The organism is Shinella sp. HY16 (assembly GCF_028534175.1).
Classification (GTDB): Bacteria; Pseudomonadota; Alphaproteobacteria; order Rhizobiales; family Rhizobiaceae; genus Shinella.
This window is the reverse complement of the sequence record NZ_JAHYXL010000001.1, coordinates 3,450,435-3,677,993: the sequence shown is the minus strand read 5'-3', so window position 1 is coordinate 3,677,993 and position 227,559 is coordinate 3,450,435. Positions and strand designations below refer to the sequence as shown.

Sequence of the window (227,559 nt, the reverse complement as noted above, 5' to 3'; positions counted from 1 at the left end):
AACAGCCATCGCATCCTCTTCATCGAGGCGTCCGCCGCGTTGAACCGGGGGGAGAAGATCGGGCTTGTGGGGCCGAACGGGGCCGGCAAGACGACGCTCTTTCGCATGATCACCGGGCAGGAAGCGCCGGACGAGGGGCAGGTCTCGACGGAAAAGAACGTGTCGATCGGCTATTTCAGCCAGGACGTCGGCGAGATGGAAGGGCGCAGCGCCGTCACCGAGGTGATGGACGGGGCAGGGCCGGTCAGTTCGGTTGCCGCGGAGTTGCGCGCGCTCGAGGCCGCGATGGTCGATCCGGACAGGCTCGACGAGATAGACGCCATCATCGAGCGCTACGGCGAGGTGCAGGCGCGCTACGAGGAACTCGACGGCTACGGGCTGGAGAGCCGGGCGCGCGAGGTGCTGGCGGGCCTGAGTTTCAGCCAGGAGATGATGGACGGCGACGTCGGCAAGCTCTCCGGCGGGTGGAAGATGCGGGTGGCGCTGGCGCGCATCCTCCTGATGCGGCCGGATGTCATGCTGCTCGACGAACCGAGCAACCATCTCGATCTCGAAAGCCTGATCTGGCTGGAGCAGTTCCTGAAAGGTTATGACGGGGCACTGCTGATGACCTCGCACGACCGTGAGTTCATGAACCGCATCGTGACCAAGATCATCGAGATCGATGCCGGCTCGCTCACCACCTATTCGGGCGACTACGGCTTCTACGAGCAGCAGCGGGCGCAGAACGAGAAGCAGCAGCAGGCGCAGTTCGAACGCCAGCAGGCGATGCTCGCCAAGGAGATCAAGTTCATCGAGCGCTTCAAGGCGCGTGCCTCCCATGCCGCACAGGTGCAGAGCCGGGTGAAGAAGCTCGACAAGATCGAGCGTGTCGAGCCGCCGCGCCGCCGCCAGACGGTCATGTTCGAGTTCCAGCCCGCGCCGCGCTCGGGCGAGGACGTCGCCAGCCTCAAGAATGTCGACAAGGCCTATGGCAGCCGGACCATCTACCGGGATTTCAGCTTCCTTATCCGCCGGAAGGAACGCTGGTGCGTGATGGGCATCAACGGGGCCGGCAAGTCGACGCTGCTGAAGCTCGTCGCCGGGGCGGCGAACCCGGACGAAGGCAGCGTGACGATCGGGGCGAGCGTCAGGGTCGGCTACTTTGCACAGCATGCTATGGATCTGCTCGACGGCGACCAGACCGTGTTCCAGTGGCTGGAGACGGAGTTTCCGCGTGCAGGGCAGGGGCCGCTGCGCACGCTGGCGGGCTGCTTCGGCTTTTCCGGCGATGACGTCGAGAAGAAGTGCCGGGTGCTGTCCGGCGGCGAGAAGGCCCGGCTGGTGATGGCAGCGATGCTGTTCGATCCGCCGAATTTCCTGATCCTCGACGAGCCGACGAACCATCTCGATCTCGACACCAAGGAAATGCTGATCAAGGCTCTTTCCGAGTACGAGGGCACCATGCTCTTCGTCTCGCACGACCGTCATTTCCTCGGCGCGTTGTCGAACCGCGTGCTGGAACTCAACGGCGACGACGTGCACCAATATCCGGGTGGCTACACTGAATATGTCGCCCAGACCGGCCACGAGGCGCCCGGCCTTCCGAACTGATCGCCCGGTTTGCGGCGGACAGACTTCAGGCCCTGCCGAGATATTGTGCGTCCGACACCTGCTCCAGCCAGGTCACGGGCGATCCGTCCTGCGCCTCGGCGATGGCGACATGGGTCATCGCGGTCTTGTCCGTGGCGCCGTGCCAGTGTTTTTCGCCGGGCGGAAACCAGACGACGTCACCGGGGCGGATTTCTTCGATCGGCCCACCCTCACGTTGCGCCCAGCCGAGGCCTGATGTCACGATGACGGTCTGGCCGAGGGGATGGGTGTGCCAGGCGGTGCGGGCGCCGGGCTCGAAGGTGACGATGGCGCCGCCGGCGCGGCCGGGGGCTTCCGCCTTGAACGGCGTGTCGAGGCGGACCTTGCCGGTGAAGTAGTCGGCCGGGCCCAGCGCCGAGGGGCTGGTGCCGTTGCGCTTGATATCCATATCCGTCTCCTGATTCTGCTGTGCGGATCATATACCGGCAAGAACGCTGGCGAAGCCGTCGGAGACGATTTATGAGAACGGCGCAGGGTTTCAAGGCGGGTGCGGAATGGACAGGCGGCGGATAGGGATCGTCGGCGGCGGGCCGGCCGGGTTGATGGCGGCAGAAGTACTTTCGGCGCGGGGCCATGCAGTGACCGTGCTCGAAGCCATGCCGACCATCGGGCGAAAGTTCCTGCTGGCCGGAAAATCGGGCCTCAACATCACCCATTCCGAACCCTACGACCGTTTCGCCGCCCGCTTCGGTGCGGCGGGCGCGCATCTGCGGGCGGCGCTCGATGCTTTCACGCCCGGGGATCTGCGGACCTGGGCGGAGGAGCTTGGCACGGAGACTTTCGTCGGGTCCTCCGGGCGGGTGTTTCCGGTCGCCATGAAAGCGTCGCCGTTGCTGCGCGCCTGGCGGGCGCGGCTGGAGGGGCGGGGTGTCGATATCCGCGTACGCCATCGCTGGATCGGGTTTGCGCCCGAAGGACTGCGCTTTGAAACGCCCGAGGGCGTGGCCGTGATGGCCTTCGATGCAGTCCTGCTGGCGCTCGGCGGTGCGAGCTGGCCACGGCTCGGGTCGGACGCGGCCTGGGTCGGTGGTCTTGCGGAACGGGGCGTCGACATTGCGCCCTTCCGTCCGGCCAATTGCGGCTTCGATGTGGACTGGTCGCCGTTCTTCGTCGAGCGCTTTGCGGGCGCGCCGGTCAAGGGTGTTACGGCGCGGTCTGCGGCGGGCACGATCCCCGGCGAATTCGTCATCTCCAAGACCGGCATCGAGGGCAGCCTCGTCTATGCGCATGCGGCGGTGTTGCGCGATGCGCTGGAAATGTCGGGCGCTGCATCCTTCCTGCTCGATCTAGTGCCCGGGCGGAGCCACGCGCGGCTTGCAGCCGATCTGGCCCGGCAGGGCGGCAAGGCGAGCTTTTCCAGCCGGCTTCGCAAAGGGGCCGGCCTCGACGGGGTCAAGGCGGCCATGCTGCGGGAATGTATCCGGGATGTTTCGGCCTTGCTGCCGGATGCGCTGGCTTCGGCGATCAAGGCCCTGCCCGTTCCGCTCATCCGGCCGCGGCCGATCGCGGAGGCGATTTCCGTGGCAGGGGGCATCCGGTTCGATGCCCTCGATGCGGACTATGGGGTGAAGGCCCTTCCGGGTGTCTTTGCGGCCGGCGAAATGCTCGACTGGGAGGCGCCGACCGGCGGTTATCTGCTGACGGCCTGCTTTGCGACCGGGCGGGCGGCTGCGGAGGGGATCGACCGCTGGCTTACCGGCCGGGCCGGCTGAAGCCGGATCCCTAGCTGCGCTTCGGCCGAGTCGGCGCCTGGCTCAGGCTGGCGGCGGCGTCCTTCAGGCAGACGAGGTAGCGATCGCGGTTGGCCAGCCCGTCGTCGCGCGGGGTGACGAGGCAGAGCGTGGCGGCGGCATGTCCCTCGTCCATGACCGGCACGGCGAAGCAATGGGTAAAGCTGTCGACGATGCTGTTGAAGGTGAAGAAACCGTCCTGCCCGGCCTGGCGCACCTCGGCGAGGAAAACCTGCGGATCGAGCCATTCGCCGCCCGGCAGCTGGAAATCCTGCGGCGGGATGAAGGCGAGGATTTCTTCGTTCGTCATATGCGCGACGAGCAGGCGTCCTGAAGCCGTCCACGGGATCGGTACCGACTGGCCGATATCGGTGGAGATGCGGAAGGGCCTTGCGCCCTCGCGCATGCGCACGACGGTATATTTGTTGCCATCCAGCATGCAGAACTGCGCGGTCTCGCGCGTTTCGTCGGCCAGCCGATCCAGTGCCGCCTCGCATTCGCGGGTGAAGTCGAAATGGTTCTCGTAGGCAGCCCCCAGGAAATAGAGTTTCCGCCCGAGATAGACCCGGCCGTCGCCGCCGGTGAATTCCAGGATGCCGTTGCGCAGGAGGAGGTTCACCAGCTCATAGACCGATGAGCGCGGCGCGCCGATCTGCGCGGCGATCTCGTTCGGTTTCAGAGCCTGCCGTTTCTGGCGCAGGAAATCGAGGATCTCGAAGGCGCGATCGAGCCCTCGGGCGCGCTTGCCGCCTGCATCATCCGCAATAGCATCCATCTCGTCCGTCCTTGCCCTTCGTCCCGTCAAGCTTCTCCCGCCGCCCGCGCCATCTGTCAATGCGCAGGACGCGGCATTGCCGTGCGCGAAATTTCCGAAGGCCCCCTCTTGCGAGGCCGAAAATTCGGCATAAGATCGCGCCAGTCCGATATATAGATCAAGTGTTCAATATAATGGACAAAGACGGATGGCAAGCCCGTACCTGCTGCCGCCAAAAAAGGGGAACGACATGAAAACTCTCGAAAACAGCTCGACCGTCTCGCTGCGCAGCCGCCTTCTTGCGGGTGCTGCCGCCGCTGCGGCCGTCCTCGTCCTGTCGGCCGGCACCGCCTCGGCCGCCGCCAATTGCATCAAGGGCGACCGCAAGGCGCCGTATACGGTCGGCTGGGCGAACATCTATTCGGTGCCGACCTGGATGAAGCAGACCGAAGGCACCATTGCCGCCGAGGTCGAGGAGCTGAAGAAGGCCGGTCTCGTGAAGGACCTGATGATCACGGACGCGCAGGGCAATGCCCAGACGCAGATCCAGCACATCCAGTCGATGATCGACGCGAATGTCGACGCGATCGTGGTCATCGCCGGTTCCTCCAATGCGCTCGACCGCGTCATTTCGGATGCCTGCGACAAGGGTATCGCCGTGGTGAACTTCGACAGCCTCGTCAACACGGACAAGGTGACGGCGAAGATCAACACCGATTCCAACGAATGGGGCGCGGGCGCTGCCAAGTGGCTTGCCGACAAGCTCGGCGGCAAGGGCAAGATCATCGTCATGAACGGTCCGGCCGGTATTTCCGTCAGCGATGACCGCCGCAAGGGTGCCCAGCCTGTGCTCGACGCCAATCCGGGCCTGGAAATCATCACCGAGACCAACACGGAATACAATGCCGCGCCGGCGCAGGAGGCGATGACCAGCCTGCTCTTCGCCAATCCGCAAATCAACGGCGTGCTCTCGCTCGGGGGCGCGATTTCGGCCGGTTCCGTCATGGCCTTCGATCGCCAGGGTCGCGAGCAGGTGCCGATCACCGGCGAAAACGCCCGCCAGTTCCTCGAACTGTGGAAGGAAAAGGGCCTGAAGGGCTGGGCCACCATGCAGCCGAACTGGCTTGGTGCGCTCTCGGTCTACACGGCCGTACAGGCGCTGGAAGGCAAGGACGTGCCGGCCTTCATCAAGGTGCCGCTGCCGGTCATCGACGACAGCACCATCGACACCTATCTCGCCCGCGCCGACAAGTTCCCGGCCGACGGTTACATCTATTCGGATTACGACAAGGCGCTGTTCGACAAGCTGCTCGCCCAGTAATTCCCTGAAGGATGCCGTCATGACGGAAACAAGACCCCTGCTGGAAGCCCGGCAGGTGTTCAAGGGATTTTTCGGCAATCCGGTTCTGAAGGGCGTCGATATCGCCCTTCACCCGGGCAGGGTCCATGCCCTGCTCGGGGAGAACGGTGCGGGAAAATCCACGCTGATCAATCTCCTTTCCGGCGCTCTCCAGCCGGACAGCGGCGCCATCCTCGTCGAGGGCCGGCCGGTCGGGCGTTTCAGCCCGGCTGCCGCCCGCGGTGCGGGTATTGCCGTGGTGCAGCAGGAGCTGAGCCTCACTGCCGACCTGTCGATCGCCGAGAATATCGGGCTCGGTGCCTTTCCGCGCCGTTTCGGCCTCATCGACTATGCCGCGCTTCACAGGGGCGTGCGGGAGGTCTGCGACATGGTCGGGCTTACCGAGCCGCTCGACATGCCGGTCGCCGACCTCGCGCTCGGCCGCCGGCAGATGGTGGAGATTGCCAAGGCATTGTTCCGCAAGCCGCGCGTGCTCATCCTCGATGAGCCGACCTCCTCGCTTTCCGCGCATGAGGCCGGCATTCTCGCCCGTCTCATCGAGACGCTGCGCGATCGCGGCACGGCGCTTCTCTATATTTCCCATCGGCTCAACGAGGTGCAGGCGCTCTGCTCGCACGTTACGGTGCTGAAGGATGGCGGCGTCACGGCGGACCAGTCGCTCGCCGGCATCGACGGTGAGGGGCTCGTTCGCCTCATGGTCGGCCGGGAGACGGGCGATCTCTTCCCGCCGCGCCCGGTTGCCGAAGCCGGTGCGACACGCATCACTGTCGAGAAATTCTCGGCCGGCCTCGTGCGCGAGATCGGCTTTTCCGCCCGCGCCGGTGAGATCGTCGGCATCGGCGGCCTTGTCGGGCAGGGGCAGGAAGACCTTTTGCTCGGCCTTTACGGTGCCATTCCCGCGAAGGCGAGCCATGCGGAGGTCTCCGGTCTTCCCCGCCTGCCGGCCCATGTCGGTGAGGCGAATGCAGCGGGCATCGTCTATGTGCCGGCGGACCGCAAGCACGAGGGGCTCGTCCTGCCCCATTCCATCGCCTCCAACCTCATCCTGCCCTCGCTCGGCCGGCTCGCGCGGCGCGGCTTTCGCGACCGCACGGCGGAGGCCGGGCTGATCGCCGACCTGGCGCGGCGCCTGACGATCAAGGGCGACGTCGCCCGGCCGGTCCAGGCGCTCTCGGGCGGCAACCAGCAGAAGGTGGCGCTCGCCAAGTGGCTGCCGCTCGATCCGTCCGTGCTGCTGCTCAACGATCCGACGCGCGGCGTCGATATCGAGACGAAGCGCGAGATCTACCTCATGCTGCGCGCCTTCGCTGCCGAGGGGCGGCTCGTCATCCTTGCAAGCTCCGACACACCGGAACTCGTGCACCTGTGCGATCGTGTCGTCGTGCTGCGCGAGGGGCGCGTCGCTGCCCGGCTTTCCGGTGCGGCGATCAGCGAGGAGGCCATCGTCGGCGCCGCCATGGGCATCCACAAACAGGGAGAGGCCGCATGAGTGCCGTTCCATCTTCCGGCTGGCTCTACGGCGCCATCCAGCGCGGTCGCAATCGCGGCCTTGGCGGCCTCTACCTGGTCGTCGCCGCCTTCCTCGTCCTTTATGCGGTGCTCTTTCCCGGCATCCTTTCGGTCGGTGGTTTTTCCAAGTTCACGCAGAACTGGTTTCCGCTGGCGCTCGTCACCATGGCGCAGGCACTCCTGATGCTGAATGGCGGCATCACGCTCGCCATCGGCCCGCTGGTGAGCCTTGGCGCCGTGATTGCGGCGACGACGATGGGCAGCGCATTCGGCGTGCCCGGCGGCATCCTCGCTGTCGCGCTCACCGGCCTTGCCATCGGTGCCGTCATCGGCGCCATCGTCGCGCATCTGCGGCTGCCGGCCATCATCGTCACGCTGACTGGCTCCTTCATCGTTACCGGTGTCGCGCTGATCCTGTTGCCGCGCCCGGGCGGTTTCATTCCGGACTGGCTGTCGACCATGCTCGCCGGCCACACGCCGGTTGCCTTCCTGCTGCTCGTCGTCGTCCTTCTCGCCTGGAAAGCATTTCTCGCGACACCGCTCGGCATCGGCATCTATGCCGCCGGCGACAACCCGATCGGCGCCTTCCGCTCGGGCGTTCCGGTCGAGCGGGTCAAGATCGTCGCCTTCGCGTTGTCCGGCCTGCTGGCGGCGCTGGCCGGCCTCTTTGTCGCGGCGCAGACGGGCTCGGGCGATCCGGTCATCGGCACGCCCTTCACGCTGAATTCGATCGCGGCCGCCGTGCTCGGCGGCGTCGGTTTCCTCGGCGGCAAGGGCACGATGCGTGGCGCGATCTGCGGCAGCCTGCTGCTCTCGGTCATGATCAACGTGATGTTCTTCCTCGGTTTTCCGCCGGTCGCACAATATGTCGCGCAGGGCCTGATCATCGTCGGTGCCGTCGCGGTGCCGGAACTCTTGAAACAGTGGAGGGCAAGGCGATGAAGGCCGTGAAATCCGTGTTCCGCAATCCGCCGCTCCTGACCTTCCTCCTTGTGGCGCTCGTCTGGCTTGTCGCCAGCCTCACGCTGCGCGGCTTCGGCGCCTACGGGCACCTGCGCTATCTCCTGGAGCTTGCCGCCGTCATCGGCATCGTCGCGGCCGGGCAGACGCTGGTCATCCTGATGGGCGGCATCGACCTCTCCGTCGGGGCCGTGATCACCGTCACGGCGATCCTGTTGCCGCTGATCTCGCCGGCCTCGGACCCGACCGGCCTCGTCGGCATCGTGCTCGTCCTTGCCATCGCCACCGGCATCGGCCTCCTCAACGGGGCGGGTGCGGCCTATCTGCGCGTGCCGCCGATCATCATGACGCTCGCCATGGCGACGTTTCTTCAGGGACTGCTCGTCATCGTCGCCGGCGGCAGCGCGGTCACGGTGAGCAACCCGGCGGTCATCCTGCTCGGCCAGGCGCGCCCCCTCGGCGTTCCCGCCGGCATCATCCTCTGGATCGTCGTTTCGATCGCGGTACTGCTCATCATCCATCGCACGCCGCTCGGCGCGCGCTTCCTCGCGCTCGGGGCCAATCCGCTGGCTGCCCGGCTTTCCGGCGTCAGCGTTGCCAGGAACACGCTGCTTCTCTATGCGCTGTCCGGCTTCTTCGCGGGGCTTGCCGGCATTCTGGTGCTCGGCATGAACCGGCAAGGCTATGTCGGCATCGGCGATCCCTATCTCCTGATGTCGATCGCCGCGGTCGTGCTCGGTGGCACCTCCATCCTCGGTGGGCGCGGCACCTATGCCGGCACCATTCCCGGTGCCATCCTGCTCGTCACCACCACGGCGCTGATCACCGTCGTCAACGCCTCGCCCGGCTGGCGCTCGATCATGTTCGGTTCGCTGATCCTCGCGCTTCTGCTCATTTCCGGCCGAGAGGCGCGCCGATGACGGTGCGTTATGGCGGGCCGGTCATCGACCCGCACCACCATCTCTGGGATCTGTCGCTCAAACGTCATCCCTGGCTGGAAACGGCCCGGGCGACCGGCGGCGAGATGGTCTTCGGCAGCTTGGCGCCGATCCTCAGGGATTATGGCGTTGCGGACTACAGCGCCGATGCGGCGAACCAGAACGTGGTGGCCACCGTGCATGTCGAGGCCGGCTGGTCCGACGCCCATCCGCTGGAGGAAAGCCGCTGGCTTGCAGGTCTCGACCGGTCCTCCGGCGTGGCGAAGCGTATCATCGCTCGCGTGCCGCTCGACAGCCCGGATGCCGCGCGCCTGATCGAGGCGGAGGCCGCCAATCCCGATGTCGCCGGCATCCGCGATATCGTCAGCTGGCATCCCGAACCGGCAAAGAGCTTCGCACCCCGCGCCCGCCGCATGGCCGATCCCCGCTGGCGCGCCGGCCTTGCCCGTCTCGCCCGTTTCGGCCTCGTTTTCGACCTCATGCTCTATCCGTGGCAGATGGATGAGGCGCTCGATCTCGTGCGGGCCTTTCCGCAGATACGCTTCGTGCTCAACCATGGCGGCAGCCCGGCCGATCGCAGCGCGGAGGGTATGGCGCTCTGGCGCGGTGGCCTTGCGGCGCTCGGTCGCGAGCCGAATGTCCGGTTGAAGATTTCCGACCTCGTCGCCTATGACAATGACTGGACGCCGGAAAGCCTGCGGCCGGTGATCGAGCATTGCCTCGCCTGTTTTGGCCCCGCTCGAACCATGTTCGCCAGCGATTTTCCGGTCGCCGGCCTGCACGCCTCGTTCGACGAGGTCTACGCCGTTTTCCGCGCCGCGGCCGCGCCGCTTTCGCTCGACGAGCAGCGTGCCCTCTTTTTCACGACTGCCAATGACACCTATCGCCTCGGGATCGTCGATCCCGTCGTGGCCAAGGGAGAAAACCATGCCTGACCTTTCCGTGACCGGACCGGACAATCCGGTGATCGACGACCGCATCCGCGGCTTCCCGCCGGGCCATGCGCCCCTGCCGCTCGATGCCGTCGGCAAGCAAGGCTGGAAGCCCTATGACGGTGCGATGGCGCTGCCGCTGATCTCGCTCGATCGTGCGGCCTTTGCCAGCAACGTCGCGCTGATGATGGGGTATGTACGCGATCACGGCGTCGCGATCGCGCCCCATGCGAAGACGCCGATGTCGGCGGCGATTGCCGGCACGCTGCTGGCGGCGGGCGCGTGGGGCACCACGGTGGCGGATATCCGCCAGGCGGCGGTACTGCTGAAGGCTGGCCAGCGCCGGCTGATCCTCGCCAACGAGATCGGCGGGGCCGCGGCTGCACGCCGGCTCGCAGCGCTTGCCGCAAACTATCCCGATGCAGTGCTGCATGTCTTCGTCGATTCCATTGATCTGGTCGAAGCCCTGCGGGTCGCCTGGCATGGCCGCAGCGGTCTGCCGCCGCTCGGTCTTCTCGTCGAACTTGGTGCGGGCCGCGCCGGAGCACGCAGCGCCGAGGCGGCAGGCGCGATCCTCGATGCCATCCTTGCCGCGGAAACGCCCACCTTCCGGCTGACCGGCATCGCCGCCTACGAGGGGGCCGCCGCAACGGCGGATGCGGAAGAGACGCTGCGCCGGATCGACGGGCTGGTGGCGATGACGGCGGCCTTCCTGCCGGAGGTTCGCGCCCGCATTGGCGATGCGCGGCCGCTGATCGTCACAGCGGGCGGTTCGGTCTTTTTCGACCGGGTGATCGCCGGTCTCTCTGCTGCCGTCGCGGCCGATCCCGATAGTTTGCTCGTGTTGCGCAGCGGGGCGATCTTCTTCCATGACCACGGCGTTTATGAGCGCGGTCTTGCCGGCCTCGACGCCCGTGCGGGCTTCCGGTTCGGCGGGCAGGTCCGCTCCGCCGGCAGCGACTTCAAGCCGGTGCTCCGGGTCTGGGCCGAGGTGCTGTCGCTGCCGGAGCCGGCGCTCGCGATCTGCGGTATGGGCCTGCGGGATGTCGCGATGGACCAGGGCTTGCCGCGGCCGCTGGCTCTCTATCGCGACGGGGTGCCGCTCGCCGCTCTTGCGGGGGCCGATGTGCTTCGTCTCAACGACCAGCATGCCTTCGTGGCGCTTTCCGCCGGCAGCGATGTACGCGTCGGTGATGTGGTCGAGTTCGGCATCTCGCATCCGTGCACCTGCCTCGACCGGCATGCGATCCTCTACGGCCTTGCACCTGACCACACGGTCACGGCGGCCTATACCACCAGCTTCGGCTGATCCTCCCGGGAAGAAAGGAAAACACCCATGATCCAGCGTTACCAGAAGGGTTCGCGCATGAGCCAGGCCGTCAGCTATGGCGGGCTCGTCTATATCGCCGGCCAGGTCGCGGAAAACCGCAAGGCCGGCCTTGAGGACCAGACGCGCGACGTGCTCGGCAAGATCGATGCCCTTCTGAAGGAAGCCGGTACGGACCGCTCGAAACTGCTCGCTGTCAATGTCTTCCTGCCGGCGATCGTCGATTTCGAGGCGATGAACGGCGTTTATGATGCCTGGATCGACCCGGAAAACCCGCCGGCCCGCGCCTGCGTCGAGGCGCGCCTTGCCGATCCGGACCTGCGCGTCGAGATGACTGCCGTCGCCGCACTCTGAAAACCCGCCCGAACTGGAGCCACCATGCACAGCGGCCTCGTCAATCCGATCGATCTTTTCCGGGAGGGCCGGCAGGCCGGGCATCTTGCGATTCCCTATTCCGTCGACCGTTCGCCCTACTACCAGATCCGCATCCCCATCCTGCGGCTGAAGAACGGCGAGGGGCCGAGCCTGCTCCTGATGGCGGGCAACCATGGTGACGAATACGAGGGTGAGCTCCAGCTCGGGCGGCTGATGCGCCAGCTCGATATCACGAAAATCCGCGGTGCCGTCACCATCCTGCCGATGGCGAACCTGCCGGCGGTGATGGCGGCCAAGCGCTGCTCGCCCTTCGACGGCGGCAATCTCAACCGCGCCTTTCCCGGCGATCCGGCCGGCACGCCGACGGCGCGGCTGGCGCATTTCCTTGAACATGATCTTTTCCCGCACCACGATGCCGTGCTCGACCTGCACTCCGGCGGTACCTCCATGGCGCATCTGTCCTGCACGCTGATCGAGCGGCAGGCGGATGCCGAGCGCTTTGCGCGCGCGGTCACGTTGATGCGGGCGATGGGGGCCGCACATGCCTTCATCGCCGATAACGGGCCGGCCGCGCCGACCTCGATGGGCGCGGCCGGTCGGGCTGGCACGATCGGCCTTTCGGGCGAGTTCGGCGGTGGCGGCACCGTGTCGCCCGAGAGCATGGCGTTTACGGCGGCGGCGATCGACCGTCTGCTCGTCGCACTCGGCATTGCGGGAGAGCCGGTGCTGTCGCGCGGGCCGCTCGCAGCTCCACCTGCCCTGCAGCTCCTGTCGCTCTCCCGGCACAGCCAGGGCATCTATGCTGGCCGCCGCGGCTGGTTCGAGCCTGCCGTGCCGCTCGGTGCGCACGTCTCGGCAGGTGATCTGGCTGGCTGGTATCACGATCTCGAACGGCTTGAGCAACCCGAGGAGGCGCTGCGCTTTGCCGAGGGCGGCATCGTCATCTCCCACCGGCTGCATTGCGACAGCCAGGCCGGCGACTGTCTGATCCAGGTCGCCGAGCCGATCGACGGCTGAGGCCTTGGGGTTTGTCAGGGAAAAGTGGAGCCCGATTTTCAATAAAAGACAAACGAAAACAAAGTACTATGGAGTTCGGCAGATTCAGTATGAAGCTGGCGGACTCTATGTGATCGCGCCGACGGCTTCCTTCACCCAGTCGAGGCGCTTTGCCGGAATGAGCCCGTAATTGTAGAAGTTCACGCCGTTCGCACCAGCCTCGACGGCTGCCTTTGCGCGGGCGGCGAGGATGGCCGGGCCATCGACCTCGGGATAGAAGACGCGCAGGCCCAGCCCCAGGAATTTGTCCGGGCCGAGCATCGCCCGGCCGGTGCGGATGACCTCGCCGACGGCCTCGGGCGTCATGCCGTAGCAGCAGAGGATCGCGCCGTCGCAGAGCTTTCCGACCGCCTCGAGGTCGACGCCGCCGAGCCAGCCGTCCTTCAGGTCGATCAGCACGATGCGCGTCGCCGGGTCGGCAGCCGCCTTGATCTCGCCGATCAGGTTCGTCACCGGCTCGGAGCGCCAGGTGAGGAAGGCGTGCAGCTCCGGATGGTCGCGGAAGGCGTCGATACCGGCGGTGGGGAAGTCGGGGAACTGTTTTTCAGGCACCGCCCGTTCGCACAGTTCGGCGATGAAGCGCGCCACCGTTTTTTGTGCACTGTCGACAGGTATGCCGGCCTTCCGCGCACGGGCGGTGCAATGGTGGCAGAAGCAGAGCGACAGGAGGAAGTCATCCTCGGCGTTGAGGCCGACACCGTCCTTCTCATGGTGGTATTCGTGGGCAAAGCCCATGAAGTTCGGGCTTTCCAGCTCCAGCATGTCGGGCTTGTGGTTCACCGTGATGTCGCGCACCAGCGTCACGACATAGTCGCGTGCCGCCGGGCTGGAGGGGCAGAGATTGTAGTAATTGGCATTGCCGAAGGCGTTGCGGGTCACATGATCGGGGTGCAGCATGCCGAGGCGGGTGTTGTGCAGGCAGACCGTCCAGCAGGAGACGGCAAGTCCTGTGGTTGCGCGCGCTCTGGTCAGTGCTTCCAGCATGTCGCCGCGGTCGGTGACGTTCTGCGCCACCAGGGGGCGGATCGTCTTGCCCTGCCACAGCGTTTCGTCGGGCTGGAAATAGACGGTGCCGTCTTCGGGGAAGTAGGCCTTCTGCTCAGGGCTGCGCGGCTGCAGGAAGCGGCCGGCATGGTAGGAGGTCGCAAGGCTCACCGTGTTGAGGCCGGCGCGGCCGGAAAGGTCGGCGGCGAGTGCCGCGATGCCCTGGTCCTGGATGTCCCAGGGGTAGGTCCACATGGAAAGATGCATGGCGAGCTCCCGTCGAATCTGTCCAGTTTATAGAACATGTGTCCATAATAGTGTCTAGAAGGATTTTTGCCAGGCAGGGGCGGTCTTGCATCGATGAAAGATTCGTTCGCGAGCTTCGTCAGGCCGGATCATGCGCGATGGCGCGAACCCGGTAGAGCGGGCTGTGAAGGCCCCACTTGGCAGTTTCGACGCATTGGATGTCGCGAACCGGAGGGATTCCTTGCAAGAGCCGGCGTAGCTTCTGGCCATTGCAGGGGCTTGCGCAGAGGCAAGCGGCCTGAAATATGCGCCAAGCCGTGAGTGCGGCCCGCAGACAAGGGGATCCGCCGGTGCCTTGCCCCCGCACCGGCCGAACGCGAGAAACGAACCGATGAAAAGCCACGTCCTGACCGTATCCTGCCAATCGACCCGCGGCATCGTCGCCGCGATCACCGGCTACCTCGCCGAAAAGGGGTGTTACATCTCCGACTCGTCGCAGTTCGACGACCTCGAGACGGGCCTGTTCTTCATGCGCCTGACCTTTCTCTCCCAGGAGGGTATTTCGGAGGAGGACATCAAGACCGGTTTCGTCCCCGTCGCCAAGACGTTCGCCATGACGTATCGCTTCAACGACAGCGACGAGCGCATGAAGGTGCTGCTCATGGTGTCGCGTTTCGGCCATTGCCTCAACGATCTGCTCTACCGCTGGAAGATCGGCGCGCTGCCCATCGATATCGTCGGCGTCGTGTCCAACCACTTCGACTACCAGAAGGTCATCGTCAACCACGACATCCCCTTCCACCACATCAAGGTGACGAAGGAGAACAAGCCGCAGGCCGAGGCACGCCTGATGGAAGTGGTCGAACAGTCCGGCGCCGAGCTGATCGTTCTTGCCCGCTACATGCAGGTCCTGTCGGATGCCGTCTGCAAGAAGATGTCGGGCCGCATCATCAACATCCACCACTCGTTCCTGCCGTCCTTCAAGGGTGCGAATCCCTACAAGCAGGCTTTCGAGCGCGGCGTGAAGCTGATCGGTGCGACGGCGCACTACGTCACCGAAGATCTCGACGAAGGCCCGATCATCGAGCAGGATGTCGCGCGCATCACGCATGCGCAGTCGGCCGAGGACTATGTTTCGATCGGCCGTGACGTGGAGAGCCAGGTGCTTGCCCGCGCCGTGCATGCCCACATCCATCACCGCACCTTCATGAACGGCAACAAGACCATCGTCTTCCCGCCCAGCCCGGGCAGCTACGCTTCCGAGCGTATGGGCTGATCCAAAACAAAAGGCCGGCGAATTCGCCGGCCTTTTCATGTTCGGACACGTCTGTGGCCGGTTCAGAGGTGTGCCGGCAGGCGCGGCAGGAAGATCGTGAGGATGCCGAGCAGCGGCATGTAGGAGCAGATCTGGTAGACGAAGTTGATGCCGTGGCTGTCGGCGAAGATGCCAAGGACTGCCGCACCCAGACCGCCTGCGCCGAAGGCGAAGCCGAAGAAGATGCCGGCGATCATGCCGACGCGGCCCGGGATCAGCTCCTGCGCGAAGACGACGATGGCGGAGAAAGCCGAGGAGAAGATCAGCCCGATCAGCACGGTCAGCACGCCGGTCCAGAAGAGGTTCGCATAGGGCAGCAACAGGGCGAAGGGGATGACGCCGAGGATCGAGAACCAGATGACGAAGCGCGTGCCGAACCGGTCGCCGATCGGCCCGCCCATGAAGACGCCGAGTGCCGAAGCTCCGAGGAAGAGGAACAGCATGAGCTGTGCGTCGCGCACGCCAAGGCCGAAATTCTCCATCGTGTAGAAGGTGAAATAGCTGGAGATACTGGCGAGATAGGCGTTTTTCGTGGTCGTCAGCAGCACCAGTACGGCAAGGGCCCAGGCGACGCGACCGCGCGGCAGCGGCAGTTCGCGGCTGACGGCCGGCCGGCCGGCTGCAAGGCGGCGCTCACCGGCATACCAGTTGCCGACCCAGGTGAGGATGACCATGCCAAGGAGGGCGACGGCCGAGAACCAGGCGACGCTCGTCTGGCCGAGGGGCAACACGATGAAGGCGGCGAGCAGCGGCCCGATCGCCGTGCCGGCATTGCCGCCGACCTGGAACAGCGATTGTGCAAGCCCGTGGCGGCCACCGGAGGCGAGACGGGCGACACGCGAGGATTCCGGGTGGAAGATCGCCGAGCCGAGACCGATCAGGCAGGCGCCGAAGACCAGAACCGGGAAGCTGTGCGCATAGGCGAGCATGATGAGGCCGACGAAGGTGCTGCCCATGCCGACCGGCAGCGAGAAGGGCATCGGCCAGCGATCCGTGACGATGCCGACGGCCGGCTGCAGCAGCGAGGCGGTGACCTGGAAGGCCATGGTCAGAAGGCCGATCTGCACGAAATCGAGCGCGTAGTTTTCCTTCAGCAGCGGATAGAGCGACGTCAGCAGCGACTGCATGATGTCGTTCAGCATGTGGCACGCACTGACGGCGACGATGATGGAATAGGTAGTGGTGGCGGCGCTGCGGGGTGCCGCGGGAACGACTGTCGACATGATGGCCTCGAATGATACGCGCAGATTCCGCGTCATGGCTGCTTCCCATACAGGGATTGCTATAGGCCTGCTTTCGTGCTGAGGTCCATTTCTTACGCGAATGGGCCAAAGATGGAAAAACTGAGCGATGCACGCCGCAGGGCGCTCGATGACGACCACATCCGCAACCTCTTCCGGATGGAACAGGCGAATACGGATGTTCTGGTTCACAGTTCGGACATTCCGGGCGGCTATACGGTGCCGCCGCACCGTCACCGCCGCACGCAGTTCCTCTGCGTTTTTGCCGGTGTAGTGCTGGTGGGGACGGAGCGTGGGCGCTGGATGATTCCACCCGGCCACGCCTTGCTCATTCCGCGCGGTCTCGAACATTCCGTCGAGATGATCAGCGATGTCAGCATGCGCTCGGTCTATATCTATTCACCGGAGGGCCGGGCCGCTTCGCAGGTGCCCACCGTGCTGGAAGTCACCGACCTTGCCCGCCAGTTGATCGCGGAGACCGTTCGGCATGATGGCCTGTCGGAGGATCGCCGGCGCAGCGACCTCGTCATGGCGCTGCTGCTTGACGAAATCGGCCGCCTGCCCGAGCGTCCGCTCGGCCTGCCGTTTCCGGCAAGTGGAAGGCTGGCGGGCCTTTGCCGCGATTTTGTCGAACAGCCGTCGCCGGTGGCCAAGATCGACGACTGGGCTCGAAGGCTGAACATGAGCCGGCGCACCTTCACGCGGTTCTTCCGCCAGGAGATGGGTGTCAGCTTCGTCACCTGGCGTCAGCAGGCCTGCCTTTTCGCCTGCTTGCCGCGCCTTGCCGCCGGCGAACCGGTGACGCGGGTGGCGCTCGATGCCGGCTACGAGAGCGTGCCGGCCTTCACAACCATGTTCAAGCGCATGCTGGGAACCGCGCCGCGGGCCTATCTGACGAGCCGCACTGCCGCCTGAGTCTCAAAAAGACCGGCAAAGGACGCGATTCGGGTACTGTTTTCCGCCGGCTTTTGGGATTAGGAAGGGGTGCGGGACCCAAGTCGGGCCGCGAACCGGGAGCGCAGGGTCGCACGGGAGACGGGCTTTTGAGAAAGATACTGGTCATCGGGATCGGCGCGGGCAATCCCGAGCACATGACTGTTCAGGCAATTCAGGCGCTGAACCGGGCCGATGTGCTGCTCATTCCGACGAAGGGCGATGAAAAGGCCTTTCTCGCCGATGCGCGCCGCGAAATTTGCGACCGTTTCCTCGACAATGCCACTTGCCGCATCCTCGATTACACCGTGCCGGTGCGCCGCGCCGACGGAAGCTACGAGGATGGCGTCAACGATTGGCATCGTGCCATCGCGGCCATCTACGAACGCACTCTCCTCAACGAGACCGGTGCGGACGAAACGCTCGGCCTGCTCGTCTGGGGCGATCCGATGCTCTATGACAGCACGCTGCGTATTATCGATCATGTGCGCATGGCCGGCCGTGTCGCCTTCGAGATCGAGGTCATTCCCGGTATCACCAGCGTCCAGGCGCTCTGCGCCAGCCATGCCATCACGCTCAACCGCATCGGCCTGCCGGTCGAGATCACCACAGGCCGCCGCCTTGCCGGCGCCTGGCCGGAATCCTCGCGCGATGCGCTCGTCATGCTCGACGGCGTCGAAGCCTTTCGGACGGTCGAGGATCCGGAAGCGGAGATCTGGTGGGGCGCCTATCTCGGCACGCCGCACGAGATCCTGTTGTCCGGCCGGCTTTCCGACGTCGCCGATACGATCAGCGAGACGCGCCGAAAGGCGCGCGCCGCGCATGGCTGGATCATGGACACCTACCTGATCCGTCGCCCGACGCCCGAAGCGGAGGAGGGCGCGGCATGACGGTGACCTGTGCGATGCTTCCGGGCCCCCTGGGCGAGATCGGCGCGTTGCGGCGCGGCGCCTGCCCTTCCCTCGCCACTCCGATGCGGACTGGCGACGGCCTGCTGGTGCGCCTGCGCCCCACCGCGGCGGCCCTCACCGCGCACGATCTCCTTGCGCTAGCCGATCTGGCGCGGGCGCATGGCAATGGCCTCCTCGAAATCACCGCGCGCGGCAATCTCCAGCTTCGCGGCCTTACGGATGCTTCCGTTCCACACCTTGCCGTCGGGCTCGCCGCGGCCGGCATCGTCCCGCAGACGGGTGTTGCCATCGAAGTGCCGCCGCTTGCCGGCATCGATCCGTCCGAACTTGCCGATGCCGCGCCGTTTGCCGATGCACTGCGGGCGGCTCTTGCCGATGCCGCTCTTGTTCTCGCGCCGAAGCTTGCCGTCGTCGTCGATGGCGGCGGTGTGTTGTCTCTTGCCGACATGGTTGCCGATATCCGCCTCGATGCGGTCGCCGGGACACGAGGCCTTGCCTGGCGGCTTTCCCTCGGTGGTGATCGCATGACGGCGCGGGCCGTTGCGCTGCTGCCCGGCGAAAAGGCTGTCGACGGCGTGATGACAGTCGCCGCTGCCCTTGCCGCCATCGGGCCGGCGGCACGGGGGCGGAATCTCGATCCCACGTTGCTGGCGGCGGCTCTCGGTGCAGCTCCGGTGCCGCCGATTCCGGTCGCTTCACCCGTTCATCCGCTCGGTGTGCACGGGATCGGAGACGAAACGGTTCTGGGGCTCGCCCCGGCCTATGGTCAGATCCATGCCGATCGGTTTGCCGCCCTGACACGGGAGCTGGTCGCCTGTGGCGCAACGGAGTTCCGCCTCGCGCCGCATCACGCGCTGCTGGTACGCGGGCTCTGCGCGGAAACGGTGGCCGCCGCGCAGGCCTGTGCGACGCGGGGACGTGTCTGGAGCACGCAGGATGCGCCGGGTCGGACCGTCTCCGTCTGCGCCGGTTCCGCCGGCTGCGCTTCGGCCAGCTTCGATACCCACGCCGCCGCCGATGCCCTTGTGGCGGAAGCCGGCGATCTCCTGGACGGTTCCTTCGACGTGCATGTTTCCGGCTGCCCGAAGGGCTGCGCCCATCCGGCCGCGGCCGCGGTCACGCTTTGCGGCACTGCCGCCGGCGTCGGTCTTGTTCTTGGCGGGCGTGCGGGCGATGGCGCCGCCGCGATCCTGCCCGCCGATGCGCTGCGGCCCGCCCTGCATCGTCTCGGTGCCCTCCTGCGCGCGCGTCGTGTGGACGGCGAGACGGCGGGAAACCTCATCGACCGCACCGCGTCCGACACCCTAGTTTCTGCTTATCAAGGCCAACAATGACCGATTACGACTATATCAAGGATGGCACGGCCATCTACGAAAAATCCTTCGCGATCATCCGCGCCGAAGCCGATCTCTCCCGCTTTTCCGAAGAGGAATCGGACGTCGCCGTGCGCATGATCCATGCCGCAGGCCTCGTCGAGGCGGCACCGCATTTCGTTTTCTCGCCGGGTTTCGTCACGGCGGCGCGCGGCGCGCTCCAGGCCGGTGCGCCGATTTTCTGTGATGCCGAGATGGTCGCGCGCGGCGTGACGGCCGCCCGCCTGCCGGCCGGCAACGAGGTGCTCTGCATGTTGCGCGATCCGCGCACGCCCGACATCGCCCGGGATATCGGCAACACGCGCTCGGCCGCGGCCATCCGCCTCTGGCTCGATCGTCTCGCCGGTTCCGTCGTCGCTATCGGCAATGCGCCGACGGCACTGTTCTACCTGCTGGAATTGCTGCGCGACGGCGCGCCGAAGCCGGCGGCAATCCTCGGCATGCCGGTCGGTTTCGTCGGTGCCGCGGAATCCAAGGATGCGCTTGCCGAAAATTCCTACGACGTGCCCTTCGCCATCGTGCGGGGTCGCCTCGGCGGCAGCGCCATGACGGCCGCGGCGCTCAATTCTCTGGCGAGGCCGGGGCTATGAACAGGGTGGCGACGGTGACGGGACGACTTTATGGCGTGGGCACGGGACCGGGCGATCCGGAACTCCTGACGCTGAAGGCGGTGCGGGCGATCGGCGAGGCGGATGTGCTCGCCTACTTCGCCAAGGCCGGCCGCGCGGGCAATGGGCGGGCGATCGTCGAGGGTCTCTTGAAGCCCGGAATGGCGGAGCTGCCGCTCTACTATCCGGTGACGACGGAAATCGACAAGGACCACGACGACTACAAGCGCCAGATCACCGCCTTCTACGACGCCTCGGCCGCCGCCGTTGCGGAGCACCTTGCCGCCGGCCGCACGGTCGCCATCCTCTCGGAAGGCGATCCGATGTTCTACGGCTCCTACATGCATCTCCACGTGCGGCTCGCCGATCGGTTCCCGACCGAGGTCATTCCCGGAATCACGGCCATGTCCGGTTGCTGGTCGCTGTCGGGCCTGCCCATCGTGCAGGGTGACGACGTGCTCTCCGTGCTCCCGGGCACGATGGGCGAGGGCGAGCTGTCACGCCGCCTCGTCGACACCGAGGCCGCCGTCATCATGAAGGTCGGCCGCAACCTGCCGAAAATCCGGCGGGCGCTGGAAAAGGCCGGCCGGCTCGGCGAGGCGATCTATGTCGAGCGCGGCACCATGCCGACCAGCCGGTCGATGCGGCTTTCCGAAAAGCCCGACGACACCGCGCCCTATTTCTCGCTGGTGCTCGTGCCGGGCTGGAGCGGTCGCGCATGACCGGCCGGCTTTTCGTGATCGGCACCGGGCCGGGCAATCCGGACCAGATGACGCCGGAGGCAAGACAGGCGGTCGAGGCTGCGCGCGAATTCTTCGGCTACTTTCCCTATATCGACCGGCTGAACCTCCGGCCGGACCAGATCAAGGTCGCCTCCGACAATCGCGAGGAGCTGAACCGGGCCGAAGCCGCGCTGAAGCGGGCGGCCGAGGGTGTCGATGTCTGTGTCGTCTCGGGCGGGGATCCCGGGGTCTTCGCCATGGCGGCTGCCGTCTGCGAGGCGATCGATGCGGGACCGGATGAGTGGAAGACGGTCGATCTCACCATCGTGCCCGGTGTCACCGCCATGCTGGCGGTCGCCGCGCGCATCGGTGCGCCGCTCGGGCATGATTTCTGCGCGATCTCGCTTTCCGACAACCTGAAACCCTGGGAGATCATCGAGAAGCGGCTGCGCCTGGTGTCCGAGGCGGGTCTTGTTGTCGCGCTCTACAATCCGATCAGCAAAGCGCGGCCCTGGCAACTCGGCCGGGCCTTCGAGATCCTGCGGGAGACGCTTCCGGCGACAACGCCCGTCATCTTCGGCCGTGCCGCGGGTCGCCCGGATGAGCGCATGCTGGTCATGCCGCTCGGCGAGGCCGAGGCGGAGCGTGCCGATATGGCGACTTGCGTCGTCATCGGTTCGCCGGCAACGCGCGTCATTTCCCGTCCGGGCCTGCCGGATCTCGTCTATACGCCGCGCTTCCTCGAAGAGCCGACGAGATGATCGGCGAGCCGCACCGCATCCTGGACGGTTCCTGCGTGGTGGCCACCCTGCGCCTCTGCCCGATCGACCAGAACGACGGGCAGGCCGAGACTGCTTGCCGCGACGATCTTGCCATAGGTGGCGTCTCCACCGGAATTCTTGCTGACGACGACATCGATACGATGGCCGCGCAGAAGTTCGACCTCCGCGTCCACGGTAAACGGGCCGCGGGCGAGCAGATAGTCGACATCGGGTGCGGCAAGCGGCGGGTCGACGGGATCGACGCTGCGCACGAGATAGTGGTGCTGCGGCGCGGCGTCGAAGGCCTTCGCCTCCTGGCGGCCGATGGCAAGGAACACGCGGCGCGGCACTTTGCCGAGCGCGCCCACGGCCTCCGTCATATTGGCGACGCGCGTCCAGCGGTCACCCTCCACCATATCCCAGCCGAGCCGTTCCAGCCGCAGCAGCGGAATGCCAGTCGCCGCGCTGGCGGCGCGGGCATTGGCGGAGATCTGCCGGGCGAAGGGATGCGTCGCGTCGATCAGGAGATCGATGGCCTCGTCGCGCAGATGGGCCGAAAGCCCCTCGACGCCGCCGAAGCCGCCGGTGCGCACGGGTACGGGTTGCGGCGCGGGGTCGAGCGTGCGGCCGGCGAGCGACAGCGTTACGGCAAGATCGGTTCTGTCGGCGAGCACGCCTGCAAGGTCGCGGGCTTCCGCCGTGCCGCCCAAGATGAGGATGCGTCGTTTGTCCACGCCTGATCAGTCCCTTTCGACAGCCGCTCCCTGGCTTTCCATCGTCGGGATCGGCGAAGACGGTCTAGCGGGTCTCGGCGACGAGGCCAAGGCCGCGATCGGCCGCGCGGAGATCGTCTTCGGCGGCGCGCGGCACCTGGAGCTTGCCGATGCGGCGATTCGTGGCGACCGCCATGGCTGGCTCAGTCCCTTCGAGCGCTCGGTGGAGGCTGTTCTGGCTGCGCGCGGCAGGGCCGTCGTCGTGCTCGCCTCGGGCGATCCCTTTTTCTACGGCGTCGGCGTCACGCTCTCCCGGCGCATCGCGCGGGCGGAGATGCGCGTTTTTCCTGCCCCCTCTGCCTTCAGTCTCGCTGCATCGCGTTTGGGCTGGGCCCTGCAGGACACGGTCTGTGTTTCGCTGCACGGCCGCCCCGTCGACCTCATCCGCCCGCACCTGCATCCCGGCTGCCGTATCCTGGCGCTGACCTCGGACAGCGACGGGCCGGCGGCGCTTGCCGCTCTTCTGGCTGAAAGCGGGTTCGGCGGCTCGGCGCTAACTGTGCTGGAAGCCCTCGGTGGCGCACGGGAACGAGTGAGCCACCATCGGGCCGGGCAGTTCGCCCTCGATGAGGCCGACATGCTGAATGTCTGCGCGGTGGAGATTGTCGCCGGAGACGGGGCGCGGGTGCTCGCCTACACGCCGGGCCTCGACGACGGGCTGTTCGAGCATGACGGCCAGATCACCAAGCGCGAGGTTCGCGCGCTGACGCTCTCGGCTCTCGCGCCGCGCCGCGGCGAGCTTCTCTGGGATATCGGGGCCGGCTCGGGCTCCATCGGTATCGAATGGATGCTGGCCGACCCCTCGCTCCGGGCCATCGCCGTCGAGGGCCATGCGGAGCGGGCCGCTCGCATTCACCGCAATGCCGGGTGCTTCGGTGTACCGGGTCTTGCGGTGGTCGAGGGCATGGCGCCGGAGGCTCTGGTGGGGTTGGCCGCGCCGGATGCGATCTTCATCGGTGGTGGCGGCAGTGAGGCGGGCGTCATGCCGGCGGCGATCGACCGCCTGAAACCGGGTGGCCGGCTTGTCGCCAATGCGGTGACGACGGAAATGGAAGCCGTGCTCCTCGCCCAGCACGCCCGGCTCGGCGGTTCGCTGATCCGGATCGACATCGCGCGCGCATCGCCTGTCGGGCAGATGACGGGCTGGCGGCCGGCCATGCCGGTCACGCAGTGGGCCTGGGTGAAGCCGGCGCAACCTATCGAGGACCAAGTATGACTGTTCATTTCATCGGCGCCGGCCCCGGTGCTGCCGATCTCATCACCGTGCGTGGCCGTGATCTCATCGGCGCCTGCCCGGTCTGCCTCTATGCCGGCTCCATCGTGTCGCCGGAACTCCTGCAATATTGCCCGCCGGACGCACGCATCGTCGATACGGCGCCGATGTCGCTCGACGAGATCGAGGCCGAATATCTGCGCGCCGCCGCGGCGGGCGAGGATGTGGCGCGGCTGCATTCCGGCGATCTCTCCGTCTGGAGTGCCGTTGCCGAGCAGATCCGCCGGCTGGAAAAACACGGGCTCGCCTACACGCTGACGCCGGGCGTGCCTTCCTTTGCCGCCGCCGCCGCCGCGCTCGGGCGTGAGCTCACCATTCCTGCCGTCGCCCAGAGCCTCGTGCTCACCCGTGTTTCCGGCCGTGCCTCACCGATGCCGAACCGCGAGACGCTGGCGAATTTCGGCGCGACGGGGGCGACGCTGGCGATCCACCTCGCCATCCACGCACTGGACAAGGTCGTCTCGGACCTGACACCGCTCTATGGCGCGGATTGCCCGGTGGCGATCGTGGTGAAAGCCTCCTGGCCCGATGAGCGCGTGGTGCGCGGCACCCTGGCAGATATCGCGGCCAGGGTTGCCGAGGAGCCGATCGAGCGCACGGCGCTGATCTTCGTCGGCCGCTCGCTCGGCGCTGAGGATTTTCGCGAAAGTTCGCTCTACGATCCCGCATACCAGCGTCGGTTCCGGGGGCGCGACGGGCTATAAAGCCATCCCAGCGAAAATGTACGGCGGTTTCGCGTTTCGAAGAAAAGCGGAAATGATCTAGACCAGCTCGGCCTCGAAGGCGAGCGAGGCCCGGGAGCGATAGCGCTCCTTGTGGCGGAGCAGGCGGAAGGCGCGTTCCGGCAGTTCGAAGGCGATGCGGGCCATCCGGCCGGCGGCAAGGTCGTCCTCTACGACGAATTCGGAGACCGCTGTCAGCGTCTGGCCGACGAGAACGGCGCTGCGCACGGCTTCGTTGGAAGGCAGGGAGAGCGCGATGTCGAGCGCCTCCTCGGGCAGCGCCGCCGTCAGGGCACGCCGCGTGCCCGAGCCTGGTTCGCGCAGCACCCAGCGGGCGGCGGCCAGGTCGTTCGCATCGATATCGGGCTTGCCGGCGAGCGGATGGCCCGACGGCGCGACGATGACGACCCGGTCGCGCGCCACCACGCGCTGGACGAGGGCAGGGTGGTCGATCTCGCCTTCGACGAAACCGAGTTCCGCCCGCCCGTCGAGAACCGCTTCGGCGGCTTCGTCGGTGTTGCCTCCGGTCAAGCGGATGTCGATCGCCGGATAGGTCGTGCGGAAATGCATGAGACGCGGCGGCAGCCAGTAGCCTGCGACGGTCTGGCTGGCGGCAAGCGTCAGTGTGCCGCGTTTCAGGCCGCCGATCTCGGTGAGGAAGAGGTCTGCACTGCCCGCCCGCGCCAGCGTGGCTTTCGCCTCCGGCAGGAAGGCCTCACCCGTCTCGGTCAACTCGATCCGCCGCCCCGTACGATGGAACAGCGCGATGCCGTAGCGCTCCTCCAGTACGCGGATGGCCGAGCTGACGGCCGAGGGCGTGAGGTTCAGTGCCTCCGCGGCCCTCGTCAGGTGCTCCCGTTCCGCCACGGCGACGAAGATACGGAGTTGTTCCAGCGTCATCATCTGTTCGATCCAGTCGAATGAAATGTCCGATATTTACCGATGGATCGAACAGGTTTTCAAGCGCATCGTCCGCGCATGGAAAATTCGCCTAATAAATCATCATTCGTTGGAATTCGTGTACTTTTGCCCGGGGTATTGCTCTCAGGCTTCGTGTCGGGCCTCGCCGTGCTCGCCGAGCGGCTGGAAATGCACCTGTCGGGCGGGGCGTGGATCGAGGCGTTGGTGTTGGCGATCCTGATCGGTGCCGTCTGCCGCCTGCTGCTGAAACGGCCGGCGGTGTTCGATCCCGGCATCGCCTTTTCCGCGAAGTACTTCCTTGAAATTGCGATCGTGCTTCTCGGTGCGGGCGTCAGCGCCATGGCAATTGCCGGCATGGGCTGGCTGCTGATCGGGGCGATCGCGGCGGTGGTGGGCGTCGTTCTCCTTGCAAGCTATGCCATCGGGCGCGGCCTCGGCCTCTCCCGCTCTGTTGCGCTGCTGGTTGCCTGCGGCAATTCGATCTGCGGCAACTCTGCCATCGCCGCGACGGCGCCGGTCATCCGCGCCGATGCGGAGGACGTCGCTTCCTCCATCGCCTTCACCGCCGTTCTCGGCATGGTCACGGTGCTGCTGCTGCCGGTGCTGGTGCCATTGCTCGGCCTTTCGGCGACGGGCTACGGCGTGATGGCGGGCATGACGGTCTATGCGGTGCCGCAGGTGCTGGCCGCCACCGCCCCGGTCTCCGCGCTCAGCATCCAGATCGGCACCTTCGTCAAGCTCGTGCGCGTGTTGATGCTGGGGCCGGTGATCTTCTTCCTGTCGCTTGCAGCAGGTAAGGAGAGCGGTCGTCGCCCGGCGCTGCACCGGCTGGTGCCATGGTTCATCCTTGGCTTCCTCGCCATGCTCGCTGCGCGCAGTTTCGGCCTGATCGATGCGGGGCTTGCCGAAGGCATGGCGCGCGCCGCGACCGTACTGACCATCCTCTCCATGGCCGCCCTCGGCCTCGGCATCGACCTCAGGCGCGTGATGCGGGCCGGCCCGCGGGTGACGGCCGCGGTCGTCCTGTCGCTCGGCGTGCTGGTCGCCGTGAGCTATGGCATGGTCGTGTTCTTGAACCTTGCGACGGCCTGAGGAAACTCAGGCCGCGTTTTCCCGCGCGGTCACTGGCACGTAGTTGAGTACCGGGCCGAGCCAGCGCTCCACTTCCATGACGGTCATGCCCTTGCGGCGGGCATAGTCCTCCACCTGGTCCCGCTCCACCTTGGCGACGCCGAAATAGTAGCTTTCCGGCGAGGCGATGTAGAGGCCGGAGACGGAGGAGCCGGGCCACATGGCAAAACTCTCGGTGAGTTCGACACCGATTTGCTTCTCGGCATCGAGCAGGCGGAAGAGCGCCGTCTTCTCCGTATGGTCCGGCTGGGCGGGATAGCCCGGCGCGGGGCGGATGCCGGCATAGGGTTCGCCGATAAGGTCGGTCGGGGAGAAGGTCTCGTCCGGCGCATAGGCCCAGAGTTCTTTGCGCACATACTCATGCATGCGCTCGGCAAAGGCCTCGGCGAAGCGGTCGGCCAGCGCCTTGACGAGGATTGAGTTGTAGTCGTCATTCGCCCGCTCGAAACGTTCGGCGATGGCGATCTCCCCGATGCCGGCCGTGACGACGAAGCCGCCGAGATAATCCGGCTTGCCACTGTCGACAGGCGCCACGAAATCGGAAAGGGCGACATTCGGCCGTCCGTCGCGTTTCGAAAGCTGCTGGCGCAGTGTGAAGAAGGTGGCGAGGTCCTTGTTTCGCGCCTCGTCGGTGAAGAGGCGGATGTCGTCGCCCACGGTTCCGGCCGGCCAGAAGCCGACGACGGCTTTCGGCGTGAACCATTTTTCGGTGATGATCTTTTCCAGCATCGCCTGCGCATCGGCAAAGAGCTGGCGGGCGGCGGGGCCCTGTTTCTCGTCGTCGAGGATTTTTGGATAGACACCCTTCAGCTCCCAGGTCTGGAAGAAGGGGGTCCAGTCGATATAGCGGGCGAGATCCGCGAGGTCCCAGTCCTGCCAGACGCGCGTGCCGAGGAAGGACGGCGTCTTCGGCCGGTAGGCAGACCAATCAGCCTTGAAGGCATTTTCACGGGCCTTGGCGAGCGGCAGGCGCTGTTTTTCGGCCTCGCTGCGGGCGTGGGCATCCGCGACCTTGCGGTATTCAGCCTTCAGCGTCTCGACATAACCGGGTTTCATGTCATCCGACAGCAGGCTGCCGACCACGCCGACGGCGCGGCTGGCATCGGTGACGTAGACGGTTTGGCCGCGGTCGTAGCGCGGATAGATCTTCACCGCCGTGTGCACGCGGCTCGTCGTCGCCCCGCCGATGAGGAGGGGGATGTCGAAGCCTTCGCGCTCCATTTCGGTCGCAACATGCACCATCTCGTCGAGCGAGGGGGTGATGAGGCCGGAGAGGCCGATGATGTCGACCTTTTCGGCCTTTGCCGTCTCAAGAATCTTCGTTGCCGGCACCATGACGCCGAGGTCGATGATCTCGTAATTGTTGCAGGCGAGCACGACGCCGACGATGTTCTTGCCGATATCGTGCACGTCGCCCTTGACGGTCGCCATCAGGATTTTGCCGGCGCTCTGGCGCTCGCCGCTGCCGCCATTGGCGAGCTTTTCGGCCTCCATGTAGGGCAGCAGCACGGCGACGGCCTGTTTCATCACGCGGGCGGATTTCACCACCTGCGGCAGGAACATCTTCCCCGCGCCGAAGAGGTCGCCGACGACGTTCATGCCGGCCATCAGCGGGCCTTCGATGACGTGCAGCGGGCGCTCGGCGTTCTGACGAGCCTCTTCCGTATCGATCTCGACGAATTCGGTAATACCGTTGACGAGCGCGTGTTCGAGGCGCTTTTCGACCACCCAGTCGCGCCAGGCGAGGTCACGCTCCTTGGCTTCCTTGCCGGCAGCGCCCTTGAAGCGCTCGGCAATCTCCAGAAGGCGTTCGGTAGCGGTGCCGCCGGTCTTCGGCATGCGGTTCAGCACAACGTCCTCGCAGGCCTCGCGCAGGTCCGGCTCGATCGTGTCGTAGACGGCGAGCTGGCCGGCATTGACGATGCCCATGTCCATGCCCGCCTGGATGGCGTGGTAGAGGAAGACGGCGTGCATCGCCTCGCGCACAGGCTCGTTGCCGCGGAAGGAGAAGGAGAGGTTGGAGACGCCGCCGGAAATGTGGGCATGCGGCAGTGTTGCTGTGATCTCTGCCGTCGCCTCGATGAAGTCGACGCCGTAATTGTCGTGCTCCTCGATGCCCGTCGCGACGGCGAAGATGTTCGGGTCGAAGACGATATCCTCGGGTGCAAGGCCTGCGACGTCGGTGAGCAGCTTGTAGGCGCGGGTGCAGATTTCCACCTTGCGTGCCTTCGTGTCGGCCTGGCCCTTCTCGTCGAAGGCCATGACGACGACGGCGGCGCCATAGGCGCGCACGAGCTTGGCATGGTGAAGGAAGGCCTCTTCGCCCTCCTTCAGCGAGATGGAATTGACCAGCGGCTTGCCCTGCACGCATTTCAGGCCTGCCTCGATCACCTCCCATTTCGAACTGTCGATCATCAGCGGAACACGGGCGATGTCAGGTTCTGCGGCGATGAGGTTCACATATTCCGTCATGGCCTTGGCGGAATCGATCAGGCCCTCGTCCATGTTGATGTCGATGACCTGCGCGCCGTTCGCCACCTGGTCGCGCGCGACATCGAGCGCCGCGGCATAGTCACCCGCGGTGATCAGCTTGCGGAATTTCGCCGAGCCCGTGACGTTGGTGCGCTCGCCGACATTCACGAAGGGGATAGCCTCGGTCAGCGTGAAGGGCTCGAGGCCTGAGAGACGCATGTGGCGCGGGATGTCGGGGATTGCGCGCGGTGCGTGGCGTGCGGCGGCCGCCGCGATGGCGCGGATATGGTCCGGCGTCGAGCCGCAGCAGCCGCCGACGATGTTGACGAGGCCATCGCGCATGAAGCCCTCGATCTGGGCGGCCATTTCCTCCGGCGTCTCGTCATATTTGCCGAAGGCGTTCGGCAGGCCGGCATTGGGATAGGCGCAGACGAAGGTTTGCGCGACGGAGGAGATCTCCGCGAGATGGGCGCGCATGGCGTTGGCACCGAGTGCGCAGTTGAGGCCGATGGAGAAGGGATCGGCGTGGCGTACCGAGTTCCAGAAGGCCTCCGGCGTCTGACCGGACAGCGTGCGGCCCGAGAGGTCGGTGATCGTGCCCGAGATCATGACGGGCAGCTCGATGCTCTTTTCCTCGAAGACTTCGCGGGTGGCGAAGATCGCCGCCTTGGCGTTCAGCGTGTCGAAGATCGTCTCGATCAGGATGATGTCGGTGCCGCCGTCGATGAGGCCGCGCAGCTGGTCCGCATAGGCGCGCTTGAGGTCGTCGAAGGTGACGGCGCGGTAGCCGGGATTGTTGACGTCAGGCGAGATGGAGGCCGTGCGGTTCGTCGGGCCGAGTGCGCCGGCGACGAAGCGGCGGCGGCCGTCCTTTTCGGTGGCCCTGAGGCCGGCGCGGCGGGCAAGGCGGGCGCCGTCACGGTTCAGTTCATAGACCATGTCCTCCATGCCGTAATCGGCCTGGGCGATGGTCGTGGAGGAGAAGGTGTTGGTTTCGAGAATATCCGCGCCGGCCAACGCGTAGCGATAGTGGATGTCCTCGATCGCGCCGGGCTGGGTCAGTGTCAGGAGGTCATTGTTGCCCTGCTGGTGACATGCGCAGTCGTCGAAGCGATCGCCGCGGAAATCCTCTTCCACCAGCTTCAGCGTCTGGATTTCCGTGCCCATGGCGCCGTCGAGCACCAGGATGCGCTCGCGTGCGGCGGCCTGAAGGGCAGCGAGAATCTCGCGCCCATCGCGTGGCGGCAGTTCAGGTCCGAACAGGGTGTCCAGGTGCGATTCGGCCACGGCAAAGCCCTCCGGTGCAATAATCCTGCACCGGAAATCACATAAAGATATCTTTATGTCAATATGTCTTTATGCCTTATCAGTCAGTGCATCGGTCGATTCGACCCGGCCAGGGAGGCGAACAGCGCCTTCAGTCTGGCGATGTCGGGATCGACCTTTTCATAGCGCGAGAGTTTCTGGACCTCCTTCAGCGCCTCGACGGCAAGGTCGGCGCCGTGCGGCTGCCAGAGCAGCCAGGAGATGAAGATGGATTCCGGTTTCCCGGCGAAACCATTGTCGGTGATGGCAAGCATTTCTTCCCCAATCGGAAAATTGGGGGATGACCGGACGCACGCTGCTGGAACTTCGCCCGGAGGCGACAAGCAAGCGCACCACTGGGACACCCCGCCCATGGACGTTACGACTGTCAGGGCAGGTCTCCTGGCTTGCGGGTCATCGCGTTTGTCTCGCCTTCCCGGTGAAATCCACCAGTGGCATGGAGCGACAGCAGCTCGCCGTTCACAGTTGCGGGGGCAGCGCCGGTCTTGGTGCTCCTTTCGGAGCATCGCACCGGCTTCCCTCTTAGCCTCCGAGCCAATCGACTCGGAAGACCCTGACGGCGTCAAACTGGCTTGGCGCCGGCACCGAGTCAATGGTGCAAGGCTCCGTTCGGCGGTTTGGACACAGCTTGGCGGGCAGCCAGATGGGCGGGCGGGAACTTTTTCCTGCCGCATCCATTTGCCATTCTCCTGCTCCTTGCGTCCGCTCGCCTCCTGCGAGGGGCGCACGATTCACCAAAACCGCAGATGAGGGTCGATGCTGCGCCATCCGGTCATGTTGACATGTTGCAAGTCTCTGTCCTTACGGCTAAAAAATGCCGTTTTCATGCACCACGCGGCCAGGATGCCAACCAGCGTGTCGCTTGAGCCATGTCCATTCCAATCGCGCCGTCCGGGCGCTGTTTGGTCACATGGCTGATCGCGGCACCGAGATGAAACCTGCCCGCAAAAAACCGTTCGGCGCAAAGGCCGTCGCCGGATGGTTCCATATGGCCGGATCCAGAATCAGAAACATGCCCCTTCACAATACGCCGCAAGCCCCTTCGCGCGACGCCGACGCCAAGCAGATCGATTATAACGATTCGATCCGCGCCACCTATCTGTCGCTGGAGGAGCTCGCCGATTGCGGTGAAGCGCTGGCGCGCGACAAGACCGCGGCGCTGCCCGGCTTCCACCCTTTCGAATTCCGCGCCCGGCACAAGGAAAACGAGAAGGAAATCTTCCGCGTCTATCGCGCCACGGCCAAGGATGTCGAAGCCGGTGCGCAGATCACGCCGGCGGCCGAATGGCTGCTCGACAACTACTACGTCGTAGAAGAGGCGATCCAGGAAGTGCGACGCGATTTTCCGCGCCGCTTCTATCGCCAGCTTCCGACCATCGAGATCGAAGGGCAGGTGATGCCGCGCACGCTGGCGCTTGCCTGGCTCTATGTCGCGCACACCCATAGCGGCGTCTCGCATGAGGGGCTGACGGCTTTTGTTCAGGGCTTCCAGAAGATCGACGCGTTGAAGATCGGCGAGCTCTGGGCGCTGCCCTCCTTCATCCGCTTCGTGCTGCTTGAAAACCTCCGCCGCATTTCGAGCCGCGTCGAGCGTTCGCGCAAGATGCGTTTCAAGGCCAACGAGGTGGCCGATGAGCTGATCCGCCTCAACGATCCGGAAAAGTCCATCGCGCATCTCCAGTCGCTGGAAAGCTTCATCGAGGACAATACGTTCGTCATCCAGCTGCTTTATCGCCTGCGCGATGGCCTCCAGGCCTCCGGCGCGGTGATCCAGTGGCTGGAGCGCAAGATCGAGAGCCGCGGCAGCGACCTCGAAGAACTGATCGTCGCGGAGAACAACCGCCTCTCCTCCGGCAACGTCACGATGAGTTCGCTCATCAAGAGCCTGCGCTCGGTGGACGATACCGAGTGGCCGGTCTGGTTCGAAAGCGTCAGCCGCCTCGACGAGGCGCTGCGCCAGGGGTCCGACTACAGCGACCTCGATTTCGGCTCGCGCAACAAGTACCGCAACACGATCGAGCGCTTCGCCCGCAGATCCGGCAAGACCGAGCTTGAGGTGACCGAGACGGCACTGGCGATGACCGCGGAAGACGCCGCGGCGCATGTCGAGGACCTCGACTACGAGGCCAATGTCGCCGCCTTCCTCGTGGGTAAGAAGCGGAAGCTGCTCGAAAAGCGCATCGGCTACCGGCCGTCGATCGTCCAGCGCATCGTGCGTTTCGGCCGCAAGCTCGACTGGTTCGCCATTGCCGGACCCAATATCATCCTGACGCTGCTGGCGATGATCGCGGTCTATTATTTCCTCGATCAGCTCGACATTCCCGACGGCGCATGGCTGATCATGCTGGTGCTTTTCGCGCTGCCGGCGTCCGAAGGGGCGACGGGCCTGTTCAACACGCTTGTCACCTTCTTCGTCACGCCGTCGCGCCTTGTCGGCTACGAGTTCAAGGACGGGATTCCCGAGGATGCGCGCACGCTCGTCGTCGTGCCGTGTCTGATCTCCAAGCGCGACCATGTCGACGAACTGGTGCGCAATCTCGAAGTCCACTATCTCGCCAATCCGCGCGGCGAGATCTATTTCTCGCTGCTCAGCGACTGGGCGGACAGCCAGGCGGAGGAATCCCCCGCCGATCTCGACGTGCTCGATTATGCCAAGCGCGAGATCGCGATGCTTTCAGCGCGCTATGCCTATGACGGCCGCACGCGCTTTTATCTCCTGCACCGCCGCCGCCTGTTCAACCCGTCCGAGGGGTGCTGGATGGGCTGGGAGCGCAAGCGCGGCAAGCTGCACGAGCTGAACCTCCTTCTGCGGGGTGACGGCGACACGACCTTCCTGCCGGGCGCCAACATCGTGCCGGCGGACGTGAAATACGTCATGACGCTCGATTCCGACACGCGCCTGATGCGCGATGCGGTGACCAAGCTCGTCGGCAAGCTGCACCACCCGATCAACCGTCCGGTCATCGACACGGAAAAGAACGAAGTCACCGCCGGCTACAGCATTTTGCAGCCGCGCGTCACGCCGTCCCTGACGACGGGCAAGGAAGCCTCGACCTTCCAGCGCATCTTCTCCGCCGACCGCGGCATCGACCCCTACGTCTTCACGGTCTCCGACGTCTACCAGGATTTCGCCGGCGAAGGCACGTTCACCGGCAAGGGCCTCTACCATGTCGATGCCTTCGAGGCGGCGGTGAAGGGCCGCATCGAGGAAAACTCGGTGCTCAGCCACGACCTGCTCGAAGGCTCCTTGGCGCATTGCGCGCTGGTGACGGATGTCGAGCTGGTCGAAGATTTCCCGACGCGCTACGGCGTCGAGACCTCGCGCCAGCATCGCTGGGCGCGTGGCGACTGGCAGCTGCTGCCGTATATTTTCGGCCCGTCGAGCGGCATTTCCATGCTCGGTCGCTGGAAGATGTACGACAACCTGCGCCGCAGCCTCATCCCGATCGGCTGGCTCGTCGCCTCCGTGATGGGCTGGTACTACATGGAGCCGCGCCAGGCGCTGATCTGGCAGCTCGTGCTGATCTTCCTGCTTTTCGTCGCCCCCACGCTCTCGCTGATTTCAGGCGTCATGCCGCGCCGCAACGACATTGTCGCCCGCGCGCACGTGCATCGCGTGATCTCCGACATCCGGGCGGCCAACGCACAGGTGGCGCTGCGTATCGTCTTCATCGCCCATTCGGCGGCGCTGATGGCTGATGCCATCGTGCGTTCGCTCTATCGCACGCTGGTCAGCCGCAAGCTGATGCTGGAATGGCGCACGGCCGCGCAGGCCGACAGCGCGGCGCGCGGCGGTATTCTCGCCCATTACAAGTCGATGTGGCAGGCTCCGGCGCTTGCCGCCCTTTCCGTGGCGCTTGCCATGATTTCGGATACGGGCCTTCCTTACATCGGCATACCCTTTGCGCTCGTCTGGGCTCTGTCGCCCATGATCGCCTGGTATGTCAGCCAGACAGCCGAGACCGAGGACCAGCTCGTCGTTTCCGATTATGTTGCAACGGAGCTGCGCAAGATCGCCCGTCGCACCTGGCGCTACTTCGAAGAGTTCGTCACGGCCGAACAGCATTACCTGCCGCCGGACAATTTCCAGGAGACGCCGCAACCGGTGCTCGCCGAGCGCACCTCGCCGACCAATATCGGCGTCTATCTGCTCTCGGTCATCTCCGCGCGCGATTTTGGCTGGATCAGCTTCGAGGAAACGGTCCGCCGCCTTGAACAGACGATCGCCACCATCGACGGCATGCCGAAATATCGCGGCCACCTCTACAACTGGTATCGCACCAACACGCTGGAAACGCTGGGACCGCGCTACGTTTCGGCGGTCGACAGCGGCAACCTCGCGGGTCACCTCATCGCCATCTCCTCTATGTGCCGCGAATGGGCCGAAGCCCCCTCGGCACATCTCCAGGGCAGCCTTGACGGCATCGGCGACGTTGCCTCGATCCTCTCCGAGACGCTGAAGGACCTGCCGGATGACCGGAAGACCGTGCGTCCGCTGCGTCGCCTCATCGAGGAGCGTATCGCCGGCTTCCAGAATGCGCTTGCCGCAGTCAAGCGCGAGCATGAGTTCGCCTCCATCCGCGTCATCAACCTCTCGGTGCTGGCGCGCGACGTCAACAAGCTGATCGTCAACCTCGACCACGAGATCAAATCGGCTGAGAGCGGCGAGCTTGCCAAATGGGCCGGCGCGCTGGTCTCGACCTGCGAGGCGCATATCGCCGACAGCGTTTTCGACCTCGGCAGCATCGAGGGCCTGCGCGAACGCCTCATCGTGCTGCGCGACCGCTCGCGCGACATCGCCTTCACGATGGATTTCGGCTTCCTCTTCCGGCCGGAGCGCCGCCTGTTGTCGATCGGCTACCGCGTCGAGACCAACGAACTCGACGAGGCCTGCTACGACCTGCTCGCTTCCGAAGCGCGCCTCACCAGCCTCTTCGCCATCGCCAAGGGGGACCTTCCCACCGAGCACTGGTACAAGCTCGGCCGTCCGGTCGTGCCGGTCGGCTCGCGCGGGGCGCTGGTCTCCTGGTCCGGCTCGATGTTCGAATATCTGATGCCGCCGCTCGTCATGCAGGAGCGCCAGGGCGGCATCCTCAATCAGACGAACAATCTCGTCGTCGTCGAACAGATGAACCATGGCCGCCGTCTCGGCACGCCCTGGGGCATTTCGGAAGCGGCCTTCAACGCCCGCGACCACGAGCTGACCTACCAGTACACCAATTTCGGCGTGCCGACGCTCGGCCTGAAGCGCGGCCTCGGCCAGAATGCCGTCATCGCGCCCTATGCCTCGCTGCTGGCGACGCAATATGCCCCGACGGCGGCGCTGGAAAACCTCGAACGCCTGCGCAAACTCGGCGCGCTCGGCGTTTACGGCTTCCACGATGCCGTCGACTTTACGCCGACCCGCGTGCCCGAAGGAAAAACCTGTGCCGTGGTGAAGAACTACATGGCGCACCATCACGGCATGTCGATCGCCGCCGTCGCCAACGTCGTCTTCAACGGTGCGCTGCGCGAACGCTTCCACGCCGACCCTGTCATCGAGGCGGCCGAACTGCTGCTGCAGGAAAAGGCGCCGCGCGACATTCCTGTTATCAATGCCAAGCGCGAGCCGGAAACCGTCGGCAGCACGCAGGCCGATTTGCTGCGCCCGGAAATCCGCATCATCAAGGAGCCCTTCTCCAAGGAGCGCGAGACCGTCTTCCTGTCGAACGGCCACTATGCCGTCATGCTGACGGCCACCGGTGCCGGCTATTCGCGCTGGAACGGCCAGTCCGTCACGCGCTGGAAGCCTGATCCGACCGAGGACCGCTGGGGTTCCTTCCTCTTCCTGCGCGATACCGCGACGAATGAGTGGTGGTCCGCTACCGCTGAGCCGAAGCGCATCGAGGGTGAGGTCACGAAAACCCAGTTCGGCGACGACAAGGCGGAATTCATCAAGACCGTCGGCACGCTGACCAGCGAGGTCGAGTGCATCGTCGCCACCGAGCACGACGCCGAAGGTCGCCGCCTGACGCTGCTCAACACCGGGCCGGAAGACCGCTTCATCGAAGTGACGTCCTATATGGAGCCCGTCATCTCGACGGACGAGGCCGATAACGCCCATCCGATGTTCTCGAAAATGTTCATCAAGACGGAGATCGGCAAGCGCGGCGACGTCATCCGTGCCGAGCGGCAGAAGCGCAATCCGAACGAACCGGACATGTCCATCGCCCATCTCATCGTGGACAATGCCGGTCCCTCGCGCCGCACCGAGGTCGAGACCGACCGCCGCCGCTTCATCGGCCGCGGCCGCTCGCTGACGACGGCCGCCGCCTTCGAGCCGGGCGCGCAGCTTTCCGGCACGGACGGCTTTACGCTCGATCCGGTGATGGCGCTGCGCCGCGTGGTGCGCGTGCCGGCGGGCAAGAAGGTCAAGGTCATCTTCTGGACCGTTGCGGCCCCGAGCCGCGCGGAGGTGGATGCCGCCATCGACCGCTACCGTCACCCGGACAGTTTCAACCACGAAATGATCCATGCCTGGACGCGCTCGCAGGTGCATATGCGCCATGTCGGCGTCACCTCGCAGGAAGCGGCGAGCTTCCAGATGCTCGGCCGTTACCTCACCTATCCGGACATGCATCTCAGGGCCGACACCGGCACGATCGAGAACGGCCTCACCGCCCAGTCAGCGCTCTGGCCGCTGGCGATCTCGGGCGACTTCCCGATCTTCGTGCTGCGCATCAACGACGAGATCGACGTGGAAGTCGCCCGCGAGGCGCTGCGCGCGCAGGATTACCTGCGTCATCGCGGCGTCGTCGCGGATCTCGTCATCCTCAACGAGCGCGCCGCCTCCTATGCGCAGGACATGCAGCACACGCTCGACCATATGTGCGAGAACCTGCGCATCCGCAGCCAGTCCGACGGTGCGCGCCAGCATGTCTTCACGGTGCGCCGCGACCTGATGGACGTCACCACCTGGCAGGCGCTGCTGGCGACGGCCCGCGCCGTCTTCCACGCCCGCAACGGCACGCTTTCCGACCAGATCGCCCGCACGGTCGCCCTCTTCTCGACACCGCGCGGCGAGGAAGAGGCGAAGGCGGAAGCAACGCCGGCGCCGGTGCCGAAACTGCCCGCCCCGGTCGCCGATGAACCGGTGGAGATCGACGGCAAGGGCCTGACCTTCTGGAACGGTTTCGGCGGTTTCAACGAGGAGCGCCGGGAATATGCCGTGCGCCTTCGCGGCGGCGAGGCGACGCCTCAGCCGTGGATCAACGTCATCGCCAACCAGCATTTCGGCTTCCATGTTTCTGCAGAAGGCGCGAGCTACACCTGGAGCCGCAATTCGCGCGATTTCCAGCTGACGCACTGGACGAACGATCCTGTGATCAACCGCCCGGGCGAGGCTTTCTACATACGGGACAACGACCGCGGCACGGTCACCACGCCGTTTGCCGCCCTGTCGCGCAAGAAGTCGGTCAAGTTCGAAACCTGGCATGGCCTCGGCTATTCCGCCTTCCGCAGCTGGGAGGACGGTATCGAACTCGATCTCGTGCAGACGGTCGATCCGGAAGAGCCGGTCAAATATTCCCGTCTCGCCCTCAAGAACACCGGTGAGACGGAGCGCAGCCTGACGGTCTATGGCTATGTCGAATGGGTGCTCGGCAACAACCCGGCGAAGACCGCGCCTTTTGTCCTGACCAGTCAGGACGAGGAGAGCGGTGCGCTCTTTGCCACCAATCCCTACAGCTTCGATTTTGCGGGAAGAACCAGCTTCTTCGCCGTCGATGCGCCGGTCGCAGGCTTCACCGCCAAGCGTCGCGAGTTCATCGGCCGTGGCGGCGATATCGTGCTGCCGGGTGCGGTCGTGGCGGGGCTGGCGCTGTCGGGTTCGGCCGAGGGCATTGGCGATCCCTGCGCGGCGCTCGCGGTCGAGATCGTGCTGAAGCCCGGCGAAAAGCGTGAACTGCTCTTCGTGCTCGGCGATACGGCCGATGCCGACGGTGCCAGGGCGCTTGCCGAAAAGAGCCGCTCGGCTGATTTCGACGCGGTCATGGCCACCGTCCGTGCCTACTGGAGCGATTTCACCGGAACGCTGCAGGTCAAGACGCCGGATGCGGCGCTCGACCGGATGGTCAACGACTGGCTGCCCTATCAGGCGCTCGGTTGCCGTATCCAGGCCCGGTCGGCCTTCTATCAGGCGAGCGGCGCCTACGGCTTCCGCGACCAGCTGCAGGATACACTGGCCTTTGTGCTTCACCGGCCGGAACTGGCCCGCCGCCAGATCCTCAATGCGGCAGCGCGCCAGTTCGTCGAAGGTGACGTGCAGCACTGGTGGCTGCCCGACAGCGGTGCCGGTGTGCGCACCATGATTTCCGACGACGTGGTGTGGCTCGCCCATGCGGTGGAGTATTACTGCCGCACCACCGGCGACCGCGGGATTCTCGATGAGACGCTGGCCTTCATCCAGGGCGCTTCGCTCGCCGAGGGCCAGCACGATGCCTTCTACACGCCGGAATGCTCGGGGGAAGAGGCATCCCTCTACGAACATTGCGCCCGTGCGCTCGATCTTGCGCTTCGTCGCACTGGAGAGAACGGCTTGCCGCTCATCCTCGGCGGTGACTGGAACGACGGCATGAACCGCGTCGGCGAGGCGGGCCGGGGCACGAGCGTCTGGCTCGGCTGGTTCCTGGCCGGCACGCTCTCGGGCTTCATTCCGGTCGCCCGCGAGCGTGGCGACCAACCGCGCGCGGACCAGTGGCAGGAGCATCTCGGCCGCCTCAAGGTCGTGCTGGAAACCACGGGCTGGGACGGAGGCTACTACCGCCGCGGCTACTTCGATGACGGCACGCCGCTCGGTTCGGCCGAAAGCGCCGAATGCCGGATCGATTCCATCGCGCAGAGCTGGAGCGTCCTGTCCGGTGTCGGTGATGTGGCGCGTTCGCGGCAGGCGATGGATGCAGTCATGGCCGAGCTGGTTGACCGGGAGAACGGAATCATCCGCCTGTTCACGCCGCCCTTTGTCGAGACGCCGCAGGATCCGGGCTACATCAAGGCCTATCCGCCGGGCGTGCGGGAAAATGGTGGGCAGTATACCCATGCCTCGACCTGGGTCGTGCTGGCGCTTGCCCGCCTCGGCCGGGCGGAGGATGCCTGGGCCTGCTTCAACATCCTCAACCCCGTCAACCACGCGCTGACGCCCGAAGCCGCCGAGCTCTATCGCGTGGAACCCTACGTCGTCGCCGCCGACGTCTACGGCGAAGGTGAGCGCACGGGGCGTGGCGGCTGGACCTGGTATACGGGCTCGGCCGGCTGGCTCTACCGCGCCGCGGTGGAAGGCATTCTGGGGATCCGCAAGGAAGGTGGCCGTCTTTTCGTCAATCCGGTGCTGCCGGCCTCGTGGGACGGCTATGAGGCGACGCTCGATCTTGACGGCAGGAAACTGTCGATCCGCGTCGAGCGTGGCGGTGACGGGGGATGGCAAACAACTGTGAACGGCTCTGTCATCAAATCTTCAAACGAGGGTTATTTGCTCTGATTCACGCCATGTGGATCAGAGTATCATGACAGACAGACAAGGACCGACGGGCGTCGTGCCGCGGCAACGCGACACGCGCCTCGATGTTTTCAGGGCCCTCGCCCTCCTGACGATCTTCGTCAATCACGTTCCCGGCCAGTATCTGGAGCACCTGACGCACAAGAATTTCGGCTTTTCCGATTCGGCGGAAGCCTTCGTGCTGATATCGGGCATGTCGGTCGGCCTTGCCTATGGATCGCGCTTCGCCATCGGCGAACGGCTGGCGGTGACGCTGCGCATCTTGCGCCGCGCCCTCACGCTCTATGTCGCCCATATCATGATGAGCGTCATCACTTTCGCCATCTTTGCCGGCGGGGCGCTGTGGTTCAGCCGGCCGGATCTCCTGTCGGAGATCAACCTGCGTGCCGTCGTCGACCGCACGGAGCAGGGCGTCGTCAGCATGGTGCTGCTCGGCCACCAGTTCGGCTACAACAACATCCTCTCCATGTATGCCGTGGTCTTCCTGATGCTGCCGGGATTTCTCTGGCTCTACCAGCGCAGCGCCTACCTGCTGCTCGCCGTCTCCGGCACGCTCTGGCTCTGTGCGGGCATCTGGCAGATCGCGCCGTCGAATTTTCTCGACGACGGCTACTGGTTCCTCAATCCGCTGTCCTGGCAGTTCCTCTTCGTCATCGGTTTTGTCGGCGTGCTGCGCGTGAAGAAGAAGGGTTTTTCGCGCAATCCGGTCATGATGGCGCTCTCGGCGACCTATCTCGCCGTCTCGTTCGTCTGGGTCGTGTTCTCTTGGTGGAACATCGACTTTTCCTATGGCTTGCCTGCCGTGCTCACCGGCTTCGACAAGACCTTTCTTTCAACGACCCGCCTTCTCCATGTGCTGGCAGGGGCCTATCTGTTGGCGGTCATCCCCGCCCTCTCGAACTGGGCGGCGCTGCCGCTCTCCCACCCGCTTGTCGCGGTCGGACGGCATTCGCTCGCCGTCTTCATTTTCGGCACGATCCTCGCCATGGTGGGACAGGTGATGATGTTCGTCACGGGCAAGAACCCGATCCTCGGCACGCTCTATGCCATCGTCGGCATTGCGTTGCATTTCGCCTATGCGCGGTACCTCGACTGGCAGGCCGCCGTCATCGCCCAGAATGCGAAACGGCAGGGCCTGAAGGCCCTGCCGGTCAAAAGCGATACGCCGAAGCGATGACGGCGGTTCAGGCGGCCGTGTGGCTCTTGCGCACGTCGTCATCCGTCAGGATGCCGCTGGCGCGCAGCAGGGCGGCGAAGCGGCCGTTGCTCTGGCTGAGGTCGTCGAACGTCCCCATTTCGGCGATCTTGCCGTGATCCATGAAGACGACGAGATCGGCTTCGCGGACCGTCGACAGGCGGTGCGCGATGATGAAGGTCGTGCGGTTGCGGCGCAGGGAATCGATGGCCGCCTTGACGCGCGCCTCCGTCTCTACGTCGAGCGCACTGGTCGCCTCGTCGAGCACAAGGATCGGTGCGTTCTTCAGGATTGCACGGGCAATCGCGATGCGCTGGCGCTCGCCACCCGAAAGGCGGTTTCCGCGCTCGCCGACATGGGTCTCGTAGCCGCTCTGGCGTGAGGTGATGAAATCGCCTGCCGCCGCCGCCGCCGCCGCCGCCTCGATTTCTTCCTGTGTGGCGCCTTCGCGCCCGAGGCGGATATTGTCGGAGATCGAGCGGTTGAGCAGGCCCGCATCCTGGAACACGGTGGCGATCGAGCGGCGCAGCGATTTGCGTGTCACCGTCGAGATGTCGACACCGTCGATGAGGATCTGGCCGGACTTCGGCTCGTAGACGCGCTGCAGCAGGTTGACCAGCGTCGTCTTGCCGGCACCCGTCGGGCCGACGATGGCGACGGTCTGGCCGGCCTCCACCGTGAAGGAGACGTCGTTGACACCCTGGGTGGCGTTGGCGAAGTCAAAGCTGATGTTGCGGTACTCGACCTTGCCCTTGACGTCGCCGAGATCGCCCGCGCCGGTCGGTTCCTCGCGCTCCTTGACGGCGTCCTCCAGCGAAAAGAAGTCTTCCAGCTTCGCACGCGCTTCGAAGATCTGCGTGGCGAAGGCCTTCATCTGGTCGAGGCGACCGATCAGCAGGCCGGCGAAGCCGATGAAGGCAATGACGTCGCCCACCTTGATCTCGCCCCGCTGCACGAGCACCGTGCCGATGACGAGGATCGTCATCATCGAGATCGTCGAGGCGATGCGGTTGAGGGCGCTGGCGAGTGCCCACCAGTCGAGCACCGGATACTGCGCATTGATCAGTCGCTCGGCAAAACGCTTCAACTCCCGCGTTTCGGCCTCGATTCGGTTGTAGCTATGCACGACCGAGACGTTGCTGATCGAATCCGACACATGGGAGAAGACGGTGTGATAATGGTTTTCGACCGAAGCCTGGCCCTCGCGGGTGCGGTTCATCACGACCTTGCCGATGATGACATAGAGCACGCCGAGCACCACGAGCACCAGCGAGAGGCGGTAGTCCATCACAAATGCCGTGGGAATGAGCAGGACGAGCGCGACGGCGGTGGCAAGGTGTGTACGCATGAATTCGAGCCAGAGGCCGAACAGCGTTTCGCAGGCGCGCAGCAGGGTGTGAAGCGCATTCGAGGTGCCGCGCTGGCTATGCCAGGCGAGCGGCATGGAGATGATGCGGCCGAAGGCTTCCGTCAGCAGGCTCGCCCGCCGGCCATGCGCCAGCCTGTCGGCCTCGCGCGCAACGAGCACGAAGGCGATCGTGTTGAACAGGCCGAAACCAGCCCACAGGAGCAGCATGGGCGTCACGTCGCCCTTGGTGGAAATGGCATCGATGATGCGGCCAAACAGGATCGGCTCGGCAATGGCGATCACCGCGAGCACGATGTTGGCGGCGACGACCGAGCCGACGCGGAGCTTGTAGACCCCGAGATAGCTGAGGGCTCTTGCATAGACCTGAAACAAAGACACGAATGCGGGCCTTTCCGGCGATACCTGTTGTGCGGTGCAGCGTTGGCACCTTCTGTCCCTTGGCTCAGCGTATTAATCAGCGGAAGAGGCAAAAGTTCTTCCCAGTCAAGCAAATTTCATGACTCGGGTGAAATCTTGCGTGATTATGCGATTTCAGGTCTGCCATGCATGCAAAGCGATTGATTTTCCCGCCGCCTTCCTGCCATCTGTCAGATGGGGACAATGAATGGGGCGCTTGGGTCGATTGCGGCCGGGTTCAGCTTTATCAGTTGCTTAACAAAGCTATTCAAGCGCGGGGCACATGAAGATCAACTTGCTGGTGCAGTTTCTTGCACTGATCGACGAGTTGCGCGGCCGGGAGGAAACCACGGCCGAGTTCGAACGTCTCATCAAGTTGTATGGGTTCGATTACTACGGGCTTCTCCAGGCGCCGAAGCTGGTGGAGGATCCGCCGAGCCTCTTGCTTGCCGGCCACTGGCCCAAGGGCTGGCCGGAAACCTATATGCGCAAGCGCTATATGCAGGTCGATCCGACGGTGCGTTATCTCGGCCATGCACAGGCAGGTTTCCGCTGGCGCGACACGCTCGGTGCTTTCCGCCTCAGCCCGCATCGCAAGCGCATGGAGCGCATGATGGTGGATGCGCGCCAGAATGGGCTGGAGGATGGCTACGTCTTCCCCGTTCACGGCCGCCGGGGGCTTCTCGGCAGCCTCAGCCTCGGCGGCAAGCCGATCGATCTGGAGAGCGTGGAGGTCGGGCTGTTCGACAGCATCGCGCGACGGCTCTACTGGAAGCTCATCCATGCCGCCGATCCGGACGCTGCCGCCCGTCTTTCGGCGGTGGTGGATGTGGAATTGACGCGCCGCGAAATGGAGGCGCTCAGCCTGCTTGCCGAAGGCATGACCTCCCACGACATCGGCCGTGTTCTCGGCATATCCAGCCATACGGTGGACTGGTACATGAACGGCATCCAGGAAAAGCTCGGTGCGCGCAACCGGCACCATGCCATCGCCATTGCCTTCCGGCTGGGGCTCGTCTCCTGAGCCTTCGTGGCGAACCGCGCTTTACGAAAACGCCGTATCCCCATTGATCTGCGCAAGAGCCTTGCGCCGGCACCGGCCTGTCTTTGCAGAAATTGCGCTCTCCGCCGCAAATCTTTCGCCGGATGGCGACTCCAAAATTGAACTTTGAAAATTACCCGCTAATAATTCTCTTCGCGGGTGCAGCATTTCCCGCTTCCAAGTCATTGAGGAGTCCGACTTGCCCATTTCCAAGATCCTTGTCGCCAACCGTTCTGAAATCGCCATTCGCGTGTTCCGCGCGGCCAATGAACTGGGGCTCAAAACGGTCGCGATATGGGCGGAAGAGGATAAACTGGCGCTGCATCGCTTCAAGGCGGACGAAAGCTACCAGATCGGCCGCGGCTCGCATCTTTCGCGGGATCTCGGCCCCATCGAGAGCTACCTGTCGATCGACGAGGTGATCCGCGTCGCCAGGCTTTCCGGCGCGGATGCCATCCATCCCGGCTACGGCCTTCTGTCGGAAAGCCCGGAATTCGTCGATGCGTGCGATGCTGCCGGCATCACTTTCATCGGCCCGCGGCCCGATACGATGCGCCAGCTCGGCAACAAGGTCGCGGCGCGCAATCTCGCCCTTTCCGTCGGCGTACCCGTCGTGCCCGCCACCGATCCGCTGCCGGATGACGAGACGGAAATCCACCGTCTGGCCGCCGAAATCGGCTATCCCGTCATGCTCAAGGCCTCCTGGGGCGGCGGCGGACGCGGCATGCGCGCCATTCGCGACCCGAAGGACCTGATCCGCGAGGTGACGGAAGCCAAGCGCGAGGCCAAGGCCGCCTTCGGCAAGGACGAGGTCTATCTTGAAAAGCTCGTCGAGCGCGCTCGTCACGTCGAAAGCCAGATCCTCGGCGACACCCACGGCAATGTCGTGCATCTCTTCGAGCGTGACTGCTCCATCCAGCGCCGTAACCAGAAGGTCGTCGAGCGGGCGCCTGCGCCCTACCTTTCCCAGGCGCAGCGCCAGGAACTGGCCGACTATTCGCTGAAGATCGCCCGGGCGACCAACTATGTCGGCGCCGGCACGGTCGAGTACCTGATGGATGTCGATACCGGAAAGTTCTACTTCATCGAGGTGAACCCGCGCATCCAGGTCGAGCACACCGTCACGGAGGTCGTGACTGGCATCGACATCGTCAAGGCGCAGATTCACATCCTCGACGGCGAGGCGATCGGCACGCCGGAATCCGGCGTTCCCAAGCAGGAAGACATCCGCCTCAATGGGCATGCGCTGCAGTGCCGCATCACCACGGAAGACCCGGAACAGAACTTCATTCCCGACTATGGCCGCATCACCGGCTACCGCTCGGCCTCCGGCTTCGGCATCCGTCTGGACGGCGGCACGGCCTATCCGGGTGCGGTCATCACCCGCTTCTACGATCCGCTGCTCGTCAAGGTCACGGCCTGGGCGCCGGGGCCGTTGGAGGCCATCACCCGCATGGACCGCGCGCTGCGCGAGTTCCGCATCCGCGGTGTCGCCACCAATCTCACCTTCCTCGAGGCGATAATCGGCCACGAGAAATTCCGTGACAACAGCTATACGACCCGCTTCATCGACACGACGCCGGAGCTCTTCCAGCAGGTGAAGCGCCAGGACCGCGCGACGAAACTGCTCACCTATCTCGCCGACGTCACCGTCAACGGCCACCCGGAAGCCAAGGGCCGTCCGAAGCCGCCGGCCGATGTCGCCAAGCCCGTCGTGCCCTTCATCGAGGGCGATATCCCTGCCGGCACCAAGCAGAAGCTCGACGAGCTCGGGCCGAAGAAGTTTGCCGAATGGGTGCGCGCGCAGAACCAGGTCTTCCTCACCGATACGACCATGCGCGATGGTCATCAGTCGCTGCTGGCCACCCGCATGCGCACCCACGACATCGCGCGTGTCGCCGGTACCTATGCGCGGGCGTTGCCGCAGCTCTTCTCGCTGGAATGTTGGGGTGGCGCCACTTTCGACGTCTCCATGCGCTTCCTGACGGAAGACCCGTGGGATCGCCTCGCCCGCATCCGCGAGGACGCGCCGAACCTGCTGCTCCAGATGCTGCTGCGCGGAGCGAACGGCGTCGGCTACAAGAACTATCCCGACAATGTCGTCAAATACTTCGTCCGTCAGGCGGCGAAGGGCGGCATCGACGTTTTCCGCGTCTTCGACTGCCTCAACTGGGTCGACAACATGCGTGTGTCGATGGACGCGGTGGCGGAGGAGAACCGCATCTGCGAGGCGGCGATCTGCTATACCGGCGACCTTCTCAATTCCGCCCGCCCGAAATACGACCTGAAATACTACACGGCCCTTGCGAGCGATCTCGAAAAGGCCGGCGCTCATATGATCGCGGTCAAGGATATGGCCGGTCTCCTGAAGCCGGCGGCCGCGCGCGTGCTCTTCAAGGCGCTGCGCGAGGCAACGGACCTGCCGATCCATTTCCATACCCACGACACGTCGGGTATCGCGGCCGCGACCGTGCTTGCGGCCGTCGAAGCCGGTGCCGACGTGGTGGATGCGGCGATGGACGCACTGTCCGGCAACACGTCCCAGCCTTGCCTCGGCTCGATCGTCGAGGCGTTGAAGGGGTCCGAACGGGATCCGGGCCTTGATCCGGAATGGATCCGTCGCATTTCCTTCTACTGGGAGGCCGTCCGCTTCCAGTACGCTGCCTTTGAAAGCGACCTCAAGGGGCCGGCCTCGGAAGTCTACCTGCACGAGATGCCGGGCGGCCAGTTCACCAATCTCAAGGAACAGGCGCGCTCGCTCGGCCTCGAGACCAAGTGGCACCGTGTCGCCCAGGCCTATGCCGACGCCAACCAGATGTTCGGCGACATCGTCAAGGTGACGCCGTCGTCCAAGGTGGTCGGCGACATGGCGCTGATGATGGTCAGCCAGGATCTCACCGTGGCCGACGTGGAAAACCCGGCAAAAGACATCGCCTTCCCGGATTCCGTCGTCTCCATGCTGAAGGGCGACCTCGGCCAGCCCCCGGGCGGCTGGCCGGCAGGCCTCCAGAAGAAGGCGTTGAAGGGCGAGGCGGCCTATACGGCCGTGCCCGGCTCGCTGCTGCCGGCCGCCGATCTCGATGCCGAGCGCAAGGCGATCGAAGACAAGCTGGAGCGCAAGGTCGACGATTTCGAGTTCGCCTCCTATCTGATGTATCCGAAGGTCTTCACCGACTACGCAACGGCCGCCGACATGTACGGTCCGGTCAGCGTGCTGCCGACGCCGGCCTATTTCTACGGGCTTGCGCCGGGTGAGGAGCTCCAGCCGGAAATCGAGAAGGGCAAGTCCCTCGTCATTCTGCACCAGGCGAGGAGCGAGCCGGACGCGCAGGGCATGGTCAAGGTGTTCTTCGAGCTGAACGGCCAGCCGCGCCTCATCAAGGTGCCGGATCGCAACCGCGCCGCCACCTCGGCCGTGCGCCGCAAGGCCGATACCGCCAATGCCGCACACCTCGGCGCGCCGATGCCCGGCGTCATCTCGACGGTCTCGGTTTCGGCCGGTCAGTCGGTCAAGGCCGGTGACGTGCTGCTCTCCATCGAGGCGATGAAGATGGAAACGGCGCTGCATGCGGAAAAGGACGGCACGATTTCCGAGGTTCTGGTGCGCGCCGGCGACCAGATCGATGCCAAGGACCTTTTGATCGTCTACGGCGCCTGACCGGCGGTGTGAGGATGTAAAATCGAGAAAGGATGTGGGATGGGCGCTCCATTCCACATCCTTCTCTTGTTTTCAGGCCGTTTCGGACGCAAAACCGGCGCTCGCTTTTTCTGAAATCGCCTTCGAGACCTTGAGGCTTCCATGAGCTTCGTCATCCGCACCGCCGCCCTCGGCGATATTTCCGCCTTCACCGAAATCTACCGCGAATCCGTGCTGAACGGGGTGGCGAGCTACGAGATCGACCCGCCGTCGCTCGACGAGATGGAAGTTCGATTCAAGGCGATCACCGACAGGGGCTATCCCTACATCGTTGCGGTGGAGCAGACCGGCCTCATCCTCGGTTATGCCTATGCGTCGGCCTTCCGCACGCGGCCGGCCTATCGCTGGCTGGTCGAGGATTCGGTCTATCTGGCGCCGGAAGCACGCGGCAAGGGCGTCGGCAAGGCGCTGCTGGCCGAACTGATCCGCCGCTGCACGGAGCTCGGCTTCCGGCAGATGGTGGCGGTCATCGGTGGGGCGCACCCCGCCTCCATCGCCGTGCACAGCGCGGCGGGTTTCGTGCATAGCGGTCACATGACGGCAACCGGCTTCAAGCACGGGCGCTGGCTCGACACGGTCTTCATGCAGCGCGCGCTCGGCGACGGTGCGCAAACCGAGCCCTCGGCGGCGGTTTTTCCGGGAACGATGGCGTAAGGCTTCACGTCTCGACGAGACGGAGCACCTTGTCGAAGACCTTCAGCACCTGTTTCAGCTCATGGCCGCGCTTCAGGATGGTGCCGTGCGTGTTGATGACGCTGTAGGCACCCTGCTTGGCAGCGAGCTTGGGGTTCTTCTCGATGCGGTAGAGCGGCATTTCGCCGGAACGCTTGAAGACAGAGAACACCGCCCTGTCGCGCAGATGGTCGATGGCATAATCCCGCCACTCTCCCTCGCCGACCATGCGGCCGTAGACCCAGAGGATTGCGTCGAGCTCGCGTCGATGGAAGGTCACCGGCAGCGGGTCCCTGCCGTTTCGATAGTCCAGCAGGTCGACCACGACGTTGGAAGCCTGCAAATCCGGCTGGTCGGTCATCGAATCTCCGCGCTTGGTGCATGACGGCTCGATGACAGTGTGCCTGAGCGGTGTCGAAATGCAAGGCGGCTGGTCGATCCGGGCGGTTTCGCAAAAATCCGTCTCGCCGCAATTCAGACAAACAGACGCCCAAATTACAGGAGAGAGTTCGCCGGTCGCAGCTTGTACCGGCCCGCTGCCTTGTGCGGGAAGCCGGCGCGGTACGGGCGGCGTCTGTCGAAGTCGCCCTGTATTCCGTTGCCGGTGACTTCGTCCAGGTCCGGTCCGTCTTTCTTCGAACCCTCAAGCCCCAAGCCCCTCGAAGAAGCCGGACCGGACCTCCCCTGAAACGCTTGCGCGCTCCAGGTTGTTCGTTTTTCCCAAACTGTTTCCGCAAAGCAGCCCGCAGGCGCTGCGCCCTATGCGGATGTTATCGCGTAGCCTTGTCGCCGGTCAGCACCGTCGCGCCCAGGATGGCGCCGGGCGTATCGGCCGTGCGCATGCGCTGGAGCAGCACGGCGCAGCCGCCGGACTTCTTTTTCTTCTTCAGCATGTCGGCAGGCAGGACCAGGTTGGTCTCCTTGCCCTCCCACATGCCGATCGTCTCCATGTCGGTGACGGCGTGCCAGTAGTTCACGGTCTTGCCGCGGTTCTCGCCCTTGTCGATGTTGATCGTGCGCTCGCGCTCGAAATAGGCGATGACGATGTTGGCCTTGCCTTCGCCGGGGCCGACGCGGATGCGCAGTTCGTCGTTCTTCACCTCGACATCGACAGGCACTTCGAGGCCCTTGCTCTCGCCGGGCATGGCGCTGATCCGCGAGCGGATGCCGGTGATGTCGGCGCCGTTGATGTGCTCGCGGCCGTTCAGCACGGCTTGCGGCGTGTAGACGCCGTTGCGGCCGAACATGCGGGCATAGGCATATTGCCGGTCGGTATTGTCCTTGGAGGCGAGCGTGTCGGCCCAGCCGAGATAGTTCCAGTAGTCGACATGGTAGGAGAGCGCGACCACCTCGCCCTCGCGCGCCAGCGTCTCCAGCGCCTTGTCGGCGGGCGGGCAGGACGAGCACCCCTGGCTGGTGAACAGCTCGACGACACCCTTGGGACGAATGGTCTCCCCGGCATGGGCAGCGTCAATGCCGGCTCCCAGCATCAGCAGGATCGCCAGACAGTGCGATATATGCGGTCTCGGCATGATCATTTCCAGTGGAGCGCCGGCAATGGCCAGCCTTTTGAGCCCGTCATACGCGCTTGCCGCTTCAACAGGAAGTCACGATGGAGTGAGCTTCATAGCTGAGAAAAATGCTCCGGAAAATAGAAATGCCGGGGTTTGCAACCCCGGCATGAGACTGTTGATCAAGTCCGCCCAACCTCCCCTCCGTCATGGTCGGGCTTGACCCGGCCATCCACAGCCGCAGATGCCGCATGGATCCTCGGGTTAAACCCGAGGATGACGGCGGCGGGTGGGGCACTGAAACCGTTCAAGCTGCGAGGTCTCTCAGGACGGTTTGCAGGATACCGCCGTTGTTCATGTATGTGACCTCGTCGAGGGTATCGATACGGCAGAGGAGGGGGACGTTTTTCACGGTGCCGTCGGCATAGGTGATGGTTGCGATCTTCTTCTCGCGCGGCTTGATGTCGCCTTCCAGGCCCTCGATGGTGACGGTCTCGTCGCCCTTGAGGTCGAGGGAGGCCCAGGTCGTGCCGTCCTCGAAGACGAAGGGCACGATGCCCATGCCGACGAGGTTGGAGCGGTGGATGCGCTCGAAGGACTGGGCGATCACGGCCTTGACGCCGAGAAGGTTGGTGCCCTTGGCCGCCCAGTCGCGCGAGGAACCGTTGCCGTATTCGACGCCCGCGAAGATGACGAGCGGAACGCCCTCCTGCTTGTATTTCATCGCCGCGTCGTAGATCGACATCTCTTCCCTGGAGGGATAGTGGATCGTGTAGCCACCCTCCTTGCCGTTCGGGCCGAGCATGTGGTTGCGGATGCGGATATTGGCGAAGGTGCCGCGCATCATCACCTCGTGATTGCCGCGCCGCGTGCCGTACTGGTTGAAGTCGGCAACGCCGACGCCATGGCCGATCAGGTAGCTGCCGGCGGGCGATGCCGCCTTGATCGAGCCGGCCGGCGAGATGTGGTCGGTGGTGATCTTGTCGCCGAAGAGGCCGAGCACGCGCGCGCCCTTGATGTCGGACAGGCCCGAGCCGGTCTTGCCCATGCCGACGAAGTAGGGCGGGTTCTGCACATAGGTCGACTGGTCGTCCCAGGCATAGGTCTGGCCCGCCGGCACCTGCACGGCCTGCCAGTTGGCATCGCCCTTGAAGACGTCGGCATATTTGGCGGCGTAGAGCGCGCGGGTGACGTATTTCAGGATGAAGGCCTGGATCTCCTGCGAGGAGGGCCAGATGTCCTTGAGATAGACCGGCTTGCCGTCCCTGTCCTCGCCGAGCGGTTCGCTCGTCAGGTCCTTCTGCACGGAACCGGCCAGCGCATAGGCGACGACGAGCGGCGGGGAGGCGAGGTAGTTCGCCTGGACATCCGGCGAGATGCGGCCCTCGAAGTTGCGGTTGCCCGACAGGACGCCCGCGGCGATCAGCCCCTTGTCGTTGATCGTCCTGGAGATCGGCGCCGGCAGCGGGCCGGAATTGCCGATGCAGGTCGTACAGCCGAAGCCGACGAGGTTGAAGCCGAGCGCGTCGAGATCGGCCTGCAGGCCGGACCTGGCAAGGTATTCGCCGACGACCTGCGATCCCGGCGCCAGCGACGTCTTCACCCACGGCTTGGTCTTCAGGCCCCTGGCGACCGCGTTGCGGGCGAGCAGCCCGGCGGCGATCAGCACCGACGGGTTCGACGTGTTGGTGCAGGAGGTGATGGCGGCGATCGCCACGTCGCCATGGCCGAGGTCGTAATCCGTGCCCTCGACCGGGTAGCGGTTCTCAAGCTGGCCCGGCTTCTTGTAGTCGTTGTCCATGGCGCTCGCAAAGCCCGCGGCGATGCTTTCCAGCGGGACGCGGCCCTCCGGGCGCTTCGGGCCGGCCATCGCCGGAACCACGGCGCCAAGGTCGAGCTCCAGCGTGTCGGTGAAGACGAGGTCGGAACCGTCGCCGTCACGCCACATGCCTTGAGCCTTCGAATAGGCCTCGACCAGCGCGATGCGCTGCTCGTCGCGGCCGGACATGGTGAGATAGTTGACCGTCTCGGCATCGACCGGGAAGAAGCCGCAGGTCGCGCCGTATTCCGGACCCATATTGCCGATCGTCGCGCGGTCGGCCAGCGTCATGTTGTCAAGGCCGGGGCCGAAGAACTCGACGAACTTCGACACCACGCCCTTCTTGCGCAGCATCTGCACGACCATCAGCACCAGGTCGGTCGCCGTCACGCCTTCCTTCAGCTTGCCCGTCAGCTTGAAGCCGATGACCTCGGGCAGCAGCATGGAGACCGGCTGGCCGAGCATGGCCGCCTCCGCCTCGATGCCGCCGACGCCCCAGCCGAGAACGCCAAGCCCGTTGATCATCGTCGTGTGGCTGTCCGTGCCCACACAGGTATCCGGATAGGCGATGGTCTCGCCGTCTTCCTCTTTGGTCCAGACCGTCTGGCCCAGATATTCCAGATTGACCTGATGACAGATACCCGTGCCCGGCGGCACCACGCGAAAGTTCTTGAAGGCCTGCTGGCCCCATTTCAGGAAGCGGTAGCGCTCGCCGTTGCGTTCGTATTCGAGCTCCACATTGCGGGCAAAGGCGGTCGGCGTGCCGAACTCGTCGACGATGACCGAATGGTCGATGACAAGATCGACGGGAACGAGCGGGTTGATCTTCTCCGGGTCGCCCCCGAGCGAGACCATCGCATCGCGCATCGCCGCAAGGTCGACGACCGCGGGAACGCCGGTAAAATCCTGCATCAGCACGCGCGCCGGGCGATAGGCGATCTCGTTCTCCACCGTGCCCTTGTTGCTCAGCCATGCGGCGACCGACAGGATGTGCTCCTTGGTGACCGAACGGCCGTCCTCGAAGCGCAGGAGGTTCTCAAGCAGAACCTTCATCGAATAGGGCAGCCTCGAAACCCCGGAAAGCCCGTTCGCCTCGGCCTTCGGCAGGCTGTAATACACATAGTCGATGCCGTTCACCGTCAAGGTCGTACGACATTGGAAACTGTCTAGGGATCTGGACACGTTATACCCCGTTCCGTCTGGTCGCCAGAAACTGACGTACGAACGCCCGCGCGCAAAAAGCCCTTCGGGATGCGGGTGCGGCCATTTCCGCTGTCCGTACCCGGAAATCACTCCCGCGTTCGGCGCTGATCATCAAATTCACGCCGACCGCTGGCGTGATAAGCGCCTTATAGATAATTTCCTGGAAACGTTCCAGACTGCCACCGGCAAATCGGGCTATTTTTGCGTTGCGACCAAGGTTGCAAAAAGAAAGTGAACACCATGCGGCTCGTCGCCGAAGGATTGAGTGCCAAGCGCGGCGAAGACTTGATTTTCCACGATATTTCCTTTGAAATCGCCGGGGGGGAGGCCCTTGTCGTCAAGGGGCCGAACGGTTCCGGAAAGTCCACCTTGCTGCGGGTCCTCGCCGGACTTCTGCCGGCGGAATCAGGGACGGCAAAACTTCTTGCTGCGGTGCACCCGGTGGAGCGTGTCGGCGAGGCCGCGCACTATCTCGGCCATCGCAACGCGATGAAACGCGAGCTGACGGTGGAGGAGAATCTTACCTTCTGGAAAGCCTTCTTCGGTGATTTTGGTGGGGGGCAGGGCGTGGCGGTCGATGTGGCGGTGGAGGCCGTCGGCCTTGGCGGCATCGCACACCTGCCGTTCGGCTACCTCTCGGCCGGCCAGCAGCGCCGCATGGCGATGGCCAAGCTGCTCGTTGCCTGGCGCCCTCTCTGGATCCTCGACGAGCCGACGGCGGCGCTCGACGTTGCGGCCGAGGAAATGTTCTCCGGCCTCGTCATGGCGCATCTGGCCCGCGGCGGCCTCGCCATTGCCGCGACGCACCAGCCGCTCGGGCTTGAAGGGGCGCGGGAGTTGCGGATGACGGGATTTGCGCCGGCCGATGCGGGAGCCTGGGCATGATTTCCCTGTTCCTGCGCGATGTAAAGCTTTCCGTGCGCGCCGGCGGCGGGGCACTGATCGGCGTCCTGTTCTTCATGACGGTCGTCGCGGTCATTCCCTTCGGTGTCGGACCCGACCTCAACCTGCTCTCTCGCATCGGCCCGGCGATCCTGTGGATCGGTGCGCTGCTTGCCGCGCTGCTCGGACTCGACCGGCTGTTCCAGGCCGAGCGCGAGGACGGGTCGCTCGATCTTCTCCTGATGCAGGAGACGCCGCTGGTGCTGACGGTGTTCGTCAAGTGCCTGGCGCACTGGATCGCGACCGGTCTGCCGCTCGTCGTTGCCTCGCCGCTGCTCGGGCTCTTCATGAACATGGACGAGACGGCGATCGGTGCGACGACGCTGACGCTGCTTGCCGGCACGCCGGCGCTTACCTTCATCGGGGCGGCGGGCGCGGGCATCGCCGTGGCGCTGCCGCGCGGCGGCCTTCTCGTGTCGATCCTCGTTCTGCCGCTTGCCATTCCCGTGCTGATCTTCGGCGTCAGCGCGGTCTATGCGGCAATCGAGGACCCGGCGCCCTTCCTGCCTCCTTTCCTCATCCTCGTCGCGCTCAACCTGTTTTTTGCCGTCATTGGCCCCGTGGCGGCGGCGGCGGCACTCCGGCTCTCCAGCGACTGACGCGGCGAATTGACAGGAATGTGATTGCGGCAGATCAATTGAAGCCGGGGGGCTTCCACGTTAAAGAACCATCATGAGCGAACCGAGCCTTGCCATCCGCAAATTCAGCGACCTCGCCAACCCGACCCGGTTCCTGGCGCTGGTTGCGATCATCTGGCCCTATCTTGCCGGGCTGACGCTCTGTCTTTTCGCCGTGGGGCTCTACCTGTCCTTCACGACAACGGGCGACTACCAGCAGGGCGAGACGGTGCGCATCATGTATGTGCATGTGCCGGCGGCCTGGCTTTCCATGATGTGTTACACGGTGATGGCGCTTTCGGCGCTCGGTACGCTCGTCTGGCGCCACCCGCTTGCCGATGTGTCCGCCAAGGCCGCCGCGCCCATCGGCGCCTGTTTCACGCTGGTCGCCCTCATCACCGGCTCGCTCTGGGGCAAACCCATGTGGGGTACCTGGTGGGTGTGGGATGCGCGGCTCACCTCCGTCTTCGTATTGTTCCTGATGTATCTCGGCCTGATCGCGCTCAACCGCGCCATGGACGATCCGTCACGGGCGGCCAAGGTCGGCGCCGTGCTGATCCTCGTCGGCTTCGTCAACATCCCGATCATCAAGTTCTCCGTCGAGTGGTGGAACACGCTGCACCAGCCGGCCAGTGTGATTCGGCTCGACGGACCGACCATCGACCCGGAATTCCTCTGGCCGCTCCTCGTCATGGCGATCGCCTTCACCTTTGCGTTCTTCACGCTGCACATCCTTGCCATGCGCAACGAGGTTCTGCGCCGGCGCATCGCCGTGCTGCGCCGGCATGCCGCCCGCTCGGCCGGCCGTTCGGGAGATGCGGCATGAGCCATGCCTTCTATGTCACGGCGTCCTATGCCGCCGCCTTTGCCGTTACAGCAGGTCTTGCCCTGTGGGTCTGGTTGGATCACCGCGCACGCCACCGCGAACTGGCGCAGCTCGAAGCGGCGGGTATCCGCCGACGTTCCGCCCGCAGCGGGGAAAAACAATGAGCAGCACCGACAACACGGAGAGCGGCGGCAAGCGTACGCGTTTCATCCTCGCGGCGCTTCCCCTGGCGATCTTCGCAGGTATCGCGGTGATCTTCTTCGCCATGCTGACGGATCCGGATCGCAACACGTCTGAAATTCCCTCCGCATTGATCGGCACCAAGGCGCCCTACCGCGATCTCGAACCGCTTGTGGGGGCGCTGAAGGACGGCGCGCAGGTGCCGGCGCTGACGGCCGAGAGCGGTAAGGGCAAGCTGACGCTCGTCAATTTCTGGGCGTCCTGGTGCGTGCCCTGCCGGCAGGAGCATCCGGTCATCCTGGCGCTGTCCAGGGATCCGCGCCTCAACGTCGTCGGCGTCAACTACAAGGACGGCAGCGAGAATGCGCTGCGTTTCCTCGGTGAACTCGGCAATCCCTTCTCGGCCATCGGCCTCGATCCTGTCGGCAAGATGGCGATCGACTGGGGTGTCTATGGCATCCCGGAGTCCTACCTCGTCGGCCCTGACGGCACGATCCTCTACAAGAAGGTCGGTCCCTTCGACGAGCGGAGCCTCAAGGACGGGCTCTATCCCGCCATCGAAAAGGCGCTCGGCGCGCCGGCACAGGCTGGCTGAGCCCGATGCCCGGCCGGGCCATGGAGCCCGGCCGGAAATGGCTCCTCAGGCGGCCAGGCCCTTCTTTTCCAGCATGGCCTCGGGGCTCGGCAGCTTGCCGCGGAAGGCCTTGTAGGCGTCTTCCGGATCGACGGAGCCGCCAACGGCGTAGATATAGGTCTTCAGTCGGGCAGCCATGGCGGGGTCGAAGGCATCCCCCGTCTCGGTGAAGGCGGCGAAGGCATCGGCATCGAGCACCTCCGACCACATGTAGGAATAGTAGCCGGCCGAATAGCCGTCGCCCGAGAAGACGTGCTGGAAATGCGGCGTGGCGTGGCGCATGACGATGGAGTTCGGCAGGCCGATCGTTTCCAGCACGTCTCGCTGCACCGCCATCGGGTCCTCGACGGCCCCCCGCGTGTGAAAGGCCATGTCGACCAGTGCCGAGGAGGTGAATTCCACTGTCGCGAAACCGGAATTGAAGGTGCGGGCGGCGAGCACCTTGTCGAGCAGTGCCGCCGGCATCGCCTCGCCGGTCTGATAGTGAACCGCATAACGCGTCAGGATGTCCGGAACGGTCAGCCAGTGCTCGTAGAGCTGCGAAGGCAGTTCGACGAAATCGCGCGAGACGCCCGTGCCCGAGACCGAGGGATAGGTGACGTCGGAGAGCATGCCGTGCAGGGCGTGGCCGAATTCGTGGAAGAGCGTGCGCGCATCGTCGAGCGAGAGCAGCGCCGGCTTGCCCTCGGCGGGTTTGGCGAAGTTGCAGACATTGTAGATGATCGGCAATTCACCGACCGCGCCGTTCTTGAGCGGCAGGCGATGCTGGCTCTGGTAGGAACTCATCCAGGCGCCGGAGCGCTTGGACGAGCGCGCGAAATAGTCGCCGAGGAACATGGCGACCAGCTTATCCTCGCGGTCGCGGATCTCGAAGACGCGGACATCGGGGTGATAGACCGGCACCCCGGTCTTCTCGACGGCGCGGATGCCGAACAGTCGCTCGGCGACGTCGAAGCAGGCGTCGATGATCTTTTCGAGCTGGAAATAGGGTTTCAGCTCCGCCTCGGAGAAGCTGAACTTTTTCGCGCGCAGCTTTTCGGCGTGGTAGCGCCAGTCCCAGGGCATGACCGCGTGGTTGTGGCCTTCTTCCGCAATGAGGGCAGCGAGCTCGGCCTCCTCCTCGCGGGCTCGCGCAACGGCTTTTTCCCAGACCTGCATCAAGAGGCCGTTCACCGCGTCGGGCGTCTTGGCCATGGTGTTGTCGAGCTTCAGCGCGGCGAAATTCGCATAGCCGAGCAGGTCGGCCTTTTCGGCGCGCAGTGCCAGCGTTTCCTTGACGATGCCGCGGTTGTCCGTTTCACCATCGTTCTCGCCCCGAGCCACCCAGGCGCGGAAAGCCTGTTCGCGCAGGTCCCGGCGGGCGGAGAAGGTGAGGAAGGGTTCGATGATCGAGCGTGACAGCGTGACAGCGAAGCGGCCGTCCTCGCCGCGTTCGCGGGCCGCGGCGGCCATGGCGTCCTTCAGGAAGTCGGGCAGCCCGTCGAGCGCCTCGCCCTCCTCGAGGAACAGCGCCCAGTTCTTCTCATCGGCCAGCACGTTCTGGCCGAATTTCGCGCCGAGCCCGGCGAGCGTTTCGTTGATCGCGGCGAGCCGATCCTGCTCGGGCTTTGCCAGCTTAGCGCCGGACTTGACGAAACCCTTCCAGTGCCGCTCCAGCACGCGGGTCTGTTCCAGCGAGAGGTTCAGCGTCTCGCGCGCCTCCCAAAGCGCGTCGATACGCGCGAAAAGCACGGCATTGGTGCCGATCTTTGAATAGTGCCGCGACATCTTGGGCGCGATGTCACGTTCCAGGGCCTGGATCGTGTCGTTGGTGTTGGCGCCTGCCCGGCTCCAGAAGAGCGCGGAAACACGCGAGAGTTCGTCGCCGGCAATTTCAAGCGCGACGATCGTGTTGTCGAAGGTCGCAGGTTCGGGATTGCCTGCGATGGTGTCGATCTCCGCCTCGTGTGCGGCAAGCGCGGCGGCAAACCCGTCTGCAAAGGCATCGTCCTTCACGAGATCGAAACGCGGCAGGCCGTTGAGGCCGGTCCACTCGACGAGGGTGGGATCGATACGCGTTTCAGTCATGGGGTCTGGTCCTTTCCGGCAAATCAGCGTGGGGCGAATATAGGAATGGAGGAGGGCTTTGGTACAGGGCAGCCGTGCAAAATAGGCGGGAACCGCGGAACACCCGCGACGCCGGGGCGTGCGCAGCGGCCTGCCTCTTGACGCAGAGGGCAACTTCGGTGAAAAGATGGTTCATCCGCGGCCTTTGACATCGGGTTGCCGCGGTGAACCTGGTGCCGGGCCCCTCTGGCGAGAGTTTTTACGGCGCTCTCGTGATGTCGGTACCGCCAGCAATTAGCCGGCGGATTCATATGCACATGAACATCCTGACCATGCCTTACACGCATGCCCTTTGTGGTATGCGTTTTCCGCTTTCCCGTACCCCCAACATGGAGGTCCTGCCATGATCGGCAACGGCGAAGGCAAATCCAACCTTTCCTACCTGAAGTGGGCGCTCATCGTTACCGCCATCGGCCTGGTGCTCGGCGCCTGGCTCGGCTGGCAGACGACCGGAACGCTTTCCGGCATGGCGACCGTCTTCTTCATCTGCGCCGTTCTCGCGGTGCTGGAGATCTCGCTCTCCTTCGACAACGCCATCGTCAATGCGAACAAGCTCAAGGACATGACGCCGGTGTGGCAGCACCGCTTCCTGACCTGGGGCATCATCATCGCCGTCTTCGGCATGCGTATCGTCTTCCCGCTCCTGATCGTGGTGATCGCGGCGCGCATCGGCCCGTTCGAGGCGATCTTGCTGGCGGCGCGCGAACCGGCGGAATATGCGCGCATCATGAATGAGGCGCATCTGCCGATCGCTGCCTTCGGCGGCACCTTCCTCATGATGGTCGGACTCACCTACTTCTTCAACCATGAGAAGGACGTGCACTGGATCGGCTTCATCGAGAAGCACATGGCCCGCTCGGCAACCGTCAAGGGTATCGAGATCGCCTTTGTTCTGCTCCTGATCTTGGTCTTCTCGAACCTGCTCGAGGGTGAGGAAGCCAATACCTTTGTCTTCTCCGCCATCTACGGCCTCCTGACCTTCCTTGCGGTGGAAGTCGTCGGCGGCCTGCTCGACGCTTCGCAGAAGGCGATGTCGGAAGCGGCCAAGGGCGGCCTCGGCGCGTTCATCTATCTCGAAGTGCTGGATGCCAGCTTCTCCTTCGACGGTGTCATCGGAGCCTTCGCACTGACGCAGAACCTCTTCGTCATCGCGATCGGTCTCGGTATCGGCGCCATGTATGTGCGCTCGATGACGATCATGCTCGTCGACAAGGGGACGCTTGCCGAATACCGCTATCTGGAGCATGGCGCGTTCTACGCGATCCTGATCCTCTCGGTGGTCATGTACTGCCAGACGCTGGTGCATATCCCCGAGGTCATCACCGGCCTTGGCGGCGCGACGCTGATCGGTATCTCGCTCTGGTCGTCGATCCGCTACAACAAGCGCGAACGCGCGCAGGAAGGCCACGCCGAAGCGCACAGCTCCGACAGGGTGGCGGCCCATCTCGGCGAAAGCGCCTGAGGCAACACGATCGGCCGGCCGTCTCGACGGCCGGCTTTCTCGATCTTCGAAGAAGACGAAACCGAAATACAGAAGGCCCGCTGGTCTTGCGACCAGCGGGCCTTTTTCATTCAGGGAATTCTCTCTGCGGCGTTAGACGCGCGGGAAGTCGGCAGGGTTGATGCCGAGCGTTCTCAGGTCGCGTTCCTTCGGGCGGCGATGCCCTTCGACAGCCGCGGCGGCTGCATTGGCAGCGCTCAGTACGGCGAAGGCCCGGCCGAAGAAGCCCTGGGCGAAGGAATTGCGGAGGGTAGTCATTGGATTGCTCGCTTTCTGTTTTAGCTTACGAGCAGAAGATGATGTGTCGGGGCCAAAAGAACAACCGACAGAATCTCAGGCCAGCCATGCAACGGATGCAGGCCGGAAACGGGCGTTTCCGGCCTGCATTCTTTTCGGTCTTGGGAGGGACCGTTGGTAGGTCTTAGTCTTCGTTGACCGCAAACTGCGAGAGCACTTCGCCCTTGCCGCGGGCGCGCAGGATGAGCGGCACGACGACGGCGAGAATGGCGAGCACGAAGAGTACGGCGGCGATCGGCGACATGAAGAGCGCGGAGACATCGCCCTGGCTGATCGCCAGTGCGCGGCGCAGCTGCTGCTCTGCCATGGGGCCGAGGATGAGGCCGACGACGACGGGTGCGATCGGATAGCCGAAGATCCGCATGGCAAAGCCGAGCAGGCCGAAGGTCAGCAGCATGCCGAGTTCGAAGACCGAGGGGTTGGCGCCGATCGTGCCGAGCGTCGCGAAGAGCAGGATGCCGGCATAGAGCCAGGGCTTGGGGATCGTCAGAAGCTTCACCCAGAGGCCGATCAGCGGCAGGTTCAGCACCAGCAGCATGAAATTGGCGATGAGCAGGCTGGCGATCAGGCCCCAGACGAGCTGCGGATTGGTCGCGAACAGCAGCGGGCCGGGTTGCAGGCCGTATTGCTGGAAGCCGGCAAGCATGATCGCGGCGGTCGCCGTGGTCGGCAGGCCGAGCGAGAGCAGCGGCACCAGCGTGCCGGCGGCAGAGGCGTTGTTCGCCGCTTCCGGACCGGCGACGCCCTCGATGGCGCCCTTGCCGAACTCGTCCTTGTGCTTGGAGAACTGCTTTTCCGTCGAATAGGACAGGAAGCTGGCGATATCGGCACCGCCGGCCGGCATTGCGCCGATCGGGAAGCCGATGAATGTGCCGCGCAGCCAAGGTTTCCACGAGCGGGCCCAGTCCTGCGCACTCATCCAGACGGAGCCCTTGACCGCCTCGACCTTGTCGGGAATGCGGTCACCCTGGCAGGCGACGTAGAGCGTCTCGCCGATGGCGAACATGGCGACGGCGAGCGTCGTCACCTCGATGCCGTCGAGCAGATCCGGAATGCCGAAGGAAAGCCGCGCCTGACCGGTCTGCTGGTCGATGCCGATGACGGCAAGGCCGAGGCCGATGAAGAGGGCGGTCAGGCCACGCAGCGTCGAATCGCCAAAGGCCGCCGAGACGGTGACGAAGGCGAGCACCATCAGCGCGAAATATTCCCGCGGGCCGAAGGAAAGCGCGAACTTGACCACGAAGGGTGCGATGAAGGCGAGACAGAGCGTGGCGATGAGGCCGGCGACGAACGAGCCGATCGCCGCCGTCGCGAGCGCCGGTCCGCCGCGGCCGGCGCGGGCCATCTTGTTGCCCTCGAGAGCGGTGACGACCGAGGCGCTTTCGCCCGGCGTGTTGAGCAGGATCGAGGTGGTCGAGCCGCCATACATGCCGCCGTAGTAGATGCCGGCGAACATGATGAGCGAGCCGGCCGGATCGAGCTTGTAGGTGACTGGCAGAAGCAGCGCGACGGTGAGGGCCGGGCCGATACCGGGCAGAACGCCGACGGCGGTGCCGAGCGTCACGCCGATCAGCGCATAGAGCAGGTTCATCGGCTGGGCCGCGATGGCGATGCCCTGCAGCAGGAATTCGAATGTACCCATCGTCAGCTCCTCAGAAGAACAGGTGTTCCAGCGGCCCGGCGGGCAGCGAGAGCTGCAGGAAACGGCCGAAGATGATGTAGACGACGAAGCTGAAGGCGATGCCTATTGGCAACGAAATCCAGAGCTTGCGCCGGCCGAAACCGAAGGCGGTCAGCGCGAAGAGCACGCCCGTCGCAATGGAGAAGCCTGCGGTCTTGAGCAACAGCATCTGCCCGGCAAGGCCTGCCACGATGAGGACGACCGGCTTGACCTCGATCGGCTCGCGTTCCGGGAAGTCGCCGCGCCAGGCTTCGAAGCCCGTCCAGACGGCGAGCAGGGCAAGACCGATGGCAACGACATGCGGCACGGTGGCAGGGCCGATGCGGGAATAGTTGCTCATCTCCGCAAGACGCCCGGCATCCCACCAGATCACGGCGGCAAGGACGAAAAGAACGGGGGCGATGACCAGCGCCGCCCGGTCGGGGCGGCGCCTTTCGTTGGAGGAGGAGACCTCGCTCATTTGACGAGCCCGATGTCCTTGAGGATGCTTTCCGTTGCGGCGACATCCTTGTCGAGCTGTTCCTTGAAGGCGTCACCGGCAAGATAGGTGTCCTGCCAGCCCTTGGTCTTCAGGGTGTCCTTCCAGGCGGCGGAGGTCACGACCTTCTCGATGTCGGCGTTGATCGCCGCCACCTGTTCGGCCGAAAGGCCCGGGGCCGCGGCGACCATGCGCCAGTTCTGGACCACGACGTCGAGACCGCCTTCCTTGATGGTCGGGGCGTCGATGCCTTCGATGCGCTCGGCGCTGGAGATGGCGATCAGGCGGAGCGTACCGGCCTTCACCTGGGCCTCGAACTCACCATAGCCGGAGATGCCGGCCGTCACCTGGTTGCCGAGAATCGCGGCAAGCGCCTCGCCGCCGCCGGAATAGGCGACATAGTTGATCTTGGTCGGATCGACGCCGGCTGCCTTGGCGATCAGGCCGGCCGTGATGTGGTCGGTACCGCCGGCCGAGCCGCCAGCCCAGGAAACCGCGCCCGGATCGGCCTTCAGGGCCTTCACGAGGTCATCCATGGTCTGGATCGGCGAAGCGGCCGGAACGACGATCGCTTCATATTCGCCGGTCAGGCGGGCGATCGGCGTCACGTCCTTGATGGTTACCGGCGACTGGTTGGTGAGGATCGCGCCGACCATGACGTAACCGCCGACGATGAGAGCGTTCGGGTTGCCGTTGTTCTGGCTGGCGAACTGGGCGAGGCCGATCGTGCCGCCGGCGCCCGGAACGTTCACCACCTGCACGCTGCCGGAAATCTTCTCGTCCTGCAGGACGGTCTGCAGCGAACGGGCCGTCTGGTCCCAGCCGCCGCCCGGGCCGGCCGGGGCGATGATCGAATAGTCGGCAGCAAACGCCGGAAGCGCCATGGCGCCGGCGATGAGGGATGCCAGGAAGAAATGTTTCAAGAGTGTATCCTCCGTCAGGCGCGGCTTTGCGCGCATCGTTGCTTTTGGCGAGAGGATGGGGCGGCCGGTGGCGGCGCGAACTTTGTGTCCGCGGGCGATATCGGCAGAATTCTCCTCCCGGTCTTCCGTCCGCCTCCACGGACGATGAAGAGCCCAAAAGCACCACAGGAAGCTGACATCTACCTGACATTGCGCTGCCGCATGGAAGCGCCTTGCGCTACTGGGTGCGCAGAACCTCGTTCCAGCGGGCGATCAGCCGGGCCCGCTTCACTTGGTCGAGATAGACCATCAGGCCCGGACTGACCGGCACGGGCTTGAGCTGCGCGCCGAGCAGCGCGCTCATCGTGCGCGCGGTGTTCGAGCCCGACACCTCGGGGCTGACGGCGGCGATCTGGAGTTCGCGGGCCATGATCGTCTGGCCCTCCTTCGACATGAAGAAGGCGAGATAGCGCCGGCCGAGTTCGGGGTTGGCGGCGGCCTGCGGCACGAGGCCGATTCGCGACATGACGACGGTGTAGTCCTTCGGCAGCACGATGCCGACATCGGGATGCCGCGAGGCCCAGTCCGCGGCATAGGAACCGAGAATGTTGTAGCCGAGCACGAAACGCCCGTCGGCGACGCGTTCCAGAATGGCCGAGCTGGTGGAATAGAGCTTGACCCCCGCCGCGCCCATCGCCTGGATCACCGTCCAGATGTCCCCGAACTGCTCCTGGTCGCGGGCCATGAAGAGGAAGCCGACGCCGGAGCGCTCGATGTCGTAGGTGCCGATGCGGCCATAGACCTTCTCGCCCTGCCGCTTGAGGTAGTCGACGAATTCCGCGCGCGAGGCCGGCGGCTTCTCGCCCTTGAAGCTCGGCTTGTGATAGACGAAGACGGCGGGCTCGAAGGTCAGCGCATAGGCGGTGTTGCGCCAGTTGGCCCAGGCCGGCCAGCGGTCGCTCATCGGCAGGTCGCTGCGCTGGGCATAACCGTCATTGCTGAGCTTGACCTGAAGGTCCATGGCCGAGGAGAAGGCGAAATCGGCCGTTTTCTCTCCGGCATCGGTCTCGCGCACGATGCGGTCGTAGACCTCGCCGGTCAGCATCTCGTCGTAGCGCAGCGCCACATCCTGGTTGGCCTCCTGGAAGCCCTTGATCATCGGCCGGGCGAGCGGTTCGTCCAGCGAGGAATAGACGACAAGCACGGGGGCGTCGGCATTGCCGTTGCGCGCCGGAAAGAAGGTCGGCTCGGAAAATGCGGGCAGGGGCGCTGCCAGGAGCGCAAGAAGAATGAGGACAAGACGCATGGCGCGACCTTGCCAAAGCGCGAGGCCGTTCACAAGTGCGCCGCCCGCCGTTAAGTTCGCGGCGGAAGGAGAAAGACGTGCGCATTCTGCTGGTCGAGGACAACGAAGCCCTGGCGGACGGCCTGTCCGCCATCCTGAAGGGCACCGGGCATGCGGTGGACGTCGTGCGCGACGGCGCTTCCGCCGATGCCGCCATCGCGTCGGAGAGCTTCGATCTCGTCATCCTCGACCTGACACTGCCGGAAATGGACGGTCTCGACGTGCTCCGCGCCATGCGGGCCCGCCGGAGCAAGGCGGCCGTCCTGATTCTTACGGCCCGCGGCGCGCCGGAGGAGCGGGTGCGCGGTCTCGATCTCGGCGCCGACGACTATATGATCAAGCCCTTCGATATCTCCGAATTCGAAGCGCGCGTGCGCATGTTGCTGCGCCGGCAGGCGGGGCTTCGCTCGGCGGCGATCACCTTCGGCGGCGTCGTGCTGGATCTCAATTCGCGCAGCTTTTCCGCTGACGGCGCACCGCTCGACATTCCCGCGCGCGAACTCGGCCTGCTCGAAATCCTCTTCATGCGCGCCGGCAAGGTGGTTGCCAAGGAGGCGATCATGCAGTCGCTCGCGGCCTTCGACGACGACCTCTCGGCCAATGCCATCGAGCAATATGTCAGCCGGCTTCGCAAGCGGTTGGCACCGCACGGGCTGACCGTGCGCACCGCGCGCGGCATCGGCTACTATCTCGACAAGGCGCCCGTCGCTTGACGCTCCTTCCGGCCTCATCGCTGCGCCGTCGCCTGCTGCTCTGGCTGCTCGTCTCCACGGCGGTGATCGGCACGGTGGCGCTCTTCGACACCTACCACGAGGCCGTCAAGACGGCGAACGAGGTTTCCGATCGTGTGCTGGCGGGCTCGGCGCTGGCGATTGCCGAGCGGGTGGTGGTGACGGAGCACGGCACGCTCGAGGTGGATATTCCTTATGTCGCGCTGGAGATGCTGACGTCGGCCGCGCAGGACCGGGTGTTCTACCGCGTCGACGGGCCGCCCGGCCGGTTCATCACCGGCTACCAGACCCTGCCGACGATCGCGCCGACGGCCGGCCAGTCGATCGGTTTTGCGGATGCGACCTTCCGCGGCGAGCCGATCCGCATTGCCGTCCTGCAGCGCTCGGCATCGACCGGCATCAATTCCGTGCCCTTCGCGGTGACGGTTGCCGAGACAACCATTGCCCGCCGGCAGCTGACCCAGACGATCCTGCTACGCTCGGCGCTGCGTCTTGCCATGATGATTGCGGGCGCCGCTCTCATCGTCTGGATCGCCGTTACCGTGTCGCTGCGTCCGCTCTACAGGCTCAGCGATGCCATTGCCGAGCGCAGCCCGAACGATCTGCACCCCATCGAGCAGCGCGTGCCGAGCGAGGTGCAGGGCCTCGTCGATACCGTGAATTCCTTCATGGTGCGCCTGCAGTCGGCGCTCGATGCGCTTCGCCACTTTTCCGGCAATGCCAGCCACCAGCTGCGCACGCCACTCGCCATCATCCGCACCCAGCTCGCGCTGGCGAGCCGCGCCGGCACGCTGGAGGAGGCGCAGGAGGCCGCCCGCAAGGGCGATGCTGCGGTTGCCCATGCCGAGCGCATCCTTGCCCAGCTGCTGCTGATGGCCAAGATCGATGCTGCCGGGTCCAACGAGCCGCAGAAGCCGGCACCCGTCGATATCGCTGCGCTTGCCCAGCAGCTTACCGCCGACCGCGTGCCCACGGCTGCCGAGGCCGGCATCGATCTCGGCTTCGAGGGAGACGGGCCTGCCTTCGCCCGCGCCGAGCCGCTGCTTTTCGGAGAGCTTCTGCGCAATCTCCTGGAAAACGCCATCGCCTATGCCGGCAAGGAGGCAGAGGTGACAGTGCGCGTCCGGCGCACCACGGGCACGGTGCTTCTCGATGTGGAGGACAACGGCCCCGGTATTCCTCCCGAGCGCCGCGGCCTCGTGCGCCAGCGCTTTTCCCGTGGCGAGCATCGTGATGCGCCGGGCATGGGCCTCGGCCTGCCCATCGTGGAGGAAATCGCCGCGCTGTTCGATGCGACGATGACGCTGGACAGCGGCGCGAACGGGCGTGGCCTCCGCGTGACGATCCGCTTTCCCGGGATGGACGGCTAGCGTCGTTGCTACCCCCGGCAAGGTCAGCCATGCCCGCGGCCTGCTGCGTGTTGTCCTTCCACCATGGAGCCGGGAGTGTCGAGCGGGAAGCAGGGCAGCCATGACGGTGTGGAACAGCAGGTCGTGATATACGGCTATCCAATTGATTTCTTGATTATTATTTTTGATTTCATCCGTGTTTTTCCGGCATGTTTTGCCGTTCGCAAGGCAGCCATGCGTGGCAGTCGTGGCTTGGTGGTTGTTCCTTCCTGCAATGCATAGTAAGCTCCCCTTACAATAAGCCAGAAAGTGAACATGTCCCCTCGTCCCGATCCCGACGCCCTCGGTTTCGTCCTCATCGACGTTGCCCGCATGCTGCGTAGCGCCTTCGAGCGTCGCATTGCCACCGCCGGTCTCGGCCTCACGCCGGGCGAGGCGCGGACCCTTGTGCGCATCGCCACGCTGGAGGGCAGCCGCCAGTTCGATATCGCCCAGCGCATGGGCATCGAGCCGATGACGCTTTCGACCTATCTCGACCGCCTGCAGAGCCTCGGCCTCATCGAGCGCCGCCCCGATCCGGCCGATCGCCGGGCCAAGCTGATCTTCACCACGCCGACCGCTGGCGCTCTCATCGCCAGTATCCGCACCGAGCAGATCGAGCTGATGGAGCATGTGACCAGCGGCATCGGTCCGGAGGAGCTGGAGCTGATGCGCGACCGGCTGAAGCGGCTGCGCGCGAACCTTTGCGCCCTTGAGGAAGACAGTGCCGCGCCGGCGCTGGCAAAGGAAGCCGGCCGATGACGACGGCGCGCATGAGCGAGCGCCGCACCAGCATCATCGCCGCCTTCCTCGTTGCGCTCGGCCCCGTTTCCATGGCGCTCTACACCCCTGCTATGCCCGAGCTGGTGCGCGCCTTCTCGTCGACGGAATCGGCGATCAAGCTGACGTTGTCGCTCTATTTTGCCGGTTTCGCGCTGTCGCAGCTCGTTTCAGGTACGATGTCGGACGTGCTCGGCCGGCGGAAGACCACGCTGATCTTCATGACGGTCTATCTCGCCGGCAGCCTGATGGCGGCCTTCGCGCCGAGCGTTGGTGTTCTGCTGGCCGGCCGCCTCGTGCAGGGCATCGGTGCATCGGTCGGCATGACGGTCTCGCGCGCCATCGTGCGCGATCAGTTTACCGGGACCGAGGCCGCCCGCATCATGAACATGGTCGGCATGATGCTCGCCATCGGCCCGGCCGTTTCGCCGACCCTCGGCGGCTTTGCGCTCGGCGTGTTCGGCTGGCAGTCGATCTTTTTCCTGATGGTAGGCTTTGCGTTGGCGGCCTGCGGTGCCGTCTATTTCTGCATGGCCGAGACCACGGTGCCAGATCCGGCGAAGGGCCGCGTCGGTCCGATCCTTGCGGGCTATGCAGCGCTTGCCACGAGCCGCCGTTTCGTTTCCGCCACGCTTGTCATGGCCGGCGCCGTCGGGGCGCTCTACGGCCAGGCGACCATGCTGCCCTTCGTCCTGATCGGTACGGTTGGCCTGACGCCGACGGAATTCGGTGTCGGCATGCTCATGCAGTCGGGTTTCTTCTTTGCCGGCACGGTCTGCGTGCGCCTTTTGATGCGCAAGGTCGCCCCTGCCCGGATCGTCCTGCCAGGCCTGTGTTTCATCGGCATCGCGAGCATCCTGATTGCGCTCGCCTCGCATCTGGTGACGCCGAGCTTCCTCAGTGTCATGGGGCCGGTCGGCATCTACGCCTTCGGTATCGCCTTCGTCATGCCCTACATGATGACGGCGGCGATGGAACCCTTCCCCGAGATCGCTGGCTCTGCTTCCGCCGCCATGGGCTTTATCCAGATGGGGGCCGGCTTCCTTGCGGGCCTGCTGGCCGCGGCCATCGGCATGCCGCTTTTCGCCTTCGGCACGATCATCCCGGCCATGGGTCTGATGGCGATCCTGTCCTATGTCTGGTATCGCGCGATCTGCAGCCGCGATGCACAGCTTGCCGCCGAGCCGGCGGAATAAACAGTCACCGGACACGAAAAGGCCCGCTGCCGAAAACGGCAGCGGGCCTCTTGTCTGACGGTGATCAGGCGATCAGCCGCGGCGCTTGCGGGCGGCGAGCGTGCGCAGGCGCAGGGCGTTCAGCTTGATGAAGCCGGCGGCGTCCTTCTGGTCGTAGGCGCCTTGGTCGTCCTCGAAGGTGACCAGCTTGTCGGAATAGAGCGACTTGTCCGACTCGCGGCCGATGACCATGACATTGCCTTTGTAGAGCTTGAGCGTCACTTCGCCCTCGACATGTTCCTGGCTCCTGTCGATCAGTGCCTGCAGCATTTCGCGCTCCGGCGAGAACCAGAAGCCGTAATAGATCAGCTCGGCGTAACGCGGCATCAGCTCGTCCTTGAGATGCGCGGCGCCGCGATCGAGCGTGATGCTCTCGATGGCGCGGTGCGCGGCAAGCAGGATCGTGCCGCCGGGCGTCTCGTAGACGCCGCGCGACTTCATGCCGACGAAGCGGTTTTCAACAAGGTCGAGACGGCCGATCCCGTTGTCGCGGCCGTAATTGTTGAGGGTCGCAAGCAGCGTTGCCGGCGACATGCGCACGCCGTTGATGGAGACGGCATCGCCGCGCTCGAAGCCGACCTTGATGACGGTCGCCTTGTCGGGCGCCGATTCCGGCGAGATGGTGCGCATATGCACATATTCCGGCGCTTCGACGGCCGGATCTTCCAGCACCTTGCCCTCGGAAGAGGAGTGCAGGAGGTTCGCGTCGACCGAGAAGGGGGCTTCACCCTTCTTGTCTTTCGCAACCGGGATCTGGTGCTGCTCGGCGAACTCCAGAAGGTGCGTGCGGCTCTTGAACGCCCAGTCGCGCCAGGGTGCGATGATCTTGATGTCGGGGTTCAGCGCATAGGCGGAGAGCTCGAAACGGACCTGGTCGTTGCCCTTGCCGGTCGCGCCGTGGGCGATGGCGTCGGCGCCGGTCTTGGCGGCGATCTCGATCAGGTGCTTGGAGATCAGCGGACGGGCGATCGAGGTGCCGAGCAGATAGACGCCTTCATAGACCGCATTGGCGCGGAACATCGGAAAGACGAAATCGCGCACGAATTCTTCGCGCACGTCCTCGATGAAGATCTCCTTGATGCCGAGCATCTCGGCCTTCTTGCGCGCCGGCTCCAGCTCTTCGCCCTGGCCGAGATCGGCGGTGAAGGTGACGACCTCAGCGTTGAGTTCGGTCTGGAGCCATTTCAGGATGATCGAGGTGTCGAGGCCGCCCGAATAGGCCAGCACGACTTTCTTCACGTCTTTATATGATGCCATGGTGATGAGGTCCGTTGCATGAAGGGGCGCGGTAAACCCGCGGAGGCCCGGTATCGCGGCACTTTTAGCGAGATTGGCGCGTGACGCAAGGGCGCGCGCTGATGCAGGGTGGCGTGCAGGCGGATTTGACAGGGCCGGATGGCGACCCATATTCGCCGCAGCGAACCCATGGAAGGAGGCGAAGCCATGACGACCCTTCGAGACATCATCAAGGAAGCCAATGTCGCCGTCATCACGGGCGGCGGTGCCGGCATCGGCCTTGCCGCCGCGCGGCGCTTTGCCGAGGCGGGCATGAGCATTGCCATCGCCGACCTCAATGCCGACCGGCTGGGCGAGGCGCGCGCCGAGCTCGAAGCTATCGCCGGCGAGGCGAATGTCATGGCCGTGGAGACGGACGTCGCGCACCAGCATGAGCTGGAGGCGCTGGAGCGCGCCGTGCTGCAACGCTTCGGCCGTGTCCATGTGCTGATGAACAATGCCGGCATCCAGCCGGACACCTCCATCTTCAGCGCGGAGGCCAACTGGGACCATATCCTCGCCGTCAACCTGATGGGCGTCATCCACGGCACGCAGGTCTTCGGCCCGAACATGCTGGCCCATGGCGAGGCGAGCCTCATCATCAATACCGGCTCCAAGCAGGGCATCACCACGCCGCCCGGCAATCCCGCCTACAATGTCTCCAAGGCGGGCGTGAAGGTCTTCACCGAGGCGCTCCAGCACGAGTTGCGCAACACGGCGGGCGCAAAACTCTCCGCCCATCTCCTGATCCCAGGCTTCGTCTTCACCGAGTTGACGAAGGGGGACCGCACGGAAAAGCCGGATGCCGCCTGGACGCCGGCGCAGACCGTCGATTTCATGATGGACAGTCTCGAGCGCGGCGATTTCTACATCCTATGCCCTGACAACGATGTGCCGCGGGCGCTCGACGAGCGCCGCATGGCCTGGGCGATCGGCGACGTCATCGAGAATCGCCCGCCGCTCTCGCGCTGGCACAGGGACTTTTCCGGGAAGTTCCGGGCTTTCGTCGAAGGGGCGTGATGCCGACAGGCCCTGCTGCGAGCACTCCACCACAGTCGGGTGAGGTCCGATGATGAGGGAGACAAGCGCGCGGAAATCCGCTGTAACAGCGCATCATAGACTTTGATTGGCATTTTCCGGGAAGCCGGATTAGAGGTTTCCATCCTCACCGGCTTTCAGGGCTTTGCCATGGACTTTCTGCCCACCCTTCCGACGCTTCTCGCCTTTGCGGCCGCCAGCCTGCTCCTTGCGATGACGCCCGGCCCCGACATGACGCTGTCGATCAGCCGTGCGCTTTCGCAGGGGCGCGGACCGGCGCTCTTCGTCGTGGCGGGCACGAGCCTTGGCATCGTCGTGCACACGCTGCTGGTTGCCTTCGGCATCTCCGCCCTCATCACGGCGTCGCCGACCGCCTTCCTGATCCTGAAAACCGGTGGCGCCGCCTATCTCCTGTGGCTTGCCATCCAGGCGATTCGCTACGGCTCCAACCTCTCGGTCAAGGCGACGGCTGGGCCGCGCGGCACGGCGCTTGCCAATATTTCCAGCGGCTTCTGGGTGAACCTCCTGAACCCGAAGGTCATCATCTTCTTCATGACCTTCCTGCCGCAATTCATCAGCGCGGGTGATCCCGATATCACCGGCAAGCTGATCTTCCTCGGCCTGTTCTTCATCGTCGTCGGCATTCCCGTGAACATCCTGGTGATCCTCGCCGCCGACAAGCTCGCGTCCTGGCTCCAGCAGAATCCCAGGGTGCTGCGCGGCATCGACTACACCTTTGCAGGCGTCTTCTCCGTCTTCGCGGCAAAAATCCTGTTCACACAGGCGCGCTGAGCGGGATCACACACGGTAGCGGTAGTGCCCGGTGAGGGGGTAGGCGAAGAGCACATCCTCCAGCCGCGCGCCGGCGCCGATATTGTGCACAAGGAGGGGGCGTGCGCCGTCAGCGCTGCGGGCGTCCGCCACGATGCCGATATGCGGCAGGTTGCCCGGCAGCATCTGCGAGACGATATCGCCCGGCCGGTAGTCCGCGCCGTCCTTGCTGACCGGCAGGGCGGCACCCTGCCGCTTGAGGAAGGCCTGCAGATTCGGCACACGGCGATGGTCGATGTTGCGGTCGGTGCGTTTCAGGCCCCAGAGTGGCGGATAGGCAGAAAAGGCCCTGCGCATGTCCTCGTGCACGAGAACCTGGAGATCGATGGCAAGGCCGTCGCGATAGGCGCGCACGATGACATCGGTGCAGACGCCCCGCGCCCGCGGCACGTCGCCGCCGGGATAGTCCAGCCGGGAATAGGCGGGATCATAGGTCAGCGTCACGCCGATCTGCTGCCGTGCCGCTGCTACGAGTTTTTGTGCGTCGTCTTCGGCCGGCTGCGCCCGCAAGCTTGCCGGTAAAACGAAGGCGGCGCCCGAAACCAGGCCGCCTGCTAGCAGCGCGCGACGAAACAGCATGAACGCCTCCTTCTCCGATGCAGCAAGCTGCGGAGAGAATCGGGCGCTTTGTTGGCGCCTCAGCCGATCAACAGCGCATCGTCGTCCAGCGTCTGGCCACGCATCTTGCGGAACATGGCGATGAGGTCCTCGACCTGCAGCGTCTTGCGGCTGTCGCCGGCGACATCGAGCACGATCTCGCCACCATGCAGCATGACGGTGCGATGGCCGTAGTCCAGCGCCTGCCGCATGGAATGCGTCACCATGAGCGTCGTCAGCTTGCGCTCGGAGACGATTTTCTGCGTGAGGTTCATGATGAACTCGGCCATGCCGGGATCGAGCGCTGCGGTGTGCTCGTCGAGCAGCAGCACGTCGGACCCGGCGAGCGTTGCCATGACGAGGGAGACTGCCTGGCGCTGGCCGCCGGAGAGCAGGTCCATGCGATCGCGCATACGGTTTTCGAGGCCGAGATTGAGCTCGGCGATGCGCTCGCGGAAGACCGTGCGGCGCTGCGGACCGAGCGCGGAGGCAAGCCCGCGCCGTTCGCCGCGGCGGGCGGCAAGCGCAAGGTTTTCCTCGATGGAGAGGGCGCCGCAGCTGCCCGTCAGCGGGTCCTGGAACACGCGCGCGACGCGGCCGGCGCGGGCGGCGGTGCCCTGGCGGGTCACGTCCGTCGTGCCGATCCTGACCTGGCCTTCTGTGGCGATGACATCGCCGGCGAGAACGCCGAGCAGGGTCGACTTGCCGGCGCCGTTCGAACCGATGACGGTAACGAACTGGCCTTCCTCGATGGTGAGGCTGACGCCGTTCAGCGCCTGTTTCTGCAGCGGTGTGCCCTTGCCGAAGACGACCTTGATATCGGAAACGGAGATCATCAGGCGGCTCCCCCGCGGCGAAGGCGCGGCAGGACGAGCGCCACGGTGACGAGCAGGGCCGTCACGAAGTTGAGGTCGGAGGCTTGGAGGCCGAGCACATCCGAGGAGAGCGCCAGCTGGATGGCGATGCGGTAGAGGATCGAGCCGAGCACGCAGCCGATCAGCGCCATGAGGATGCCCCTCGTGCCGAACAGCGTCTCGCCGATGATGACGGCGGCAAGGCCGACAACGATGGTGCCGACGCCTGAGGTGACATCGGCAAAACCGTTCGTCTGGGCAAAGAGCGCGCCGCCGAGCGCCACCAGCGCGTTGGACAGCGCGATGCCGAGATAGATCTGCCGGTTGGTGTCGACGCCCTGGGCGCGGGCCATGCGGGCATTGGCCCCGGTCGCGCGCATCGAGAGGCCTGCATCGCTTTCCAGGAAGCGCCAGACCAGCACGACGGCGATGACGACCAGGATGCCGACGAAGAGCGGGCGGACATAGAAATCCCGAAGGCCGAGGCCGAAGAACGGACTGATCATCGTATCGGCATTGATCAGCGCGACGTTCGGCTTGCCCATGACGCGCAGGTTCACCGAGAAGAGCGCAATCATGGTGAGGATCGAGGCGAGCAGGTTGAGGATGCGGAAGCGCACGTTCAGCATCGCCGTGACGAGGCCGGCAACGGCGCCCGCCATCATGGCGACCAGGGCCGCGATCCACGGGTTGACGCCTGCAATGATCAGTACGGCCGCGACGGCGGCGCCGAGCGGAAACGAGCCGTCCACCGTCAGGTCGGGGAAATCCAGCACGCGGAAGGCAAGGTAAACGCCGATCGCGACGAAGGCATAGACCAGCCCCAGTTCGACGGCACCCCAGAAGGCAATCAGGCTCACGGCTCTTGGCTTTCTCTCTTCACCCATTTCCCGCGGGTTCTGCGGGAGGGGTCTTCTTAACAGATCAACCGCTGCCGGGCGATCCGGCAGCGGTTGATTCCGATTGGAAATGTCCGGAACGTCCGGGGATTATTCGATCACGCGGGTGGCGCGGCCGACGAGAGCTTCCGGCAGCGTGACGCCCATCTTGGCGGCGGCGCCCTTGTTGACGACGAGGTCGGTGCCGGCGGCAACCTTTACGGCGATGTCGCCCGGGTTCTCACCCTTGAGGATACGCACGACGATTTCGCCCGTCTGCTTGCCGACGTCCTTGTAGTTGAAGCCGAGGGCTGCGATGGCGCCGCGCGAGACGGAATCCGTGTCGGCGGTGAAAAGCGGGAGCTTGGCTTCTTCGGCGACGGCGACCGCGCCTTCGAGGGCGGAGATGATCGTGTTGTCCGTCGGGATGTAGATCGCATCGGCACGGCCGACGAGCGCACGGGCGGCGCCCTGCACTTCGGCAGACTTGGTGGCGGCGGATTCGACGACCGTCAGACCGGCCTTCTCGGCTTCAACCTTCAGCACGGCGAGCAGCGACACGGAATTGGCTTCGCCCGAATTGTAGAGATAGCCGATCGTCTTGGCGTTCGGCAGGATTTCCTTGATCAGCGCGATATGCTCGGCAACCGGCGACAGGTCCGAAAGACCGGTGACATTGCCGCCGGGCTTGTCCATGTTGGTGACGAGCTGCGCACCGAGCGGGTCGGACACGGCAGTGAAGACGACCGGAATGTCCTTCGTCGCGGAAACGACGGCCTGCGCGGACGGCGTGGAGATCGGCACGATGACGCTTGGATCTTCGCCGGCGAACTGGCGGGCGATCTGGGCGGCCGTCGCGGGGTTGCCCTGCGCCGATTCGTAGAGGAACTTCAGGTTCTCGCCTTCCTTGTAGCCGGCCGCTGCCAGCGCTTCCTTCACGCCGTCGCGGGCAGCGTCGAGCGCCGGATGTTCGACGATGGCGGTCACGGCAACCGTGACCTCTTCGGCCTTGGCCGGCAGCGTAATCGCGAGCGTTGCCGCGAAAGCAAGCAGAAGGTGGCGCATGGATGGTCTCCCTAGAATGATTTTAGGCTGTTTCTAGGCAAAACGGGCCTTCAAATCAATTCTCGGAATCGGCTTCATCAATCACAATTTCTGATAGGAAGCCGCGGCGGAACGGCTTTCAGTCGTCCTCGCCGTGCCCGACAATCATCATTGCCTCGAACGCCATGCGATCGACCTTGCGCATGCGCTCGGATTCCGATTTCAGCTGGCCGCAGGCGGCGAGGATGTCGCGGCCGCGCGGGGTGCGGATCGGCGAAGCATAACCGGCCTGGTTGATGAAGTCGGCAAAGCGCTCGATCTGCTCCCAGTCGGAACACTGGTAGTTGGTGCCCGGCCAGGGGTTGAAGGGGATGAGGTTGATCTTCGCAGGAATGCCCTTCAGCAGCTGGATGAGCAGCTTGGCGTCCTCCAGCGTGTCGTTGACGTCCTTCAGCATCACATATTCGAAGGTGATGCGCCGGGCATTCGACAGGCTCGGATAGGCGCGGCAGGCGTCGAGCAGCTCCTTCAGCGGATACTTCTTGTTGATCGGCACCAGCATGTCGCGCAGGTCGTCGCGCACGGCATGCAGCGAAATCGCCAGCATGACGCCGATTTCCGAGCCGGTGCGATAGATTTCCGGCACGATGCCCGAGGTCGACAGCGTCACCCGGCGCTTGGAGAGCGACAGGCCGTCGCCGTCGGTGGCGATCAGCAGCGCGGTCTTGACGCTTTCGAAATTGTAGAGCGGCTCGCCCATACCCATCATGACGATGTTGGAGACCTTGCGGCCTTCCGCCGGAACGATGGCGCCGGCTGGCGTGTCACGGTCCGGGAAGTCGCCCAGCCGGTCGCGGGCGAGTAGCAACTGCGAGAGAATTTCCTCCGATGTCAGGTTGCGCACCAGCTTCTGCGTGCCGGTATGACAGAAGGAGCAGGTGAGCGTGCAGCCGACCTGGCTGGAAATGCAGAGCGTGCCGCGGCCTTCCTCGGGAATGTAGACGGTTTCGATCTCCACCGGCCGGCCTGCACCGCGCGGGGGAAAGCGCAAGAGCCACTTGCGTGTGCCGTCGCTGGAAATCTGCTCGTCGACGATCTCGGGACGGGCAATGGTGAAATGCGTCTTCAGCATTTCGCGCATGTCCTTGGAGACATTGGTCATGTCGTCGAAATCGGAGACGCCGCGCACATAGAGCCAGTGCCAGAGCTGGCTGACGCGCATCTTCACCTGGCGCTCGTTGACGCCTTTTTCGACGAGCGCCCGGCCCATCTCCTCGCGTGTGAGGCCGATCAGCGACGGCTTTTCGGCGGCGGGAAGGGTGCGGATGGCCGGCGCCTTGACGGGCTCGGCCGTGTTGAGAAAGTCCATGCTTGCAGCCATCGGGTCATCCTCAAGAACAGGGCACGCCGGCGCAGGCTTTTGCGCCACAAGCGGTCCATGCTCGACAGAAGTTCATTGCGGGCCTGCCGGTGCCGCTCGATGCGGCGCAAGGCCCAGTTGCCGGCCCTTTAGCACTGTTCCGGCGCAAAGTCACCTGCCCGCCCGGTTGTGCAAACGAAAAGGCCGGCGAGGGCGCCGGCCTTTTCGGTTTCTGTCCGCCTCGAGACTCAGCGGCAGCTTTCGATCTGCTTCAGCGCTGCCGAAATGCCGGACAGCGAATAGGAGTAGGACGTGCCCGTGCCACGGCGGGATTTCGCCTCGACCCGCATGTCCTTGCCGCCCTTCATGGCGGCGACGAGGGCCGGCTCTTCGGCGGCGTTCTCCACCCAGGCCGAGTTGCCCTTGGTGAACATCACGAAGGTGCGGCCGTCGATGACGACGTTGACCTTGGAGGCTTCCTGCAGCGGATAGCCCATCATCGCCTGCGGTTCGTAGCTGATGTTCTGGCCCGGGCGCTGCGAGACGAGGAAGAAGACGTCGCCGTGGTCTACGCCGGCCGGGTTCTTTTCCTTCGGCACCGACAGCACGTAGCAGACCTTGCCACCGTTCGCCTGGTAGGAATAGGCGCCCCAGGCATTGAACTGCTGAATGCGCGTCGGCGACTGGGCCGAGGCAACGCCTGCGGTCACGACGACGAGGGCGAGTGCGGTTGCGAGCTTTCTTACGAACATGTTTTCCTGCCGGTTGTCTTGCCAGTGATTGCCCGGCCGAAGGCGGCGCCTTCGATGCCGGTGTCGGCCACGCATGATGACGATTTGATTTATTTTGACTTAATTCAGGTTACCAAACCGTCAACATGCACGCATTTTACTAAGGTCTTCCGCGCCGCACCGGGACAAATTTGCGTCGAAACACGCCGCTGCCTTTCAGGTGTTTTTGCCATTCGCAAAGACACTGTCGTTCTTCGTCGGCACAACTCCGCATGCAAAGCTGCCAAGCCTGTTTGCGGGAAGTGCCGAGAACGGCGGGCGTGCCCAGTCCCCATGTGGTGAGATTGAACCTGTCGAAGCCATTTAAGGCATAAGGAATAGGGCAAGAATTTGACTTCTCGCCCTTGGGTCGAGAACGGCAAGGGCTGCAGCGGGAGGCTCAGCCAGCCGGCTGTGCGTCCGGCTCGTCCGCAAGAGCCTTGTCTGCAGCCACATAGTGGTCTTCGCGGATATGTCCGCGGATGGCGGCGAAGGCGGCCGTCAACACGGCGATGTCGTCGGAAAAGCCGACGAGAGCGAAGAAATCGGGTACGCCGTCGAGCGGCAGCACGAAATAGGCGAGCGCAGCGAGCAGGATGCCGCGAACCTTGGTCGGCGTGCGGGAATCCAGGGCGCAATAGTAGGCGGCGACGAGATCGCGGGAGAACGGCACCTGCCGCATTGCACGCTTGAGGACCGGCCAGAACCGCTTCTTCACGCGGCCCTCCTGACGCTCCTGCTCGTCCTCATCTCCCGGCAGAAGGATCTCGCCGATCTTCACGTCATCCATGCATGGCCTCCTTCAGGTGGCGATGCCGGAAAAACCCGGCGCGAAACATATGGGAACGGCTTCACGGGTCTTCAACTCTTCGTGCGCAGAGCCGCCGCCTTGTCCATTGCGGTCGCCAGCTTGAAGTCCAGCTCCGTCAGTCCGCCCGCATCATGGTTCGTCAACCGCACCTCGACGCGGTTGTAGACGTTGAACCATTCAGGGTGATGGTTGAATTTTTCCGCTGCGAGCGCCCCCTCGGTCATGAAACCGAACGCCTCGCGGAACGATGCGAACTTGAATTTCCTCTCGATGGCGATGCCGTCTTCCGATCGGGCCCAGCCGTCAAGACTTGCCAGCGCTTCGGCGATCGCCGCGTCGTCGAGCTTTTCCTGTTTCATGACGTCGTCTCCTTCTCCGCACTCTACCATAGAAAACGGCGCCCGAAGGCGCCGTGTTCCGTTTGCCGAAAGGCCGGTCAGACGAAGAACTGGCCGCCATTCGCCGAGATGGTCGAGCCGGTGATGAAGCCGGCGTCGTCGGAAGCGAGGAAGACGACGATGCGGGCGATCTCGTCCGGCTCGCCGAGGCGGCCGACGGGGATCTGCGGGATGATCCGCTCGTTCAGCACCTTTTCCGGGATGGCGCGCACCATTTCCGTACCGATATAGCCGGGGCATATGGCGTTGACCGTAATGCCCTTTGCGGCGCCTTCCTGGGCGAGCGCCTTGGTGAAGCCGAGGTCACCGGCCTTGGCGGCGGAATAGTTCGCCTGGCCCATCTGGCCCTTCTGGCCGTTGATCGAGGAAATGTTGATGACGCGGCCGAAGCTGCGGTCGCGCATGCCGGTCCAGACCGGATGGGTCATGTTGAAGAGGCCGGTGAGGTTGGTGTTGATGACCGCGCCCCACTGCTCCGGCGTCATCTTGTGGAACATCGCATCCTTGGTGATACCCGCATTGTTGACGAGGATGTCCACCGGGCCGAGGTCGGCCTCGACCTTGCCGATGCCTTCGACGCAGGCCTCGTAGCTCGCGACATCCCATTTGTAGACCGGAATGCCGGTCTCCGCCTTGAAGGCGTTCGCGGCATCGTCATTGCCGGCATAACTTGCAGCCACCTTGTAGCCGGCCGCCTTCAGCGCTACCGAAATGGCAGCGCCGATGCCCCGCGACCCACCCGTTACCAATGCTACCCTGCTCATGTGGCTCACTCCCCTAGAACTGTTTTTGAGTCGACCCGTCGCCCTGCCGGCGGCAGGTCATGGCAAAGCAGCCCGTAAGCTGATGCTTACATGCTCTCAACGCACATCGCCACGCCCATGCCGCCGCCGATGCAAAGCGTGGCAAGGCCCTTCTTTGCGCCGCGGCGCTTCATTTCGAAGAGCAGCGTGTTGAGGATGCGGGCGCCCGACGCGCCGATCGGGTGACCAATGGCAATGGCGCCGCCGTTGACATTGACGATGGACGGATCCCAGCCAAGGTCCTTGTTGACCGCGCAGGCCTGGGCCGCGAAGGCTTCGTTGGCTTCCACAAGATCGAGATCGCCGATTTTCCAGCCGGCGCGCTCGAGCGCCTTGCGGGAGGCCGGGATCGGGCCGGTGCCCATGATCTTCGGGTCGACGCCGGCCGTTGCCCAGGAGACGATGCGGGCGAGCGGCTGGATGCCACGGCGCGCGGCTTCCGCTTCGCTCATCAGGAGCGCGGCAGCGGCGCCGTCGTTGAGGCCGGAGGCGTTGGCGGCGGTCACGGTGCCTTCCTTGTCGAAGGCGGGGCGAAGCTTGGCCATCGATTCGAGCGTCGCCCCATGACGGATATACTCGTCGGCATCGACGCTGACGTCACCCTTGCGGCCCTTGACGATGAAGGGAACGATCTCGTCCTTGAAGCGGCCTTCCTTCTGCGCGGCCTCGGCCTTGTTCTGCGAGGCGACGGCGAAGACGTCCTGCTCGTCGCGCGAAAGCTGCCACTGCCTGGCGACGTTTTCGGCGGTGATGCCCATGTGGTAGCCGTAGAAGGCGTCGGTCAGGCCGTCCTTGATCATCGTGTCGATCATCTTGAAATCGCCCATCTTCACGCCGCCGCGCAGATGCGCGCAATGCGGCGCCATCGACATGGATTCCATGCCGCCGGCAACGATGATGCCGGCATCGCCCGTGGCGATCTGCTGCATGCCGAGCGCGACGGCGCGCAGACCCGAACCGCAGAGCTGGTTCATGCCCCACGCGGTCGCTTCCTGCGGAATGCCGGCCTTCATGGCAGCCTGGCGGGCCGGGTTCTGGCCTTCACCGGCCGGCAGGACCTGGCCGAGGATCACCTCGTTCACCTCGCCCGCTGCCACGCCCGCGCGCTCCAGAACCGCCGAAATGACCGTCGCCCCGAGCTCATGGGCAGGCGTGTTGGCGAAGGCTCCATTGAAGGATCCGACCGCGGTGCGGCCGGCGCTGGCGATGACGATGGATGGGGTGCTCATATGTGCTTCCTCAGTTCTGACAACCTTGCGGTCGGCCTTGGAACCAGGCCCGGCGCACGAACGGCGCGAGCGTGGCGGTTCTCCCGAAATCAAAACTGGCAAAGCGGAGGGGGAGAGTCAAACGGGATATCCGGCGCCGCTAAAATTTCATGGAAGCGGCGTGCAGCATGAAAATCCATGTTGCGCAGCATTGCTCGCCGCATCGCACAATTCGATTGTCAGCGCGCGTCTTTTTGCCGATACTCGCGAGGACCAAAAAAGAAATGGAAATACGGGGATGAGGAGACCCTAATGGCCAGGAACGACGGTCAGATCGTCATCAAGAAATATGCGAACCGGCGGCTCTACAACACGGGCACGAGCACCTATGTGACGCTGGACGATCTCGCGGTCATGGTGAAGAAGGGCGAGGAATTCACCGTGCAGGATGCCAAATCCGGCGAGGACATCACCCATTCCGTACTGACGCAGATCATTTTCGAGCAGGAATCGAAGACCGGCAACACGCTTTTGCCCATCTCGTTCCTCCGTCAGCTGATCTCCTATTATGGCGATCAGATGCAGATGGTGGTGCCGAGCTATCTCGAGCACTCCATGCAGGCCTTCACCGAGCAGCAGTCGCAGATGCGCGAGCAGATCAACAAGACGTTTGGAGATACGCCGCTCGGCAAGAACCTGCAGGTGCCGATGGCGCTGATCGAGGAGACGACGCGGCGCAACACGGAAATGTTTCAGCAGGCGATGAAGATGTTCTCGCCCTTCGCCAATGCGACGCCGCCGAAGGAGACCCGCAAGGCGGAGCCCAAAGACCTCGACGAGCTGAAGGAACAGTTGCGCGCGCTCCAGACGAAGCTCGACAATCTCAGCTGAGAAAACCGGCCAGCGCGGGCTTGTCCCGCGCTGCTACAGCCCGATCGAAAGGTCTCGGCTCGCCGTGCGGATCGACACGGCAAAACCCGCGATGACATCGATGAACGTGATCGTCATCAGGATGAAGAAGATTTGTGTCGCCGCGCCCTGCACGAGCAGAAATTCGACGAGAAACACCACGAACAGCACCATCGACAGCATGTGATCGAGCAGCGCGCGCGAACCCGGGCGTGTGGCCTTCAGGATTTCCACGAAGAGCAGAACGAGCGCGATGAGGATCAGGAGATCGCCGAAGGCCATCGTCCAGGTCGTGCCGGACAGCATGTTGACCGCTATCACCTCGCTGTCGAGAACGGCGACGCCGCCATCGCCGAAGAGACCGGTCATGGCAAGGTTGTAGAGGGCGAAGGGGATGATCAGCAGCGGTATGGCCAGAAGCATGGGCGGCGGTCTCCTAACGGCCGTCTTCGCACGAGCGGCCCTATGGCCCTCTTAGCCCAAGAATTGGCACAAGAAAATGTCGCTGCGTCGTCGGCCAAGCCTTTCGGGGCGTCTGGCCAAAAGAAAAGGGCCGGCAAGCCGGCCCCTGATCTCAGCTGATGCCGAAAACGCTTATGCGCTTTCCTTCGGCGTCAGAACCTGGCGACCGCGGTACATGCCGGTCTTCAGGTCGATGTGGTGCGGACGGCGCAGTTCGCCCGAGTTCTTGTCTTCGACGTAGGTCGAACCCTTCAGAGCGTCTGCGGAACGGCGCATACCGCGCTTGGACGGGCTCGTTTTTCTTTTCGGTACAGCCATTTCACTAACTCCACTTATCGGGCAAACACATCCACAGGCCACCGGATGGGCGACAGGGACATGTCTTTATCTCGGAAATTGGGCCGGCTTATACACAGCAAAATCCCGCTTGACCAGTCCCCGGGCGGTTTTTTTCGATTCCGCCGGTCAGGCCTCGTCTTCGGGCACGATCCACGGTTCGGCGAGCGCCGCCGTCTGCCACTTCTGCCAGGCCGGGTGCGCCTTCATGCGCGCCATGTAGGCCAGCACGGTTTCGTCGCGGGTCAGGCAATAGGCTTCGAACCGGTTGACGACCGGGGCATACATCGCATCGGCGGCGGAAAAGGCGCCGAACAGGAACGGTCCGCCGGAGCGCGCGAGCGCCGTCTTCCAGATCGTCTCGATGCGGGCGACGTCATCCATGACGCCGTCGGGCAGCTTGATTTCGCTCGGCTTGCGACGGATGTTCATCGGGCAGGCATTGCGCAGCGCGCGGAAGCCGGAGAGCATTTCCATCGATATCGCCCGTGCTTCGGCCCGTGCCGCTGCGTCTTTTGGCCAGATACCAGCGCCAGGAAAGAGCTCGGCGACATATTCGATGATCGCCAGCGATTCCCATACCCGCACCGCGCCATGGTGCAGAACCGGCACCTTCCCGCTTGGCGAGATCTTGATGAATTCCGGGTTGCCGGCGGGAAAGTCGAAGGGGATGACCTTGTCCGTGAACGGCACGCCGGCTGCCGCCATGGCGATCCAGGGCCGGAAGGACCAGGAAGAATAGTTCTTGTTGCCGACATAGAGGATGAGGTTCGACATGGTGTTCCTGCGCTTCTGAGATGACGCAGACCCTAGGCCTTCACCGGAGCCTTCACCAATGAAAAGGCCTGAACCTACTCATAAAGGCATTTGATATATTCGCCCGATCGGCTGGCGCGCCGCTCGATGAGGCGGGCGAGACGCTGCAGACCACGACCCGGTTTTCCGGCGTTGCGCTCATAGGGGTTCGGCAGCGAGACGGCGAGAAGCGCGGCCTGCCGGCGTGAGAGCTTGGCGGCCGGTACCTTGAAATGGTGCTGCGCCGCGGCCTCGATGCCGTAGATGCCGGGACCCCATTCGGCGATGTTGAGGTAGATTTCCATCAGCCGCCTCTTGCTCCAGACAAAGTCTGCCGCGACGGCAAGCGGCAGTTCCATCGCCTTGCGTACGAAGGAGCGGCCGTTCCAGAGGAAGAGGTTTTTCGCCGTCTGCATCGGGATTGTGCTGGCGCCGCGGGTCTGCTCACCGGCCAGCGCCTCGTTGACGACGGCGCGCATCTCGCCCCAGTCGACCCCGCCATGGCGGCAGAACTGGCCGTCCTCGGACATCATGACGGCCTGCACGAGATTGGGTGAGATGTCGTCGAAGTCCACCCACTGCCGGTCGTAGCCGCGCAGGAGCGCGAGATCGCGCAGCATCAGCGTGGAAACCGGCCGCACGAATTCGACCGTGTAGAGCAGGATCAGCACATAGGGCAGCGCGACGATGGCGAGGACGATGAGCACGAGGCGACGCCAGTTCCGGCGAAGCCGGCTCATCCAGCCATCCTTCTCACCGGCCTCTGTCTCCGTGTTGACCGCATCTGCGCGTGTTTCCGGTACGATGTCCAAGAGCCGGCGTCCGTCCTTCCGTCGTTGGGCCTTCATACCGTTACGGCTCGGCAAAAACCAGTCTGCGCCGCGATTCTTTGAAGCAGCCCAGGCATGGCCGTTGCTTCGGCCCGGAGCCCATGCCAAAGAGCGGCCATGAGCGAACGTTACCAGGAATTCCAGTCTCTCCTGAAGGGCAATGCCGAAGCGGTGGAAACACTGCTTGCCACGCTTTTGTCCGGCACTGTCGCGGCGGATGAGATCGCCCGTCCCGAGCGGCTGCTCGCCGCCATGCGCCACGGTGTGCTCAACGGCGGCAAGCGGCTGCGGCCCTTCCTCGTCATCGAATCCGCCGCGCTCTTTCCGGGCGTGGAGCGCATGGCGGCGTTGCGCGTCGGTGCGGCGCTCGAATGCATCCATTGCTACTCGCTCGTGCATGATGACCTGCCGGCCATGGATGACGACGACCTGCGCCGCGGACAGCCGACCGTGCACATCGCTTTCGACGAGGCGGCCGCGATCCTTGCCGGCGACAGCCTGCTGACGCTTGCCTTCGACATCGTCGCGGCACCCGAAACGCATCTGCCCGATGCCACCAAGACGGCGCTGGTGCTGGCACTCGCCCGTGCCGCCGGTATCGGCGGTATGGCCGGCGGCCAGGCGCTCGACCTTGCGGCCGAGACCGAGGCGCCGGACGAGGCGGGTATCGTGACGCTGCAGAAAATGAAGACCGGCGCGCTGCTGCGCTTTGCCTGCGAGGCCGGTGCGATCGTTGCGGGCGCTTCGGCTGAGGAACGGATCTCACTGCGCCGCTACGGCGAAACGGTCGGCCTTGCCTTCCAGATCGCCGATGACCTGCTCGATCTCACTGCCGATGCCGCGACCATGGGCAAGGCGACTGGCAAGGACGCCGATCGCGGCAAGGCGACGCTGGTCGCCCGGCGCGGCCAGACCTGGGCGGAGAACCGATTGCGCGAACTCGTTGCGGAGGCCGAGACGCTTCTTGCGCCGTTCGGCCATCGCGCCGGCATCCTCATCGAAACCGCCCATTTCATCGCCAATCGCAGGAACTGACGCCATGAGCAAATTCTGGTCGCCGATCGTCGCCACGCTCAAGCCCTATGTCGCCGGCGAGCAGCCGCGCATCCAAAACCTCATCAAGCTCAACACCAACGAAAACCCCTACGGCCCTTCGCCAAAGGCGATCGCCGCCATGCAGGCTGCCGTCGCCGACAGCCTGAAGCTCTATCCGGATCCGGGTGCGCTGGCGCTGCGCCAGTCGATCGCCCGTTTCCACGGCGTGGATGCGGATGAGGTTTTTGTCGGAAACGGTTCCGACGAGGTTCTGGCGCATGCCTTCGTCGCGCTTCTCAAGCACGACAAGCCGCTCGTCTATCCCGATATCACCTACAGCTTCTACCCGACCTATTGCCGGCTCTTCGACATCCGGGCGGAGGAGATTGCGCTGAAGGACGATTTTACCATCGACCTTTCGGACTACGACCGGCCCTGCGGCGCCATCATCCTGCCGAATCCGAATGCCCCCACGGGCATCGGCCTGCCGCTTTCGGCGATCGAAAAACTGGTCGCCGGGCACCCGGACCAGCCCGTGGTGGTGGACGAGGCCTATATCGATTTCGGCGGTGAGAGCGCGATCCCGCTGACCCGGAAATACGACAACCTGCTCGTCATCCACACACTGTCGAAGTCCCGCTCGCTGGCGGGTCTGCGCGTCGGCTATGCCATCGGCCGGCGCCCGCTGATCGATGCGCTGGAACGTGTCAAGGACAGCTTCAACTCCTATCCGCTCGACCGTGTCGCGCAAGCCGGTGCCGCCGCCGCGATCGACGACCGCGAATGGTTCGACGAGACGCGGGGAAAGGTCATCGAAACGCGTGAACGCATCACCGGAGCGCTCCGCCAGCGCGGTTTCGAGGTGCTGCCCTCGCAGGCGAACTTTGTCTTCGCCCGTCATCCCGGCCATAGCGGCGAGGCGCTGGCGAAGGGGTTGCGCGAGCGCGCCGTGCTGGTGCGCCACTTCGCCAAGCCGCGTATCTCTGATTTCCTGCGCATCACCATCGGTACGCCCGAGGAATGCGACCGGCTGATCGCGGCGGTCGAGGAGATCGTCTGACGTTTTCGGACGATACCCGCCTCCGCCGAACACGGGGACATGTGGTGCAATTCTCCCGCTAGGCGGTGAAAAGGCGATCGGCTATCGTCTGCCGATAGCCACCGGTGCCTCATGACCGATCTCACACCCTACCTGCCGCAGCTCGCCGTCGCCTGGACGGCCTATTTCATCGCCACGGCGTCGCCGGGGCCGGCGATCATCGCCATCATCGCGACCTCGATCAGCCGGGGCCGACGGGCCGGACTGGCACTGGCCTGCGGGGTGCTGACGGGATCCTATATCTGGGCCATCCTCACGGCTTCCGGCCTTTCCGCCCTCATTCGTACCTATGGCGAGGCGATCGTCGTCCTGAAGATCGTCGGCGGCTGCTATCTGCTCTGGCTGGCGTGGAATGCCTGGCGTGCGGCGCGCCGGAGCGAGGAGGTCTATCGCATGCAGATGGCCGCAATGCCCGCGCTGTCGCCGCGCCGGCAGTATCTCAAGGGCCTCGGCATCCACATCACCAATCCAAAGGCGATCTTCAACTGGATCATGCTGACGTCGCTCGGCATGCCGCCGGGCGCGCCGGGCGAGGTCATGGCGACGTTCATTGCCGGCTGCATGGCAATCGGGGTCTGCGTCTTCCTCGGCTTCGCGCTGGTCTTTTCGCTCGGCCCGGTGCACCGGGCCTATCTCAGGGCGCGCCGCGCCATAGAGGGCGTCATGGCCGCCTTCTTCGCCTTTGCCGGCTTCAAGCTGCTGACGGCACGGCTGTGATCGCGCAAGGGCAGCCCGCCTATTCGGCGGCTGCCTGGCCCTGGCCGTAGCGCTTTTCGATATAGTCGTTGACCAGCGTCTCGAATTCGCCGGCGATATTGGTGCCGCGCAGCGTCATCGCCTTCTTGCCGTCGACATAGACGGGGGCGATCGGCAGTTCGCCGGTGCCGGGCAGCGAGATGCCGATATCGGCATGTTTGCTTTCGCCGGGCCCGTTGACGATGCAGCCCATGACCGCGACCTTCAGCCCCTCGACGCCCGGATATTTCTCCCGCCAGACCGGCATGTTCTTGCGGATATCGTCCTGGATCTTCTGGGCGAGCTCCTGGAAGACCGTGGAGGTGGTGCGCCCGCAGCCCGGACAGGCGGCGACGACGGGAATGAACTGGCGAAAGCCCATGACCTGCAGCAGTTCCTGCGCCACCTGCACCTCGCGGGTGCGGTCGCCGCCGGGCTCGGGCGTCAGCGAGATGCGGATCGTGTCGCCGATGCCCTGCTGCATGAGGATGCCCAGCGAGGCGGAGGAGGCGACGACACCCTTCGTGCCCATGCCGGCCTCCGTCAGGCCTAGATGCAGCGCATGGTCGGAGCGCGCCGACAGCATCGCATAGACGGCGATGAGGTCCTGCACGTTGGAGACCTTCGCCGAGAGGATGATATGGTCGCGGGCAAGGCCGATCTCTTCGGCAAGCTCGGCGGACAGCAGCGCGGACTGGCAGATCGCCTCGCGCATCACCTGCTGGGCGGTCAGGGGAAAGCCCTTGTCCTGGTTCTCGTCCATCAGCCGGGTCAGGAGTTCCTGGTCGAGGGAGCCCCAGTTGACGCCGATGCGGACCGGCTTGTCGTGGCGGATTGCCGTCTCGACGATCGCGGCGAACTGCTTGTCCTTCTTGTCCTTGAAGCCGACATTGCCGGGATTGATGCGGTATTTTGCCAGCGCCTCGGCGCAGGCCGGATGATCGGCGAGCAGCTTGTGACCGATATAGTGGAAGTCGCCGACGAGTGGCACGTCCATGCCGAGCCTGAGCAGGCGCTCGCGGATCTTCGGCACCGCCGCCGCGCTCTCGTCGCGGTCGACCGTGATGCGCACGATCTCCGAGCCGGCGCGGTGAAGGGCCGCGACTTGCGCCACCGTCCCGTCGATATCGGCCGTATCCGTATTGGTCATCGATTGCACGACGACAGGTGCGTCACCGCCGACGAGCACGCCGCCGACATCGACGCCGACGGACCGGCGCCGCGGCTTCGGTTCAAAGTCGAAGGAGAAGGACATTCGGGAGCCTCTTGCTCGAAAACCGGCCGCATGCGGCATCGCGCGCGCGGCCTTTGCCCTCAGGTGGATCAGGAAACCGGGCTTGTCAACCATTGGGGCCGGAACGCGCGACGATTTGATTGCCGCGCGTCCTGCGTTCAGGGGCGTTCGCGCACGTCGGCATGCACGGCGTGGTGCGAGAGCAGCAGCACAACGACGAAGAGTACCGGCAAAAGGGCGAAGATGATGGAAAAGCCCGTATGTTCGGCGATGAAACCGATGACGGAGGGGGCGAAGAGCGAGCCGGAATAGCCCATCACCGTCGCGACGGAGAGTGCCACACCCTGGGCAAAGCCCGGCAGGTTGCCGGCGGCGGAAAAGGCGATCGGCACCATGTTGGAGATGCCGATGCCGCAGATGGCGAAGCCGAGCATGGCCATATAGGCATTCGGCGCCAGCCCCGCGACCACCATGCCGATCATCGCCATGACGGTGCAGAAACGCAGCGTCTTCACTGCGCCGAAACGGTCGCGCACATGGTCGCCGGCAAAGCGCATGGCGGCCATGGTGAGCGAGAAGGCGCCGAAGGCGAAGCCCGAGAGCGCCAGCGAAGCGCCGAGTTCGTCGCGCATGTAGAGCGCGCCCCAATCAAGGATCGCGCCTTCCGGCACCATGGAGAACAGCGCCATGAGGCCGATCATCCAGGGCAGCAGCGTCATCGGCAGGCGCACCTTCTGGCGCTCCTCGTTCGGATGCGGCGCATCGTGCAGCACGAAGGGCCAGGTAACGGCGAGCGTGGCGGCGCCCAGCACGGTCAGCAGGACCGCATGGCCCAACACGCCGAGCGTCTCGATGAGGAAGCCGCCGGTTGTGGCGCCGATAAAGGCGCCGAGGCTCCAGAAGGCATGGCAGGACGACATGATCGCGCGCCGCATGGATTTTTCGACCTCGACCGCATTGCCATTCATCGCCACATCCATGGCGCCCATCAGGCCACCGAAGAGGAAGATGGCGAGCGCGCCGAGCGGAACGGTCGGGGCAAGGGACAGCAGAATGAGGGGCAACAGGAAGAGGACGGATGCTGCCTTCACCGTACGGGTGGTGCCGTAATGCGCGATCAGGAAACCGGCGATCGGCATCAGCACGAGCGAGCCGATGCCGAAGCACATGATCATCAGACCGAGGCCGGATTCGGAGAGCGACAGGCGGCTGGCGAATTCCGGGATCTTGGGTGCCCAGGCGCCGGCGAAGGTGCCGTTCAGCAGGAAAAGGCTGGAGACCGCCAGCCGTGTCGGCGGGAAGGCGGTTTTCGCGAAGCTGCTGCCTTTGATGGCATTTTCGGGCGTCGTCATGGGAGGTCCGTTTCAGGATGCTGGGAGAGGCGCCTATCCGGCCCGCAGGGTGTCGATGCCGGCGGCGGCGAGCACCGCCGCCTCCGTTTCACCCGCATCCGCCTCGATCACGGCGCTTGCCACGCGGGACAGGGGGGCGACAGAATAGGGAGCTGCGGTGAAAAGCTTGTCATTGGTGACGATGACGATCACCGTCCGGCTGCGGGAGGCGACGAAACGCTTGAATTCCGCCTCCTCGAAGCTGTCGGCTGTGACGCCGGCCTCGGGATCGATGCCGCAGACGCCGAGCACCAGCACGTCCGGCCGAAGGGCCTCGGCGTCCCGCATCGCCTTGGCGCCGATCGCCGCGCCCGAGCGGGCATCGATCAGTCCACCAAGCTGGATCGTCGTGATGTCGTGCTCGAGCAGCGCGGCCGCAATGGCCGGCCCGTTGGTCGCGACGGTGAGGCCTGCGGCTTGTGGCAGGGCGCGGGCGAGCGCGACATTGGTGCTGCCGGCATCGAGAAAGACGGTGGCGCCGGCGGGGATGAGGCCGGCGGCGGTGCGGGCGAGCGCTGCCTTGCGCTCACCGGCGATCGCCATGCGCTCGTTCATCGTGGTGGAGGCGTGCGTCATGCGCAGTGCGCCGCCATAGACCCGGCGGCAGAGGCCGGAGGCGGCCATTTCACGCAGATCTCGCCGGATCGTGTCTTCCGACACGCCCAGCTCCTGCGCCAGTTCCGCCGCGATGACCCGCCCCGAAAGGTCGAGCCGCGCGCGGATCAGGTCTTGTCGTTCCCCGAGCAGAAGAAGGTCCTGTCCAGACATTACCGAATCCAATCGTGCATGATTGCGTAGCAATGCGCACAAGTCGGCAGAAACGTCAATGAACGGGGACAATCACATTTGATTGCTGTCCGAAACGGGGCGGTTTTACAGAGGGGGCCGGAAACGAGCGGAGGCCCCCTTGGGGAAGCCCGCCGTCAGGCGTAGGCGAAGTCCGTGGTCTTGCCGACCAGAACGGAGCGTAGCTTCTCCAGCGCGCGGTTTTCGATCTGGCGCACGCGTTCCTTGGAAATGCCGAGCACGGCGCCGAGTTCCTCGAGCGTTGCTCCGTTTTCCGCCAGTCGCCGGGCACGAATGATCTTCATTTCACGCTCGTTAAGCTGGCCGAGGGCGGCGTGTAGCCAGTGATGGCGGCGTTCGCCGTCGATGCTGCCTTCCGCCTGCTCGTCGGGAAGCGGTGCGTCACTGGTGAGAAAATCGAGCCGGTTTGAGCCTTCGCCTTCGGCGGAGGAGATTGGCGCCTGGAGCGAAACATCGGAGGAGGAAAGGCGGGCATCCATGGTGCGCACGTCGGCGGTGCTGACCCCGAGCGCGGCGGCGATCTCCTGATGCATCGCCTCGGCGGTGAGGTGGGTGTCGCCGCGCGCAAGGCGCGCGCGCAGGCGTCGCAGGTTGAAGAAGAGCGCCTTCTGCGCCGAACTGGTGCCGCCGCGTACGATCGACCAGTTGCGCAACACATAGTCCTGGATGGAGGCGCGGATCCACCAGCTGGCATAGGTGGAAAAGCGGACCTGCCGTTCCGGTTCGAAACGGGCGGCCGCCTCCAGAAGGCCGATGTAGCCTTCCTGCACGAGGTCGCCCAACGGAAGGCCGAAATTCCGGAACTTTCCGGCCATGGAAACCACCAGCCGCATATGGGCCATGGCGATGCGGTTGCGCGCTTCCTGATCCTTGTTGTTCTTCCAGGCCTGGGCGAGTGCCTGCTCTTCGTCCCGTTCGAGATAGGGCGCGGACATTGCGAGCTTGATCATGCGGCGGTCTGCGGTCGTCGTAGCCATGGGGGTCTCTCCACGTTAACCGAACCGGCGCAAGGAGGCCTGTTTCTGCCTCTGGTCTTGCGCCCTGCTTGATGATGACGTTTCGTAAAGGCCGGCGGATCGCTCGAAATCGGCTTTCAAGAAAATAAAGTGGCGAGCCACCTCCGCGGCCGCCCGAAGCCGGTCGTCTTCGGGGTGGAAAACGACCCAGGGCCGGAAAAGTTCCCACAAAAAAACCCGGCTGTTGCCAGCCGGGCTTTAAAATCGAACGTACCGCCCTAGATCAGGCCGCCTCGTCCTGCGAGTCGTCCTCGTCGATGGTCTTGCCGCGCTTCGGACCCTTGGCGAGGTTCGTTTCAACGAGGCGAACGGCTTCGGTTTCCGACATCTTGTTGACGGCGGCGATTTCACGGGCCATGCGGTCGAGCGCGGCTTCATAGAGCTGACGCTCGGAATAGGACTGTTCCGGCTGATTTTCCGCGCGGTAGAGGTCACGGACCACTTCGGCGATCGAGATCAGGTCACCCGAATTGATCTTGGCATCATATTCCTGCGCGCGGCGCGACCACATGGTGCGCTTCACGCGGGCCTTGCCCTGGACAACCTTCAGCGCGCGTTCGACGAAATCGGTCTCCGACAGTTTGCGCATGCCGATCGAAACGGCCTTGGCAACCGGCACCTTGAGACGCATCTTGTCCTTTTCGAAATCGATGACAAAGAGCTCAAGCTTCATGCCGGCGACTTCCTGCTCCTCGATGGCCACAATCTGGCCAACGCCGTGAGCGGGATAGACGATCGATTCACCGGTCTTGAAACCCTGGCGCGTGGAAGATTTCTTCTGCTGGGTCGTCATTCTGTTCAAATACTCCCTGTTACGCTCCCGGCATGGCCGGGTGGGTCCGGGGACCCGGGAAAGACGGGGGCACCGTTGCGGTGTCACCACTCTGGTCCGTCCGCCATGCGCAAAAAAGGTCCCTGGCGACGCGTTCACATTTGAGCAACCGGAGCTGCCTATGGGAGGTGAGCGGCGTTGAGGGATCGTTTGCTTTCGTGGTGGTGTTCGGGCACGCAAAATGCCGCGATGTGGATCAGTATCCGGACCCTACCACAAAAAAGTGCCGAAATCAATAATTTGCTTCGCATGGGTCATCAAGCCTGTCCCATCGCCTTTTGACGGGAGCACGCTTTTTTCCCCAGCTTCGGTTGCCGCCCTATGCGGCGATCAATCGCCCTGGCCCGGATTGGGAGAGAAGTATTTCTCGTACTTGCCTTCCTCTCCGTCCATTTCCTTCGCTTCCGGCATCGCATCGCGCTTGACCGTGATGTTGGGCCAGACGGCGGCGAATTCCGTGTTGATCTTCAGCCATTTGTCGAGGCCCGGTTCGGTATCCGGCTTGATCGCCTCGGCGGGACATTCCGGTTCGCAGACACCGCAGTCGATGCATTCGTCGGGGTGGATGACGAGGAAATTCTCACCCTCGTAAAAACAGTCGACCGGGCACACTTCCACACAGTCCGTGTACTTGCAGCGAATGCAGTTGTCGGTCACGACATACGTCATGAGGAACTCCAGAATCGTCATAAGGCGGGCGCGGACGAGACCATCCGTCACCGCAGGATCCGTCACGCGATCGGCTTGCCGGACAAGGGAGACCGCGCGTATCGAGGGCCGTCCGGAGGCTGAGGTAAAGGCTTTGCGGGCGGTTTGCAAGCGTAATACATGCGCCGCCGGGCGCTTGCGAGGTATAGAATTCTAATCCTCGTCGTCGCCGGGAAAACCGTGCAGGCGGTCTGTTTCGCGGCGTTCCCGCTTAGTGGGCCGGCCTGCGCCGCGCTCGCGTGTCGCCTGCTCGAAAAGTGAGCGTTCCTCGCGCGGCGGCGGGGGCGGCGTCATGTCGCTGTAGAGAAGGCGGGCCTCCTCGTAGGGTCCGCGGCGTTCGCCCGAATGCAGCACCTTCACGACCATGTCGTGTCGGTCGAGCGAGATCAGCACGACATCGCCGGGGTGCACTATATGCGAGGGCTGGCGGATTTTCTGGCCGTTGATGCTGACATCGCCCGCTTCCACGGATTTCGCCGCCAGCGAGCGGGATTTGCGCAGCCGCGCGAAGAACAGCCATTTGTCGATGCGCTGTCGCGCCTGACCCGCCGGCTGTTCCTCGTTGCGTGCCATCGGCTTACTTCTTCAACTGCTCCTTGAGCGCTGCGAGCTTGGCGAAGGGAGAATCCGGGTCGATCGGCTTTTCCTTGCGGGGCGGTCGGGCCTCGAACTTCGCCTGCTGCGGCTTGCCGCCGCGATCGTTGCGATCGGGGCGGTGCTCGTTTCGATCGGGGCGATTTCCGCCCTGCGGCTTTCCGTCGCGGCCCTTGGCCTGATCGGGGCGGCCGCGGCCGCCGTCACGCCGCTCGCCGCGTTCGCCGGCCGGCTGGCCGCGATGGCGATCACCGCCGCGCCGCTCGCCCTGACCCTGACGCTCGCCCTGGCGATCCCCATGGCGCTCGCCGCCCTGGCGGTGACCCTGGCGCTGGTTGTCGTGGCGAGAGCCCGGACGCCAGAGCAGCACCGGCTTCACTTCGACCGGTTCGCCTTCGACGATACCTTCTGTCGGTGCTTCCGCGCTCTCGGTGGCCGGAGCCTCCGTCGGTGCAGCCGAAGCGTCTGCGGCAGCGACAGGTGCGTCGTTGTCGCTCTCCGCTGCGTCAGCATCGTGTTCGTCGGAGATTTCCGCGCTTGCCTCGGCCGGGGCTGCAGCGGCGGCATCGGCCGGTGCCTGCGCGGCGAGATGGGCGGCGACCTCTTCTGCCTTTACGCTATCAGCACGGTAGCCGAGGCCCTTCAGGATTTCTTCCATGTCGTCCGGCGTCGCACCGAGAATGGAGAGCATGGCGGTCGTCGCCATGAAACGGCGGCCGTCATAGGCGCCCTCGGGGCGCGGCGTGCCCGATTTCCACTGCAGCAGCGGGCGGATGAGGTCGGCAAGGCGTTCGAGAATGTCGATGCGCACGGCCCGCTTGCCGAGGAAGCGGAAGCCGGCAAGCTTGTAGAAGGCGCGCTCGAAGCTCGGATCGGTGACGACCGAGGTGCGGCCGGCGGCGAGCACCGGGATGAGGTCGCCGTATCCCGGCTTGTCGAGGCCGTCGTTCTTCAGCGCCCAGAGCAAGGTGATGAGTTCGGCCGGGGCGGGCTTCAGAAGCGCCGGCATGAAGATATGGTAGGCGCCGAAGCGGATGCCGTGCTTGCGGATCGATGCGCGGGCTTCCTGGTCGAGCGACTTCACGTCTTCCGCCACGTCGCGGCGGAAGAGCACGCCGAGATTTTCGACGAGCTGGAAAGCGAGGCCCTTGGCGAGGCCTTGCAGGTCTTCCGCGCGCGAAAGGTCGTCGAGCGGCTTCAGCACGGTCGCGATGTGGTGGTTCACGAAGCGCTCGATGCGGGCGGCGACGTGGTCGCGCGCATTGCCGGTCAGCTGCTCGTCGGAGAGCAGGATGACGCGCGGACGCATGACATGGTCGCTCGCCGTCAGGCGTGCGACGGGATCGCCGAGCCAGCGCACGGTGCCGTCGGAGCCGAGCGCGAGGTCGCCGTTGCCGGCAGCATGCAGGCGTGCGGCCCGGGCTTCGAACTCCAGCGCGAGCGCCTTCTGTGCAGCCGTCTGCACGGCCTTCGCATCGGGGCCTTCTGTTCCGGAGGCCAGCGTAAACCGGAAACCGGCCAACTGCCCGACATGATGTCCCTCTACGAAGACATCGCCATTCACACTGATTTCAGCTTCCAGCATCGCATTCTCTCTCAGGCGCTTCATGAGCACAGATGTCCTGCGATCAACAAAGCGTTTCGTCAACCGTTCATGTAGCGCATCGGACAATCGGTCTTCGATTTCCCGCGTCTTTTCCTGCCAGTGTGTCGGATCGGCAAGCCATCCGGGCCGATTCGACACATAGGTCCACGTCCTTATCTGTGCGATTCGCGCCGAAAGCGTGTCAATCTCGCCATCGGTTCGATCGGCGCGGCGCACCTGATCGGCCATGAAATCTTCGTTAACCGTGCCGCGCTTTACCAGATCCGCGTAGAGCGTCGAGATGAGGTCGGCGTGCTGGGCGGGGGTGATGCGGCGGTAGTCGGGAAGTGCGCAAGCCTCCCAGAGCTTTTCGACGCGCTCGGGTGTCGTCGCAAGGTCGCGGACGTCGGGGTAACGCGACAGGTGCTCCAGTGCCTGCTGGTCGACGGCCGGCAACGCCCGCGTCAGCCCGCTGATCGGCGGCGGGGCATCGAGCGACTTGCGCAGGTTCACGAGGGAAGAATAGTCGAAGCGGGGCGTGCGCCATTGCAGCACGCGCACAGGGTCGAACTGATGCGTCTCGATGCGCTTGACCAGCTCGTCGTCGAACGGATCGACACGGCCCGTCACGCCAAAGGTGCCGTCGCGCAGGTGCCGCCCGGCGCGGCCGGCGATCTGGGCGAGTTCGGCGGGATTGAGGTTGCGGAACTGGTAGCCGTCGAACTTGCGGTCCTGCGCGAAGGCGACATGGTCGACGTCGAGGTTCAGACCCATGCCGATCGCATCGGTGGCGACGAGATATTCGACGTCGCCTTCCTGATAGAGCGCGACCTGCGCATTGCGGGTGCGGGGCGAGAGCGCGCCGAGCACGACGGCTGCTCCGCCACGCTGGCGGCGGATCAGCTCGGCGATCGCATAGACCTCGTCGGCCGAGAAGGCGACGATGGCCGTACGCTGCGGCAGGCGGGTGATCTTCTTGGAGCCGGCGTAGAAGAGCTGCGACAGCCGCGGGCGCTCCACCACATGGATGCCCGGCAGGAGCTGCTCCAGAATGGGCTTCATGGTGGCCGCACCGAGCAGCAGCGTCTCGTCGCGCCCTCTCAGATGCAGGACCCGGTCGGTGAAGATGTGGCCGCGTTCGAGATCGCCGGCAAGCTGCACCTCGTCGATCGCTACGAAGGAGGCGCGCGTCTCGCGTGGCATCGCCTCCACCGTGCAGACCGAATAGCGCGCCATATGCGGCGTGATCTTCTCCTCGCCGGTGACCAGCGCCACATTGTGCTGGCCGACCTTGTCGACGAGGCGCGTGTAGACCTCGCGCGCGAGAAGGCGCAGAGGCAGGCCGATAATGCCCGTCTCATGTGCCACCATGCGTTCGATTGCGTAGTGGGTCTTGCCCGTATTGGTCGGGCCGAGCACCGCGGTGACCCCGCGGCCGCTCAAGATCATGGGTGCTTGCGACAAGTCACGCCCCGGCAGGTTTCCATCTCCGCCGGACGCATCCGGCAGGCAACAGATGCCCATCGAGGCGCCCGATGGCAAGGGGCAAGGCGAAAAGCGCCGCTTTTCTCGCGCTTCTGCGACCTTTGCGGAACAGTCTGCGAACGAATCGGAGACGAATCGCTGACTCCGGATGATTCAGGGTTTGTTCACCACAAGGGATTGACGTGATTCGGGTAGGTGCCGCGAAATGCTGAATCGGAACAAGGGGGACGAAGGCGGTCCAGCGGAGACCCATTCCGGCCGTGCTCATTTCGTGTTCTTGCGTGGACACCCGCATTTCCCGGGTGCTATCGCTGCGCGAGAGGCAGAAGAAAGAAAAAACATGTGCAATGTTCTCTTCGTGTGCAGCCAGAACAAGCTGCGAAGCCCGACGGCCGAACAGGTGTTCGCAAGCTGGCCGGACATCGAAGTTTCCTCCGCCGGCACAAACAACGACGCGGAAAATCCGCTCTCGGCAGAAGAGATCGGCTGGGCGGACATCATTTTCGTGATGGAGAAAGCCCATCGGAGCAAGGTCCAGGCAAAGTTCCGGTCCGCTCTCAAGGGTAAACGGCTCATCTGCCTGGATATTCCGGATGACTACGCGTTCATGGACCCCGCGCTGGTCCAGTTGCTGAAGACAAAAGTCCCTCAGCATCTGTAGGTGTTGCGGTGGGAGCATTAAAGGCCGGTTTGCCGGGCTCGGCTGCGGCAAAGGTCGTCTCAGGCCCGGGCCGATTGCCCTATGATAGCTTGCCGATCAAATCAGGTGATCGCGCAGGTCCGCGCTATCCCAGCCGCCGCCGGCCTCGTAGAGTGGGAAAACCTCTTCCGTGAGGTATGGCCCGCCACCGACGGATTCTTTCGAGGACATCAGCACGAAGCGGTTCACGGTGAAGGGGGCGGTGTAGAAATTGCCACGACCGGAAAGATAGTGGGCGACGTCCTCGGTGCGGGCGTTGCGCAGGCGCGCGAGCGTGACGTGGGGTGTGAATTTGCGCGGATCGGCGGGAAGGCCGAGGCGCTGGCAGATGCGCTCGATCTCGCCCTGGAGGGCGTACATTTCCGGCGCCTGCGTCACCCCGGCGAAGACGGAATGCGGTTTCTTCGAGCCGAAGGAGCCCATGCCCGACAGGGCCAGCTGGAATTCCGGGCGCTCTATGCGGTCGAGCTTGTCGACCACCTCGTCGGCGGTGCGGCCGTCGATGTCGCCGATGAAACGCAAGGTAATGTGGAAGTTCTCGACATCGATCCAGCGGGCCCCGGGAAGTCCGCCTCTCAGCAAGGAGAGGCTCATGGCAGCATTGCGCGGCACTTCGAGGGCGACGAAAAGTCTCGGCATAGCGACTTCTCCCTGCTGGAATGTACTGTCAGCGAATCACGCAATGGATTTTTGCGCAACCCTTATTTCGCACCCGCGAAAACTACTCCTTCGCCGGTATCGATTTGATGAACGCTTCGGCGGCGGGAAGAATCGTCGCCACCATCACGTCCACCCCTTCGGAGTTCGGATGCATGCCGTCCTCGAGCTGCAGGTTCGCCTTGGTGACGACCCCGTCCAGGAAAAAAGGATAGAGCGCGACGCCGTGTTTTTCCGCCATGCGCTGGTAGATGCCGTTGAAGCGCTCGCCGTATTCGGGGCCCATGTTCGGTGGTGCCAGCATGCCGGCAAGCAGCACCGCAATGCCGCGCTCCTTGAGACGCGTCAGCATGGCGTCGAGGTTCTTTTCCGTCTCTTCCGGTGGAATCCCGCGCAACGCGTCGTTGGCGCCGAGCTCCAGAATCACGCCCTGCGTGCCTTCGGGGATCGACCAGTCGAGCCGGGCAAGGCCGCCGGAGCTGGTGTCGCCGGAAACGCCGGCATTGGCGATCTCGACCTCGTAGCCATTTTCGCGCAGCGCCTTTTCCAGCTTCACCGGAAAGGCATCCGCCGCGGGCAGTTGGTAGCCGGCCATCAGGCTGTCGCCGAAGCCGACGAGCTTCACCGGTTCCGCCCGGGCGCTGCCCACGGATAACAAAGCTGTGATTGCAAGTGAGGCGAAAAATGAAAGCGCCGCTTTAAACGACATGTCGCTGATCCTAGATTGCTGGCATTCCGGTTGTTTGAAGACATATAGGGCAGAATTCCTTGGCCAAAACCATCATCGATCTCAAAAAAGCCGATCTCACCCTCGGCCGGGCGGCCGCCTCCGTGCATGTGCTGAAGGGGATCGACCTTGTCATCGATGGCGGCGAATCGGTCGGTATCGTCGGCCCGTCCGGCTCGGGCAAGTCGACGCTCCTGATGGTGCTGGCCGGGCTCGAGCGGCTCGACAGTGGCGAGATCCATATCGACGGCGCGGGCCTGCACGGCATGAACGAGGACCAGGTGGCCGATTTCCGTGGCCGCAATGTCGGTATCGTCTTCCAGTCCTTCCACCTCATTCCCAACATGACCGCGCTGGAAAACGTCGCGGTGCCGCTGGAACTCGCCAATGTGCGGGACGCCTTCGAGATCGCCCGGCGGGAGCTGACGGCGGTCGGCCTCGGTGAGCGCCTGTCGCACTATCCCGGCCAGCTTTCGGGCGGCGAGCAGCAGCGCGTGGCGATCGCCCGGGCGCTCGCACCCTCGCCGAAGCTCTTGATCGCCGACGAGCCGACCGGCAACCTCGATACCGAGACGGGCCGGCAGATCGCCGACCTTCTTTTCGCCAAGCAGGCCGAGCGCGGTATGACGCTGGTGCTGGTGACGCATGATCCCTCGCTTGCCGCCCGGTGCAGCCGGCAGGTCGCCATGCGCTCCGGCGAGATCGTTTCCGGCGCGGCGCCCGTCAAGGCGACACTGGCAGAGGCGGTACCCGCATGAGGGTCGGCGCGGTCCTCAGGCAGGTTCCACTGGCGCTTCGCCTGGCGCTGCGCGAAATGCGTGGCGGCCTCAAGGGGTTCTACATCTTCCTCGCCTGCATCGCGCTCGGAACGGCGGCGATCGCGGGCGTCAATTCGGTGTCGAGCGCCATCACCCAGGCGATCGCCTCGCAGGGGCAGACCCTGCTTGCCGGCGACGTGCGCTTCGAATTCAACAATCGTTTCGCAACCCCGGAAGAGCTGAAGCACTTCCAGGGGCTCGGCGATGTTTCTCTTTCCTCCAGCCTGCGCTCCATGGCGCGCCTGCCCGATGGATCCGACCAGACGCTGGTCGAGGCCAAGGGTGTCGACGGCGCCTATCCGCTCTACGGCACGCTGGGAACCAGCCCGCAGCAACCGTCCGCCACGCTCTTCGCGAAAGAGGGCGAGCGCTATGGCGCGGTCGTCGCGCCGCTGCTGCTCGACCGGCTCGGCATCGCCGTCGGCGACGAGATCCTGCTCGGCACGGCCCGTCTGAAGGTGACGGCGACGCTGGTTCGCGAGCCGGACGCGGTTTCGGAAGGTTTCGGCTTCGCGCCGCGGCTGATGGTCTCGGAAGAGGCTCTGCAGGCGAGCGGTCTCGTGCAGACCGGCAGTCTCGTAGAGAACGCCTATCGTATCCGGCTTGCCGATACCGACGTTTCGCTGGCGAAGGTGCGGGCGGATGCCACGAAAGCCTTCCCGAAGGCCGGCTGGTCGATCCGTACCTCCAACAGCGCGGCCCCTTCGCTGACCAACAACATCACGCGTTTCTCGCAGTTCCTGACGCTGGTCGGTCTGACGGCACTGATCGTTGGCGGTGTCGGTGTCGCCAATGCGGTGCGCGCCTATCTCGATTCCAAGCGCTCCGTCATCGCCACCTTCAAGTGCCTCGGTGCGCCGGCCTCGCTGGTCGCGCTGGTCTATCTCGCGCAGATCGCCCTGATCGCCGCGGTGGGCATCCTGATCGGCCTCGTGGCGGGTGCGCTGATGCCGATGGTGGCGATGCGCTTCCTCGACGGCGTGCTGCCGGTGCCGGCCGAGGCGACGATCTATCCTTCGGCGCTTCTGCTTGCCGCCGTCTTCGGTCTGCTGACGGCGCTCGCTTTCGCCATCATGCCACTCGGGCATGCCCGCGAGGTGCCGGCGACGGCGCTCTTCCGTGAGCAGGGATTCGAGACCGGCCGCCTGCCGAGCTGGCCCTATGTCGCGGGTGCGGCGGTCTTCCTTGCGGCGCTGGCCGGGCTCGCCATCGTCACGGCCTATGACCGCTACATCGCCATAGTCTTCCTCGGGGCAATTGCCTTTGCCTTCGTGGTCCTGCGTGTCGTTGCCATGCTGATCACCGCGATCGCGCGGCGCAGTCCGCGCGTCAATTCGCCGTCGCTGCGGCTTGCCATCGGCAATATCCATCGGCCCGGGGCGCTCACCTCGTCCGTCGTGCTGTCGCTCGGCCTCGGTCTTGCGCTCCTCGTCACGCTGACGCTGATCGACGGCAACCTGCGCCGGGAACTGACCGGCAATCTGCCGGAGCGCGCGCCGAACTTCTTCTTCGTCGATATCCAGGGCAGCGAACTGGACGGGTTCCGCACCGTGCTCCAGTCCAACATGCCCGACGGCAAGATCATCGAGGTGCCCATGCTGCGGGGCCGTGTCATGGAGCTGAACGGCGTCGAGGTCTCGAAGGTCAAGGTGCCGCCCGAAGGGCAGTGGGTGCTGCGCGGCGACCGCGGCATCACCTATGCCAAGCGCACGCCGGAAAACTCAACGCTTGCCGAGGGTGAATGGTGGCCGGAGGATTATTCCGGCGAGCCGCTCGTTTCCTTCGCCGCCGAGGAGGGCCGCGAGCTCGGGCTCAAGATCGGCGACAGTGTGACGGTCAATGTGCTCGGCCGCAACATCACGGCGCGCATCGCGAACTTCCGCAATGTCGAATGGGAATCGCTGTCGATCAATTTTGTCATGGTCTTCTCGCCGAACACCTTTGCCGGCGCTCCGCATGCGTGGCTGTCGACGGTGATTGACCCGCAGGCAACCGCCGAGCAGGAGGCGGCGACCCTGAAGGCAGTCACCAATGCCTTCCCGACGATCACCAGTGTGCGTGTCAAGGATGCGCTCGATGTGGTCAACGAGCTGGTCGGTCAGCTCGCCACTGCCATCCGGGCGGCGGCCGCCGTCGCGCTCATCGCCTCGATCCTCGTGCTCGCCGGGGCGCTTGCGGCCGGCAACCGGGCGCGCGTGCACGATGCCGTGGTGCTCAAGACGCTCGGCGCGACACGGGCCACGCTGATCCGTGCCTTCAGTTACGAATATCTGATGCTGGGTCTGGCGACGGCGCTCTTCGCGCTCTTTGCCGGCGGGGTGGCGGCCTGGTTCGTGGTGAGCCGCATCATGACGCTGCCATCGAGCTTCCTGCCCGACGTCGCCGTCATGACGGTCGTTACAGCCCTCGTCATGACCGTCGGCATCGGCCTTGCCGGGACCTGGCGCATTCTGGGGCAGAAGGCCGCGCCCGTGCTGCGCGAACTCTGACGATGCCGGGATCCGCGGCCCGCGAGGGGCGCGGGTCTTGTACGAGACACAATTCATGCGCATATTGTTTACAGGCAAGCTGGAGCCCCACAGCGGTTGCCCGGATTCTCTTGCCGAACCCTCGGCGAATAAACGGGAACCCGACACCGTCATCACAGGGGGCTTTACGAGAGGAAAACATGGCTGATCTCCGCAACTATCAGACCCGAACGGCCAATGCCGGCGCTCAGGCCGGCGCGGTCGTCGACGAAGGCCTTCGCGCCTATATGCTCCGGGTCTACAACCTGATGGCTCTTGGCCTCGCGATCACCGGCGTCGTGGCCTATGTCGCTTCGCAGGCCGCTTTCGCCGACGGGCAGCTCACGGCCTTCGGTCAGGCGATTTATGTGAGCCCGCTGAAGTGGGTCGTGATGCTCGCCCCGCTGGCGCTGGTCTTCTTCCTGAGCTTCCGCATCCACACGATGAGCGTTGCGACCGCGCAGGCGACCTTCTGGGTCTATGCCGGCCTGATGGGCCTGTCGCTGTCGTCGATCTTCCTGGTCTATACGGGCGCCAGCATCGCGCAGACCTTCTTCGTCTCCGCCGCCGCCTTCGGCGCGCTGTCGCTGTTCGGCTACACGACGAAGCGGGACCTGTCCGCGATGGGCTCGTTCCTGATCATGGGCCTCTTCGGCCTGATCATCGCCTCGCTCGTCAACCTGTTCCTGCAGTCCTCGGCGCTCGACTTCGCGATCTCCGCGATCGGCGTGCTGGTCTTCGCGGGCCTGACGGCCTGGGACACGCAGAAGATCAAGGAAATGTATTTTGAAGCCGACGACGTCGCCGTGGCCGGCCGCAAGGCCATCATGGGTGCACTGACGCTCTACCTCGACTTCATCAACCTCTTCCTGTTCCTGCTGCGCTTCCTCGGCAATCGCGAGTAACGACGGCTGCCGGATGCGGCTGAACAAAAAAACCCCGCCGGAGACGGCGGGTTTTTTGTTTGGGAGAAGCGATCACTCGCTGATGATCTTGAATTTTTCGCCGGTGCGGACGGTGCTCGCCGCCGTCATCGCGTTGATCAGGCGGAAGAGGTCGAGTTTCCGATCCGTGCCCATCATCCGTCCGGCGAGCGAGGCGACGGTGTCGCCGGCCCGTGCGGTAACGACGCGTATGCGCAACGGCTTCAGCGAGGTGACTTCGGCCGGCGTCAGCTTGCGGAACGAAGCCTTGAGGATCGCCGCAGTCGGCTCCAGCGCCTTCGAGCCCATCGGCACGGCAGTCAGGAAGCGGTAGATCTGGTTGTCGATGCGCACGACCGTGACGTCGAACTCCCAGCGGTCGGCGGCGGCCTTGGCTGTGGCCGCCTCCAGCCCGTTGATCATGACGGGCTGGATCGTCTCCGGTCTGAGGCCGGTCACCCAGCCGCTCGAAATGTAGTTCACGAGGTCCTGCTTGCGGCTGTCGGCAACACCGTCGAAGCGGATTGCGACATCGCCAGGACCTGTCGCCAGCACCGCATCGGCCTTGTTGTCGATCTGGAAGCCGGCCGGCACGTCGAAGCGGATGCCGAGCTTGCCATGCAGGAAGGTCTGGCCGCGCACATAGCCCTCTTCCGGCGCATCGCCGTAGAGCAGGCCGTCGATGCCGGCGAGATAGTAGTCCCGGCCGCGGTCGCCGATCGCGCCTTCCGCGCCGAAGGCGCGGGCATGCAGGCGCGCCAGCTCCACGCGCTGCGGTGCATTCGGGTGGCTCGACAGGAAGTCGAGGCTCTGGTCGGAATCGGGGTCGACGGCGGTGAAGCGGGCATAGGCCGCCATGGAATCGAGGAAGCGCGCCGCCGCATAGGGGTCGTAGCCCGCCTCGCCCAGCATGCGCACGCCGATCACGTCGGCCTGGAGTTCCTGGTTGCGCGAGAAGGCGGCGAGGCGCATCTTTCCGCGCGCCAGGGCCTGCTTGCCGGCGATGTTGCTGGAGAGCACCTCGGCCACGACGCGGCTGGCGATGACCTCGGCCTCTTCCTTCTTCTGCCGCTCGATGCCGTGGTTGGCGGTGACGTGCGCCATTTCATGCGAGAGCACGGCCGCGACTTCCGAGGCGTCGTTGGCAAGCGCCAGCAGGCCGCGGGTGACGTAGAGATAGCCGCCCGGCAGCGCGAAGGCGTTGATCGCGGGCGAATTCAGGATGGTGATACGATAGGACTGGTTCGGGTTTTCCGAAACGAGCGTCAGCGCGCCGGCAATGCGCGCGACGAGCCGCTCGGTCTTGGCGTCCTTGTATTCGCCGCCGTAGCTGGCGACGATGCGCGGGTGCTCGCGGGCGCCCATCTGGGCGCGCGGGTCGTTCTTCTGCACCTCGTCGACGATCTGCGGGTTGGACGAGGGCGAGATCGTCGGTTCATAGGTCTGCTCGATGATGGACTGGCAGCCGGCAAGCAGCGTGCCGGCGAGCATCAGCGCCGCAAGGGGTCTCAAAACCCCGCGTCCGCGTACCGTTGCAGCTTCCTGCGTTGCTCTCACCATATCTCTTGCCCACAGCCCGAACCGGGTCCTCGAATGGATGAGATAGACGCACCATACCCGGCCGGCAACTCCCGATTCGACAAACGCTTCCCTTGTGGCTCCGGTGACACAGGGGGGCGTCCAAATTGTGGCGTGTCGCCGGGGCGCCAAGCCGGGTTTTCCGCTAAAGCGCGGAATGGCCGAGGAATTTTGCAACGGCTGGTGGCTCCCGTCGAGAAAGGAAATCCACGACCGGCTCCTGGAGAAGGATTGTGCCTGCCTCCAGGAACATGACCCGGTCCGCCAGCCGGCGGATGTCTTCCGGCTGGTGGGTGATGAAGAGCATCGTGCTCTTCGTCTCGTTGCGCAGCTCCGTCAGAAGTTTCGCCATCTCCGCCCGCATGGCCGGATCGAGCGCGGCGAACGGTTCGTCGAGCAGCAGGATCGGCCGGCGCCGTACGAGGGCGCGAGCAAGCGCCACGCGCTGCCGCTCGCCGCCCGAAAGCGAGCCCGGCAGGCGCTGCTCGTAGCCGCCGAGGCCGACGCGCGCGAGCGCGGCGAACACGCTCTCTCGCGCCGCCGCATCCAGCCGCAGCGCTGGATCGATACCGAGGCCGACATTGTCGGCAACCGTCAGGTGCGCGAAAAGATTGTTGTCCTGGAAGATGATCGAGACCGGCCGTTCCGCGGGATCCCGCTCTGCCATGGTTTCGCCGAGCAGCCGGACATCGCCTGAAGCCGGCGCCTGGAAGCCGGCGATAACGTTGAACAGCGTCGATTTTCCCGCGCCCGAGGGGCCGACGACTGCGACCGCGGCACCGGCTGGAATGGCGCAGTCGAAGGACAGCCGCTTTTCCCCGAAGTGCACGGCGACATCTGTGAGGTGGATGGCAAGGTCAGGCATCGGTGCTTGGTCTTTCAGTCGGGCGCTCCGCCGCGGTCGAGGGCAGCGTCAGGAGAAGGCATATTGCGCCGAGCAGCAGGGCGATGCCGGCGGCATCCGCGGTGCGATAGCTCGCCATGCGGGAGTAGAGCAGCCACGGCAGGGTGGTGAACCCTTCAGCACCGAAGATGGCGACGGCACCGAGATCGCCGAGCGACAGCGCCATGGCGAAGGCAAAGGCGGTGAGCAACGGTTTCCTGAGGGCGGGCAGGTCGATCCATCGCAGGCGATGCATTCCGGTGACGCCCAGGCTGAGCGCGAGCCGGGCGGTGCGGATGAGATGGGTGCGGTAGGCCGGCTCCAGTACGCGCACGACGAAGGGCAGCGCCATCAGCGCGTTGAGCACGGTGACGACGGCAGGGGCGAAGCGCCCGGTCTCGCCGAAGGTTCTCAGCACGAGGAACCAGCCCGTAGCGACGACGACCGGCGGCACGAGCAGGATCAGCGAACCGACCGCGGGCAGGGCACGAGCCATCAGCCGTGTGGCGAGGTCGACCTTGCCCGTCTCGGCCAGCCGCGGCACGAGCACGATGGGCAGCGCGATCGAAAGGCTGAGGCAGGCCGAGGCGAAGGAAACTGCAAGGCTGGTGACGAGCGCCCGGTGCAGCAGCGGATCGAGCGCCAGCCGGCCGAGATCGGCGGAAAGACCTGAGACGAGGGTGGCGACGAGAGGCGCTGCGGTGAAGAGGGTGAAGAGGAGGATGACGAGGCCATCGGGAAGGCGGTGCCGGCGGCCGTCGAAACGGCGGATGGCGCGGCCTGTCGTCATGCCCTCTTCGGGTGGCTTGCCGAACAGCGAGATCAGCCAGAGCAGGCTTGCCGTGACGAAGATCTGCAGGAAGGCGAGCAGGACGGCGCGTTCGGGGTCGAAATCGAAGCGCAGCGCCTGGTAGATCGCCACCTCGATCGTCGTTGCCGCCGGCCCGCCGCCGAGCGTCAGCGCGATGGTGAAGCTCGTTGCGCAGAGCATGAAGACGAGTCCGGCGATCCCCGGCAGGACCCGCCGGATGACGGGCCATTCGATAAGCCGGAACACCGCGCCGCTGCCCATGCCGAGATTGGCGGAGGTCAGCCAGTATTCGGCCGGAATGCGCTCGAGGGCCGCCAGCAGGAAGCGTGCGGCGAGCGGCAGGTTGAAGAAGACATGGGCGATCAGGATGCCGGCAAGCCCGTAGACGCTGACCGGGTTCTGCAGCCCGGCGAGCCCGAGCAGGTCGTTGACGACGCCCTGCCGGCCCCAGACCTCGATGACGCCGAGGGCGGCGACCAGTGCCGGCAGGCCGAGCGGCACGACGGACAGCCGGATGATCCAGACGCGGCCGGAAAAATCCCGCTGTCGGGCGAGCGCCCGGGCGACCGGAATGGCGAGCAGGACGGACAGGAGTGTGGAGAGTGTCGCCTGCAGCAGAGTGAACTGCGCGACGCGCCCGATATAGGCATCGAGGAGCGGCGCGCCGGAGCCGGGGCCGGCATGGGCGAGAAGCACGACGGTCGCCGCACCGACGAAGACCAGCACGGTGCCGAGGGCGAGGCCCCCGGCGACACGCAATGTCCGTCGCTCGGTGCGGGCGAAGATCACGTTACTTGGCACTCATCGCCGCGAGCCATTCGTCGATCCAGGCCTTGCGGTTGGCTGCAACCTCGTCCGACGACATCAGGAAGGTCTTTTCCGGCTTCACCAGCGCGTCGAAGGCGGCAGGCAGCGGGTCCTTCGTCTTGGCGGCCGGCATCATCCAGTTGGTTTCCGGAATGATCGACTGGGAATCCGGACCGGTCATGAAGGTCAGGAACTGGCGGGCAAGATCCTTGTCGTCAGCGGTGCGCGTCAGGCCGGCGACTTCGATCTGCACGTAATGGCCTTCGGAGAAGGCGGCGGCCTTGTAGCGCTCGGTCTTCTCCGCGATGACGTGGTAGGCCGGCGAGGTCGTGTAGGACAGCACCATCGGCGCCTCGCCCTTGGTGAAGAGGCCATAGGCTTCCGACCAGCCGGGCGTGACGGTCAGCACGCGATCCTTGAGCTTGCCCCAGGCCTCGCCCGCCTTGTCGCCATAAACCGACTTCACCCAGAGCAGCAGGCCGAGGCCGGGCGTCGACGTGCGCGGGTCCTCGATGACGATTTTTTGCGACGGGTCACCTTCGACGAGGTCCTTGAGGCTCGTCGGCGGGGTCTTCAGCGTCTCGCTGTCATAGACGACGGCGAAATGGCCGTAGTCGTAGGGCAGGAATGTGTCGTCGGAGAAGCCGCCCGGCACGGTGAGGTCCGCCGGCGAAAGGCCATGCGCCTCGAAGAGGCCAGTCGCCTTGGCCTCGGTGATGAGGTTGGTGTCGAGGCCGAGAACGAGGTCGGCCTTGGTGCTTTCGCCTTCGAGCTTCAGGCGCGTCAGAAGTTCCACGCCATCGGCGACGCCGACCCATTCGACCGTGCAGCCGCAGGTCTTCTCGAAGGCTTCCTTGACCTTCGGGCCGGGGCCCCATTCGGCGACGAAGCTCTCATAGGTGTAGACGGTCAGCGTCTTTTCCTGCGCGAGCGCGGGAAGGGCGAGGGAAACGGCCAGTGCCGCGATGGTGGAGAAAAGTGTCTTGCGCATCCGCGCCTCCTTGTTGTTCACAAAACGGGAGTAGGGCGCAGGATGTGCCGTCTAATCCCTCCGCCGGTACGAGCCGGATCAGGTTCTTCGGGTTGGCGAGACCGCCTCTCAGCCAGTGGATCAAAAAAACCCGCTGGCACCCCGTTAGAGCAAGGCAAGGCATAATCCCGCTTGTGACAGTACGCAAGGGGCAAGCAAAAGGCCGGCGCAAGCGCCGGCCCTGCCGTTCTGAAATGTGTCGGGCCTTAAAGGCCGAAGGCGTCCTTGAACTGATACCACCAGGAGCCGATGGTGGAATATTGCGCACGGAACATGCGCCCACCCGGGAAGGGAATCCAGGGCAGCTTTTCGAACTGGCTGAAGCGCGAGAGATCGCCATCGACCGCTTCCGAGAGGATGCGGCCGAAGAGATGCGAGCCGGTGACGCCGTGGCCGCTGTAGCCGTGGGCAAAATAGGTGTTCTTGCCGATCTTGCCCATCTGCGGCACGCGCGAGAAGGAGAGGGCGAAGTTGCCGCTCCAGGCGTAGTCGATTTTTACACCCTTCAGCGAGGGGAAGACCTTTTCGAGGTTTGGGCGGATTTTTGCGCGCACGTCCGCCGGGTCGGTGCCGCCATAGACGGTGCCGCCGCCGAAAATCATGCGCTTGTCGGCGGAGAGGCGGAAGTAGTCGAGGATGTAGCGGACGTCCTCGACGCACATGTCGCTCGGGATCAGCGCATCAGCGCGCTCGGCGCCGAGCGGCTCGGTGGCGACCATCTGGGTGGAGACGGGCATGACGCGCGAAACCAGTTTCGGCACGACATGGCCGAGATAGGCATTGCCGCAAAGCACGGCGACCTTGGCGGTGACGCTGCCCTTCGCCGTGTGGATGACGGGCTTTTCCGCCTCGTGCTCGACGCGGGTGACGGGCGACTGTTCGTAGATTACGCCGCCGAGCGATTCGAGCGCCTTGGCCTCGCCGAGGGTGAGGTTGAGCGGGTGCATGTGGCCGCCGGTCGTGTCCAGCATGCCGCCGATATAGGCATCGGTGTTGACCAGCTTGCTGATCGCCGCCTTGTCGAGCATCTGGTGGTCGTCCATGCCGTAGCTCTTCCAAAGGGCCTTCTTGTGCTCGAGGTCCTTCATGTGGGCAGGCGTATAGGCGGCATAGATATTGCCGGTCTTCATGTCGCAATCGATATCGTATTGCGAGACGATGCGGCGGATGATCTTGCCGCCTTCCTGCACCAGGCCGCCGACGAAGGCGCCGGCCTGGTCGCCGTAGCGGCGCTTGATCGTGTCGAGGCTGGCGTTGAGGCCATTGACGATCTGGCCGCCGTTGCGGCCCGAGGCGCCCCAGCCGATGCCGGCGCCCTCGACCATCACGACCTTGTAGCCCTTTTCGGCAAGGTGGATGGCGGTGGAGAGGCCGGAATAGCCGGCGCCGAGCACGGCGACGTCGGCGGTGACAGCGCCTTCCAGCACCTTCGGTGTGCGGATGATGTTGCGGGAGGCGGCGTAGTAGCTGTCGGGATAGGCGCCGTTGCCGGCATAGGACTGGGTGTTGGCCATCAGACGATTTCCAGGTAGGCGCTGAATTCGAAGTCGGTCACCTGTTCGGCAAAACCGGCGATTTCCTGCCGCTTGCAGGCGATCAGCATGGAGCGGAGATCCGTGTCGAAGATCTCCGAGACGATCGAGCCGTTCTCGAAGGCGGTGACGGCAGAGCCCCATTCCGAGGGGATGCGCGGCAGCTGCGAGAGATAGGCCCGGCCCGAGACCGGTGCCGGCGGCTCCCACTTGTTGCGGATGCCGACAAGGGCGGCGCCGAGAATGCCGGCCATGACGAGATAGGGGTTGGCATCGGCGCCGGCGACGCGGTGCTCGATGCGGCGCGCCTTGTTGCTGCCGCCGGGGATGCGGATGGCAGCGGTGCGGTTCTCGTAGCCCCACGAAACGGAGGTGGGGGCATGCGTATCCGGGCGCAGGCGGCGGTAGGAATTGAAATGCGGCGCGAAGAGCAACGTCGATTCCGCCATGCCGCGCGTCAGGCCCGCGACGGCATGTTTCATGATATCAGAGCCTTCGGGCGTGTCGTTGTCGAAGACGTTGTTGCCGTCCTCGTCGATCAGGCTGAAATGCATGTGCATGCCGCTGCCGGAGCGCATGCCGTAGGGCTTTGCCATGAAGGTGGCGGCAAAACCATGCTTGCGCGCGACGCCCTTGATGATGCGCTTGAAGAACAGCGCGTCGTCGGCGGCCTTCAACGGGTCGTCGGAATGCATCAGGTTGATTTCGAACTGGCCGATACCGTTTTCGGCGACGGCCGAATCCGCCGGCACATTCTGCCGTTCGCATTCCGCATAGACGTCGGAAAAGAACTGGCCGAAATCGTCGAGCTCGTCGATGGAGAGGATGGCGTCGGAGTCGAGCCGCTTGCCGGTATAGGGCGAGATCGGCGGCTGTGCATGGTCGGGCTCGGCGTCGATCAGGTAGAATTCCATTTCCGAGGCGACGACGGGGCGCAGGCCGAGTTCGTGGTACTGGCGCACGATATTGGCGAGGGCCTGGCGCGGGTCGGCAAGGAAGGGCGTGCCGTCCTCCTTGAACAGCCAGAGCGGCACGACGGCGGACGGCTTCAACGTCCAGCTGACGGGGAGCGCGCCACGACCGGTTGCGGCGCAGATGCCGTCCATGTCGCCCGAGGCGAAGACATGGCTTGAGCCGACGATGTCCTCACCCCACACGTCCACGCCGACGATGGACAGCGGCATGCGAATGCCGCCCTTCAGCACCTTTTCCGCCTGCCCGACGGGCACGCGCTTGCCGCGCAGGATGCCGTTCAGGTCGCAGACCACGGCCTGGATGCTCTCCACGCCGTCGGCATTGATCAGCCAATTGGCATCATCGTTCGGAGTCATGGTTCCCTTCCGTATCACATAATTATTTTTGTGATCACATTTTCAAAATATGCACACTTTCTTGTCGGGGGTCAAGCTGCTAGAACCTGTCACAAAGCATAGGATAGCATCTGCAGCCTTTCGTGGAGGGATGGATTGGGCAATTTGGCGCTTGAGCCGCTGGACCGGCCGGACGGGATGACGACGCATGAATATGCGCATCGGCGCCTGCGCCAGGCGATCATGGTCGGCTCGATCCGGCCGGGGGAATCGTTGACGATCCGCGGCATTGCCGAAGCGATGGAGAGCAGCCCGACGCCGGTGCGCGAGGCGCTGCGCCGCCTTTCGTCCGAAGGGGCGCTGCGCGTGCTCGACAACAGGCGCATCATGGTGCCGCGCATGACGGCGGACCGGTTCAGCGAGCTCGTCTCGCTGCGTTCCGTGCTGGAGCAGCACGCCGCGCGCCGGGCGGTACCGCATATCACCGAGCGCCGGATCGACCGGCTGGAAGAGATCGACAAGGCGCAGGATGAGGCGATCGGGCGCAAAGACAATGCGAACGCTCTGCTCCTGAACCAGGAATTCCATCGCACGCTCTACACCGCCAATCCCGAGCAGGTGATCATGCCGATGGTGGAGAGCATCTGGCTCCAGCTCGGCCCCTTCCTCGGTATCGCCATGGAACATGTCGCCCAGCTCTACTTCGTCGATCGCCACCAGGAGGCCATCGAGGCGCTACGCAAGCGCGATGAGGATGCGGTGGCGGCGGCGATCAAGGCCGATATTTCCGAGGGCATCGGCGGTTTCGAGCGGGCGGCGATCGAGAACCTGTTGCGGCTGGCAGGCCAGTAGCCGGCGCTGCGGGCGCCTTGTCTTGCCGGTGCACGCATGCATTGATGTGCAAACGAAAGATCCTTGGGGCAGGCATATGAAGACGGATGTCATCGTTCTCGGCGCGGGTGTTGTTGGTATTTCGACCGCGATTCATCTGGCACGGCGCGGCAAGTCGGTGGTGCTCGTCGACCGGCGCGGGGCTGCGGAAGAGACCTCTTACGGCAATGCCGGCCTCATCCAGCGCGAGGGCGTTTTCCCTTACGGCTTCCCGCACGATTTCGGTGCGCTCTTCCGTTATGCGTTGAACAACACGATCGACGCGCACTACCATCCCTCGGCAATCCCCGGCATTATCCCGTTCCTTGCCCGCTACTGGTGGCATTCCGGTTTTCGCCAGCACCAGAGCATCGCCCATCTCTATGCACCGTTGATCGAGAACTCGATTTCCGAGCATGCCGACCTCATCGCCGCCTCGGGCGCTGAAGACCTCATCCGCAAGGACGGCTGGATGAAGGTGTTTCGCACCGAGAAGGAACGTGACAAGGCCTATGCGGATGCGGAAAAACTCTCCGCCAATTTCGGTGTCAACCACCAGAAGCTGACGACCCGGGAGGTCGCCGAGGCCGAGCCGTCCATTCGCGTGGAGCTCACCGGCGGCCTGCGCTGGACCGATCCCTGGTCGATCCTCGACCCGCAGAGCCTGCTGAAACGCTACCTTGCCTATTTCCAGTCGCTCGGCGGCGCGCTGAAGTCGGGTGATGCGGCGACCATCGAACATGTGCTTGAAGGCGAGGGCTGGCGCATCGCCACGCCGGAGGGACCGCTGGAAGGCAAAGAGGTCGTCGTGGCGCTCGGTCCCTGGGCCGATACGGTGACGCGCAAGCTCGGCTACCGCTTCCCGCTGGCGGTGAAACGCGGCTATCACATGCACTACGGCACGGAAGACGGTGCGAAGCTCAACAATTGGGTGCTCGATGCTGAACGCGGCTATTTCCTCGCGCCGATGCAACGTGGCATCCGCCTGACGACCGGCGCCGAATTCGCCAAGCGCGACACGCGCAAGACGCCGGTGCAGCTTCGCAGGGCGGAAAAGGTGGCGCGCGAGTTCTTCCCGCTCGCCGAGCGACGCGACGAGGAGCCCTGGATGGGCGCCCGCCCTTGCACGCCGGACATGATGCCTGTTATCGGCAAGGCGCCGCGCCATTCCGGCCTCTGGTTCGCCTTCGGCCACGCCCATCACGGCATGACGCTGGGCCCGATCACCGGCCGTGTGCTGGCGGAAAAGATGCTGGGCGAGCGCACGGTCATCAATATCGGGCCTTACCGACCGGAGCGGTTCATCGCCTGAGGCGGTTGCACGACGAATCCACCGCAGTGCGGCGTAGCTTGAGTTTGTGGCATGGATCCTCGGCTCAAGGCCGACGATGACCGCGGAGAGGTGGAGAGCCTTGGCTGGGGTCGCCTGGTCCGATGTGGCAGCCTATCGCCTGATCCGCGTCGACAGGATGATCGACGACAGTGTGCGTTCCACGCCGTCGATAGCGCCGATGCGGTCGATCAGGTGATCGAGTTCGGCGATCGACGTTGCCTCGACCACGGCAATCAGGTCGAAACTGCCGCTTACCGAATGTAGGGTGCGTACGGCCGAGATGGCGTGCAGTTCCGTGGTGATGCGCGCCAGCGTCTTCGGCGCGATGGTGATCAGTACATGCGCCTTCACCATACCGCTCTCATAGGCGTCCGAAAGCTTGACGCCATAGCCGGCGATCACGCCGTCCCGCTCCAGCCGGTCGATTTTTGCCTGCACGGTCGTGCGTGATAGACCCAGTTTGCGGGCGATCGTGGCTGTCTGTTCGCGGGCGTTCTCGCTGAGGATGGCGAGAAGTTCGCGATCCTTGGCACCTAGCGTCGAAATGCTCATTTTAACCGTCATTCTGCCGATATTGATGATTGATTATGCCGGATATGGCGCTTTAAATCGACAGTCTTCCCTCTCAAAATAAACGCATCAATTCATGCCGGAGGGAAATCACATGAAGGACATCGTCGTCATCGGCGCGGGCAAGATCGGCTCCACCATCGCCCGCATGCTGGCTCACAGCGGGGATTACCGCGTCACCGTCGCGGACCGTTCGGACGAGCAGCTTGCCGCCATCGAGCGCCACGATGCCGTTTCGACCGCCGTGGTCGATATCGCCGACGGCGCCGCGCTCCGCGCCCTGCTCGCCGGCAAGTTCGCCGTCCTCTCCGCTGCGCCCTATCATCTGACGGTCGCCATCGCGGAAGCCGCAGCAGACGCGGGCCTGCACTATCTCGACCTCACGGAAGACGTCGAATCCACCCGCCAGGTCAAGCGCATCGCGGAAAACGCCAAGACGGCCTTCATCCCGCAGTGCGGCCTTGCACCGGGTTTCATCTCCATCGTCGCCAACGATCTCGCCAGCCGTTTCGATTCGCTCGAAAGCGTGCGCATGCGCGTCGGCGCGCTGCCGCAGTACCCGTCCAACGCGCTCAACTATAACCTGACCTGGAGCACGGACGGCGTTATCAACGAATATATCGAGCCCTGCGAAGCCATCGTCGAAAGCGCGCTGATCGAGGTTCCGGCCCTCGAAGAGCGCGAGGAATTCTCGCTCGACGGCGTCACCTATGAAGCCTTCAACACCTCGGGCGGCCTCGGCACGCTCTGCGAGACGCTGAAGGGCAAGGTTCGCACGCTGAACTACAAGACGATCCGCTATCCCGGCCACGCCGCCATCATGAAGGCGCTCTTGAACGACCTGGGCCTGCGTCACCGCCGCGAAGTTTTGAAGGACATTTTCGAAAACGCCCTGCCGACCACCACGCAGGACGTCGTCATCATCTTCGTCACCGTCTCGGGTCGCAAGGGCGGTCGCCTGATTCAGGAAACCTACGCCAACAAGGTTTACAGCGCCCCGGTCGCCGGCGCCCTGCATTCGGCCATCCAGATCACCACGGCCGGCTCGATCTGCGCCGTGCTCGACATGCTCGCCGACGGGTCGCTGCGCGCCGAAGGTTTTGTTCGCCAGGAAGAAATCGCCCTCGACGCCTTCCTCGCCAACCGTTTCGGTCACTACTACGCCCAGGAGCACCACGGCGCCCGCGCCGCCTGATTTTTAAAGCCCATTAAACGCCCCGGCCAGAAGGCCGGGGCGTTTTCGCATCTGTGGCTCAGCCGCGGGGAAGTAGAGAACGCCACAAGGCGCGAACCCATAAAAATGGGGCCTCTTGCGAGGCCCCTTTTCTTTTGCCGATTTTTGCTTTGCCGCTCAGACGAGCCGGGCGCAGGCGTCTGCGATGCGCTTCAGCGCTTCCGCCAATTCGGCTTCCGACGTGGCGTAGGAGATGCGGAAATAGGGCGAGAGGCCGAAGGCCGAACCTGGAACGACGGCGACATGGGCGTCTTCGAGGAGATAGTCCGTGAAGTCGCTGTCTGCCTCGATGCTCTTGCCCCTGGGTGTCACCTTGCCGATCACGCCAGCGCAGCCGGCGAAGGTGTAGAAGGCACCCTCGGGCGTGCGGCAGGTGAGGCCGGGGATGGCGTTCAATGCGGAGACGACGAGATCGCGGCGGTGCTTGAAGCTCGCCTGGCGGTCCTTCAGAAACTCCTGCGGACCGTTCAGCGCCTCGACGGAGGCGGCCTGGCTGACGGAGGAGGGGCAGGAGGTCGCCTGGCTCTGGATCACCGCCATGGCCTTGATCAGCGCCTTCGGGCCACCGGCATAGCCGATGCGCCAGCCGGTCATGGCATAGGCCTTCGAGACGCCGTTGATGGTGAGCGCACGGCTCTTCAGCCGCGGTTCGATGGCAACGGGGGTGACGAAGTTGAATCCATCGTAGACGATGTGTTCGTACATGTCGTCGACCATCAGCCAGACATGCGGGTGTTTCAGCAGCACGTCGAGCAGCGGGCGGTAGTCGGCTTCGCCATAAGCGGCGCCCGAGGGGTTCGAGGGCGAGTTGAACAGCACCCAGCGGGTCTTCGGCGTGATCGCTTTTTCGAGCTGCTCGGCCTTCAGGCGAAAACCGGCTTCGGCGTCGCAGGGGATCAGCACCGGCACGCCGCCACAGATCTCCACGATGTCGGAATAGGACGTCCAGTAGGGCGTCGGGATGATCACCTCATCGCCTGGATTGACCGTCGCCATGAAGGCGTTGAACAGGATCTGCTTGGCGCCTGTCGCGACGGTGACTTCGTCGAGCGCGTAGTCGACATTGTTTTCGCGGCGAAATTTTTCGGTGATCGCCTTTTTCAGCTCCGGCGTGCCGTCGAGCGCGGTGTACTTGGTGTCACCACGGTCGATGGCGGCCTTGGCGGCAGCCTTCACGTTGTCGGGCGTGTCGAAATCCGGCTCGCCCGCGCCGAGAATGATGATCGGCAGGCCGTCCTTCTTCATGGCAGAGGCGCGGGCGCCGATCTGCAGGATTTTGGAGACGCCGATGGCGGCGATGCGCGAGGCGGGCTGGAAGCCCGCCTCCTCGATTTTGCTAGCGACGGTCATGGCCGATTACTCGATATCGAAGGAGACGCCCTGGGCGAGCGGCAGGGCCTTCGAATAGTTCACCGTGTTGGTGGCGCGGCGCATGTAAGCCTTCCAGGCGTCGGAGCCGCTCTCGCGGCCGCCGCCGGTTTCCTTCTCGCCGCCGAAGGCGCCGCCGATTTCGGCGCCGGACGTGCCGATGTTGACATTGGCGATGCCGCAATCCGAACCGTCGACCGACAGGAAGCGTTCGGCCTCCTGGACGTTGAGCGTGAAGATCGACGAGGAGAGGCCGGCGGCGACAGCGTTGTGATCGTCAAGAACGGCGTCGAAGTCGGAGTACTTCATGACGTAGAGGATCGGCGCGAAGGTTTCTTCGAGAACCGGGCCGGCCTGCTTCGGCATTTCGACGATGGCCGGCTTGACATAGTAGGCCGTGTCCTTGCCGGCGTCGGCAACGCGCTCGCCACCAGTGACGGAACCGCCTTCGGCCTTGGCCGCTTCCAGCGCCTTCTGCATGCCGTCGAAAGCCTGCTTGTCGACGAGCGGGCCGACGAGGGCCGAGGTTTCCAGCGGGTTGCCGACGGAAACGCTGGTATAGGCCTTCTTCAGGCGCGGCACGAGCTGGTCGTAGACGCTGTCATGCACGAAGAGGCGGCGCAGCGTCGTGCAGCGCTGGCCGGCGGTGCCCATCGCACCGAAGGCAATCGCGCGCAGCGCCATGTCGAGATCGGCCGAGGGGCAGACGATGCCGGCATTGTTGCCGCCGAGTTCGAGGATCGAGCGGGCAAAACGCTTGGCGAGACGCGGGCCGACTTCCTTGCCCATGCGGGTGGAGCCGGTGGCCGAGACGAGCGCGACCTTGTGGTTGTCGACGAGGGCTTCGCCGATGGTGCGGTCGCCGATGAGGACGATCGACAGGTTCGCCGGGGCATCGCCGAAGCGGGCGACGGCGCGCTCGAAGATCGCCTGGCAGGCAAGCGCCGTCAGCGGGGTCTTTTCGGAGGGCTTCCAGACGATGGAATTGCCGGCGACGAGGGCGAGTGCGGCGTTCCACGACCAGACGGCGACCGGGAAGTTGAAGGCGGAGATGATACCGACGACGCCGAGCGGGTGCCAGGTTTCCATCATGCGGTGGCCGGGGCGCTCGGTGGCGATGGTCAGACCGTAGAGCTGGCGGGAGAGACCGACGGCGAAATCGCAGATGTCGATCATTTCCTGCACTTCGCCGAGACCTTCCGAGGTGATCTTGCCGGCTTCGATGGAAACGAGGCGGCCGAGATCGGCCTTGGACGCGCGCAGTTCCTCGCCGAGCAGGCGAACGAGTTCGCCGCGCTTGGGCGCGGGCACGAGACGCCAGGCCTTGAAGGCGTCGTGGGCGGCGTCGATCGCCTTGTTTGTGTCAGTGGCCGAGACGGTCTTCAGCTTGCCGATCTCCTCGCCGCTGACGGGGCTGTAGGAGGCCATGTCGCCGCCCTGCCAGGCGCTGCGGGCAACGCCGAGCTTGTCGAGAAGGGCTGCGGTTTCCTGTTTCACGTCGACGTTCGTCATGGGGTGTCTCCCTGTCGGTTTCTTAAAAGGTGATCGCGCCGAGCGGGCCCGGCGAGGTGATGGTCTTCAGTCCGGCCGCGAGCTTGCGGAGCTTTTCCGGGGTGTATCTGTCATAAAAAACCTGGTTCTTGCGGCCGATGGCGTGTTCCGCGCTGAAGCTGCCACCGAATTGCTCGACGGCGACGGTGAAGACCCATTCGCGCAGATCCGCTTCGAAATCGGGATCGGCGAGCCGAGGATCATCCTTCGCGACGACCAGATTGAAGTGCACACCGCCGTCGCCGATATGGCCGAAGTCGCAGATCGTGACGTCCTCGAAATGGTCAGGCATGTCCGCCTTCATATGGGCGAGGAAGGGCATGATGTCACCCCGGCGGAAGGACAGATCGAAGGCGATCAATCGTCCACGATGCTTCACGCCTTCGGACAGTGCATGGCGCAGCGCCCAGATCTCGTGCGGCGGGCCGACGAATGCGTCGGCGAGCGGCGCATCCTCGCGCTCCCAAATCGCGGCCAGCACCTCCTCCAGCACCGCATCAAGCGGCTGCTCGCCCTCGCGCGGCGGGCTTGAACGGGAGATCTCCGCAAGGATGACGAAGTCGGGCACCACGCCACCCTGGAAAGGGTTGCGCAGCGACGGCACATGGTCGAGCGCGGCGGCGACCGCGTTGCCGGACATGCCTTCGAAAGCCGAGAGGTAGCTGCCGAGCGCGTCTTCCATGGCGACGAGCAGCGTTGCCACCTGCTCTGCCGAGGCGGGCACGAGCAGGGCGGTGGCAGACTGTTTCGGTGCCGGTTCGAGGTTCAGCACGCATTCGGTGACGATGCCGAAAGCGCCCGACGTACCGATGAAAAGCTGCTTCCAGTCGACACCGGTATTGTTCTTGCGCAGATCCGAAGACAGGTCGAGCACGGTGCCGGCCTCGTCGGCGAGCACCACCGTGAGGCCGAGAACGTTGCGGCGCACGTCGCCGTAGCGCAGGAAGCGCGAACCGCCGGTGTTCGTCGCGATCATGCCGCCAAGACGCGGGTCGGCGCCGAGGTCGATCGGAAAGAACAGGCCGCTCTCTTCGAGCCGGCCGTTGAGGTCGGAAAGGCGCAGACCCGCTCCGGCCGTGACGGAACGGTTTATCCGGTCGAGCTCGAAGGGCGCGTTCAGGCGGTCGAGGCTGAGCACACCCTGAAGGCCGCTACCGTCAGGCGTCGAGCCGGAGACGAGACCGGTATTGCCGGATTGCGGCACGAGGGCGATGGCGTTCTTCACGCAGTAGGAGACGACAGCAGAGGCCTCTGCCGTCGTGGCCGGACGCGCGACGAAAGCGGCGCGGCCCTTGTCATAGCGCGCGCCGGTCTCGTAGGCAGCCATGTCGGCTTCCTCGGTGAGAAGGCCCTTCTCGCCGGTGATGCCTTTCAGTACTTCGATATGGCGTGCCTCGATCATGCGTTCTTCCGTCACTCCGCAGCGGCAGCCATGTTGACGATGCCGAGGCACATTTCAAGCGACGCGCGCTGGATGGCGGCATAGTGCGCGAATTCGTCGAGCACGGCGGCGCCGAGATCGCGCTCGAACATCACCTGGTTCGGGCTTGCGACGAAGTCCTGGGTCGCGTCGTCGCCGAGGTTCGACTGGAAGATGCCTGCGGCACTGACCGGCAGGAAGTCCTCGTAGACGATCGGATCGAAGCGGATGAGGCCGGCTTCGATCGCCGTTTCGAGATCGGCGTTGCGGCCGGTGACGGCCTTGCCCTTCTGTGTCAGGGAGTAGGTGAAGTAGCCGAGGCCTGCCTTGCGGATGCCGTCCCAATCATCGGGAAAGGTCTTGAAGACGTCGGAGAGAGCGGCTTCGTATTCGTCAGCGTTAGAGCCGTCAGCGGCAGGACGCACGCGGGCGCGCGTCTCGGTCAGCAGCCTGTCATAGAGCGCGCGGCCCTTCGGCGTCAGCGCCACGCCGCGCTGCTCGATCTCGCCGAAGCGGGCCGTGTGGGAGCCTTCCTGCCAGGTGCCGTCGGCGCCGATGAAGGAGACGGCCTCTTCCAGGGCCTTGAACGAGGTCTGGCGCAGGAGGATCGGGCAGGTTCGGGTCGGCGGACCTTCGACGACGGCCTTAGGGGCGATGCCCTCTTCCGGCATGCGGGCCTGCACCTTGTCGATGTCGAGCGTGCGCGGCGTCAGGTGGTTGATGTGCGGACCCTTGAAGGAGACGACGTCGGCGATCAGACGATGCGCATCGTGCAGGCGCTTGTACATACCGGTGCTGACGATGGCCTGATCGTGCCAGCGGAAGGTTTCCAGCAGTTCGGTGACGAAGCGGGCGGCATCGGCCGCATCGAGGCCGCCGTCGCGTTCGGCCTTCTCGATGAACCTGACGGCTTCGTCGGTAAAGATCTTTCGCGCGGCGAGCACGTCGGCCGCTTCCTCGCGCAGTGTCTCGTCGGCGATGAGATCGAGGCGCAGCAGCGAGGTGAAGACGCGGAAGGGATTGCGGTTGAGGCTTTCCTCGCCGACCGGGCGGAAGGCGGTGGAATGCACCGGCACGCCCGCGGTGGAGAGATCGTAGTAGCCCACCGGATACATGCCCATGACGGCAAAGGCGCGGCGCATCATGGAAAGCTCTTCCGGCGTGCCGAGGCGGATGGCGCCGTGGCGTTCCTCGGAGATGCGCTCCAGCGTGTCCGTCGCCTCGAGACGCTCCTTGAGGACGGGGTCGGCGGCGAGCGTCTCGGCGTTCACATCGGCCACCAGCGCCATCAGCGTGCCATAGGCCGGAACCTCGGTGCGATACATGGCGGACATGGCGGTGGAGAAGTCCGCGCGGATCGTGTCGGCGGAAACGTGCGAATTTGCTTTCATGGCGAGTGATCTCATCTCGGTGTTGCGCAATTCCAGGAAAACCGCTTCACACTTTTCGTGGAATTGCTTTAGAAGGGTGGGAGGCCCTGATCATTCTCAAAACGGATCATACCGGATCGTTTCTTCCCGCGATTGCGACCGTTCTGACTATGTTGATGCGAGGAAAGAATGAAGCTCAGTCGAAGGCTGATTCCTGACGTCACCACGCTGCAAGCGTTCGAATGTGCTGCCCGTCATGGCAGCTTCACGCAGGCGGCCCATGAGCTGAACCTCACCCAGAGTGCCGTCAGCCGCCAGATCAAGGACCTCGAGGAACAGCTCGGCGTGCTGCTCTTCGAGCGTGTGCGCCAGCGCGTGGTGCTCTCCGACGACGGCCGCCGTTTCCTGCCGGAAGTACGCAAGCTGCTGCATCAGACGGAAGAGACCATGCTGCGCGCCATGGCGTCGGCCTCTTCCGAGCACAGCCTTTCCATCGCGACGCTGCCGACGTTCGGAAGCCGCTGGCTGACGCCGCGCATTCCGGGTTTTCTTGCGGAAAATCCGGGCACGATCGTCAACATCGCCTCGCGCTCGGCGCCATTCGATTTCGACGAGGAGAATTTCGATCTTGCGATCCACTACGGCCAGCCGGTCTGGGCGCGGGCGGCCTGCTCCTATCTGTGCAGCGAGGTCATCCTGCCCGCGGCGAGCCCGGAACTGGTAAAATCCTGGAACCTTGCTGAGCCGAAGGACCTGGAAAGAGCACCGCTCCTGCATCTTGCGACGCGGCCGAAGCTCTGGGCACAATGGTTCGAGCTGAACGGTGGCTCGGCGGATACGGCCTATCGCGGCCACCGCTTCGACCAGTTCTCCATGGTCATCGAGACGGCCGTCGCCGGGCTCGGCTTCGCGCTCCTGCCGTATTATCTGATCGAGCAGGAGCTGGCGAACGGCCGGCTTGCCGTCGTTTTCGACCGGCCGATGGAGACGGAGAACAGCTATTATCTCGTCGTGCCGGAGGGAAAGCTTGAAAACCCGCTGAGTCAGGCATTTCGCGCCTGGATCTCCAAGCAGGTCCCGGCGTAGGATTTCCGCGACCGATCATGCGGCGGGGGCATGACCCCGTTCTCATTTTTTGCTTTAGTCGTCGTGCCGCATGGCCGATTGTGCGGCGAGAAATCCTCCTCCTCCGGAAAAGACTGACGCCCATGCTCAACGATCCGCGCTCCCATGGCCTTTGGGAGATGACCGCTCCGCCCGCCCCCGAAACCGTTGCCTTTTCCGGCAACGCGGAGGCGGATGTCGTCATCGTCGGCGGCGGGTATACCGGCTTTTCGGCGGCGCTGCATCTGGCCGAGCGCGGCACGCGGGTCATCCTGCTTGAAGGCGCGGAGATCGGCTATGGCGGGTCGGGCCGCAATGTCGGCCTCGTCAATGCGGGCATGTGGGTCATGCCGGACGAGTTGCCGGGCGTGCTCGGCGACGTGCACGGCGGCCGGTTGCTGGAACTTCTCGGCAATGCGCCCCGTGCGGTGTTCGATCTCGTCGAAAAGCATGCCATCGACTGCGAGATCAATCCGGCGGGCACGCTGCATTGCGCCGTCGGAAAGGCGGGTCTCGACGAATTGAAGCAGCGCGCAGAGCAGTGGGCCCGTCGCGGCGCCCCGGTGCGCCTGCTGGATGCCGCCGAGACGGCGGCGAAGGTGGGCACCGAGGCTTATGCCGGCTCGCTTCTCGACATGCGCGCCGGCACGATCCAGCCGCTGGCCTATGCGCGCGGCCTTGCCCGTGCGGCGATTGCAGCGGGTGCCCAGGTCTTCACGGCAAGCCCGGTGACGGGCGCAGAGCGAACCGGAAAACGTTGGACGGTGAGGACCGCGCGCGGCTCCGTCACGGCGGACTGGGTGGTGGTTGCGACCAACGCCTATACGGTCGCGCCCTGGACCGAGGTGCGCACCGAGCTCGTGCATCTGCCCTACTTCAACTTCGCCACCGTTCCGCTTTCGCCCGAGATGCAGGCAAGGATCCTGCCGGAGCGCCAGGGCGCCTGGGACACGAAGGAAGTGCTCTCCTCCTTCCGCTTCGACAAGCGTGGCCGACTGGTGTTCGGCAGTGTCGGGGCGCTGCGCGGCGCGGGCACAGGCATCCACAAGGCCTGGGCGCGGCGCGCGCTGAAAAAGCTCTTTCCCGCTATCGGCGACGTCGCTTTCGAGGCGGAATGGTACGGCAAGATCGGCATGACCACGGACAACCTGCCGCGCTTCCACCGCCTTGCCGACAACGTCATCGGCTTTTCCGGCTACAACGGCCGCGGCATCGCGCCGGGCACTGTCTTCGGCCGCACGCTGGCGGAGCTCGTTTCCGGCGAGATCGCCGAACGGGACCTGCCGTTGCCGGTAAGCGAACCCGAAGCGCAGTCCTTCCGCTCGATGCGCGAGGGCTATTACGAACTCGGCGCGCAGATCGCCCATTTCGCCGGCGCCCGCTTCTGATTTCAGAGGAGAGAGCCCGCCTGTTTCCTGCGGAACAGCGGGCGGCGGGGCGATGTGCGACCTTCTGATCACCGGATGAGAGAGGCTCATCCTTACCAGAGATCAGGAGAGACCCCATGCGCAAGATCATCGTTTCCGCCACCGTTGCCCTCGTCGCCGCCGTCTCCTTCGCGGCGCCCTCGCAGGCCGGCTACTACAGCTACGGCTACGAGCCCTATTGCTTCATCAAGAAGGTGAAGTCCTACGACTACTACGGCAACGTCGTCATCAAGAAGATCAAGGTCTGCAAGTAAACATCGCCCAGACTGACCTCCCCAAAGACCCGGATGTCCCCTGCATCCGGTTCTTTTGCCGTGCTGCGGTCAGAGGCGCAGGCCCGGAATGGCGAGCGGGTTGTCGGAAAGCGCGGCGCGGTCCGGCCGGTCGATCCTGGGAGTGCCGGTAAACGCATCGAAGAGGTCGCGCACGAAGGCTTCCGGCAGGTCCTTGGTGATGAGCACCAGTCGTGTGCGGCGGTCCGCCGGGTCGGGCCAGGCGGAAAGGCGCTCCGGCGGATGAAAGACGCTCTGTACACCCTGCAGCACCAGCGGCCGCTCCGGCGTGTTCGACATCAGCACGATGCCCTTCATGCGCAGGAGCTTTTCTCCGTGCGCGGAGCGCAGCAGGTCGATGAACATTTCCAGCGCCATCGGATCGACCGGGCGGTCGTGCACGATGCTGAAGGAGCGGATCGTCGCGTCGTGGCGGGTCACGTCATGGGCGTGCTGGTGGTCGTGGTGGTGATGCCCGTGATCATGCCCATGGTGATGGTGCTCATGATCGTGGTGGTGCCCATGATCATGGTGGTCGTGTGTTTCCTCTTGCAGCCAGCGGCGGACGTCAGGAATCTTGCTGCCGGGATCGTAAAGTCCATTGGCGAGGAGGGCGGGGCCGACGAGACCAGGCGTGTCGATATCCACGATGCTTGCCCGTGGATTGAGTGCGGCAATCTCCCGCTTCACCGCCTCTACCGTTGCGGCATCTGAAAGCGAGATCTTGCTGATCAGCACGCGGTCGGCGACGGCGATCTGCTTGACGGCTTCCGGATGGTTGGCGAGCGTCGACAGGCCGTTGACGGCATCGACCACTGTTATCACGCCGTCGAGGCTGAAGGACTGGCTGATCACGGGATTGCCCATGACGGATTGCAGCACCGGTGCTGGATCGGCAAGGCCGGTGGTCTCGATCACCACACGCTTCAGCGGCTGGATCTTGCCCGTCTGCATGCGATCTATCAGGTCGGCGAGCGTATCGACCAGTTCGCCGCGGATGGTGCAGCACAGGCACCCGTCGGAAAGCTCGATGACGCCGTCGCTCGACTGTTCGACGAGCAGATGGTCGATGCCGACCTCGCCGAATTCGTTGATGATGACGGCCGTGTCCGTGAGTGTCGGATCCTTCAGCAGGCGGTTGAGCAGGGTCGTCTTGCCCGCGCCCAGAAATCCGGTCAACACGGAAACCGGCACGCGCCGCTCAGCAAGGGTCATGGTCTTTCCAATCAAATGGGGCCAATCAAACGGGCCAGTCAAAAGGGGCCGTTCAGAAGGTCGTGGGACGCGGAATCGGGATCGGCACATTGGCAAGGCCGCCGGTATCGCCGACGGCGACCTGCTCGTTGCCGGCAGGCTTCGCCGTGTCGCCGCCCATGAGGCCGGCAAAGACCAGCTTCAGCGGCCGGTTGAGCTCATGGATGTAGGGTGACACGAGCTTCTGGCGTCCGGCCTCGTCACGGCCTTCGCTGCGCACCTTGGCTGCGTGCTTCGAGCAGATTTCCTGCGACACGTCGGTGACGATGTCGCGAGTCTCGCCATAGGGGCGAAGCTGGCCGAGCGTCGGTACATTGCCCGCCCGCATCGTCAGGCCCTTTTCCAGCATGCCGGCGGAAATGTCCGCCCGTGCGCCGAGGCTGTCGGAGCCGAGCACGACGGAGACGACGCTGCGGCCGTTGCGGGTGGCCGAAGACACCTGGTTGAAGCCGGAGGCGCAGATGAAGCCGGTCTTCATGCCGTCAGCGCCGTCAAACCGGCCGATCAGCATGTTGAAATTCGGATACTGCTTCTTGCCGGTAGTGAAGCCTTCCAGCGCGAAATAAGGGGCGTATTGCGGGAATTCTCGCTTCAGCGTTACCGCAAGGACCGCAAGGTCGCGTGCCGTCGTGTACTGGCCCTTGCCGGGCAGGCCGTTGGGATTGATGAAGCGCGAGGAGCTCATGCCGATGCGGGCCGCCTCTGCGTTCATGCGGTCGACGAAGGCCTGCTCGGAGCCGGAGATCGTCTCGCCGATGGCGACGGAAACGTCGTTGGCCGACTTGACGAGGATGATCTTCAGCGCGCTGTCGAGCGTCATCTTCTGACCGGGCTTGAAGTACATCTTGCTCGGCGGCTCGGCGGCGGCATGCTTGCTCATGACGACCGGGCTTTCCAGCGTCAGCTCGCCGGCCTTGACGGCGCGGAACACGGTATAGGCCGTCATCAGCTTGGTCAGCGAGGCCGGATACCAACGCTGGAAGGCATCCTCATGCTCGATGACCTTCAGCGTGTTGACATCCACCAGGATGCGCGGGGCGGCGCTTGCCGCGTTCGCCAGAAGGGAGGCTGCGAGCAGCAGGCAGGAGCCCAATAGCCATGCGCTCCGGCGCGTCGTTCGTCCGTTCATCTGCAAGGGTCTCACCTCGAAATCGGGAGTTGTCTCGAACCGTCGCCCTATTTAACCTATATGGCACCGTGATGGCAAAGCCATCGAATGCAGTTGGCCGCTTTCGCGGCCGAAATGACAGGAAGTGTTGCATGCCCATCCTCAACCGCGCCGCAGAGATGCAGGATGAAATCGCCGAATGGCGCAGGCACATCCACCGGGAGCCGGAAATCCTCTTCGCGGTGGAGAAGACCGCCGCCTTCGTCGCTGAAAAGCTGCGTGAATTCGGCGTCGACGAAATCGTGACCGGCATCGGCCGCACCGGCGTCGTCGGCCTTATCCGCGGCAAGGCTGCGGGGCGCACCATCGGCCTTCGTGCCGACATGGATGCCCTGCCCATCGAGGAGACGAGCGGAAAGCCCTGGGCCTCGACCGTCAGGGGCAAGATGCATGCCTGCGGCCATGACGGGCACACGGCCATGCTGCTCGGCGCGGCGAAGTATCTCGCCGAGACGCGCAGTTTCTCCGGCAATGTCGCGGTCATCTTCCAGCCGGCCGAAGAGGGTGGCGGCGGCGGCAACGAGATGGTCAAGGACGGCATGATGGAGCGTTTCGGCATTGCCGAAGTCTACGGCATGCACAATCTGCCCGGCATGCCGGTCGGCTCCTTCGGCACGCGCCCCGGCCCGATCATGGCAGCGACCGACGAGTTCAACATCACGGTGAAGGGTCGCGGCGGCCATGCCGCCCTGCCGCACAAGACGGTCGATCCGATTGTCATCGGTGCGCAGGTGGTTTCCGCGCTGCAGGCCATCGTCTCGCGTGTCGCCGATCCGATAGCCTCCCTCGTCGTCTCTGTTACCAAGTTCAACGCCGGTTTCGCCCACAACGTCATCCCGGAGACGGCGCAGCTTGCCGGTACGGTGCGCACCCTGAGCGCCGAGATGCGCCACGAGGCCGAAGCCCGGATCCGCCAGATCTGCAGCGGCCTTGCCGCCGCGCATGGTGCCGAGATCACGGTCGGCTACCACCGCAACTACCCCGTCACGGCCAATCATCCCGACGAGACCGACCATGCCGTTGCCGTCGCGCGCGAAATCGCCGGCGAGGCTGCGGTCGATCCCGCGCTGGACCCGATGATGGGCGGCGAGGATTTTTCCTACATGCTGCTCGCCCGCCCCGGTGCCTTCGTCTTCCTCGGCAACGGCGACAGCGCGGGCCTGCATCACCCTGCCTACGATTTCAACGACGACGCGATACCCCATGGTGTGAGCTATTGGGTCAAGCTTGCCGAAAGCCGCCTCGCCGCCTGAAAATCGCTTGGCTAAAAGCCCCGGCTTTTGTATGGGTTCAGTCAGTGGTCCCGTAGCTCAGCAGGATAGAGCACCAGATTCCTAATCTGGGGGTCCCGCGTTCGAATCGCGGCGGGATCACCATTGCCTTGATGCTCCTGCCGTCACTTCCGACAAGTATCCGGATACTGCTCTCCGCACGCGGACCTGCATGCAAATCCGGACATGGTCGCTGGCGGCATCGAATGAGAATTTCGACGCTCCACTCGACGATTACGATCAAAAATTGCAGCTTGGAGTAGGGGTTTCCGGGAGGAGATATGAAGAACCGGCAGAACGAGAAGGCTAAGCTGACCGCGCGCTATCTCAATGGCATTGCCATCGCGGTTGCTTTGGCGGGGCCTTGACGCCCACCCTGGCAGGGATTCAGGAAAATCCGGGTCCGATAAACTGGACGACCGCTGGTATCGTGGCGATCTGCACGGTCGTTTCGGTGTCGTTCCACGCAATGGCGCGTCGGGCGTTGAGTTACCTGCTGGACTAGGTCTGGCCCAGGCATTGCGGGCCATCGCCCCGATTGGGAGGGATCAGACGTCCTCTTTCTCGCGCTCCGGCGTGACGACGCGTGGCTTGGGGCGAATGGAGGGGATGGCGGAGGGTTTGGTGACGACCTTCGGCTGCGGGGCTTTCAGGCCGAGCATGCTGCGGATCCGGTCGCTGACCAGGGGGCGGAAGCGGGTGGCGCGGAAGGGCATGTCGTCGGCCCCGTAGCCTTCCGGGCCGTCGTCCTTGCCGCGGTAGAGTTCGACCAGCTTGATGCCGTAGAAATCGCCATCGACATAGTGGCGGTAGTGGCCGGTCCAGCGGACCGTATAGACCTGCCCTTTGCGGATGCCCTGGTCGATCGAGACATTCTTGAAGCGGTCGTTGATGCAGACGACCTTCTGGCCGACACGGAACGTGGGCATGCGATGGTCCCCTCCAGTGACCGGCCGGATCAGCCGGTCTTGCGGCAGTTGACGCCTGGTGCGTTCTCGCCCTTGGTCAGGTCGTAGAGCGTCGCCTCGTCGCCCTTCGTCCACCATTCATACTGGCCGCCGGCATATTTGGCGCCGGAGGCGGACAGGACGTTGGCGGCGATGACCGTCTCTTCGGCGATTTTCAATACGGCAAGCGAATTCGTACCGGCATTGATATATTCGACGACGACGCGCTGCTCGGCGTCGCACTGGTAGTTGATCGTCTCGCGCGCCACGCTCTGTTCGGGTCCCGGCAGGCGGATGACGATGTCGGTGTTGTTCTTGAGGCCGGCAAGGCGGATCGCCGGGGCGCCTTCCTTGCCCGTCAGGTGCAGGATGCCGTTTTCGAGCTTCCACGAGGTGACGGTGCCGAGCGCGTCGAAGAATTTCTGTTCCTGGTCCATGATGGCCGGCGCGCACATTTTGCGCGTCGCGGCGGCGGGGGCAAAGGCGATGTTGCCGTTCTGCACCTTCAGCTTGCCACGATAGGTGTTGCAGCCGCCATTGCCGCCATAGGAGCCGTCCGGCTTGATCTCCAGCGTCGTCTGCAGGTCGTCGATGACACCATTGCCGCCGATATCCTCGGCAAGCCAGGTGCCGCCGAGACCACCCGGGACCGGCTCGTCGGCATAGGCCGGAGCTGCCGCCATGAAGGCGAGGCAGGCGAGGGTCCATACTCTCAGGCGTCGGTACACAGATTTCTCCAATCGCGTCAGGGCGGAAGACCGCTTTGCCGGGACGTTATGGCCGTCCGGGTGAAAAGGTCAAGCCGCGGGTTTGCGAAGACTGGCGCAGCCTTCGCTTTACAGCATTTCCATGACTTGTTGCAGGCGTCTTTCGCCTGTAGAGCCTTTTGTCGATAACAAGAAAATCGCGGACTTCACCATGGCTCCCGACGCGCGGCAAAAGCGCCGTATCACCATTCTCGGCTCGACAGGCTCCATCGGCACCAGCACGCTCGACGTGGTGCGCCAGCTCGGCGGGCAGGATCGCTACGAGGTGCTGGCGCTGACCGGCAACGGCAATGTCGACCTCCTCGCGGCGCAGGCGAAGGACTGCGGGGCGAAGATGGCGGTGACGGCGGACGAAAGCCGCTACAGTGCGTTGAAGGAAGCCCTTGCCGGCAGCGGTATCGAGGCGGCGGCGGGGCGAGCGGCGCTGCTGGAGGCAGCCTCCGGCGAGGCCGACTGGGTGATGGCGGCGATCGTCGGCACGGCAGGCCTTGCGCCGACGCTGGCTGCAGCAAGGAAGGGTGCGGACATCGCGCTTGCCAACAAGGAGTGCCTCGTGTCGGCGGGCGACCTCTTCGTCCGGGCCGTCGCCGAGGGCGGCGGGCGGCTGATCCCCGTCGACAGCGAACACAGCGCGATCTTCCAGGCGCTGGAGGACGACCAGCGTCATGCGGTCGAGCGGATCGTCCTGACGGCCTCCGGCGGACCGTTCCGCACCTGGAGCCGGGCGCAGATGGCCGATGTCACCGCCGATATCGCCCGCGCCCACCCCAACTGGTCGATGGGGCTGAAAATCTCGATCGGCAGCGCCTCCATGTTCAACAAGGCGCTGGAGATGATCGAGGCGAAGCACCTCTTCGACGTCAGACCGGAGCAGATCGAGGTGGTGGTGCATCCGCAGTCGATCATCCATTCGATGGTCGGTTATGTCGATGGATCGGTGCTGGCGCAGCTTGGCGCGCCGGACATGCGCACGGCGATCGGCTACGCGTTGACCTATCCCGAGCGTTCGCCGCTCAATGTCGACCGGCTGGATTTCGCAAAGCTGTCGCGGCTCGATTTCGAGGCGCCGGATGAAGAGCGCTTTCCGGCGCTGCGGCTGGCCCGCACGGCGCTGACGCGTGGCGGCCTGCAGGGTGCGGTGATGAATGCGGCCGAGGAGGTGGCGTTCCACGCCTTTGTCGGCGGGCGCATCGGCTTCCTTGCCATGGCCGATATTGCCGAGGCGGTGATGGACAGGCTCATCCATCTGCCGCCGGCCGCGTCCATGGACGATGTCTTTGCCGCGGACGAAGAAGCCCGGCGGGTGGCCGCCGGGCTCATCGGATAGTCCTGGCTTACGCCGCGCTGTCAGGCGACGGCGCGGGCGAGCGCACAGCGCGACCAGAGCGAATGCAGGGCGCTTACAAGATGCTCGATATCGGCATCCGTGTGCAGCGGGGTCGGCGTGATGCGCAGGCGCTCGGTCTTCTTCGGCACCGTCGGGTAGTTGATCGGCTGGACATAGATGCCGAAATTGTCGAGCAGCAGGTCCGAAATCCACTTGCACTTGGCCGCGTCGCCCACCATGACCGGCACGATATGGCTCGGATTGGGCATGTGCGGGATGCCGTTGCGGTCGAGCAGGCTGCGCAGCTTGCGCACGCGCTCCTGGTGGGCAAAGCGCTCGACTTGGCTTTCCTTGAGATGGCGGATGGCAGCAGCCGCGCCGGCGGCGATCGTCGGCGGCAGCGAGGTCGTGAAGATGAAGCCGGAGGCGAAGGAGCGCACAAAGTCGCAGAGCGCCGCCGAGCCGGCGATGTAGCCGCCCATGACGCCGAAGGCCTTGCCGAGCGTGCCCTCGATGAGAGTGAGGCGGTGCATGAGGCCGTCGCGTTCGGCAATGCCGCCGCCGCGCGGGCCGTACATGCCGACGGCGTGCACTTCGTCGAGATAGGTCATCGCGCCATATTTGTCGGCGAGGTCGCAGATCTCCCTGATGGGGGCGATATCGCCATCCATGGAGTAGACCGATTCAAAGGCGATCAGCTTCGGCGCCTTCGGGTCGGCGGCGGCAAGCTTGGCTTCGAGATCCTTGAGGTCGTTGTGCTTCCAGATCACCCGCTCGCATTTCGAGTGGCGGATGCCTTCGATCATCGAGGCGTGGTTTCCGGCATCGGAAAAACAGATGATGCCGGGGATCTTGGAACAGAGCGTGCCGAGCGCGGCCCAGTTGGACACATAGCCCGAGGTGAAGAGAAGCGCCGATTCCTTGCCATGCAGGTCGGCGAGCTCGCGTTCGAGGAGGACGTGGTAGTGGTTGGTGCCGGAGATGTTGCGGGTGCCGCCGGCACCGGCGCCACAGTGATCGATGGCGAGCTTCATCGCCTCGGTCACCTTGGGGTGCTGGCCCATGCCGAGATAGTCGTTCGAGCACCAGACCGTGACGTCCTGCGGGCCGTTCGCCGTATGGCGGGTCGCTTTCGGGAAGTTGCCCTTCTGGCGTTCCAGGTCGGCGAAAACGCGGTAGCGGCCTTCCTGATGCAGGCCGTCCAGCTCGTTCTTGAAGTAGGTCTCGAAGTCCATCCAGAGTCTCCTGTCCGGCGGGAACCCGGACATCATCGTCGTTGGCGGTCGTTCAATCGGCTATATCAGGCGCCCGTTTCCCGCAACGGTATGTGCTGCGGCAAATCGGCGCCACCTTTGAACCATTCCAATGTATCATAAGCCCCCAAAGGCCATTTCCTGTTGATGCATGTCAAGTCTGCATGAAAAAAGGACGGCCTCAACCGTCCTTTTAATCGAACAGTTTCACGTTTTTCGAGGGGTCAGGCGGCGGCGACGGCGCGCTTGGCCATGACCTTCACGAGATTAGCGCGGTATTCCGCGCTGCCGTGGATGTCTGCGAGCAGGTCGCCGGCATCGACGGTCATGCTTGCTGCGGCATCGGGCGACCAGTTGGCGGACAGCGCCGCTTCCAGCCCGGCATGGCGGAAGACGCCGTTGGAGCCGGCACCCGTCACCGCCACCCGCACGCCGCCATCCCCCGCCTTCGCCACGAAAACGCCGGCCATGGCGTAGCGCGAGGCCGGGTTGGGAAATTTGGAATAGGCGGCTCTTGCCGGTGCGTCGAAGGTCACGGCCACGACGATCTCACCGTCTTCCAGTGCGGTCTCGAAGAGGCCGGTGAAGAAGTCGTCGGCGGGGATCTCCCTGGCATTGGTGACGATCGTCGCACCCAGCGCCAGCATGGCGGAGGGATAATCGGCGGCGGGGTCGTTGTTGGCGATGGAACCGCCGATCGTGCCCATATGCCGCACATGCGGGTCGCCGATATGGGAGGCGAGCTGGCAGATCGCCGGGCAGACGGCTTTCAACTCCGCCGAGGTCGAGACCTCGTAGTGCGTCGTGCCGGCGCCGATCCTCACCCGGCCGCCGTTGACGGAAATCCCCTTGAGGTCGGCTATGTGACGCAGATCGACGAGGTCGGACGGTGCCGCCAGCCGCTGCTTCATGGTGGGGATGAGCGTCATGCCGCCGGAGACGTACTTCGCCTCGTCGGAGGACGACTGCAGCTTGACGGCCTCGGCGACCGAGGAGGCGCGATGGTAATTCGTGGCGTACATGGCTTCCTCCGTCAGTTGCCGGCTGCCAGCGCCGCTGCCCAGACCTTCTGGGGCGTTGCCGGCATGGTGAGGTCGTTGTTGCCGATAGCGTCGGTGATGGCGTTCATCAGCGCCGGCGGCGAGCCGATGGCGCCGGCCTCGCCGCAGCCTTTGATGCCGAGCGGATTGTTCGGGCAGGGCGTCACCTGGTGGGAGACCTGGAAAGAGGGCAGATCGTCGGCGCGTGGCATGGTGTAGTCCATGTAGCTCGCCGTCAGCAGCTGGCCCGTCTCCGGATCGTAATGCACGCCTTCGAGCAGGGCCTGGCCGATGCCCTGGGCGATGCCGCCATGCACCTGGCCCTCGACGATCATCGGATTGATGATGTTGCCGAAATCGTCGGCGGCAACGAACTGGATGATCCTGGTCTTGCCGGTTTCCGGATCGACCTCGACCTCCGCGATGTAGCAGCCGGCGGGGAAGGTGAAGTTGGACGGATCGTAGAAGGCGCCTTCCTTCAGGCCCGGCTCCATGCCGGAGGGCAGGTTGTGCGCGGTGTACGCGGCAAGGGCCATCTGGAACCACGGCACCGATTTGTCCGTGCCGGCGACCTTCAGCGCGCCGTTCTCGATGACGATGTCGCTCTCGTCAGCCTCCATCAGGTGGGCGGCGATCTTCTTGGCCTTGGCCTCCACCTTGTCGAGCGCCTTGACGACGGCGGACATGCCGACGGCGCCGGAGCGCGAGCCGTAGGTGCCCATGCCCATCTGCACCTTGTCGGTGTCGCCGTGCACGATGGAGACGCTGTCGATCGGCACACCGAAGCGCTCGGCGACGAGCTGGGCGAAGGTCGTCTCATGGCCCTGGCCGTGGCTGTGCGAACCGGTCAGCACCTCGATCGTGCCGACGGCGTTGACGCGCACCTCGGCCGATTCCCAGAGGCCGACGCCGGCCCCGAGCGAACCGACCGCCGCCGACGGGGCGATGCCGCAGGCCTCGATGTAGCAGCTCATGCCGATGCCGCGCTTCATGCCACGGCTTGCGGCCTCCGCCTTGCGGGCCGGAAAGCCGTTCCAGTCGGCAGCCGCCATGGCGGCCTCGAGCGAGGCTTCGTAGTCGCCGGCATCGTAGTTCATGATGACGGGCGTCTGGTGGGGGAAGGAGCGGATGAAGTTGATGCGGCGAAGCTCTGCCGGCGAAACGCCGAGTTCGCGCGCTGCTGTCTCCATGGTGCGCTCGAGCAGGTAGGTGGCTTCCGGTCGTCCGGCGCCGCGATAGGCGTCGACGGCGACCGTGTTGGTATAGACCGCGCGCACATTGGCGTGGATCGCCGGGAAATCATACTGTCCGGAGAGCAGGGTTGCGTAGAGATAGGTCGGCACGGCCGAGGAGAAGAGCGACATGTAGGCGCCGAAATTGGCGATGGTATCGACCTTCAGCGCCGTGACGCGGTTGTTCGCATCGAAGGCCATCTTGACGGTCGAGACGTGATCGCGGCCATGCGCATCCGTCAGGAAGGCCTCGGTGCGGTCGCTCGTCCATTTTACCGGCACGCCCGAGCGCTTCGAGGCCCACAGACAGACGATCTCTTCCGGATAGATGTAGATCTTCGAGCCGAAACCGCCGCCGACGTCGGGCGCGATGACGCGCAGCTTGTTTTCCGGCGCCACATTGTAGAAGGCGCTCATGACGAGACGCGCGACATGCGGGTTCTGGCTCGTCGTGTAGCAGGTGTAGTGGTCCTCGGCCGAATCGTAGATGCCGAGCGCGGCGCGCGGCTCCATCGGGTTCGGGGCAAGCCGGTTGTTGACGATCTTCATCTCCGTGACATGGGCGGCCGCGGCGATGGCCGCGTCGGTGGCGGCGCTGTCGCCGATCTCCCAGTCATAGATGAGGTTGCCGGGGGCTTCCGGATGGAGCTGCGGCTGGCCGGCTTCCAGCGCCTTTACCGCATCGGTGACGGCCGGCAGCACCTCGTAGTCGACCACCACGGCCTCGGCCGCATCGCGTGCCTCGCCCACACTGTCGGCGACAACGACGGCGACGGCATCGCCGACATAGCGCACCGTCTCGTGCGCGATCGGCCGCCAGGCGCCCATCTTCATCGGCGAACCGTCCTTGGAATGGATCATCCAGCCGCAGATCAGGTTGCCGATGCCGTCGTCGAGCATCTGCTTGCCGTTAAGCACGGCGATGACGCCGGGCATGTCCGCCGCCGCTGCCGTATCGATGCTCTTGATCTTCGCGTGTGCATGCGGCGAGCGCACGAAGGCCGCATAACGCATGCCCGGCACGGACATGTCGTCCGTGTAGCGGCCCTGGCCCATGAGAAACCGCTTGTCTTCCTTTCGCGCGACGCGCGCGCCGATGCCTTCGACACCCATCTTCATCTCCTCCAGAGAAATGAGGCAGCAGGTGTTGGCCAAGGGGCGTTCGGGCTTTCACCGTCGCACAATTGGCCGCCCTGCTGGCTTCTGCCTATTGCGTAACGCCTACTGCGCTGCCTGCTGGCCTGCCGCGCCCATTTCCTCGGCGGCGGCCAGGATGGCCTTGACGATGTTGTGGTAGCCGGTGCATCGACAGATATTGCCTTCGAGGTTGTCGCGCACCGTCTGTTCGTCGAGTTTCGCGCCGTAGCGGTTGATCATATCGACCGCGGTCATCACCATGCCGGGCGTGCAGAAACCGCATTGCAGGCCATGGTTGGCCTTGAAGGCGGCCTGGACGGGGTGCAGCTCGCCATTGGCCGCAAGGCCTTCAATGGTAAGGATCTCGGCGCCGGCGGCCTGGGCCGCGAGGATCGAACAGCTCTTCACCGCCTTGCCGTCCATATGCACGACACAGGCCCCGCACTGGGAGGTATCGCAGCCGACATGGGTTCCGGTAAGACTGAGCTGGTCGCGGATGAAATGGACAAGCAGCGTGCGGTCCTCGCACTCGCGGCTCACCTTTCGGCCATTGACGGTCATTGCCACTTTCGCCATGCGTTCCTCCCTGGCGGTTCATTGTCCGCTGGAACGATCGATCCGACGTCACATGCAGCTGGCGTCCTCGCGACGCGGGCCTGGGATCAAACGACACCAGCATTGTCTCTTCGCGTGCACTGCATTCGTAGCGGGATGCCGCCTGGCTGTTCCTCCAACCGCCGGTGCGACATCAACAATCATATCATTTGACGTTTTGCGGCGGCGATCAACCGGTACTTTCAGGCAATTGCGAAATTTCTCGTGACCGGTCGAAGTGTCGGGACCAATCAAACGAAACGGAAACGCTATTTATTCGCGCGCCAAAAAAATACTTCAACGCCATGGACTTCCCGATTTCCGGGTATATTTTCGATCTCGGACAAACCTCACCGTTGAAGACGGCCGCGGTATGTTGCCTGAGTAGAAGGGGATAGGGCGGACCCGGCAAACGCGGCCGCCGCTCAACTTTGGAGAACATCTTCATGAAGAAAGTCATTGCGCTCGTTCTGGTCGGTCTGGCCGTGGCCGGCTGCACGCAGACGGAAAAGGGTGCGGGTATCGGCGCCGTCTCCGGCGCGATCATCGGCGGTGCCATTACGGGCGACGTTCGCGGTGCAGCCGTCGGCGCGGCCATCGGTGGCGTTTCGGGTGCCGTCATCGGGTCCGTCGCAGAGCAGCCGGGCCAGTGCTACTACCGTGACCGCTACGGTCGTCGCTATATCGACCGTTGCCCGTCAGGTTACTAAGGCCTAGACTTGCAACCTATGCGAAGCCCCGGAGTGTCTCCGGGGCTTTTGCTTTGACGAGTGTGGCGTAAAATCACCGCTCCAGTGCTTCAAATCTTGTTTCCATCCGTGTAAAACCGCCGTTAACATTACGGAAAACCTAACGCGTTAGGGTCTTTTCCTGCCTGAAAGCTCCGTATGAGACGGGGCGCCTGAAGTTTGTGACGGAAGCTGTCGGTTTGCCGCGCGCACCGCACCTGAAGGAGAAAGGCGACGGATAGCTGCGGATGCGGGATAAAGTGAACCGGCCGGAAAAGAGTTTTGCGTTTCTGAGAGCTGGCACCGCGCTTGCGGTTGCGGCCTCCCTGCTGTGCGGCCCCTTGTCTGCCGGGCCAGCCTCTGCCTTCGAAATTTTCGGCATGAAATTCTTCGAGGACGACGAAGAGGCTGCCACCGCCGTCATCGATCCCGTGAACTACACGCTGACGCTCGATCCCGGAACGGATGATGACGACCTCAAGGACGCGATCGAGAACACCGCGCGCCTGAAACAGGACGAGGGCAAGCCGGTGTCCGGCGATCTCGGCCTTGTCATCAAGGCCCGCGACGACCGCGACCGCATCCTCGCGGCGCTTTATGAGAAGGCGCGTTATGGCGGCGTTGTGAATGTGACGGTTGCCGGCCAGGATCTCGATTCCCTGCCGCCCAACCCCGAATTCAACCACAGCGGCGCCATTCCGGTGACAATCACCGTCCAGCCCGGCCCGGCCTTCACCTTTGGTGACGTCGCCTTTGCCGGCGACGCAGAGGGGCGCAATCCGGCCGACTATGGACTGGTGCCCGGTGCGCGGGCCGATTCCACCCTCATCCTGAAAGCAGGCGAGAAGGTCGTCGTCGACCTGAAGGCCGAAGGCCGGCCGCTTGCCAGGCTCGTCGAACGCAATGCGACGGCGGACCACAAGACGCAGACCGTCGATGTCGTGATCTCGGCCGAAGGCGGACCGGTCGCGCCCGTCGGCGAAGTCGGCGTTTCCGGCACCAAGACGGTCGATCCGGCCTTTGTGCAGCGTTATTCGCGCATCAATGCCGGCCAGCCCTATTCGCCGGAAGCGCTCAACAAGGCGGCGGAGCGGCTGCGCACGCTCGGCGTCTTCTCCAGCGTGACGATCCGCGAGGCCGACAAGCTGGCGCCGGACGGTTCGTTGCCGATGACGATCGAGGTCTCCGAAGGCAAGCACCGCTATTTCGGTGTCGGTGCGCAATATTCGAATACGGACGGCCTCGGCCTGCAGGGCTATTGGGGGCACCGCAATCTTTTCGGGGAGGCCGAATCCCTGCGCCTGGAAGGATCGGTCAACCGCATCGGCGAGTCGGATATCAGCAATCTCGACTATTCGGCCGGCATCCTCTTCTCCAAGCCCGGCGCTTTCGGGCCGGCCTCGACCTTCAATGCCAGCCTCAAGGCCTCGATCGTCGATCCCGACGCCTACAAGGCGTTTACCACCACGGCGGCGGCCGGTGTCACCATCGAGCTTTCCGACAGGGACACGGTCAGCGCGGGCGGCGAGGTGATGTGGAGCGATGTCGAGGACGCCTTCGGCAACAACAACTATCTCACCGTCGCCATCCCGATCGAATATGTACGCGACACGCGCGACGACAAGCTGAATCCGACGGAAGGCTATCGCGCGATGATCAACGCGAAGCCCAGCTACGAGATCGATCGGGGCACCTTCTTCTCCAGCTTCGAAGGCGCGATCACCGGCTACCAGGCATTCGGCGAGGAAAAGCGCTTCGTTTTGGCCGGGAAGCTCGCTGCCGGCACGATCATCGGTGGCGACGAGCTGTCCGATATTCCGGCGACGCGGCGCTTCTTCCTTGGCGGCGGCGGCACGGTGCGTGGTTACGGCTATCAGGAGATCTCGCCGCGTGACGGCCGCAACAAGCTGCTCGGCGGCCGTTCCTATGTCGCGGCCACGGCCGAGGCGCGCATCGGTGTCACCGAGACGATCGGCGTCGTGCCCTTCATCGATGTCGGCACGGTTTCGACAGACGAAGTGCCCGACTTCAAGGATATCAGGGCTGGCGCCGGTATCGGCCTTCGCTATGCGACGCCGTTCGGCCCGCTGCGTCTCGACGTCGCGGTGCCGCTGAAGAAATATCCCGGTGGAACGTCCTTCGGGGTCTATGCCGGTATCGGCCAGTCCTTCTGACTGTCGCCCCAATTTTCGTCTAGACTCTTGATTGCTCGCGCGATTCGGATTCAAGACGTTGTGGAGCGAACCCGGCGCTCCCCCGCACGTGAAATGGATGACGCATGAACAGGCTGTCCCGAATTCTCCGCGCCACGCTCCGTTTTATCGGCTATGGCCTTGCCGTTCTTGTGGTTCTTCTTGCCGGTCTCGTCGGTTTCATCGGTTTTACCGATGCGGGTGCGCGTTTTGCCGTGTCGCAGGCGGAGAAGATCGCCGCTGCGAGCGGTCAGGTGATCTCGATCAGCGAACCCTCCGGCCTTCTCACCGGCAAGCTCCGCGCCGGCTCGATCGCGCTTGGCGATGCCAGGGGCACCTATGCGGAGATCCGCGACCTCGCGGTCGACTGGTCGCCGCTCCAGCTTCTCTTCTTCAGCTTCGAAGCCGAACGTGTCTCCACCTCTTCCGTCTCGCTCCTGCGTCTGCCCGAGCCGAAGGCGGATGCGGAGCCTTCCGACACGCCGTTCACCCTGCCCGTGGAAGTACATGTCGGCGCGCTTGACGTGCCGGAACTCTTCGTGTCGGGCACGGTCGCCGGCCGGGACCAGCGTATCGTCGTCTCCGGCAGCGGTGATGCGACGGCCGAAAGCGTCGCGGTCAAGCTCTCCGCTTCGGAAAAGGCGCGGCCGGATGCACGCGTCGCCGCCGATATCGTCTTCAACCCTGCCGACAACGAGCTTCGTCTTGAGGCCGATGTCGCCGAGCCGAAGGGCGGGCTGCTCGCGGCGCTGCTCAAGCTGCCGAACGACCCTGCCGTCACGATCCGCCTGACGGGCGACGGTCCGCTTTCCGAATGGACGGGCCGGCTGTCTGCTGCGCTCGACGGCGCGGAAATGCTGCGGGTCGACGGACGCCACGACCTTGCGACGAACGGCCTGCACACGATCGCCCTCAGTGGCGGCGGCACTTTCGACGCGCTGATGCCGCCGCAGCTTCGCCCGCTCTTTGCCGGCGAAACGGGCATCGACGTCGTCGCCGCCTTCGACGGTTCGGACATGTTGCGCATTGAGAAGGGCTCGATCTCGACGGGCGCCATGACCCTTGCCGCCTCGGGTACGGTCAGCGCCAAGGGGGCCAACGACCTCGACGTCAAGTTTTCGGGCAAGGACGGGCCGGTCGATTTCCGTTGGCCGCTCGCCGAGGGCGATGCGCGCGTGCTGATCGAAGGTGCCGATCTGTCGCTGACGGGCGAGGCGACCGCGGCAGCGCTCGAAGCCAATGCGACGGTCGTTTCGGCCGAGCTGCCGGCCGGGCGGGTGGAGAACATCCGCCTGACGGCAAAAAGCGAAGCGTTCAATGTGGCGAGCCAGTCCGGCCGCATCGATGCCGTGCTCGAAACTGGCATGACGGCCTTTGCCAGTGCTGATGTCGACCGTACGGTGAAGGGGCCGGCGAAGCTGGTGGCGACGCTCACCGTCTCGCCTGACGAGATCGCCTTCGATCCCGCCACGCTCGAAAGCGCCAGCATCGGCGGTACCCTGTCGGGTCGCTATGGGTTGAAGAGCCGTGAGGCCGATGTCAATTTCCGTCTCTTCGCGCTGCCGGCCGTGCTGCCGCCGGCGCTGGCCGGCAAATTCGACACGACGATTGCGATGGAGGGACGGGTCCAGCTGGCGGGCGATGGTGCCGTTCAGGTTTCCGGGCTTCAGGTCAAGTCCGGTACGCTGGAGACGGCGGGCACGATCTCGCTCGGCAACGGTGCGCTCGATGCCGCTTTGACCGGCAAGGTACTTAACCTTGGCAAGCTGCTCGCCGATGCGGCGGGCGAAGCGGCCTTCGAGCTTTCCGCCACCGGTCCCGTTGCGGGGCTCGATGTGTCCGCCAAGGTCACGTCGAGCGGGGCAACCCTCTCCGGCCGCACGCTCAGCGATCTCGTGGTCACGCTGACCGGCAAGGCCGTTGCCGACAGCCCGTCCGGCGAATTGACGGCGACCGGTGCGCTTGATGGCCAGCCGATCAACGTGCGCTCCAGCATCACCTCCGAAGGCGGTCGCATTGCCGTGCCGGTGCTGGAAGCGGAAATCGGTCCCAACACGCTGAAGGGCTCGCTCGCGCTGGCGGACAACTTCATGCCGGACGGCACGATCCGCTTTGATTTTCCTGATCTTGGCTTGCTTGCCGCCATGGCTGGCCAGAAGGCGGCGGGCGATCTCTCCGGGCAGGTGGAAATCGCGACCGGCAATGGCCGGACGTCGGCGACCATCCAGGCCTCCGGTTCCGCCATCCGCCGCGATGATCTCAGCATCACCAAACCGGCGGTCGATCTCACCATCGCCGACCTCGCCACCGCGGCGATTACTGGCACGGTGCGCGCCGAGCGGGTGGCCTCGGGTGAGAACCGGCTCGAAGCGCTGAAGCTCGGTTTTTCGCGCGAAGGGCAGGCGACCAATTTCGATCTGACCGGCCGCCTCGACGGTGCGCCGCTTCTGACGAAGGGCAAGGTCATCCAGCGCGACGGTGGGCTGGATGTCGCCCTGCAGGCCTTCGAGGCCGCACCGCGGCGCATTGCCTTGAAACTGGCCAAGCCGACGACGATCGGCGTCACCAACGGCGTCGCCTCGCTCGACGGGCTGACGATCCAGGCCGGCCGCGGCTCCATTGCGGTCACGGGCCGCGCGGGTGAAGCGCTCGATCTGTCCGTTCGCCTCTCCGCGCTGCCGGCTGCGCTGGTCAACAATTTTGCCGACGGCCTTGGTGCGGAAGGCACGATCGGCGGCATGGTTACGGTTAAGGGACGCGCGGCGGCGCCCGTCGTCAACTACGCGCTGGACTGGGGCGGGGCGGTAACGAGCCAGACCCGCGGCGCGGGCATCGGCGCGCTCACCATCACCGCCAAGGGGGAATTCGCCAACAACCAGGTCCGGCTCGATACGGTGCTTTCGGGCGGTGGCGGTTTGTCCTTCCGCGGCGGCGGTACGGTCGGCATCGGCGGGGCGACGCCGCTCGGGCTCAAGTTCAACGGCACGGTGCCGTTCGGCCTGCTGCAGGGTCAGCTGTCCGCCCAGGGCTTTGTCCTGACCGGCAATGCCAATGTCGATCTCTCCATCGGCGGCACGGCGGCCGCACCCTCGATTACCGGCAGCATCACGGCCGGCGGCGCGCGGCTTGTCGATGTGCGCCGCAACCTCGCGGTGGAGAACCTGACGGTCCGCGTTACGATGGACGGGCGGCAGGCAGTGATCGAGACGGTCTCCGGCAAGCTTGCCAGCGGTGGCCAGCTGTCAGCCAGCGGGCGCGTCGGCATCGACCCGGCGAGCGGTTTTCCGGTCGACGTCGCCGTCAAGCTCGGCGACATCACCTATGTCGACGGCACGCTGGTGACGGCGAATGTCGCAGGTGACCTGACGCTGAAGGGACCCGTGGCGGGGCTTTCGCTCGGCGGCAAGGTGCGCATCAACAAGGCGAACATCACCATTCCCCAAAAGCTGCCGGCCTCGCTCTCCGAAATCGACATCAAGCACCGCAATGCGCCGGCCGACGTCAAGCGCATGACGGCGGACGTGCAGCGCGACCAGGGCAGCAGCGGCGCTTCGCGCGGCATCGCGCTCGACCTTACCATCGAGGCGCCGGGCCAGCTCTTCGTGCGCGGCCGCGGCATCAATGCGGAACTTGGCGGCAGCCTGAAGATCACGGGTACGTCCGCCTCGCCGGTCGTTTCCGGCGGTTTCGAATTGGAGCGTGGACGCATGGAGATCCTGACGCGCCGTCTCGATTTCACCAGTGCCCATATCGGTTTTGCCGGCGGCCTTGTGCCGACGGTCAATCTGGTGGCCGGCAGCACGGCCGGCTCGACGGAAATCACGGTGACGGTGGCGGGCCTTGCCAACAACCCGACCGTTACCTTCGCCTCTTCGCCTTCGCTGCCGCAGGACGAAATCCTGGCGCAGCTGATCTTCAACCGCTCCATGTCGAACCTCTCGGCGGTGCAGATCGCCCAGCTTGCCTCCGCCGCCAGCCAGCTTGCCGGCGGCAGTTCGACCGGTCTGCTTGACAGCCTGCGCAGCAAGCTCGGCGTCGACGATCTCGACATCACGACGGATGCGGAAGGCCGGGCGGCGGTCTCGGCGGGGAAGTATCTCAACGAGCGGACCTATATCGAGTTGAAGCAGGACCCGGAGACGAACGGCGCCAAGGCGGTCATCAACCTCGATGTCGGCCGTGGCCTGAAGCTACGCGGCGAGGCGGGCAGTGGCGGCAGCGCAGGCGCGGGTATCTTCTACGAGAAGGAATATTGAGGGCATTGCCGAGGCTGACGGGCGCTCCCGCCTGGATGGGATGATTGCCGGCTCCTGCAAATGGTAGGGTCGGAAAAAGTGCAAGGCTCCGTGGCGACGCGGAGCCTTTTGCATGCAGGGCGCAACAAATCGCGGCGCGTTTGAAAGATTTTAACCAGAGCGTGCATAGGATCGGGACACGAAGCAGATGAAACTGGAAAGATCCCGATGTCCTCCATCAAGACGACCGGCTTTGCCGGCGACACGCTCGAAATCATCGCATTCCGCCTGCACGATCAGGAATTCTGCGTGAAGACGACCACGATCCGCGAAATCCGCGGCTGGGCGCCGTCCACGCCGATCCCGCACTCGCCGCCTGACGTCATCGGCGTGATGAACCTGCGCGGCACGGTGATCCCGATCATCGACCTTGCTCACAAGCTCGGCATGAAGAGCACCGAGGCAAACGAGCGCAGCGCCATCGTGGTCGCCGAAGTGCACAGCATGGTCGTCGGCCTCGTCGTCGATCGGGTCTCCGACATCCTCACCATCCGCAGTGAGCAGATCCAGCCGGTGCCGGAAGTGACGACCTCCTTCGACAAAGTCTATGCGGAGGGCATCATCGCCCATGAAAACGGCATGATCTGCTTCCTCAACCTTGCGCGCATGTTCAAGGAGCGCGAAGTGGAGGACATGGCGGCCTGATCCGCCCGCTTTATCGCTGAAATCCTGAGACCGCCGTACGATTGTACGGCGGTTTTTTATGTTTCTCGGCTTGTGCAACTTTTGCGTGTTTCCAGACTCGCCGTCTGGAGCGCCTACCTGACGTTACGTAAGCATTATGTTTTCAGATGTGCTATAAGTCATTGTTATATAATAGATCTAAAATATCGCTGTTTGTTTTTCATCAATTCTTAAGTCTGTGTCGCCATCTTTGATTGCAGATGCGCATTCCGTCGCTCTGGCATGATGCCTCTCGCGAAGATTGTACTTACCGTTGCCAGCGTATGACCGTTAAAGCGGGTCATATCTGGGCATCAACACACGACGATCACCACGCGCACAATTTTGAAGAAGACCGTGGTCATCGCACAGAGGGACAGGTCATGCTTTCATTTGCGAAATCCATGGATGCGGGCCACATCTTCGACGCGCTGTCGCGTTCACAGGCCGTGATCCAGTTCGATCCCAAGGGGACCATCCTCACCGCCAACGAGAACTTCTGCCGGGCGCTCGGCTACGACTTGAAGGACATCGTCGGTCAGCACCATCGCATGTTCTGCGAGGCGGCCTACACGGCCAGCGAGGAGTATCGCCAGTTCTGGGCACATCTCGGACGTGGCGAATACGATTCGAACAGCTACAAGCGCCTGCGCAAGGACGGCAGCGAGATCTGGATCCAGGCCACCTACAATCCGGTCTTTCGCGGCGGCAAGCCCTACAAGGTCGTCAAGTTCGCCAGTGACATCACCGAAGCGAAGAGACGTGCGGCGGAGGATGCGAGCAAGCTCGACGCGATCTCCCGTTCGCAGGCCGTGATCGAATTTACGCCGACCGGCGAGATCCTGCATGCCAACGAGAATTTCTGCACCGCGCTCGGTTATGATCTGTCCGAAATCCGCGGAAAGCATCATCGCATGTTCTGCGATCCGGCCTACGTGCAGACCGCGGCCTATGCGGATTTCTGGAAGAGCCTTGCCGAGGGCCGCTTCATCTCCAACGAGTTCGTGCGTTACGGCAAGGGTGGTCGCGAGATCTGGATCCAGGCGGCTTACAATCCGATCCGCGACCTTTCCGGCCGGGTCTACAAGGTGGTCAAGTTTGCCACCGATGTCACCGAGCGCATGTCGGCGATCAAGGCGCTCGGCATGGCGCTGAAGGCATTGGCCGGGGGCGATCTGACGCAAAATCTCGCAACGCCTTTCGTGCCGTCCATGGAAACGGTGCGCAGGGACTTCAACGAAGCTGTCGCCGGCCTTCACGATGCCATGCGCACCGTCGAGACCAATGCCAATGCGATCGCGTCGGGCGCACAGGAAATCCGCTCTGCCGCCGACGATCTGGCAAGGCGCACCGAGCAGCAGGCGGCCTCCGTGGAGGAAACTGCGGCCGCTCTCGACGAGATCACCACCACCGTCGGTGATTCGAGCCGGCGGGCCGATGAGGCAGGAACGCTGGTAAGCAAGACACGGGCGGGTGCGGAAAAATCCGGCGTGGTCGTCCGCAAGGCGATCGACGCGATGGGGCAGATCGAGCAGTCCTCGCGTGAAATCTCCAACATTCTCGGCGTCATCGACGACATCGCCTTTCAGACCAACCTTCTGGCGCTGAACGCCGGTGTCGAGGCGGCGCGGGCGGGCGAGGCGGGCAAAGGCTTTGCCGTCGTGGCGCAGGAGGTGCGGGAACTGGCCCAGCGGTCGGCCAGCGCCGCCAAGGACATCAAGGCCCTGATCGCCACATCGGGCGAGCAGGTCAAGAGCGGTGTGGCGCTGGTCGATGAGACCGGACGGGCGCTTCAGGAGATCCTGGCGCAGGTCCAGGACGTGCACACCAACGTGGCGGCGATCGTCGAGGCGTCGCGCGAGCAATCGACCGGGCTTCGAGAGATCAACCAGTCGGTCAATGCGATGGACCAGGCGACGCAGCAGAATGCGGCCATGGTCGAGGAAAGCACGGCCGCCAGCCACGCCATGGCGCGCGAGGCGGATGCGCTGCATGCGCTTATCCGCCGGTTCCAGCTTGCCGGCAACACTGCCCAGCCGGTCCAGCGGGCACCCACGCCTGCACCGGTATCACAACTTCATGCCGTGGCCCGCACCCTGCGGGCGCCGCGAGGCTCCACGGCGCAGGCAGCGGAGAACTGGGAAGAGTTCTAAGCGGTCCGCGGCATGAAAAACGGCCGGCAGCGATGCCGGCCGTTTGCGTTTGAGGATTGGTCAGGGGGCTGTTGGAGCCTTCGCTCCGGCCGCAGCCGGGATTTCGGCTGGCGGCGGGCGGCGGATCATCGGCACCGCCGCGAGGACGAGGGAATCAAGGCCTTCGCCGGCGTGGTTGTCGACGATATCGAAGAGTTGCCGGCGCATGCGCGGCTCCCAGAACTTGTTGATATGGGTCGCCACGCCGTTCGGGCCCTCGCTCTTGGGCTGTGAGTGGAAGAAGGTGGCGATCTGGTTCGCCATCCTGGGAATCTTGCTGCCTTCCGACATTCCTGTCTCCTAACCGTTGCCGACCTGGCGTTCCGCACCGGAGACGATGCGCTCCGCGCCGGTGAAAATCTCGAATTCTTCGCCCCGCACCAGCGCGACCAGCGTCATGCCGGCGTCCTCGGCGGTGCGGATGGCGAGCGCCGTCGGCGCGGAAATGGCGATGATGAAGGGGCTGCCGATGACTGCCGTCTTCTGCACCATCTCGACGGAAACGCGGCTCGTCACCACGACGGCGCCGGTGCCGCCTGCATGGCCTGCGCGCCGTGCAGCGCCGACGAGCTTGTCGAGCGCATTGTGCCGGCCGACATCCTCGCGCACGGCGATAAGGCCTTCGCCCGGGACATAGAACCCGGCGCCATGCACGGCGCGCGTCACCATATGAAGCGGCTGTTGACCGTTCAGGAGGCGCACTGCCTCCACCACGTCCTCCGCGCCGAGCGTGAGGGACGACGCCCGCACCGAGGGCGTCACGCGCACGGCCTGCTCGATCGATTCGATACCGCACAGGCCACAGCCGACCGGGCCGGCCATGTGGCGCCGGCGGGTGGTCAGGGCGTCGTTCTGTGCGTCCGCCAGCTGGATCTGCACATCAATACCCTTGTCTTCGGCAAGCACCTCGATGGCCTCGATCTCGCAAGGGTCGGTGATGATGCCCTCCGTCAGGCTGAAGCCGATGGCGAAATCCTCGAGGTCGGCGGGCGTTGCCATCATGACCGCATGGGTCGAGCCCGCATAGGAGAAGGCAACCGGGGCCTCCTCCGGCACGAAGCGCTCGCTTTCCGCGAGCCGCCCGTTGCGGCGGGCGATCTCGGCAACCTTGGTCGTGGTGGAAAAATCCGGCACGCCGCTATCCTACTCCGCTGCCTCCAGCTTGCCCCTGATCCGGCGCGAGCGGCGGGCCAGTTCGTCATATTCGACCTGCCAGTCGGACGGGCCGTTCGACGGCGAGATCTGCACGGCGGTCACCTTATACTCCGGACAGTTGGTCGCCCAGTCGGAGAAATCGGTGGTGATGACGTTTGCCTGCGTCGTCGGGTGGTGGAAGGTCGTGTAGACGACACCCGGTGCCACGCGGTCGGTGACGAGGGCGCGCAATGTCGTCTCGCCGGCGCGGCTGGCGAGACGCACCCAGTCGCCATCGCGGATCCCGCGGTTTTCCGCATCGTGCGGGTGGATCTCCAGCCGGTCCTCCTCGTGCCAGACGACGTTTTCCGTGCGCCGCGTCTGGGCGCCGACATTGTACTGGCTGAGGATGCGGCCGGTGGTAAGCAGCAGCGGGAAACGCGGGCCGGTCTTCTCGTCCGTTGCGACATATTCCGTGCGGATGAACTTGCCTTTACCGCGCACGAAGCCGTTGATGTGCATGATCGGCGAACCTTGTGGGTTCTTCTCGTTGCAGGGCCACTGCACCGAGCCGACCTTTTCCAGATAGTCGTAGGAAACGAGGGCGAAGCTCGGCGTCGTTGCGGCGATCTCATCCATGATTTCGGAGGGATGGCTGTAGTTCCAGGCGAGGCCCATGGCCTTGGCGAGGTTCTGGGTGACCTCCCAGTCCGCATAGCCGTTCTTCGGCGTCATCACGCGGCGCACGCGGTTGATGCGGCGTTCGGCATTGGTGAAGGTGCCGTCCTTTTCGAGGAAGGTCGAGCCCGGCAGGAAGACATGGGCGTAGTTCGCCGTCTCGTTGAGGAAGAGGTCCTGCACGACGACGCATTCCATCGCAGCCAGGCCGGCCGAGACGTGCTTGGTGTCCGGGTCGGACTGGAGGATGTCCTCGCCCTGGATGTAGATGCCTTTGAACGTGCCTTCGACGGCGGCGTCCAGCATGTTGGGGATGCGCAAGCCCGGCTCGTTGTTGAGCGTCACGCCCCACAGCTTCTCGAAGATCTCGCGCGTCGCATCGTCGGAGATGTGGCGGTAGCCCGGCAGTTCGTGCGGGAAGGAGCCCATGTCGCACGAGCCCTGCACGTTGTTCTGGCCGCGCAGCGGATTCACGCCCACGCCTTCGCGGCCGATATTGCCGGTCGCCATGGCGAGGTTGGCGATGGCCATGACGGTGGTCGAACCCTGGCTGTGTTCGGTGACGCCGAGGCCATAGTAGATCGAGCCGTTGCCGCCGGTGGCGAACAGGCGGGCGGCGCCGCGCAGCGTTTCCGCCGGCACGCCGGTGAAGGCTTCGGTTTCCTCGGGGCTGTGGCGCGGCTCGGCGACGAAGGAGGCCCAGTCCTCGAACTCCGACCAGTCGCAGCGCTCGCGGATGAATTTTTCGTCGAAGAGGCCCTCCGTCACGATGACATGGGCGAGCGCCGTGACGACGGCGACGTTCGTGCCGGGCTTCAGCGGCAGGTGATAGGAGGCCTTGATGTGCGGCGAGGAGACGAGATCGATGCGGCGCGGATCGATGACGATCAGCTTGGCACCCTGGCGCAGGCGCTTCTTGAGGCGCGAGGCGAAGACCGGATGGCCGTCCGTCGGGTTGGCGCCGATGACGATGACGACGTCGGTGTGCTCGACGCTGTCGAAGTTCTGCGTGCCGGCGGAGGTGCCGAAGGCCTGGCCAAGGCCATAGCCCGTCGGCGAATGGCAGACGCGGGCGCAGGTATCGACATTGTTGTTGCCGAAACCGGCGCGGATCAGCTTCTGCACGAGGAAGGTCTCCTCGTTGGTGCAGCGCGAGGAGGTGATGCCGCCGACCGAATCACGACCGTACTGGTACTGGATGCGGCGGAATTCGGCGGCGACATGGGCATAGGCCTCATCCCAGGTCACCTCGCGCCACGGGTCCGAGATCTTCTCGCGGATCATCGGGTTGAGGATGCGCTCCTTGTGGGTCGAGTAGCCGTAGGCGAAGCGGCCCTTGACGCAGGAATGGCCGCGGTTCGCCTGGCCGTCCTTCCAGGGCACCATGCGCACCAGTTCCTCACCGCGCATCTCCGCCTTGAAGGAGCAGCCGACGCCGCAATAGGCGCAGGTGGTGACGACGGAATGCTCCGGCTGGCCGATCTCGATGACGGATTTTTCCGTCAGCGTCGCCGTCGGGCAGGCCTGCACGCAGGCGCCGCAGGAGACGCATTCGGATTCGAGGAAATGCTCGTGCATGCCGGGCGAGACGCGGCTGTCGAAGCCGCGGCCCTCGATGGTCAGTGCGAAGGTACCCTGAACCTCCTCGCAGGCCCGCACGCAGCGCGAGCAGACGATGCATTTCGACGGATCGTAGGTGAAATAGGGGTTTGATTCGTCCTTCGGCATCCAGCGGGCATTGGCTTCGCCATTGTTGCGTGCCTTGACGTGGTTGTCGCCCTCGTAGCCGTAGCGCACGTCGCGCAGGCCCACGGCTCCGGCCATGTCCTGCAGTTCGCAGTCGCCATTCGCCGCACAGGTGAGACAGTCGAGCGGATGGTCGGAGATGTAGAGCTCCATCACGCCCTTGCGGATGTCCTTCAGCCGGCCCGTCTGGGTGTGGACGACGAGGCCGGGCGCCACCGGGGTCGTGCAGGAGGCCGGGGTACCGTTGCGGCCCTCGATCTCGACGAGACAGAGCCGGCAGGACCCGAAGGCATCCACCATATCGGTGGCGCAGAGTTTTGGCACCTGGATACCGGCCTCCATCGAGGCGCGCATGATGGAGGTGCCCTCTGGAACGGTGATCTCGTTCCCGTCGATGGTGAGCGTCACCATCTTTTCCGAGCGGGAGGCGGGAGTGCCGAAGTCGATTTCTGGAACGAGGGGCATGAGAACCTCCGGGTCAATCCGTTGCGCCGCTGATGGCGGCGACTTCATTTGTTGCTACGACTTCGTCTCGGCGAGTGTCGCCGCGACGAGTGCATTGGCATGGCCATGGCCGAGGCCGTGCGTTTCCTTGAGGAATGCGACGATCTGCATGTGCGCCTTGCCGTCCTGTGCGCGGATGATCTCCTTCCAGTGCTCGATCGGCTGACCGTAGGTCTTCTCGATCGAAGGGAAGTAGGATGCCGGGCCTTTGACCTTTTCCGGTGTGCTCATTCCGCCGCCTCCACCATCGGGGCCGGGAAAAAATCCTCCGGGAAATGCGTCATGGCGCTCATGACAGGATAGGGCGTGAAGCCGCCGAGCGCGCAGAGCGAACCGAACTTCATGGTGTTGCAGAGGTCGGCGAGCAGTTCGCGGTTCTTCTCCGGCTCGATGCCCTGGGCGATCTTGTCGGCGGTCTCGACACCGCGCGTCGAGCCGATGCGGCAGGGCGTGCACTTGCCGCAGCTTTCGACGGCACAGAATTCCATGGCGAAGCGTGCCTGCTTCAGCATGTCGACCGTGTCATCGAAGACAGTGATGCCGGCATGGCCGATGAGGCCGTCCTTCGCGGCGAAAGCCTCGTAGTCGAAGGGCGTGTCGAACAGGGCGCGCGGGAAATAGGCGCCGAGCGGGCCGCCGACCTGCACGGCGCGAACCGGCCGGCCGGTGGCGGTGCCGCCGCCGATCGTGTCGACGATCTCGCCGAGCGTCAGGCCGAAGGCGGTTTCATAGAGTCCGCCATGCTTGACGTTGCCGGCGATCTGGATCGGGATGGTGCCGCGCGAGCGGCCCATGCCGAAATCGCGGTAGTAGGCGGCGCCCTTGTCCATCACGATCGGCACGGAGGCAAGCGAGATGACATTGTTGACCACGGTGGGGCGGCCCATGAAGCCCTGCAGGGCCGGCAGCGGCGGCTTGGCGCGCACGATGCCGCGCTTGCCCTCCAGGCTGTTGAGCAGTGCCGTTTCCTCGCCGCAGACATAGGCGCCCGCGCCGACACGGATCTCCATGTCGAACGCCCTGCCGGAGCCGAGCACGGACGGACCGAGCACGCCGGCGGCGCGCGCGACGATAACGGCGTCGTTCATCACGGCGATGGCGTGTGGATATTCGGAACGGGTGTAGACGTAGCCCTTGGTGGCGCCGGTGGCGAGGCCGGCGATCGCCATGCCCTCGATCAGAACGAAGGGATCGCCCTCCATGATCATGCGGTCGGCGAAGGTGCCGCTGTCGCCCTCGTCGGCATTGCAGACGATGTATTTTTTGTCGCCGGGGGCATCGAGCACGGTTTTCCACTTGATGCCTGTTGGGAAGCCTGCGCCGCCGCGGCCGCGCAGGCCGCTATCGTTGACTTCCTTTACGACATCAGCAGGAGCCATCGCGATGGCCTTTTCGAGGCCTCGCAGACCGCCATGGGCCCTGTAGTCCTCAAGCGAGACGGGATCGATGACGCCGCAGCGCGCGAAAGTGAGGCGGGTCTGGTTCTTCAGGAACGGAATCTCTTCCGTTCCGCCAAGACAGAGCGGGTGGGCCTTGCCGTCCAGCAGGCCGGCGTCGAGCAAGGCGGGCACGTCGGCGGGCTTGACGGGGCCGTAGGCGATGCGGCCTTCAGCCGTCTCGACCTCGACCAGCGGCTCCAGCCAGTGCATGCCGCGCGAGCCGTTGCGCACGATCGTGATGTCGAGCTTGCGGGCCTCCGCCTCACGGGAAAAGGCCTGGGCGACGCGGTCGGCGCCAAGCGCCAGCGCAGCGGCATCGCGGGGAACATAGATGCGAACGGTCATCGGCGTGCCTCCGCGACGAGTTCCTTCGCCAGATCCGCATCGACCCGTCCATGCACCTCGCCGTCGAGCATTGCGGCGGGTGCGCAGGAACAGAGCCCGAGACAGTATATGGGTTCGAGCGTGACGGCGCCGTCCAGCGTCGTCTGGTGGAAATCAATGCCGAGCAGCGCCTTCACGCGCTCCGCCAGTTCATCTCCGCCCATCGATTGACAGGCCTCGGCGCGACAGAGCTTCAGCACATGCCGTCCGGTCGGGTGGTCGCGGTAGTCGTGGTAGAAGGTGACGACGCCATGCACCTCGGCGCGCGACAGGTTGAGCTCGCGGGCGATCACCGGCAGGCTCTCCTGCGGCACGAAGCCGAACTCCGCCTGGATTTCGTGCAGGATGGGAAGAAGCGGCCCTTCGAGCCCCTTCAGTTCGCTGACGATCGCCAGCGTTCTTGCGCCGACATCGCTGCCGGATACGTGCACATTCATCGTCAGGCCTCCCAACCGACACGAATGAACCGCAAGGTGTCAGGGGTTCCATCGCGCCGATACCATTGAAACTGCTCGGCGAAGACCGGAACCCTGTCGATCCACGCGCTTGTTCTAACAGCTTCTCAGCCGGGAGACGACCGGTCAATAAAGCAAAGCCGTTGGCCGATAGAAAAATCCTATTAATCGATCCCCTTTTCCGCCAGCACACGGGCCTCGTGCAGCAGGGCGGATACGAGCGGGGTAAAGGGCTCGCGATGGGTGGCGACAAGGCCGACGGTGTGGTGCGGCTCGGGATCGACGAGGGAAACTATACTTATTTCGTCAGGAAATCCAAATGATTTTGCAACATTTCGCGGCATGATGCTCGCCCAGCGCCCCGTGCGCACATGGGAGAACAGCACGATCATCGAATTGGCCTCCAGCGAGGGCTCCACCGAAACGCCGGCCTCGGCGAAGTGCCGGTTGATGATGCGGCGGTTCTGCATGTCGGCGGTCAATAGGCAAAGCCGAACGCTCCCGGCCTCCTGCCAGGTCACGGTCTTGCGATCGGCAAAGGGCGTGCCGCGGGCGGTGACGAGGCAATAGTGCTCGTGCAGCAGTGGTACGCTGGTAACGCGGCCGAGCGGCTCGTTTTCGAGATAGGTGAGGCCGGCGTCGATCTCCAGATTCTCCAGGAGGCCGAGGATCTTGATGGAGGTGGTGGAAACGATGGAGAAGGTGACGTCCGGGTGCTTTTCCTGGAAGGGTGCGGTGATGCGAGGCACCATGGCGAGCGTCGTCGGAATGGCGGCAAGGCGGATATGGCCGGAAAGACCCTTGCGCGCCGCGCGCATCTCCTCACGCATGGTGCGCGTGTCGCCGACAATGCGGCGGGCCCATTCGAGCACGCGCTGGCCTTCCGGCGTCAGGCCCTGGTAGCGCGAGCCGCGCACGACCAGCATCACGCCCAGCTGGTCCTCCAGCTGGCGGATCGCCGCCGAAAGCGTCGGCTGCGAGATGCCGAGTTCTTCCGCGGCCCGGGCGAAATGTTTCTCGCGGGCGAGCGCAATGAAGTATTCGAGCTTGTCTATCATCCCGTCCCTCCGCGTCCTTGATACAAAAGAACAGTGGCGGCACCAATGCCCCGCGCCCTATATCTGGGGCAAATGGATGCGCACGAGGAGAAAGCGATGACGTTCCAGGCATTGTTGGTGGAGAAGGGGGCGGATGGCGCGGTTTCCGCATCGATCCAGGACCTGGAGGATTCGCGGCTTCCGGACGGCGATGTCACCGTTGCCGTCGAATATTCGACGCTCAACTACAAGGACGGGCTCTGCATCACCGGCAAGGGCGGTCTGGTTCGTAGCTTTCCGCATGTGCCGGGCGTCGATTTCGCCGGCACCGTCGAAGCCTCCGATGATCCGCGCTACCGGCCAGGCGATCGCGTTGTGCTGACCGGCTGGCGGGTCGGCGAGATCTGGTGGGGCGGTTACGCGACGCGCGCGAAGGTCAAGGCCGACTGGCTGGTGCCGTTGCCGGCGGAGCTTTCGACCCGGCAGGCCATGGCGATCGGCACGGCTGGGCTTACCTCCATGATGTCCGTCATCGCGCTGGAAAAGGCTGGGCTCTCTCCGCTGAAGGGCGAGGTCCTGGTAACGGGTGCGGCCGGCGGTGTCGGCTCGGTGGCGGTCGCACTGCTGGCGCGACTCGGCTATTCGGTCGCCGGCGTGACGGGGCGGCCGGAAACGGCGGACTACCTCAAGGAACTTGGCGCCGAAACCATTGTCGACCGCGGTGAATTGTCTGAAGCGGGTAGCAAGCCGCTCGAATCGGAGCGCTGGGCCGGCGCCGTCGACGCGGTCGGCGGCGAGATGCTGGCGCGCGTGCTCAAGCAGATGAAATATGGCGGTGCGGTCGCCTCGGTGGGCCTTGCGGCCGGCGCGGCGGTGCCGTCCTTCACGGTCATTCCGTTCCTTTTGCGCGGCGTCAGCCTGCTTGGTATCGATTCGGTCATGCGGCCCTATGACCAGCGTGTCGACGCCTGGAACCGCATCGCCGCCGACCTTCCGATGGACAAGCTGGAGGCGATGGTGGTGGAGCACCGGCTCTCCGACCTGCCGGCGCTGGCCGGCAGGATCCTTGAGGGCAAGGTGAAGGGCCGCGTCGTCATCGATCTCAACGCCTGACCGGTGCCAACGGCCGGCTGGCTTCAGCAGATCAGCTGGCCGCCGTTCACTTCCAGTACCTGGCCGGTGATGTAGCCGGACAGCGCCTTCGAGGCCAGGAAGAGATAGGCAGGGGCGCAATCCTCCGCGGTGCCGAGCCGCTGCAACGGGATGGTCTTTCGCGTCGCCTCGAGCTTGTCGGCCGACGAGTAGCGTGAATGGAAGTCGGTGGTGATCGTACCCGGCGAGACGCAATTGACACGGATGCCATCAGGCGCGAGCTCGCGCGCCAAGCCCTTGGAATAGGTCGAGACGAAAGCCTTGGTTGCCGAATAGATCGCCGATCCGGGGCTGCCCCCGGTCAGCGCCGAGATCGAAACCGTGTTGACGATGGCGGCGCCCGGTGCCCTGCGCAGTGACGGCAGCAGTGCGCGCGTCACCTCGACGACGGAGGTCTGGTTGAGGCGCACGACGGTTTCGTACTGCTCGTCCGTCAATTCGGCGGCGGGGAAGCGGCCGACCATGGTGCCGGCATTGTTGATGAGCACGTCGATATGCGGGAAGAGGCTGTCCGCCCGCTGCAGGATCGCGCCGATGCCGCCTTCGACGAGGAAGTCGGAATAGACGATGTGGGCACGGGCTTCTGCGACGGCGTTTTCCAGGAAATCGGGCAGCGGGCCGGTGGGCGCTCGCCCGCCATGCAGCAGCACATGGGCGCCGCAATCGAGGAACTGCCGCGCGATCTCCAGACCGATGCCGCGCCCTGCACCCGTCACGACGACATTGGCGCCCTTGAACAAGGCTGGATGAAACATGTGCTTTCCTCCCGATGCTGGCCGCAACCTGCTGCCTGCCCAGTATCACAAAAAGTGGGGCGCACTCCAAGAAGGCGCGGCAGATCAATTGATGTGCTTTCGTTTTTGCATATTATGAAAACAAACGAAAGCAATGGGAGGAGCCGATGTTTCTGACAGGTCGCCAGGCGGAGATCCTCGATCTCGCCAAGGCCGAGGGCCGCGTGCTCGTGGAGGACCTTGCGGCGCGCTTCTCCGTGACGCCGCAAACCATCCGCAAGGATCTCAACGATCTCTGCGACAACAAGGTCCTGACGCGCATCCATGGCGGGGCGTTGTTCCCGAGCGGCAACGAGAACGTCAAATACGAGGCGCGCCGCTCCATCGCTGCGCCGGAAAAACAGGCGATCGGCCGCGCCGCCGCCGCCATGATCCCGGACAATTCCTCACTCTTCATCAATATCGGCACGACGACGGAAGCCGTGGGGGAGGCGCTGCTCGAGCACAAGGAGCTGATGGTCATCACCAATAATATCAACGTCGCCAATCGCTTGCGTGTCTACCCCTCGATCGAGGTGGTGATCGCGGGCGGTGTCGTGCGCGGGGCGGATGGCGGCATCGTCGGCGAGGCGGCGGTCGATTTCATTCGCCAGTTCAAGGTGGATTACGCGGTCATCGGTGTTTCCGCGATCGACGAAGACGGTGCGCTGCTCGATTTCGACTATCGCGAGGTGAAGGTGGCGCAGGCGATCGTTGCCAATGCACGCCACGTCATTCTGGTTTCGGATTCGACGAAATTCGAAAGAACAGCGCCGGTCCGCATCGGCCACCTCTCGCAGGTCCATACCTTCATCACGGACAGCTGTCCTTTCGAGGGCATTCGCAGCATTTGCCAGGAGCATGACGTGCGTCTCGTGGAGACGGCTTCTCCCCATTGAACGGGGAAATGGCGTTTTCACCCGCATTCGTTTGACATTCGAAATGTTTTCGTTTTAACTCCACTGGCTTTCGCAACTGCGCAAATTTGTGCGATGCGAAATGGGAGGGGACTTTGAACGGCGACGTGATCCGCGATATTTTCGTTATCGGTGGCGGCATCAATGGCTGCGGCATCGCACGCGATGCGGCGGGCCGTGGATATTCGGTCGTGCTTGCCGAGATGAAGGATTTCGCGTCGGGCACGTCCTCGGCCTCCACCAAACTCATCCATGGCGGCCTGCGCTATCTCGAACACTACGAGTTCCGATTGGTGCGCGAGGCGCTGATGGAGCGCGAAGTGCTCTGGGCCATGGCGCCGCACGTCATCTGGCCGATGCGTTTCGTGCTGCCTTTCCAGAAGGGCGGTCTGCGTCCCGCCTGGCTCATCCGCCTCGGCCTGTTCCTTTATGACTATATTGGCGGGCGCAAGCTTTTGCCGGCCACCCGCACGCTCGACCTAGCGAAGGACCCGGCGGGCGGGCCGCTGAAGAAACTCTTCCGCAAGGCTTTCGAATATTCCGACGGCTGGGTGGACGATGCGCGCCTCGTTGTCCTGAATGCCCGCGACGCTGCCGATCGCGGTGCGGATATCCGCACCGGCACGAAGGTCGTCACTGCCCGCCGCGAAAACGGCCACTGGAATGTCGAGACGGAGAATGTCGAGACGGGGGCGCGTGAAACCGTCCGCGCGCGCATGCTGGTCAATGCGGCAGGTCCCTGGGTCGACAAGGTTCTCTCCTCTGCCTTCGGTCGCAACGACGTGCACAATGTCCGCCTCGTGCAGGGCAGCCACGTCGTCGTGAAGAAGAAGTTCTCCGATCCGCGCGCCTACTTCTTCCAGAACCCGGACGGGCGTATCATGTTCGCCATTCCCTACCAGGAAGAATTCACGCTGATCGGCACGACCGACCGGGACTATCAGGGCGATCCCCGAGATGTTCGCATCAGCGACGCGGAAATCGATTATCTTTGCGCCTCGGCGAGCGAGTATTTCGCCGAACCCGTAACGCGGAACGACATTGTCTGGACCTATTCCGGCGTGCGTCCGCTCTTCGACGACGGCGCCAGCAAGGCGCAGGAAGCGACACGCGACTACGTACTGAAGGTCGAGGGCGGCGATGGTCAGGCACCGTTGCTCAACATCTTCGGCGGCAAGCTCACCACCTACCGGCGTCTCGCCGAATCGGCGCTGGAAAAGATCGGGGATGCGATCGGCGTGAAGGGGGATCGCTGGACGGCCGGCTCGCGCCTGCCCGGTGGCGATTTCAAGGCCGACGGGTTCGATGCCGAGGTGAAGGCGCTTTCCGCGCGGTTTGCCTTTCTCACTCCGGCCCATGCCCGCCGGCTCGTGCGGCTTTACGGCACGCGGGCGTCGGTGATGCTGGATGGTGCGAAAGGGATCGACGACCTCGGGCGGCATTTCGGCAGCGATCTCTATGAGCGCGAAGTGCGCTGGCTGATGACGGAAGAGTGGGCCCGGCATGCCGAGGACGTGCTGTGGCGGCGGACCAAACGCGGATTGCATCTGACGGCTGACGAAGCGGCCGCGCTGGAAGAGTACATGGCGGTCGCACAGGCGGCCCCCCACTAGCGGCCTTTTCCGGTGGCTGGGAGGAACGACGGAGACAGGAATGCTGGAACTTAAGAACATCACGAAGGTGGCGGGGGCGGAAACGCACATCCATCCGACCAACCTCGTGCTCGAGCGCGGCTCGCTCAACGTGCTGCTCGGCCCGACGCTATCGGGCAAGACCTCGTTGATGCGGCTGATGGCCGGCCTCGACAAGCCGACATCCGGTTCCGTCTGGTTCGACGGCAAGGACGTGACGGGCGTGCGCGTGCAGGATCGCGGCGTCGCCATGGTCTATCAGCAGTTCATCAACTACCCGGCGCTGACCGTCTATGAGAACATCGCCTCGCCGATGCGCATCAAGGGTGCGGATACGGCGACGATCGATCGGGAAGTGCGCAAGGCGGCGGATCTTCTGAAGCTGACGCCGTATCTCGACCGCACGCCGCTCAACCTCTCCGGCGGCCAGCAGCAGCGCACGGCGCTTGCCCGCGCCATCGTCAAGAATGCCAGCCTCGTGCTGCTCGACGAGCCGCTCGCCAACCTCGATTACAAGCTGCGCGAGGAATTGCGCCTCGAACTGCCGAAAATCTTCGCCGCCTCCGGTGCGATCTTCGTCTATGCGACGACGGAACCCTCCGAGGCGCTGCTGCTCGGAGGCAACACGGCGGCACTCGCGGAAGGTCGCATCACCCAGTTCGGCCGCACCATCGACGTCTATCGCCGCCCGAACGATCTTCTGACCGCCCGTACCTTCGCAGACCCGCCGCTCAACACGATGCAGGTGCTGAAGACCGGCGACCGGTTCGAGATCGGCGGCAAGCCCGTGCTGCCGGTGCCGGCGCATCTTTCCGCCCTGCCGGATGGCCCCTGCACCATCGCTTTCCATCCCCATCATCTGGCGCTCACCAGCCAGCATCCGGCATCTGCAAGCCTTCAGGTGCGCACGGCGATCTCGGAAATCGCCGGCTCGGAAAGCTTCATTCACATCGAGTTCGAGGGCAGCCGCTGGGTCATGCTCTCGCCGGGCATCCACGACATCGAGCCGGACGCGGTCATCGCCGTCCATGTCGACACGCGCCACCTGATGGCGTTCGGCACGGATGGCAGGGCGATCGCGGAACCTGCGGCCGCGGCGGCCTGAGGAGGAGACCATGGCACGCATTACCCTTGACCATATCCGTCACGCCTACGGCGAAAAGCCGAAGTCCGAGGCGGACTACTCCCTGAAGGAAGTCCATCACGAGTGGAACGACGGTGGCGCCTACGCGCTGCTCGGCCCTTCGGGTTGCGGCAAGACCACGCTGCTCAACATTATCTCCGGCCTGTTGCAGCCGTCGGAGGGTCGCATCCTGTTCGATGGCAAGGATGTCACGTACCTTTCGACGCAGCAGCGCAACATCGCGCAGGTCTTCCAGTTCCCGGTCATCTACGACACGATGACGGTCTACGACAATCTGGCCTTTCCGCTGCGCAACCGCGGCGTCACGGAGCCCGAAGTCGACCGCCGCGTGCGCGAAATTCTGGAAATGATCGATCTCGCCGGTTGGGCGAAGAAGACCGCGCGCGGCCTTACCGCAGACCAGAAGCAGAAGATCTCGCTCGGCCGTGGCCTCGTGCGCAACGACGTCAACGCGATCCTCTTCGACGAGCCGCTGACCGTCATCGACCCGCACATGAAATGGGTGCTGCGCTCGCAGCTGAAAAAGCTGCACCGGCAGTTCGGCTTTACCATGGTCTATGTCACGCATGACCAGACCGAGGCGCTGACCTTCGCCGACAAGGTGGTCGTCATGTATGACGGCCAGATCGTGCAGATCGGCACGCCGGCCGAGCTTTTCGAGAAGCCGAGCCACACTTTCGTCGGTTATTTCATCGGCTCGCCGGGCATGAACGTGCTGCCGGCCGTCATCGACGGCAGCAGCATCAAGGTCGGTGAACAGACGCTTGACCTCGACTACAAGCCGCAGGTCGCTGCTGGTGCAAAAACCGAACTCGGCATCCGCCCGGAGTTCATTTCGTTGTCGCGGGACGGCATGCCGGTTTCGATCAGCAAGGTCGAAGATATCGGCCGGCAGAAGATCGTGCGTGCCGAATTTGCCGGCAAGCCGATCGCCATCGTCGTCCCTGAAGACGGGGAAATCCCGGCCGAGCCGCGCGTGTCCTTCGATCCTGCGGCCATCAACATCTACGCCGATTCGTGGCGTGTCGGCAGGGAGGGCTGACGATGAACAAGACCTGGAACAACAAGGCCTGGTTCATGGTCCTGCCGGTCCTGCTGCTCGTCGCCTTCTCGGCGGTGATCCCGCTGATGACGGTGGTGAACTATTCGGTTCAGGACACGTTCGGCAACAACCAGTTCTTCTGGAACGGCGTTGGCTGGTTTTCCGACGTGCTGGAATCCGATCGCTTCTGGCAGGCGCTCGGCCGCAACCTGCTGTTCTCCGGCATCATCCTGTCCATCGAGATCCCGCTCGGCATCCTGATTGCGCTCAACATGCCCAAGAAGGGGCTTGGCGTACCGGTCTGCCTCGTGCTGATGGCGCTGCCGCTGCTCATCCCGTGGAACGTCGTCGGCACGATCTGGCAGGTTTTCGGCCGCGTCGATATCGGCCTGCTCGGCCGCACGCTCGATGCGCTCGGCATCAGCTACAACTACGTCAACAACGTCTTCGACGCCTGGCTGACGCTGATCGTCATGGACGTCTGGCACTGGACGAGCCTTGTCGTGCTCCTGTGCTATGCCGGCCTCGTCTCGATCCCGGAGGCCTACTACCAGGCGGCCAAGATCGACGGCGCGTCGCGCTGGGCCGTGTTCCGCTACATCCAGCTGCCCAAGATGAAGCGCGTCCTTTTGATCGCCTTCCTGCTGCGCTTCATGGACAGTTTCATGATCTATACGGAGCCCTTCGTCGTCACCGGCGGCGGCCCGGGCAACTCGACGACCTTCCTGTCGATCGACCTCGTCAAGATGGCGATCGGCCAGTTCGACCTCGGCCCGGCCGCGGCCATGTCCATCATCTACTTCCTGATCATCCTGCTGCTGTCGTGGATCTTCTACACGGTCATGACCAGCAGCGACGAACAGGCGTGAGGGAGGAAACCATGACCTCACAGGCAACCACTGCAAGCTCCATCCAGGCAAGCGCCACAACCAGCGCCGGTGCAAAGGCCGGGGCCGGCTCGAAGCGCAGCCTCTCCTGGCTCGTGCCGACGCTCTACATCGTCTTCCTGATGCTGCCGATCTACTGGCTCGTCAACATGAGCTTCAAGACGAACCAGGAAATCACCGGCGCCTTCTCGCTCTGGCCCCAGTCGCCGACGCTCCGGAACTACGCGGTCATTTTTACCGATCCGGCCTGGTACAACGGCTATCTCAACTCGATCATCTACGTGGTCTTGAACACGGTCATTTCGGTCGCCGTGGCGCTGCCGGCGGCCTACGCCTTCTCGCGTTACCGCTTCCTCGGCGACAAACACCTGTTCTTCTGGCTGCTGACCAACCGCATGGCGCCGCCAGCCGTCTTCGCGCTGCCGTTCTTCCAGCTCTATTCCGCCTTCGGCCTGATTGACACGCATATCGCCGTTGCCATCGCGCACTGCCTGTTCAACGTGCCGCTCGCCGTCTGGATTCTTGAAGGCTTCATGTCCGGCGTGCCGAAGGAAATCGACGAGACCGCCTATATCGACGGTTACTCGTTCCCGAAATTCTTCGCCAAGATCTTCGTGCCGCTGATCGCATCGGGCATCGGCGTCGCCGCCTTCTTCTGCTTCATGTTCTCCTGGGTCGAGCTGCTGATTGCCCGCACCTTGACGACGACGGATGCCAAGCCGATCGCCGCCACGATGACGCGCACGGTTTCGGCTTCCGGCATGGACTGGGGCGTGCTCGCTGCCGCCGGGGTTCTGACCATCATTCCCGGCGCGCTCGTCATCTATTTCGTCCGCAATTACATCGCCAAGGGCTTTGCCCTGGGGAGGGTCTGATGGCCGCTGTCGTAAGCCGCACCAACCGCTGGCCGGTGGCGCTTGCCGCCGTGCTTGCCACCTACGCCGTCCTCACCGGCCTCCTCGTCATGGCGATCCCCGTCAAGGACGGTGCGCGCGACTGGTTCGCCTCGCTCATTCCAGGCGGCTGGATGGCCTGGTCGTTCCCGACGGCCATGTTCTTCCTGACGATCTTCACGCTGATCGCGCTGATGGCAGTGTGGGAATATGCCCGCCCGGGCGGATCCCCGCGCGTCGGCATCCTGCGCTTCGAGACGACCCGCGGCGACCGGCTCTTCGTGTCGCTGCTCGGCTCGGCGTTCATTCATCTCGCATGGCTGGGGCTCGTCGGTCCCAACCTGTGGTGGGCTCTTGCCTTGTCTGTGGTCTACGCCATCGGCGTTTTCCGCTTCGTCTAGGCAAAGAAAATGGGGGCCCCGGGGAGATAGGGGCCTTCGCAGATGCAATCGCAAAACCCCAAGGGAGGATCAATATGCGAAAGCAACTTCTGACGACGACGGCAGTCATGCTGCTGGCGTTCACCGGCTCCGCATTCGCGGACATGGATGCCGCGAAGAAATTCCTCGATGCGGAAATCGGCGACCTGTCCACGCTCGACCGTGCCGGCCAGGAAGCGGAAATGCAGTGGTTCGTCGATGCGGCAAAGCCGTTCGCCGGCATGGAGATCAAGGTCGTCTCCGAAACGATCACCACGCATGAATACGAATCGAAGGTCCTTGCGCCGGCCTTCACCGCCATCACCGGCATCAAGATCACCCACGACCTGATCGGCGAAGGCGACGTCATCGAAAAGCTCCAAACGCAGATGCAGTCGGGCGAGAACATCTACGACGCCTATGTCAACGACTCGGACCTGATCGGCACCCATTGGCGCTACCAGCAGGCCCGCTCGCTGACCGATTTCATGGCGAACGAGGGCAAGGACGTCACCAACCCGACGCTCGACCTTGATGACTTCATCGGCAAGTCCTTCACGACCGCGCCTGACGGCAAGCTCTACCAGCTGCCCGACCAGCAGTTCGCGAACCTCTACTGGTTCCGCTACGACTGGTTCAACGACGAGAAGAACAAGGCGGACTTCAAGGCGAAGTATGGCTACGATCTCGGCGTTCCGGTCAACTGGTCCGCTTACGAGGACATCGCCGAGTTCTTCACCGGCCGCGAGATCGACGGCAAGAAGGTCTATGGCCACATGGACTACGGCAAGAAGGACCCGTCGCTCGGCTGGCGCTTCACCGACGCCTGGCTCTCGATGGCCGGCAACGGCGACAAGGGCATTCCGAACGGCAAGCCCGTCGACGAATGGGGCGTCAAGGTCGATGAGAACTCCCGTCCGGTCGGCTCGTGCGTTGCCCGCGGTGGTGACACCAACGGTCCGGCTTCCGTCTACGCCATCCAGAAGTACCTCGATTGGCTGAAGGCCTACGCACCGGCAGCAGCCGGCGGCATGACCTTCTCCGAATCCGGTCCGGTTCCCTCGCAGGGTGAAGTCGCCCAGCAGATGTTCACCTATACGGCGTTCACCGCCGATTTCGTGAAGGAGGGCCTGCCGGTCGTCAATGCGGACGGTACCCCGAAGTGGCGCTTTGCCCCGTCGCCCCATGGCGTCTACTGGAAGGACGGCATGAAGCTCGGCTACCAGGACGTGGGTTCCTGGACGCTCTTGAAGTCGACGCCTGACGATCGCGCCAAGGCCGCCTGGCTCTATGCGCAGTTCGTCGTCTCCAAGACGGTCGACGTCAAGAAGAGCCATGTCGGCCTGACGTTGATCCGCGAATCCTCGATCGCCCACAACTCCTTCACGGAGCGGGCGCCGAAGCTTGGCGGTCTCATCGAGTTCTATCGTTCGCCGGCCCGCGTTCAGTGGTCGCCGACCGGCACGAACATCCCGGACTACCCGAAGCTGGCACAGCTGTGGTGGCAGGCGATCGGCGATGCATCCTCGGGTGCCAAGACCGCGCAGGAAGCCATGGATTCGCTCTGCGCCGAGCAGGAAAAGGTGCTGGAGCGCCTTGAGCGCGCCGGCGTCATGGGCGACATGGGTCCGAAGCTCGCCGAAGAGCACGATCTCGAATACTGGAACAAGGATGCCGTCGCGAAGGGCAACCTTGCGCCGCAGTTGAAGATCGAGAACGAGAAGGAAAAGCCGCTCACGGTCAACTACGACGAACTCGTCAAGAGCTGGCAGAAGTAAGGCGAACCGGCCGCGGGCGATCTTTTTGCCCGCGGCCTATCCTTTCTGGCGTTTCCGGCACGGTCGCGATGCGGCCCTGCCGGACGTGCCGTATCATCCGATCCCCTTTGCCCGCGTGCCGAAAGGTGTGCGGGCCTTTTCGTTCAGCCGAGCCGTTTCACCCAGAGCGTATCGATGATGGAGGGGAAGAGCGTATCCAGCATGTCCGTCTCGTTGGCGCATTCGGCAATGCGGGAAAGCTTCTTGTCGAGCGTCAGGTGGGCAAAGCCGTGCGCCGTCGACCAGATGCCGATCAGCATGGCCTCGCCCTCGGCATCGAGTTCCTCGCCTTCCTTCTGGCCGCGCAGCGCGAGCACGGTTCGCGCGAGTGCATTCCAGGCTGCTCCTGTCGCCTGGTCGAGCGAGGGTTGGTCGTGCAGCAGCATGTCGTGGCGGAACATCAGGTGGAAGCGTCCGGGAAAATCCACGGCAAAGCGCACGTAGGCGGCGCCCTGGGCCTTGAGGCGCTCGGCTGTGCTGCCGGTTTCGCCGGCAGTCGCCAGACGGCGCGCAAGCTCCGCCCAGCCGAGGGCGGCAACTTCGGTGAGAAGGCCGGCGGCGCCACCGAAATGGTGCGACGGCGCGGCGGGTGAAACCCCGGCCCGCCGGGCCGTTTCGCGCAAAGTGAACCCTTCGAGGTCGCGTTCGGCAAGCAGTTCGTCGGCGGCGCGGATCAGCGCGTCGCGCAGGTCGCCGTGATGGTAGCCGCGCTCGGCAGTTTTTTTCTCGTTCATGGCAGGCCTCGCAGATATGTCATCTTTACAGTGTAAAGATTGTGCGCTAGCACAATGTAAACACTGTTCAGATTTCTGCGAGGTATCATAGTGCGTGTAGCCGATGTGGCAATCGCCGAGACGAGGCGGGAACCATGGACCCTTTCGCAGATGCCGGATCAGGCCGGTCGCCTTGCCGTGGTGACCGGCGCCAATAGCGGCCTCGGTTTCCTGACCGTTCGGGAGCTTGCGAGGAGGGGCGCCGACGTGGTGATGACCGCGCGGGATTCGGACCGGGGGGAGCGGGCGCTGACCCACCTTCGCGCCGAGCTTCCCGGTGCCAAGGTCGTGCTCCGCCGGCTCGATCTTGCCGATCTCGCCAATGTCGCGGCCTTTGCTGACTGGCTCGCCGCCGAGGGCCGGCCAGTCGATCTCCTCGTCAACAATGCCGGTGTCATGATGCCGCCGCGCGGATTGACGCGGCAGGGCCACGAGACCCAGTTCGGCGTCAATCACCTTGCCCATTTTGCACTGACGCTACACCTGCTGCCGCTGCTTTCTGCGGCGCCCGGTGCACGCGTCGTCACCGTCAGTTCCGAGCTGCATCGCCGCGGCCGTATCCATTTCGAGGATATCAAGGGCGAGAAGACCTATGGCCGCCTCGCCTTCTACGCCCAGTCGAAGCTTGCCAACGTACTTTTCGCGCTGGAGCTCGATCGCCGGCTCAAGGCGGCCTGCTTGCCGCTTCTCAGCGTGCTCGCCCATCCCGGTTACTCCAACACCAATCTCCAGACCAATGCGACATCCGGCGCGCTGCGTCTTTTCATGCGCATCGGCAACCGATTCCTCGCGCAGAATGCAGAGCAGGGTGTGCTGAACCAGCTCCATGCGGCAACGGCCGCTGGTCTTCGCGGCGGCGAGTTCATCGGCCCGGATGGGTTTCGCGAGATGCGCGGTGCGCCCTCGCATGTGCATCCGCTGCCTGCCGCGACCGATCCCGCCCTTGCCGCGCGGCTGTGGCGGTTGTCGGAAGACCTTACCGGCCTCATCTTTCCTTCTGTTGTGGAGCACCAGCAATGACCGCCCTGACGATGGACGCCTATCACTTCTTCCGCGCCTGGATGCGCGATCCGCTGCGGGTCGCCTCGGTCACGCCGTCCGGCAAGGCATTGGCGGATCTCATCGTGCGGGAGATCGGGCCGCAGACCGGCCGGGTCATCGAGCTTGGGCCCGGAACGGGCGTCTTCACGCGGGCGCTGCTGCGGCGCGGTGTTGCGGAGGAGGACATCGTCCTCGTCGAAATGGGGGTGGAATTCGCGGCGCTGCTGCAGCAGCGCTTCCCGAAGGCGCAGATCGCCTGCACGGATGCGGCGCGCATCGCGCGGTTCTGCCCCGTGCCCGCGGGTGCGGCGATCAGCGGCCTGCCGCTGCTCTCCATGCGGCCGGAGAAGGTTTTTGCAATCCTGGCCGGCACCTTCGCGCGGCTTGGCGAGGGGGCTTCGCTCTATCAGTTCACGTATGGCCTCCGTTGCCCGGTGCCGCGCGCCGTGCTCGACAGGCTTGGCCTCTCCGCTGTCCGGATCGGGGGCACGCTGCGCAACGTTCCGCCTGCCTTCGTCTACCGGATCGGCCGCAAGGCTTAGATCTACGAAAGACCGTTTGCCGGATTCCATGCATTGCGCAGCGCGGGGTCTTCCGCTAAGAGACCCCGCGGTTTCTCCCGCGCGCTCGCGCGATTATTTGGAATAGCGGTATACACTCATGGCACGCATCGTGATGAAATTCGGCGGAACGTCCGTCGCTGACCTCGACCGTATCCACAATGTAGCCCGCCACGTGAAACGTGAGGTCGATGCCGGCCATGAGGTCGCGGTCGTCGTTTCGGCCATGTCCGGCAAGACGAACGAGCTCGTCGCCTGGGTGCAGAACATGCCGAAGGTCACGGGTGCCAACTCGCCCTTCTACGACGCGCGCGAATATGACGCGATCGTCGCCTCCGGTGAACTCGTCACCGCCGGCCTTCTTGCTATCGCACTCCAGTCGATGGGCATCGATGCCCGATCCTGGCAGGGCTGGCAGATCCCGATCAAGACCGACAACGCCCACGGCGCTGCTCGCATCCTCGACATCGAAGGCGCGGAAATCATTCGCCGCATGGGTACCGGCCAGGTCGCTGTCGTCGCCGGCTTCCAGGGCCTCGGCCCGGACAACCGCGTCGCGACGCTCGGCCGCGGCGGTTCGGACACGTCGGCCGTCGCCATTGCCGCTGCCGTAAAGGCGGATCGCTGCGATATCTACACCGACGTCGACGGCGTCTACACGACGGATCCGCGCATCGAGCCGAAGGCCCGCCGCCTCAAGAAGATCGCCTTCGAGGAAATGCTCGAAATGGCCTCGCTCGGGGCCAAGGTTCTGCAGGTGCGCTCGGTCGAGCTTGCCATGGTGCACAAGGTACGCACCTTCGTTCGTTCCTCTTTCGAGGATCCCGATGCGCCGGGCATGGGCGATCTTCTGAACCCGCCCGGTACGTTGATTTGTGATGAGGATGAGATCGTGGAACAGGAAGTCGTAACCGGCATCGCCTATGCCAAGGATGAAGCGCAGATCTCGCTCCGCCGCGTCGCCGACCGGCCGGGTGTGTCGGCCGCGATCTTCGGTCCGCTCGCCGAGGCGCATATCAATGTCGACATGATCGTCCAGAACATTTCCGAGGACGGCTCGAAGACCGATATGACCTTCACCGTTCCGTTCGGCGATGTGGAGAAGGCGCTCAAGGTTCTCGACGGCGCCAAGGAGAAGGTCGGCTTCGACGTGATCCAGCACGAGACGGGCCTGGTCAAGGTTTCCGTCATCGGCATCGGCATGCGCAGCCATGCGGGCGTTGCCGCCTCGGCTTTCCGCGCGCTCGCCGAGAAGGGCATCAACATCAAGGCGATCACAACGTCCGAGATCAAGATTTCCATCCTGATCGACGGTCCTTATGTTGAACTCGCCGTTCGGACTTTGCATTCCGTCTACGGTCTCGATAAGAAGTAAGGACCGGCCGACTCGGCGCCGATCCATGGGATCGCCGGCGTAGCCCGCGCCGGCGGAGTAACGTCATTTTCGGGAGACGCCACGCGATGAGAGACCTCTCCGCGGGTCCGCGCGTTCTTCTCAAGCGGCTGCGCGAACTCATGGCGGAGCCGCTTGAGCCGCAGGAGCGCCTTGACCAGATCGTGCGCCAGATCGCGCAGAACATGGTCGCGGAAGTGTGTTCCGTCTACGTGCTGCGCTCCGATGGCGTGCTCGAACTCTATGCGACCGAAGGTCTCAATCCCGGTGCCGTCCACCTTGCCCAGCTCAAGATGGGCCAGGGCCTCGTCGGCACGATTGCCGCGTCCGCGCGGCCCCTGAACCTTTCTGACGCGCAATCCCATCCCGCCTTCACATACCTGCCGGAAACGGGCGAAGAGATCTACCACTCCTTCCTCGGCGTTCCTATCTTGCGCACCGGCAGGGCGCTCGGCGTGCTTGTCGTGCAGAACAGGGCGAGCCGCACCTACCGCGAAGACGAGGTGGAGGCGCTCGAAACGACGGCGATGGTGATTGCGGAAATGGTGGCGACCGGCGAGCTGAAGAAGCTCACCAAGCCCGGCCTCGAGCTGGACCTGTCCCGCCCCGTCGCGATCGAAGGGGCGAGCTTCGGTGAGGGTATCGGTCTCGGTTATGTCGTGCTGCACGAGCCGCGCATCGTCGTCACGAATCTTTTGAACGAGGATTCCGAACACGAGCTCGGTCGCCTTGCCGAAGCGCTGGGGTCCTTGCGCATTTCCATCGACGACATGCTGTCGCGCCGCGAGGTGTCGATGGAGGGCGAGCACCGCGAGGTGCTGGAAACCTATCGCATGTTCGCGCATGACCGCGGGTGGGTGAGGAAGCTCGAAGAGGCGATCCGCAACGGCCTGACCGCGGAAGCGGCGGTCGAGCGCGTGCAGAGCGAGACCAAGGCGCGCATGATCCGCCTGACGGACCCGTACCTGCGCGAGCGCATGCACGATTTCGACGATCTCGCCAACCGGCTTCTGCGCCAGCTTACCGGCTATGGTGCGAAACTCTCGGCCAGCAGCTTCCCGAATGATGCGATCGTCGTTGCGCGCGCCATGGGGGCCGCAGAACTGCTCGATTATCCGCGGGAGAACGTGCGCGGCCTGGTGCTCGAGGAGGGCGCCGTCACCAGCCATGTGGTGATCGTCGCGCGCGCCATGGGCATTCCGGTGGTCGGCCAGGCGGCGGGTGCCGTGGCGTTGGCGGAAAACGGCGATCCGATCATCATCGATGGTGACGACGGCCGGGTGCATCTGCGACCGCTGCCGGACCTTCAGCGCTCCTATGAGGAAAAGGTGCGCTTCCGCGCCCGCAGGCAGGAGCAGTACCGGGCGCTGCGCGCTGTCGAGCCCGTCACGAAGGACGGCCGCGCGATCAATCTCCAGATGAATGCGGGTCTGCTCGTCGACCTGCCGCATCTCAATGAATCCGGCGCATCCGGAATCGGCCTTTTCCGCACTGAGCTTCAGTTCATGATCGCCTCGACCATGCCGAAGGCCGAGGAGCAGGAGTCATTCTATCGCAACGTGCTGAAACATGCCGGCGGTCGGCCGGTGACGTTCCGCACGCTCGATATCGGCGGCGACAAGGTGGTGCCTTATTTCCGCGCGGCGGAGGAAGAAAACCCGGCGCTCGGCTGGCGGGCCATCCGCCTGTCGCTCGATCGGCCGGGCCTGCTGCGCACCCAGCTGCGTGCCATGCTGCGTGCTGCGGCGGGCGCCGACCTCCGGCTGATGCTGCCGATGGTGACCGAGGTTTCCGAATTGAAGGAGGTCCGCGACCTCTTGCAGAAGGAAATCCAGCGCCAGTCGAAGATCGGCGAGCAGTTGCCGAAGAAGCTGCAGTTCGGTGCCATGCTGGAAGTGCCGGCATTGCTCTGGCAGCTCGACGAGTTGATGGCGGAGGTTGATTTCGTCTCTGTCGGCTCGAATGATCTCTTCCAGTTCGCCATGGCGGTCGACCGTGGCAATGCCCGCGTCTCCGATCGGTTCGACACGCTCGGCCGGCCGTTCCTGCGAATCCTGCGCGATATCGTGCGCGCCGGCCTGCGCAACGACACGTTGGTGACGTTGTGTGGGGAAATGGCGAGCAAGCCGATCTCGGCCATGGCGCTGCTTGGCATCGGTTTCCGCTCGGTCTCGATGTCGCCGGCAGCGATCGGCCCGGTCAAGTCGATGCTGTTGTCGCTGGATGCGGCGAAACTCGAAGCGGTGTTGACACCGGCGCTCGACGATACCAGGCCGACGGCCTCGGTCCGCCAGATCCTTACTGACTTTGCGGCCGAGCACGGCGTTCCGCTTTGAATTTTTGACGGGAGTTTGAACGGTGGCGAAGCTTCCCGTTGAAAAGATGCGTGAACTCGAGCGCCGTTTCGGCGAGATCGAGGCGCGCATGTCGGCGGGGCCGGATTCGGAGACTTATGTGCGTCTCGCCTCGGAATATTCCGAGCTCCAGCCGGTCGTGACGAAGATCCGCGAATACCAGAAGGTCAGCGATGAGATCGCCGATCTCGACGTGCTGCTTGCCGACAAGGCAACGGACCGGGAGATGCGCGACCTTGCGGAAATGGAACTGCCGGAGCTGAAGGAGCAGTTGGAAGGCCTCGAAAAGGAGATGCAGATCCTGCTTCTCCCGAAGGATGCCGCCGACGAAAAGAGCGCGATCCTCGAAATCCGCGCCGGTACCGGCGGTTCGGAAGCTGCGCTTTTCGCCGGCGATCTTTTTCGTATGTACGAGCGGTATGCCGCGGCCCATGGCTGGAAGGTGGAGGTCCTGTCTTCCAGCGAAGGCGAGGCTGGCGGTTTCAAGGAAATCATCGCGACGATCACCGGGCGTGGCGTTTTCGCCAAGTTGAAGTTCGAATCGGGCGTGCACCGCGTCCAGCGCGTTCCGGAGACGGAGGCGAGCGGGCGCATCCACACCTCGGCGGCGACCGTCGCCGTGCTGCCGGAAGCAGAAGAGATCGATATCGAGATCCGGCCGGAGGATATCCGTATCGACACGATGCGCTCGTCGGGCGCCGGTGGCCAGCACGTCAACACGACCGACTCGGCCGTGCGTATCACCCACCTGCCGACTGGCCTCATCGTGACGAGTTCGGAAAAGTCACAGCACCAGAACCGCGCCAAGGCCATGCAGGTGCTGCGCTCTCGGCTCTACGACATCGAGCGCCAGCGCGCGGAAAGCGAGCGCTCCGCCGATCGCAAGAGCCAGGTCGGTTCCGGGGACCGCTCCGAGCGTATCCGCACCTACAATTTCCCGCAGGGCCGCGTCACGGATCACCGCATCAACCTGACGCTCTACAAGCTCGACCGCATGATGGTCGGCGAGATCGACGAGGTGGTCGATGCGCTGGTCGCCGACTACCAGGCCGGCCTTCTGGCCCAGCTCGGCGAACAGGGCCGATGAGTGGTACGACGCTTGCCGAGGTCCTGGCCGCGGCGCGGCGCCGGTTGGCCGAAGCGGGGATCGTCGACGCTGCGGGCGACGCGCGAACGCTGCTTGTGGGCTTGCTGGGCCTGACGCCGACATCCTTCATAACGCGGGGTGATCAGCCTTTGGGGGAGGCCGAGCGGCAGACCATTGATGACGCGCTTGTCCGCCGCATCGCACGCGAGCCGGTCCACCGCATCCTTGGCCGCCGGGCCTTCTCGCGGCTTGATCTGGTGTTGTCGCCGGAGACGCTGGAGCCACGGCCGGATACCGAAGTCCTCGTCGATGCGCTGGTGCCGCATGCGGAACGGATCGTGCGCGAGATGGGTGGTTGCCGGATTCTCGACCTTGGAACCGGAACAGGTGCGATCTGTCTTGCCCTTCTGGATCTCGTGCCAGTGGCGACCGGGATCGGCGCCGATCTTTCGGTCGGTGCCCTTGAAACGGCGCGGCGCAATGCCGATATCAATGGCATTGCCGACCGGTTTGAGACGGTCGAGAGCGACTGGTTTGCAGCCGTGGCCGGGGTATTCGACATCATCGTGTCAAATCCCCCCTATATCGTCAGTTCCGTGGTCGAAACGCTGGACGATGAGGTCCGGCTCCACGACCCGATACTGGCACTCGATGGTGGAGACGACGGGCTCGATGCCTATCGCGCAATCGCTGCCGGCGCGGGCGTTCATCTAAAAGAAAACGGCCTGGTGGCCTACGAGATCGGCTACGACCAGAAAGACGCGGTCACGGCCATCATGCGCGAAAGCGGCTTCTCGCGGATCGACGCAATCCAGGATCTTGGCGGCAATGACCGTGTTCTTCTCTTTTCAAAGGCGGCCGCCCTGTAATTTTGCTGCACAAGCGCAGCAAATTCTGCGGCTGCAAAGAAAAGGCTTGGAATCGGGAAGGAAGCGGGCTAGGTTGCGGGCACGCACTGGGCAAGCGGTCATGACACAAAGGATTCGTTCCTGCATGACCCGATCGCGAGGATTGCTCTCTCGAAGAGTTGCTAGGGTTGAAGACTGCCTAGTGCGGGTACCTGTTAATTTGACGTCTTACGGCGACAGGACCACCGACCGGCGTGGTTTGCCCGCGGGTAAGGACGCTTGATCTGGCATGGCCTGATCAAGCGTGCAGACACATGATCATCAAGACACGATACGTTAGGTGAGTGACATATGAGGCCAGGACAGCAAAACAAGCGCGGCCGCGGGCGTAACAACAACAATAATAACAACAATAACAATAACAACAATAACCACCGCAAGGGTGGCAATCCCCTGACGAGGACCTACGACAGTTCGGGTCCGGACGTGAAGATCAGGGGCACTGCCCAGCATATCGCCGAGAAATATTCAGCGCTTGCCCGGGACGCCCAGAGCGCCGGCGACCGCGTCATGGCGGAAAATTATCTGCAGCATGCCGAACACTACAACCGCATCATCGCAGCCGCTCAGGCGCAGATGCAGGAGCGCTTCCCGCGGGATGAGCGTTCGGACAATGCCGAGCGGACCGACTTCAATGACCGCGATGGTTTCGACCGGGATTCCGACGAATTCGATTCGGCGCCTGTCGATGAGCCCGCACCCGTTGCCGTCGCTGCGCCGGCTCCGGTCGCCAAGGCTCCTGTTGCCAAGGCCCCTGCCGCCAAGGCCCCTGTCGCCGTCGAGCAGCCCGTTATCGATGGCACCGGCCCGCAGCCGGTGATCGAGGGTACGCCGGCTGAAGTTTCGCTCGAAGACGAAGCTGCAGCGCCTGCCACGGGCCGCGCGCCAGCCCGTCGCCGCAGCACGCCCCGCCCGCGCCGTCCGCGCCGCGGCGAGGCCGAGGCTGAGGCTGCCGGTGAGGGCGCACAGCCCGCCGGTGATGCCGCTCCGGCTCTCGAAGCCTCGGAATAACGGCGTTTCGATACGGTAGAGGAACCCGGCCCCGTGCCGGGTTCTTGCGTTTTGCAAGGCGCCTGCGAAAAATCTCGACCGGCGGCCAGACGCTCCCTTTAATTCGGAAAAACCTCCACCATATTCGCTTCAGGCGATTGACCGGTCGCAAGGCCGGGCGGGTCGCATGTATGAAAGGTTCGCCTTGATGGGAGCCTTATCCTGAATCATCGACCGGTGCCTTGATGGGCCGGCCGAGTCCTGGAGGTAATGATGAACATTGAAAAATACTCCGAACGCGTTCGCGGTTTCCTGCAATCCGCCCAGACAAAGGCGCTTGCCGACGGCAACCCGCAGTTCACGCCCGAACACGTCCTGAAAGTGCTGCTCGACGACGACCAGGGCATGGCAACATCTCTGATCGAGCGTGCCGGCGGCAATGCGCGCGAAGCGCGGATCGCCAACGACGCCGCCCTTGCCAAGCAGCCGAAGGTGTCCGGCGGCAACGGTCAGGTCTATCTCTCCCAGCCGCTTGCAAAGGTATTCTCCACCGCCGAAGAGGCCGCGAAGAAGGCCGGCGACAGTTTTGTCACCGTCGAGCGCCTGCTTCTGGCACTTGCGATCGAAAAATCCGCGGCGACGTCCGAGATTCTTGCCAAGGCCGGTGTCACGGCGACCAAGCTCAACCAGGTCATCAACGACATCCGCAAGGGGCGCACCGCCGATACGGCGAGTGCGGAGCAGGGTTTCGATTCGCTCAAAAAGTTCGCCCGTGACCTCACCGCCGATGCGCGCGAAGGCCGGCTCGACCCCGTCATTGGCCGCGACGATGAAATCCGCCGCACGATCCAGGTCCTGTCGCGCCGCACGAAGAACAATCCCGTCCTCATCGGTGAACCCGGCGTCGGCAAGACGGCGATCGCCGAGGGTCTTGCCTTGCGCATCGTCAACGGCGATGTGCCGGAGAGCCTCAAGGACAAGAAGCTGATGGCGCTCGATATGGGCGCGCTGATCGCCGGTGCGAAGTATCGCGGCGAGTTCGAGGAGCGTCTGAAGGCTGTCCTTGCCGAAGTGCAGGCGGAAGACGGCGAGATCATCCTGTTCATTGACGAGATGCACACGCTTGTCGGCGCCGGCAAGGCGGATGGGGCGATGGACGCCTCCAACCTGCTGAAGCCCGCGCTTGCCCGCGGTGAACTGCACTGCGTCGGTGCGACCACGCTCGATGAATACCGCAAGCACGTCGAAAAGGACGCGGCCCTTGCCCGTCGGTTCCAGCCCGTGATGGTGGACGAGCCGACTGTCGAGGACACGATCTCGATCCTGCGCGGCCTGAAGGAGAAGTACGAGCAGCACCACAAGGTCCGGATTTCCGATTCGGCTCTCGTTGCCGCCGCCACCCTTTCCAACCGCTACATCACGGATCGCTTCCTGCCGGACAAGGCGATCGACCTGATGGACGAAGCCGCTTCGCGCCTGCGCATGCAGGTCGATTCCAAGCCGGAAGAGCTCGACGAACTCGACCGCCGCATCATCCAGCTGAAGATCGAGCGCGAAGCCCTGAAGAAGGAAACCGACCGCTCGTCGCAGGATCGGCTCGAAAAGCTCGAGATCGACCTTGCCGCGCTGGAAGAGGAAGCCTCCGCGCTCACTGCACGTTGGCAGGCGGAAAAGTCGAAACTCGGCCGCGCCGCCGACCTCAAGCGCCAGCTCGACGAGCTGCGCAACGAACTCGCCATTGCGCAGCGCAAGGGTGAATTCCAGCGCGCCGGCGAGCTCGCCTACGGCATCATCCCGAAGCTCGAAAAGGAACTGGAGGAGGCTGAAGGTCGCGATGCCGGTGATGTCGATCCGATGGTGCAGGAGGTCGTGACCCCCGACAACATCGCCCATGTGGTCTCCCGCTGGACGGGCATTCCCGTGGACAAGATGCTGGAGGGCGAGCGCGACAAGCTCCTGCGCATGGAGGACGAACTCGGCAAGTGGGTCGTCGGGCAGGGCGACGCCGTTCAGGCAGTCTCCCGTGCCGTGCGTCGCGCGCGTGCCGGCCTTCAGGATCCGAACCGGCCGATCGGCTCGTTCATCTTCCTCGGCCCGACCGGCGTCGGCAAGACGGAGTTGACCAAGGCGCTCGCCCGCTTCCTCTTCGACGACGAGACGGCGATCCAGCGCATGGACATGTCGGAATACATGGAGAAGCACTCGGTGGCCCGGCTGATCGGCGCGCCTCCCGGTTATGTCGGCTATGAGGAAGGCGGTGCGCTCACCGAATCCGTTCGCCGCCGGCCTTATCAGGTCGTGCTGTTCGACGAGATCGAGAAGGCGCATCCTGACGTCTTCAACGTGCTCCTGCAGGTCCTCGACGACGGCCGTTTGACCGATGGCCAGGGCCGCACCGTGGACTTCCGCAACACGATGATCATCATGACCTCCAATCTCGGCGCGGAATATCTTACCGCGCTCGGCGAGAACGAGGACAGTGACAGCGTGCGCGACCAGGTCATGGATGTGGTGAAGATGGCATTCCGGCCTGAGTTCCTGAACCGGGTGGACGAGATCATCCTGTTCCATCGCCTCAAGCGGTCGGAAATGGGCGCGATCGTCGATATCCAGCTGGCCCGGCTGCGCAAGCTCCTGGTCGATCGCAAGATCGTTCTCGACCTTGACGAGGAGGCTGTGCACTGGCTGGCCGAAAAGGGGTATGATCCGGTCTATGGTGCACGCCCCCTGAAGCGCGCGATCCAGAAGCATCTTCAGGATCCGTTGGCGGAAAAGATCCTCGCCGGCGACATCCCCGACGGTTCGACCGTCAAGGTGACCGCCGGTTCCGACCGGCTGCTCTTCTCCCCGCGGGGTGCCGCGGTGAGCAACGCCGCCTGATACGGCTACGATCCTTATAAAGACGAAGCGCGGGTTCTGCCCGCGCTTCTTGCGTTTCGTGTCCCTCCTGCCGGCTGTTCCCTGTCTTCGAATGCAAAATCTTTCCCTTTATGGGGAACATGCGCTAAGGGCATCAGCCATGACCATGCCGGTATCAACAGACCCGAAATTCGTCGTCCTTCTAGGAGGCGCACTCGCCGTGACGCCGCGTCTTCGCGCGGACGTGGCGGGCGCGCGCGTTATTGCGGCGGATGGCGGCATGCGGCACGCGCAAAGCCTCGGCGTTGTGCCCGAACTCTGGGTGGGCGATTTCGATTCGACCTCGCCGGAGCTTGTCGCCGCCTGGCCGCAGGTCGAGCGCCAGCCCTATCCCGCTGCCAAGAACGAAACCGACGGGGCGCTTGCCGTTGCGGTCGCGACCGAGCGCGGGGCGCATACTATCCTGCTTGCCGGCGCACTCGGCGGGGAGCGCAGCGACCATGCGCTGATGCATCTCCTGCACGCCGTCTTCCTGGAAGAGCAGGGCTCTACCATCAAGCTCACGTCGGGCGAGGAGGAGGCCTGGCCACTGCTGCCGGGCCGCCGCGCCATCGATCTTCCGAAAGGCAGCCTCTTCTCCATTCTCGGCCTTGCCCCGCTTTCGGGCCTCACCATCGACAATGCGCGCTATCCGCTGAAGGACTTTTCGCTGCCCTTCGGTTCGTCGCGCACCATTTCCAATGTGGCGGAAGGTCCGATCCGCCTTTCGCTTGCGACCGGCCGCGCCATTCTCATTGCCCGGCCCTACGACCTTTCAGGAGCCTGACCCTTGGCACCGCCTATTCTCAAACTCGACGACATTTTCCTCAGCTTCGGCGGCACGCCGCTGCTTGCCGGCGCCAGCCTGCAGGTGGAGCCGGGCGACCGCATCTCTCTCGTCGGCCGCAACGGTTCGGGCAAGTCGACGCTGATGAAGATCGCCGCAGGCCTTGCCGAAGCGCAGTCCGGCGAGGTCTTCCGCCATCCTTCCGCGACGATCCGTTACCTGCACCAGGCGCCGGATTTCGATGGCTACGACACGGTTGCGGCCTATGCGGAGGCGGGCCTCGGGCCGAGTGACGATCCCTACCGCGTCACCTACCTGCTCGAACATCTGGGGCTCAACGGCAGCGAGGATCCCAAGTCGCTGTCGGGCGGCGAGGCGCGCCGGGCGGCGCTGGCCCGGGTGATGGCGCCCGAACCGGATATTCTCCTCCTCGACGAGCCGACCAACCATCTCGACCTTCCGACCATCGAATGGCTGGAAGGCGAGTTGCAGTCGACCCGCTCGGCCCTCGTCGTCATCTCGCACGACCGTCGTTTCCTCGAAAAGGTGTCCAACGCCACCGTCTGGCTCGATCGTGGCCAGTCGCGGCGGCTCAACCGCGGCTTCGGTCATTTCGAGGCCTGGCGCGACGAGGTGCTGGAGGCCGAGGAGCTGGAGCAGCACAAGCTGGGCAAGGCGATCGAGCGCGAGGAGCACTGGCTGCGTTACGGTGTTACCGCCCGGCGCAAGCGCAACATGCGCCGCCTCGGTGCGCTTCACGATCTGCGTGCCCGCTATCGCGGCCACAAGGGGCCACAGGGGAGCGTACAGGCCAGCGCTTCCGATGCGCAGGAATCCGGCAAGCTGGTCATCGAGGCGGAAAAGATCACCAAGACCTATGGCGAGCGCACAATTGTCGCGCCGTTCTCTATCCGCGTCCACCGCGGCGACTGTATCGGTCTCGTCGGCCCGAACGGTGCGGGCAAGACGACGCTGCTCAAGATGCTCACCGGCGCGCTCGAGCCCGACAGCGGCACGGTGAAACTCGGCACGAACCTGGAAATCGCCACGCTCGACCAGCGTCGCGAGGACCTGAATCTCGACGACACGCTTGCCCATTATCTCACGGACGGGCGCGGCGAGACGCTGCTCGTCAACGGCGAGCAGCGGCACGTCACCGGCTACATGAAGGAGTTTCTGTTCCAGCCCGAGCAGGCCCGCACACCCATCCGCAACCTTTCAGGCGGTGAGCGTGCGCGCCTGATGCTGGCACGCATCCTGTCGCGGCCGACGAACCTGCTCATCCTCGACGAGCCGACCAACGACCTCGACATCGAGACGCTCGACCTGTTGCAGGAAATCGTCGCCGGTTTTGCCGGCACGGTGCTGCTCGTCAGCCACGACCGCGACTTCCTCGACCGCACCGTAACCTCGACCATCGCGCCGGCCGACCCGGAAAACCCGGATGGCCGCTGGATCGAATATGCCGGCGGCTATTCCGACATGATGGCGCAGCGTCGCGGCGCAATCGAGGAGAAACGCAAGGCGGAAAAGGCCGAGAAGGCGAGGGCCGCCGAGACGTCATCCGCCGCGGCCCCGGCGGAAAGCAAGGGTAAGGCAAAGCTCTCTTACAAGCAGAAATTCGCCCTCGAGAACCTGCCGAAGGAAATGGAGAAGGCGGAGAAGGAGATCGCCGCGCGCGAGGCGAAGATGGCCGACCCGGCCCTCTTCACCAAGGATCCCGCCACCTTCAACAAGCTGGCGGCGGAGATGGAGAAGCTGCGCCATTCGCTGACGGCGATGGAAGAGGAATGGCTGGAGCTGGAGATGCTGCGCGAGGAGCTGGAGGGCTAGGAAACCTTGAAATCAGGGATGTCGGCGCCGTGTTCCATCCGAAACAGCGCCGCGTCCGGGCCTATGAGACAGTCTGATCACTGGATGAGAGGAGTTCATCCTGTAACCCGAAAGAGATCAGGAGAGTCCCATGCGCAAGTTCATCATCTCGGCCGTCGTCGCCGTCGTCGCAGCCGTTTCCTTCGCCGCCCCGTCCGAGGCCGGTTACTATGGCTACGGCCACAAGAGCTACGGCTGGAAGAGCTATGGCCACGGCCACCACGGCTACAGGAAGCACTATCGCGTCAAGCGCCACTATGGCCACTATGGCCATCGCTGGGGCGGCGACTGGGGCGGCAAAGTCTACTACAAGAAGCGCTACTACAGCTACTACTGAGCTGCCCGACTTCTCTCAAGCAGCAAGGCCTGGATGCCAGCCGCATCCGGGCCTTGCCCGTTTCCGGGCATGGATTGATTCGTGGCGCAAGGAGCGCTATTTAAACGCCTCGTGGTGATTTGGCCGGCCGGCTTGCAGCCACGTTAAACAAGTCGCTAAAGGGCCGCGCGAGGAAAAACCTTCCGTGGGCCGGTTGCGACACTGTTGCGGCCGGTTTTTGTTTTTCGATCGAGTGACACATGCCCATCAAGATTCCCGATACGCTCCCCGCCTTCGAAACCCTCGTTCACGAGGGCGTGCGGGTGATGACCGAGACGGTGGCGATCCGGCAGGATATCCGCCCCTTGCAGATCGGGCTTCTCAATCTCATGCCGAACAAGATCAAGACGGAAGTGCAGATGGCGCGCCTCGTCGGCGCCTCGCCGCTGCAGGTCGAGCTGTCGCTGGTGCGCGTCGGCGGCCACCGGGCGAAGAACACGTCGGAAGAACACCTGCTTGCCTTCTACGACACGTGGGAAGAGGTGCGGCATCGCAAGTTCGACGGTTTCATCATCACCGGCGCGCCGATCGAGCTGCTGGATTATGAGGACGTCACCTATTGGGACGAGATGAAGCAGATCCTCGACTGGACGAAGACCAATGTCCACTCGACGCTGAATGTCTGCTGGGGCGCCATGGCGGCGATCTACCATTTCCACGGCGTGCCGAAGCACACGCTGGAGGAAAAGGCCTTCGGCGTCTACCGTCATCACAATCGCAAGCCTTCCTCGGTCTATCTCAACGGCTTCTCCGATAATTTCGAGGTGCCGGTCTCGCGCTGGACGGAGATCCGCATCGAGGATATCCGGGCGGTGCCGGAGCTCGACATCCTGCTTGATTCCGACGAGACGGGTGTCTGCCTCGTGCGGGAGCAGGCTGGAAACCGCCTCTACATCTTCAACCATGTGGAATATGATTCCACCTCGCTCGCCGACGAATATTTCCGCGATGTCTCGGCCGGTGTGCCGATCAAGCTGCCGAAGAACTATTTCCCGCACAACGATCCGTCGTTGCCGCCGCAGAACCGCTGGCGCGGCCATGCACATCTGCTCTTCGGCAACTGGATCAATGAAATCTACCAGACCACGTCCTATGACCTGGAAAAGATCGGAACAGGAGCCTGACCCATGAGCGGTGTCGTCATTCGCCCATTGCACAAGGATGATGAAGGCGAATGGCGGCGCCTGTGGACCGCCTATCTCGCATTCTACGAGACGGTGCTGCCGGAAGAGATCTACGCTTCCACCTTTGCCCGGCTGACGGGCGAGGGGGCGGAGGGCGAATATCGCGGCCTCCTCGCCACGCTCGACGGCAAGCCCGTGGGCCTTGCGCATTACCTGTTCCACCGCTCCTGCTGGACGGTCGGCAATGTCTGCTACCTGCAGGACCTTTTCGCCGATCCTGGCGTGCGCGGCTCCGGCATCGGCCGGGCGCTGATCGAGGGCGTCTATGCCAAGGCGAGGGAAGCAGGCTCGCCCGAGGTCTACTGGATGACGCAGGAGTTCAATGCGACGGCGCGCCAGCTCTATGATCGCATCGCCGACAAGACACCCTTCATCATCTACCAGAAGTCCTTCTGAGCAGGGTGACAGAAAAGTCATACTTTTCGATTGCGAATGGAGGGGAATTGCAGCAGGTTGCCACGCGAGACCGGGCGACCAGCGGAGGAGAGCGGGTGTGGGCAGCCGAAATGAAATCTTCGGGCGATTGGAGAACGGCGAACCGGTCGAGCGCATCCGTCTAGTCGGCGGCGGTCTGACGGCGCGTGTCCTCACCTGGGGCGCCGTCATTCAGGATCTGCGGCTCGAAGGGCATCCCGCGCCACTGGTTCTCGGTTTCGAGGACCTTGCCGGCTATCTCGACCACTCGCCCTATTTCGGGGCGACGCCCGGTCGTTGCGCCAACCGTATCAAGGGTGGGCGCTTCTCGATCGACGGCGTGGATTTCCGGCTTGAATGCAACGAAGGTGGCGTCACCCATCTGCACGGCGGTAGCGATGGCATCGCCCGGCAGAACTGGCAGATTGCCGCACAAGGTCCGGATTTCGTCACCCTGTCGATGATCGATCCAGCCGGCCGCGCAGGCTATCCCGGCACCTGTGCCATTTCCTGCACTTACCGGCTAGCCGGTGGCGGCGTGCTCTCCGTCGTCTACGAAGCGACGACGGATGCGCCGACCCCCGTCAACCTCTGCCAGCACAGCTATTTCAACCTCGACGGCGGGGCAGATGCGCTCGGCCATGAGATTCGTCTTGCGGCGGAGCACTACCTGCCCGTTGACGAAAGGTTGATACCGACCGGTGACGTCCGCCCGGTCGCCGGCACGCCCTTCGATCTGCGGCAATGGACGCCGCTGGACCGGCAGACGCAGGACGGCGGGATCGCCTTCGACCACAATTTCTGCCTCTCGTCTGAGCGGCAGGCGAAACGGCCGGTGATCGAGGTCCGCAGTCCGCAGTCCGGTGTTTCGCTGGGGGTGCTGACCACCGAGCCGGGTGTGCAGCTCTATAGCGGTGCCCATGTCGCCCCGGCCGCCCCGGGGCTGGAGGGCCGCCGCTACGGGGCTTTCGCCGGTTTCTGCCTCGAAACCCAGGTCTGGCCGGATGCCGTCAACCATGGCCATTTCCCGAATGCCGTTCTCCGGCCCGGCGAAACGTTGCGGCAGGAGACGGATTACATCTTCCGCAAGGGGTGAAATCCTAGATTGTGGTGCCGGAAGGCAACAAAATCGAAACCTTTGTGCCTGAAAAACCAATCTCAGGACCCGGCATGATGCGGGGTTGTGCGGGATTGAACGCGCCAGGACAGCGCCGGTCGCCCTCGGGGGACGTTGTCCATGAAAATCTCGGATCTCTCCATTTCCAGAAAAGTTGGTCTTCTCGTGCTGTTGATGGGCATCGCCGCCGGCACGATCGCTGCTGTCGGAGGCGGGGGTCTGCGGGCACTCGGCGCGGCGTTTCAGGACACCGGCGGACGGGAAGAAGTGGCGCGGGAAGCCATGGACCTGCGCATCGACGTCATCGCGATCAGCCGCATGACCTACCAACTGGCGCTTGCACCGGAAAAGGCCGCAGACTTTGCTGCCGAGACGGAAAAGCGCGCCAAGGAAATGCTGGACCGCCTGCCGAAGATCGCCTCGACGGCTGATGCCGAGGAGGCGAAGCTGCTCGATGGCGTGCGCGCATCGCTGGCGCCCTATTTCGAAGATATCCGGGCCATGGTGGCCGTTGCCGGCTCGCCGCAGGGCCAGGACCGTGCCGTCATGCTTGCCGCGCTCGACAAGGCGCTGGAGGGGCAGAAGGCCGTTACCGTTGCGCTCAAGCTCTACACTACCCATTCGGGCGAAACGCTTTCGCAATCGCGCGCCGATGCCATCGCGCGCTCGACGACGACGCAGGTCGTGCTTCTGGCCACTGCCTTCATCTGTATCGTCGCGGGTATGCTGCTCAGCACGCTGCTCGCCCGCACCGGCATCGTCCGCCCGATCCAGCTTCTGACCGGCGTGATGTCCAATCTTGCGGCCGGCAAGCTTGACGACGCCATTCCCTGCACGGAGCGCAAGGACGAGATCGGCGCCATGGCGCGCACGCTCGATGTCTTCCGCGCCAACGAAGCGCATATGCGCGAGATGGAGGCGCAGGAAGCTGCCCTGCAGACACAGAGCAGGGACCTGCAGTCGAATATCAGCACGATCGTGGCCGCCGCCGCCGCGGGCGACTTCACCCGCCGCATCACCAAGGCCTATGAGGACGAGGACCTTCGCCGCTTCGCCGCCGGTGTCAACGAACTGGTCGAGAATGTCGACCGGGGCGTCAGCGAAGTGCGCCGCGTGATCGCCTCGCTCTCCCATGCCGACCTGACGCAGGAAATGGCCGGCCATTTCCAGGGCGATTTCGCGGAGCTCCAGGCGAATGTCAACGGCGCCATGCTGACGCTGCGCAGCACGATGACAGGCATCCTCTCCACTGCCGGCACCATTACCGGCAATTCACGCGAGCTTTCGGCCGCCGCTGACCAGCTCGCCCATCGCACGGAGCAGCAGGCGGCCTCGCTGGAGGAAACCGCTGCCGCGCTCGAGGAAATCACCACGACGGTGAAGACCTCGACGACCCGTGCGCTCGAAGCCTCCGAGATCGTGCGCGAGACCAAGCACAGCGCGGAAAAGTCCGGCGGCATCGTGCAGGACGCCATCGATGCCATGGGGCGCATCGAGCAGTCGTCGCAGAAGATCAACCAGATCATCTCCGTCATCGACGAGATCGCCTTCCAGACGAACCTCCTGGCGCTGAACGCCGGCGTCGAGGCTGCCCGTGCGGGCGAGGCAGGCCGCGGCTTTGCGGTCGTCGCCCAGGAAGTGCGCGAGCTTGCCCAGCGCTCGGCCAATGCTGCCAAGGAGATCAAGACGCTGATCAACGCTTCGGCGGGCGAGGTGAAGGGTGGCGTGGCGCTGGTGCTGTCGACCGGTGACGTGCTCTCGGAAATCAAGGACCTCGTCAACCGCGTCAACGACCATGTCGTCTCGATTACCCGGGCGGCACAAGAACAGTCTGCGGCGCTCGGCGAGATCAACACGGCCGTCAACCAGATGGACCAGATGACCCAGCAGAACGCTGCGATGGTGGAGGAGACGACGGCGGCGAGCCAGGTGCTTGCCAACGAAGCCGCCCAGCTCCAGGCTGCGCTCTCGCAATTCCACATCGGCGACGGCCGCGACAGCGCCACCTACCAGCGCCGAGCCGCGTAAGGTCTTTCCGTATCACACGCCCAAGGGCCAGCGACCGGGATCGGTCCTGGCCCTTTGTCCTTGTCGGGGCGCTGGACGGCTTCTTCAGGCCGTCCCAGAGGGCACTGCTCGTGTTTTTTGCGTTCGGCGTGATGCTCGTCCACATGTTTCCTGTGCACTGGCTCGGTGGGCCGGAAACAGGGAAAGAGCGGATATCGAAACCTCGGCTTGCAGACCCACCGGTCGGCAAATCCACGCCACGATCGCACCTTCGTCGTGTCCTCAATCGCGTTTGAGGTCGCCCTTGACCGCGATTGGCATCATGATGATCGCCAACAACGCCAACGGATTCGTGCTGCCCCGTGCTCTTTGTTCCCCTGCCTTTCGTCGTCGCCCTCCTGCTCCTCTCCCGCTTCGTCGCGCTCCTGCGCCAGCAGGATGGCGGCAATCGGCCGTTCCTGGCCTTGATCGCCCTCTGCATCCTGCAGTCGGTCGCCGTCGGCCTGCGCTGGGGCTATGATGTGTCGGCGGCGCGATATGTCCTGCCCGTGCTGGCGGGTGGCCTGCCGCCGCTGGTGCTGGCGAGCTTTCAGAGCTTGATCCACCGCGACCGGGCGGAGATTCCCTGGCTCAATGCTGCGCCGCCGGTGCTCATCCTCGCCCTTCTGGTGTTTGCGCCCTATCTCATCGATGGCGCACTCGTCGTCATCTTCGTTGGCTATGCCATCATCCTGCTGCGGCTCGCCTATGCCGGGCCCGACGGGTTGGACGAGGCGCGGCTCGATGGCGCAGCCGGCGCCCACAAGGCGCTTCTGATTGCTGCGGGTTCACTTTGCCTCTCTGCCTCTTTCGATATTGCCGTACTGCTCGATTTCGAATGGAGCCGGGGCGAGAACGTGCCGATGCTCGTCGGCAATGCCAATCTGCTCGTCCTCTTCCTTGTCGGTGTCACTGCGACGGTCGCAGCACGCGCCCATGCCCTGCCATCTGTTCCCGAGGAAAGGGACGAGGGGAGCGGGACGAACGAGCGGGACCGAGACGTGATGGAGCGGATTGATCGGCTTCTCTCGGAGCAGAAACTGTTCCGTGACGAAAATCTGACGCTTGCGCGCCTTGCCCGACGGGCGAGCGTTCCGGCCCGGCAGATTTCCGGTGCGATCAACCGTCTGACCGGCAGGAATGTCTCGCAATACATCAATGATTTCCGCATCGCCGAGGCCTGCCGGCTGCTGCGCGACACCGATATGCCGGTGATTTCGGCCATGCTCGAATCAGGCTTCCAGACCAAATCGAACTTTAATCGAGAATTCCGTCGGGTCACCGCCCGCAGCCCCGCCACCTGGCGCGCCGAAAACCGGCCACCATCGCCGTGAGCCAGCTGACATTCTCATTGGGAAAAACACAAAAGCCTCGGCGAGCCGAGGCTTTGGACCATTTGGAAGAATGGAGCGGGTGAAGCGATTCGAACGCTCGACCCCAACCTTGGCAAGGTTGTGCTCTACCCCTGAGCTACACCCGCTCATTGTCGACGGCCTGGGGTAGTTGGTGGCCGAAGGTCGCTGCGTTGCGGCGACGGCCGGTATATGGCCCAAGGGATTTTCAAATGCAACAGGGAAATGTCAGATTTTGCAGAAAAAAATGCTGAGGCTTTCAAAGTCCCGGATTTTCAGGCGGTTGCGCTTGTGCGGTCGAAGCCCTATCAGCGGATGGACATCAATTGAGCCGGGGCAGGCAGGAAAATGACCGAAGCGCAGCCGAAGACCGACAGGGATCTCTTCCAGTTTCTCGACGATCTGGGCATTGCCCACAGCACGAAGGAGCACGCGCCGGTCTTCACCGTCGCCGAATCGGTGGCGCTGCGTGATGAAATTCCCGGCGGCCATACGAAAAACCTCTTCGTGAAGGACAAGAAGGACAATTATTTCCTGATGACCGTCGAGGAGCACGCGACGGTGGACCTGAAGACCGTGCATTCGGTCATCGGCGCCGCGAGCCGCGTCTCCTTCGGCAAGCCGGAGAAGCTGATGGAGTATCTCGGGGTCATTCCCGGCGCCGTGACTGCCTTCGGGGTGATCAACGACACGGCCGGCAAGGTGAAGATCATCATCGATGCGGACCTGATGGCTTTCGACACGATCAACGGCCACCCGCTGCGCAACGATGCGACGACCTCGATCGGCTCGAAGGATCTCCTGCGCTTCATCGAGGCGACCGGCCACGAGCCGCTTGTCTTGAAAGTCACGGCCTGACATACGATCTGGGGCACAGACACGACATCGAGGCGCTTGGCGCCACAGGAGAGACCCATGAGTGCAGGCGACAACCCCTACGCATCGTCCTATGGCGGCCAGATGAACGTCTCGGCGAGCTTTGGCGGCGCGGCACCGGCGGATGATCTCATCAAGGACACGACGACGGCGAATTTTTCGCGCGACGTGCTGGAGGCCTCGCGCCAGCAGCCCGTTCTCGTCGATTTCTGGGCGCCCTGGTGCGGTCCGTGCAAGCAGCTCCAGCCGATCATCGAGAAGGTTGTGCGGGAAAGCGCTGGCCGCGTGAAGCTCGTCAAGCTCAACATCGACGACCATCCCTCCATTCCCGGCCAGCTCGGTATCCAGTCGATCCCGGCGGTCGTCGCCTTCGTTGGCGGGCGCCCGGTCGATGGCTTCATGGGTGCTGTGCCGGAAAGCCAGATCCGCGACTTTATCGACAAGGTCGCAGGTCCCGCCGGCGCCGACGAGAAGGCCGAGATCGAGGCGCTGCTCGCCGAGGCGAAGACCCTGTTCGATGCAGGCGATCTTGCCGGCGCGGCCGATCTCTACGGCGCGCTCCTGCAGGCCGATCCGGAGAATCCGGCTGCCCTTGCCGGCATCGCGGAATGCATGATCGCTGCCGGCCAGCCGGAAAATGCCCGGCAGATCCTCGGCAACCTGCCGGAGGCCGTCGCGGCCGATCCGGCGGTTGCGGCCGTGCTGAAGAAGCTCGACCAGATCGAGGAGGCGCGCAAGCTCGGCGATCCGGCCGCGCTCGAGCAGGCGTTGGCGCTTGATCCGGATGACCATGCGGCACGGCTGAAGCTCGCCAAGATCCGCAATGTCGAGGGTGACCGGCAGGCGGCGGCCGATCATCTGCTTCTCGTCATGAAGCGCGATCGCACCTTCGACGATGATGGCGCGCGCCGCGAGCTTCTGCAGTTCTTCGATGTCTGGGGTCCGAAGGATCCGGCGACGATCGCTGCCCGGCGCAAGCTGTCGTCGATCCTGTTTTCCTGAGGCATTTTCCGGGAGAACGGTGTGGCATCCCTTGAGAAATGCCACGCCTACCCCACATTCGGGAAGAAGCGCGTTGACGGGCGGCGAAGACGGATCGCCACGTCGCGCGCAATGGGAAGGCACTGCCATGCATGTGGGAAATGCACGTTATCTGAAGCCGGAGGACCTGCCTGAGGCCATCCCCGTCTTTCCGTTGACGGGTGCTCTTCTTTTGCCCGGCGGGCAGTTGCCGCTCAACATCTTCGAGCCGCGCTACCTCTCCATGTTCGACGACGTGCTCGCCACGCACCGGTTGATCGGCATGGTGCAGCCCGTCTTCGGTGCTGATCGCACGGATGATGCCGCAACCGACACGCCGGACCTTTGCCAGGTCGGCTGCATCGGCCGCATCACGTCCTTTGCCGAGACGGGAGACGGGCGTTACATCGTCTCGCTCACCGGCGTCTGCCGCTATCGCCTGCTGGAGGAACTGCGCGGCGACAAGTCCTATCGCAGCTTCCATATCGCTCCCTTCATCGCGGACCTTTCGGGACGCGACGACGAGCAGAGCGTCGATCGCGAAGCCCTGCTCGCTGCCTTCAAGGCCTATCTCGACGCCAACAAGCTGGAGGCCGACTGGGAGAGCGTGGAGCGGGCGAGCAATGCGACGCTGGTCAATTCCATGGCGATGATGTCGCCCTATGGACCTGCTGAAAAGCAGGCACTGCTGGAGGCACCGGATTTGAAGACGCGGGCGGAAACGCTGATCGCCATTACCGAAATCGTGCTGGCGCGCAGCTACGGCGACGTCGATACGATGCTGCAATAGGCCTGTGCGATGAACGTCAGCACCAGTCGTGTCGATCCCAAATTGCTCGAGCTTCTCGTTTGCCCGCTGACCAAGGGCCGGTTGACCTATGATGCGGCTGCGGGCGAGCTCGTTTCCGAAAAGGCCAAGCTCGCCTATCCGATCCGCGACGGTATTCCGATCATGCTGATTTCTGAGGCGCGGGAAATCAAGGATTAGGCCGCAGACAGAGCCCGATCATATCTTCTTCGTCACGATCGGATTTGAAGGGCCAGGACGAGCGCAGCGTTGTTGCGCCCTGCCAGTCAGATCCGTTGCCCGACCAGCATGCGCGGGTGCCCGTTCCCGGTGGTGCCTTCCGCCTGGCGGATGAAGAAGGATTTCAGTCCCGGCAGCCGATCGACGACGCCGAGGCCGACATCGCGCAGCACGCGCAGCGGCGTCACATCGTTGGAGAAGAGGCGGTTCAGCACGTCCGTGGTCACGCCCATGCGCACCGTGTCGAAGCGACGCCAGCCTTCATAGCGTTCCAGCACGGAGATCGCGCCGATATCGAGGCCGAGGCGATCGGCCTCGACGACGGTTTCGGCAAGCGCCGCCACGTCCTTGAAGCCGAGATTGAGGCCCTGGCCGGAAATCGGGTGGATACCGTGCGCGGCATCGCCCGCAAGCGCGAAGCGCGGCGCGACGAAGGCGCGGGCGAGCGTCAGGCCGAGCGGGAAGGCACGGCGGCCGCCGACGACCTTCAGTGCGCCGAGCTTGTGGCCGAAGCGGCGCTCCAGTTCCTCTTCGAAGACGAGATCGTCGCTCTCGATAAGCCGGCGGGCATCCTCTGTGCGCTCGGTCCAGACGAGCGAGGACCGGTTGCCAGCCAGCGGCAGGGTGGCGAAGGGGCCGGCGGGCAGGAAATGCTCCTCCGCCGTGCCCTCGTGCGGGCGCTCGTGCTCGACTGTCGTAACGATGCCGGATTGGCCGTAGTCGAAGCGCACGGTCTTGATGCCTGCCATGTCGCGCAGCTTGGAGCGCACACCGTCGCAGGCGACGAGCAGGCGGGTCTGGCATTCGGTTCCGTCGGACAGGCGGACCGTTGTCGCATGTTGCTCGGTTGCAAAACCCTCCGCTGACGTTGCCCAACGCATGGGGATGCCGAGCACTTCGGCCTGGCGAAGCAGGCTGCGTGTCACCGCGCGGTTGGGCACCATATGGGCGAAGGGCTGGCCGTCGTCTCCGGAGCCGGCCCCCTCGAAGGTAAGGAAGACGGGACGCACGGGATCGGCCGTGCGCGAATCGGTGATCACCATGCGGCGGATCGGTTCCGCCTCCGGTGCGATCTCGCCCCATACACCAATGACGTCGAGCAGGTTGCGGGCGGCAGCGACGATCGCGAAGGCGCGCTCGTCCTTCTGCCAGGCGTGTTCCGGCGCACCGTCGACCACGGTGACGGCAAGATGCGGGGCGGCCTTCTTGATGGCGACGGCCAGCGACAGGCCGACATAACCACCGCCGGCGACAAGAACGTCGAGCATGGTCGCTTCGGGCATGGTGTACTCCTGGCCGCTTGAGGTCTTCCGTCCCTCTATATAGAGGAGGAGAAACCGTATTCCTACCTGCGGAGTCACGTCCAAATGTCGCGTCAGCCTGCGAAGAACCCCGCCATGGATGTCCTTTTGGAGACGCTGGATCTCGAGCGCCTGGAAAGCCGGCTGTTTCGCGGCAAGAGCCCGCAGGTCGGCTGGCAGCGGGTGTTCGGCGGGCAGGTGATCGGCCAGGCACTGGTTGCGGCGACCCGGACGGTGGAGGCGGGGCGCTTCGTGCATTCGCTGCATGCCTATTTCGTGCGGCCGGGCGATCCCGCCGTGCCGATCATCTACGACGTGGAAAACATCCGTGACGGCGGTTCCTTTGCCACGCGCCGCGTCATCGCCATCCAGCACGGCAAGCCGATCTACTTCATGACGGCATCCTTCCAGGACGACGAGGACGGGCTGGAGCACCAGGCGCCGATGCCCGACGTGCCGCAACCGGAAGACCTGCTCGGCGAGGCGGACCTGAAGCAGCGGTTCATGACCGAGGCGCCGGAGCATATCCGCGCCTACTGGCAGCGACCGCGGCCGATCGAGTTGCGACCGGTTTCGCTGGACCACTACTTTTCGCGGGAGAAACTGGAGCCACGGCAGAACATCTGGGTGCGCACCACCGGCCCGGTACCGGCCGAACGCCATCTGCAGGCTGCCGTGCTCGCCTATCTCTCGGATATGACGCTGCTCGACACCTCGCTCTTTGCGCATGGCACCTCGGTGCTCGACCGCTCGCTGCAGGTCGCCAGCCTCGACCACGCCATGTGGTTCCATCGCCCGCCGAATGTCGACGACTGGCTGCTCTACAGCCAGGACAGCCCCTCCGCCTCAGGTGGGCGCGGGATGACCCGTGGCGCGATTTTCACCCGTAGCGGGACCCTCATTGCCTCCGTGGCCCAGGAAGGGCTGATTCGGAAAAAGGCAACTGACTAATTTTTATCCATCGTTGTATTTACGCCTGTTTTTTGATCATGTGCGTTGGTGATTTTTTGCACTGCACCATGGCTTCTATTTTTATCGGTTTCATTTCAAAAGCTTAGCTAGCCCGTTCGAATCTGGCACGCCCCTTGAATGTGTAGTTCCCAGTCGTGGCTGACGTGACGTCGCCAACGATGAGGAGAGATGGCCCCGGCTGGGGACAAGCACGAAGGATGGGAAACCAGATGAAAATTGTGATGGCCATTATCAAGCCGTTCAAACTCGATGAGGTGCGCGAAGCCCTCACCGCGGTCGGCATCCAGGGCCTGACCGTGACCGAGGTGAAGGGCTACGGGCGCCAGAAGGGACATACGGAAATCTATCGCGGCACCGAATATGCCGTCAGCTTCCTGCCGAAGCTGAAGATCGAGATCGCCGTGCCTGGCGATGTCGTCGACAAGGCCGTCGAAGCGATCGCTTCCGCCGCCAAGACCGGCCAGATCGGCGACGGCAAGATCTTTGTCTACGCGATCGACCATGCCGTGCGCATTCGCACCGGCGAAACCGATTCCGAAGCGCTCTAAGCAAACGGCCTATCAGGGAGCCTTTTCAACATGTCTTCATTTACGCTTTCGCAGACCTTCTCCCGCGTGGCTGCCGCCACGACGGCCGTGCTTCTTCCGGTCGTCGCCTTCGCGCAGGAAGCCGTACCGGCCGCCACCGAGGCCGCCGCTGCCGCGCCCGTGCCGGACAAGGCCGATACCGTCTTCATGTTCCTCGCCACGCTTCTCGTGTTCTTCATGCTGATCCCGGGCCTTGCGCTGTTCTACGGCGGCCTGGTGCGCACCAAGAACATGCTCTCGGTCCTCATGCAGTGCACCGTGATCGGTGCCATGATGATGATCGTCTGGGTGACTTACGGCTATTCCTTCGCCTTCGGCGGATCCACCAGCCCCTATTTTGGCGGTTTTGCGAAGATGTTCCTGTCGGGTGTGACGGTCGACAGCACGGCGGCCACCTTCTCTGATGGTGTCGTTATCCCGGAATACATCTTCATGCTGTTCCAGATGACCTTTGCGGCGCTGACGCCGGCGCTCATCATCGGTGCCTTCGCCGAGCGCATCAAGTTCTCCGCGGTGCTCCTCTTCACCGTTCTCTGGGCCACCTTCGTCTATTTCCCGATCGCCCACATGGTGTGGGACGGTAACGGCCTGATCTTCAACATGGGCGCGCTTGATTTCGCCGGCGGTACCGTCGTGCACATCAATGCCGGCGTCGCAGGCCTCATTGGCGCAATCATGGTCGGCAAGCGTACCGGCTTCGGCAAGGACATGATGGCTCCCCACTCGATGACGCTCACCCTCGTCGGTGCCGCCATGCTGTGGTTCGGCTGGTTCGGCTTCAACGCCGGCTCCAACCTCGAGGCCTCGGGCGGCGCGGTTCTCGCTACCGTCAACACCTTCGTTGCCACCGCTGCCGCGATCCTCGCCTGGTCGGTCGTCGAAACCTTCACCCGCGGCAAGGCTTCGCTGCTCGGTGCCGCCTCGGGCATGATCGCCGGCCTCGTCGCCATCACCCCGGCCGCCGGCTCCGTCGGCCCGTTCGGCGCAATCGTGCTTGGCCTCATCGTCTCGCCGATCTGCTACTTCTTCGTCGCGGTCGTGAAGAACAAGTTCGGTTATGACGACACGGCCGATGTCTTCGGCGTCCATGGCGTCGGCGGCTTCATCGGCGCGCTCGGCACGGGCATCTTCACCGCCCCGTCGCTCGGCGGCACGGGTGGTGCAGATTTCTCCATCGCGTCGCAGTTCATGACCCAGCTTACTGCCGTCGTCATCACCATTGTCTGGTGCGCCGTCGTCTCGGCAATCCTCTACAAGGTGGTCGACATGATCGTCGGGCTGCGCGTCTCGGTCGAAGCCGAGCGCGAAGGGCTCGACCTCTCCTCCCACGGCGAAGCGGCTTACCACTCCTGAGATGCCTGCGGCGGCTCCCAGCGGCCGCCGCCAAACATCCCGTCGCGGCCATAGGATAATCTATGCCGCCCTTGGCCCGGACCCTGTGTCCGGGCTTTTTTCGTTTACCGGGGAGAAACCATGCTGCGGGATCGCATGGTTAACATGCCATTAAGGCTTCCTTCGTAGGGTTCACAGTCAGGCACAGTCCGCGAATCACGCGGGCACCGTGCGATTTCCTTGCGTGGACCATAGGCTGTAACCATGAGCAGAAGCATTTCGGCAGGACTGGACAACCGTCACGACCGCTTCGTTCTGTCGGCATTCGTCTGGCGACAGGTGCAGATCCTTCTCGGGATCATCGTCTTCCTCGGCCTCGCCTTCGCCATTGCCGCGCTGTCCACCTGGAACGTCTCCGACCCCAGCCTCTCTTATGCCTCCAGCGGCGAGCCGGCCAACATCCTCGGCTATTCGGGCGCCGTCTTTGCCGATATCTTCATGCAGTTCTTCGGGCTCGCCAGCGTCATCGCGCTCCTGCCGGTCGTCGCCTGGGGTCTGGCGCTGATCAGCGGTCGGCGCTTCAACCGGGTGCCGCAGCGCGCCGGCGCCTGGCTCGGGGGGGCGATTCTCGCCTCTGCGGCGCTCGCCTGCGTGCCCGGACCCGTCACCTGGCCGCTGCCGACCGGTCTTGGCGGCGTCTTCGGCGACATGATCCTGCGTTTTCCCGCGCTCTTCACCGGTGCCTATCCGACGGGGCTTTTCGCCTCCATTCTCGGTGGTATCATTGCCGTTCCCGCCGCCTGGCTCATGGTCTTTGCAGCCGGCCTGATCGGCTCCGTGGCGATCGACGACGAGGAGGATTTTGCTCCCGTTCCGACGCCGAGCCGGGCGCGCACCGTCGCCGAAGACGACGATGATGACGAGCGGGAAGGCCCACTGACCGTCCTTGCCGGCGCCATGACCCATGCCTGGTACACCGGCCAGGCGCGGTTCCGCCGTATCTTCGGCCTTGCCAACCAGCGCCGCAAGGCGCGGGGTATCGAGCAGCCCTACGATTTCAACGAGGACGAGTTCGGCACGCTGAACGAGCCGTCCCGCGCCCGCACGCCGTCCCGTTCGGCCGACCGCGTCGAGCCCTCCCTCGATGGACGGCGTGTCGTCGTGGCCCCGCCGATGGCTGGCGATGACGACGACCTGCCCTTCGACATGGATGAGCCGATGGCCCGTCCAAACGGCATCCTGCCGGACGACGACATGGACGATATCGCCGCCGACTGGGCACCGCGCCGCGCGCCGGCCCGCCAACCCATGCCGGCGACGACCGCTCGGGTCGTTCCGGCTGCTTCCCGGCCGAAGCCCGGCCAACGCATCGAGCGAGAGGCGCAGACTTCCTTCGTCGGTCCCGATGGCTTTGCCCTGCCGCCGATCCACCTGCTCGCCGAGCCGAAGGGCCAGGTGCGCGACATGACCCTTTCGGCCGATGCGCTGGAGCAGAACGCCCGCATGCTGGAAGGCGTGCTGGAAGATTTCGGCGTCAAGGGCGAGATCATCCATGTCAGGCCCGGCCCGGTCGTCACGCTCTACGAACTGGAGCCGGCCCCCGGCATCAAGTCATCGCGTGTCATCGGTCTTGCCGATGACATCGCCCGCTCGATGAGCGCGATCGCCGCCCGCGTCGCCGTCGTGCCGGGCCGCAACGCCATCGGCATCGAACTGCCGAACCAGAGCCGCGAGACGGTCTACCTGCGCGAACTCATCGCCAGCCGCGATTTCGAGACCTCGAAGGCCAAGCTCGCCATGGCGCTCGGCAAGACGATCGGCGGCGAGCCGGTGATTTCCGACATCGCCAAGATGCCGCACCTGCTCGTTGCCGGTACAACCGGCTCGGGCAAGTCCGTCGCCATCAACACCATGATCCTCTCGCTGCTGTACCGCCTGAAGCCGGAGCAGTGCCGCCTGATCATGATCGATCCGAAGATGCTGGAACTCTCCGTCTATGACGGCATCCCGCATCTGCTCTCCCCCGTCGTCACCGATCCGAAGAAGGCCGTCGTCGCCCTCAAGTGGACGGTCCGCGAGATGGAGGAGCGCTACAAGAAGATGTCGAAGATCGGCGTGCGCAACATCGACGGCTTCAACAGCCGCGTCGAGCAGGCGCTGGCCAAGGGCGAGCAGATCAGCCGCACCGTGCAGACCGGCTTCGACCGCCAGACCGGCGAGGCGATGTACGAGACGGAGGAGTTCGACCTCCAGCCCATGCCCTATATCGTCGTCATCATCGACGAGATGGCCGACCTGATGATGGTTGCCGGCAAGGACATCGAAGGTGCCGTTCAGCGGCTTGCGCAGATGGCGCGCGCGGCCGGCATCCACGTCATCATGGCGACGCAGCGCCCCTCGGTCGACGTCATCACCGGCACGATCAAGGCCAACTTCCCGACGCGCATCTCCTTCCAGGTGACGTCGAAGATCGACAGCCGCACCATCCTGGGCGAACAGGGTGCCGAACAACTGCTCGGCATGGGCGACATGCTCTACATGGCCGGCGGCGGGCGCATCCAGCGCGTGCACGGTCCCTTCGTCTCCGATGGCGAGGTGGAGGCGGTGGTCGCGCATCTGAAGACGCAGGGCGCGCCGCAGTATCTCGATGCGATCACCGAGGACGACGATGACGACGGCGAGGGCGGGAGCGGCCCGGCCGGCACCGCCAATCTCGACGATTCGGACGATCCCTATGACCAGGCGGTGGCTGTCGTGCTGCGCGACGGCAAGGCATCGACCTCCTATATCCAGCGCCGTCTCGGCATCGGCTACAACCGTGCCGCATCGCTGATCGAGCGCATGGAGAAGGAAGGGCTGATCGGCCCGGCGAACCATGCCGGCAAGCGCGAGATTCTCGTGCCGACCGAGGATGAAATTTCGGGACGCTGACCGGGAACGGGCGCGCCTTCTGCGGCGTTTTCACCGGCAAGTCTCGCGTCAGGGCGAAACGCCATTATGGCGCCGCGTTTGGCCCGCATGAGAAACGCATGAAGGAGACCAACATGATCCGATCCGAGAACGGCCGCGCGACCGGAACGCTGACGCGCCGCGGCTTCACCTGCCTGATGGCCTTCACGCTTGCAACCGGCCTTTCGGCGTTTGCGCCCACCGACGCATCCGCGCAGGCGAGTGGTGCCGCCCAGAAGATCGCCGATCACTTCGCCTCGGTGAAAACGATGATGGGTGAATTCGTGCAGTTCGGCCCGCGTGGCGAGCAGACCGGCGGCAAGTTCTACATCTACCGCCCCGGCAAGATCCGTTTCAACTACGAGGAACCCTCGCCGATGCGCGTCATCGCCGACGGCAAGGCCGTCGTGATCGGCAATCGCAAGCTGAAGACCTGGGACCTCTATCCGCTCTCAAAGACACCGCTCAACCTGCTGCTCGGCGAAAAGATCGACCTTTCCACCAAGATGGTGCGCAGCGTGAAGGAAGAGGCGGATCTGACGACGATCGTGCTCGGTGACCGGAACATGTTCGGCGATTCGACCATCACCATGATGTTCGACCCCAAGACCTACGACCTGCGCCAGTGGACCATTACCGATGCACAGGGCAAGGACACCTCGGTGATGATCTTCAACGTCAAGACTGGCATGAAGCTCGACGACAAGGTTTTCTCCATTCCTTACGACGAAGTGCGCAACAAGGGCGGCTAATTCGAGTCGCAGCCGTTTCCGTTTCGCCCTTCATGCGCTAAGACGCCCCGACCGGCCCGTGAGAACGGGCCGGATGTTTTTGAGGGCGATGGCATGGCACTTTCGATTGCGACCTGGAACATCAACTCGGTGCGGCTGCGCATGCCGCTCGTCGAACATTTCCTGAAGACCTTTTCGCCGGACATCCTGTGCCTGCAGGAAACCAAGTGCCCGAACGACCAGTTCCCTTCAAAGCCGCTGAAGGCGCTTGGCTACGAGCATATCGTCATGCATGGCCAGAAGGGCTATCACGGCGTCGCCACCGTCTCCCGCCTGCCGCTGACCGAACTTGTCGAGCGGCGGGACTACTGCGGCGTCGGCGATGCGCGCCATGTCTCGGTGCTCTTCCACCACAAGGGAAAGTCGATCCGCCTGCACAATTTCTATGTGCCGGCCGGCGGCGACGAGCCGGATCGCACGATCAATCCGAAATTTGGCCACAAGCTCGATTTCATCGAGGAGATGAAGCTGCTGCACGCCGAAGCCGAGGCTGGCATTTCCTCGGTCCTCGTCGGCGACCTCAACATCGCCCCGCTGGAACATGACGTCTGGTCGCACAAGCAGCTCCTCAAGATCGTCAGCCACACGCCGATCGAAACGGAGGGCCTGGTCGACGTCATGACGAAGGGGGCCTGGGTCGACCTCATGCGCAGCAAGATACCGGCCCATGAGAAGCTCTATACGTGGTGGAGCTACCGCTCGGCCGACTGGGTCGCCGCCAACAAGGGCCGCCGCCTCGACCATATCTGGTCTTCCGCCGACCTCGAGCCGCACCTCAGCAACATCGCGGTGGTTCGCGAGGCCCGCGGCTGGGAGCGGCCGTCCGACCATGTGCCTGTCATTGCCGAATTCGATTTCTGAGGTGGTTTGCCCTTCACCCTAACCCTCTTCCCCGCAGGCGGAGAGAGGGAACGTGCCCCGCGCGTGGAGTTGGTTGGGGAAACCGGTGCGGCAATTCCCTTCGCCCCGCTTGCGGGGAGAAGGTGGCGGCAGGCCGGATGAGGGCCTTGCCTCACGCAAACCGCCCGGCAAGCCCCCGCATCGAGCTGATCATTGCCGCGAGGTTTTCGCGGATGCGGGCATCGACGAGCACGGCGACGTCGGGATACTCTTCCAGCATGCGCCGGAAGAGCGGGCGGTTGATGCGGATGACCTCGCTGTCCTCCGTCGCCACGGCCGTGTATTTACGCTCGACGGCGGAAATCATCGCAAGTTCGGAAAGCAGGGTGCCGGCACCGGCCGTGCCTTCGTCCCGCGTTGCCCCGTCGCGTAGCGTCGAGGTCAGCCGGAACGCGCCATAGGCGACGACGAAGCCGCAATCCGCCGATGTGCCCTCGCGAAACAGCGTCTGCCCCTCCACCAGCCGCCGGCGCTCGGCGCCGAAGGCCATCAGCCGGAGCTTGTCGTCGGCAAGGCCGGCGAAGAGCGGCACGCGGGAAAGAAGGGCGATGTCGTCGCTGAGACCCACGGCGGGCGCTCCTCAAAAGCAATTCCAGGAAAGGTGCGAAGCGGTTTTCCGCCCGGAACTGCGTGAAATTCTAAGGTACGATCTTGTAACCGCCGTTCTCTGTCACGAGAATCTCCGCATTGGAAGGGTCCCGTTCGATCTTCTGGCGCAGGCGATAGACATGGGTCTCCAGCGTGTGGGTCGTGACGCCGGAATTATAGCCCCAGACCTCTTCGAGCAGCACGTCGCGCGTCACCACCTTCTGGTCGGCACGGTACAGGTAGCGGATGATCGCCGCCTCTTTCTCGGTCAGGCGGATCTTCTGGCCGTTTTCCAGCGTCAGCAGCTTCTGGCCGGGCTTGAACGTGTAGGGGCCGACCGTGAAGGTGGCGTCTTCGCTGCTCTCGTGCTGGCGCAGTTGGGCGCGGATGCGCGCGAGAAGAACGGCGAAGCGGAAGGGCTTCGTCACATAGTCGTTCGCGCCGGCTTCAAGGCCGAGGATCGTGTCCGAATCGGTGTCATGGCCGGTCAGCATGATGATCGGCGCCTTGAAGCCGCCCTTGCGCAGCAGTTTCACGGCTTCGCGGCCGTCCATATCAGGCAGGCCGACGTCCATGATCAGGAGATCGATCTGGTTGGCGCGGGCAGTCTGGATGCCCTTGCCGGCGGTGGTTTCCTCGAGCGTCGAGAATTCCTCGTAGAGCAAAAGCTGCTCGACGAGCGTCTCGCGCAGGTCGTTGTCGTCATCGACAAGTAGGATTGTGCGGGATGTCATGCTTTACCTCTCGGCATTCCTCTGGAAAGTAAGGGAATTGGGACTTTTGGCAAGCCCGCCCATGGCTTAGCCAGTCAGGTTACCACAAGGCGCGAATATGGCGGAGCGACATGAGCCGGATCACATTTCCTGAACATTGCGTGAAGACGATCCTGGTGCGCCCGGCACCGGGCAGGAAAACACGCGCCATCGTCCAGGTCGGCCCCCTGCGCCTGCCCGCCGCCATCGGCCGTTCCGGCGTTACCGCCCGCAAGCGGGAGGGGGACGGTGCGACGCCGATCGCCGCCATGCCGCTTCTCTCCGGCTTTGTGCGCGGCGACCGCCTGTCCCGGCCGCAAAGCCGGCTGGCGCTCCGGCGTATCCGGCCCGATATGCTCTGGTGCGACGCGCCGGAGCATCCGTCCTACAACCGCCTCGTGCGCGGACCCTTCAAGCCGAGCCACGAGGAGATGCAGCGCAAGGACGAGCTCTACGACATCTGCCTGGTGCTCGACTGGAACGTGACTGCGCGCCGACGAAATGCCGGCTCGGCGATCTTCTTCCATCTCATCCGTCCCGGTTATGAACCGACGGCCGGCTGCATCGCCCTTGCGCAGCGGGACATGCTGCGCATCATGCCCTATCTGCGGCGTGGCACGGTCGTGCGCGTGCTTTGAGGATTTTGTCGGCGACGGGCTGAAATGCTGCGATGCGGAGCCTATATCAGCCTCGACCGTCGCCGGGCTTCAAGGCGCCACGGGAAACCCGCCCGGGTTCAAGCACGCCATTTTTTCACGGAGAGATTCTGATGAGCGATCAACCGACAATCCTGTTTCACGACGGCAACAGCATTCCCCAGGTCGGCCTTGGCGTCTGGCAGACCCCGAACGACACGGCCGGAACCGCGGTCAAGGCCGCGCTCGATGCCGGCTATCGGCATATCGATACGGCCGCCATCTATGAAAACGAGGAGGGTGTCGGCGAAGGCCTCCGTACCTCCGGGGTCGCTCGTTCGGAGATATTCCTGACGACGAAACTCTGGAACTCCGAGCAGGGTTACGATGCGACGCTAAAGGCCTTCGACGCGAGCCTGAAGCGGCTCGGCACCGATTATGTCGATCTCTATCTCATCCACTGGCCGGCGCCGAAGCGCGACCAGTATGTCGACAGCTGGAAGGCCTTCATCCAGCTCCAGAAGGAAGGTCGCGCCCGCTCGATCGGCGTGTCCAATTTCTATCCGGAGCACCTGCAGCGGCTGATCGACGAGACCGGTATCACCCCGGTCATCAACCAGATCGAGCTGCATCCGGATTTCCCCCAGAAGGACGCGCGGGCCTATCATGAGAAGCACCGGATCGTCACCCAGTCCTGGAGCCCACTCGGCCAGGGCACGCTCCTGGAAAACCCTGTCGTAGCCAGGGTTGCGGCAAAACATGGTCGCACGCCGGCACAGGTCATCATCCGCTGGCATATCGACAACGGGCTGGTGGTGATCCCGAAATCCGTGACGCCCTCGCGCATCGTGGAGAACTTCAAGGTGTTCGATTTCAGGCTCGACGACGAGGACATGGCGATCTTGGCGAGCCTCGAAAAGGATGGAAAGCGTATCGGGCCTGATCCGATGACGGCAACGTTCTGATGGAGCTCGGGTGACGCTTGCCATCAGTCATGGAATGACGCGGCGGCAGGCGAAACCGTTCAATGGCGCGCCCAACTCTCTCCCGTCACCTCGGACTAGATCCGGGGGACAGCCGTCGCGCGTCTGCGCGGCGAGCGGATACACCGCTCCGGCGAAAGTGTTTTCCCGCGTAAGGACTTGCGCGCGCTGGATGCCGGCTCAAGGCCGGCATGACGAAGGAGAGGTTGGGATAGGGCGAGAAGCCGCCCCGTGGGCCAGCGTTGGAGGATGTTGCAGGCTTCAAGCTTTCCTTACGGCAAGGTCTTCGGCGTCACGAAGGCGTCAAGCCTTCCCTTTCCAGGCGCAGCATCCGCCCACGCCTCGATATCGAAGGCGATCACGGCAAGGCCTGCCGTTGGATACTTCGTGCCTAGCCGGGCTAGCGCACCCGCCTCGCCCTCAGGTGCCAGCAAAGCCACCAGATCCTCGAAACCTGGATTGTGGCCGATGACCAGCAGCGTCCTGCTTTCTGCCGGCGCTTCATGGATGGCCTTGAGGATGGCCGCAGGATCAGCTTCGTAGATCGCCGTCACCGTGCGGGACGGGCAGGGCTTAGCGAGGGCAGGGGCGATGAGAGCCCAGGTTTCCTGCGTGCGGCGGGCGGAAGAGACCAGCGTGAAATCCGGGTTGAGTCCCGCTGCAGAAATGTGCGCACCCATGCGTGGGGCATCGCGGCGGCCACGGTCGGCGAGGGGGCGGTCGTGGTCCTCGACGCCATCCGGCCAGGCGGATTTGGCGTGGCGCAGGAGGAGAAGGTGTTTCATGGGAATTTCTCCTTCAAACGAAAAGGCCGGGAGCATGCTCCCGGCCTTCTATCATATCGGCAATGACGCCGGGATCACGTCCAGTCGCGGATATCGACGAAATGGCCGGCGATTGCAGCGGCAGCGGCCATGGCCGGGGAAACGAGGTGCGTGCGGCCCTTGAAGCCCTGGCGGCCCTCGAAGTTACGGTTCGAGGTCGATGCGCAGCGCTCGCCCGGCTTCAGGCGGTCGTCGTTCATGGCAAGGCACATGGAGCAGCCCGGCTCGCGCCAGTCGAAGCCTGCTTCCTTGAAGATCTTGTCGAGGCCTTCGGCCTCCGCCTGCTCCTTCACGAGGCCGGAGCCCGGAACGATCATGGCGTTGACGGTGGAGGCCACCGTCTTGCCTTCGACAACGGCGGCGACGGCGCGCAGGTCCTCGATGCGGCCATTGGTGCACGAGCCGATGAAGACCCGGTCAATGGCAATGTCGGTGATCTTGGTATCCGGCTTCAGGCCCATATAGTCGAGTGCGCGCCACTTGGAGGCGCGCTTCGTTTCATCTTCGATGGCGTCCGGGTTCGGCACGACGCCCTCGATGGAGACGACGTCTTCCGGCGAGGAACCCCAGGAGACGATCGGCGGCAGGTTGCCGGCATCGAGCACGACCACGCGGTCGAAATGCGCGCCGTCTTCCGTGTAGAGCGTCTTCCAATAGTCGATCGCCATGTCCAGCGCCTGGCCCTTCGGCGCGCGCGGCTTGCCCTTGATATATTCGAAGGTCTTTTCGTCCGGTGCGATGAGGCCGGCGCGGGCGCCGCCTTCGATCGTCATGTTGCAGATCGTCATGCGGCCTTCCATCGACAGCGAGCGGATTGCCTCGCCGGCAAACTCGATGACGTGGCCGGTACCGCCGGCCGTGCCGATCTCGCCGATGATGGCGAGGATGATGTCCTTGGCAGTGACGCCCGGCGGCAGCTGGCCGTCAACGCGCACCAGCATGTTCTTCGCCTTCTTCTGGATCAGCGTCTGCGTGGCGAGCACGTGCTCGACTTCCGACGTGCCGATACCATGCGCCAGCGCGCCGAAAGCGCCGTGCGTGGAGGTGTGGCTGTCACCGCAGACGATGGTCATGCCCGGCAGGGTAAAGCCCTGCTCGGGGCCGACGATGTGCACGATGCCCTGGCGCACGTCCTTTTCCGAATAATATTCGACGCCGAATTCCGCGGCATTGTTGGCGAGCGCCTCGACCTGGATGCGACTCTCCTCGTTCTTGATGCCCTGGTGGCGATCCGGCGAGGTGGGGACGTTGTGGTCGACGACGGCGAGCGTCTTCTCCGGCGCACGCACCTTGCGGCCGGCCATGCGCAGGCCTTCGAAGGCCTGTGGTGACGTCACTTCGTGAACGAGGTGACGGTCGATGTAGAGAAGACAGGTTCCGTCTTCCTGGCGGCTGACGATGTGGTCGTCGAAAATCTTGTCATAGAGGGTACGGGGTGCGCTCATGGCTCTTCATCCGTCTTGGCAGTTTCTGGGCATGTTGAAGGGTGTAGGACGTTGGCGAGCACGCGGCTCGCTGGACCGCAAGCGGTCAGGATAGGCGGCTGATGAGCGCCCCGAAGACACGCGCAAAGAAGCGTGCCGGCAGGCGCTTGTGATCCTGCAGCACGACGACATGCTTTTCCGTGCATCCGAACTTGGATTCCATACCTCCGCATATAGCGATTTTTCGAAGGCTCGGCAAGTTGACGCGCGGCGGCGGCCATTTACGCTTCTTCCGAAAATTTCCGGCTGCCCTTCTTGCCGCGATCACGAATTTTTGAGACTCGATAGACGTATCCCGGCGGAGAGCCGGCATGAGGGGACATAGATGAAGATGATTACCTGGCGGGATCGCCTGCGCTACCAGTTCGACAAGAGCATGGCAGCAGGGCCGATCGCGCTTATCGGCTGGCTTGCGGTCATTTCGCTGATCGTCATCGTCATCGCCGGCCTGTTTCTCGCCTTGACCGGAATCACTCCGGAAGGGGGTGAGCCCGTCTCCTTCATCGAGGGTGCCTGGGAATCCCTGATGCGCACCATGGACGCCGGCACGATGGGCGGCGATGCCGGCTGGAGCTTCCGCGGCGTGTCACTCGTCGTCACGGTCGCCGGCATCTTCGTCTTCTCCGCGCTTATCGGTGTTCTCAGCTCGGGTCTTGACGAGAAGCTGGACGAGTTGCGCAAGGGTCGCTCGCACGTGCTCGAAAAGGAGCACACGATCATCTTCAACTGGTCGTCCTCGATCTTCGACGTGATTTCCGAGCTTGTCATTGCCAACCAGAGCCGCCGCAACCCGCGTATCGTCATCATGGCGAGCAAGGACAAGGTGGAGATGGAGGACGAGATCGCCGACAAGATCGCCGATCTCGGCAACACCCGCATCATCTGCCGCAGCGGCGATCCGACGGACCTCTATGACGTCAACATCGTCAACCCGCAGGCCTCGCGTTCGATCATCGTGCTGTCGCCGGAAAGCGACTATGCGGATTCGGAGGTCATCAAGACGGTGCTGGCGCTGGTCAACGATCCGGACCGGCGCAAGGAGCCCTACCAGATCGCTGCGGAAATCCGCGACGCCAAGAATGCGGAAGTCGCGCGCATCGTCGGCGGTTCGGAACTGCAGCTCGTGCTGGCCGACGAGCTGATCTCGCGCATTGTCGTCAGCTCCAGCCGGCAGGCGGGCCTTTCCGCCGTCTATACGGAACTGCTCGACTTCGACGGGTCTGAGATCTATGCGGTCGAGCAACCGGCGATCGTCGGCAAGTCCTTCGGCAATGCGGTCATGTCCTACGATACCTCGACGCTGATCGGCATCTGCGACACAGACGGCGTGGTGCATCTCAACCCGCCGACAAGCCGACCGATCGCCGCCGGCGAGCGGGCGATCCTCATTGCCGAGGACGATGCGATGATCAAGCTGCGCAGCGGGGATTTCGAGGTCGACCGGGAGATCGTACGCCCGCCCGTCCATCACCAGCCCACCTCGGAACGCACGCTGCTGCTCGGCTGGAACCGGCGAGGGCCGATCATCACGCAGGAGCTGTCGCGGTATGTCGCGCCGGGATCCGAGCTGATGATCGCGGCCAATACACCGGGCCTGGAGAGCGTGGTCGCAGGGCTGTCCTATCTGACGGAGAACCTTGCGGTCCGCTGCGCGGTCATCGATACGACCAACCGTGCGGCACTCGATGCGCTCGACGTGCCCTCTTATGATCATGTGCTGGTGCTCGGCTACAGCGACGACATGGCAGCCCAGCCGGCCGATACCACGACGCTCGTCACCCTGCTGCAGCTTCGCAAGATCGCCGATGCGGCCAACCAGCATATCGGCATCGTCAGCGAGATGATCGATGTGCGCAACCGCAACCTCGCGGCCGTGACGCGCGCCGACGACTTCGTCGTCAGCAACAAGCTGGTCAGCCTCATGCTGGCGCAGGCTTCGGAGAACGAGCTGATGGCGCAGATCTTCGACGAGCTGCTCGACGAGGACGGGTCCGAAATCTACATGCGCCCCGTGACCGATTACATCGCCATCGATCGGCCGGTGAATTTCTACACCGTGACGCTGGCTGCGCTTATCCGTGGCGAAGTCGCCCTCGGTTACAGCCGCGCGGGCGTGTCCGGCCACGACCCGCGCAACATGGGCGGGGTCGTGGTCAATCCGGCGAAATCGGACAAGGTGACGTTCGGTGCCAATGACCGCCTGATCATCCTTGCCCGCTGACGCGCTCTAGGTCCGCCGCAAGCGCCTTTCCAGCGCCCTCAGGGCCAGGGAAAGGCCGATGGTCAGGATAAGATAGACATAGGCGACGATGGAGTAGGTCTCGAAGAAGCGGAAGGAGCCCGACGCGTAGACCTTGCCCATCTGGGTGATGTCGGCGACGCCGAGTACGGAGACGAGCGACGAATCCTTCACCATCGCCACGAAGTCATTGCCGAGCGGTGGCAGGATGACGCGCACGGCCTGCGGAAAGACGACCAGCCGGAAGCGCTGGAAGCGCGACAGGCCAAGCGCCTTCGCCGCCTCGATCTGCCCCTTGTCGACCGACTGGATGCCTGCGCGAAAAACCTCGGCGATGAAGGCCGAATAGCCGATCATCAGCGCGATGATCGCCCGCCACATCAGCGAAAGGTCACGCACCTGCATCGGGTCCATGGTGCCGGCGGCAATAAGCGGCCCGATCGCGAAGTTGATCACCGCCACCAGTGCCGGCGCGCCGACAAAGGCGATGTAGAAGAGCAGGACGAGCACCGGAACGCCACGGATCACCTCCGTGTAGAAGCGGGCGATCTGGCGCAGCGCCTTGCTTTCGGAGAGCGCCATGAGGGCGATGCCGAGGCCGAGCATCGTGGCAAGCAGGAAGGCGACGAGGGTCACGAAGATCGTCACCCACAGCCCTTTCAGCACGACACCGAAGACCTGCGCATAGAGATCGTTTGCGATGATGATGCCGGCAAGAGTAAGCGCGATGACGCCGAGGGCGACCAGCCACCAGGGATAGTCGCCCTTCGCCGTGTCAGAGGAAACGGGAGCCATGGCAGCTCGCTACTGACCCATCTTGTAGTCGAGGAACCACTTCTTGTTGAGATTATCGAGCGTGCCGTCCGCCTTCAGCGCCGCGATCGCCGCGTTGACCGGGGCGACGAGGTCGGATCCCTTCGGGAAGATGAAGCCGAAATCCTCGGTGCCGAGCGGCCCGCCGACCACTTTCAGCTTGCCGCCCGAGGCATCGACATAGCCCTTGGCAGCCACGCTGTCGGTGAGCACGAGATCGACGTCGCCGGCCTGTAGCGCCTGGACGGTCGCGCCGAAGGTCTCGAACAGCTTGATGCGCGGGTTCTGCTCGTTGCCGTCGAGGATTTCATAGACGGCGGTGTAGAAGGGCGAGGTGCCGGGCTGAGCGGCGATCAGACCGTCGGTCAGCGCCGCGAAGGATTTTGCATCGTTGAAGCGTTCTTCGTCGCCACGTACCAGCATGAACTGCTGCGAGCGCATATAGGGGTCGGAGAAATCGACCTTCTCCTTGCGGTCTTCCTTGATGGTGATGCCGGTCATGCCGATGTTGTACTGGTTGTCGGAGACCGCCTGGATCATCGTGTCCCAGCTGGCGTTCTGGTATTCGACCTTGAAGTTCAGCCGCTTTGCGATCTCGTCCATCGCGTCATATTCCCAGCCGATCTGCTTTCCGGTCTTGGGATCGATGAACTGTATCGGCGGATAGGCGTTTTCCGTGACGACGACGACGGTCTTGCCGGCGAGGTCGGGCAGGTCCGCGGCGAAGGTGACGGCGGGCATGAGGGCGGCGGCGGCAAGGCCTGCGAGAACGGCGCGGCGGGAAAACATCAAAACATGCTCCTGAAATTGTGGCGGCGGAACACTCTCACAGGTTCAGGCTGGGAGGCAAGCACGGCGCTTGCGTGCAAAGGCTTTTCCTTGAAACAAAAAAGCCGCCGGCCAGGCCGACGGCTCTTTCGAATGGACGTGCTGCCGGATTATTCGGCGGCGGCTTCCGCAGCCTTTGCGGCTTCGGCAGCTTCTGCTGCGGCCTTTTCAGCGGCGAGCGCCTGGGCGGCTGCTACCTTCTCGGCTTCGAGACGGGCCTTTTCCTCGGCAACAGCCTGGCGCTCGGCGTCGTTCAGCTTGCGGGCGCGCGTACCGGTGTTCTCGACGATACGAGCCGACTTGCCGCGACGATCGCGCAGGTAGTAGAGCTTGGCGCGGCGGACCTTGCCGCGGCGGACGATTTCGACGCTTTCGACGAGCGGCGAGTAAACCGGGAATACGCGCTCGACGCCTTCGCCGTAGGAAATCTTGCGGACGGTGAAGCTCTCGTTGATGCCGCCGCCGGAACGGGCGATGCAGACGCCTTCATAGGCCTGTACGCGGGTACGCGTGCCTTCCGTGACGCGGACGTTGACGCGCACGGTGTCGCCCGGGGAGAATTCCGGGAGGGTGCGCTTGGCTTCGATCTTCGCGGCCTGTTCGGCTTCGAGCTGCTGGATGATGTTCATCGGTCTAACCTTCGTGGTTCTTCTGAAACAGCCAGAGCGCTCGACGGTCACCTTGAGAGGTCATGCCTCGTTCGGTTAGTCCGTTGCCGGACGGAGCGGATTCGCCATTCTTTGATTGCAGGTCGGCGGGAGGTAATCCCAAATCCGTGCGGGCCAATACACCAATCGAACCGGCTTGTCATCCCCGATGCAAAAGAATCCGCACGGGAGAGGCGGTTTTTCGGGCCTTGCCGGGCCAGCGGCACCACGTTATCACGCTTTGCGGAGGAGGCCGCGCTTCTTTGCGGCTGCGGGTGGAAAGATCATGACGCTTGCCGATGCCGTTTTGCTGTTCGTTGCCGGATTCCTGTCCGGCGTGGTCAATGCGATTGCCGGTGGCGGCACCTTCCTCACCTTTGGTGCGATGACACTGGCCGGCCTGCCACCGATCGTTGCCAATGCCACGTCCTCGATCACCCAGTTCCCCGGCTACGTCACCTCCTCGCTTGCCTATGCCAAGGAGATCAGGGCCGACTGGCGCGAGGCTGCGCTGCTCGGGGCGCTCTCGCTTGTCGGCGGGCTTGCCGGGGCGCTGCTGCTGTTGTCGCTCTCCAACCCGTCCTTCCGGGCGCTGGTGCCATGGCTGTTGTTGGCGGCGACCGCCATCTTCGCCGCCGGACCCTATCTGAAGCCCAAGACGCTGAGCCCGGAAAAGCCGATCACGCCGTTCGGCCTTGTCGGCCAGTTCGTCACCTCTATCTATGGCGGCTTCTTCGGCGCCGGCATGGGCATCATGACGCTCGCCGTTCTCGGTCTCACCAAGGGCGGTGACTACCATCGCCTGAATGCGCTGAAGAACTTCCTTGCCGTGGTGATTGCCGGCATGGCGATCGTCGTTTTTGCCAGCGGCAATGTGGTCGGCTGGCCGCAAGCGGCGGTCATGGTGCCGGCGGCGGCGCTCGGCGGCTGGTCCGGAGTCTGGGCGGCACGGCGCGTGCCGCAGCCGGTCATCCGCGGCCTGGTCGTCGCGGTCGGTATCGCGTTGACGATCTATTATTTCGTGACGGGCTGAGTGGCGAGAAGATCCGGCCGTCGCTCGCGCGTCAGCGTCTCTGCCTCATTGCGTCGCCACTTTTCGATCGCCGCATGGTGACCGGAGGTGAGGACACCGGGAATCTCCATGCCTTCCCAGACCTGCGGGCGGGTATAGTGCGGGTGCTCCAGCAACCCGCCTTCGAAGCTCTCATGCTCGCCCGAGAGCGCATTGCCCATGACGCCCGGCAGGATGCGGACGATGGCGTCGAGCAGGATCATCGCCGCCGGCTCGCCGCCGGAGAGGATGTAGTCACCGATCGAGACCTCTTCTAGCTGGCGGCCATCGATGACGCGCTGGTCGACCCCCTCGAAGCGACCGCAGACGATGATTGCGCCGTCGCCCGCCGCCAGTTCCCGCACGCGCGCCTGCGTCAGGGGACGGCCGCGAGGGCTCATCAAGAGGCGCGGACGGCTGTCTCCGTCGGAGGCATGGTCGATAGCACGGGCGAGAACGTCGGGCTTCAGCACCATGCCCGGGCCGCCGCCGGCCGGTGTGTCGTCGACGGTGCGGTGGCGGTCGGTGGTGAAATCGCGGATCTGCACGCAGTCGAGCGCCCAGTCGCCGCGGACGAGCGCCTTGCCGGAAAGCGATTGGCCGAGAAAACCCGGGAACATCTCCGGATAGAGCGTCAGGATGGTGGCGCGGAAAGCCACGTCATTCCCCGCCGTCTTCTTGCGGCGGACGGCGGCGCCTGCTGCCTGGACCTTCGCTCTCTTCCTCTTCCAGGCCTGCGGCGACGGCATCGATCAGAAGGCGCCCGCCTTCGACGTCGATCTCCAGCACGGCCGCTTCGGAGAAGGGAATGAGCACGGGCCGTTTGCCCGGCCCCTTGAGCTCGAGAAGATCGCCGGCGCCGAAATCGAAGATGCCGGTCACCTTGCCGTGGCTGCGGCCGGCGGTATCGACGGCTTCCAGCCCTTCAAGGTCGGCGTAGAAGAACTCGTCCTCGTCCAGCTCCTCGTCCGGCAGGTTGTCGCGCTCGATGTAGAGGTCGGTACCGTTCAGTGCCTCGGCGGCGTTGCGGTCGTTGATGCCGCGAAAACGCACCACGACGACGTTCTTCGCCTCGCGCACTTCGAGCACCTCAAAGGACCGGCCGTCCTCGGTATGCAGATGGCCGTAGTCGCCGATCGCCGTCGGGTCGATCGTGTAGGATTTCACACGGACTTCGCCACGCAGGCCCTGCGCCGCGCCGACGGTGCCCATGAGGACGGGATTTTCCAGTTTCGCCATGGTTTGGTTCCGTGTGGTTTGTGGAGCCTCTTACGATGTTCGTGGCAAGGCTCCAAATGAAAACGGGCGGCGTGAAGCGCCGCCCGTCAGCTTGGTAAAGAACCTCGCCCATCCGCTGACGTCATCCACGCCTCATGTGCGGCGGGTGGATGCCCGGGTCAAGCCCGAGCATGACGGAGGGGAGGCTCGTCGCGAAAGATTATTCGCCAGCGGCAGCAGCAGCGGCGTCTTCTTCCTTCTGCTTCTTTTCGGCAGCGCGCTCGAGCGCCTTCTTGCCCGGCTTTGCCTTTTCAGGGTTGCTGCGGGTGTCGCGCTTCACGACGCCGGCTTCATCGAGGAAGCGGGCAACGCGGTCGGTCGGCTGGGCGCCCTTGGCAAGCCATTCCTTGGCGCGGTCGGCATCGATCTGGACGCGGTTGGCGTCGTCCTTGCCGAGCATCGGGTTCCAGGAACCGAGCTTTTCCAGGAAGCGGCCGTCGCGCGGCGAGCGGGCGTCAGCAACGACGATCTGGTAGTACGGGCGCTTCTTGGAGCCACCGCGGGCGAGACGGATTTTCAGGGACATGTCATTACTCCTTGGATGTGACGTGGCCGCTTTTTTCAAGCGGTGTTCTGGTTGACGCCGCTGTGTTCAGCGGCAATGGCTTCATGGTGCCGGATCACCTCGCGGATGATGAAGTTCAGGAACTTCTCCGCGAAATCCGGATCCAGATTGGCATCCTTCGCCAGGCGGCGGAGGCGTTCGATCTGGTATTCCTCGCGCGCCGGATCGGCCGGCGGCAGTTCATGCGTCGCCTTCAGGACGCCCACCGCCTGGGTGCAGCGGAAGCGTTCGGCGAGCATATGCACAAGGGCCGCGTCGATATTGTCGATCGACTGCCGGTATTCCCCCAATTGCTTCTTGACCTCTTGGTCGATCGTCATCGGCAATTCCCTCACTTCTTCTTGGGCAGGCCGGGAAGACCCGGCAGGCCGCCGAGACCGGGCAGGCGCCCGCCACCGAGGCCCGGAAGGCCACCGCCGCCGCCAAGGCCCGGCAGGCCGCCCGGCTTGATGCCGGCGGCTTCCGCCTGCTTGGCGAGCGCTTCAAGCTGCTTCGGGTCCATGCTGGAGAGATCGGGCATGCCGCCCATGCCGCCAAGGCCCATCTTGCTGGCAAGACCGCCCATCATCTGCTTCATCATGCCGCCCTTCTTGCCGCCCATCATCTTCATCATGTCCGCCATCTGACGGTGCATCTTCAGAAGCTTGTTGATGTCGGCCGCATCCGTGCCGGAGCCGGCGGCGATGCGTTTCTTGCGGGAATGCTTGAGCATGTCGGGGTTGGCGCGCTCGGCCTTGGTCATCGAATTGATGATGGCGATCTGGCGGCCGAACAGCTTGTCGTCGAGGCCGGCGGCGGACATCTTGTCCTTCATGCCTGCCATGCCGGGCATCAGCCCCATGATGCCGCCCATGCCACCCATCTTCTGCATCTGGCGAAGCTGGTCGGCGAGGTCGTTGAGGTCGAACTTGCCCTTGGCCATCTTGGCGGCCATGGCGGCCGCCTTCTCGGCGTCGATGTTTTCAGCGGCCTTCTCGACGAGCGAGACGATGTCACCCATGCCGAGGATGCGGTCGGCAACGCGGCGGGGATGGAATTCTTCCAGCTCGCCCATCTTCTCGCCGACGCCGATCAGCTTGATCGGCTTGCCGGTGACGGCGCGCATCGAAAGCGCCGCACCACCGCGGCCGTCGCCGTCCATGCGGGTGAGCACGAGGCCGGTGATGCCGACGCGGTCGTCGAAGTTGCGGGCGAGGTTGACGGCATCCTGGCCGGTCAGCGCGTCGGCGACGAGCAGGATCTCGTGCGGATTGGACTTCCGCTTGATCTCCGCCATCTCGATCATCAGCGGCTCGTCGATATGGGTGCGGCCGGCGGTGTCGAGGATGACGACGTCATGGCCGCCGAGTTTTGCGGCCTGCACGGCGCGCGCGGCGATATCGGTCGGGGACTGGCCTTGAATGATCGGCAGCGTATCGATGCCGGTCTGGACGCCGAGCTGGCGAAGCTGCTCCTGCGCGGCCGGACGGCGCGTGTCGAGCGAGGCCATCAGGACCTTCTTCTTGTCGCGCGTCTTCAGCCGGTTGGCGATCTTGCCAGAGGTGGTCGTTTTACCGGAGCCCTGCAGGCCGACCATCATGATGACGACCGGAGCGGCGGCATTGAGGTCGATCGACACGCCCTCGGAGCCGAGCATCGAGATCAGCTCGTCATGCACGAGCTTGACGACCATCTGGCCGGGCTTGATCGACTTCAGGATTTCCGCGCCGACGGCCTTTTCGCGCACTGCATCGGTGAAGGAACGCACCACTTCCAGCGCCACGTCCGCTTCGAGCAGCGCACGGCGGACCTCGCGCAGCGCCGCCGAGACATCCGCCTCGGAAAGCGCGCCACGGCCTGTCAATCCATTCAGAATGGAGCCAAGGCGGTCCTGGAGTGTTTCAAACATCACGTCTTCCTTGTTGTTTCCGCGTCAGGCGGAAACGTCGGTGCAATCGGCGACAAAAACAAGACGCAAAGCCAAAAAGCACCCGAGGGCGCATCGCGCTGTCGGGTGTTGACCTCCGGGATCTGTTTATACCGCAATGGGTCCCGGTCGGCGGCTTCAAGCATTGTCACTTGTCGCTGATGGCGCGGCTTAAACAGCAAAGAGGCTGGAAAGTCAAGGACGGCGGGTAAATCCGGCGGTTCGTAACATTTTCGCGAAGCCATGCCGTCGCGTTGCAGCATAGCCTGGCGCACCTTATCTTTTGTCAATGAACCGTCGTACGTTTCTCAAATGGTCGAGCCTTGGCGCGCTGGCGACGCTGGCGGGCGGTGCCTTTGCGAGCCGCACCTTTGCGGCCAATCGTTATTACGAGGGGCCGGCCAGCGATCATTTCAACGGTGCGCATTTCTTCAATCCGGATGGCGAGGAGCCGAACAACTTCTTCGAGCTGATGCGCTGGCAGTTCGGGGGCGGGCGTGCGGCCTGGCCGGCCAATTGGCCGAGCCCCTTTCCAGCCGCCGTGCCGGAGGCGCGCGTTGCCGGTGATCGCCTCGTCGTGACGCTGGTTGGCCATGCGGCGGTGCTCATCCAGACGGCGGGACTCAACATCCTGACCGATCCCGTCTGGAGCGACCGCGCCAGCCCCTTCACCTTCGCCGGTCCCAAACGCGTCAATCCGCCGGGTATCCGCCTTGCCGATCTGCCGAAGATCGACCTCGTGCTCGTCACGCACAATCACTACGACCATCTCGATCTTGCCACGTTGAAAGCGCTCGCGGAGCGGGACCGGTGCCGCATCGTGACGCCGCTCGGCAATGACCGGATCATCGCGCCGACGGTCGACAAGGCGCTCGTCACGACGATGGACTGGGGCGGCGTGCTGGCGGTGGGCGAAGGCGTGACGCTCCACTGCGAGCCCTGCCATCACTGGTCGGCGCGCGGGCTCGGCGACCGGCGCATGGCGCTCTGGGCCGCCTTCCTCGTGGAGACGCCCGGCGGGAAAATCTATCACATCGGCGATACGGGCTTTCACAAGGGCATCAACTACCGGGCGATCCGCGAGAAACACGGCGCGATCCGGCTCGCCAACCTGCCGTTCGGCGCCTATGAGCCGCGCTGGTTCATGCGTCCGCAGCATCAAAACCCGGACGAGGCGGTTCAGGGCATGGCCGCCTCGGGCGCGGCCTATGTCGCGGGCCATCATTGGGGCACCTTCCGGCTGACGAACGAGGCGATCGACGAACCGCTCGCCGCGCTGACGGCGGCGCTCGATGCGGCCGGCATCGCCCGCGAACGGTTTCGTGCGCTCCGGCCGGGTGAGGTGTTCGAGGTTCCCGCGGCCGCGGTCTGAGCGAGGCACTGGAAATCCGCGGGCTTTTCGGCCATATACGCGCGCAATGGGCGAGTTCGGCCCAAACGGGCAGAGTGTGATGACAAAGACGGTCGATTTCGCGAAGATGAACGGGCTGGGAAACCTGATCCTGGTCGTGGACATGCGCGGCCGCGGCGATGTCGTGACGCCGCAGGCGGCGATCGCCCTCAATGCTGATCCCGCCACCCGCTTCGACCAGATCATGGCGATCCACGACCCGAAGGTCGACGGCACCGATGCCTTCATCGACATCATCAATTGCGATGGCTCCAAGGCGCAGGCCTGTGGCAACGGCACGCGCTGCGTCGTGCAGGCACTGGCCGCCGAGATGGGCAAGAAGGTTTTCACCTTCCAGACCGTCGCCGGCATTCTCAACGCTGTCGAACATGAAGACGGCACGATCTCGGTCAACATGGGCAAGCCGGTCTTCGAATGGGACCGCATTCCGCTTGCCGAAGAATTCTTCGATACGAGCCGCATCGAATTGCAGATCGGGCCGATCGACGCGCCGGTGCTGCACTCGCCCGCGGCGATGTCGATGGGCAATCCCCATGCCGTCTTCTGGGTCGATCGCGATCCGATGAGTTTCGATCTCGACCGTTTCGGCCCGCTGCTCGAAAACCATCCGATGTTCCCCGAAAAGGCGAATATCACGCTGGCGCAGGTCACATCCCCCGAGGCGATGACCACGCGCACCTGGGAACGCGGTGCGGGGCTGACGCTCGCCTGCGGCTCGGCCGCCTGTGCGGCCGGCGTTTCCGGCGCACGCACGGGCCGCACGGGCCGCAAGGTGGCAATCACCGTCGCGAGCAGCCCGAACCGCGGCGTGCTGACCATCGAATGGCGCGACGACGATCACGTCATCATGACCGGGCCGGCTGAGTGGGAATGGTCGGGCACGCTTGATCCCTCGACCGGCGCCTTCCGCCGGGATGATGCCGAGGCGGCCGCCCTTTGAGCGGCGTTACGGTCATAACCTTCGGCTGTCGGCTCAACACCTACGAATCGGAAGTGATACGTGCCGAGGCCGAGAAGGCGGGGCTGAACAACGCCGTGCTGGTGAACACCTGCGCCGTGACGGGCGAGGCTGTGCGCCAGGCCCGCCAGGCGATCCGCCGCGCCCGGCGCGACAATCCGCATGCCCGCATCATCGTCACCGGCTGCGCCGCGCAGACGGAAAGTGCGACATTCGCGGAGATGCCGGAAGTCGATGCCGTGCTTGGCAACGAGGAGAAGCTGAAAAGCGCCGCCTATCGCGCGCTGCCGGATTTCGGCGTCTCGGCGGAAGAGAAGCTGCGCGTCAACGACATCATGAGCGTGCGCGAGACCGCGCCGCAGATGGTGAAGCTGATCGACGGCCATGTGCGCGCCTTCGTGCAGGTCCAGAACGGCTGCGACCATCGCTGCACTTTCTGCATCATCCCCTATGGCCGCGGCAATTCCCGCTCGGTGCCGATGGGCGCCGTCGTCGATCAGGCGCGAAAACTCACCGAAAGCGGTTATTGCGAGATCGTGCTGACGGGCGTCGACGCCACCAGCTACGGTGCGGACCTGCCGGGCGGGCCGAGCCTCGGCTACCTTGCGAAAACGCTCTTGAAGCAGGTGCCGGATATCCGCCGTCTGCGCCTGTCCTCGATCGACAGCATAGAGGCGGACGATCATCTCTGGGACCTGATCGCGGACGAGCCGCGCTTCATGCCGCACCTGCATCTGTCACTCCAGCACGGCGACGACCTGATCCTGAAACGCATGAAGCGCCGCCATTCCAGCGCCGATGCGCGCGCCTTCTGCGGGCGCGTGCGGGAGCTTCGCCCGGAGGCCAGCTTCGGCGCTGACATGATCGCCGGCTTTCCGACCGAGACCGAGGATATGTTCGCCAATGCGGCGCGGCTTGCGGAAGATTGCGGCATCGCGCATCTGCACGTCTTTCCCTACAGTCCACGTCCCGGCACGCCGGCCGCGCGCATGCCGCAGCTTGACCGTGCGCTCGTCAAAGAGCGTGCCAGCCGCCTGCGCGAGACTGGAAAACGGCTCCACGAGGCCCATCTCGCGTCCATGATCGGGAAGCGGGAAATGATCCTTGTCGAGAACAACGGCCTTGCCCATACGGAAAACTTCACGCTCGTCGATGCTGCAGGCCTTGAGGCCCGCGATCTTGTGCCGGTCACGATCACCGGCCACAATGGAAAGCACCTGACGATGCGGCCCGAAACCGCCCTCTCGCATAACTAGCGGACATCCTTCATGGCCCTCGGCTTCATCAAGAAGATATTCACGTTCGGAAAAGACACCGCCCCTGAGCAGAAGCCGGAGGTGGAGGCGCCTGCTGTCGCCAAGGTCGAGGACGCCGCGCCGGAGCCGGTTGCAGAAATCCTGGAACCTGTGGCGGTTGAAGAACGGGATGCGCTGCTCGATGAGGCGGAGGCAGCCAATCCTGAAGCGGCGCACCATGTGCCCGACGAAACCGAACCCGATATCTATCCGCTGCCGCACGCCCCGGAATTGCCCGTTGCGGACGATCCTGTCGCGCCGGCCGAAATCGAGACTGCCGGTGGCCCGGCGGATGATGTGCCTGCTGCCGAGATAGTGGAGGAGGTCGCCGAGGAAGAGCCTGTTGCTCCTGCTGAGGAGATTGTCGAGGCCGAGCCTGTAGCGACGGAAGAGGTGACCGAGCCGGAAAACGAGATCGTACCGGTGGAGGAGACCATACCCACCGAGGTGGAGGATCCGGTCCTTGAGGAGGCGATGCGCAGCGAGCCGAGAGCCGAGGCGCCCGTCCTGCCGAAGGGTTTTGCGACGGCGGCGCGCGAGCTGGCGGTGGAGGCTCCGGTGCCGCAAGTCAAGCGCACCTGGTTCCAGCGCCTGCGCGACGGGCTTGCTCGCACCTCCTCGCAGCTCACCGGGCAGATCACCAGCCTCTTCACCAAGCGCAAGCTCGACGACGACACGCTGCAGGATCTCGAAGACCTGCTGATCCAGGCCGATCTCGGCGTGGAGACCGCGCTGCGCATCACCGATACGCTCGCCTCCGAACGCTATGGCAAGGATGTCACCGGTTCGGATGTTTCGCGCATCATGGCGAGTGAGATCACCAAGGTTCTGGGGCCTGTCGCAAAACCGTTGGCGCTCGATCTCAACCACAAGCCGCATGTCATCCTCGTCGTCGGCGTCAACGGCACCGGCAAGACGACGACGATCGGCAAGCTGGCGGCCAAGCTCTCGGGCGCAGGCCTGAAGGTGATGATGGCGGCGGGCGACACATTCCGCGCGGCGGCCATCGAGCAGTTGAAGATCTGGGCGGAGCGCACCGGGTCCGACATCGTCTCCTCGAAACTCGGAGCGGATGCCGCGGGGCTCGCCTATGAGGCCTATGAGCAGGCGAAGCTGAAGAAGAGTGACGTCCTGATCATCGACACGGCTGGCCGCTTGCAGAACAAGACGGAACTGATGGCGGAGCTGGAAAAGATCGTGCGCGTGCTCGGCAAGCTCGATCCGGACGCGCCACACACCGTTCTCCAGACACTCGACGCAACCACCGGGCAGAACGCCATGAACCAGGTGGAGATTTTCCGCAACGTTGCGGGCGTCACGGGCCTGATCATGACAAAATTGGACGGTACGGCCCGCGGCGGCATTCTTGTGGCCATTGCCGCCAAGCACAAGCTGCCGGTCTATTTCATCGGCGTCGGGGAGGGGATCGACGATCTCGAACCCTTCGAGGCCAAGGATTTCGCGGAAGCGATCGCAGGAGTTGAGGCATGAGCAAGGCAACGCTGGACGCCCCCGCCAAGGCGGAGGAGAAGATCAGCCCGCTTCTCAAGATGGTGCTGGAGCTTGGGCCACTTGCCGTGTTCTTCTTCGCCAATTCGCGCGGCGAATGGCTTGCGGAAAAATTCCCGGTGCTGGCCGAAATGGGCGGGCCGATCTTCATCGCCACGGGCCTCTTCATGGCCGCGACGGCGATCGCCCTCGTCGTCTCCTGGATCCTGACGCGCACCCTGCCGATGATGCCGCTGATCTCGGGCGTCGTCGTCTTCGTTTTCGGCGCGTTGACGCTGTGGCTGCAGAACGACACCTTCATCAAGATGAAGCCCACGATCGTCAATTCGCTGTTCGGTGCGATCCTGCTCGGCGGCCTTCTCTTCGGCAAGTCGCTGCTCGGCTACGTCTTCCACGCCGCCTTCAAGCTCACCGACGAGGGCTGGCGCAAGCTGACGCTGCGCTGGGGCCTGTTCTTCGTCTTTCTCGCGGTGCTCAATGAAGTGGTCTGGCGCTCCTTCTCGACGGATTTCTGGGTCGCCTTCAAGGTCTGGGGTACCATGCCCATCACCATTCTCTTCACGCTCTCGCAGATGCCGCTGATCATGCGCCACTCGATCGAACAGCCGGAAGAAGGCAAGGCGCCGTAAAAAGCGTCATTGTCCCGTCACCGAAACTTTGGTGAAACGTCATCGTCCCGTTACCGGACTGACACGCTCAGGACACATGGTCTGCCCGTCGATTCGCGGGCTTGGCCGGAGGTGGCATGGCGATTGTTCCCGAGACGCTGACGCGGCGCTCGTTTCTTCTCACCGCAGGGGCCGGGGCGCTTGCAACCTCCTCGGCGCTCGCCGTTCCCTACTACAAGCGACGCCACGGCAGTCCGGTCTTTTCCCATGGCGTGCAGTCGGGCGATGTCGATTGTTCCTCCGGCATGGTCTGGGCGCGGGTCGATCGTCCTGCGGAGCTGACGCTGGAATATTCGACGACCGAAAGCTTTCTCGACGCGACGCGCCTGCCGATCCAGAAGGCACTCGGCGCCTCGGACCATACCGTCAAGGCGATGCTGCAGGGCCTCCTGCCGGATCAGGATATTTTCTATCGCTTCACCGCCAGCGATCCCTATTCCAGCCACCTTGTCTCAGAGCCGATCGTCGGCCGCTTCCGCACGGCGCCGATGCGCAAGCGCTCGGTGCGCTTCGTCTGGTCGGGCGATACCGCCGGACAGGGCTGGGGCATCGACGATGTCGGCATGAAGACCTATTCGACCATGCTGCGCCACGAGCCGGACTTTTTCATCCATTCCGGTGACACCGTTTATGCGGATGGTCCGATCCCGGATGAAATCCCGCTGCGGGATGGCGGGGTCTGGAAGAACCGCATCGTCACGGACGAGAAGCGCAACGTGGCGCGCACGCTGGAAGAGTTTCGCGGGCAGTGGAAATACAATCTGCTCGACGAGCACCTCCTGTCCTTCAACACGCAATGCCCGACCTTCTTCCAGTGGGACGACCACGAGGTCTTGAACAACTGGTCGGAATCGAGCGACCTCACGGGTGACCGGCGCTATCCGGAAAAGGAGATCGGCGTCTACGAACAGCGCGCCCGGCGCGCCTTCCACGAGATGACGCCGATCCGGTATTTCCCGACCGAGCCCGGCCGCATCTTCCGCAAAGTCGCCTACGGGCCGCTGCTCGACGTCTTCTTCGTCGATCTCCGGTCCTATCGCAGCCCGAACCGGGGCGGCACCGAGAACGGCCTTTTCGGCTGGCGGCAGGCGGATTGGCTGCGGCGGGAGCTCGCGGCCTCTGAGGCCGTCTGGAAGGTGATCGCCTGCGATATGCCGCTTGGCCTCGTCATCTGGGACGATTTTTCGAACAGTCTCGGCTATGAAGGTGTGGCGGACGGGCTCAATGGCCCGCCTGCGGCGCGCGAACGGGAGATCGCGGATCTGCTCTCCTTCATGCGCGACAACGCCATCCACAACGTTGTCTGGCTGACCGCGGACGTGCATTACACGGCTGCACACCACTACGATCCGTCGCGGGCAAAGTTTCAAGAATTCAATCCGTTCTGGGAATTCGTCTCCGGGCCGCTGCATTCCGGCACCTACGGACCGAAACCGCTCGACATGACCTTCGGACCGGAGGTACGGTTCATCAAGTCTTCCAAGGGCGGCATCGACAGCAACCTGCCGCCCTCGGCCGGCCTGCAGTTCTTCGGCCTGGTTGACATAAACGGGGCGAGCGAGGAGATGACGGTGCGCCTGATGGACCGGGAAGATCGCGAGCTTTGGAACATTACCCTGCCGCCGGTGCGCCCGTCGTGAGGCCGAGCTCCGCGCGGCGCGGGCAACAGAGTTGCAGCCCGCCCCTTTCGCATTTGCGGAAAAACATGTAAGAGCCCGGCCATTGAAGACGGCGCCCCCCATACCGCGCGCCCCGAACCTCAGAGATTAAACCATGTCCATCCGCAATATCGCGATCATCGCGCACGTCGACCATGGCAAGACCACACTCGTCGACGAGCTCCTGAAACAGTCCGGTTCGTTCCGTGAAAACCAGCGCGTCGCCGAGCGCGTGATGGACTCCAACGACATCGAAAAAGAACGCGGCATCACCATCCTCGCCAAGGCAACTTCGGTGGAATGGAAGGGAACGCGTATCAACATCGTCGACACGCCCGGCCACGCCGATTTCGGCGGCGAAGTGGAGCGCATCCTCTCGATGGTGGATGGCGCGATCGTTCTCGTCGATTCGTCGGAAGGCCCGATGCCGCAGACCAAGTTCGTGGTCGGCAAGGCGTTGAAGGTCGGTCTGAAGCCGATCGTCGCGATCAACAAGATCGACCGTCCGGACGGCCGCCACGAGGAAGTGTTGAACGAGGTGTTCGACCTGTTCGCCAACCTCGACGCCACCGACGAGCAGCTCGACTTCCCGATCCTCTACGGTTCGGGCCGCAACGGCTGGATGAACGTCAATCCGGAAGGCCCGCAGGACGAAGGCATGGCGCCGCTGCTCGACCTCGTGCTCAAGCACGTCCCCGAGCCCACCGTTGCCGAAGGCCCGTTCCGCATGATCGGCACGATCCTCGAAGCCAATCCCTTCCTCGGCCGTATCATCACCGGCCGCATCCATTCCGGCTCGATCAAGCCGAACCAGGCCGTCAAGGTTCTGGGCCAGGACGGCAAGCTCATCGAAAACGGCCGTATCTCGAAGATCCTCGCCTTCCGCGGCATCGAGCGTACGGCTATCGACGAAGCCCATGCGGGTGACATCGTCGCCATTGCCGGCCTCACCAAGGGCACGGTCGCCGACACGTTCTGCGACCCCTCGGTTTCCGAGGCGATGAAGGCCCAGCCGATCGACCCGCCGACCGTCACCATGTCCTTCATCGTCAACGATTCGCCGCTCGCCGGCACCGAAGGCGACAAGGTCACGAGCCGCGTCATCCGTGACCGCCTCTTCAAGGAAGCCGAAGGCAACGTCGCACTGAAGATCGAAGAGTCGGGCGACAAGGATTCGTTCTTCGTTTCCGGTCGCGGCGAACTCCAGCTCGCCGTTCTCATCGAAACCATGCGCCGCGAAGGGTTCGAGCTTGCCGTCTCGCGTCCGCGCGTCGTCATGCACAAGGACGAGACGACCGGCCAGATGCTGGAGCCGATCGAGGAAGTCGTTATCGACGTCGATGAGGAGCATTCCGGCGTCGTCGTGCAGAAGATGTCGGAGCGCAAGGCCGAGATGGTCGAGCTGCGCCCCTCCGGCGGCAACCGCGTGCGTCTCGTGTTTTTCGCCCCGACCCGCGGTCTCATCGGCTACCAGTCGGAGCTTCTGACGGACACGCGCGGCACGGCGATCATGAACCGCCTGTTCCATGACTACCAGCCTTACAAGGGCGAGATCGGTGGCCGCGTCAACGGCGTGCTGCTCTCCAACGAAGCCGGTGAAGCCGTCGCCTACGCGCTGTTCAACCTGGAAGACCGCGGCCCGATGGTCATCGACGCGGGCGAGAAGGTCTATATGGGCATGATCGTCGGCATCCACACGCGTGACAACGATCTCGAAGTGAACGTGCTGAAGGGCAAGAAGCTCACCAACATCCGCGCCGCCGGCAAGGATGAGGCCGTGCGCCTGACGCCGCCGATCAAGATGACGCTGGAGCGCGCGCTTTCCTGGATCCAGGACGACGAACTCGTGGAAGTGACGCCGAAGTCGATCCGCCTGCGCAAGCTCCACCTCGACGCGAACGACCGCAAGCGATTCGAAAAGCAGCGTTCGGCCGGCGCGGCCTGACCGGCTTTTTCCGAAACGGCACAGTTTTGAACCCCGGCGCCCATGACAGATGGGCGCCGGGGTTTTTCATGTGTGTGTCATCGTTTTACGACTTGTGACGCCTGTTAAAAAAGCGTTAACTTTTCTATGTGCCGCCCGGAACTCGCCTGTGGGCAATGGAAGCCTCCGCGCCCTGCGGGATTCCGGTGGAATCGGTGCCGGAATATGAGTCGTGTTATGAAGACACTGTCGATCGATGTGCGGCGCGCCGAGCCGCAGGACGCGCGCGCGATATCCGAGACGCATCGGGTATCGTGGCTGCAGGCCTATGGCGGCCTCATTCCGCACAAGCCGCTTATCCAGATGGTTGATCGCCGGGGTGAGACCTGGTGGCGCAAGGCGACACGCGGTCCTGCGACCTTGTTGGTGCTCGACGTTGCCGGCACGGTGGCGGGCTACGCTACGCTGGGCCTCAACCGTGCCCGCGCGCTGCCGCAGGAAGGCGAGGTCTACGAACTCTACCTGCGGCCGGAATATCAAGGTATCGGCCTCGGCCGCCTCCTCTTCGGTGAGGCGCGGCGGCTTCTGAAGTCGCTCGGCTGCCAGGGCATGATCGTCTGGTGCCTGGAAGACAGCGAGCATGCGGAGCGCTTCTTCCGTTCCGCCGGTGGGCGCGATATCGCCGAGGGCATGGAGAATTTCGGCGACAAGGAATTGAAGAAGCTCGGCTTCATCTGGCCCTGACGGATTCAGCGCCCTATTCTGCGGCGCCGGGCAGGTGGCGCATCGGCTCGCCGGCCAGTTTCCCTCTTGATCCATGCCATTGCGGCTCGCTTACGCCGCAGGCGAAATCATGTGCTTCCTCGTCCGCCACCGTGCGGGCGAGCGCGTTGGCGTCCTTGTTCTCCAGCGCGTCGATATAGCCAACGACGCAGCTTTCCGGGTTTTCCGCCGTTGCGATTGTCGAGACGACGAGGACCTGGCCGTAGCGCGTGTCCCTATCGCTGGTCGTTTCCGGGTCAGAGACGAACCAGCGTACGATGGTCGCCACGGGCTTACCTGCCGCAATCCGCCATTCGATCTTGGCATTGGTGTGGTTGAACGGGCCGAAGCTCTCGAAGGCCTCATCGAGATAGGCCTTGCTGATCGGGCCGTAGGCCTGGCTCTGGCGCAGGTCGCCTTCCTTGAAGTAGACGGGAAAACCCTTGTAGCCGGCGCATTCGAGGGTGATGCTCGGGCCTTCGTCCTCCTGCGAAAGCGTCTTGCAGGCATCGAGGTTGCGGTCGGAATAGGCGCTTTCGTTGGCCTTGGCGGCCGAAGCGGCAAGGGCAGCCACAAAGAGAAGGGATATCAGGCGCATGGATCATCATCCTCCGGTCTTCAAGGAGACGGAGAAGGCGCGCCGTCTATTCGCCTGCGGCGAAAGTCATGTTGCGCTGCAATGGGATTCGCATTAGGAAGCCCGCGAACAGAACCATTCCACCTGAGGGAGCCCCCCATGCGTATCGATGCGATTTCCGTTGGCAAGAACCCGCCGGATGACGTGAACGTCATTGTCGAGGTGCCGGTCGGCGGCCATCCGATCAAGTACGAGATGGACAAGGAAGCCGGCGCGCTCGTCGTCGACCGTTTCCTCTACACGCCGATGACCTATCCGGGCAATTACGGCTTCGTGCCGCATACGCTTTCGGAAGACGGCGACCCGATCGACGTCCTGATCGCCAACACCCGCCCGCTCGTTCCGGGCTGCGTGATCAACGTGCGCCCGATCGGCGTATTGGTCATGGAAGACGATGGCGGCAAGGACGAGAAGATCATCGCCGTGCCGGTGCCGAAGCTGACGCGCCGCTACGACAAGGTCGAAAACTACAACGACCTGCCGGAAATCACCCTGAAGCAGATCGAGCACTTCTTCTCGCACTACAAGGATCTGGAACCCGGCAAGTGGGTGAAGATCGCAGGCTGGGAAGACGTCAAGGTCGCCAAGAAGATGATCCTCGAAGCGGTCGATCGCTACAACGCGCAGAAGTAAGCGATCTTACTGCGCTGCCGCGCTCTCGAGCCTGAACATGATGTCCTCCGGGTCGCCCTCGATCCGGAGGATTTTCTTTCTCTGGGTATCGCCGCTCAGGAGGCTGACTGCCGATTTCGGCACGCCGGCTGCCTTGGCGATCAGGGCAAGCAGTGCCTTGTTGGCTTTGCCCTTGTCCGGCGGGTCGCTGACACGCACCTTCAGGTAACAGGCGCCGTCACTGCCTGTATCCCAGCCGTCGATCGCGTCGCGCCCACCATTCGGCGTGAGCCGCACGGTCAGGCGCACATGATAGGCGTCTTGGCGCCGCAAGGCGGCGCCGGGTGCCTGCGTCACAGGACGGCGGGCGCCAAAACGCTGCGGATCACCTGCTCCAGGAAGAACAGGATGACGAGCACGACGAGCGGCGAAAGGTCGACGCCGCCGAAGTTCGGCAGAACGCGGCGGATCGGGCGGTAGATCGGCTCCGTCAGCTGATACAGCGAGCGGCCGATGGTGGCGATCACCTGATTGTTCGCGTTGATGACGTTGAAGGCATAGAGCCAGGAGAAGATCGCCGAGGCGATCACCAGGAACCACGCTATGCTGATGATGAACAATAGGGTGTTGATGACCGCTATCATTGATGTCTCCAATTGGTTTCGTCTCGACATGTAGCCATTGCGCGCCCTGCCAGCAAGGCCGGGCGCCGGGCGGTGCGGCAACATGTTTAATGGTGCGGGCCCGGCACGGATGTGAAACGGTCGTCCAGATTTGCCGGACGTAGGCTCAGGCCTCGTGGAAGATGCGCTCGAGGAAGGAGGTCATCCAGAGGCGGAGCGCAGCATCGTGCAGGAGGCGTCCGTCGAGATGGGCGCGACCGACCTGAGCGCCCGGTAGCTCGAAGCGATGTGCGCCGTGCACCACCCAGCGATGCATCATGGCGAGCGTCAGCTCGCCGTGGAACTGGATGCCCCAGGCATTGTCGCCGTAGCGGAAGGCCTGGTTCTCGTAGTGGTGGCCGGTGGCGAGCAGCGTTGTGTCCCGCGGCAGGTCGAAGCCCTCGCGATGGAACTGGTAGACCATGTCCGGCCAGGGCATCAGCGCCGTGCCCGCCTCGGTCGCCGCCAGCGGATACCAGCCGATCTCCGTCCAGCCTTCCGCATGGCCGAAAACCGTGCCGCCGAGATTCTTCACCAGCATCTGTGCGCCGAGGCAGATGCCAAGGAAGGGGCGGTTCTCGGCAAGGGGGACGGAGAGCCAGTCGATCTCCGCGCGCACATAGGCCTCGTCGTCATTGGCGCTCATCGGCCCGCCAAAGACGACGGCGCCCGCATGCTGCGACAATGTGGCGGGCAGTGGATCGCCGAGCACGGGGCGGCGGATGTCCAGCGCATGGCCCATCGTCTGGAGGATCTGCCCGACGCGGCCGGGGCTGGAGGTCTCCTGGTGCAGAACGATCAGGACGGGGCGCCTGCGGCGCGGCGTGCGGGGAAAATCGAGCATGCTCAGCCTTCGTCCGGTTCCTCCGGGCCTGTCGCCGCGCCGACCCGTTCGGCCACTTCCTGCCGCTTCATGATGCGCTCCCGGCCGGAGACGCCGAGCAGGTCCGCGATGCGCCAGATGGCGTGGTCCTCCATCTCGCTGCGCTCGCCGTCGGCATAGACGATCTCCCAGAGCAGGCCGATCAGATCGACGCGCTGCTCCTCCGAAAGCTGGCGTTTCAGTTCCGAGGTGAAGCGGAAGAAGTCGATCGCCTCGCTCTCCGCATCGGTACCGGCAGCGACCAGCGCATCGAGCTCGCTCTCGTCGAGGCCGTAGAACTCCTTGAAGCGGGCGCGCAACGCCCTTTTCTCGACATCGAGAATCTTGCCGTCTGCTTCCATCACCTGGATGCAAAGCGCCATGACGGCGACCCGGGGGTCGTCGGCGGCAAAGGCCGGCCTGTCACCGCCGGAAAGGCTCGCCAGAAACTGCTGCAAGCGTTCGAACATTCAGTGTCGCCCCGTTCCTCAAGCCCTATGAGATTTCCGCCTCTTTCCGATAGGCGGAATCCTTGTCTTCATGCGCAATTGTTCTAGAACAAGCGGAAGCCGCTTGTTCCGTCCCGTTTGACCGCACCTTCCTTGACGCCCGGATCATCCGGCAGACCGAAGAACGGGCGCTCGTCCTCCTCGATGGCCACCGTCTCCTTGACCTTTTCCGGTGTCGCAGCCTTCACCGGTGCAGCCTCCACCACCGTGGCGATGACGACGGGTTTCTGGACGACTTCCACGGTCTCGACCCTGGCTGCCTCTTCGGCCCGCCTGACGGGCCTGCTCTCGATAGCGAGCGGCGGCAGGGTGCGGATAGCCTCGTCGACGGCGGCGGTCGAGCCTTCCTCGATCGGTCCATCGAGCGGGCTGACCGGCGTCTTCCATTCGAAGGCGTCGAGATGGCCCGTGACCGGCGAGACGGCCCGCCACTCCGGTGCGGTGATGCCGTCGGCGGTCCAGGCCGGATCGCGCGGCGCCTTCAGCGCCTGGTTCATCCAGTGGCGGATGCGGCCCTGGTCGCCCGTCTCGGCATCCTCGATATCGGCAAGCAGCAGGAAGGCGCTTTCGCGGGGCGCCAAGCGGGCAGCCGCTTCGGCCTTGCCGCGGGCAAGCGCGAAGTCGCGGGTTTCCAGCGCGGTTTCAGCGACGGCATAGAGTGCTTCGGCATTGTTCGGGCGTATCGCTTCAAGCTTTTCCGCCCGTTTCAGGCGGTCTGTCGCCGAATCGCCGCTGCGGGCACGGACATAGAGTTTCGCGACATCGCCGTGTGCGGTCGCCTTCCAGAGTTTTTCGAGGATGGCGGCGGCCTTGCGCAGGTTGTCCTCGCGCAGATAGGCCTTGGCCGCGATGAGGCCGGCGGGCACGAAATTCTCGTCGAGCTTCAGCGCCTGCTGGGCATCCTCGCGCGCGCCCTTGGGGTCGGCATCGAGCCTGGCGGCGGCGCGGGCGGTGAGCAGCACGACCTTGCGGCGGGTATAGGTCTTCTTTTCCTCGGCCGAGCCGGAACGGCCGTCGCCGAGAAGCTTCAGAGCCTCATCCCAGTCTCCTGCCTCGGAGCGGTATTCCAGCGCGGCTTCCGCCGCCCAGGGAAGCTGCGGCGCCTTTTCCGCGGCGCGCTCGGCATATTGCCGTGCAGCCTCGTTCGCGCCGAGCCGGCGGGCTTCGAGATAGAGGCCGCGCAAGCCGAGTTCACGTGTTTCGGGATCGTCCGCCATCAGTTCGAATTTCCGACGGGCGTCGTCGTAGCGACCCTCGATCATCGCCGCCTGCGCTTCGAGCAGATGGATGAGCGGCTCCTGGTCGGCACTCAGGAGGCCCTTGGTGCGACCCAGCATCTTTCGCGCCCCGGCGGCATCGCCGGCACCGGCGGCGATCAGGCCGGTGGAAAGCGCCTGGTAGCCACGGTCGCGCTTGCGGGCGCGGAAATAGCGCTGGATGGAGTGCGGCGAGGTCCAGACGACGCGCACGATCCACCAGGAGAACATCACGGCGGCGACCAGCGAGACGACGAGGGTGGCGGCGACCATCAGGCTCATGTCGGCGCGCTGGCCCTGCCAGATGATGGAGAGTTCGCCGGGGCGATCGGCAAGCCAGGCGAAGCCGGCGGCAAGCGCGAGGACGAAGAGGGCGAAGACCAGAATGCGAATCATGAAGCCTGTCTCCTCAGCCCTGGTTGCCGGTGGCGCCCGTGGTCGTGCCATTCAGGGCGCCGGAAACAACGGCGCCGATCAGGCCTTCCACGCTGACACGTTCATCGAGCTTGCGCTTGTAGTCGGTCGCTGCGGCCTGACCCTTTTCCGGCAGGGTCTGCCATTCGATCTGCGCACCCTTGAAGTCGCCGTTCTGCAGCTTGTTCTCGATGCGGGCGACCACCGCTTCCGGCGTGTCGCCCTCGATGCTGCCGACGGGACGCACGCGGATCGCCGAGGCGGCGCTCGACATCAGGCGGTTGAAGATGCCCTCGTCGCCGTCCGGCTGGTGCACGGCGTCGAGAATGGCATCGGCCGTTGGCTGGAAATCACGCACGAGATCCGAGCGTGCCGAAACACCGATGGCGGCATGTTCGCGCAGGCCCGCAAGGGAGGGATCGTCCGGCGCAATGCTTGCGAAGGCCTCCAGTTCGGCGAGATATGGACCGCCGCGGTCGATCGCGGTCTTCAGGGCGCTCGCGGCAACGGCCCGCGCCATTTCGATGTCGCTGCGCGGCTCATCAAGCTTCTGCTCGGCGGCGGCGATGCGTTCGGTGAGCTGGCTTTCCGTTGCACTGACCGCTTCTGCGGTGCGCGCCATAGCTTCGCGCAGCGTCGCAAGCTCTGTCGTCAGGCGGGTCACGTCGCCTTCGAGTTTGCTGACGGCTTCAGGGTTTGCACCCTGCGCGCTCGTGCCGTCACCGGCCGATTTTTCCAGTGCGGCGATCCGCGTTTCGATCGGTTGGAGATCGACCGGGCTTGTGGCCGGGGCCTCGGAAAACCGCGTCTTCAGCGCCTCGACTTCGTTTGCCAGGGTGGACACGGCGTCGGATTGGCCGGAACGGTCGGGCCCGAGTGCCGGCAAGTAGCCGCCATATTGCAGGCTGCCGGCGCCGAGAAGTGCGATCAGGCCACCCAGGATGCCGGCGGCCAGCGTACCGGCATTGCTGCGCTGCGGTGAAGGTTGCGTTTCGGCGCGCGCCGGTTCTTCATAGGTCGTGCGGGCAGGCTCGATCGGCTCGGCTTTTTCTTCGGCGGGCTCGGCGGCGGTTTCCGTTGTCGCGGTATCAGCCGCTTCTGCTGCCTGGTTTTCCGGCGTTTCGGCCTTTACCGCTTCCTCGGCTGCCAGCGTTTCGTTGCTGACGGAGGCGGGAACCGCTTCGAGATCGATTGTCACGGGCTCGTCGCCTGCCTTCTTGCGACGGGACGGGGTTTCCGGTTCCATGGCGACCTCCTCGCGTTCATGTGCATTGCATTAAACGTAGACAGGGAAGGCAGCGAGGGAAAGACCCTTGCGGCAAATTCGTCCGTCGCCGCCCGCCTTCGCCCCTTGCTCTTACAGCAAATCCAGCAGGCTTTCCTCGTTGGGCAAGGATGCGACGACAGTCGATGCGGCAAAGCGCGGCGGCACGGCTTTGGCGACATTGGCGCTCATGCAGAGCATCAGCGTGGACAGGAAGCGCTCGGGAATTTCCACGAGCGGGGAGAGTTTGAAGAAGGCCCGCGCGCTTTCGCCGGAATAGAACAGCACGGCATCCGGCACCGGTTTGAGAAGGGCCGCCTCCGCCTCCGTGCGCCGGGGAACGACTGATACCATGCGGTAGGCTTCCACGGTGCGGAACGGGATGCCGGCTTCGGCAAGGCGCGCCTCGAAGCCCTGTGCGCGCGGCAGGCCGGCGAGATAGAGGATCGGTTCGGCCGGCATGCCGAAATCCCGGCAATGCGTGATGATCATCTCGGCAAGGTCCCTGCCGTCCCCGCCGGGCGTGAGCACGGTGCGGAAGCCGGCCGCGCTCGCGGCATCCGCAGAAGCACGCCCGACCGAAAAGACCGTGGTCAGGAGGTGGCGGTCGAGCGTTTCACCGAGATGAGCGAAGAGGCGCGCGACCTCGGCGCTGGTGAT

200 protein-coding genes, 2 tRNA genes and 3 riboswitches (2 of these 205 running past the window's edge) are annotated in these 227,559 nt (G+C 64.3%); of the genes, 108 read left to right on the top strand and 94 right to left on the bottom strand.

Going from position 1 to position 227,559, the window contains the following annotated elements; genetic code table 11:
• Window positions 1–1,593 carry the 3' portion of an ABC-F family ATP-binding cassette domain-containing protein gene (locus K0P03_RS18035; RefSeq protein WP_272790263.1) on the top strand. Its footprint begins 30 nt before the window's first position, so 1,593 of the gene's 1,623 nt are visible here — the last part of the coding sequence; its start codon lies beyond the left edge, outside the window; the stop codon is at window positions 1,591–1,593.
• Between the two features lie 25 nt (window positions 1,594–1,618).
• On the opposite strand, the gene K0P03_RS18030 is transcribed toward K0P03_RS18035, so the two are convergent.
• Entirely contained in the window at window positions 1,619–2,020 is a 402-nt protein-coding gene (locus K0P03_RS18030) for a (R)-mandelonitrile lyase (protein WP_272790262.1), read from the bottom strand.
• A gap of 106 nt (window positions 2,021–2,126) precedes the next feature.
• Between K0P03_RS18030 and K0P03_RS18025 the strand changes: the two genes are divergently transcribed.
• On the top strand, window positions 2,127–3,344 hold the full coding sequence (locus K0P03_RS18025) for a TIGR03862 family flavoprotein (protein ID WP_272790261.1): 1,218 nt from the start codon (window positions 2,127–2,129) through the stop codon (window positions 3,342–3,344).
• Between the two features lie 10 nt (window positions 3,345–3,354).
• Here the strand turns inward: K0P03_RS18025 and K0P03_RS18020 are convergent, their stop codons facing one another.
• A complete protein-coding gene (locus tag K0P03_RS18020; protein WP_272790260.1) occupies window positions 3,355–4,137 on the bottom strand; it encodes an IclR family transcriptional regulator in 783 nt (260 codons plus the stop codon).
• Window positions 4,138–4,366: 229 nt separating this feature from the next.
• On the opposite strand from K0P03_RS18020, the gene K0P03_RS18015 reads away from it, so the two are divergent.
• From K0P03_RS18015 to K0P03_RS17980, 8 genes are read left to right on the top strand one after another with little or no spacing between them, the layout of a single operon-like run.
• Window positions 4,367–5,437 (top strand): ABC transporter substrate-binding protein, encoded by a 1,071-nt coding sequence (locus tag K0P03_RS18015; protein WP_272790259.1) that lies wholly within the window; start codon window positions 4,367–4,369, stop codon window positions 5,435–5,437.
• 19 nt (window positions 5,438–5,456) lie between these two features.
• Window positions 5,457–6,965, top strand: a complete 1,509-nt coding sequence (locus K0P03_RS18010) for a sugar ABC transporter ATP-binding protein (RefSeq protein ID WP_272790258.1) — start codon at window positions 5,457–5,459, stop codon at window positions 6,963–6,965.
• Window positions 6,962–7,927: an ABC transporter permease gene (locus tag K0P03_RS18005; protein ID WP_272790257.1), complete on the top strand. Its 966-nt coding sequence runs from the start codon at window positions 6,962–6,964 to the stop codon at window positions 7,925–7,927. The genes K0P03_RS18010 and K0P03_RS18005 overlap by 4 nt, the downstream gene beginning before the upstream one ends.
• Window positions 7,924–8,865, top strand: coding sequence for an ABC transporter permease (locus K0P03_RS18000; protein WP_023514653.1), 942 nt, complete (start codon window positions 7,924–7,926; stop codon window positions 8,863–8,865). The genes K0P03_RS18005 and K0P03_RS18000 overlap by 4 nt, the downstream gene beginning before the upstream one ends.
• Window positions 8,862–9,818: an amidohydrolase family protein gene (locus K0P03_RS17995; protein ID WP_272790256.1), complete on the top strand. Its 957-nt coding sequence runs from the start codon at window positions 8,862–8,864 to the stop codon at window positions 9,816–9,818. The genes K0P03_RS18000 and K0P03_RS17995 overlap by 4 nt, the downstream gene beginning before the upstream one ends.
• A complete protein-coding gene (locus K0P03_RS17990; RefSeq protein WP_272790255.1) occupies window positions 9,811–11,124 on the top strand; it encodes an alanine racemase in 1,314 nt (437 codons plus the stop codon). Before K0P03_RS17995 ends, K0P03_RS17990 begins: the two co-directional genes overlap by 8 nt.
• A gap of 27 nt (window positions 11,125–11,151) precedes the next feature.
• Window positions 11,152–11,496 (top strand): RidA family protein, encoded by a 345-nt coding sequence (locus tag K0P03_RS17985; RefSeq protein ID WP_023514656.1) that lies wholly within the window; start codon window positions 11,152–11,154, stop codon window positions 11,494–11,496.
• A 24-nt stretch (window positions 11,497–11,520) separates the two neighbouring features.
• Window positions 11,521–12,534 (top strand): succinylglutamate desuccinylase/aspartoacylase family protein, encoded by a 1,014-nt coding sequence (locus K0P03_RS17980; RefSeq protein ID WP_272790254.1) that lies wholly within the window; start codon window positions 11,521–11,523, stop codon window positions 12,532–12,534.
• 105 nt (window positions 12,535–12,639) lie between these two features.
• Here K0P03_RS17980 and K0P03_RS17975 read toward each other — a convergent pair whose 3' ends face one another.
• On the bottom strand, window positions 12,640–13,824 hold the full coding sequence (locus tag K0P03_RS17975; protein WP_272790253.1) for a hypothetical protein: 1,185 nt from the start codon (window positions 13,822–13,824) through the stop codon (window positions 12,640–12,642).
• A gap of 370 nt (window positions 13,825–14,194) precedes the next feature.
• Here K0P03_RS17975 and purU point away from each other — a divergent pair, with 370 nt between their 5' ends.
• On the top strand, window positions 14,195–15,079 hold the full coding sequence (purU, locus tag K0P03_RS17970; RefSeq protein ID WP_024271354.1) for a formyltetrahydrofolate deformylase: 885 nt from the start codon (window positions 14,195–14,197) through the stop codon (window positions 15,077–15,079).
• A gap of 62 nt (window positions 15,080–15,141) precedes the next feature.
• Here the strand turns inward: purU and K0P03_RS17965 are convergent, their stop codons facing one another.
• Complete coding sequence (locus K0P03_RS17965) at window positions 15,142–16,341, bottom strand: MFS transporter (protein ID WP_272790502.1); 1,200 nt, start codon at window positions 16,339–16,341, stop codon at window positions 15,142–15,144.
• 111 nt (window positions 16,342–16,452) lie between these two features.
• On the opposite strand from K0P03_RS17965, the gene K0P03_RS17960 reads away from it, so the two are divergent.
• The 6 genes from K0P03_RS17960 (at window position 16,453) to K0P03_RS17935 (ending at window position 21,667) form a co-directional block, all read left to right on the top strand.
• Window positions 16,453–17,274: an AraC family transcriptional regulator gene (locus K0P03_RS17960; protein WP_023512815.1), complete on the top strand. Its 822-nt coding sequence runs from the start codon at window positions 16,453–16,455 to the stop codon at window positions 17,272–17,274.
• 128 nt (window positions 17,275–17,402) lie between these two features.
• The gene (cobF, locus tag K0P03_RS17955; protein WP_272790252.1) at window positions 17,403–18,182 is read left to right on the top strand and encodes a precorrin-6A synthase (deacetylating); all 780 of its coding nucleotides are present in this window, start codon (window positions 17,403–17,405) and stop codon (window positions 18,180–18,182) included.
• Entirely contained in the window at window positions 18,179–19,537 is a 1,359-nt protein-coding gene (gene cobG, locus K0P03_RS17950) for a precorrin-3B synthase (protein ID WP_272790251.1), read from the top strand. Before cobF ends, cobG begins: the two co-directional genes overlap by 4 nt.
• Window positions 19,534–20,166, top strand: coding sequence for a precorrin-8X methylmutase (locus K0P03_RS17945; protein ID WP_023512818.1), 633 nt, complete (start codon window positions 19,534–19,536; stop codon window positions 20,164–20,166). Before cobG ends, K0P03_RS17945 begins: the two co-directional genes overlap by 4 nt.
• Window positions 20,163–20,906, top strand: coding sequence for a precorrin-2 C(20)-methyltransferase (locus tag K0P03_RS17940; RefSeq protein ID WP_023512819.1), 744 nt, complete (start codon window positions 20,163–20,165; stop codon window positions 20,904–20,906). Before K0P03_RS17945 ends, K0P03_RS17940 begins: the two co-directional genes overlap by 4 nt.
• Window positions 20,903–21,667 carry a precorrin-3B C(17)-methyltransferase gene (locus K0P03_RS17935; RefSeq protein ID WP_272790250.1) on the top strand — a complete coding sequence of 255 codons (765 nt, stop codon included), beginning with the start codon at window positions 20,903–20,905 and terminating at the stop codon, window positions 21,665–21,667. The genes K0P03_RS17940 and K0P03_RS17935 overlap by 4 nt, the downstream gene beginning before the upstream one ends.
• On the opposite strand, the gene K0P03_RS17930 is transcribed toward K0P03_RS17935, so the two are convergent.
• The gene (locus tag K0P03_RS17930) at window positions 21,631–22,401 is read right to left on the bottom strand and encodes a cobalt-precorrin-6A reductase (RefSeq protein WP_272790249.1); all 771 of its coding nucleotides are present in this window, start codon (window positions 22,399–22,401) and stop codon (window positions 21,631–21,633) included. The genes K0P03_RS17935 and K0P03_RS17930 overlap by 37 nt on opposite strands.
• On the opposite strand from K0P03_RS17930, the gene cbiE reads away from it, so the two are divergent.
• A complete protein-coding gene (gene cbiE / locus K0P03_RS17925; RefSeq protein ID WP_371260121.1) occupies window positions 22,394–23,656 on the top strand; it encodes a precorrin-6y C5,15-methyltransferase (decarboxylating) subunit CbiE in 1,263 nt (420 codons plus the stop codon). The genes K0P03_RS17930 and cbiE overlap by 8 nt on opposite strands.
• Window positions 23,653–24,417: a precorrin-4 C(11)-methyltransferase gene (cobM, locus tag K0P03_RS17920; protein WP_272790248.1), complete on the top strand. Its 765-nt coding sequence runs from the start codon at window positions 23,653–23,655 to the stop codon at window positions 24,415–24,417. The genes cbiE and cobM overlap by 4 nt, the downstream gene beginning before the upstream one ends.
• Window positions 24,418–24,474: 57 nt before the next feature.
• On the opposite strand, the gene K0P03_RS17915 is transcribed toward cobM, so the two are convergent.
• Entirely contained in the window at window positions 24,475–25,335 is an 861-nt protein-coding gene (locus K0P03_RS17915) for a LysR family transcriptional regulator (RefSeq protein WP_272790501.1), read from the bottom strand.
• Window positions 25,336–25,413: 78 nt separating this feature from the next.
• Between K0P03_RS17915 and K0P03_RS17910 the strand changes: the two genes are divergently transcribed.
• Window positions 25,414–26,448 (top strand): YeiH family protein, encoded by a 1,035-nt coding sequence (locus K0P03_RS17910; protein ID WP_272790247.1) that lies wholly within the window; start codon window positions 25,414–25,416, stop codon window positions 26,446–26,448.
• 6 nt (window positions 26,449–26,454) lie between these two features.
• Here K0P03_RS17910 and metH read toward each other — a convergent pair whose 3' ends face one another.
• Together metH and K0P03_RS17900 are read right to left on the bottom strand one after the other, a co-directional pair.
• Window positions 26,455–30,246, bottom strand: coding sequence for a methionine synthase (metH, locus tag K0P03_RS17905; RefSeq protein ID WP_272790246.1), 3,792 nt, complete (start codon window positions 30,244–30,246; stop codon window positions 26,455–26,457).
• An 83-nt stretch (window positions 30,247–30,329) separates the two neighbouring features.
• Window positions 30,330–30,539 (bottom strand): hypothetical protein, encoded by a 210-nt coding sequence (locus K0P03_RS17900; protein WP_023514825.1) that lies wholly within the window; start codon window positions 30,537–30,539, stop codon window positions 30,330–30,332.
• 100 nt (window positions 30,540–30,639) lie between these two features.
• Window positions 30,640–30,856: riboswitch (cobalamin riboswitch) on the bottom strand.
• Window positions 30,857–31,297: 441 nt separating this feature from the next.
• On the opposite strand from K0P03_RS17900, the gene K0P03_RS17895 reads away from it, so the two are divergent.
• Together K0P03_RS17895 and K0P03_RS17890 are read left to right on the top strand one after the other, a co-directional pair.
• On the top strand, window positions 31,298–39,799 hold the full coding sequence (locus K0P03_RS17895; protein ID WP_272790245.1) for a GH36-type glycosyl hydrolase domain-containing protein: 8,502 nt from the start codon (window positions 31,298–31,300) through the stop codon (window positions 39,797–39,799).
• A gap of 25 nt (window positions 39,800–39,824) precedes the next feature.
• The gene (locus tag K0P03_RS17890) at window positions 39,825–40,994 is read left to right on the top strand and encodes an OpgC family protein (protein WP_272790244.1); all 1,170 of its coding nucleotides are present in this window, start codon (window positions 39,825–39,827) and stop codon (window positions 40,992–40,994) included.
• 7 nt (window positions 40,995–41,001) lie between these two features.
• Here K0P03_RS17890 and K0P03_RS17885 read toward each other — a convergent pair whose 3' ends face one another.
• The gene (locus K0P03_RS17885; protein ID WP_024271351.1) at window positions 41,002–42,759 is read right to left on the bottom strand and encodes a glucan ABC transporter ATP-binding protein/ permease; all 1,758 of its coding nucleotides are present in this window, start codon (window positions 42,757–42,759) and stop codon (window positions 41,002–41,004) included.
• Between the two features lie 301 nt (window positions 42,760–43,060).
• On the opposite strand from K0P03_RS17885, the gene K0P03_RS17880 reads away from it, so the two are divergent.
• The 3 genes from K0P03_RS17880 (at window position 43,061) to K0P03_RS17870 (ending at window position 48,170) form a co-directional block, all read left to right on the top strand.
• Window positions 43,061–43,801 carry a LuxR family transcriptional regulator gene (locus tag K0P03_RS17880; protein WP_272790243.1) on the top strand — a complete coding sequence of 247 codons (741 nt, stop codon included), beginning with the start codon at window positions 43,061–43,063 and terminating at the stop codon, window positions 43,799–43,801.
• 217 nt (window positions 43,802–44,018) lie between these two features.
• Window positions 44,019–47,477, top strand: a complete 3,459-nt coding sequence (pyc, locus tag K0P03_RS17875) for a pyruvate carboxylase (protein ID WP_272790242.1) — start codon at window positions 44,019–44,021, stop codon at window positions 47,475–47,477.
• A 141-nt stretch (window positions 47,478–47,618) separates the two neighbouring features.
• Entirely contained in the window at window positions 47,619–48,170 is a 552-nt protein-coding gene (locus K0P03_RS17870) for a GNAT family N-acetyltransferase (protein ID WP_023516199.1), read from the top strand.
• 4 nt (window positions 48,171–48,174) lie between these two features.
• On the opposite strand, the gene K0P03_RS17865 is transcribed toward K0P03_RS17870, so the two are convergent.
• From K0P03_RS17865 to acnA, 3 genes are all read right to left on the bottom strand, one after another.
• A complete protein-coding gene (locus K0P03_RS17865; protein ID WP_023516198.1) occupies window positions 48,175–48,549 on the bottom strand; it encodes a DUF2794 domain-containing protein in 375 nt (124 codons plus the stop codon).
• 409 nt (window positions 48,550–48,958) lie between these two features.
• On the bottom strand, window positions 48,959–49,678 hold the full coding sequence (locus tag K0P03_RS17860) for a DUF1223 domain-containing protein (RefSeq protein WP_245290180.1): 720 nt from the start codon (window positions 49,676–49,678) through the stop codon (window positions 48,959–48,961).
• 328 nt (window positions 49,679–50,006) lie between these two features.
• Window positions 50,007–52,700, bottom strand: coding sequence for an aconitate hydratase AcnA (acnA, locus tag K0P03_RS17855; RefSeq protein WP_024271632.1), 2,694 nt, complete (start codon window positions 52,698–52,700; stop codon window positions 50,007–50,009).
• Between the two features lie 261 nt (window positions 52,701–52,961).
• Here acnA and ccmA point away from each other — a divergent pair, with 261 nt between their 5' ends.
• The 5 genes from ccmA to K0P03_RS17830 all read left to right on the top strand — a co-directional run bounded on the left by ccmA (window position 52,962) and on the right by K0P03_RS17830 (window position 55,881).
• Window positions 52,962–53,606, top strand: a complete 645-nt coding sequence (gene ccmA / locus K0P03_RS17850; protein WP_272790241.1) for a heme ABC exporter ATP-binding protein CcmA — start codon at window positions 52,962–52,964, stop codon at window positions 53,604–53,606.
• Window positions 53,603–54,262 (top strand): heme exporter protein CcmB, encoded by a 660-nt coding sequence (ccmB, locus tag K0P03_RS17845; RefSeq protein WP_023515654.1) that lies wholly within the window; start codon window positions 53,603–53,605, stop codon window positions 54,260–54,262. Before ccmA ends, ccmB begins: the two co-directional genes overlap by 4 nt.
• Before the next feature lie 73 nt (window positions 54,263–54,335).
• The gene (locus K0P03_RS17840; RefSeq protein WP_272790240.1) at window positions 54,336–55,106 is read left to right on the top strand and encodes a heme ABC transporter permease; all 771 of its coding nucleotides are present in this window, start codon (window positions 54,336–54,338) and stop codon (window positions 55,104–55,106) included.
• A complete protein-coding gene (gene ccmD, locus K0P03_RS17835) occupies window positions 55,103–55,270 on the top strand; it encodes a heme exporter protein CcmD (protein WP_272790239.1) in 168 nt (55 codons plus the stop codon). The genes K0P03_RS17840 and ccmD overlap by 4 nt, the downstream gene beginning before the upstream one ends.
• Window positions 55,267–55,881 carry a DsbE family thiol:disulfide interchange protein gene (locus K0P03_RS17830; RefSeq protein WP_272790238.1) on the top strand — a complete coding sequence of 205 codons (615 nt, stop codon included), beginning with the start codon at window positions 55,267–55,269 and terminating at the stop codon, window positions 55,879–55,881. The genes ccmD and K0P03_RS17830 overlap by 4 nt, the downstream gene beginning before the upstream one ends.
• A gap of 45 nt (window positions 55,882–55,926) precedes the next feature.
• Here the strand turns inward: K0P03_RS17830 and K0P03_RS17825 are convergent, their stop codons facing one another.
• Entirely contained in the window at window positions 55,927–57,987 is a 2,061-nt protein-coding gene (locus tag K0P03_RS17825; protein ID WP_272790237.1) for a M3 family metallopeptidase, read from the bottom strand.
• A 382-nt stretch (window positions 57,988–58,369) separates the two neighbouring features.
• Between K0P03_RS17825 and K0P03_RS17820 the strand changes: the two genes are divergently transcribed.
• Complete coding sequence (locus K0P03_RS17820; protein ID WP_024270180.1) at window positions 58,370–59,488, top strand: DUF475 domain-containing protein; 1,119 nt, start codon at window positions 58,370–58,372, stop codon at window positions 59,486–59,488.
• A 132-nt stretch (window positions 59,489–59,620) separates the two neighbouring features.
• Here the strand turns inward: K0P03_RS17820 and K0P03_RS17815 are convergent, their stop codons facing one another.
• From K0P03_RS17815 to K0P03_RS17795, 5 genes are all read right to left on the bottom strand, one after another.
• A complete protein-coding gene (locus K0P03_RS17815; protein WP_024270181.1) occupies window positions 59,621–59,785 on the bottom strand; it encodes a hypothetical protein in 165 nt (54 codons plus the stop codon).
• Window positions 59,786–59,948: 163 nt separating this feature from the next.
• Entirely contained in the window at window positions 59,949–61,466 is a 1,518-nt protein-coding gene (locus tag K0P03_RS17810; protein WP_272790236.1) for a tripartite tricarboxylate transporter permease, read from the bottom strand.
• Between the two features lie 10 nt (window positions 61,467–61,476).
• Window positions 61,477–61,965 carry a tripartite tricarboxylate transporter TctB family protein gene (locus tag K0P03_RS17805; RefSeq protein ID WP_050746113.1) on the bottom strand — a complete coding sequence of 163 codons (489 nt, stop codon included), beginning with the start codon at window positions 61,963–61,965 and terminating at the stop codon, window positions 61,477–61,479.
• A complete protein-coding gene (locus tag K0P03_RS17800; RefSeq protein WP_272790235.1) occupies window positions 61,962–62,906 on the bottom strand; it encodes a Bug family tripartite tricarboxylate transporter substrate binding protein in 945 nt (314 codons plus the stop codon). The genes K0P03_RS17805 and K0P03_RS17800 overlap by 4 nt, the downstream gene beginning before the upstream one ends.
• Before the next feature lie 217 nt (window positions 62,907–63,123).
• Entirely contained in the window at window positions 63,124–64,191 is a 1,068-nt protein-coding gene (locus tag K0P03_RS17795) for an ABC transporter substrate-binding protein (protein ID WP_023514785.1), read from the bottom strand.
• Window positions 64,192–64,268: 77 nt separating this feature from the next.
• On the opposite strand from K0P03_RS17795, the gene K0P03_RS17790 reads away from it, so the two are divergent.
• From K0P03_RS17790 to K0P03_RS17770, 5 genes are all read left to right on the top strand, one after another.
• Window positions 64,269–64,943: a response regulator gene (locus tag K0P03_RS17790; RefSeq protein ID WP_023514786.1), complete on the top strand. Its 675-nt coding sequence runs from the start codon at window positions 64,269–64,271 to the stop codon at window positions 64,941–64,943.
• Window positions 64,940–66,331 carry a sensor histidine kinase gene (locus tag K0P03_RS17785; protein WP_272790234.1) on the top strand — a complete coding sequence of 464 codons (1,392 nt, stop codon included), beginning with the start codon at window positions 64,940–64,942 and terminating at the stop codon, window positions 66,329–66,331. Before K0P03_RS17790 ends, K0P03_RS17785 begins: the two co-directional genes overlap by 4 nt.
• 75 nt (window positions 66,332–66,406) lie before the next feature.
• Window positions 66,407–66,592, top strand: coding sequence for a hypothetical protein (locus K0P03_RS17780; protein WP_272790233.1), 186 nt, complete (start codon window positions 66,407–66,409; stop codon window positions 66,590–66,592).
• A 33-nt stretch (window positions 66,593–66,625) separates the two neighbouring features.
• Window positions 66,626–67,111, top strand: a complete 486-nt coding sequence (locus K0P03_RS17775; protein ID WP_023517325.1) for a MarR family winged helix-turn-helix transcriptional regulator — start codon at window positions 66,626–66,628, stop codon at window positions 67,109–67,111.
• The gene (locus K0P03_RS17770; RefSeq protein ID WP_272790232.1) at window positions 67,108–68,325 is read left to right on the top strand and encodes a multidrug effflux MFS transporter; all 1,218 of its coding nucleotides are present in this window, start codon (window positions 67,108–67,110) and stop codon (window positions 68,323–68,325) included. The genes K0P03_RS17775 and K0P03_RS17770 overlap by 4 nt, the downstream gene beginning before the upstream one ends.
• A 72-nt stretch (window positions 68,326–68,397) precedes the next feature.
• Here K0P03_RS17770 and K0P03_RS17765 read toward each other — a convergent pair whose 3' ends face one another.
• Window positions 68,398–69,621 (bottom strand): argininosuccinate synthase, encoded by a 1,224-nt coding sequence (locus tag K0P03_RS17765; RefSeq protein ID WP_024271254.1) that lies wholly within the window; start codon window positions 69,619–69,621, stop codon window positions 68,398–68,400.
• 186 nt (window positions 69,622–69,807) lie between these two features.
• On the opposite strand from K0P03_RS17765, the gene K0P03_RS17760 reads away from it, so the two are divergent.
• Together K0P03_RS17760 and K0P03_RS17755 are read left to right on the top strand one after the other, a co-directional pair.
• Window positions 69,808–70,659, top strand: a complete 852-nt coding sequence (locus tag K0P03_RS17760) for an SDR family NAD(P)-dependent oxidoreductase (protein ID WP_272790231.1) — start codon at window positions 69,808–69,810, stop codon at window positions 70,657–70,659.
• A 168-nt stretch (window positions 70,660–70,827) separates the two neighbouring features.
• Entirely contained in the window at window positions 70,828–71,469 is a 642-nt protein-coding gene (locus K0P03_RS17755; protein ID WP_023511976.1) for a LysE family translocator, read from the top strand.
• A 6-nt stretch (window positions 71,470–71,475) separates the two neighbouring features.
• Here the strand turns inward: K0P03_RS17755 and K0P03_RS17750 are convergent, their stop codons facing one another.
• From K0P03_RS17750 to K0P03_RS17705, 10 genes are all read right to left on the bottom strand, one after another.
• Window positions 71,476–72,087: a DUF1287 domain-containing protein gene (locus K0P03_RS17750; RefSeq protein WP_050746110.1), complete on the bottom strand. Its 612-nt coding sequence runs from the start codon at window positions 72,085–72,087 to the stop codon at window positions 71,476–71,478.
• 59 nt (window positions 72,088–72,146) lie between these two features.
• Complete coding sequence (locus tag K0P03_RS17745) at window positions 72,147–72,941, bottom strand: ABC transporter ATP-binding protein (RefSeq protein ID WP_023511978.1); 795 nt, start codon at window positions 72,939–72,941, stop codon at window positions 72,147–72,149.
• The gene (locus K0P03_RS17740) at window positions 72,941–73,819 is read right to left on the bottom strand and encodes an ABC transporter permease (protein WP_024271255.1); all 879 of its coding nucleotides are present in this window, start codon (window positions 73,817–73,819) and stop codon (window positions 72,941–72,943) included. Before K0P03_RS17740 ends, K0P03_RS17745 begins: the two co-directional genes overlap by 1 nt.
• Window positions 73,820–73,948: 129 nt before the next feature.
• Window positions 73,949–74,902 carry an ABC transporter substrate-binding protein gene (locus K0P03_RS17735; RefSeq protein WP_023511980.1) on the bottom strand — a complete coding sequence of 318 codons (954 nt, stop codon included), beginning with the start codon at window positions 74,900–74,902 and terminating at the stop codon, window positions 73,949–73,951.
• Window positions 74,903–75,020: 118 nt separating this feature from the next.
• Window positions 75,021–76,250: a 23S rRNA (adenine(2503)-C(2))-methyltransferase RlmN gene (gene rlmN / locus K0P03_RS17730; protein WP_050746124.1), complete on the bottom strand. Its 1,230-nt coding sequence runs from the start codon at window positions 76,248–76,250 to the stop codon at window positions 75,021–75,023.
• Between the two features lie 239 nt (window positions 76,251–76,489).
• A complete protein-coding gene (locus K0P03_RS17725; protein ID WP_024271256.1) occupies window positions 76,490–76,993 on the bottom strand; it encodes an invasion associated locus B family protein in 504 nt (167 codons plus the stop codon).
• 418 nt (window positions 76,994–77,411) lie between these two features.
• Window positions 77,412–77,801: a YkvA family protein gene (locus tag K0P03_RS17720; protein ID WP_023511983.1), complete on the bottom strand. Its 390-nt coding sequence runs from the start codon at window positions 77,799–77,801 to the stop codon at window positions 77,412–77,414.
• A gap of 71 nt (window positions 77,802–77,872) precedes the next feature.
• Window positions 77,873–78,181, bottom strand: coding sequence for a 4a-hydroxytetrahydrobiopterin dehydratase (locus K0P03_RS17715; protein ID WP_023511984.1), 309 nt, complete (start codon window positions 78,179–78,181; stop codon window positions 77,873–77,875).
• A gap of 77 nt (window positions 78,182–78,258) precedes the next feature.
• A complete protein-coding gene (locus K0P03_RS17710; protein ID WP_023511985.1) occupies window positions 78,259–78,984 on the bottom strand; it encodes a beta-ketoacyl-ACP reductase in 726 nt (241 codons plus the stop codon).
• An 86-nt stretch (window positions 78,985–79,070) separates the two neighbouring features.
• Entirely contained in the window at window positions 79,071–80,252 is a 1,182-nt protein-coding gene (locus tag K0P03_RS17705; protein WP_050746108.1) for an acetyl-CoA C-acetyltransferase, read from the bottom strand.
• Between the two features lie 291 nt (window positions 80,253–80,543).
• On the opposite strand from K0P03_RS17705, the gene phaR reads away from it, so the two are divergent.
• A complete protein-coding gene (gene phaR, locus K0P03_RS17700; RefSeq protein WP_024271257.1) occupies window positions 80,544–81,122 on the top strand; it encodes a polyhydroxyalkanoate synthesis repressor PhaR in 579 nt (192 codons plus the stop codon).
• A gap of 33 nt (window positions 81,123–81,155) precedes the next feature.
• On the opposite strand, the gene K0P03_RS17695 is transcribed toward phaR, so the two are convergent.
• The 4 genes from K0P03_RS17695 to mtgA form a co-directional block, all read right to left on the bottom strand.
• Window positions 81,156–81,563, bottom strand: a complete 408-nt coding sequence (locus K0P03_RS17695) for a hypothetical protein (protein WP_024271258.1) — start codon at window positions 81,561–81,563, stop codon at window positions 81,156–81,158.
• Window positions 81,564–81,734: 171 nt separating this feature from the next.
• Window positions 81,735–81,920, bottom strand: a complete 186-nt coding sequence (gene rpmF, locus K0P03_RS17690) for a 50S ribosomal protein L32 (protein WP_024271259.1) — start codon at window positions 81,918–81,920, stop codon at window positions 81,735–81,737.
• 147 nt (window positions 81,921–82,067) lie between these two features.
• Window positions 82,068–82,715: a glutathione S-transferase family protein gene (locus K0P03_RS17685; RefSeq protein ID WP_272790230.1), complete on the bottom strand. Its 648-nt coding sequence runs from the start codon at window positions 82,713–82,715 to the stop codon at window positions 82,068–82,070.
• Between the two features lie 74 nt (window positions 82,716–82,789).
• Entirely contained in the window at window positions 82,790–83,545 is a 756-nt protein-coding gene (gene mtgA, locus K0P03_RS17680) for a monofunctional biosynthetic peptidoglycan transglycosylase (protein WP_371687662.1), read from the bottom strand.
• 135 nt (window positions 83,546–83,680) lie between these two features.
• Here mtgA and K0P03_RS17675 point away from each other — a divergent pair, with 135 nt between their 5' ends.
• The 3 genes from K0P03_RS17675 to K0P03_RS17665 all read left to right on the top strand — a co-directional run bounded on the left by K0P03_RS17675 (window position 83,681) and on the right by K0P03_RS17665 (window position 86,414).
• Window positions 83,681–84,598 (top strand): polyprenyl synthetase family protein, encoded by a 918-nt coding sequence (locus tag K0P03_RS17675; protein ID WP_272790229.1) that lies wholly within the window; start codon window positions 83,681–83,683, stop codon window positions 84,596–84,598.
• Window positions 84,599–84,602: 4 nt separating this feature from the next.
• On the top strand, window positions 84,603–85,658 hold the full coding sequence (gene hisC / locus K0P03_RS17670; protein ID WP_130517159.1) for a histidinol-phosphate transaminase: 1,056 nt from the start codon (window positions 84,603–84,605) through the stop codon (window positions 85,656–85,658).
• A gap of 111 nt (window positions 85,659–85,769) precedes the next feature.
• On the top strand, window positions 85,770–86,414 hold the full coding sequence (locus K0P03_RS17665; protein WP_023514624.1) for a LysE family translocator: 645 nt from the start codon (window positions 85,770–85,772) through the stop codon (window positions 86,412–86,414).
• Window positions 86,415–86,433: 19 nt separating this feature from the next.
• Here K0P03_RS17665 and ispG read toward each other — a convergent pair whose 3' ends face one another.
• The 8 genes from ispG to K0P03_RS17625 form a co-directional block, all read right to left on the bottom strand.
• Window positions 86,434–87,687 (bottom strand): flavodoxin-dependent (E)-4-hydroxy-3-methylbut-2-enyl-diphosphate synthase, encoded by a 1,254-nt coding sequence (gene ispG / locus K0P03_RS17660; protein ID WP_272790228.1) that lies wholly within the window; start codon window positions 87,685–87,687, stop codon window positions 86,434–86,436.
• A gap of 137 nt (window positions 87,688–87,824) precedes the next feature.
• Window positions 87,825–89,018, bottom strand: a complete 1,194-nt coding sequence (locus K0P03_RS17655; protein WP_023514622.1) for an MFS transporter — start codon at window positions 89,016–89,018, stop codon at window positions 87,825–87,827.
• Between the two features lie 33 nt (window positions 89,019–89,051).
• Window positions 89,052–89,825: a DeoR/GlpR family DNA-binding transcription regulator gene (locus K0P03_RS17650; RefSeq protein WP_023514621.1), complete on the bottom strand. Its 774-nt coding sequence runs from the start codon at window positions 89,823–89,825 to the stop codon at window positions 89,052–89,054.
• A gap of 155 nt (window positions 89,826–89,980) precedes the next feature.
• Entirely contained in the window at window positions 89,981–90,841 is an 861-nt protein-coding gene (locus tag K0P03_RS17645) for an RNA polymerase factor sigma-32 (RefSeq protein ID WP_023514620.1), read from the bottom strand.
• A 262-nt stretch (window positions 90,842–91,103) separates the two neighbouring features.
• Window positions 91,104–91,673, bottom strand: coding sequence for a CarD family transcriptional regulator (locus K0P03_RS17640; protein WP_024271261.1), 570 nt, complete (start codon window positions 91,671–91,673; stop codon window positions 91,104–91,106).
• Between the two features lie 369 nt (window positions 91,674–92,042).
• Window positions 92,043–92,381 (bottom strand): ferredoxin FdxA, encoded by a 339-nt coding sequence (fdxA, locus tag K0P03_RS17635; protein WP_037408747.1) that lies wholly within the window; start codon window positions 92,379–92,381, stop codon window positions 92,043–92,045.
• A gap of 192 nt (window positions 92,382–92,573) precedes the next feature.
• Window positions 92,574–92,993 carry an RNA-binding S4 domain-containing protein gene (locus K0P03_RS17630; protein WP_023516900.1) on the bottom strand — a complete coding sequence of 140 codons (420 nt, stop codon included), beginning with the start codon at window positions 92,991–92,993 and terminating at the stop codon, window positions 92,574–92,576.
• A gap of 4 nt (window positions 92,994–92,997) precedes the next feature.
• Complete coding sequence (locus tag K0P03_RS17625; protein WP_272790227.1) at window positions 92,998–96,048, bottom strand: helicase-related protein; 3,051 nt, start codon at window positions 96,046–96,048, stop codon at window positions 92,998–93,000.
• Between the two features lie 376 nt (window positions 96,049–96,424).
• Here K0P03_RS17625 and K0P03_RS17620 point away from each other — a divergent pair, with 376 nt between their 5' ends.
• Window positions 96,425–96,745, top strand: coding sequence for a low molecular weight protein tyrosine phosphatase family protein (locus K0P03_RS17620; protein WP_272790500.1), 321 nt, complete (start codon window positions 96,425–96,427; stop codon window positions 96,743–96,745).
• 96 nt (window positions 96,746–96,841) lie between these two features.
• Here K0P03_RS17620 and thpR read toward each other — a convergent pair whose 3' ends face one another.
• Window positions 96,842–97,423 (bottom strand): RNA 2',3'-cyclic phosphodiesterase, encoded by a 582-nt coding sequence (gene thpR, locus K0P03_RS17615; protein ID WP_024271264.1) that lies wholly within the window; start codon window positions 97,421–97,423, stop codon window positions 96,842–96,844.
• Between the two features lie 82 nt (window positions 97,424–97,505).
• On the bottom strand, window positions 97,506–98,150 hold the full coding sequence (locus tag K0P03_RS17610; protein ID WP_272790226.1) for an arylesterase: 645 nt from the start codon (window positions 98,148–98,150) through the stop codon (window positions 97,506–97,508).
• A 59-nt stretch (window positions 98,151–98,209) separates the two neighbouring features.
• Between K0P03_RS17610 and K0P03_RS17605 the strand changes: the two genes are divergently transcribed.
• The 3 genes from K0P03_RS17605 (at window position 98,210) to K0P03_RS17595 (ending at window position 102,398) form a co-directional block, all read left to right on the top strand.
• Complete coding sequence (locus tag K0P03_RS17605) at window positions 98,210–98,926, top strand: ABC transporter ATP-binding protein (protein WP_050746099.1); 717 nt, start codon at window positions 98,210–98,212, stop codon at window positions 98,924–98,926.
• Window positions 98,923–101,475 carry an ABC transporter permease gene (locus K0P03_RS17600; RefSeq protein ID WP_272790225.1) on the top strand — a complete coding sequence of 851 codons (2,553 nt, stop codon included), beginning with the start codon at window positions 98,923–98,925 and terminating at the stop codon, window positions 101,473–101,475. Before K0P03_RS17605 ends, K0P03_RS17600 begins: the two co-directional genes overlap by 4 nt.
• Window positions 101,476–101,654: 179 nt before the next feature.
• Window positions 101,655–102,398, top strand: coding sequence for a Bax inhibitor-1/YccA family protein (locus K0P03_RS17595; protein WP_272790224.1), 744 nt, complete (start codon window positions 101,655–101,657; stop codon window positions 102,396–102,398).
• Window positions 102,399–102,470: 72 nt separating this feature from the next.
• On the opposite strand, the gene K0P03_RS17590 is transcribed toward K0P03_RS17595, so the two are convergent.
• The 6 genes from K0P03_RS17590 to K0P03_RS17565 form a co-directional block, all read right to left on the bottom strand.
• A complete protein-coding gene (locus K0P03_RS17590; protein ID WP_245290249.1) occupies window positions 102,471–103,907 on the bottom strand; it encodes a M48 family metalloprotease in 1,437 nt (478 codons plus the stop codon).
• Between the two features lie 232 nt (window positions 103,908–104,139).
• Window positions 104,140–104,859, bottom strand: coding sequence for a thiamine ABC transporter ATP-binding protein (gene thiQ / locus K0P03_RS17585; RefSeq protein ID WP_272790223.1), 720 nt, complete (start codon window positions 104,857–104,859; stop codon window positions 104,140–104,142).
• Window positions 104,852–106,474: a thiamine/thiamine pyrophosphate ABC transporter permease gene (gene thiP, locus K0P03_RS17580; protein ID WP_443020583.1), complete on the bottom strand. Its 1,623-nt coding sequence runs from the start codon at window positions 106,472–106,474 to the stop codon at window positions 104,852–104,854. Before thiP ends, thiQ begins: the two co-directional genes overlap by 8 nt.
• Before the next feature lie 4 nt (window positions 106,475–106,478).
• Window positions 106,479–107,486 (bottom strand): thiamine ABC transporter substrate binding subunit, encoded by a 1,008-nt coding sequence (gene thiB / locus K0P03_RS17575; RefSeq protein WP_272790221.1) that lies wholly within the window; start codon window positions 107,484–107,486, stop codon window positions 106,479–106,481.
• Between the two features lie 38 nt (window positions 107,487–107,524).
• Window positions 107,525–107,640: riboswitch (TPP riboswitch) on the bottom strand.
• Between the two features lie 91 nt (window positions 107,641–107,731).
• Window positions 107,732–109,039 (bottom strand): NAD(P)/FAD-dependent oxidoreductase, encoded by a 1,308-nt coding sequence (locus K0P03_RS17570; RefSeq protein WP_050746094.1) that lies wholly within the window; start codon window positions 109,037–109,039, stop codon window positions 107,732–107,734.
• Window positions 109,039–110,388 carry a glutamine synthetase family protein gene (locus tag K0P03_RS17565; protein WP_023516110.1) on the bottom strand — a complete coding sequence of 450 codons (1,350 nt, stop codon included), beginning with the start codon at window positions 110,386–110,388 and terminating at the stop codon, window positions 109,039–109,041. Before K0P03_RS17565 ends, K0P03_RS17570 begins: the two co-directional genes overlap by 1 nt.
• A 177-nt stretch (window positions 110,389–110,565) precedes the next feature.
• Between K0P03_RS17565 and K0P03_RS17560 the strand changes: the two genes are divergently transcribed.
• Entirely contained in the window at window positions 110,566–111,219 is a 654-nt protein-coding gene (locus K0P03_RS17560; protein ID WP_050746122.1) for a GntR family transcriptional regulator, read from the top strand.
• Window positions 111,220–111,295: 76 nt separating this feature from the next.
• Window positions 111,296–112,549, top strand: a complete 1,254-nt coding sequence (locus K0P03_RS17555; RefSeq protein WP_272790220.1) for an NAD(P)/FAD-dependent oxidoreductase — start codon at window positions 111,296–111,298, stop codon at window positions 112,547–112,549.
• Between the two features lie 132 nt (window positions 112,550–112,681).
• On the opposite strand, the gene K0P03_RS17550 is transcribed toward K0P03_RS17555, so the two are convergent.
• Window positions 112,682–113,122, bottom strand: a complete 441-nt coding sequence (locus tag K0P03_RS17550; protein WP_165909364.1) for an Lrp/AsnC family transcriptional regulator — start codon at window positions 113,120–113,122, stop codon at window positions 112,682–112,684.
• Between the two features lie 112 nt (window positions 113,123–113,234).
• Between K0P03_RS17550 and K0P03_RS17545 the strand changes: the two genes are divergently transcribed.
• Window positions 113,235–114,335: a saccharopine dehydrogenase family protein gene (locus K0P03_RS17545; RefSeq protein WP_023517112.1), complete on the top strand. Its 1,101-nt coding sequence runs from the start codon at window positions 113,235–113,237 to the stop codon at window positions 114,333–114,335.
• Window positions 114,336–114,491: 156 nt separating this feature from the next.
• Here the strand turns inward: K0P03_RS17545 and K0P03_RS17540 are convergent, their stop codons facing one another.
• The 4 genes from K0P03_RS17540 to hglS are packed head-to-tail and all read right to left on the bottom strand — an operon-like array spanning window position 114,492 to window position 120,104.
• Window positions 114,492–115,724: a pyridoxal phosphate-dependent aminotransferase gene (locus K0P03_RS17540; protein ID WP_272790219.1), complete on the bottom strand. Its 1,233-nt coding sequence runs from the start codon at window positions 115,722–115,724 to the stop codon at window positions 114,492–114,494.
• A 6-nt stretch (window positions 115,725–115,730) separates the two neighbouring features.
• The gene (amaB, locus tag K0P03_RS17535) at window positions 115,731–117,254 is read right to left on the bottom strand and encodes an L-piperidine-6-carboxylate dehydrogenase (protein ID WP_272790218.1); all 1,524 of its coding nucleotides are present in this window, start codon (window positions 117,252–117,254) and stop codon (window positions 115,731–115,733) included.
• Window positions 117,255–117,276: 22 nt separating this feature from the next.
• Window positions 117,277–118,695: an FAD-binding oxidoreductase gene (locus K0P03_RS17530; protein WP_272790217.1), complete on the bottom strand. Its 1,419-nt coding sequence runs from the start codon at window positions 118,693–118,695 to the stop codon at window positions 117,277–117,279.
• Window positions 118,696–118,706: 11 nt separating this feature from the next.
• Window positions 118,707–120,104, bottom strand: coding sequence for a 2-oxoadipate dioxygenase/decarboxylase HglS (hglS, locus tag K0P03_RS17525; protein WP_272790216.1), 1,398 nt, complete (start codon window positions 120,102–120,104; stop codon window positions 118,707–118,709).
• A 168-nt stretch (window positions 120,105–120,272) separates the two neighbouring features.
• Here hglS and K0P03_RS17520 point away from each other — a divergent pair, with 168 nt between their 5' ends.
• The 3 genes from K0P03_RS17520 (at window position 120,273) to K0P03_RS17510 (ending at window position 122,868) form a co-directional block, all read left to right on the top strand.
• Entirely contained in the window at window positions 120,273–121,169 is an 897-nt protein-coding gene (locus K0P03_RS17520) for a LysR substrate-binding domain-containing protein (RefSeq protein ID WP_024271269.1), read from the top strand.
• A 122-nt stretch (window positions 121,170–121,291) separates the two neighbouring features.
• Window positions 121,292–122,575, top strand: coding sequence for an NAD(P)/FAD-dependent oxidoreductase (locus K0P03_RS17515; protein ID WP_272790215.1), 1,284 nt, complete (start codon window positions 121,292–121,294; stop codon window positions 122,573–122,575).
• A gap of 116 nt (window positions 122,576–122,691) precedes the next feature.
• Window positions 122,692–122,868, top strand: a complete 177-nt coding sequence (locus K0P03_RS17510) for a hypothetical protein (RefSeq protein ID WP_024270203.1) — start codon at window positions 122,692–122,694, stop codon at window positions 122,866–122,868.
• Window positions 122,869–122,937: 69 nt separating this feature from the next.
• Here K0P03_RS17510 and K0P03_RS17505 read toward each other — a convergent pair whose 3' ends face one another.
• Together K0P03_RS17505 and K0P03_RS17500 are read right to left on the bottom strand one after the other, a co-directional pair.
• Entirely contained in the window at window positions 122,938–124,101 is a 1,164-nt protein-coding gene (locus K0P03_RS17505) for a CobW family GTP-binding protein (RefSeq protein WP_272790214.1), read from the bottom strand.
• Between the two features lie 52 nt (window positions 124,102–124,153).
• Window positions 124,154–125,269, bottom strand: a complete 1,116-nt coding sequence (locus K0P03_RS17500; protein ID WP_023516992.1) for a D-alanyl-D-alanine carboxypeptidase family protein — start codon at window positions 125,267–125,269, stop codon at window positions 124,154–124,156.
• Between the two features lie 131 nt (window positions 125,270–125,400).
• On the opposite strand from K0P03_RS17500, the gene K0P03_RS17495 reads away from it, so the two are divergent.
• On the top strand, window positions 125,401–126,561 hold the full coding sequence (locus K0P03_RS17495) for a M20 aminoacylase family protein (protein ID WP_272790213.1): 1,161 nt from the start codon (window positions 125,401–125,403) through the stop codon (window positions 126,559–126,561).
• 46 nt (window positions 126,562–126,607) lie between these two features.
• Window positions 126,608–126,684: transfer RNA gene (locus K0P03_RS17490), tRNA-Arg, on the top strand.
• Between the two features lie 443 nt (window positions 126,685–127,127).
• Here the strand turns inward: K0P03_RS17490 and K0P03_RS17485 are convergent.
• Window positions 127,128–127,508, bottom strand: a complete 381-nt coding sequence (locus K0P03_RS17485) for a hypothetical protein (protein ID WP_023512680.1) — start codon at window positions 127,506–127,508, stop codon at window positions 127,128–127,130.
• A gap of 29 nt (window positions 127,509–127,537) precedes the next feature.
• On the bottom strand, window positions 127,538–128,254 hold the full coding sequence (locus K0P03_RS17480) for an META domain-containing protein (protein ID WP_156334140.1): 717 nt from the start codon (window positions 128,252–128,254) through the stop codon (window positions 127,538–127,540).
• A gap of 190 nt (window positions 128,255–128,444) precedes the next feature.
• Here K0P03_RS17480 and dxr point away from each other — a divergent pair, with 190 nt between their 5' ends.
• Window positions 128,445–129,620, top strand: a complete 1,176-nt coding sequence (gene dxr / locus K0P03_RS17475; protein WP_272790212.1) for a 1-deoxy-D-xylulose-5-phosphate reductoisomerase — start codon at window positions 128,445–128,447, stop codon at window positions 129,618–129,620.
• Window positions 129,621–129,640: 20 nt separating this feature from the next.
• Here the strand turns inward: dxr and hemA are convergent, their stop codons facing one another.
• The 4 genes from hemA to K0P03_RS17455 all read right to left on the bottom strand — a co-directional run bounded on the left by hemA (window position 129,641) and on the right by K0P03_RS17455 (window position 134,858).
• Complete coding sequence (gene hemA / locus K0P03_RS17470) at window positions 129,641–130,855, bottom strand: 5-aminolevulinate synthase (RefSeq protein WP_023512683.1); 1,215 nt, start codon at window positions 130,853–130,855, stop codon at window positions 129,641–129,643.
• A gap of 242 nt (window positions 130,856–131,097) precedes the next feature.
• Window positions 131,098–131,895 carry an FAD binding domain-containing protein gene (locus K0P03_RS17465; RefSeq protein ID WP_272790211.1) on the bottom strand — a complete coding sequence of 266 codons (798 nt, stop codon included), beginning with the start codon at window positions 131,893–131,895 and terminating at the stop codon, window positions 131,098–131,100.
• Between the two features lie 11 nt (window positions 131,896–131,906).
• Complete coding sequence (locus tag K0P03_RS17460; protein ID WP_130517116.1) at window positions 131,907–134,258, bottom strand: xanthine dehydrogenase family protein molybdopterin-binding subunit; 2,352 nt, start codon at window positions 134,256–134,258, stop codon at window positions 131,907–131,909.
• Window positions 134,259–134,366: 108 nt separating this feature from the next.
• Entirely contained in the window at window positions 134,367–134,858 is a 492-nt protein-coding gene (locus K0P03_RS17455; RefSeq protein ID WP_024271108.1) for a (2Fe-2S)-binding protein, read from the bottom strand.
• A gap of 464 nt (window positions 134,859–135,322) precedes the next feature.
• Here K0P03_RS17455 and K0P03_RS17450 point away from each other — a divergent pair, with 464 nt between their 5' ends.
• The 5 genes from K0P03_RS17450 to K0P03_RS17430 all read left to right on the top strand — a co-directional run bounded on the left by K0P03_RS17450 (window position 135,323) and on the right by K0P03_RS17430 (window position 144,907).
• Entirely contained in the window at window positions 135,323–135,586 is a 264-nt protein-coding gene (locus K0P03_RS17450; protein WP_024271109.1) for a YMGG-like glycine zipper-containing protein, read from the top strand.
• 266 nt (window positions 135,587–135,852) lie between these two features.
• Window positions 135,853–137,778: an autotransporter assembly complex protein TamA gene (locus K0P03_RS17445; protein ID WP_050746080.1), complete on the top strand. Its 1,926-nt coding sequence runs from the start codon at window positions 135,853–135,855 to the stop codon at window positions 137,776–137,778.
• Between the two features lie 104 nt (window positions 137,779–137,882).
• Window positions 137,883–142,052, top strand: a complete 4,170-nt coding sequence (locus tag K0P03_RS17440) for a translocation/assembly module TamB domain-containing protein (RefSeq protein WP_272790210.1) — start codon at window positions 137,883–137,885, stop codon at window positions 142,050–142,052.
• Between the two features lie 207 nt (window positions 142,053–142,259).
• Window positions 142,260–142,736, top strand: coding sequence for a chemotaxis protein CheW (locus K0P03_RS17435; RefSeq protein ID WP_024271110.1), 477 nt, complete (start codon window positions 142,260–142,262; stop codon window positions 142,734–142,736).
• 401 nt (window positions 142,737–143,137) lie between these two features.
• Window positions 143,138–144,907, top strand: coding sequence for a methyl-accepting chemotaxis protein (locus K0P03_RS17430; RefSeq protein WP_272790209.1), 1,770 nt, complete (start codon window positions 143,138–143,140; stop codon window positions 144,905–144,907).
• 60 nt (window positions 144,908–144,967) lie between these two features.
• Here K0P03_RS17430 and K0P03_RS17425 read toward each other — a convergent pair whose 3' ends face one another.
• From K0P03_RS17425 to K0P03_RS17395, 7 genes are all read right to left on the bottom strand, one after another.
• On the bottom strand, window positions 144,968–145,237 hold the full coding sequence (locus K0P03_RS17425) for a formate dehydrogenase subunit delta (protein ID WP_272790208.1): 270 nt from the start codon (window positions 145,235–145,237) through the stop codon (window positions 144,968–144,970).
• Between the two features lie 9 nt (window positions 145,238–145,246).
• On the bottom strand, window positions 145,247–146,080 hold the full coding sequence (gene fdhD, locus K0P03_RS17420) for a formate dehydrogenase accessory sulfurtransferase FdhD (protein WP_272790207.1): 834 nt from the start codon (window positions 146,078–146,080) through the stop codon (window positions 145,247–145,249).
• Between the two features lie 9 nt (window positions 146,081–146,089).
• Window positions 146,090–148,969, bottom strand: coding sequence for a formate dehydrogenase subunit alpha (gene fdhF, locus K0P03_RS17415; protein WP_050746075.1), 2,880 nt, complete (start codon window positions 148,967–148,969; stop codon window positions 146,090–146,092).
• 54 nt (window positions 148,970–149,023) lie between these two features.
• Window positions 149,024–149,239: a DUF4287 domain-containing protein gene (locus K0P03_RS17410; RefSeq protein WP_024271113.1), complete on the bottom strand. Its 216-nt coding sequence runs from the start codon at window positions 149,237–149,239 to the stop codon at window positions 149,024–149,026.
• Window positions 149,236–150,792: a formate dehydrogenase beta subunit gene (locus tag K0P03_RS17405; protein WP_272790206.1), complete on the bottom strand. Its 1,557-nt coding sequence runs from the start codon at window positions 150,790–150,792 to the stop codon at window positions 149,236–149,238. Before K0P03_RS17405 ends, K0P03_RS17410 begins: the two co-directional genes overlap by 4 nt.
• Window positions 150,789–151,268, bottom strand: a complete 480-nt coding sequence (locus tag K0P03_RS17400) for a formate dehydrogenase subunit gamma (RefSeq protein ID WP_023515338.1) — start codon at window positions 151,266–151,268, stop codon at window positions 150,789–150,791. The genes K0P03_RS17405 and K0P03_RS17400 overlap by 4 nt, the downstream gene beginning before the upstream one ends.
• 182 nt (window positions 151,269–151,450) lie before the next feature.
• On the bottom strand, window positions 151,451–152,344 hold the full coding sequence (locus tag K0P03_RS17395; RefSeq protein ID WP_023515337.1) for a LysR family transcriptional regulator: 894 nt from the start codon (window positions 152,342–152,344) through the stop codon (window positions 151,451–151,453).
• A gap of 96 nt (window positions 152,345–152,440) precedes the next feature.
• Here K0P03_RS17395 and acuI point away from each other — a divergent pair, with 96 nt between their 5' ends.
• Window positions 152,441–153,436 carry an acrylyl-CoA reductase (NADPH) gene (gene acuI, locus K0P03_RS17390; RefSeq protein WP_272790205.1) on the top strand — a complete coding sequence of 332 codons (996 nt, stop codon included), beginning with the start codon at window positions 152,441–152,443 and terminating at the stop codon, window positions 153,434–153,436.
• Window positions 153,437–153,459: 23 nt separating this feature from the next.
• Here the strand turns inward: acuI and K0P03_RS17385 are convergent, their stop codons facing one another.
• Window positions 153,460–154,230, bottom strand: a complete 771-nt coding sequence (locus K0P03_RS17385; RefSeq protein ID WP_272790204.1) for an SDR family NAD(P)-dependent oxidoreductase — start codon at window positions 154,228–154,230, stop codon at window positions 153,460–153,462.
• Between the two features lie 146 nt (window positions 154,231–154,376).
• On the opposite strand from K0P03_RS17385, the gene K0P03_RS17380 reads away from it, so the two are divergent.
• From K0P03_RS17380 to K0P03_RS17345, 8 genes are all read left to right on the top strand, one after another.
• Window positions 154,377–155,147: a DeoR/GlpR family DNA-binding transcription regulator gene (locus K0P03_RS17380; protein ID WP_272790203.1), complete on the top strand. Its 771-nt coding sequence runs from the start codon at window positions 154,377–154,379 to the stop codon at window positions 155,145–155,147.
• Window positions 155,148–155,260: 113 nt separating this feature from the next.
• Window positions 155,261–156,778 carry a glycerol-3-phosphate dehydrogenase gene (glpD, locus tag K0P03_RS17375; RefSeq protein WP_272790202.1) on the top strand — a complete coding sequence of 506 codons (1,518 nt, stop codon included), beginning with the start codon at window positions 155,261–155,263 and terminating at the stop codon, window positions 156,776–156,778.
• 40 nt (window positions 156,779–156,818) lie between these two features.
• Window positions 156,819–157,901: an ABC transporter ATP-binding protein gene (locus tag K0P03_RS17370; RefSeq protein ID WP_023512858.1), complete on the top strand. Its 1,083-nt coding sequence runs from the start codon at window positions 156,819–156,821 to the stop codon at window positions 157,899–157,901.
• A 10-nt stretch (window positions 157,902–157,911) separates the two neighbouring features.
• Window positions 157,912–158,982, top strand: a complete 1,071-nt coding sequence (locus K0P03_RS17365; protein ID WP_272790201.1) for an ABC transporter ATP-binding protein — start codon at window positions 157,912–157,914, stop codon at window positions 158,980–158,982.
• Window positions 158,983–158,984: 2 nt separating this feature from the next.
• A complete protein-coding gene (locus K0P03_RS17360; RefSeq protein ID WP_023512856.1) occupies window positions 158,985–159,851 on the top strand; it encodes a carbohydrate ABC transporter permease in 867 nt (288 codons plus the stop codon).
• Between the two features lie 11 nt (window positions 159,852–159,862).
• On the top strand, window positions 159,863–160,744 hold the full coding sequence (locus K0P03_RS17355; protein ID WP_023512855.1) for a carbohydrate ABC transporter permease: 882 nt from the start codon (window positions 159,863–159,865) through the stop codon (window positions 160,742–160,744).
• A complete protein-coding gene (locus K0P03_RS17350) occupies window positions 160,744–161,163 on the top strand; it encodes a DUF2160 domain-containing protein (protein ID WP_023512854.1) in 420 nt (139 codons plus the stop codon). Before K0P03_RS17355 ends, K0P03_RS17350 begins: the two co-directional genes overlap by 1 nt.
• A gap of 74 nt (window positions 161,164–161,237) precedes the next feature.
• Window positions 161,238–162,959, top strand: a complete 1,722-nt coding sequence (locus tag K0P03_RS17345; protein WP_024271115.1) for an ABC transporter substrate-binding protein — start codon at window positions 161,238–161,240, stop codon at window positions 162,957–162,959.
• A gap of 143 nt (window positions 162,960–163,102) precedes the next feature.
• On the opposite strand, the gene K0P03_RS17340 is transcribed toward K0P03_RS17345, so the two are convergent.
• Complete coding sequence (locus tag K0P03_RS17340; protein ID WP_272790200.1) at window positions 163,103–163,732, bottom strand: TetR/AcrR family transcriptional regulator; 630 nt, start codon at window positions 163,730–163,732, stop codon at window positions 163,103–163,105.
• Window positions 163,733–163,882: 150 nt separating this feature from the next.
• Here K0P03_RS17340 and K0P03_RS17335 point away from each other — a divergent pair, with 150 nt between their 5' ends.
• The 16 genes from K0P03_RS17335 (at window position 163,883) to K0P03_RS17260 (ending at window position 184,132) form a co-directional block, all read left to right on the top strand.
• Complete coding sequence (locus tag K0P03_RS17335; RefSeq protein ID WP_443020561.1) at window positions 163,883–164,791, top strand: oxidoreductase; 909 nt, start codon at window positions 163,883–163,885, stop codon at window positions 164,789–164,791.
• Window positions 164,788–165,354: a class I SAM-dependent methyltransferase gene (locus tag K0P03_RS17330; protein ID WP_130517087.1), complete on the top strand. Its 567-nt coding sequence runs from the start codon at window positions 164,788–164,790 to the stop codon at window positions 165,352–165,354. Before K0P03_RS17335 ends, K0P03_RS17330 begins: the two co-directional genes overlap by 4 nt.
• A 118-nt stretch (window positions 165,355–165,472) precedes the next feature.
• Window positions 165,473–166,747 (top strand): aspartate kinase, encoded by a 1,275-nt coding sequence (locus K0P03_RS17325; RefSeq protein WP_023513159.1) that lies wholly within the window; start codon window positions 165,473–165,475, stop codon window positions 166,745–166,747.
• 86 nt (window positions 166,748–166,833) lie between these two features.
• Window positions 166,834–169,101, top strand: coding sequence for a phosphoenolpyruvate--protein phosphotransferase (ptsP, locus tag K0P03_RS17320; RefSeq protein WP_050746067.1), 2,268 nt, complete (start codon window positions 166,834–166,836; stop codon window positions 169,099–169,101).
• 22 nt (window positions 169,102–169,123) lie between these two features.
• Window positions 169,124–170,206, top strand: a complete 1,083-nt coding sequence (gene prfA, locus K0P03_RS17315) for a peptide chain release factor 1 (RefSeq protein ID WP_272790199.1) — start codon at window positions 169,124–169,126, stop codon at window positions 170,204–170,206.
• Complete coding sequence (gene prmC / locus K0P03_RS17310) at window positions 170,203–171,075, top strand: peptide chain release factor N(5)-glutamine methyltransferase (protein ID WP_272790198.1); 873 nt, start codon at window positions 170,203–170,205, stop codon at window positions 171,073–171,075. Before prfA ends, prmC begins: the two co-directional genes overlap by 4 nt.
• 330 nt (window positions 171,076–171,405) lie before the next feature.
• Complete coding sequence (locus tag K0P03_RS17305; RefSeq protein WP_023514145.1) at window positions 171,406–172,125, top strand: DUF4167 domain-containing protein; 720 nt, start codon at window positions 171,406–171,408, stop codon at window positions 172,123–172,125.
• Window positions 172,126–172,377: 252 nt separating this feature from the next.
• Window positions 172,378–174,984, top strand: a complete 2,607-nt coding sequence (gene clpB, locus K0P03_RS17300; protein ID WP_130517079.1) for an ATP-dependent chaperone ClpB — start codon at window positions 172,378–172,380, stop codon at window positions 174,982–174,984.
• Window positions 174,985–175,129: 145 nt separating this feature from the next.
• Complete coding sequence (locus tag K0P03_RS17295) at window positions 175,130–175,789, top strand: thiamine diphosphokinase (protein WP_130517178.1); 660 nt, start codon at window positions 175,130–175,132, stop codon at window positions 175,787–175,789.
• A 3-nt stretch (window positions 175,790–175,792) separates the two neighbouring features.
• Window positions 175,793–177,622 (top strand): ABC-F family ATP-binding cassette domain-containing protein, encoded by a 1,830-nt coding sequence (locus K0P03_RS17290; RefSeq protein ID WP_272790197.1) that lies wholly within the window; start codon window positions 175,793–175,795, stop codon window positions 177,620–177,622.
• 130 nt (window positions 177,623–177,752) lie between these two features.
• On the top strand, window positions 177,753–177,998 hold the full coding sequence (locus K0P03_RS17285; RefSeq protein ID WP_023514141.1) for a hypothetical protein: 246 nt from the start codon (window positions 177,753–177,755) through the stop codon (window positions 177,996–177,998).
• 101 nt (window positions 177,999–178,099) lie between these two features.
• Window positions 178,100–178,177, top strand: a riboswitch (SAM riboswitch).
• A gap of 60 nt (window positions 178,178–178,237) precedes the next feature.
• A complete protein-coding gene (gene metA / locus K0P03_RS17280) occupies window positions 178,238–179,161 on the top strand; it encodes a homoserine O-acetyltransferase MetA (RefSeq protein ID WP_024271116.1) in 924 nt (307 codons plus the stop codon).
• Between the two features lie 3 nt (window positions 179,162–179,164).
• Complete coding sequence (locus K0P03_RS17275) at window positions 179,165–179,617, top strand: GNAT family N-acetyltransferase (RefSeq protein WP_272790196.1); 453 nt, start codon at window positions 179,165–179,167, stop codon at window positions 179,615–179,617.
• A gap of 97 nt (window positions 179,618–179,714) precedes the next feature.
• Window positions 179,715–180,731 (top strand): aldose epimerase family protein, encoded by a 1,017-nt coding sequence (locus K0P03_RS17270; RefSeq protein WP_272790195.1) that lies wholly within the window; start codon window positions 179,715–179,717, stop codon window positions 180,729–180,731.
• A 141-nt stretch (window positions 180,732–180,872) separates the two neighbouring features.
• Window positions 180,873–182,780: a methyl-accepting chemotaxis protein gene (locus K0P03_RS17265; RefSeq protein WP_272790194.1), complete on the top strand. Its 1,908-nt coding sequence runs from the start codon at window positions 180,873–180,875 to the stop codon at window positions 182,778–182,780.
• A 341-nt stretch (window positions 182,781–183,121) separates the two neighbouring features.
• Window positions 183,122–184,132, top strand: a complete 1,011-nt coding sequence (locus K0P03_RS17260) for a helix-turn-helix domain-containing protein (protein WP_050746059.1) — start codon at window positions 183,122–183,124, stop codon at window positions 184,130–184,132.
• Between the two features lie 71 nt (window positions 184,133–184,203).
• Here K0P03_RS17260 and K0P03_RS17255 read toward each other — a convergent pair.
• A tRNA-Gly gene (locus K0P03_RS17255) sits at window positions 184,204–184,278 on the bottom strand.
• A 220-nt stretch (window positions 184,279–184,498) separates the two neighbouring features.
• Here K0P03_RS17255 and K0P03_RS17250 point away from each other — a divergent pair.
• From K0P03_RS17250 to K0P03_RS17235, 4 genes are all read left to right on the top strand, one after another.
• The gene (locus K0P03_RS17250; RefSeq protein ID WP_024271118.1) at window positions 184,499–185,008 is read left to right on the top strand and encodes a prolyl-tRNA synthetase associated domain-containing protein; all 510 of its coding nucleotides are present in this window, start codon (window positions 184,499–184,501) and stop codon (window positions 185,006–185,008) included.
• A 57-nt stretch (window positions 185,009–185,065) separates the two neighbouring features.
• On the top strand, window positions 185,066–186,028 hold the full coding sequence (trxA, locus tag K0P03_RS17245; RefSeq protein ID WP_050745568.1) for a thioredoxin: 963 nt from the start codon (window positions 185,066–185,068) through the stop codon (window positions 186,026–186,028).
• A gap of 127 nt (window positions 186,029–186,155) precedes the next feature.
• Window positions 186,156–186,836: an LON peptidase substrate-binding domain-containing protein gene (locus K0P03_RS17240; protein ID WP_024271119.1), complete on the top strand. Its 681-nt coding sequence runs from the start codon at window positions 186,156–186,158 to the stop codon at window positions 186,834–186,836.
• A 9-nt stretch (window positions 186,837–186,845) separates the two neighbouring features.
• Entirely contained in the window at window positions 186,846–187,034 is a 189-nt protein-coding gene (locus K0P03_RS17235) for a Trm112 family protein (RefSeq protein ID WP_023515566.1), read from the top strand.
• An 86-nt stretch (window positions 187,035–187,120) separates the two neighbouring features.
• On the opposite strand, the gene K0P03_RS17230 is transcribed toward K0P03_RS17235, so the two are convergent.
• Window positions 187,121–188,341, bottom strand: a complete 1,221-nt coding sequence (locus K0P03_RS17230) for a ubiquinone biosynthesis hydroxylase (RefSeq protein ID WP_050745600.1) — start codon at window positions 188,339–188,341, stop codon at window positions 187,121–187,123.
• A gap of 99 nt (window positions 188,342–188,440) precedes the next feature.
• Here K0P03_RS17230 and tesB point away from each other — a divergent pair, with 99 nt between their 5' ends.
• The 6 genes from tesB to K0P03_RS17200 all read left to right on the top strand — a co-directional run bounded on the left by tesB (window position 188,441) and on the right by K0P03_RS17200 (window position 195,866).
• Entirely contained in the window at window positions 188,441–189,325 is an 885-nt protein-coding gene (gene tesB / locus K0P03_RS17225) for an acyl-CoA thioesterase II (protein ID WP_023515564.1), read from the top strand.
• 218 nt (window positions 189,326–189,543) lie between these two features.
• On the top strand, window positions 189,544–189,894 hold the full coding sequence (locus K0P03_RS17220) for a P-II family nitrogen regulator (RefSeq protein ID WP_037408526.1): 351 nt from the start codon (window positions 189,544–189,546) through the stop codon (window positions 189,892–189,894).
• Between the two features lie 30 nt (window positions 189,895–189,924).
• A complete protein-coding gene (locus K0P03_RS17215; protein WP_272790193.1) occupies window positions 189,925–191,286 on the top strand; it encodes an ammonium transporter in 1,362 nt (453 codons plus the stop codon).
• 243 nt (window positions 191,287–191,529) lie between these two features.
• The gene (locus tag K0P03_RS17210) at window positions 191,530–194,196 is read left to right on the top strand and encodes a DNA translocase FtsK (protein ID WP_272790192.1); all 2,667 of its coding nucleotides are present in this window, start codon (window positions 191,530–191,532) and stop codon (window positions 194,194–194,196) included.
• 98 nt (window positions 194,197–194,294) lie between these two features.
• Entirely contained in the window at window positions 194,295–194,966 is a 672-nt protein-coding gene (locus K0P03_RS17205; RefSeq protein ID WP_051758750.1) for an outer membrane lipoprotein carrier protein LolA, read from the top strand.
• Between the two features lie 93 nt (window positions 194,967–195,059).
• On the top strand, window positions 195,060–195,866 hold the full coding sequence (locus K0P03_RS17200; RefSeq protein ID WP_023516947.1) for an exodeoxyribonuclease III: 807 nt from the start codon (window positions 195,060–195,062) through the stop codon (window positions 195,864–195,866).
• Between the two features lie 151 nt (window positions 195,867–196,017).
• On the opposite strand, the gene K0P03_RS17195 is transcribed toward K0P03_RS17200, so the two are convergent.
• Both K0P03_RS17195 and K0P03_RS17190 read right to left on the bottom strand, forming a co-directional pair.
• Window positions 196,018–196,473, bottom strand: a complete 456-nt coding sequence (locus K0P03_RS17195) for a cyclic nucleotide-binding domain-containing protein (protein ID WP_023516946.1) — start codon at window positions 196,471–196,473, stop codon at window positions 196,018–196,020.
• Window positions 196,474–196,543: 70 nt separating this feature from the next.
• A complete protein-coding gene (locus tag K0P03_RS17190) occupies window positions 196,544–197,227 on the bottom strand; it encodes a response regulator transcription factor (protein ID WP_272790191.1) in 684 nt (227 codons plus the stop codon).
• Between the two features lie 110 nt (window positions 197,228–197,337).
• Here K0P03_RS17190 and K0P03_RS17185 point away from each other — a divergent pair, with 110 nt between their 5' ends.
• Window positions 197,338–197,883 (top strand): L,D-transpeptidase family protein, encoded by a 546-nt coding sequence (locus K0P03_RS17185; protein ID WP_023514082.1) that lies wholly within the window; start codon window positions 197,338–197,340, stop codon window positions 197,881–197,883.
• Between the two features lie 131 nt (window positions 197,884–198,014).
• A complete protein-coding gene (locus K0P03_RS17180) occupies window positions 198,015–198,845 on the top strand; it encodes an aldo/keto reductase (protein ID WP_023514083.1) in 831 nt (276 codons plus the stop codon).
• Window positions 198,846–199,135: 290 nt separating this feature from the next.
• Here the strand turns inward: K0P03_RS17180 and K0P03_RS17175 are convergent, their stop codons facing one another.
• On the bottom strand, window positions 199,136–199,648 hold the full coding sequence (locus K0P03_RS17175) for a SixA phosphatase family protein (protein ID WP_272790190.1): 513 nt from the start codon (window positions 199,646–199,648) through the stop codon (window positions 199,136–199,138).
• 74 nt (window positions 199,649–199,722) lie between these two features.
• Window positions 199,723–201,132 carry a 3-isopropylmalate dehydratase large subunit gene (leuC, locus tag K0P03_RS17170; protein WP_272790189.1) on the bottom strand — a complete coding sequence of 470 codons (1,410 nt, stop codon included), beginning with the start codon at window positions 201,130–201,132 and terminating at the stop codon, window positions 199,723–199,725.
• A 364-nt stretch (window positions 201,133–201,496) separates the two neighbouring features.
• Here leuC and K0P03_RS17165 point away from each other — a divergent pair, with 364 nt between their 5' ends.
• Window positions 201,497–203,392 carry a CASTOR/POLLUX-related putative ion channel gene (locus tag K0P03_RS17165; protein WP_272790188.1) on the top strand — a complete coding sequence of 632 codons (1,896 nt, stop codon included), beginning with the start codon at window positions 201,497–201,499 and terminating at the stop codon, window positions 203,390–203,392.
• Window positions 203,393–203,398: 6 nt separating this feature from the next.
• Here the strand turns inward: K0P03_RS17165 and K0P03_RS17160 are convergent, their stop codons facing one another.
• From K0P03_RS17160 to rplS, 3 genes are all read right to left on the bottom strand, one after another.
• Window positions 203,399–204,205, bottom strand: a complete 807-nt coding sequence (locus K0P03_RS17160) for an amino acid ABC transporter permease (RefSeq protein WP_272790187.1) — start codon at window positions 204,203–204,205, stop codon at window positions 203,399–203,401.
• 9 nt (window positions 204,206–204,214) lie between these two features.
• The gene (locus K0P03_RS17155) at window positions 204,215–205,012 is read right to left on the bottom strand and encodes a transporter substrate-binding domain-containing protein (RefSeq protein ID WP_050745560.1); all 798 of its coding nucleotides are present in this window, start codon (window positions 205,010–205,012) and stop codon (window positions 204,215–204,217) included.
• Between the two features lie 149 nt (window positions 205,013–205,161).
• Window positions 205,162–205,680: a 50S ribosomal protein L19 gene (rplS, locus tag K0P03_RS17150; RefSeq protein WP_023512165.1), complete on the bottom strand. Its 519-nt coding sequence runs from the start codon at window positions 205,678–205,680 to the stop codon at window positions 205,162–205,164.
• A 304-nt stretch (window positions 205,681–205,984) separates the two neighbouring features.
• On the opposite strand from rplS, the gene K0P03_RS17145 reads away from it, so the two are divergent.
• Window positions 205,985–206,731, top strand: coding sequence for a sulfite exporter TauE/SafE family protein (locus K0P03_RS17145; RefSeq protein WP_023512164.1), 747 nt, complete (start codon window positions 205,985–205,987; stop codon window positions 206,729–206,731).
• Here K0P03_RS17145 and trmD read toward each other — a convergent pair.
• The 6 genes from trmD to K0P03_RS17115 all read right to left on the bottom strand — a co-directional run bounded on the left by trmD (window position 206,713) and on the right by K0P03_RS17115 (window position 210,788).
• Complete coding sequence (gene trmD / locus K0P03_RS17140; RefSeq protein WP_272790186.1) at window positions 206,713–207,408, bottom strand: tRNA (guanosine(37)-N1)-methyltransferase TrmD; 696 nt, start codon at window positions 207,406–207,408, stop codon at window positions 206,713–206,715. The genes K0P03_RS17145 and trmD overlap by 19 nt on opposite strands.
• 1 nt (window position 207,409) lies before the next feature.
• Window positions 207,410–207,988 (bottom strand): ribosome maturation factor RimM, encoded by a 579-nt coding sequence (gene rimM / locus K0P03_RS17135; RefSeq protein ID WP_023512162.1) that lies wholly within the window; start codon window positions 207,986–207,988, stop codon window positions 207,410–207,412.
• A 199-nt stretch (window positions 207,989–208,187) separates the two neighbouring features.
• Window positions 208,188–208,553, bottom strand: coding sequence for a 30S ribosomal protein S16 (gene rpsP / locus K0P03_RS17130; protein WP_130517052.1), 366 nt, complete (start codon window positions 208,551–208,553; stop codon window positions 208,188–208,190).
• 35 nt (window positions 208,554–208,588) lie between these two features.
• Window positions 208,589–208,912: a chorismate mutase gene (locus K0P03_RS17125; RefSeq protein WP_023512160.1), complete on the bottom strand. Its 324-nt coding sequence runs from the start codon at window positions 208,910–208,912 to the stop codon at window positions 208,589–208,591.
• A gap of 11 nt (window positions 208,913–208,923) precedes the next feature.
• A complete protein-coding gene (gene ffh / locus K0P03_RS17120; RefSeq protein ID WP_023512159.1) occupies window positions 208,924–210,480 on the bottom strand; it encodes a signal recognition particle protein in 1,557 nt (518 codons plus the stop codon).
• On the bottom strand, window positions 210,480–210,788 hold the full coding sequence (locus K0P03_RS17115) for a hypothetical protein (protein ID WP_051758751.1): 309 nt from the start codon (window positions 210,786–210,788) through the stop codon (window positions 210,480–210,482). Before K0P03_RS17115 ends, ffh begins: the two co-directional genes overlap by 1 nt.
• Here K0P03_RS17115 and K0P03_RS17110 point away from each other — a divergent pair.
• The 8 genes from K0P03_RS17110 (at window position 210,788) to K0P03_RS17075 (ending at window position 220,665) form a co-directional block, all read left to right on the top strand.
• Window positions 210,788–211,870: an MBL fold metallo-hydrolase gene (locus K0P03_RS17110; RefSeq protein WP_272790185.1), complete on the top strand. Its 1,083-nt coding sequence runs from the start codon at window positions 210,788–210,790 to the stop codon at window positions 211,868–211,870. The two genes, K0P03_RS17115 and K0P03_RS17110, sit on opposite strands and share 1 nt — an antisense overlap.
• A 79-nt stretch (window positions 211,871–211,949) precedes the next feature.
• Window positions 211,950–212,849, top strand: coding sequence for a diaminopimelate epimerase (gene dapF / locus K0P03_RS17105; RefSeq protein WP_272790184.1), 900 nt, complete (start codon window positions 211,950–211,952; stop codon window positions 212,847–212,849).
• Entirely contained in the window at window positions 212,846–214,123 is a 1,278-nt protein-coding gene (gene mtaB, locus K0P03_RS17100; RefSeq protein ID WP_272790183.1) for a tRNA (N(6)-L-threonylcarbamoyladenosine(37)-C(2))-methylthiotransferase MtaB, read from the top strand. Before dapF ends, mtaB begins: the two co-directional genes overlap by 4 nt.
• A 12-nt stretch (window positions 214,124–214,135) precedes the next feature.
• Window positions 214,136–215,653, top strand: coding sequence for a signal recognition particle-docking protein FtsY (ftsY, locus tag K0P03_RS17095; RefSeq protein WP_272790182.1), 1,518 nt, complete (start codon window positions 214,136–214,138; stop codon window positions 215,651–215,653).
• Window positions 215,650–216,300, top strand: coding sequence for a septation protein A (locus tag K0P03_RS17090; RefSeq protein ID WP_023512154.1), 651 nt, complete (start codon window positions 215,650–215,652; stop codon window positions 216,298–216,300). The genes ftsY and K0P03_RS17090 overlap by 4 nt, the downstream gene beginning before the upstream one ends.
• 116 nt (window positions 216,301–216,416) lie before the next feature.
• Window positions 216,417–217,979, top strand: a complete 1,563-nt coding sequence (locus K0P03_RS17085) for an alkaline phosphatase D family protein (protein ID WP_272790181.1) — start codon at window positions 216,417–216,419, stop codon at window positions 217,977–217,979.
• Between the two features lie 133 nt (window positions 217,980–218,112).
• Complete coding sequence (gene typA / locus K0P03_RS17080) at window positions 218,113–219,942, top strand: translational GTPase TypA (protein WP_023512152.1); 1,830 nt, start codon at window positions 218,113–218,115, stop codon at window positions 219,940–219,942.
• Window positions 219,943–220,158: 216 nt separating this feature from the next.
• The gene (locus K0P03_RS17075; protein ID WP_023512151.1) at window positions 220,159–220,665 is read left to right on the top strand and encodes a GNAT family N-acetyltransferase; all 507 of its coding nucleotides are present in this window, start codon (window positions 220,159–220,161) and stop codon (window positions 220,663–220,665) included.
• A 13-nt stretch (window positions 220,666–220,678) separates the two neighbouring features.
• Here K0P03_RS17075 and K0P03_RS17070 read toward each other — a convergent pair whose 3' ends face one another.
• On the bottom strand, window positions 220,679–221,281 hold the full coding sequence (locus K0P03_RS17070; RefSeq protein ID WP_272790180.1) for a hypothetical protein: 603 nt from the start codon (window positions 221,279–221,281) through the stop codon (window positions 220,679–220,681).
• A gap of 138 nt (window positions 221,282–221,419) precedes the next feature.
• Here K0P03_RS17070 and ppa point away from each other — a divergent pair, with 138 nt between their 5' ends.
• Window positions 221,420–221,953, top strand: a complete 534-nt coding sequence (ppa, locus tag K0P03_RS17065) for an inorganic diphosphatase (RefSeq protein ID WP_272790179.1) — start codon at window positions 221,420–221,422, stop codon at window positions 221,951–221,953.
• A gap of 6 nt (window positions 221,954–221,959) precedes the next feature.
• On the opposite strand, the gene K0P03_RS17060 is transcribed toward ppa, so the two are convergent.
• The 7 genes from K0P03_RS17060 to K0P03_RS17030 all read right to left on the bottom strand — a co-directional run.
• Window positions 221,960–222,265: a DUF167 family protein gene (locus tag K0P03_RS17060; protein ID WP_272790178.1), complete on the bottom strand. Its 306-nt coding sequence runs from the start codon at window positions 222,263–222,265 to the stop codon at window positions 221,960–221,962.
• A gap of 20 nt (window positions 222,266–222,285) precedes the next feature.
• Complete coding sequence (locus tag K0P03_RS17055; protein ID WP_024271125.1) at window positions 222,286–222,576, bottom strand: YggT family protein; 291 nt, start codon at window positions 222,574–222,576, stop codon at window positions 222,286–222,288.
• Window positions 222,577–222,721: 145 nt separating this feature from the next.
• Window positions 222,722–223,438 carry a glutamine amidotransferase gene (locus K0P03_RS17050; RefSeq protein ID WP_050745552.1) on the bottom strand — a complete coding sequence of 239 codons (717 nt, stop codon included), beginning with the start codon at window positions 223,436–223,438 and terminating at the stop codon, window positions 222,722–222,724.
• A gap of 2 nt (window positions 223,439–223,440) precedes the next feature.
• Window positions 223,441–223,926 (bottom strand): tellurite resistance TerB family protein, encoded by a 486-nt coding sequence (locus K0P03_RS17045; protein WP_023515703.1) that lies wholly within the window; start codon window positions 223,924–223,926, stop codon window positions 223,441–223,443.
• An 83-nt stretch (window positions 223,927–224,009) separates the two neighbouring features.
• Window positions 224,010–225,617 (bottom strand): heme biosynthesis protein HemY, encoded by a 1,608-nt coding sequence (locus tag K0P03_RS17040; RefSeq protein WP_272790177.1) that lies wholly within the window; start codon window positions 225,615–225,617, stop codon window positions 224,010–224,012.
• 13 nt (window positions 225,618–225,630) lie between these two features.
• Window positions 225,631–226,881, bottom strand: a complete 1,251-nt coding sequence (locus K0P03_RS17035) for a COG4223 family protein (protein ID WP_272790176.1) — start codon at window positions 226,879–226,881, stop codon at window positions 225,631–225,633.
• A gap of 111 nt (window positions 226,882–226,992) precedes the next feature.
• On the bottom strand, window positions 226,993–227,559 hold the 3' portion of the coding sequence (locus K0P03_RS17030; protein ID WP_272790175.1) for a uroporphyrinogen-III synthase. 159 nt of this gene lie beyond the right edge of the window; only the last 567 of its 726 coding nucleotides appear in the window; the start codon falls outside the window, past its right edge; it ends in the stop codon at window positions 226,993–226,995.

Excerpts from the sequence above, each read along its gene's own strand:
- ccmD (WP_272790239.1), top strand. The coding sequence starts at position 55,103 with ATGAGCCATGCCTTCTATGTCACGGCGTCCTATGCCGCCGCCTTTGCC.
- K0P03_RS17430 (WP_272790209.1), top strand. The coding sequence starts at position 143,138 with ATGCTTTCATTTGCGAAATCCATGGATGCGGGCCACATCTTCGACGCG.
- K0P03_RS17685 (WP_272790230.1), bottom strand. The coding sequence starts at position 82,715 with ATGTCGAACCTCATCCTCTATGTCGGCAACAAGAACTATTCTTCCTGG.
- K0P03_RS17455 (WP_024271108.1), bottom strand. The coding sequence starts at position 134,858 with ATGGCGAAAGTGGCAATGACCGTCAATGGCCGAAAGGTGAGCCGCGAG.
- K0P03_RS17500 (WP_023516992.1), bottom strand. The coding sequence starts at position 125,269 with ATGAACGGACGAACGACGCGCCGGAGCGCATGGCTATTGGGCTCCTGC.
- K0P03_RS17510 (WP_024270203.1), top strand. The coding sequence starts at position 122,692 with ATGCGCAAGATCATCGTTTCCGCCACCGTTGCCCTCGTCGCCGCCGTC.
- K0P03_RS17625 (WP_272790227.1), bottom strand. The coding sequence starts at position 96,048 with ATGATCTTGAGCGGCCGCGGGGTCACCGCGGTGCTCGGCCCGACCAAT.
- dxr (WP_272790212.1), top strand. The coding sequence starts at position 128,445 with ATGGCTCCCGACGCGCGGCAAAAGCGCCGTATCACCATTCTCGGCTCG.
- K0P03_RS17050 (WP_050745552.1), bottom strand. The coding sequence starts at position 223,438 with ATGCTCGATTTTCCCCGCACGCCGCGCCGCAGGCGCCCCGTCCTGATC.
- hemA (WP_023512683.1), bottom strand. The coding sequence starts at position 130,855 with ATGGACTTCGAGACCTACTTCAAGAACGAGCTGGACGGCCTGCATCAG.
- K0P03_RS17600 (WP_272790225.1), top strand. The coding sequence starts at position 98,923 with ATGAGGGTCGGCGCGGTCCTCAGGCAGGTTCCACTGGCGCTTCGCCTG.
- rpsP (WP_130517052.1), bottom strand. The coding sequence starts at position 208,553 with ATGTCCCTGAAAATCCGTCTCGCCCGCGGTGGCTCCAAGAAGCGCCCG.
- ispG (WP_272790228.1), bottom strand. The coding sequence starts at position 87,687 with ATGTCCTTCTCCTTCGACTTTGAACCGAAGCCGCGGCGCCGGTCCGTC.
- leuC (WP_272790189.1), bottom strand. The coding sequence starts at position 201,132 with ATGAGCGCACCCCGTACCCTCTATGACAAGATTTTCGACGACCACATC.
- K0P03_RS17045 (WP_023515703.1), bottom strand. The coding sequence starts at position 223,926 with ATGTTCGAACGCTTGCAGCAGTTTCTGGCGAGCCTTTCCGGCGGTGAC.
- K0P03_RS17345 (WP_024271115.1), top strand. The coding sequence starts at position 161,238 with ATGCGAAAGCAACTTCTGACGACGACGGCAGTCATGCTGCTGGCGTTC.
- K0P03_RS17815 (WP_024270181.1), bottom strand. The coding sequence starts at position 59,785 with ATGACTACCCTCCGCAATTCCTTCGCCCAGGGCTTCTTCGGCCGGGCC.
- K0P03_RS17915 (WP_272790501.1), bottom strand. The coding sequence starts at position 25,335 with ATGACGCTGGAACAACTCCGTATCTTCGTCGCCGTGGCGGAACGGGAG.
- K0P03_RS17210 (WP_272790192.1), top strand. The coding sequence starts at position 191,530 with ATGAGCAGAAGCATTTCGGCAGGACTGGACAACCGTCACGACCGCTTC.
- hglS (WP_272790216.1), bottom strand. The coding sequence starts at position 120,104 with ATGAAAGCAAATTCGCACGTTTCCGCCGACACGATCCGCGCGGACTTC.
- amaB (WP_272790218.1), bottom strand. The coding sequence starts at position 117,254 with ATGACGAACGTCGACGTGAAACAGGAAACCGCAGCCCTTCTCGACAAG.
- K0P03_RS17645 (WP_023514620.1), bottom strand. The coding sequence starts at position 90,841 with ATGGCTACGACGACCGCAGACCGCCGCATGATCAAGCTCGCAATGTCC.
- prmC (WP_272790198.1), top strand. The coding sequence starts at position 170,203 with ATGAGTGGTACGACGCTTGCCGAGGTCCTGGCCGCGGCGCGGCGCCGG.
- K0P03_RS17365 (WP_272790201.1), top strand. The coding sequence starts at position 157,912 with ATGGCACGCATTACCCTTGACCATATCCGTCACGCCTACGGCGAAAAG.
- K0P03_RS17505 (WP_272790214.1), bottom strand. The coding sequence starts at position 124,101 with ATGACCCTTGCTGAGCGGCGCGTGCCGGTTTCCGTGTTGACCGGATTT.
- K0P03_RS17705 (WP_050746108.1), bottom strand. The coding sequence starts at position 80,252 with ATGAGCACCCCATCCATCGTCATCGCCAGCGCCGGCCGCACCGCGGTC.
- K0P03_RS17395 (WP_023515337.1), bottom strand. The coding sequence starts at position 152,344 with ATGATAGACAAGCTCGAATACTTCATTGCGCTCGCCCGCGAGAAACAT.
- K0P03_RS17735 (WP_023511980.1), bottom strand. The coding sequence starts at position 74,902 with ATGCGCCACCTTCTGCTTGCTTTCGCGGCAACGCTCGCGATTACGCTG.
- K0P03_RS17830 (WP_272790238.1), top strand. The coding sequence starts at position 55,267 with ATGAGCAGCACCGACAACACGGAGAGCGGCGGCAAGCGTACGCGTTTC.
- K0P03_RS17530 (WP_272790217.1), bottom strand. The coding sequence starts at position 118,695 with ATGATCGAGGCACGCCATATCGAAGTACTGAAAGGCATCACCGGCGAG.
- K0P03_RS17380 (WP_272790203.1), top strand. The coding sequence starts at position 154,377 with ATGTTTCTGACAGGTCGCCAGGCGGAGATCCTCGATCTCGCCAAGGCC.
- K0P03_RS18025 (WP_272790261.1), top strand. The coding sequence starts at position 2,127 with ATGGACAGGCGGCGGATAGGGATCGTCGGCGGCGGGCCGGCCGGGTTG.
- K0P03_RS17760 (WP_272790231.1), top strand. The coding sequence starts at position 69,808 with ATGACGACCCTTCGAGACATCATCAAGGAAGCCAATGTCGCCGTCATC.
- K0P03_RS17340 (WP_272790200.1), bottom strand. The coding sequence starts at position 163,732 with ATGAACGAGAAAAAAACTGCCGAGCGCGGCTACCATCACGGCGACCTG.
- fdhF (WP_050746075.1), bottom strand. The coding sequence starts at position 148,969 with ATGCCCCTCGTTCCAGAAATCGACTTCGGCACTCCCGCCTCCCGCTCG.
- K0P03_RS17370 (WP_023512858.1), top strand. The coding sequence starts at position 156,819 with ATGCTGGAACTTAAGAACATCACGAAGGTGGCGGGGGCGGAAACGCAC.
- K0P03_RS17075 (WP_023512151.1), top strand. The coding sequence starts at position 220,159 with ATGAAGACACTGTCGATCGATGTGCGGCGCGCCGAGCCGCAGGACGCG.
- K0P03_RS17590 (WP_245290249.1), bottom strand. The coding sequence starts at position 103,907 with ATGCTCGCCGGCACGCTGCTTGCCGGCTGCCAGTCCATCATCGAGCAG.
- K0P03_RS17385 (WP_272790204.1), bottom strand. The coding sequence starts at position 154,230 with ATGTTTCATCCAGCCTTGTTCAAGGGCGCCAATGTCGTCGTGACGGGT.
- K0P03_RS17695 (WP_024271258.1), bottom strand. The coding sequence starts at position 81,563 with ATGCTTCTGGCCATACCGCTGCTGATCATCCCCTTCGCCCTCTACAAC.
- K0P03_RS17110 (WP_272790185.1), top strand. The coding sequence starts at position 210,788 with ATGAACCGTCGTACGTTTCTCAAATGGTCGAGCCTTGGCGCGCTGGCG.
- K0P03_RS17125 (WP_023512160.1), bottom strand. The coding sequence starts at position 208,912 with ATGACGATCGACCAAGAGGTCAAGAAGCAATTGGGGGAATACCGGCAG.
- K0P03_RS17350 (WP_023512854.1), top strand. The coding sequence starts at position 160,744 with ATGGCCGCTGTCGTAAGCCGCACCAACCGCTGGCCGGTGGCGCTTGCC.
- K0P03_RS17720 (WP_023511983.1), bottom strand. The coding sequence starts at position 77,801 with ATGGATGACGTGAAGATCGGCGAGATCCTTCTGCCGGGAGATGAGGAC.
- K0P03_RS17560 (WP_050746122.1), top strand. The coding sequence starts at position 110,566 with ATGACGACGCATGAATATGCGCATCGGCGCCTGCGCCAGGCGATCATG.
- K0P03_RS17175 (WP_272790190.1), bottom strand. The coding sequence starts at position 199,648 with ATGAAACACCTTCTCCTCCTGCGCCACGCCAAATCCGCCTGGCCGGAT.
- clpB (WP_130517079.1), top strand. The coding sequence starts at position 172,378 with ATGAACATTGAAAAATACTCCGAACGCGTTCGCGGTTTCCTGCAATCC.
- hisC (WP_130517159.1), top strand. The coding sequence starts at position 84,603 with ATGAGCAAATTCTGGTCGCCGATCGTCGCCACGCTCAAGCCCTATGTC.
- ffh (WP_023512159.1), bottom strand. The coding sequence starts at position 210,480 with ATGTTTGAAACACTCCAGGACCGCCTTGGCTCCATTCTGAATGGATTG.
- K0P03_RS17545 (WP_023517112.1), top strand. The coding sequence starts at position 113,235 with ATGAAGGACATCGTCGTCATCGGCGCGGGCAAGATCGGCTCCACCATC.
- K0P03_RS17595 (WP_272790224.1), top strand. The coding sequence starts at position 101,655 with ATGGCTGATCTCCGCAACTATCAGACCCGAACGGCCAATGCCGGCGCT.
- K0P03_RS18005 (WP_272790257.1), top strand. The coding sequence starts at position 6,962 with ATGAGTGCCGTTCCATCTTCCGGCTGGCTCTACGGCGCCATCCAGCGC.
- K0P03_RS17745 (WP_023511978.1), bottom strand. The coding sequence starts at position 72,941 with ATGATCTCCGTTTCCGATATCAAGGTCGTCTTCGGCAAGGGCACACCG.
- K0P03_RS17495 (WP_272790213.1), top strand. The coding sequence starts at position 125,401 with ATGCCCATCCTCAACCGCGCCGCAGAGATGCAGGATGAAATCGCCGAA.
- rplS (WP_023512165.1), bottom strand. The coding sequence starts at position 205,680 with ATGAACATCATCCAGCAGCTCGAAGCCGAACAGGCCGCGAAGATCGAA.
- K0P03_RS18015 (WP_272790259.1), top strand. The coding sequence starts at position 4,367 with ATGAAAACTCTCGAAAACAGCTCGACCGTCTCGCTGCGCAGCCGCCTT.
- K0P03_RS17870 (WP_023516199.1), top strand. The coding sequence starts at position 47,619 with ATGAGCTTCGTCATCCGCACCGCCGCCCTCGGCGATATTTCCGCCTTC.
- K0P03_RS17465 (WP_272790211.1), bottom strand. The coding sequence starts at position 131,895 with ATGTACGCCACGAATTACCATCGCGCCTCCTCGGTCGCCGAGGCCGTC.
- ptsP (WP_050746067.1), top strand. The coding sequence starts at position 166,834 with ATGAGAGACCTCTCCGCGGGTCCGCGCGTTCTTCTCAAGCGGCTGCGC.
- K0P03_RS17975 (WP_272790253.1), bottom strand. The coding sequence starts at position 13,824 with ATGCATCTTTCCATGTGGACCTACCCCTGGGACATCCAGGACCAGGGC.
- tesB (WP_023515564.1), top strand. The coding sequence starts at position 188,441 with ATGTCGCGTCAGCCTGCGAAGAACCCCGCCATGGATGTCCTTTTGGAG.
- K0P03_RS17540 (WP_272790219.1), bottom strand. The coding sequence starts at position 115,724 with ATGACCGTCGCTAGCAAAATCGAGGAGGCGGGCTTCCAGCCCGCCTCG.
- K0P03_RS17400 (WP_023515338.1), bottom strand. The coding sequence starts at position 151,268 with ATGAATGTGCACGTATCCGGCAGCGATGTCGGCGCAAGAACGCTGGCG.
- K0P03_RS17230 (WP_050745600.1), bottom strand. The coding sequence starts at position 188,341 with ATGCTCGACGTTCTTGTCGCCGGCGGTGGTTATGTCGGCCTGTCGCTG.
- dapF (WP_272790184.1), top strand. The coding sequence starts at position 211,950 with ATGACAAAGACGGTCGATTTCGCGAAGATGAACGGGCTGGGAAACCTG.
- K0P03_RS17405 (WP_272790206.1), bottom strand. The coding sequence starts at position 150,792 with ATGACCGTTCGCATCTATGTTCCCCGCGATGCCGCTGCGCTGGCGCTT.
- K0P03_RS17240 (WP_024271119.1), top strand. The coding sequence starts at position 186,156 with ATGCATGTGGGAAATGCACGTTATCTGAAGCCGGAGGACCTGCCTGAG.
- K0P03_RS17250 (WP_024271118.1), top strand. The coding sequence starts at position 184,499 with ATGACCGAAGCGCAGCCGAAGACCGACAGGGATCTCTTCCAGTTTCTC.
- K0P03_RS17755 (WP_023511976.1), top strand. The coding sequence starts at position 70,828 with ATGGACTTTCTGCCCACCCTTCCGACGCTTCTCGCCTTTGCGGCCGCC.
- K0P03_RS17650 (WP_023514621.1), bottom strand. The coding sequence starts at position 89,825 with ATGTCTGGACAGGACCTTCTTCTGCTCGGGGAACGACAAGACCTGATC.
- ppa (WP_272790179.1), top strand. The coding sequence starts at position 221,420 with ATGCGTATCGATGCGATTTCCGTTGGCAAGAACCCGCCGGATGACGTG.
- K0P03_RS17285 (WP_023514141.1), top strand. The coding sequence starts at position 177,753 with ATGCGCAAGTTCATCATCTCGGCCGTCGTCGCCGTCGTCGCAGCCGTT.
- phaR (WP_024271257.1), top strand. The coding sequence starts at position 80,544 with ATGGCCAGGAACGACGGTCAGATCGTCATCAAGAAATATGCGAACCGG.
- K0P03_RS17160 (WP_272790187.1), bottom strand. The coding sequence starts at position 204,205 with ATGGCTCCCGTTTCCTCTGACACGGCGAAGGGCGACTATCCCTGGTGG.
- K0P03_RS17715 (WP_023511984.1), bottom strand. The coding sequence starts at position 78,181 with ATGAAACAGGAAAAGCTCGACGACGCGGCGATCGCCGAAGCGCTGGCA.
- ftsY (WP_272790182.1), top strand. The coding sequence starts at position 214,136 with ATGGCCCTCGGCTTCATCAAGAAGATATTCACGTTCGGAAAAGACACC.
- K0P03_RS18000 (WP_023514653.1), top strand. The coding sequence starts at position 7,924 with ATGAAGGCCGTGAAATCCGTGTTCCGCAATCCGCCGCTCCTGACCTTC.
- K0P03_RS17960 (WP_023512815.1), top strand. The coding sequence starts at position 16,453 with ATGGAAAAACTGAGCGATGCACGCCGCAGGGCGCTCGATGACGACCAC.
- K0P03_RS17770 (WP_272790232.1), top strand. The coding sequence starts at position 67,108 with ATGACGACGGCGCGCATGAGCGAGCGCCGCACCAGCATCATCGCCGCC.
- K0P03_RS17040 (WP_272790177.1), bottom strand. The coding sequence starts at position 225,617 with ATGATTCGCATTCTGGTCTTCGCCCTCTTCGTCCTCGCGCTTGCCGCC.
- K0P03_RS17965 (WP_272790502.1), bottom strand. The coding sequence starts at position 16,341 with ATGTCGACAGTCGTTCCCGCGGCACCCCGCAGCGCCGCCACCACTACC.
- K0P03_RS17895 (WP_272790245.1), top strand. The coding sequence starts at position 31,298 with ATGCCCCTTCACAATACGCCGCAAGCCCCTTCGCGCGACGCCGACGCC.
- K0P03_RS17565 (WP_023516110.1), bottom strand. The coding sequence starts at position 110,388 with ATGACTCCGAACGATGATGCCAATTGGCTGATCAATGCCGACGGCGTG.
- K0P03_RS17460 (WP_130517116.1), bottom strand. The coding sequence starts at position 134,258 with ATGGGTGTCGAAGGCATCGGCGCGCGCGTCGCGCGAAAGGAAGACAAG.
- K0P03_RS17890 (WP_272790244.1), top strand. The coding sequence starts at position 39,825 with ATGACAGACAGACAAGGACCGACGGGCGTCGTGCCGCGGCAACGCGAC.
- cobG (WP_272790251.1), top strand. The coding sequence starts at position 18,179 with ATGACGGTGACCTGTGCGATGCTTCCGGGCCCCCTGGGCGAGATCGGC.
- K0P03_RS17675 (WP_272790229.1), top strand. The coding sequence starts at position 83,681 with ATGAGCGAACGTTACCAGGAATTCCAGTCTCTCCTGAAGGGCAATGCC.
- K0P03_RS17940 (WP_023512819.1), top strand. The coding sequence starts at position 20,163 with ATGAACAGGGTGGCGACGGTGACGGGACGACTTTATGGCGTGGGCACG.
- K0P03_RS17995 (WP_272790256.1), top strand. The coding sequence starts at position 8,862 with ATGACGGTGCGTTATGGCGGGCCGGTCATCGACCCGCACCACCATCTC.
- K0P03_RS18020 (WP_272790260.1), bottom strand. The coding sequence starts at position 4,137 with ATGGATGCTATTGCGGATGATGCAGGCGGCAAGCGCGCCCGAGGGCTC.
- K0P03_RS17485 (WP_023512680.1), bottom strand. The coding sequence starts at position 127,508 with ATGCCCACGTTCCGTGTCGGCCAGAAGGTCGTCTGCATCAACGACCGC.
- K0P03_RS17900 (WP_023514825.1), bottom strand. The coding sequence starts at position 30,539 with ATGCTTGCCATCACCGACAATGGTTTCGCCGGGAAACCGGAATCCATC.
- K0P03_RS17070 (WP_272790180.1), bottom strand. The coding sequence starts at position 221,281 with ATGCGCCTGATATCCCTTCTCTTTGTGGCTGCCCTTGCCGCTTCGGCC.
- K0P03_RS17795 (WP_023514785.1), bottom strand. The coding sequence starts at position 64,191 with ATGCGTCTTGTCCTCATTCTTCTTGCGCTCCTGGCAGCGCCCCTGCCC.
- fdxA (WP_037408747.1), bottom strand. The coding sequence starts at position 92,381 with ATGACGTATGTCGTGACCGACAACTGCATTCGCTGCAAGTACACGGAC.
- K0P03_RS17945 (WP_023512818.1), top strand. The coding sequence starts at position 19,534 with ATGACCGATTACGACTATATCAAGGATGGCACGGCCATCTACGAAAAA.
- K0P03_RS17710 (WP_023511985.1), bottom strand. The coding sequence starts at position 78,984 with ATGAGCAGGGTAGCATTGGTAACGGGTGGGTCGCGGGGCATCGGCGCT.
- K0P03_RS17910 (WP_272790247.1), top strand. The coding sequence starts at position 25,414 with ATGGAAAATTCGCCTAATAAATCATCATTCGTTGGAATTCGTGTACTT.
- K0P03_RS17765 (WP_024271254.1), bottom strand. The coding sequence starts at position 69,621 with ATGGCATCATATAAAGACGTGAAGAAAGTCGTGCTGGCCTATTCGGGC.
- K0P03_RS17355 (WP_023512855.1), top strand. The coding sequence starts at position 159,863 with ATGACCTCACAGGCAACCACTGCAAGCTCCATCCAGGCAAGCGCCACA.
- K0P03_RS17360 (WP_023512856.1), top strand. The coding sequence starts at position 158,985 with ATGAACAAGACCTGGAACAACAAGGCCTGGTTCATGGTCCTGCCGGTC.
- K0P03_RS17880 (WP_272790243.1), top strand. The coding sequence starts at position 43,061 with ATGAAGATCAACTTGCTGGTGCAGTTTCTTGCACTGATCGACGAGTTG.
- K0P03_RS17515 (WP_272790215.1), top strand. The coding sequence starts at position 121,292 with ATGCTCAACGATCCGCGCTCCCATGGCCTTTGGGAGATGACCGCTCCG.
- K0P03_RS17295 (WP_130517178.1), top strand. The coding sequence starts at position 175,130 with ATGCCGGTATCAACAGACCCGAAATTCGTCGTCCTTCTAGGAGGCGCA.
- K0P03_RS17860 (WP_245290180.1), bottom strand. The coding sequence starts at position 49,678 with ATGCTGGGAGCCGGCATTGACGCTGCCCATGCCGGGGAGACCATTCGT.
- K0P03_RS17665 (WP_023514624.1), top strand. The coding sequence starts at position 85,770 with ATGACCGATCTCACACCCTACCTGCCGCAGCTCGCCGTCGCCTGGACG.
- K0P03_RS17235 (WP_023515566.1), top strand. The coding sequence starts at position 186,846 with ATGAACGTCAGCACCAGTCGTGTCGATCCCAAATTGCTCGAGCTTCTC.
- K0P03_RS17865 (WP_023516198.1), bottom strand. The coding sequence starts at position 48,549 with ATGACCGACCAGCCGGATTTGCAGGCTTCCAACGTCGTGGTCGACCTG.
- ccmA (WP_272790241.1), top strand. The coding sequence starts at position 52,962 with ATGCGGCTCGTCGCCGAAGGATTGAGTGCCAAGCGCGGCGAAGACTTG.
- K0P03_RS17330 (WP_130517087.1), top strand. The coding sequence starts at position 164,788 with ATGACCGCCCTGACGATGGACGCCTATCACTTCTTCCGCGCCTGGATG.
- K0P03_RS17630 (WP_023516900.1), bottom strand. The coding sequence starts at position 92,993 with ATGGCACGCAACGAGGAACAGCCGGCGGGTCAGGCGCGACAGCGCATC.
- metA (WP_024271116.1), top strand. The coding sequence starts at position 178,238 with ATGCCCATCAAGATTCCCGATACGCTCCCCGCCTTCGAAACCCTCGTT.
- K0P03_RS17450 (WP_024271109.1), top strand. The coding sequence starts at position 135,323 with ATGAAGAAAGTCATTGCGCTCGTTCTGGTCGGTCTGGCCGTGGCCGGC.
- K0P03_RS17180 (WP_023514083.1), top strand. The coding sequence starts at position 198,015 with ATGAGCGATCAACCGACAATCCTGTTTCACGACGGCAACAGCATTCCC.
- rimM (WP_023512162.1), bottom strand. The coding sequence starts at position 207,988 with ATGGCGAAACTGGAAAATCCCGTCCTCATGGGCACCGTCGGCGCGGCG.
- trxA (WP_050745568.1), top strand. The coding sequence starts at position 185,066 with ATGAGTGCAGGCGACAACCCCTACGCATCGTCCTATGGCGGCCAGATG.
- K0P03_RS17275 (WP_272790196.1), top strand. The coding sequence starts at position 179,165 with ATGAGCGGTGTCGTCATTCGCCCATTGCACAAGGATGATGAAGGCGAA.
- K0P03_RS17215 (WP_272790193.1), top strand. The coding sequence starts at position 189,925 with ATGTCTTCATTTACGCTTTCGCAGACCTTCTCCCGCGTGGCTGCCGCC.
- K0P03_RS17825 (WP_272790237.1), bottom strand. The coding sequence starts at position 57,987 with ATGACTGAAACGCGTATCGATCCCACCCTCGTCGAGTGGACCGGCCTC.
- K0P03_RS17155 (WP_050745560.1), bottom strand. The coding sequence starts at position 205,012 with ATGTTTTCCCGCCGCGCCGTTCTCGCAGGCCTTGCCGCCGCCGCCCTC.
- thpR (WP_024271264.1), bottom strand. The coding sequence starts at position 97,423 with ATGCCGAGACTTTTCGTCGCCCTCGAAGTGCCGCGCAATGCTGCCATG.
- K0P03_RS17610 (WP_272790226.1), bottom strand. The coding sequence starts at position 98,150 with ATGTCGTTTAAAGCGGCGCTTTCATTTTTCGCCTCACTTGCAATCACA.
- K0P03_RS17840 (WP_272790240.1), top strand. The coding sequence starts at position 54,336 with ATGAGCGAACCGAGCCTTGCCATCCGCAAATTCAGCGACCTCGCCAAC.
- K0P03_RS17555 (WP_272790220.1), top strand. The coding sequence starts at position 111,296 with ATGAAGACGGATGTCATCGTTCTCGGCGCGGGTGTTGTTGGTATTTCG.
- cobM (WP_272790248.1), top strand. The coding sequence starts at position 23,653 with ATGACTGTTCATTTCATCGGCGCCGGCCCCGGTGCTGCCGATCTCATC.
- K0P03_RS17325 (WP_023513159.1), top strand. The coding sequence starts at position 165,473 with ATGGCACGCATCGTGATGAAATTCGGCGGAACGTCCGTCGCTGACCTC.
- K0P03_RS17425 (WP_272790208.1), bottom strand. The coding sequence starts at position 145,237 with ATGTCGGAAGGCAGCAAGATTCCCAGGATGGCGAACCAGATCGCCACC.
- K0P03_RS17185 (WP_023514082.1), top strand. The coding sequence starts at position 197,338 with ATGAGCCGGATCACATTTCCTGAACATTGCGTGAAGACGATCCTGGTG.
- K0P03_RS17335 (WP_443020561.1), top strand. The coding sequence starts at position 163,883 with ATGCCGGATCAGGCCGGTCGCCTTGCCGTGGTGACCGGCGCCAATAGC.
- K0P03_RS17935 (WP_272790250.1), top strand. The coding sequence starts at position 20,903 with ATGACCGGCCGGCTTTTCGTGATCGGCACCGGGCCGGGCAATCCGGAC.
- K0P03_RS17655 (WP_023514622.1), bottom strand. The coding sequence starts at position 89,018 with ATGACGACGCCCGAAAATGCCATCAAAGGCAGCAGCTTCGCGAAAACC.
- K0P03_RS17550 (WP_165909364.1), bottom strand. The coding sequence starts at position 113,122 with ATGAGCATTTCGACGCTAGGTGCCAAGGATCGCGAACTTCTCGCCATC.
- K0P03_RS17990 (WP_272790255.1), top strand. The coding sequence starts at position 9,811 with ATGCCTGACCTTTCCGTGACCGGACCGGACAATCCGGTGATCGACGAC.
- K0P03_RS17035 (WP_272790176.1), bottom strand. The coding sequence starts at position 226,881 with ATGGAACCGGAAACCCCGTCCCGTCGCAAGAAGGCAGGCGACGAGCCC.
- typA (WP_023512152.1), top strand. The coding sequence starts at position 218,113 with ATGTCCATCCGCAATATCGCGATCATCGCGCACGTCGACCATGGCAAG.
- K0P03_RS17640 (WP_024271261.1), bottom strand. The coding sequence starts at position 91,673 with ATGACGACCCAGCAGAAGAAATCTTCCACGCGCCAGGGTTTCAAGACC.
- rlmN (WP_050746124.1), bottom strand. The coding sequence starts at position 76,250 with ATGGACTTTCTCAACACGGCCGAGCCCGTCAAGGCGCCGGCCATCCGC.
- K0P03_RS17725 (WP_024271256.1), bottom strand. The coding sequence starts at position 76,993 with ATGTTCGTAAGAAAGCTCGCAACCGCACTCGCCCTCGTCGTCGTGACC.
- K0P03_RS17090 (WP_023512154.1), top strand. The coding sequence starts at position 215,650 with ATGAGCAAGGCAACGCTGGACGCCCCCGCCAAGGCGGAGGAGAAGATC.
- thiB (WP_272790221.1), bottom strand. The coding sequence starts at position 107,486 with ATGCGCAAGACACTTTTCTCCACCATCGCGGCACTGGCCGTTTCCCTC.
- K0P03_RS17980 (WP_272790254.1), top strand. The coding sequence starts at position 11,521 with ATGCACAGCGGCCTCGTCAATCCGATCGATCTTTTCCGGGAGGGCCGG.
- acuI (WP_272790205.1), top strand. The coding sequence starts at position 152,441 with ATGACGTTCCAGGCATTGTTGGTGGAGAAGGGGGCGGATGGCGCGGTT.
- K0P03_RS17440 (WP_272790210.1), top strand. The coding sequence starts at position 137,883 with ATGAACAGGCTGTCCCGAATTCTCCGCGCCACGCTCCGTTTTATCGGC.
- K0P03_RS17190 (WP_272790191.1), bottom strand. The coding sequence starts at position 197,227 with ATGACATCCCGCACAATCCTACTTGTCGATGACGACAACGACCTGCGC.
- K0P03_RS17445 (WP_050746080.1), top strand. The coding sequence starts at position 135,853 with ATGCGGGATAAAGTGAACCGGCCGGAAAAGAGTTTTGCGTTTCTGAGA.
- ccmB (WP_023515654.1), top strand. The coding sequence starts at position 53,603 with ATGATTTCCCTGTTCCTGCGCGATGTAAAGCTTTCCGTGCGCGCCGGC.
- rpmF (WP_024271259.1), bottom strand. The coding sequence starts at position 81,920 with ATGGCTGTACCGAAAAGAAAAACGAGCCCGTCCAAGCGCGGTATGCGC.
- K0P03_RS18030 (WP_272790262.1), bottom strand. The coding sequence starts at position 2,020 with ATGGATATCAAGCGCAACGGCACCAGCCCCTCGGCGCTGGGCCCGGCC.
- K0P03_RS17265 (WP_272790194.1), top strand. The coding sequence starts at position 180,873 with ATGAAAATCTCGGATCTCTCCATTTCCAGAAAAGTTGGTCTTCTCGTG.
- K0P03_RS17085 (WP_272790181.1), top strand. The coding sequence starts at position 216,417 with ATGGCGATTGTTCCCGAGACGCTGACGCGGCGCTCGTTTCTTCTCACC.
- K0P03_RS17620 (WP_272790500.1), top strand. The coding sequence starts at position 96,425 with ATGTGCAATGTTCTCTTCGTGTGCAGCCAGAACAAGCTGCGAAGCCCG.
- K0P03_RS17055 (WP_024271125.1), bottom strand. The coding sequence starts at position 222,576 with ATGATAGCGGTCATCAACACCCTATTGTTCATCATCAGCATAGCGTGG.
- K0P03_RS17305 (WP_023514145.1), top strand. The coding sequence starts at position 171,406 with ATGAGGCCAGGACAGCAAAACAAGCGCGGCCGCGGGCGTAACAACAAC.
- K0P03_RS17775 (WP_023517325.1), top strand. The coding sequence starts at position 66,626 with ATGTCCCCTCGTCCCGATCCCGACGCCCTCGGTTTCGTCCTCATCGAC.
- K0P03_RS17570 (WP_050746094.1), bottom strand. The coding sequence starts at position 109,039 with ATGGCCAACACCCAGTCCTATGCCGGCAACGGCGCCTATCCCGACAGC.
- K0P03_RS17410 (WP_024271113.1), bottom strand. The coding sequence starts at position 149,239 with ATGAGCACACCGGAAAAGGTCAAAGGCCCGGCATCCTACTTCCCTTCG.
- K0P03_RS17520 (WP_024271269.1), top strand. The coding sequence starts at position 120,273 with ATGAAGCTCAGTCGAAGGCTGATTCCTGACGTCACCACGCTGCAAGCG.
- K0P03_RS17220 (WP_037408526.1), top strand. The coding sequence starts at position 189,544 with ATGGGAAACCAGATGAAAATTGTGATGGCCATTATCAAGCCGTTCAAA.
- purU (WP_024271354.1), top strand. The coding sequence starts at position 14,195 with ATGAAAAGCCACGTCCTGACCGTATCCTGCCAATCGACCCGCGGCATC.
- K0P03_RS17820 (WP_024270180.1), top strand. The coding sequence starts at position 58,370 with ATGATCGGCAACGGCGAAGGCAAATCCAACCTTTCCTACCTGAAGTGG.
- K0P03_RS17805 (WP_050746113.1), bottom strand. The coding sequence starts at position 61,965 with ATGAGCGAGGTCTCCTCCTCCAACGAAAGGCGCCGCCCCGACCGGGCG.
- thiQ (WP_272790223.1), bottom strand. The coding sequence starts at position 104,859 with ATGCCTGACCTTGCCATCCACCTCACAGATGTCGCCGTGCACTTCGGG.
- K0P03_RS18010 (WP_272790258.1), top strand. The coding sequence starts at position 5,457 with ATGACGGAAACAAGACCCCTGCTGGAAGCCCGGCAGGTGTTCAAGGGA.
- K0P03_RS17750 (WP_050746110.1), bottom strand. The coding sequence starts at position 72,087 with ATGCTGTTTCGTCGCGCGCTGCTAGCAGGCGGCCTGGTTTCGGGCGCC.
- K0P03_RS17435 (WP_024271110.1), top strand. The coding sequence starts at position 142,260 with ATGTCCTCCATCAAGACGACCGGCTTTGCCGGCGACACGCTCGAAATC.
- K0P03_RS17985 (WP_023514656.1), top strand. The coding sequence starts at position 11,152 with ATGATCCAGCGTTACCAGAAGGGTTCGCGCATGAGCCAGGCCGTCAGC.
- K0P03_RS17810 (WP_272790236.1), bottom strand. The coding sequence starts at position 61,466 with ATGGGTACATTCGAATTCCTGCTGCAGGGCATCGCCATCGCGGCCCAG.
- K0P03_RS17145 (WP_023512164.1), top strand. The coding sequence starts at position 205,985 with ATGACGCTTGCCGATGCCGTTTTGCTGTTCGTTGCCGGATTCCTGTCC.
- K0P03_RS17205 (WP_051758750.1), top strand. The coding sequence starts at position 194,295 with ATGAAGGAGACCAACATGATCCGATCCGAGAACGGCCGCGCGACCGGA.
- K0P03_RS17200 (WP_023516947.1), top strand. The coding sequence starts at position 195,060 with ATGGCACTTTCGATTGCGACCTGGAACATCAACTCGGTGCGGCTGCGC.
- K0P03_RS17165 (WP_272790188.1), top strand. The coding sequence starts at position 201,497 with ATGAAGATGATTACCTGGCGGGATCGCCTGCGCTACCAGTTCGACAAG.